This is a genomic window from Jeotgalicoccus halotolerans (assembly GCF_003387165.1).
GTDB lineage: Bacteria > Bacillota > Bacilli > Staphylococcales > Salinicoccaceae > Jeotgalicoccus > Jeotgalicoccus halotolerans.
In genome coordinates this window covers 1-223,876 of the sequence record NZ_QUMW01000011.1, presented here as the reverse complement: position 1 = coordinate 223,876, position 223,876 = coordinate 1, and the positions used below count along the sequence as shown (strand labels likewise).

Here is a 223,876-nt window from a genome sequence, read left to right as displayed (position 1 = left end):
GTGAAATAAGAAAAGGGCAACGATATAAAGATAAAGTTCATTAATAATTGAAAAGATGTGTAAATTTAGAGTGTTTTCCGAATGAGTAGAATGTTGCGTAGGCATGAAAGCCTCTCATGACTATGCAACGGTTGATACGTATATATGAGACTGTGTCACGCCTACGCATCATGAAATACGTATACATGAGCCCATGTCACGCCTACGCAACGTGAGATACGTATACATGAGCCCATGTCACGCCTATGCAACGGTTGATACGTATACATGAGACTGTGTCACGTCTATGCATCGATTATGTCCATATAATTGTGTGAAAAAAGAGAGTCAGTATCTGATCCTATAGTACAATATTGTTACCAGACAAATTGAAAAGGGAGAATCAGATAATGACTCAACTAAATATTAACTTAAATATGGACGATTTAACCGCCCAGATTAAAGATTGTAACCTCGATGCCTTAACGAAAGGCAAACATCACTACTTATTCCTAATGGCTTTATTGTACTGTAAAAATCTTTACACAAGATTGTGGACTTGGCTCCGAGAGAGGAGAGGTGTTTGCTCCGCAATGAGCGACAATCATTGCGGAGTATATAATAATCTTCCTGACTATACTGCATTTTATTAACTTTCTATAAAAATCTATTGACATTTTCATGTAAAATCCATATAATATATATTAGTTTGATTCTGCTTCAGGAGAATTAGCTCAGCTGGGAGAGCATCTGCCTTACAAGCAGAGGGTCGGCGGTTCGAACCCGTCATTCTCCACCATTCAAAACTTAATTTTATATTTATTACATGCGGAAGTAGTTCAGTGATAGAACATCACCTTGCCAAGGTGGGGGTCGCGGGTTTGAATCCCGTCTTCCGCTCCATTTTTTTGTTTATACATAAGGGCCTATAGCTCAGTTGGTTAGAGCGCACGCCTGATAAGCGTGAGGTCGGTGGTTCGAGTCCACCTAGGCCCACTTACAATAGATAATCACTTTCGGCTATAGCAGCCGAAAGTGATTTTTTGTTTTATCCGTAAATTCTCCACAAAAAAGCTGCACCAGGTTTAACTTGTGCAGCTAAGGGCAATTCTATTTTATATGTCCTTTTTCTATAAGAGCTTTACGGATTTCAAGCATTGCAGTATATGTTGCAAGCATATGAATTTGTGTTGTCGGTGCATTTTCAATTGACTTAATTACACTCTCAAGGCTGCCTGCCGCATCGATATTTTCTCTTTCGAAGCCAGCTGTAACAAGACGGTCAGTCATTGCATCAACTGCGATACCTCCGGTAATAATCTTCTCGATATCGAGATCGGCCAGTGATTCAAAGTTTGTATCTTCAAGCCATTTCAGATCGACGCCGTCCGCAGGACGGTTGTTAAGCAGGGCGACAAGCGTAAACGGCTCTTTTTCAAGTTTAACAAGATTCAGCACCTGATTGAGTCCGACAGGGTTTTTCACGACGTTAAGGATAATCTTTTTATCATAGGCGATAATGACTTCCTGACGGCCAAAAACGCGCTCGTTCGTCAGAAATGCATCTTTAATATCCGGCGGTGATACATCGAAGAATCTGCCGGCGCTGTATGCAGCGAGAGCATTGTAAATATTGTAGATTCCTGCATTGTGCAGCGTGTATGTATCATTATCCAGCTGGAATGTTGAATGTGTAACATTCAATTCCTGTACACTTGTGACTTTGTAGTCGAGTTCAGGACGTTTGAAACCGCATGACGGGCAGTAGTAGTCACCGAGGTTGGCATACGTGTAATGATGGTACTCTAAAGTGTGGCTGCATTTCGGACATTGCGCATCTTCTTTAGTTTTATCACCTGATTCGATATCTGTGTCAAATCCGAAGAACTTCTGCGCATTAGGCAGGGTCTGCGAGTTGAACAGAGGCAGATCACCGTTAGCAATAATAGCTGCTTCAGGGACTTCGCGGGCTGCATCGGCCAGCAAATCATATATTTTCTCTGTAGTTCCGTAACGATCAAGCTGATCGCTGAAGATATTAGTATGTACAAATAATTTAGGCTGTAATTCTGAAACGACATTTTTTAAAGATCCTTCGTCGACTTCGAGAACGGCAATTGCACCTTTTGTAGAACGGGGCGCATTCAGAAAAGCGCCGACAATGCCCTGCTTCATATTGGAACCTGTACGGTTGGTAATTACGTTCTTGTATTTTTTAGACAGCACATTTGTCGTCAGAGTTGTCGTCAAAGTTTTGCCATTTGTTCCTGTAATCACGATAACATCGTAATTTTTTGCGAGGTTGCGAAGCAGGTTTTTATCGATGGAAAGAGCGATTTTACCGGGGAGACTGCTGCCTCCGTTTGTAAACTTTGTCAGTAAATAACGAGTAATTTTACCTGCGTTCTTAGCTATAGTGGACTTGAGTGACATTCATATACGCTCCTTTAACTTTAGACTTCGGGTATCAATTATAACATTCCGTATTATTAGGTACTATAATTTTTTGAAAAGGGTTATAATAAACAATATTAATCACTGAGGAGAGTAAACATGTTAGATTTATTTATGAGTCTGGAAGCATGGCAGCAGGCGTTAATCGCCACGTTATTTACGTGGAGCATGACGGGCCTCGGTGCAGCAATTGTATTCCTGACAAAAGGTGTAAGTGAAAACTTTCTAAATATAACCCTAGGTTTTGCCGGCGGTATTATGATAGCGGCGAGCTTCTGGTCGCTTCTCGCTCCTGCCATTGAAGCGAGCGCCGATAATCCGTTAGGCGAGTGGTTCCCAGCCTTAGTAGGCGTCCTCGGCGGTGCTTTGTTTATATACTTATTCGATAAATTGATCCCTCATCGTCACCGCGGTGATGACATGGCGGAAGGACTGCCCTATAAAGCTTCGAGACGCAGTACGCTGCTTATTACTTCGCTCACACTGCATAACATCCCGGAAGGGCTGTCTATCGGTATCTTATTCGGTGCAGCAGGTTTAAGCGACGATCCGGTTATGGTGCTGAGTGCACTGACATTGGCAATCGGTATCGGACTGCAGAATATCCCGGAAGGAACTGCGGTGTCCATGCCACTTAGAGGAGACGGAGCAAGCAGGAGACGTGCGTTTTTCTGGGGCTGGATGTCTGCGATCGTCGAACCGATGGCTGCACTGGCTGGTGTACTTTTAATCGGGTTCATGGAGCCTGTACTGCCTTATGCACTTGCTGCAGGTGCCGGAGCGATGATATTTGTCGTCGTCGAAGAAGTTATCCCGAGTACGCAGAAAAATGGTCATTCCGATGTGGCGGTATTTGCCTTTATGATCGGTTTTGTGATTATGATGGTGCTGGATGTGGCTTTAGGGTAGAAAAAAACTCCGGAGGATTTGTCCTCCGGAGTTTTTGCGTCTGCAATTTAGAATTTAGTAGAAGAATCCGATGATTACTGCACTTAACAGTGATACCAGCGTTGCACCGTATACTAATTTAAGACCGAATTTCGCTACTTTGTCCCCGCTTTCGTTGTGAAGACCTTTAACAGACCCTGCAATAATACCGATACTTCCGAAGTTGGCAAATGAAATCAAGAAGACTGAGAGCATTGCCTGTGTTTTCTGAGATAAGGTATCTGCAAATGTGCCAAACTCAAGAATTGCTACAAACTCATTAGTAATAAGTTTTGTCGCCATTAATGAACCAGCAGTTTGAGCTTCATTCCAAGGGATACCGATCAGGAAGGCAATCGGCATGAAGATATAGCCGAGAATGTCCTGGAATGATAAGTTAGAACCCGGAATCAGCAGGAACAGATTGTTTAACAGACCAATCAATGCGATAAATCCAATAAGCATTGCGCCTACAACCAGTACGATTTTACCGCCGTCGATGATGTAATCTCCAAGAACCTGGAAGAAAGACTTACCTTTCTCAGGGTTTGTAGAGATTTCAATGTCGCCGTCAATAATTTCCTCATCGTAAGGGTTGATAACATGAACGATAATGTATACACCGAACAGATTAAGAACGATTGCGATAATTACAAACTGCGGATCAAGCATTGTAAAGAATGCGCCAACGATTGACAGTGAGATTGAACTCATTGCCTGTGCCGACAGTGTATACAGACGCTGTGTCGTCATTTTAGGCAGCTGGTTTTTAAGAGAAACAAAAACTTCCGACTGCCCAAGCATCATAGATGCTGCCCCGTTGTATGACTCTATGTAAGGCATACCTGTAATTTTTGTAAGCAGGAACCCGATACCTTTAATGATGAACGGCAAAATTCTCGTGAATGATAAAATACCGATAATGGCGGAAATGAAGATGATAGGCACTAAAACGTTAAATAAGAATACATTTACCGCTTCGCCCTCGCTGTTGGTCATTAAATCTCCAAAAACAAATAATCCGCCTTCTCTTGCGAATGCGAGTAAATGATCAAACGCATTGGCGAGCCACAGAATAATTGTCTGTCCCCATTTAGTGCTCAGGAATAAAAATGCAGCAAGCAGTTGCAACACAAGCAATACTAAAATGTTTTTCCAGTGCTTAAACGCAAGTTTACGGTTGCTACTTGCAATCCAGGCCAGGAAGATGACGAATAATATACCGACTATTCCCATTACAATACTCATAATAAGCCTCCAAAAAAATAATGTATGAAATTTTCTCTATGTATATGTTTCCATTTAATTATAAAGTAAATGTTACAAATACGCGATACTGAATCATTATAATGCAAACGTTTACAGAAATAAAGGATATATTGAGAGAAATAAACAAAAATATACAAGTTTTTGAGAAATGCTAACAAGGGCTGTTTTTTTAAAAAAATAAACAAGAGATTTGCCAAAAAAACACATAGCCTGTATACTTTAGTCAAAGTTGGTCAGAAGGAGTGATGAAATGCGTAACATGTCGGATATCATTGAGCAGTATTTAAAAGATATGATTGAACAGTCTGGCAATGAAGCCGTTGAGATTAAACGCGCGCACATCGCTGAAAAATTTGATTGTGTACCCTCGCAATTAAATTATGTCATAAAAACCCGTTTTACAAACGAACACGGATATGTAGTGGAAAGTAAACGCGGCGGGGGCGGCTACATAAGAATCACCAAGGTGGAGACGCATTCTGAAACTGAGTACCTTGCACATCTTCAGAATTTAATCGGGGAAAACATTTCTCAGTTAAATGCAGAACATCTGGTTCAGTCTATGTATGAAAACGAAGTGATTACTTACAGAGAAGCGCAAATTATAGATGCAGTAATGAAACGCGAAATTTTATCGCTTGAGCTGCCTTACAGAGATATTTTAAGAGCAAAAATTTTACGCCGTATAATTACAGCTATACTCTATGCTAAGGAGTGATGATATGAAATGTGAAATATGCAACGAGCGTGAAGCGGCAATTCATATTTCGAAAGGTTCGGGGCTCACTCACCAGGAGCAGTATTTGTGTGAACAATGCGCCAATCAATCGATGGATATAAATTACAACCAGACGGATAATCCGTTTGATATTCAAACGCTGTTAAAAATGCTTGCTGGTAATTCAAAGCGTAATCAGACAGAAACAGAAGAGCATGCCTGTCCGACCTGCGGTGCGACGCTGCAAAGTATTGTGAAGAACGGTTTATTCGGATGCAGCCACTGCTACGAATATTTCGAACGCTATGTGCCGGAAATCGTTACACGTGTACAGCTCAACCAGCAGCGTCATATCGGAAAAATACCGTCGCAGGCGCACGATACTTTAAAGTTGAAACGCGATATCGAAACGCTTGAAAGAACACTGCAGGAAAAAGTGAAAACACAGGCTTTTGAAGAAGCAGCGGTCATCCGCGATCAGATACAGGAACTGAAGGATGGTGGGGCGCATGAATAGACATACAAGTACGTGGATTCGTGAAGCGGTAAATACAGAAATAGAAATGTCATCCAGAATCCGTCTCGCCCGCAATATTAAAGGCGTACCGTTCACCCATGTGCTGGAAGATGATGAAGATCTCGAAGCGCTCGGAGGACTGGTGGCAAAAATGCTGCCCGGTTACAGCCTGACCTCTCTCGGCGGTTTGTCTGTGCAAGACAGAGCGCTGCTTGTTGAAAAACATTTAATCAGTCCCAATTTTGCGAAGCGCGGTACGCGTGTATTTATTAACGGTGATGAAGATATTTCGATTATGCTCGGCGAGGAAGATCATATCCGCATACAGGCGCTTGGTACAAATATTACTCTCGAGGCGCTTTATGATAAAGCGGGAGCAGTTGATGATACATTGGAAGAAAAGATAGAATATGCATTTGATGAGCAGTACGGTTATTTAACAGCGTGTCCGACCAATATCGGGACCGGCATGAGAGCGTCTGTTATGCTGCATCTGCCGGCGCTCGCGGCGACGAACAAAATTCAGCGTTTCCATAACAACCTGACACGTTTCGGATTTACCCTGCGTGGTATATACGGGGAAGGCTCAGAACCGCTGGGTTCTGTTTACCAGCTTTCCAATCAGGTAACGCTCGGATTCGAAGAAAGAGTCATTATTAATAATTTGAGTGAGCTGAAGAATCGTTTAATTGAAGAAGAACGTATGGCAAGACAGCATTTAATGACGCTTGATACACTGGATGCAGTTAACCGTTCACTCGGCATTCTGCAGCATGCTTACAAGCTGTCTTTAAAAGAAGCGGCGATGCATTTAAGCAATGTGAAACTCGGTCTTGATCTATCGTATATTGAACTTGAAAATTTTAATTTTCAAGAATGGTTTCAGCTTATACAGCCGGCCTTTGTGAAAGAACGTGTAAATACAGAAGAATACGATTCACCTGGTATTGCCGCGGAAAGTGCGCGGGCAGCCTTAATGCGTGAATTACTAGGAGGGAAATAAACATGCTGTTTGGTAAATTAACAGAGCGTGCCCAGAAAGTACTGGCGTATGCACAGGAAGAAGCAATCACCTTAAAAAATTCTAATATCGGTACGGAGCATCTGCTGCTCGGCCTGGTCAAAGAACGGGAAGGCATCGCAGCGAAAGTTCTTGCCTCATTTAATATTGATGAACAGCGGGTTAATGAAGAAGTTCATAATTTGATTAATACGGGGACAGAAAAAACGTCTTCGATTCACTATACGCCGCGTGCTAAAAAGGTTATCGAACTGTCGATGGATGAAGCGCGCAAACTGCATCATAATTTTGTCGGTACAGAACATCTACTGCTCGGTTTAATTCGTGAAAGCGAGGGTGTTGCAGCACGCGTACTGGCAAATCTGGATTTAAACATTACAAAAGCGCGGGCAGCTGTTATTAAAATGCTCGGGAATCCCGAATCATTCCAGTCGCACAGCAGCGTCGAAAAAGATACGAACACGCCGACGCTCGATTCGCTGGCACGCGATTTAACGCAGATTGCGAGAGAAGAGCGTCTCGATCCGGTTATTGGCCGTTCGGATGAAATTACGCGTGTAGTGGAAATACTGAGCCGCAGAACGAAAAACAACCCGGTCTTAATCGGTGAGCCCGGCGTAGGTAAAACTGCGATTGCAGAAGGACTGGCTCAGGCTATTATCAACAATGAAACTCCTGAGAACTTAAAAGGCAAACGCGTTATGTCCCTTGATATGGGCACCGTTGTTGCGGGAACTAAATACCGCGGTGAATTTGAAGAACGTATGAAAAAAGTAATGGATGAAATTCATAAAGCGGGTAACGTCGTGCTCTTTATTGATGAGCTGCACACACTGATCGGCGCCGGCGGTGCAGAAGGTGCGATTGACGCATCAAACATTCTGAAACCAGCACTGGCTCGCGGTGAACTGCAGTGTATCGGTGCGACAACTCTAGATGAATTCCGCAAGCACATTGAAAAAGATGCAGCGCTCGAACGCCGTTTCCAGCCTGTAATGGTTGATGAACCGAATGCTGACGATGCAGTGCTTATTCTGAAAGGATTGCGCGACCGGTATGAAGCGCACCACCGTCTGACAATTACAGACGAAGCGCTTGAAGCAGCAGTGCGTATGAGTGACCGTTACATTCAGGACCGCTTCCTGCCGGACAAAGCCATCGACTTAATCGATGAAGCTTCATCCAAAGTCAGATTAAGAAGCTATGCGGCGCCGCCTGACTTAAAGGATCTCGAAACAGAGCTTGAAACTGTGAAAAAAGAAAAAGATGCGGCAGTGCAGAGCCAGGAATTTGAAGCGGCGGCGAATTACCGCGATCAGCAGACGAAGATCGAACGCCAGGTGAAAGAGTGTGAAGAAAACTGGAAAAAAGAGCAGGGTGACTTGTCACAGTCGGTAACACCGGCGGATATTGAACTTGTCGTTGCAGGTATTACAGGTATTCCGCTTGCTAAAATTGCAGAAGATGAATCGGACAAACTGTTAAATCTTGAATCGATTTTACACGAGCGTGTTATCGGTCAGAACGATGCAGTCACATCTATTTCAAAAGCAGTCAGACGGGCACGGGCAGGACTTAAAAATCCTAAACGTCCAATCGGCAGTTTTATCTTCCTCGGACCGACAGGTGTCGGGAAGACCGAACTTGCCAGAGCGCTCAGCGAAACGATGTTCGGCGAGGAAGATGCAATGATCCGGGTAGACATGAGTGAGTATATGGAGAAACACTCGGTATCACGGCTCGTCGGCTCACCTCCGGGTTATGTCGGCTATGATGACGGCGGCCAGCTGACAGAGAAAGTGAGAAGAAAACCGTACTCCCTTGTGCTGTTTGACGAGATAGAAAAAGCGCATCCTGATGTTTTCAATATGCTGCTTCAGGTGCTGGACGACGGCCGTCTGACAGACTCCAACGGCCGGACAGTCGACTTCCGCAACACGATTATCGTAATGACATCAAACGTAGGTGCACGTGAACTTCAGGATCAAAGATTCGTCGGTTTCGGCGGGTCTGCTGCAGAGAGTTATGAAAATGTACGCAGCACAATGATGAAAGAGCTTAAAAATACTTTCAGACCTGAATTTATTAACCGGGTGGACGATATTATCGTGTTCCATAAGCTGGAGAAAGAACATCTTAAAGAAATTGTCAGTCTGATGATTAACCAGCTGCGCGAACGTCTGTCCGAACAGAATATTCACATTGAAGTGACAGAAAAAGCGACTGAGCGCATCGCGGAAGAAGGCTACGATCCGGAATACGGGGCGCGCCCGCTTGCGAGAAGTATTCAGAAGAATATTGAGGATACACTCAGTGAATCGCTGCTTAGCGGTGAAAGCTTTGAAAATAAACTGGTTACGGTAGATTATAAAAATGATGAATTTACCGTAGAGACTAAAGACAGAACGTCTGCCGCAGTCGAACAATCATAAAAGAAACCCCAATCGCTCAAGAAATTGAGGATTGGGGTTTTACTTACATAAATTAAGAATGAAAAACTTCTTCTGCGAGATTGATCGCGTTGAACAGCGCACTCGCCTTGTTGACGGTTTCCTGGAATTCGCCTTCCGGAGTGGAATCGGCAACAACGCCCGCGCCAGCTTGGACGCTGACAGTATGGTTTTCTAAAATCATTGTCCGTATCGTAATACATGAATCCATATTGCCATCGAAACCGTAGTACAGAATGCATCCGCCGTACAACCCCCGGTTGTCGGGTTCGAGTTCGCGGATAATTTCCATGGCGCGTGTTTTCGGCGCGCCGGTCAGCGTGCCCGCCGGAAATGAATTGAAGAAAGCTTCAATCGGTGAGACGTTATCTCGGAGGGTTCCATTGACAACACTGATAATATGCATCACTTCTGAGAAGCGGCCGATTGTCATATAGCGGCTGACTTCAACGCTGTCCTTCACTGACACTTTACGAAACTCATCCAAAGCTAATTCGACGAGCATTTTATGTTCGGCAATTTCTTTTTCATCAGAGAGCAGTTCCTGTGCGATTGCTTCGTCCTCCTGCGGCGTCGCACCGCGTCTTCTCGTGCCGGCAATCGGATGAATTTCAAGTATATTGTCTTTAACCTGCAGCTGGCGTTCGGGAGAACTGCCAATCAACTCTGCATTAGAGAAGTTTAAATAAAACATATAAGGTGACGGATTGACGTTTCTTAAAATCCGGTACAGCTGAAATCCCGAACACTGCGTGACTGTATCAAAGCGCTGGGAAAGTACGGCCTGATCTATTTCACCGCGGTGGATGTAATTTTTTATCACATCGACATCGTGTTTGAAATCAGCTTCCTGGTAATTGCTTGTAAAAGTCAGCTGCGGATTTTCTGCCTGTCTTCTTGAGAGCATTAAATCCTCAAGCTGAATATTATTTTGCAGTTGTTTTTTTAGTGAATGGATACGTGTTTTCAAAGTGTTATAAGTATCCTTAATACTTTCAAAGCGTTCGGGATTTTCAAATGAAATGATTGAAGTCTGCTGTTTGCGGTGATCGTAGGCAATCAGCGTCCGTGTGAAAACGAATTGATAATTACCTTGACTGCTGCTGTTGCGCGGCTCGATGCCGGCGAGATCCTGCACTGCCTCGTAATTGATGTAGCCGACAGCCCCGCCTTTAAAAGGAAGGTCAATACTGTCAGTATATGCATCGACATAATTTCCAGCATAATCAAGCGCTTCCTGCAAAGTGGTGAAGGTAAACGTTTTATCTGTGTCGAGATCGGTCATAAGAAAACCGTTCTCCGCTTCACTTATATCGATAAAAGGATCCAGGCCGATAAATGAATAATTCGACCATTCTGATGCAGGGTCCTGACTTTCTAAAATATACAGCGCGTCGTCTTTTAAGGCATTGAACATATGAATCGGTGTCAGTACATCGGTGTAAAAACTTTCAATCAGCGGCAAAGTCTTGTATGACCCGGCGCTTTTGGAAAAATCATTAAATGACTGCATAGAATCTCCTTTTCTTTTTAAGAATATGAACATATTTTAAAGAAGTTGAAAGTGTTTTGCAACTGTACTGATGGAATAGTCTGAAAATATTTTGTGAAGGAACGAACAATACTCTGTAATATCATTATTCTTACAGGCTTCTGCCTTTAAATAAGCTGAAATAAATAATACAATAGTAATACGTAAATATAATTGGGGGAGAATATACACGAATGGCAAAAGCGAAAGTATCATTTGAATGTATGGCCTGCGGCTATGAGACGCCGAAGTGGATGGGGAAATGCCCGAACTGCGGAGCATGGAACCAGCTCGAAGAAAAAATAGTGCATAAAGAATCTGCGCCGGGGCGCGGCACGCTGGGGAAGACGCCCTCTGAAGACCGTTCCCGCGCGACTAAATTAACAACCATAAAAAAACAGGACACACCGCGGACGACAACGCGTTCCGGAGAGTTCGACCGGGTGCTCGGCGGCGGTATCGTAAATGGCTCCCTCATTTTAATCGGCGGTGACCCCGGGATTGGGAAATCGACAATTTTACTGCAGACGGCATTGATTTTAGCTGAGAATCATAATGTGCTTTATGTTTCCGGAGAGGAATCACTTGAACAGATTAAAATGCGGGCAGACCGTATTACAGCATCATCGTCGGATCTGACCGTTTTTTGTGAAACGAACTTATTATATATTCATGAAGAAATTAAACGTTTAAAACCCGACTTTCTTATTATTGACTCAATCCAGACAGTATTCCATCCCGATGTAACCAGCGCGCCGGGCAGTGTTGCTCAGGTAAGGGAAAGCACGCAGTCGATTATGAATATTGCAAAAGGCAATAATATTGCGACTTTTATTGTCGGACACGTGACGAAAGACGGCCAGATTGCGGGGCCGAGATTGCTTGAACACATGGTAGATACTGTTCTTTATTTCGAAGGAGATCAGCACCACACATACCGTATATTGCGCGCTGTTAAAAACCGTTTCGGTTCGACGAACGAAATGGGTATATTCGAGATGAAAGCAAAAGGTCTGGAAGAAGTGCTGAACCCGTCGGAAATCTTTCTGGAAGAACGTTCCAAAAATGCTCCGGGGTCGGCCATCGTCGCGACGATGGAAGGAACACGGGCCATGCTTGTTGAAGTCCAGTCTCTGGTCACACCGACGCATTTCCATAATCCGAGGCGCATGGCAACCGGAGTGGATACAAACCGGCTGTCGCTCTTAATGGCAGTGCTTGAAAAATCGGAAGGGCTGCTGATGCAGCAGCATGACGCTTATATTAAAGTAGCGGGCGGAGTGAAACTCGATGAACCCGCAGTTGATTTAAGCATCATTATCAGTATTGCATCGAGCTTTCAGAATATAGCGGTGCGCGGGGACGACTGTTTCATCGGGGAAGTAGGATTAACTGGCGAAATAAGACGGGTTACCAAGATAGAACAGCGCCTGCAGGAAGCAGCCAAGCTCGGCTTCAAACGCGCGATTGTACCCGCATCTAATTTAAGCGGGGTGAATGTGCCCGAGGGGATTGAAGCAATCGGAGTTAAAACATTAAAACAGGCAATTAAACATGCACAGTACAAAGATTAAAAAGGAGGGATAATATGCTCAAATACTTGCTGTATGTTGTTTATATACTGATCGGCATTTCTTTAGGTGTATGGCTGTTTCCGGAACTGCAAATGCTCCTGCCGTTCGAAATGCCGAGGATATTTAATAACATACTGGTCAGCGGCACACTCGGTGTTCTGTTATTTTTCTTATTATTCGGATGGACGCTGTCGCACGCACAAAATTTTTTGAAGAAAAGTGAAGGCTACCTGCTTTCAAGAAGTCTGGTCGAAATCGTTTTTGCCACTCTTGGAATGATGCTCGGACTTGTCATTGCTGTCTTAATATCTCTTTTAATCAATACATTGGACATTCCATTAATAGGTGAAATCGTACCGATTATTTTTGCGGTAGTACTTGGATATTTAGGATTTATGATCGGGCTCCGCAAATTCAGCGAAGTGCTGGACTTCTTTCCGAAGTCTTCGGGCAAGTCAAAAGCTGAAGGCAGTCATCCAGCGCTGAAGAAGTTTATCGATACGAGTGTCATTATAGATGGCCGGATTATCGATGTTGTGGAAACAGGTTTCCTGGAAGGTGAAATTATCATCCCGCAATTTGTGCTGGATGAGCTGCAGCTGATTGCGGACGCTACAGATCCTGTTAAGCGGGAAAAAGGCCGGCGGGGACTGGATATGCTTAATGCCCTGCAGGAGAAGAGCCGTAATGTCCGCATTGAACCGGTGTCTTACGACAAACTCGATGTGGATCAGCAGCTGATCGAGATTGCGAAAAAAGAAAAAGGCGCAATTTTAACGACGGATTACAACTTAAATAAAATATGCCAGCTGCACGACATACCTGTCCTTAATGTTAATGAATTGAGCAGCGCAATCAAAACTGTCGTTGTGCAGGGTGATGTTTTCGAACTGTTTGTATCGAAAACCGGAAAAGAAGAAAATCAGGGTGTCGGATATCTTGAAGACGGTACGATGGTCGTTGTGGAACATGGGGAGAATTTAATTAATCAAATGGTATCCGTCATCGTGACGAGTGTGCTGCAGACGAATTCGGGACGAATCGTTTTTGCGAAACTGGAGAAGAATAAATGAAATATACAGTAATTATACCGGCCGCGGGCCTCGGGACCCGTATGGGCCTCGGATTTAATAAAGTACTGCTTGAAATTAACGGAGAGCCGGTAATTAAACATACGGTCAGACATTTTGAAGAAGACCCGGACTGTGAGGCGATTCACCTGGCAGTAAGAATAGAAGAAACTGCTGTTATGAAGGAATTGTTCTCTGACTCTGATAAAGTGTCAGGTATTCACGCGGGCGGGGCGGAGCGGCAGGACAGCATATACAATGCACTGGTCAATGTACGGGGTGCAGATTACATCTTCGTACACGACGGGGCGAGGCCGTTTCTGACGAATGATGTGCTTTCAAGGCTGAAAAGAAAAGTCAAAGAGACCGGAGCGGCTATCTGCGGTGTGAAAACAAAAGACACGCTGAAACGTGTGGTTGATGGTAAAGTCAAAGAAACGCTCAGGCGGGATGAAGTGATTGCCGTACATACTCCGCAAGCATTTGACTGCAGTCTTCTAAAACAGGCGTATGAGCATGCGAGACAGAATAAGCTTGAAGTGACAGATGACTCGATGATGGTGGAAGCGCTGGGTAAAGAAGTCTATTTAGTCGAATCGACTTATGATAATATTAAAATAACGACAAGCGAAGATTTGCAGCTTGCGCATATGATTCTTAAAGGAAAGTAGTGAGATGATGAGGATCGGTCACGGTTATGATGTGCATGCATTTGATGCATCCCGTCCGCTGATTTTAGGCGGCATGGAAATCCCCCATGATTTTGGTTTAAAAGGGCACTCTGATGCGGATGTGCTGCTGCATACGATTACAGATTCAATACTGGGTGCACTTGCTCTTGGCGATATCGGGAAATTTTTCCCGGACACAGATGAAAAGTTTAAAAATGCAGATTCTGGTGTCCTGCTCGGTGAAGTGGTTGCCATGATGTACGAAAAGGGTTATGAAATCGGCAATATCGATGCTGTGGTTATTGCTGAGAGGCCGAAATTAAGAGGATATATTGATGATATACGCGGAAATGTGGCTGCACTTTTGAAGACGGATATATCAAATGTTAATATTAAAGCGACAACATCGGAAAAATTAGGATTTACAGGCAGAGAAGAAGGCATCGCAAGTGAGGCGGTAGTCTTACTTAACAAACAGGAGGCAAAATAATGAGTAAAGTAAGAGTGAGATATGCACCGAGTCCGACTGGATTCCTGCACATAGGAAATGCGCGCGCAGCATTATTTAATTATTTATTCGCACGTCATCACGGAGGAGACTTTGTTATCCGTATAGAAGATACTGACAAATCAAGACACGTGGCCGAAGGTGAAGACTCTCAGCTTAACTACTTGAAGTGGCTCGGTATTGAATGGGATGAAAGTGTGGATGTCGGCGGAGACTACGGTCCTTACCGCCAGTCGGAGCGCGGAGATATTTACGCGCCGTACATTCAGCAGTTGCTGGATAATAACCTTGCCTACCGCTGCTACATGACTTCAGAAGAACTGGAAGCTGAAAGAGAAGAACAGCTGAAAAACGGCCAGACACCAATGTACGGCGGTAAACATGCGAACTTAACTAAAGAACAGGAAGAGCAGTTCAAAGCTGAAGGCAGGGAACCTGCGATACGTATCCGCGTGCCAAAAGACAAAACTTATACGTTTAAGGATATGGTTAAAGGTGATGTATCTTTTGACTCGAACGGTTTCGGCGACTGGGTAATCGTTAAAAAAGACGGAGTGCCGACTTACAACTTTGCAGTTGTTATCGATGATCACGAAATGGAAATCACCCACGTGCTCCGCGGAGACGATCATATTTCAAACACGCCGAAACAAATGATGGTTTACGAACTGCTCGATCTGCCGCTGCCGGAATTCGGCCACACAGCTTTAATTGTTAATGCGGAGAAGAAAAAACTGTCAAAACGCGATGCTTCAATTATTCAGTTTATCGAACAGTACGAAGAATTAGGCTATCTGCCGGATGCAATGTTTAACTTTATTGCGCTCCTCGGCTGGTCGCCTGAAGGTGAAGAGGAAATCTTTACGAAAGAAGAACTGATTGAAAACTTCGATGAAAACAGACTGTCGAAAGCATCTGCATTTTTCGATAATCAGAAATTAATGTGGATTAACAACCAGTATATGAAACAGAAAAACTCTGAAGAAATTTTTGAAATGGCGCTGCCGTTTCTGAAAGAAGCGGACAGAGTATCAGAAAATCCAGACGAAGCGGAACTCGACTGGGCGCGCAAGCTCGTTCAGCTGTATCAGCCGCAGATGAGTTACGCTGCGGAAATTATAAAACTGTCGGAACAATTCTTTAAAGATCATGTGGAATTTGATGAAGAAGCACAGGAAGTACTTGACCAGGAACATATTCCTGAACTCATGACGGCGCTCCACAAACATTTCACAGAACTTCAAGACTTTTCACCTGAAGGAATTAAAGCTGAAATCAAGGCTGTCCAAAAAGAGACAGGCATTAAAGGCAAGAAATTATTTATGCCGATCCGCGTGGCAGTAACAGGTGAAACAAAAGGACCAGAATTGCCGGATTCGATTTCATTAATCGGCAAAGAAGCAGTGCTCGAGCGCATTCAGCGTTTAATCTAAGCCGGACTGTTGAAATAACATCCGGTGTGCCGTATGATATAGGTGTTAAAAGTTAAGTATGCAAACCGCTGGACACAAAGAGATTATCCGTCTGCTGAAAAGGATAACAAAGCATTTTGCAGAATTGCGCTTTTAATATTGCACGAATTGTATATTAAAAGTGACAAAGCAGAGTGGAACCGTGCGTAAGCGCCTCTGTCCGATTACCGGGCAGAGGCGTATTTTTATGATTTTAGGAGGACGAAGATGTTTCAGAGAGTGAAAGAAGATTTGGACATGGTACTGGCACTCGACCCGGCAGCGAAAAACCGTTTAGAAGTGTTTTTTACATATGCGGGTATTCACGCGGTATGGGCGCATCTGATTGCGCACTGGTTTTATAAAAAGAATTTTAAAGTAATGGCACGTGTGATTTCGCAGCTGAGCCGTTTTGTGACGGGCGCAGAAATCCATCCGGGCGCAAACATCGGCAGACGGCTGTTTATCGACCATGGTATGGGTGTAGTCATCGGCGAGACATGCAATATCGGCAATGATGTAACGATTTACCAGGGGGTAACACTTGGCGGAACGGGTAAAGAAGATCATAAGCGCCACCCGGATATCGACGATAATGTCCTGATTGCAGCAGGCGCGAAAGTGCTCGGGAATATCCGCGTCGGAGAATCATCGAACGTTGGAGCGAACTCTGTAGTTTTAAAAAATGTGCCGCCCCACTCGACAGTTGTCGGCATCCCCGGTCATATTGTAAAGCAACACGGACAGCGTGTCAGAAAACATAATAATTTTGACCATCGGGATTTACCGGATCCGTTGTTTGAGAAACTGCTGGAACTTGAAAAAGAAATTAATAACTTCAGAAGAGAAGTTGGAAATGAGGTAAAAGATGGTTCGCATATATAATACAATTACAAGAAGGAAAGAAGATTTTAAGCCGCTTGAAGAAGGCAAAGTGAGCATGTATGTCTGCGGTCCCACCGTATATAACTATATTCATATTGGCAATGCGCGTCCTGCGATTGCTTTTGATACAGTGCGCCGCTATTTGGAATATAAAGGATACGAAGTAAAATACGTATCAAACTTTACAGATGTAGACGATAAACTGATTAAAGCTTCGAAAGAACTGGGAGAAACTGTGCCGGAAATTGCCGAGCGCTTTATCGAAGCGTTCTTTGAAGATACGGGCGCGCTCAATGTGAAGAAAGCAGATGCGCACCCGAGGGTAATGGACCATATGCCGGATATAGTTGAATTTATTAAAGTGCTGATTGATAAAGGTCATGCTTATGAATCGGCAGGAGATGTGTATTTTAAGACACGTTCATTTGACGGTTACGGCAAACTGTCCCAGCAGTCAGTGGATGATTTGAAGGTAGGTGCGCGCATCGATGCCGGAGAGAAGAAACAGGACCCTCTGGATTTCGCTTTATGGAAAGAGGCGAAGGATGGAGAAATCAACTGGGAATCTCCGTGGGGGAACGGGCGTCCGGGCTGGCATATCGAGTGCAGCGTAATGGCGCGTGAGCATCTCGGCGACACAATCGACATTCACGCGGGCGGACAGGATTTAACCTTCCCGCATCATGAAAATGAAATTGCCCAGAGTGAGTGCATGACGGACGAAACATTCGCGAACTACTGGATGCACAACGGCTATATTAATATCGATAATACAAAAATGTCGAAATCACTCGGTAATTTTATATTGGTGCACGATATTATTAAAGAAATCGAGCCGAACGTTCTCCGCTACTTTATGATCAGCGTTCACTACCGGAATCCGATTAATTATAACCGCGAGCTTGTGGATGCAGCGCGCAACAGTCTGATGCGCATCCAGGACAGCTATCATCAGGCAGCTGAACGTGCGGAGAAAGCAGTCGGTACGGAAGCTGATAAGAAAGTGCTCCTTGCAATCGATGATAACCTTAAGCAGTTTGAAGCGTTTATGGATGATGATTTCAATACGGCGAATGCTATTTCGGCCTGGCACGAACTGACGGGCGAACTGAACAAATATCTGCGCCAGCCGTCGACATCAAAAGAAGTGCTTCGGAAATTTATGAAGGTGTTCGAAACATATTCTGAAATTCTCGGTGTAAGTCTCGACAGAAAAGAACTGCTTTTGGACGAAGAAATTGAAACACTGATTGAAGAGCGGGAAGCAGCCCGGAAAAACAAAGATTTTGCACGGGCAGATGAAATCCGCGACAGTTTAAAAGCTGAAGGCATAGTTTTAGAAGACACGAAAGACGGCGTGAGGTTTAAGCGTGGATAATTTTAAGATGGACGCAGTGCCGTCGCTGTCGCTCGCATTTTTAGGAGATGCAGTTTATGCCGTGCATATCCGCGAGCATTTAATAAGAAACAAACCTTATTTAAAACCCGATGCCCTGCACCGGGAAGCGAATAAGCTTGTCAGTGCGCGTGCGCAGGCAGAGGCACTGCACTTTTTGAGACGGACGGGAGTTCTGAGTGAAGAAGAATGGGATATTGCCAGAAAAGCACGCAATAAATCGAGTGCGACACGGGCGAAAAACGCTTCGATTAAAGAATACCGGAACGCTTCAGGGCTGGAAGCACTGATTGGCCATCTCGCACTGGCGGAGAATGAACAGCGGATTACAGAGCTGATGGCTCATATTATTAAAAACGGGAGTGAAGGACAATGAGCAGTTCGGTTATAGCAGGACGTCATGCAGTGAAAGAGCTGCTGCGTTCGGACAGCGATATCAATAAGATTTATATGCAAGATACTGTAAACAAAAGCCAGCTGAAAGAAATTCTGGACCTGGCGAAAGAAAAGCGTGTCGTCGTCTCGGCGGTGCCGAAAAATAAAATAGACGGACTGACGGACGAACGGCACCAGGGTATCGTTGCACTCGTCAGTGCCCATGAGTATATGCCGCTTGAAGAACTGCTGGAAAAAATTGAAGGTAAAAATGCTAATATTATTATTCTTGATGGTCTGGAAGATCCTCATAACCTTGGTTCAATTTTAAGGACTTGCGATGCAGCAGGTTTTGATGGGGTCATTATTCCGAAACGCCGTTCGGTGCAGCTGACGGATACAGTAGCGAAAACATCGACCGGGGCAATAGAGTATGTGCCGGTTGTCAGGGTGACGAACATCAACCAGACAATCGATAAGCTGAAGGAAAACAACTTCTGGGTCATCGGCAGCGACGGCACCGGGCAGCTTGATTACCGCGAGATGAATGCGAAGACCGGCAGCAATGCGCTCGTAGTCGGTAGCGAAGGTGAAGGCATTAGTAAAAAAACTTTGGAAAAATGCGATTTCACAGTTAAGATACCGATGGCCGGAGAAATTACGAGCCTGAATGCTTCGGTTTCTGCGGCCTTGCTGATGTACGAAGTTTACCGTCAGCAGAATCCGCCAGGACGTGATTAATCATGCGCAAAAAACGGCGTCTGCTGGTGGTTGACGGCTATAATTTAATTGGTGCGAACTCCGAGTTATTTGCAGAATCTAAAATTTCTCTCCAGCTGGCAAGAGAAGAAGTATTGAAAGCGCTGAGCGAGTATCAAGCGCTTCAGAATTATGAAATTATCTGTGTTTTTGATGCTTATGAAGTGAAAAATCAGGAAGCGGTTATCGATTACTACGGTATCACAGTGATTTATACGAAAGAGAAGGAAACGGCGGATGAATATATAGAGCGTTTTGTGTACGATAACTATCACCCCCACCTCTGCGATATCAGTGTTGTAACGAGTGATCTGACAGAACAGAATGCTATTTTTGCCTATGGCGCTTACCGGATTTCTTCCAGAGAGATGTGGATGAACCTGGCGGAAGCCGGTAAAAATATCAGTTCCCATATCGAGACAATAAATGAAAAACTGCCGAGAACAAAACTTGATATCAGCGACGAAGTGCTTGCGAAAATGGAAAAACTGCGCCGCGGAGAGAATTGACGGCTTGAAGGTCCGCCCGGAACCTCATATATTAGAAGTAATATAAAAGGAGGCGGGCGGATGTATTTCATAAAGTCATTGTATATTTTTATTAAAGAAGAGCAGCCGGCTGTTTACGGCGGAGATAAATTATTAGATGCTTATGCACTGCAGGTAAAAGCTGGCGAATTCCACTTTTTTGATAACATCGACCATCATCTCCGTCCGGTAATCAGACGGATGACTTTCAAGTACGATATGAATGAACACGACCGGGAAGATTTAATTCAGGAAATGGTGTTCAGCGCACTGATTTTATGTTTGAAATACGACTTTGCAAAAGGACATTACAAGCATTATGTTCTCCGCTCTATCAGGCTGAAGATGTACGATTATATTCACCGGCTCAAGGTCTGGCATCAGGTTGAACTCAATCCTGACGAAATTCTGCTGCTGGAACATCAGCACGCTCTGCCGCATATCATGCTGAAAGAAACTCAGGCAGAGTATGCGGGGGCAGCTGGCAATTTATCGAATTATGAGAAGCGGACTTTGAAATTATTTCTCGACGGCTGCACAATAGAAGATATCGCAGATATATTTAACAAGGAACCGGAGTCTGTCATCAATACGTTTTACAGGATTAAAATCAAATTCAACTCAGTTGAAGATTTACACACTGTTGTTGACAATGACGCCCTGAACCGATATAGTATATTAGAATTGAAATGAGGATTTTAAGATGAAAATTGCTCTTATATGCAGCAGCTGCGGCTCGCGGAACTATTCACTGAACAAGCCGGTTCACAACGAAAGACTCGTCATGAAAAAACACTGTCCAAAATGCAATAAGCATACAACGCATAAAAGTTCTATATAATTCAGGGGGAACGGTTGATGAATAATAATAAAAACTTCTTCCAAAATGTTGTTAGCGAGATGAAGAAAGTCAGCTGGCCGACAGGGCAGGAAGTAGTCCGTTATACAACGACAGTAGTAGTTACTGTAGTATTTTTTCTGGCATTTTTCTACGTGCTGGATATCGGCATCACAGCACTAATTGATCTTATGTAATTTTAAAGGAGCGGTAAAATGTCTCTAGACAAGCATTGGTATGCAGTACATACCTATTCAGGCTATGAAAACAAAGTAAAGGCAAACCTAGAGGCGCGCCTTGAATCGATGAATATGCAGGATTTAATTTTCCGCGTAGTCATCCCTGAAGAAGAGGAAACAACGATTAAAGACGGGAAAAAGAAAACGGCAATGAAAAAAACATTTCCGGGCTATGTACTCGTCGAACTGGTTATGACAGATGAATCTTGGTACGTTGTCCGCAATACGCCGGGTGTTACCGGATTTGTCGGCTCGCAGGGTGCGGGCAGCAAACCGAATCCTCTCTTGCCGGATGAAGTTAAATTTATCCTGCGTCAGATGGGAATGTCGGAAAAAATTGTTGATGTTGAAGTCGCTGTCGGCGAAGCAATCAATATTATCGCGGGTCCATTTAACAATCAGAGCGGCGTAATCGAATCGATTGATGAGGAGCGTTACAAGCTTACCGTCCTCGTTGAAATGTTTGGACGCGAAACGCCTGTTGAAGTTGAATTCGATCAAATCGAGAAACTTTAAATTTTTAATTGAAATATGTAACTAATATATGCTATACTTTCATGGTCGCAAATTTGCGGCCATCTTTATTTATGTATACAGATGAAGAGTGGGAGGATGAAATCTAAACATCCTGTGACCACATCACGATTATGAGGAGGTGCAACATCGTGGCTAAAAAAGTTATTAATGTTGTGAAATTGCAAATTCCTGCAGGTAAGGCGAACCCGGCACCACCGGTAGGTCCGGCCCTAGGTCAGGCAGGCGTAAACATCATGGGATTCTGTAAAGAATTCAACGCGCGTACACAAGAGCAGGCAGGTCTTATTATTCCTGTTGAGATCTCAGTATTTGAAGATCGCTCATTCACATTTATTACAAAAACTCCACCGGCAGCTGTTCTTCTTAAGAAAGCGGCTAACACTGAGAAGGGTTCTGGCGAACCTAACAAAAACAAGGTGGCAACTGTTACAGCGGATCAGGTTCGTGAGATCGCTGAAACGAAAATGGAAGACTTAAACGCAGCATCAGTAGACGCAGCGGTTAAAATGGTTGAAGGTACAGCTCGAAGCATGGGCTTCACTGTCGAAAAATAAATTAAGTATTAATACGGTCGTGGGAGGATTAACCCCGCTATAACCACAAGGAGGAATAGATATGGCTAAGAGAGGTAAAAAGTATCAAGCTGCTCTAGAGAAGTTTGATCAAAACTCTGTCTTTTCAATTGAAGAAGCAATTAAACTTGCTAAAGAAACGCATGTTGCCAACTTTGACGCTTCAGTTGAAGTAGCATTCCGTCTAGGTATTGATACGCGTAAAAATGATCAGCAGATCCGTGGTGCACTAGTGCTGCCGCACGGTACTGGTAAGTCACAGCGTGTATTAGTATTTGCTAAAGGCGATAAAGCTAAAGAAGCAGAAGCAGCTGGCGCAGATTACGTTGGCGAAGCAGAATTGGCACAGAAAATTAATGGTGGATGGTTCGATTTCGATGTTATCGTTGCAACGCCGGACATGATGGGTGAAGTTGGTAAACTGGGCCGCGTACTTGGGCCTAAAGGGCTAATGCCGAACCCTAAAACTGGTACGGTAACTATGGACGTAACGAAGGCGGTTCAAGAAATCAAAGCTGGTAAAGTTGAATACCGCGCTGAAAAAGCAGGTATTGTACACGTTGGGATCGGTAAAGTTTCATTTAGCGAAGAACAGCTGGTAGAAAACTTTAAAGCGATTCACGATGCACTGGAAAAAGCTAAACCGTCATCATCTAAAGGTGTTTACTTCAAATCAGTTACAGTATCAAGCACGATGGGCCCTGGAATTACAGTTGACCCAAGTGTAGTAAGAACTGTCTAAAATAATCATTGACAAGTGTAGATATATCAGTTATATTTACACTTGTAAATTTAAAAAAATTACCTAAGACAGCAGGAGCTGAACATAACAGCTTAATAACTATCCTGCCGAGGCAAATAAAAATGACTTGAATGATATTCATATAAATTCAAGCACTTTTTGCCGCCGGTAAAAGGTGCTTTTTTATTTGCACCAGAAAAAATAATGGAGGTGTAACTACATGTCAAACGTGATTGAACAAAAACAACAGCACGTTGAAGTGATTTCAGAACAGCTGAAAAACTCTGTATCTACTGTATTAGTAGACTACCGCGGTCTAACAGTATCTGAAGTAACTGAACTGCGTAAGCAATTGCGCGATGCTGGGATTGAATTCAAAGTTTACAAAAACACGATGGTTCGCCGTGCTGCGGACTCTGTCGGCTTATCTGAGCTGAACGAATTCTTAGTAGGCCCGAGTGCAATCGCATTTTCTAACGAAGATGTTATCGCGCCAGCTAAAATCATCCACGAATTTGCTAAAAAACACGAAGCTTTAGAAATTAAAGCAGGTATCATCGAAGGTAGTTTCGTACCGGCTGAAGATGTTAAATCAATTGCATCTCTGCCATCAAGAGAAGGATTGCTTTCTATGCTGTTATCAGTATTACAAGCGCCAGTACGCAACTTCGCATATGCAGTTAAAGCTATCGGTGAAGAGAAAGAACAGGAAAACGGCGAAGCTTAATAACGGGCACGCTGAAAACAATTATAAAATGGAGGAATATTATTATGGCTAACAATGAACAAATCATTGAAAGTATTAAAGAAATGTCAGTTTTAGAATTAAACGACTTAGTAAAAGCAATTGAAGAAGAATTCGGCGTAACAGCTGCTGCTCCTGTAGCTGCTGCAGGTGGCGGAGAAGCTGCTGCTGCTGAAGAACAAACTGAATTTGATGTAGAACTTACAGATGCAGGTTCTTCTAAGATTAAAGTAATCAAAGTAGTTCGCGAAGCTACTGGTCTTGGTCTTAAAGATGCTAAAGAGTTAGTTGACGGCGCTCCTAAAGTCATCAAAGAAGGTCTTTCTAAAGAAGACGCTGAAGCTCTTAAAGCTCAACTTGAAGAAGTTGGCGCTGGCGTAGAAGTTAAGTAAGCTATATAAATTTTGACAGAAAAAGTTCCCGTAAACATAAGTTTATCGGGGACTTTTTTAGTTACTTTCAGCAACTGGGGGAGATTGTATGTCTCACTATTACACTACGGATGACACGCCGCACGAATTCAGCGAAATAAAATTCAGTTTCAACAATCATGTCTACCGCTTTAAAACAGACCGCGGTGTATTTTCTAAAAATCAGATTGATTATGGTACTGAAGTGCTGATTAAAACTGTATTTTCGGATTTTGAAGGCGGCGGTAAGTTTATTGACATGGGCGCAGGCTACGGACCGATCGGTACGGTGCTCGGCAAAGAACTTGGACTGAAACCGGTAATGGTAGAAGTTAATGAGGATGCAATACAATTATCTATTGAAAACACCCGCCGGGAAAAGGTGGATGCCAAGATTCTAAACCGGAGCAGTTATGACGTTTCAGATTTAAATGCATTTCTGTACGTTACGAATCCGCCATTTAGAGCAGGCAAGGATACGGTACTCGAAATTCTGGATGACGGTTATCGGCGCCTGGAAGAAAAAGGCTGCTTTTATATGGTTGTACAGAAAAAGCAGGGCATGGCTTCTTATAAAAAGTATTTAAAATCTCTGTTTGGAAATGTTGAAATTGCAGCAAAAGATAAAGGTTATTACATCTTAAAAAGCACTAAATAAAAAGAAATTATATATTTGACTTGACAAATTGTATATGTTATTCTTATAGAATGTTAAATTAATATCAATAAGTATGTACTTTTCTGTGCAGCTGTTGAATGGAACATTTTGTATAAGTGTCCAGTTTAATAGGAAATGGGGTTGAATACGATTCCGTTTTCTTTTTGTCTTTTGAACTGTTCGGCTCTTAAATGTCCATTATAGTTTACGCAAATATTATTAGGGGTGAATCTGTCGATGAGTCAATTGATTCAGTATGGAAGACATGCACAACGTAGAAGTTATGCGCGTATCGAAGAGAAGTTAGAATTACCTAACTTAATTGAGATTCAGACGAAATCGTACGAGTGGTTTTTAGAAACCGGTCTAATCGAAATGTTTAAAGATATTTCTCCGGTAGAAGATTTTACTGGGAATATGTCTTTGGAATTTGTAGATTATAAACTCGGCGAACCGAAGTATAACGAGGAAGAAGCGAAAGATCACGATTCTACTTACTCAGCACCGCTGAGAGTGAAAGTTCGCTTAGTCATCAAAGAAACCGGCGAAGTTAAAGAGCAGGATGTATTTATGGGAGATTTCCCATTGATGACGGATACAGGGACTTTTATTATTAATGGTGCCGAGCGTGTAATCGTTTCGCAATTAGTAAGAAGTCCGTCTGTATATTTCTCTGAGAAGTTCGACAAAAATGGTAAATTGAACTTCGGAGCAACAGTCATCCCTAACCGTGGCGCATGGTTGGAATATGAAATCGACGCAAAAGATGTCGTATATGTAAGAATTGACCGCACGCGCAAATTGCCGATTACGGTATTATTACGTGCGTTAGGTTTTGCAACTGACGAAGAAATCATCAATCTTCTCGGCGATAACGAATACCTTCGCAATACACTCGAGAAAGATGCGACAGAAACAGTCGACCAGGCCCTGTTAGAAATCTATGAAAGATTGCGTCCAGGCGAACCGCCAACAGTAGAAAACGCACGTAATTTATTATATTCGAGATTCTTTGATCCGAAACGTTACGACCTTGCAAATGTCGGACGTTATAAGATGAATAAAAAACTTCATCTGCAAAACCGTCTCTTCAACCAAGTGCTTACAGAACCGGTTGTCGACTCAGAGACAGGTGAAATTATTGCTGAAGCAGGCTCGACTATCGATCGCCGTACACTGGACTCGATTATGGAGCAGCTTGAAACAACTGCAAACCTGAAAACTTATCACCTTGAACAAGGTCTCTTAGACGAGCCTGTTGAAATTCAATCGGTGAAAGTCAAATCACGCAACAATGAAGAGCATTCAACGACAGTAATCGGCAACGCCTTCCCTGATGTGGAAGTTAAATCAATCACGCCTTCAGATATTATTTCTTCAATGAGTTATTTCTTTAATTTATTGGAAGGTGTCGGATTCACAGATGATATTGACCATCTCGGTAACCGTCGTCTGCGTTCAGTCGGTGAACTGCTGCAAAACCAATTCCGTATCGGTGTTTCCCGTATGGAACGTGTTGTACGTGAAAGAATGTCTATTCAAGATACTGAAACGGTAACGCCTCAGCAGCTGATTAACATTCGTCCTGTAATTGCATCTATTAAAGAGTTCTTCGGAAGCTCGCAGTTATCACAATTTATGGACCAGACAAACCCGCTTGCAGAACTGACGCACAAACGCCGTCTGTCTGCCTTAGGACCCGGCGGTCTGACTCGTGAACGCGCCGGCATGGAAGTGCGTGACGTTCACTACTCTCACTACGGACGTATGTGTCCGATTGAAACTCCGGAGGGGCCGAACATCGGTCTAATTAACACGCTGTCAAGTTATGCACGTGTTAATGATTTCGGATTTATCGAAACACCGTACAGAAGAGTTGATCCTGAAACGAATAAAGTAACGAATAAAATCGATTACTTAACAGCTGATGAAGAAGACAGCTATGTCGTTGCGCAGGCGAATGCTGTTCTCGATGAAGACGGCTCATTCCTCGATGAGGAAGTTATCTGCCGTTTCCGCGGAAACAACACGCAGATGCAGCGGGATCGTATGGACTACATGGACGTATCGCCTAAGCAGGTAGTATCTGCTGCGACTGCTTGTATTCCATTCCTTGAGAATGATGACTCTAACCGTGCACTTATGGGTGCGAACATGCAGCGTCAGGCAGTTCCATTATTAAATCCTGAATCGCCGTTTATCGGTACAGGTATGGAACACGTGTCTGCCCGCGACTCAGGTGCTGCTGTAGTTTCACGCTACAGAGGGCGCGTTGAACATGTTGAAGCAAAAGAAATTCACGTCCGCCGTATCGAAGATAAGAACGGTAAAGAAGTAGAAACAGAAAAAGATATTTACAGAATGTCTAAATTCGTGCGTTCAAACGCAGGAACATGCTATAACCAGAAGCCGATTATTACTGAAGGTGACATCGTTGAAAAAGGTGAAATACTTGCCGATGGACCTTCCATGGACAACGGTGAAATGGCTCTTGGACGCAACCTTGTTGTCGGCTTTATGACATGGGATGGTTATAACTATGAGGATGCTGTAATTATGAGTGAGCGTCTTGTGAAACAGGATGTATACACTTCAATTCACATTGAAGAATACGAATCTGAATCAAGAGACACAAAACTCGGACCTGAAGAAATTACACGCGACATTCCAAACGTTTCGGACAGCGCGCTTAAAAAACTGGACGATCGCGGAATTGTGCACATCGGTGCTGAAGTTATGGACGGTGATATTCTCGTCGGTAAAGTAACGCCTAAAGGTGTGACTGAATTAACTGCAGAAGAACGTTTACTGCATGCAATCTTCGGTGAAAAAGCGCGTGAAGTCAGAGATACTTCGCTGCGTGTGCCTCACGGTGCAGGCGGAATCGTGCTTGATGTTAAAGTCTTCAACCGTGAAGACGGCGACGAATTATCACCTGGTGTGAACCAGCTCGTTCGTGTTTATATCGTTCAGAAGAGAAAAATTTCTGAAGGAGATAAAATGTGCGGACGTCACGGTAACAAAGGTGTTATTTCGAAAATTTTACCTGAAGAAGATATGCCTTATCTGCCTGACGGCACGCCAATTGATATCATGCTTAACCCGCTCGGTGTTCCATCCCGTATGAACATTGGTCAGGTTCTTGAACTGCACCTCGGTATGGCGGCGCGTGCAATGGGCTTAAGAATGGCATCTCCGGTATTTGACGGAGCGAACGAAGATGATGTATGGACTACGATGGAAGAAGCGGGACTTGCACGCGACGGTAAGACGGTACTTTACGACGGACGCACAGGCGAACCGTTTGAAAACCGTATTTCTGTTGGTGTGATGTACATGCTTAAACTTGCGCACATGGTTGACGATAAACTGCATGCAAGAAGTACCGGACCTTACTCATTAGTAACGCAGCAGCCACTGGGCGGTAAAGCGCAGTTCGGCGGACAGCGTTTCGGTGAGATGGAAGTTTGGGCGCTTGAAGCATACGGTGCCGCATACACATTACAGGAAATTCTGACAGTTAAATCGGATGATACAGTCGGACGTGTGAAAACATATGAAGCAATTGTAAAGGGTGAAAACCTGCCGAAACCGGGCGTTCCGGAATCATTCAGAGTATTGATGAAAGAACTTCAGAGTCTGGGTCTCGATGTAAGTATCATGGATGAAAACGACGAAGAAATTGAATTGCGCGATACAGAAGATGACGAGATGGAAAGCCAACCGACTCAATCGGACAAGGTAACTGCTTCAGCTGAAAATGAAAATGTTACTGAGTAATGTGCTGAGCTTCGAGAAAACTTTAGGGAGGAAAGCTCATTGATAGATGTTAATAGATTTAAATATATGAAAATTGGTTTAGCGTCACCGGAAAAGATTCGTTCATGGTCTTTCGGTGAAGTGAAGAAACCGGAAACGATTAACTACAGAACATTAAAACCGGAACGCGATGGTTTATTCTGTGAGAAGATTTTCGGACCGACTAAAGACTGGGAATGCAGCTGCGGTAAGTACAAACGTGTCAGATATAAAGGGATGGTTTGTGACCGCTGCGGAGTCGAAGTTACACGTGCTAAAGTAAGACGTGAAAGAATGGGGCACATCGAGCTTGCAGCTCCTGTAACTCACATCTGGTACTTTAAAGGAATTCCGTCACGCATGGGTCTCCTTTTAGATATGTCACCCCGCTCGCTTGAAGAAATTATCTATTTCGCATCTTACGCTGTAATTAAGCCGGGACCTACGGGTCTCGAGCCTAAGCAGCTCTTAAGCGAACGTGAATACCGCGAGTATTACGATAAATTCGGCAATACATTTACAGCGAAAATGGGTGCTGAAGCGATTAAAGAATTACTTCAGCAGGTGGACTTAAACGCGGAACTTGAAATGCTCAGAAAAGAGCTTGAAACAGCAACAGGACAGCGTCTGACAAGAGCGATCAAACGTCTTGAAGTCGTTGAAGCTTTCCGTCATTCAGGCAATGATCCGTCATGGATGATTCTTGATGTGCTGCCGATTATTCCTCCGGAAATTCGTCCGATGGTACAGCTGGACGGCGGGCGTTTTGCTACGAGTGATATGAACGACCTTTACCGTCGCGTAATTAACCGTAACAACCGTCTGAAACGCCTCCTTGATTTAGGAGCACCGGGAATTATCGTCCAGAATGAGAAACGCATGCTGCAGGAAGCTGTAGATGCGCTTATCGATAATGGCCGCCGCGGCCGTCCTGTTACAGGACCGGGTAACCGCCCGCTTAAGTCACTGTCTCATATGCTTAAAGGTAAACAGGGACGTTTCCGTCAGAACCTTCTTGGTAAACGTGTTGACTATTCAGGACGTTCGGTAATCGTTGTCGGACCGGGTCTGAAAATGTATCAGTGCGGACTGCCGAAAGAAATGGCGCTCGAACTGTTCAAGCCTTTCGTGATGAAAGAACTTGTAGCACGTGACTTGGCGACAAACATCAAGAATGCCAAAGGCAAGATTGAGCGCATGGAAAATGAAGTGTGGGATGTTTTGGAAGATGTTATTTCCGAGCACCCGGTACTGCTGAACCGTGCACCGACACTTCACCGTCTCGGTATTCAGGCTTTCGAAGCTAAATTAGTGGAAGGCCGCGCTATCCGTCTTCACCCGTTAGTTACAACAGCATACAATGCTGACTTTGACGGTGACCAGATGGCAGTGCACGTTCCATTATCGAAAGAAGCACAAGCTGAAGCACGCATGCTGATGCTCGCTGCTCAAAATATCCTTAACCCCAAAGACGGCAAGCCGGTAGTTACACCGTCCCAGGATATGGTTCTTGGTAACTACTACTTGACGCTTGAACGTGAAAACATGAAAAATGAAGGGCATATCTTCAAGAGTATCGATGAAGTTGTGATGGCTTACCAGAACGGTTACACATCACTTCATACGCGTATCGGCCTTCATACACAAACCTTATCTGAGGAAAAAGTTTCTGCGGAGAACAAAGGTAAACTATTAATGACGACTGTCGGTAAAGTAATCTTCAATCAGATTATGCCGCCTTCATTCCCGTATATTAACGAACCGACACGCGAAAACTTAGAACGCAAAACACCAAACAAATACTTCATTGACGCTAAAGATTTAGGCGAAGAAGGTTTAGTTGAAAAAATTCAGGAAATGCCGCTTGTCGATCCATTTGACAAGAAATATCTTGGACAGGTTATTGCGGAAGTCTTCAACAAGTTCCACATTACAGAAACATCTGTCATGCTGGATCTGATGAAAGACCTCGGATTCAAATACTCCGCTAAAGCTGGTATTACTGTAGGGGTAGCAGATATCGTTGTACTTCCTGAGAAACAGGTCATCATCGACGATACTGAAGAAAAAGTTGAGAAAGTTCAGAAGCAGTTCTCCCGCGGTTTAATTACTGAAGAAGAACGTTATAATGCTGTTATTGAACTTTGGACAAAAGCTAAAGATGTTATCCAGGATAAACTGATGGCATCATTACACCGCCTGAACCCGATCTTCATGATGAGTGACTCAGGTGCCCGCGGTAACGCATCAAACTTTACACAACTTGCCGGTATGCGCGGACTGATGGCGAACCCGTCAGGTGAAATCATCGAGCTTCCAATCAAATCAAGTTTCCGTGAGGGACTGACAGTACTCGAGTACTTTATCTCGACTCACGGTGCGCGTAAAGGTCTTGCCGATACAGCACTGAAAACTGCTGACTCGGGTTACCTGACACGCCGCCTGGTTGATGTTGCGCAGGATGTTATCGTACGCGAAGAAGATTGCGGTACTGATAAAGGACTGAGTGTTTCTGCATTGACAGAAGGATCAGAACTTATCGAGCCGCTTATCGACCGTCTGGAAGGCCGTTATGTAAAAGAAACTGTAAGACATCCGGAAACTGACGAGGTCATTCTCGGCAGCAATGAGTTAATCACTCCGGATATCGCTAAAGAGATCGTGAACAGCGGCATTGAAGAAGTATATATCCGTTCAGCATTTACATGTAATACACGTCATGGTGTATGCGAACGCTGCTATGGTAAAAACCTTGCGACTGGTGAAAAAGTTGAGGTCGGCGAAGCAGTTGGTACAATTGCCGCTCAATCAATTGGTGAGCCGGGTACACAGCTTACAATGCGTACGTTCCACACAGGCGGGGTAGCAGGTAGCGATATTACACAAGGTTTACCGCGTATTCAGGAACTATTCGAAGCGCGTAACCCGAAAGGGCAGGCACAGATTTCAGAAATACACGGTACAGTAACGGATATTGAAGTTGTTAAGGACCGTCAGCAGGAAGTTAAGGTTAAAGGTGAGCATGAAACCCGCACTTACATGGTGCCAGGGGCAGCACGCCTGCTGGTTGAAGTCGGCGATAAAGTCGGTCCTGGTGAAGTGTTAAATGAAGGTTCAATCGAACCTAAACAGCTGCTTCAGGTAGCCGGTTTAAATACGACACAGGAATATCTGCTTAAAGAAGTACAGAAAGTATACCGCATGCAAGGGGTAGAAATTGGTGATAAGCACGTTGAAGTTATGGTTCGTCAAATGCTGCGAAAAGTGCGCATTATCGATGCCGGAGACACTTCGTTATTACCAGGTGCTTTAGTCGAAATTCATACGTTTACGGACGCCAATAAAGAGATCTTCAAACAGAGAAAACGTCCTGCAACGGCAAAACCGGTACTGCTCGGTATTACGAAAGCTTCACTTGAAACTGAAAGTTTCCTTTCAGCAGCAAGCTTCCAGGAAACAACACGTGTCCTGACAGATGCAGCGATTAAAGGGAAACGCGATGATCTTCTCGGCCTTAAAGAGAACGTTATTATCGGTAAACTGATTCCTGCAGGTACAGGAATGGCAAAGTATAAAGATGTAGAGATAGATGTAGCTGAAAAAGCAGTATCGGAAGAAGAAGTTGTTCTTTTAGAAGATTAACTTTTTCGGAAGGTACTAAAATAAGAGGGAAGCACATGCATTGAAGGGTCAACTGCATGTGCGGTAGCCGCTCCGTAACAGGAGCGGCTTTTTATAAAAATGAAACTGCCCGCGAAAGAAAAAACTTCAGCAAAAATGCCCGGTTTATTGTAGCTATAGAAGGAGATTTGTGTTAATCTGTTTATGTCTTAGCGATATGTTTTTTATATCGGGAAAGCTTGACACTGAAGCTGCCGCAGTGGTATTATAGTTAAGGTTACTTTGTGAGGGGACTTTGTGCCCAGTCATAAAGGAGACAAAGTGTATTTTGTGTAAGATTTACATCTTACAGATTTTTTATACCCTGAAAATGAACCACCTGGATGTGTGGATTAAGAAAACGAGAGGAGGACATTCGATTATGCCAACTATTAATCAGTTGATCAGAAAGTCACGCAGCACTAAATCACAAAAATCTGCATCGCCTGCATTGAACAGAGGGTTTAACAGTCTTAAGAAACGCGTTACTACTGACGCTGCGCCACAAAAACGCGGTGTTTGTACACGTGTAGGTACTATGACTCCTAAAAAACCAAACTCTGCTTTACGTAAATATGCACGTGTCAGATTATCAAATAATATTGAAGTGAACGCGTATATCCCTGGTATCGGTCACAACCTGCAAGAACACAGTGTTGTACTTATCCGCGGAGGACGTGTTAAAGACTTACCGGGGGTACGTTACCACGTAGTTCGCGGTGCTCTTGATACTTCAGGTGTTGAAGGTCGCAGACAAAGCCGTTCACATTACGGTGCTAAAAAACCTAAAGGCGACAAGTAATATTCAGTCACTTTAGATGCGTAAGCAAATTAAAAAAATGATAAAATAAAAAATGGAAGGAGGATAATTATGCCACGTAAAGGTCCAGTACCAAAAAGAGATGTATTACCGGATCCGATTCACAACTCTAAGCTTGTGACTAAACTCATCAACAAAATGATGATTGACGGTAAACGAGGAACTTCGCAAAAAATTCTTTATAACGCATTTGATCTAGTACAAGAACGTTCTGGTAAAGATGCTATGGAGGTTTTTGACGAAGCGATTGAAAACATTATGCCACTTCTTGAGGTTAAAGCACGCCGTGTTGGTGGGTCAAACTACCAAGTGCCGGTTGAAGTTCGTCCAGAACGCCGTACTACTCTAAGCTTACGTTGGCTTGTGAACTACGCACGTCTGCGTGGGGAAAAGACAATGGAAGAAAGATTAGCTAACGAAATTCTTGATGCTGCTAACAACACAGGTGGAGCAGTTAAGAAACGCGAAGAAAGTCATAAAATGGCTGAAGCTAACAGAGCATTTGCACACTACCGCTGGTAGGAAGCACTGCCTTTTAGTATTTAAATCTAATCCATTCCTGGAAGGAGCAAAGAATACTCATGGCAAGACCATTTACTCTAGAAAGAACGCGTAATATCGGTATCATGGCACACATCGATGCAGGTAAAACTACGACGACTGAACGTATTCTTTATTACACAGGGCGTATCCACAAACTAGGTGAAACACACGAAGGTGCTTCACAGATGGACTGGATGGAGCAGGAGCAGGAACGTGGAATCACGATCACATCTGCTGCGACAACAGCTGAGTGGGATAACCACCGTGTAAACATTATCGATACACCTGGACACGTAGACTTCACTGTTGAAGTTGAACGTTCATTACGTGTACTCGACAGTGCGGTTACAGTACTTGATGCACAATCAGGTGTTGAGCCACAAACTGAAACAGTATGGCGTCAGGCGACAACATACGGCGTTCCAAGACTTGTATTCGTAAACAAAATGGACAAAGTCGGTGCAGACTTCCAGTATTCAGTAGGCACTATCAGAGACCGATTACAGGCGAATACACACCCGATCCAAATTCCGATTGGTGCTGAAGATAATTTCACAGGAATCATTGATCTTGTAGAAATGAAAGCATACAGCTACGGTAACGACCTGGGAACTGATATTAACGAAATTGAAATCCCTGCAGATTACGCTGACGAAGCAGCAGAAGCAAGAGAAGCTCTTATCGAAGGTTTAGCCGACGTCAATGAAGACGTTATGGAAAAATACCTCGGCGGAGAAGAACTTTCTGTGGAAGAACTTAAAGCAGCAATTCGCAAAGCGACTTGTGATGTTGAATTCTACCCTGCACTTTGCGGTACTGCATTCAAAAATAAAGGTGTTCAATTACTGCTTGACGCGGTAGTAGACTATCTTCCATCTCCATTAGATGTTAAACCGATTGTCGGTCATAAAGCTGATAATGAAGAAGAAGAGTATATTGCAAAACCGGATGATTCTGAGCCGTTTGCAGCATTGGCATTTAAAGTAATGACAGATCCATTCGTTGGTAAGCTTACTTTCTTCCGCGTGTACTCAGGTACACTTGATGCTGGCTCTTACGTACAGAATACTACTAAAGGCAAACGTGAACGTGTCGGCCGTATCTTACAGATGCACGCTAACTCACGTGAAGAAATCTCGACTGTTTATTCAGGAGATATCGCTGCTGCAGTAGGTCTAAAAGACACTGGTACTGGTGATACTCTTACACAGGAAAAACTTAACATAATCCTTGAATCTATGGAATTCCCTGAACCGGTTATTCACTTATCGGTTGAGCCGAAGTCTAAGAGTGACCAGGATAAGTTAACGACTGCACTTGTTAAATTGCAGGAAGAAGACCCGACGTTCACAGCCCGTACTGATAAAGAAACCGGACAGGTTATTATCGGCGGTATGGGTGAGCTTCACCTGGACGTACTTGTTGACCGCATGAAACGTGAATTCAAAGTTGAATGTAACGTTGGTGCGCCAATGGTATCTTACCGTGAAACATTTACTGCACCTGCTAAGGTACAAGGTAAATTCGCCCGCCAATCTGGTGGTCGCGGTCAGTTCGGTGACGTTCACATTGAATTTACTCCAAACGAGCAAGGCGGCGGTTTCGAGTTCGAAAACGCGATTGTCGGAGGGGTAGTTCCACGTGAATATATTCCATCTGTAGAAGCTGGACTTAAAGATTCTATGGAAAACGGTGTAATTGCCGGATATCCTTTAGTTGACGTTAAGGCTAAACTTTACGATGGTTCATACCACGATGTCGATTCATCTGAAATGGCATTTAAAGTCGCTGCATCACTGGCACTGAGAGAAGCTGCGAAAGTATGTAAACCAGTTCTTTTAGAGCCGATGATGAAAGTTGAAATCGTTATGCCTGAAGAATATTTAGGTGATATCATGGGTGACGTTACAAGCCGTCGCGGACGTGTAGAAGGTATGAATGCCCGCGGTAACGCTCAAGTCGTTAACGCATTCGTTCCACTTTCTGAAATGTTCGGATACGCAACATCACTGCGTTCTAACACGCAGGGTCGCGGTACTTACTCAATGGTATTCGACCACTATGAAGAGGTTCCTAAATCAGTATCTGAAGAAATCATCAAGAAAAATACAGGTTCTTAATTCATATACTTGATTTTTTAGAATAAATGCTTTATAAGTGTTGTAAGAAAGACTTCGAGACGGGTTTACCCCGTTCTCGGGTTTTATATAAAAAATAATGTTCTATATAAGGAGAGGTATTTTACAATGGCTAAAGAAAAATTTGACCGTTCGAAAACGCATGCCAACATTGGTACTATTGGTCACGTTGACCACGGTAAAACAACTTTAACAGCTGCTATTGCGACTGTATTATCTAAACACGGTGGCGGAGAAGCACAAAGCTACGACATGGTAGACAACGCACCTGAAGAAAAAGAGCGTGGTATTACAATTAACACGTCTCACATCGAGTACGAAACTGAAAAACGCCACTATGCACACGTTGACTGCCCGGGACACGCTGACTATGTTAAAAACATGATCACTGGTGCTGCACAAATGGACGGCGGTATCTTAGTAGTATCTGCTGCTGACGGCCCAATGCCACAAACTCGTGAGCACATCCTGCTTTCACGTAACGTAGGTGTACCTGCACTTGTTGTATTCTTAAACAAAGTTGACATGGTAGACGACGAAGAATTACTTGAATTAGTTGAAATGGAAGTTCGTGAATTACTTTCTGAATATGACTTCCCTGGCGACGACGTTCCAGTAATCGCTGGTTCAGCTCTTAAAGCTCTTGAAGGCGACGAAGAGTACGAACAAAAAATTCTTGACCTTATGAACGCTGTTGATGAGTACATTCCAACTCCGGAACGCGACTCTGACAAGCCATTCATGATGCCTGTTGAGGACGTATTCTCAATCACTGGCCGTGGTACTGTTGCTACAGGACGTGTTGAGCGTGGACAAGTTAAAGTCGGCGAAGAAATCGAAATCATCGGTATCACTGAGTCTAAGAAAACAACTGTTACAGGTGTAGAAATGTTCCGTAAGCTTCTTGACTACGCTGAAGCTGGTGACAACATCGGTGCTCTTTTACGTGGTGTTGCACGTGAAGACATCCAGCGTGGACAGGTTTTAGCTGCTCCAGGATCAATCACACCACACACAAACTTCAAAGCTGAAGTTTATGTTCTTTCAAAAGATGAAGGTGGACGTCACACTCCTTTCTTCACTAACTACCGCCCGCAGTTCTACTTCCGTACAACTGACGTAACTGGCGTATGTAACTTACCAGAAGGAACTGAAATGGTTATGCCTGGTGACAACGTTGAAATGACAGTAGAACTTATTTCACCAATCGCTATTGAAGACGGTACTCGTTTCTCAATCCGCGAAGGTGGACGTACTGTAGGATCAGGCGTTGTAACTGAAATCCAAAAATAATAATTTTTGAATTGTTATAACTGTAAATAAAAGGAGCTGAGATTTTATATCTCAGCTCCTTTTTTGTGCCTATTTAAATGTTATTTTATCTTTTATCAAAGTTCAGTACTGCTTTCAGCAGTGTTTCAACCCCTGTTTTCATTCCTTCTTCATCAATGTCGAACATAGGATTGTGATGAGGGATATCGGCTTTTTTCTCGCTGTTTCTGACACCGGTGTAGAAATAACAACCGGGTTTTTCCTGGATGAAGTAGGAGAAGTCTTCTCCGCCCATTGCAGGCCCCACTTCTTCAACCCCTGAAACGAACGCTGCATCTTCCCTGACATTACCTGTAACGTAGTCTAAGAGAGCATGATCGTTTTTCATCGACGGATAGCCGTACATAATTTCGAGATCGGCATTAACATTAAAACTTGTACTGATGCCGAGGCAGATCTGTTCCAGTCGTTTAGCTACTGTTTGTCTTACGTCCTCAGTGTAAGTTCTGAAGGTTCCTTTAATTTCTGCCTTGCCGGGAATAACATTGAACACTGAGCCGGCATTATATGCGCCGATTGTCACAACTGCCGAGTCAAGAGGGCTTACAGAACGTGATACAATCGTCTGTATTTGCTGAATCATCGATGCCGAGGCAACAATTGGATCATGAGTCACCTGAGGTGTCGCACCGTGTCCGCCGAGGCCGTTAACGGTAATTTTAAACGAGTCCGCATTCGCGTACATCGTATCGTAGTTATATTTAATAGTACCGACAGGAAATTTAGTAGAAACGTGAGTACCGAATACATAATCGACATCGTCGAGCGCACCATCTTCAATCATAGCCTTGGCTCCGCCCGGCAGCAGCTCTTCGGCATGCTGATGTAAAAATACGACGTTGACCGGCAGCTTATCTTTATGTTCTGACAAAATTTTAGCCATCGTAATCAGCATAGCTGTATGTGCATCGTGTCCGCATGCGTGCATCACGCCCGGAACTGTAGATTTATACGGCACGTCTTTTTCATCGTTTATCGGCAGCGCATCAAAGTCTGCACGCAGTGCGACCGTTTCAAACTCATCATTTACCTGAAGCCTTGCAACGATCCCGTTTCCTCCGACATCCTGTCTGATATCGAGGCCGAGACCCTTTATTTGATCGTAAATCCATTTTTTCGTATTCATTTCCTGAAAAGAGATTTCAGGATGCTGATGCATATATCTGCGAAGATCCACCATCGAATCATAGCGGTCGTTGATTAGTTGTTTTATATCCATTATCGTGACTCCTTTTCTAAATATGTAAATACAGATTCAAGCATGATGCTTACCGCATTGACCATTCCTTTTTCATCGATATCAAAATGAGCATGGTGATGAGGGAAATCTGCTTTAAAGCTTGAGTTTTTAACGCCGGTATAGAAGAATGTTCCCGGAACGCGCTGCAGATAATAAGAGAAATCTTCGCCGCCGAGATCCGGTTCAAGTCTGATTGTTTCGTTGACAGTGGAAATTTTGTCCGCACTTTCTACTACGATATCTGTCATTCTGTCATCATTGACTACAGGCGGATAGCCCTTCATATAGTCGAGATCGAATGATACACCAGTCGTTCTGACCAGACCTTCAAGCGTCCTGTTGAGCTCTTTAATCATAGTTTCCTGCATGTCGTGATTGAACGAGCGGATGGTTCCGCCGATAGTTACTTCATCCGGAATGACGTTATGCTGATTGCCGGCCTTAAACATCGTAATCGACAAAACGACGGAGTCCATGGCATTTGTGCGTCTTGTTACAGCATATTGAAGCTGATTGCAGAGCGCAATGCCGGCTGCGACCGGATCAATTGTATCGTGCGGACGCGAAGCATGGCCGCCGCGTCCTTTTAAAGTGATGGTAAAGTCATCGGGGATGCCGGTCGCAGTGCCGTATTTATAGCCGATTTTTCCAACATCCAGCGATGTAGTCACGTGCTGGCCGAAGATGGCATCGACGCCGTCGAGGCAGCCGTCTGCAATCATTTGAATGGCTCCGCCGGGATCTACTTCTTCGGCGTGCTGATGAATGAACACGATATTGCCTTTCAATGTATCTTTCATGCTGCTCAGAATTTTAGCTGCGGTAAGAACAATCGCCGTATGAGCATCGTGTCCGCATGCGTGCATCACGCCCGGAACTGTAGATTTATACGGTGTGTCTTTTAAGTCCTGAATCGGCAGTGCATCGAAATCCGCTCTTAATGCGACGGTCGGAAGCGATTCATCCACAATCAGTCTGCCGACCACGCCGCGCCCGCCGACACCTTCACGGACATCGATGGAGAGACTGCGCAGATAATCTGCGATATAGGCAGGTGTATGAACTTCTTTAAACGACAACTCCGGATACATATGCAGATGCCTGCGCAGCTGGACCATCCCGTTGTAATTCTCTTCGACTGCAGATTCAATTGATTTTACGTCCATTTAATCACCGATTCTTTTTCTAAAATTTTCATGAACATCATCAATGCTGTTTCCATTGCATCTTCGTCGATATCAAACATATCTGTATGGTGGGCAGGCGTTGTTTTCTTTTCTTCATTGCCGGTACCTGTGTAGAAGAAAGCACCTGGCTTATTTAAAATATAATAAGAGAAATCTTCACCGATCATTAAAGGGTCGGCCTCTTTGTAAGGAAGCCCAAGCTCTTTCGCCGCATCGGCAATAAGCTGAGCTTCTTCTTCATGATTAATTACAGCAGGGTAGCCAAATTTATATTCCATATCTGCAGAAGCGCCTCGTTTTTTAGTTGTATATTCCACTTCCTGTTTGAAAATTTCATAAATTTTTTCTTTAACTTCCTGTTTAAACGTACGGACAGTACCCGTAATTCTGACAGTATCAGGAATGACATTAAACGCATCTCCGCCGCGCACGCTGCCTACAGTAACGACTGCATTCTCAATCGGCGAAATCTGGCGCGCTACAGCGGTCTGTAAATTGGTAATCAGTTCTGCGGCGACGACAATCGGATCAACCGTCAGGTCCGGATATGCAGCATGCCCGCCGGAACCCTGGAGTGTTATGTAGAAACCGTCGGGGCTCGCTATCATTGCGCCTGGTTTCGTCTGCACTTCATGTGTCGCGAACTGGCTCCAATAATGCTGGCCGTAGACTTTATCGACACCGGCGAGCGCATCGTCATCGACCATTGCTCTGGCGCCTCCCGGCTGTTCTTCCTCGCCGTACTGGAAGATAAAAGATACAGTGCCGCTTAAATTGTCTTTATTAGCCACTACAGCGTCCACAAGGCCTAAAAGGGTACTCGTATGCCCGTCGTGTCCGCAGGCGTGCATAGCCCCTGGATTTTGCGATTTATAAGGTACATCTTTCTGGTCTTCAATCGGAAGTGCATCAAAGTCAGCACGGACGGCAATATGCGGACTGCCCGAGCCAATCGAGGCAACGATACCGGCACCTTCGTTTTCATCGTTTTTCCCGACATTTTCCCGAATGTTTAATTCAGGATGCTGTTTAAGTTTACCTAGAATAAACTGGTAGGTTTCTTTTTCTTTAAATGATACTTCCGGGTGCATATGCATGTGGCGTCTCGCCGTGACCATCCCGGGAAGTTTTGATGATGCGATATCTCTAATACTCATGATTGAACCTCCATAACTATTTTCTATTCATATTATCAGAGCGGACCTGAGTTTAAAATATATAAAGCTTAAAAGTTAGAAAATTACAACAATATAAACAATTTGATATCATTCAAAGAAAGCGCTTAGATATGCTAAAATGTTAAGTAAGGAGGGGACGTATATGTCACAAAAATTAGAACAGTATTTACAAACAAATCTTGAGTATTTAAAGGACAACGGTCTGTACAATGAGATAGATGTAGTAGAAGGTGCAAACGGACCTGAAATTACGGTAGCAGGCAAAAGCCTGATTAACTTATCGTCTAACAACTATTTAGGTCTTGCAACGGACGAAAAATTAAAAAAATCAGCGATAGAAGCAATTAAATCACACGGTGTAGGCGCAGGAGCGGTACGTACGATTAACGGTACGCTGGATCTTCATGTGGAACTGGAAAATACCCTTGCAGAATTCAAAGGGACTGAAGCAGCAGTTGCTTTCCAGTCGGGATTCAACTGTAATATGGCGGCAATACAGGCAGTAATGAATAAAGAAGATGCGATTTTATCGGATGAATTAAACCATGCATCTATTATTGACGGCTGCCGTTTATCCAAAGCTAAAATTATCCGTGTCAATCACTCGGATATGGACGACCTGCGCGCCAAAGCAAAAGAAGCGGTGGAATCAGGTCTTTATAAAAAAGTAATGTATATTACCGACGGTGTCTTCTCAATGGACGGAGATGTGGCGAAGCTTCCTGAAATTGTGGAAATCGCAAAAGAATTCGATTTAATCACATATGTCGACGACGCGCACGGTTCAGGCGTTATGGGCAAAGGTGCCGGTACGGTTAAACATTTCGGTCTGGAAAAAGAAATCGATCTTCAGATGGGTACTTTATCGAAAGCTATCGGGGTGGTCGGCGGCTACGTGGCAGGCTCTCAGGACCTGATCGATTACCTGAAAGTTGCGGCGCGCCCGTTCTTATTCTCGACATCGTTAACACCAGGAGATACGAAAGCAATTACTGAAGCGGTTAAAACTTTAATGGCTTCAACTGAGCTGCACGATAAATTATGGGAAAACGGCGACTATCTGAAAGCCGGCCTGAAAGATTTAGGCTTTGAAATCGGCAACTCGGAAACACCGATTACACCTTGTATTATCGGTGACGAGAAGAAGGCTCAGCAATTCTCCAAGCGTTTGAAAGAAGAAGGTGTCTATGCAAAATCAATCGTCTTCCCGACAGTGCCGAAAGGTACGGGACGTGTCAGAAACATGCCGACAGCAGCACACACGAAAGAAATGCTCGACCAGGCGCTTGAAATATACGCGAAAGTCGGCCGGGAAATGGGAATTATTAACTAAAATATAAATTTTTCGATAAGGGGAAACAATCATGGAACGAATTATAGTTACAGGGGCGCTCGGACAGATTGGTACAGAGTTAACCGTTAAATTAAGAGAGATTTACGGTGAGGATAATGTTCTGCCGACAGATATTAAAGAACCTGTGGATTCACCGCTCGAAGGCAAAGCTTTCGAAATTCTGGATGTCACAGACCGCGAAGCGATGGAACGTACTGTCAAAGAATTTAAAGCAGATACGATTATGCACCTTGCTGCGCTTTTGAGTGCAACGTGTGAAAAGGATCCGATGATCGCATGGAATATTAATATGGGCGGTCTGGTTAATGCACTGGAAACAGCCCGCACACTTAATCTGCAGTTCTTTACACCGAGCTCAATCGGCGCTTTCGGCCCGACGACGCCAAAAAAAGATACGCCGCAGACAACAATTCAGCGTCCGACTACGATGTACGGGGTGAACAAAGTAACCGGCGAATTGCTGTGTGATTATTACTTCGATAAGTTCGGCGTGGATACGCGCGGCGTGCGTTTCCCGGGACTGATTTCGCACGTGAGAGAGCCGGGCGGGGGTACGACAGACTATGCTGTGGAAATTTATTTTGAAGCGGTGAAAAACGGTAAATACACATCATTTATCGGTAAAGATACTTTTATGGATATGATGTATATGGACGATGCGATTCAGGCCATTATTGACCTGATGGAAGCGGACAGCAGCAAACTGGAAAACCGCAATGCCTTTAACGTAACGAGTATGAGCCTCGAACCGGAAATGGTGGCGGCATCAATCCGCCGTCATTATCCTGATTTTGAACTCAGCTATGATGTTGATCCTGTCAGACAGGGCATCGCAGAAAGCTGGCCGGATAACCTTGATGCATCTGAAGCGAAGCGCCAATGGGGTTTCAAGACATCTTTTGATTTAGATAAAATGACTGATACAATGATAGAAGCGATACAGGAGAAGAACCCGGCGGGAATTTAGAAAATGTCCCGTCCGGTTCGTGGAGGGTGACGAATGGACCGTATCATTTTATACGATAAGGATGGGACACTGTTAAATTTTCATAAACTGTGGACACCGTATGCAAAAAAATGCATAGACGAGTTTGCAAAAGATTTTAATGCACATGATATAAAGTCGGAAGTTGCCGAGGAACTGGGATACATTGATGAGGAAATTAAAGCAAACTCGACGATTGCCTCAGGTACCGGCAGCGATATTCACAAAGTCTTTGAATCATTCAGACAGGGCGGCGGAGAATGGGCGAAATCTTTTTATGAATCCAATCTTCAGATGCTCGCTGATGATATGGTGCTGATCGACGGTGTTGAAACAGTGCTGGAACACGGTTTAAACAACGGTTATAAAAATGTAATCGTGACGAGTGACAGCAGGGACTCGACGCTTAGATTTATCGAGAAATTCGAGCTGCAGCCGTATATATTTGATGTGATTTGCGGCGATGATAACGATTATCACAAACCGCAATTCGGTTTTATTAAAGACTTTATTGATAAACACCAATATGCAATTGAAGATCTTGTGATGGTGGGGGATAACGCTGCAGATACAATGCTCGGCTACGATGAAGGCTTATACACCATCGGCGTGCTGAGCGGCACCGGCCAGCTTGAGCACCTGACTGGAGCGGACAAGATAGTCGACAGTATTATGGATCTCTACGATGCAGACGGGAAGTTCATTCTCGATGCATGAAGTATTTATGAAGGCTGCGATTGAAGAAGCAAATAAAGCAGAAGCTCTAGGAGAAGTGCCTATTGGCGCGGTTATCGTCAAAAACGGTGAAATAATCAGCCGGGCACATAACCTGCGCGAAACTACCCAGAATCCCGTAACTCACGCAGAACTGCTCGCGATTCAGGCAGCATCTGAAGCCGTCGGCTCATTCAGACTGGAAGACTGCACACTATATGTTACGCTGGAACCATGTGTGATGTGCTCCGGCGCGATAATAATGTCGCGGGTGCCTCTCGTAGTTTACGGCGCGCCGGATCCGAAAGGCGGCACCGTCGACAGTCTGATGAACCTGCTGGACGAACCGCGGTTTAACCATCGTGCAGATGTGGTGAGCGGTGTGCTGCAGGAAGACTGCAGTGAGATGCTGAAGACATTTTTTAGAAATTTACGCAGGAGTAAGAAGAACTCCCTTTGAGACCGCTGTCTGCGGACTCGGGGAGTTTTTTGTTTGTCAGCTTCGGCGAGCTTCAAGCAATCATTTCCTCGCCATAATAAAAGACCGAAACTCAAAGGTTCCGGTCTCACAATCAAACTATTTTTGATATTTTAATCGGCTGAATGCGTCGTGCTGGTGGATGCTTTCTTCATTGCGGCATTCAAGTTCGAAGCCCTTCACCCAGTCCAGCTCGACTAAGTCATAGGCCACCAGACGGATTAAATCTTCGACGAAGCGCGGATTTTCATAAGCGCGTTCTGTGACCATTTTCTCGTCTGTACGTTTTAAAATCGGATAGAGCTGGCTCGATGCGTTAATTTCAAGAATTTCATATAAATCTTCTTTATAAGTCGCTGGGAGCTCGGCGCTGTCATCGATATCGATGAGGACCTTAACATTACCGCGCTGGTTATGTGCACTGTATTCGCTGATTTCTTTCGAACATGGGCACAGTGTAGTCACCTGGGCTGTCATGCCGAATTGCTTGCGCGTAAATGATTCTCCGTCGAATGCTGCAGAATACACAACATCCGCGTTTGCTACCGCATTTAAGCCTGTACCCGGTGCAGGCTTGTTAAAGAACCATTTACCGTCGACAGTCAGTTCTGCTGAATTCTGTTTCATGCGGTCGCGCAATTTCGACAGGAGTTCTTTAATTGTGTCAAAATCGAGCGGCACACCGTTGCTGTTGACAGTTTCCAGAGATTCGATTAAACGGCTCATATTGATGCCTTTTTCATCTTTTTCAAGACTGGTTGCCAGCTCAAAGTTGCCGACTGACTGGAAATCACCGATGACTACAGGGTAAGATAAATTATTAATGCCGACAGAATCGACTTCAAAAAGGAAGTCTTTACGTGAGTTTTGTAAATCTGCCATATCTTCTTTAACTTTTGGTTTAGTGCCTTCAACAGGGTCAACTGAACCAAAATATTTAAAACGACCTTCTCTCGTCGTCAAGTCAAATTCTTCCATTTATAATGCTCCTTAATCAATTTCGTAACTGTAAAAGTTCTCGTACCTCATCCATCGTTCTCTGGCATCCTCGCCCTGCTGGGTATCTGCAGCAAGATCTTCGAGCAGCTTGCCTGTTTGCGAACGATGAGCGGCCATAACATCCAGTTTCCGTTCTGTATAGCCGGCAATATCAATAACGATATCCGGTTCGCCGAGATCATCGAAAGTCCGGTTATCAAAGGCAACAAGCTGGAGCGCCGGACGTTTATCCAAAGAGATGTCCGTCAGTGCTTCTATTACAGCATCTGCAGTAGCCTCATGATCCGGATGGACTGAATAGCCTGGATAAAATGTAATAATACGCGTCGGTGCGAGCTCGGCAATTAAATCGGTAATGACACCTTTAAGTTTACCATGCTCTTCGAACTCGAGAGTTTTGTCTCTGAATCCAAGCAGGCGGAGATCATCAACACCCATAATACGTGCTGATTCCTCAACTTCGGCCTTACGGATAGAATGCAGCGATTCGCGTGTTGCAAACGGCGGGTAGCCGAGGTTCCGTCCCATATCACCGAACGTCAGGCAGGCGTATGTGACAGGGACTCCCGCTTCTCTGTATTTCATTATTGTTCCGCTGACACCGAATGCTTCATCATCGGGATGCGGGAAAACAACAAGTACGTGATTTTCCTGTGAAAAATCCATGTGATTTCCTCCTACTTAAAGAATGGTTTCGTTGAAATTTCAAGCGCTGAAGCGAGTTTGCCTTCGGCGTTAAAGCCGTGCATGATAAACTCCCCGTTCTCGCCCTCGATATAATGCGTTAATCCGAGAACGTAAACCCAGCCGCCGTTAGCAAGTTTTAGCCCGACACGGTGCTCTTTTGAGCGGTTGCCGCCGCGGATAGTTGCCTGAATGAATTCGACCTGAATATTGCGCAGGAAGGTTCCCGCATTAAAGATATTATCATCCAGGTGACTTGCGTACATGCCGCTTGTTATTTCAACATGTAAGTAGACCGGTGTATTTTCATATCCTGCTAAGATTTTCTGGACATCCTGTTTTAATATTTTCTTCATTTCCATGAATAGAAAACTCCTATAATTATAATATCAGCTATCATATTAAAAGAGATAGCAAGCTATCTCTTTCTTAGTTCAATACTTTATTTGTAACTTCGATCTTTTCTACTGAATTGTAGGCGCCATGTCTGACAACACCGACATGCTCATTCATCTGCCAGCCGTTTTTGATTGCGCTGGTGACGAAAGCTTTAGCAAGCTGCACTGCTTCTAGCGGCTCTTTACCATTCGCAAGATTAGCTGCGATGGATGCTGCAAATGTGCATCCCGCGCCGTGGTTAAAGGCAGTATCGAATTTTTTTGATTCGAGCAGGTGAAGTTCTGTGCCATCGTAAAAGACGTCGATTGCCGAATCACCCTCGATGCCCGTGCCGCCTTTAACGACAACATAATTCGCACCTTTAGCATGAATTGCTTTAGCAGCTTCTTTGATTTCATCAAGTGTGCGCGGAGTTTTAACACCCGCGAGGTGTCCCGCTTCAACCAGGTTCGGTGTGACGACTGTTGCATTAGGAATCAGGTTTTCAATCATTGATTCCACAAGGCCGGGGTTCAGGACTTCATCGTCGCCTTTACAAACCATAACAGGGTCGACAACAAAATGTTTGGCATTTGAATTTAAAAAAGCTTCCTTCGAAAGTTCTACAACTTCTTCTGAAGGCAGCATCCCTGTTTTAATTACATCGGGATTTAAAGAAAGTGCTGTTTCGAGCTGATTTTTAACATCTTCTATTGGTATTGGGCTCACGCGGTGAGACCAGGTTGATGGTTCCATTGAAACTACAGTGGTTAAAACACTGAAGCCGTATGTTTCATGCTCCTGAAAAGCTTTTAAATCTGCTGCGATTCCAGCGCCGCCGCTGACGTCTGTCCCGGCTATTGTTAACGTTTTTGCAAGTGTCATTTTATTTCCCCCTAATTGTACTGATAGATATTGTCATTTTACTATAATTAGCGGTGTAATTCTAGAGCATTGCTTACAACGATGATATAATAAAGTTTTAGTATGGAGGTGCGTTAAAAATGGCAGATTTAAGCTGGGAAGAAATTTTTCGCAGCATTACGAATAATCACGATTTCACAACGATGAGACAGACATTAAATGAACGCTACAGAAAGGGCGAAGTTTATCCGCCGGAAGAACAGGTGTACACCGCCTTTGAACTAACACCATTTAAAAGTATTAAAGTTGTAATTTTGGGACAGGATCCATATCACGGGAAAGGCCAGTCGCACGGTCTTGCATTTTCAGTGAACGAAGGCGTTAAAATTCCGCCTTCACTCAGAAATATATATAAGGAGCTCGAGAGCGACCTCGGTATCGTCAGGACAACAGGTAATTTATCGGACTGGGCCGAAGAAGGCGTCCTCTTGTTAAACACTGTGCTGACAGTAGATGCGGGAGATGCAAACTCTCACCGCGGACTCGGCTGGGAACAGTTCACGGACGATATTATCCGCACGATCTCAGAAGAGCTTGAGCATGTGGTTTTTATACTCTGGGGAAAACCGGCGCAGAAAAAAGTTAAGTTAATCGACACTGATAAACACAAAATAATTACTTCAGTTCATCCAAGCCCGCTCTCTGCATTCAGAGGCTTCTTCGGTTCAAAACCGTTCAGCCAGACAAATGCTTACCTCGAATCTGCCGGCCGCGGACCGATTGACTGGAGTGAAAAGAATGAATAAGCAGATTGCAGCAGAATTAAAAAGAGAATTAGAGTTTATAGAAGCGGGTATCGAGGTATCCAAGCATGCCTACGCCATGCAGAAGCTGCTTGGGCTGCTGGCTGATTCAGATGATAAACAGCCAGATCCAAAGCCGAAATTAGAAGATAATATGACAATCCGCCGCACCCCTGTTGCCAAACGGGCGGCGGACGAGGATGATGATGGTAACGGCAGAGATATTTTTGATTTTTAATGGGAATCATTTCCTCTAATGATAATCTTCAGCTTGATTCTTTACACCAGTCCGCTGTATCTTATATTTATTAAAAACAGAGAGTAAAACGGGAGGTCCATTCACTACATGAAATTATTTGTTATCTTAGGCGCCGTTAACGCATTTATCGCGGTAGCCTGCGGCGCTTTCGGCGCGCATGCGCTGGAAGGGAAATTAAGCGAGCATTATTTAACTATATGGGAAACCGCAGTGAAATATCAGTTCTACCATGCACTTGGGTTAATCGCTATCGGAATTTTAATCCAGGTGACAGGCGCGCAGTTCCTAACCGCAGCCGGATGGTTTATGACGGCGGGGATTGTGTTCTTTACAGGGTCACTGATGGTGCTCGCATTCACAGGTATCTCAGTGCTGGGTGCAGTGACGCCAATAGGAGGCGTTATGTTCCTCATCAGCTGGGCACTCGTAATTATTGGAATCGCAAAATTATAATACCGCTTGGAGAGCCGGACGAATTTGTCCGGCTCTTTATTTTGAAAATTTTAAAGAAAAATGTTTACAAATCACATCAACAGTATATAGTTATATACACATATATATAACCGTGTAACTTAAAAATCCGGTGGAAGGGAGGCTGCGGTGTGTCGAACCTGCTGAATGAGAAGAAACCGATTTATGAGCAAATCAGGGACTGGCTGGCCGATCAGATTATTGACGAAACACTTGTTGAACACGACAAAGTGCCGTCGACAAATGAAATTGTCACGTATTTTAAAGTGAATCATATAACTGTATCAAAAGGTGTAACAGAACTTGTGGAAGAAGGCGTATTATACAAAAAAAGAGGCGTAGGAATGTTTGTCTCAGAAGGTGCACGCGGCAAACTGCTGGAAAAGAGAAGAGAAGGATTTGTAGAAGAATATTTAAAACCGATGCTTGAAGAAGCGGGGAAACTGGATCTAAGCAAAAGCGATATACAAAAAATGATCGATATGAACAGGAGTGAAAAATAATGACCTTAAAAATAGAGGGCGTAGATTTAGATATTAAAAAAGATACTATTCTGACCAACATTAATTTTGAACTCGCACCCGGGAAAATATACGGCCTGCTCGGGCGGAATGGTGCAGGGAAGACGACCCTGCTGTCGCTGATTGCATCGTACAGAAAAGTGACTGCGGGCAGTATTACGCTGGGTGGAAAAAAAGTGTACGAGCAGGACGAAGTGATGCAGCACATCAATTTCCTGTATAACCCGAAAGATACTTCGACAGAAAACGATAAGGTGACGGAATATATTGAATCCGGCTCTATTTTCCGCGATGATTTCGACAAAGAATATGCCTATAGGCTGCTTGAAAAATTCGATATTGATACAGAAAAAGCATACAGCGCCTTATCGCAGGGACAGCAGGCCGCAGTGACAGCAACGCTTGGTCTGGCATCATTATCTAAAGTAACAATTTTTGATGAGGTCACCAACGGTATGGACGCACCGACCCGGGAATTGTTTTACAGCGAAGTGCTTGAAGCAAAAGGAAGCGGGGAACGAATTATTATTCTTTCAACGCACATTATTTCAGAAATGGAGCACTTATTCGATGAAATTATTATGATGCATGAAGGACAGATTATGCTGCAGGAGCCGACATATGAACTCCTTGAGAAAGGATACACTGTTGCAGGCAAAGCGGAAAGAGTCAGAGCGTTTACCAAAAACAAGCATGTAATCAACGTGAAGTTTTTGGGGGCACTGCAGATTGATACGGTGCTGGGTAAAGTAACGCCTGAAGAGATGGAAATCGCAGAGGATGACCATCTGGATATATCGCCATTGAAACTGCAGGAGATGTTTATCAGCCTGACAGATAAAAAGAAAGAGGAGGCGTGATACTATGACTGCTAAATTAAAAGAAACGACGAAAATTTTCACGAGCATTTTTCCGGTATGGTCGCTCTGGTATATCGGTGTTCTGCTGATTATCTATATTATCTCGCATATCTTTTCGAGTGAGGGAATGTCAGCATTTTTCGGTTTCGGCATGACAGCTAACCGCACCTATCTGTTCGTCCTGGCAATTATATCAGTGCTGATGTTTATGGAATGGGCGGTAAACATGGGAATATCGAGAAAAACTTTTTATAAGTCGATGATGATTACGGGATTGGTCACCGCAGTATTTATAACGACGGTTGTCGGAATTGTCTCATTCGGACTGTCATTTACACCTTTCGCCGGTGATTATCTGTTCGCGGAAAATATTGAGCATTTAACAGACTTTGAACATGTGATATTCCACTTCTTAAGCGGACTCTTATTCTGGGCTGCGGGTGTTCTGATTGCAGCTGCGTTTTACAGAGGATTCTGGCCGGGCATGCTCTCTGTTCTAGCCGGAATTGCGGCCATTATGCTGCTGATTTTCAATGAAGATTTGCTGAACTATTTCGGAACAATCGGCAATATGGCCGTGTACCTTGGCTTCGTAATACTGCTCGTGCTGACTGCTCTCTACAGCTGGCTGGCCTACAGAGTCGTTAAAAATATACCGGTAAAATTCGGCTGATAAAAAGCTGCTGCTTCCATATTACACGTTTCAAGGCTAGTATAGGCTGCTCTTTTAATTGTGAACACGCTTGTTTTAATACCTTCCGGCGATTTCGGCTGGCTGACGAAAATAGGCGAGAAAGCATTATATGTATATCTGCTGCACGGTTTTATCATTCAGCCGTTCAGGGAGTTTGATATTCTCTGGTATAACCACTGGTATGAGACTTTCTGGTTCGTGCTGCTGTCGGCTTTAATCGTTATACTGCTGTCGAGCAGACCGGTGGTGGCATTAACACGACCGCTGGTCGAATTGAAGTGGAAGGAATAAGTTTTAAAAGACGCAGAAATTCCGGTGGAATTCTGTGTCTTTTGTTATTTCATGTATGATAATTTTAATAGCGGGTAATATATAATTATAAGCAATTTTACATAATTAAATAACGGTAATGGGGGATTAACATGATTATAAATGTTAAGGAACTGCTGCCATTTCTAATTCCGTTAATGATACTCCAGCTGCTTTTAATGATTTCTGCCTTAACAATGATTATTCAGCAGCGGCGTTTTAAATATTTAAACAGAGCGGCCTGGATAATTATTGTCATTGTTTTTAATATTGTCGGCCCGGTCCTGTATTTTGTGATGGAACGTAAATAAATATAAAAATGAGGAAGCAGAAATCCATGCAGGTTCTGCTTTTTTTTTATTAAATATGAGTCAACCTCTGGTTGATTTAAACGTTAATAGTGGATACATAAGTAATACATAAAATGTAAAGACAACTATACAATAGAAACAGGGTGATGAAGATGAATAAATTAAATATAAGCGAAAATATTTTGCTGCATAGAAAAAGAATTGCCTATACTCAGCAGAACTTAGCTGATTTTTTAAACATTTCCAAGTCAGCTGTATCCAAATGGGAAAGAGGAAACGCACTGCCTGAAGTAAATTATCTGGGAGAGCTTGCGGTGCTGTTCGATATCTCAATTGATGAGCTGGTCGATTTCTCTCCGCAGTTAACAAAACAGCAGATCAGAATGATTTACACAGATTTGTCAAGAAGATTCAGTGCAGAAAATTACGATGATGTTTTAAATGAAGTTAAAAACTATGCCAAACGTTATTACAGCTGTTATCCATTTTTAACGTCATTGACCGGTTTGCTGGTTAACCATGTAAATCTCACTCAGGATAAAGAAGAAACTATCGCGTATATCAGGATACTGATAGAACGGGTTTTATCGAAGTCAGATTCACTGCATTTGAAAGAGCAGATGGTATTTTTTAAAGCATTATTATTGATTAAAGAAAACAATCATCAGGAAGTAATCGGATTGCTGAAAGAATCGACATTACCGAAGCTGCCGGTGAGAACAGTGCTGGCACAATCTTATTTAATGAATGGTGAAATGGCTAAGGCAAAAGCAGCAATTCAAATTGAAGTTTACGAGAGCTTGATTTTTATGATGGGTGACTTAACCATGCTGATGTATTTTGACATGCACGATGACATCGAATCACTAATCGGAAAAGGAACGGCAATTGACCACGCCTTTGATTTAAAGGAACTTCACCCGAACACAGCTTTGAATTTTTATCTTACAGCGGCGATGAAAACAACGGATAATAAAGAAAAAAGCTTGTTGTATTTAAAAGAGTTTTTAACCAGTGTGAAGAATCTGTCTGAAGATTATTATCTGCACGGTGATGAGTTCTTTTCGGAAATTGATGACTGGATAGAAGATTTTGAATTAGGCAAAGAAGTTCCGGTAAATAAAACGACAGCGAAAGAACAGCTTATCGCTGCTGTAGAACACAATGAAGTATTTAAAGGCTTTAAAGATGACATCGTATTTAAAAATATACTGCATAGTTTGAAGTTGTACCTGGAGGAGGATTGACATGAACACAGATATAACTGAACTGCTGCCTTTTCTCATACCGTTAATACTGCTTCAGGCTGTATTGATGATTACAGCATTGGTGATGATTATCAGGCAAAGAGAATTTAAATATTTAAATAAACCGTTCTGGATACTAATTGCAGTATTTTTGAACCTGCTCGGTCCGGTTTTATATTTTGTACTGGAGCGTCGATAATATGAATATATTGAAGATTGACAAGCTGAGTAAATCGTTTAACGGAAAAACAGTCATCGATAATTTGAATTTAACTGTTAAAGAACATACGATATACGGATTTATCGGAAACAACGGTACAGGTAAAACGACGACGATGAAGATGATACTGGGTCTTTTGAAACCTGACTCCGGTGAGATTGAAGTGTGCGGGAAGAAAGTAACGTTTGGCAGAACAGATACTAATGACTATATCGGTTATTTACCAGATGTACCTGAATTTTACGGTTATATGAAAGCAGAAGAGTACTTAAATTTGTGTGCGGAAATAACAAATATAAGTAAGAAGGAACGCAAGCCGAGAATCAGAGAACTGCTTGAACTGGTAGGTCTGAGTCAAGTATCTTCTAAAATTAAAACGTACTCGCGGGGAATGAAACAGCGCCTCGGCATTGCTCAGGCGCTGATAAATAAGCCGAGATTATTGATTTGTGATGAACCGACGAGTGCCTTAGATCCAAAAGGACGGATTGAAATACTTAATATTTTAAAACGAATTACTGCAGAAACGACGGTTATATTTTCGACGCATATCTTATCCGATGTGGAGAGAATATGCGATACGGCAGGTATTCTTTATAAAGGCAGTGTTGTGGAAGAAATTAATCTGCATGAAAGTCTTGGCGATAAAGGAATTACACTGGAGATTTCACTAGAAGAATTTGAGCTGCTGAAGGATGAGATGGAATTTACTTATCTTGGAGAGTCCACCTACCGGGCGGAAAACCAGGCACTTCAAAAGGTATATAAAGTACTGCAGCATAAAGGGATTTACCCTGAGCGTATAGCGAGAGAGAAGAAGTCGCTGGAAGATGTATATATGGAGGTGACGTCATGAATCAGCTTTCCGCCCTTTTTAAAAAGGAAATTATGGAATCTGTAAGGAACTTCAAGCTGTTTGTGCTTCTGACAGTATTTATCATTATCGGAATCATCAGCCCACTGACGGCGCTCTTAATGCCAGACATCATGGAACTGGTCATGGAAGACGCAAGGATTTCGTTTGAACCTCCTCCAGTGGCAGCACTGGATGCATATACACAGTTTTTCGGCAATATGAATCAGCTCGGACTGCCGATTTTGGTCATTATTACGGGCAGTATACTGACGAATGAATTCTCGAGAAATACCCTCGTGAACCTTTTAACAAAAGGATTGAGGCGGCATAATGTAATGCTCGTGAAATTTTCATATACAGTCCTGATGTGGACAGCTGCTTACGCGGCCGGTGCTGTCACAGCATATCTGTATACAATATATTACTGGGATGATGAGCTTGAAAACATACTGGTAGCCTTCAGTTTAACATGGGTATACGGTATATTTCTAATCAGTATCATTATGCTCTCTTCAGCGATATTCAGAACGAGTTTTCTTGGAGTATTATTCACAGTGCTCTCCGTAGTTATACTTATGATTATTACGAGTATTTATCCGCCCGCGGCGGAATATCTGCCTCAATATTTAATCACTTCCAATGCGGGATTGCTGACAGGAGAAATGATAGTGAGCGATGTGCTGCCGGCACTGTTAATTACTGCAGCTGTTTCAATACTCATGTTCCTGCTGTCGACAGCGGTATTTAATAAAGCGGAAATTTAAAAAAGCTTCTCCTTTTGGAGATGCTTTTTTTATAGTTCTTCCTCTTCAATTTCTTTTCTGAGCTTGGACACTTCCAGGCGCGTCATTGGAGCGAGATGCCCGTGAATATAAGTTTCGTAAGGCACTTTGTCGACGGTTTTAATGTAAGAGTAAAATTTGTCCGCATCATATCCGCCGTCCAGTTTGTAAAAATCGCCCGTGTCGGCATCGCCGGCGAAGAGCACTTTATCTTCCGGAATAAAGACGATTGCACCGTCATCGGAATGCGGGTTAGTGACCGGTGTCACTTCGACTGTGACCCTGCCTAAATTCAGCGTTAAATCGCCGCTGAATTCAATGTCCGCTGTCACGACTTTAATGTCATTAACATTATCGTATTCGATTTGCATATGGGTATCGCAGAATTCACATTCTTCACCGGTTTCCAGACGTTTTGCCATGGCTTTCGGCGCCCACTCCCATTCAGTGATTGTGTTCAGGATTTCGTTAGTTTTGATATGAGTCATTGTCGTGCCGGGAAAAGCGTGCATTCCGAAAGTATGATCCCAGTGCCAGTGGGTAATCAGAGCAATTTTCGGTGCGGGCAGACCCGCTTCTTCAATGGCCACAAGCATCGCCGTGAGATGTGCTTCTGAATTGCCCGCATCGACGAGTACGCTGTATTTTTCGCCGTGTATGTAGCCGAGATTCGGACGGTCTCGGTGACTGTCGAACGGCAGAATATAAACGTTTGGTGATATTTGAGTGAGCATATTTATCTTCCTTTATACAGACATACAGAAAACCACTTAACATAAGTTAGGTGGTTTTTATCTTGTCTTATTTTCTTCTCTTCCCTTTTGAAGAAGATTTGTCATCTTTGTTAAGAAACTTCTGTACAACTTTATTTATAATAATTGGTGCGATAAAAATTGCCGCACGTTTAAATAAACGTCCCATAAGTTTACCTCCTAAATGATAGATACTTGTATATAACCATTATCTCATATCGTAAAACTAATCAGTTAGAAAAACGTATTGGACGCGGTTTATTGTGTGAAAACAGCTGTTTGAAAAAAACTTCCAAAAGTAAGGAGCTTTGAGTGATTTTGCTCCCAGTTTTACAAAAATCGTATTTACATGAACGAAAAAAAGTGAAAACGCCATTTTCCCCTATATATAGGGTAGGGGGACTTTTATTTTATAAAGGAGGAAATGGAATGTTTTTAAATAATCGTAAAGCACCAAAGGAACTTTTGTATTGGAAGGCGCTGGATTTAAGGAGTAATTTATCGGCAGATGAAATGTACATTTTGAGAACGCTTCAAAAAGGCTACGAAGGTGAATGTCTATACGATAAGATATTCGATGAAATTGGACATGAGAATATTTTTATTTTACGGGATATTTATCTGTCTGCGGGAAAAGCTGCTGCACAGTATGACAGTATTATTATTTCCGGGAATCGTGTGGTGGTGAACGAGGTTAAAAATATTTCGGGTGATTACCGGTTTGAGAATAATAACTGGTATAAAAATGGACGCGAACTCTCTGACAATGCGTTTGCCCAATTGAGCAGAGCGAAGGGAAGGCTGAAGAAGCTGAGAAATGAGTGCCGTTTAAATTTTGAAGTGGAAGGGAATCTAATATTTCCTAATGACGATTTCAGGCTCGCAACCGAAAATCAGTATGTCTTGAAGAAGACGGTTTTGCGCAATTATATGAGAAAATACTTCAGACAGTTTAAAGACGAAAGACTGAGTGCTAATGCGATGAACATCGCTGAAATCATTCAGGAAAATGCCGTAGAAAATCCATATTTTAATGAATCGGCAGATATCTTTCAAATACGCCGGGGATTGTATTGCGGACAGTGTAAAACATTTGATTTGTATAAAGGGAGATTTCAAATGAGCTGTAATCGCTGCAGCTCTGTCGAGAGTAACGAAACTCACTTGCTGAGAGCAATGGGAGATTTCGAGATTTTGTTTAGCGGAGTGCCGATGACAAGATCGGCTTTGTTGTACTTTATTGATTTTCAGATCAGCAGGACAGCTGTTTATAAGGTTTTGAAAAAACATTGCGACATTACAGGTCAGGGGAGAAATACTGCATATAAATTAAAGTATGCGGAGGTTGCTGAAGTAATCGCCAAAATTAGAGAAACACAACGGTACAAAGACAGGATTACTCAAATTTAAACAACAATGACATAAAACTTAGCTCTGTTTTGCAGCAGCTGTTTGTTTTACGGTCACATGAGCCGAATTCATCGGGCCGCAGATATTTTTACGGTCACATGAGCCGGCTTCATCGGCTCGCAGATATTTTTACGGTCACATGAGCCGGCTTCATCGGCCTGCAGATATTTTTACGGTCACATGAGCCGGCTTCATACGACCGCAAATCCCAAAACACCGCATACCCGCTGCCAAACAACTAAATAACCAAACTACCAAAAAAACGGCCCCGTCACCGGGAGCCGCTTCAAAATAATATAATTTATCCGAAATAGTCAGCAACTGCGTCGTTCGGAATGTGTCCGCCAACGTAGAAGTCGCCGAAGACGCCGTAGCGCGCGCTTGTTTCATCGAATCTCATTTCGTAGATAATCTTTTTGAATTCGAGCATATCATCTGATAAGAGTGTTACTGCCCATTCGTATTTATCGAGACCTTGTGAACCTGTGATGTACTGCTTGATTTTGCCTGCGTATTTGCGGCCAATCATGCCGTGGTCGCGCATCAGCTGTTTGCGTTCTTCAATCGGCAGCATGTACCAGTTGTCTTCAAGGTCGCGCTTTTTATCCATTGGATAGAAACAGATGTATTTAGATTTTTCCAGTGAAGGGTATAATCTCTGCTGAATGTGCGGGATTTCCATCATTTCCTCAGGTGTCTTATTACCGCCGAGGTAGCTGCTCATTTCAATAATAGATACGTATGAGTAGGTTGGAATTAAGTAGTCCGCAACTCTGAGTTTATTAATTTCAAGTTCAAGCTTGATCAGCTCGTCCGCAGTCGGGCGCAGCAGCCAGAATATAATATCTGCCTTATGACCCATGATGTTGTAAAATGCATAGTCACCTTCGTGTTTTTCATGCACTTCTTCCTGTCTGTTTAAAAATGCCTGAAGTTCTTCTGTCAGCGCATTTCTTTCTTCTTTGTCCAGTACGCGCAAACCTGCCCAGTCCACGCTGTAAAGCAGGTGTAAGCTGTACCAGCCATCTATAGTACTTACCGGTTCACTCATCTTACTCTCTCCTTAATTAAGTCATTACTTCTATTCTAGACCAATGGAAAACGTTTTAACAAGAGATTCTGTTTAAAAGATGTGACAAAACACGTATAATATATTTAAAGTAAAGTAGCCAAGGAGGATATAATGAGTAAATTCATTACGGATCTTAAAAATAACTTAAATGGTGAAAATATCAAAATTGTATTTCCGGAAGGAACAGATAAAAGAATTCTGACTGCTGCAGCAGAGCATTTAAAAAACAGCTACGTGCATCCGATTGTTATCGGGAATGCCGATGAAATTAAGAAAATTGCGGACGAAGAAAATCTTAATATAGAAGGAATGGAAATATTAAATCCGAAAACATCGGATTTAAGCGATAAACTCGCAGAAGAGTTTTCTGAAGTCAGACAGGGCAAGGTAACGCTTGAACAGGCTGAAGATATTATTGAAAATGTAAACTATTTCGGAACCATGCTGGTACATACGGGCTATGCCGACGGTCTTGTGTCAGGAGCGATGCATTCGACACCGGACACGGTGCGGCCGGCGCTGCAGATTATTAAAACAAAAGAAGGCGTATCGAAAACGAGCGGTATTTTCTTTATGCGCCGCGGCGATGAACTGTATGTGATGGGAGATTGTGCGATCAATCCGACCCTGACTGCCGAAGAGCTTGCGGAAGTCGCAGTTGAAACGGCAAAAACGACGATGAGTTTCGGGATTACACCGCGCGTTGCGCTCTTAAGCTTTTCTTCAAAAGGATCTGCGAAAACAGAAGAAGCGGAAAAAGTTCGTCTCGCGACTGAATACGCACAAGATAAACTTCCGGATACACTGATTGACGGCGAGCTGCAGTTTGACGCAGCTTTTGTTCCGAGTGTGGCAGAGAAAAAATCTCCGAAGTCACCGCTTGAAGGAAAAGCGAATGTATTTATCTTCCCGTCGCTAGAAGCAGGTAATATCGGCTATAAAATTGCTCAGCGTTTAGGCGGTTTTGAAGCTTACGGACCGATTCTGCAAGGTTTGAATAAACCGGTTAACGACCTGTCGCGCGGTACGACGACTGAAGAAGTATACAATCTGGCTTTATTTACAGCAACACAGGTAATGGCGAATCGTCATGACAGCTGAATTGTTTAACAGGACGGTGGAAGTCATCGGCAGGCTGCGGACCCGGCATCCGTTTGAATCATTTGCTTTTGATGACTTTCTGCAACATCAGATCAGTGAAGACAATGTGCCTAAAATACGCTTTTGGGTACATTCGCCTTATATCATATTAGGCCTGCAGGATGCGAGGCTGCCGAAACTGCCGTACGGCCTGAATTATATCTCTGATGCGGGTTTCGACTATATCGTGCGCAACAGCGGCGGTTTAGGTGTCGTTCTCGATGAGGGCATATTGAATATCTCTTTGGTGTTGCCGAAAGCAGATTTTCCATACATAGAAAAAGGCTATGATATAATGACAGAGCTGGTAACAAAAATGTTTCCGGAAGGAAAGATTGAAGCGTACGAAATTTCCGCAAGTTACTGTCCCGGTTCTTATGATTTAAGCATCGGCGGCAAAAAGTTTGCAGGGATTTCACAGCGCCGCATCAAAGACGGTGTCGCAGTGCAGATATACTTATGTGTTACAGGCAGCGGCTCGGAACGGGCCTTAATGATGAAAGAATTTTACCGCCATGCGCATGCAGTTGACAGCACGAAGTTTATATATCCGGTTATTAATCCGGATCATATGGCTTCTTTAAATGAACTGCTGAATGCCGATTTTTCAATTGAAGAAGTTGAAAAACGGGCGTTGAATGCGCTCCGTGACTCAGGGGCCGTCTTGAAGGATTATCCGGTGCTGAATGAGGAGCAGAATGCACTGTACGAACGATTCATAGGAAACATGAAAGAGCGTAATAAAAAATATGTAACTTTTGACTGACCAGTATATTTTTAATACTGGTTTTTTAATTTTTATGAAAGAAGGAATAACATGTCGACAAGTTCTTATGCGCCTAAAATATGGACGAAAGAATTTACAGCAATTTTTGCCTTCCATTTTATTTTAATGGGTGCAATGTATTCAACTCTGGTCACAGTCGGAAACTATGCGATTCAAAAATACGATGTCAATCCGAGTATCGCGGGCTTTGCAGCCAGTATTTTTATCGTCGGTGTACTGGCGGGCCGCGGAGTTACAGGTTATCAGATTAATCATCTCGGGGCTCGTAAAATTATGCTCGGGGGAACAGTACTTTACTTTTTAACTTATATTTTATACTTCTTTGACTTCGGTTTAACATTTTTAATCGTGACACGGCTGTTAAACGGTATCGCAACAGGGATGATCAGTACAGCGCTGAATACGCTGGCAACGATATCCGTGCCTGAAGAACGCCGAGGTGAAGGAATCAGTTATTTCAGTTTAAGCATGGTGGTTGCGAGTGCGGCGGGTCCATTTATGGCGTTTCTGCTGCTCGAGCAGATTTCATTTGACACGATGTTAATTTATGTCGGTATTTTAATGCTGCTTGTCGTGCTGATGATTCCGCTGATTAAAATAAATAACGTCACAAAAGAAACGGCGGTCAAGCCTGAAAAATTTGTGCTGATAGAAAAAAATTCCCTCCGGATGCTGATGCCGGTTTTCTTAATGGGGCTGGCGTATTCAAGTGTGCTGTCATTTTTGAACACTTACGCTATTGAAATCGATGTAGTTGCCGCAGCAAGCTTCTTCTTTATCGTCTATGCGGCGGCAGTGCTGTTGACGCGGCCGTTTACAGGACGCATCATCGACCAGAAAGGGCCAAACGTTGTTATTTACCCGACGTTTATCCTGATGGCAATCGGATTCTTCCTGCTCGGGAGCACTTCAGCGGGAACTGTCGTTTTAATTGCCGGCTTTATTATCGGGCTCGGTTTCGGGAATTTTCAGTCGGCTGCGCAAATTATTTGTGTTAACGTGGCGCCGAAGGAGAATGTCGGTCTGGCAACATCGACTTTCTTTATTATTCTGGAAATCGGGCTCGGTTTCGGCCCGGTGTTTTTAGGGCTGATCGTGCCATTTGTCGGCTACAGCGGCATGTACCTGTGGCTGATTGTGCCGATTGTTTTAGCAGGTATTTTTTATATGCTGATGGTTGGCAAACGCGGGGCACAATCAAATACTGAAAGTTAAACGAAACGGTCGGCTTCCCCGCCCGTTTATGATATTATTGGGGTGTTAAGGGAGGCGTAAAAGCGTGACGATGAGTGACTACAGCAGGAAACAATTACAGGAAGAAAAAGTCTTTAAAGATCCGGTTCACCGGTATGTTCATGTCCGCGATCAGGTCATCTGGGACCTGGTGAAAACGAAAGAGTTTCAGCGACTCCGCAGAATAAAGCAGCTCGGAACTTTATATCTGGCATTTCACAGCGCGGAACATTCGCGATTTAATCACTCGCTCGGCGTGTATGAAATTGTCAGGCGGATGATTGAGAATTTTGAAGAATATCCCGAATGGGACTCAAACGACCGGCTTTTAGCTTTGTCTGCAGCTTTGCTGCACGATCTTGGTCACGGACCGTTTTCCCATACCTTTGAAGATATATTTCATACGGATCATGAAGAATATACGAAGAAAATTATCTTGGAAGATACTGAAGTCAACGAAGTATTATCGAGAGTGTCTCTTGAGTTTCCGCGCGAAGTTGCGGAAGTTATTAACAAAACGCATCCGAATAAACTTGTCATCAGTATGATTTCAAGTCAGATCGATGCGGACCGTATGGATTATCTGCAGCGGGATTCTTTTTATACCGGAGTCAGCTACGGCAACTTCGATATGGAACGCATATTGCGTGTGATGCGGCCGTCGAAAGATGAAGTGCTGATTAAAGAAAGCGGCATGCACGCGGTGGAAGATTATTTAATGAGCCGCTATCAGATGTACTGGCAGGTTTACTTCCACCCTGTATCGCGGGGCGGAGAAGTGATGCTGAATCTTGTCATGCAGAGAGCAAAGGCATTGTATAAATCGGGCTATAATTTTAAACAGCAGCCGACGTACTTCATTCCTTTTTTCAACGAGGACGTCACAGTGCACGATTATCTGAGACTCGATGAAATGGTCGTGAATTTTTATCTGCAGGAATGGGTACGTGAAGAGGATGAGATACTGAGCGACCTTGCCGGACGGTTTGTGAACAGAGACCTGTTTAAATATTTACCGTTTGACGGTTCTATTATTACAATTACAGAACTTAATGAACTGTACAAAAAAGCAGGCATAGATCCGGATTATTATGTCTTCAGCGACAGTTATTCCGATCTACCTTACGATTACGACAGACCCGGGCAGAATAGAAACAGAAGACCGATTCACCTGCAGCGACCGAACGGTGAAATTAGAGAAATCAGTTCGCAGTCGGCAATTATTAATTCTATTACAGGTATCCACCGTCTCGGTTCAAGATTATATTATCCGAAGGAAAAGATCTTAGCGATTAAAGACTTAAAAGTTAAAGCAGAAATTATAAATTTACTGAATGAGCTCGATTAGGAGGTATAAATTTGGCTGAAGAACAACCGAAAAAGAAGCCGGGTTTCCAGTTTAATATTATTAAAAATGACCCGCTTGACGGCCATAGAGGACAGAACTTCGGGGCGATCAGCCTCGAGAATATTGCGCCTGTCTATATTAATATTGAAACGCAGGAAGCAGTGCTTGATATCGGAGGGCTGCACGGCAAAGCAGAAGTCGAAAAACGTGTGAAATGGATTAAAGATAAGGAAGAAGCGGAAGGCCCTGATGCGAAAGAATATTTTCTCGTCTGGATAGCTGTGGAACGTGCGGAGGCAGGCCCGGTTTATAACGGAGCGGGCGCATGCTACTTAATGGTCAACAAAGAGAAGCGCCGCGGTTACAAAATGATGCACGAACACGTGAACAGCCTTGACGATGCAATGAAAGGCCGCATCAAGCTTGATATTCTCGATGATAAATCAAAAGAAACACTGAAACAGTTTCTGATGGAACACAACAAAGAAATGTGGAATATTTCACAAGATATGCAGGAAGCACTCAATAATTAGCACTATAAAAAGGCTATTGTTAAAATGAATTTTAAATATAATATTTTAGGAGGATTTAAACATGACAAAATTTGTATTCCAATCTCCGGGCCGTTACGTACAGGGTGCAGGTATGATTAGTGAACTAGGTAAAGAAACTGCAAAAATAGGTAATAATGCCCTGCTAATCGCTGATAAAGTAGTATGGGATATTACCAGCAAATCAGTAGAAGAAAGTTTTCAAGGTGTAGATATTAAATATAATCATCTTCAGTTTTCAGGGGAAGCGTCAGGTAATGAAATCGGACGACTGGCTGATGAAGGTAAAAAATTCGAAAGTAATGTCGTCATTGGCCTCGGCGGGGGTAAAACGCTCGACACAGCTAAAGCTGTTGCGGATGCATTGGGAGCACCTGTGGTGATTGTTCCAACAACAGCATCGACAGACGCACCAACGAGTGCATTGTCCGTAATATATTCAGATGACGGCGTCTTTGAAGGTTATAAATTTTACGATAAAAACCCGAATCTCGTTTTAGTAGACAGTGCAGTTGTTATCGGTGCACCGCCGAAATTCTTTGCTTCCGGTATCGCTGATGCAATGGCTACACTTGTTGAAGCAAGTGCCACAGTCAGACGCAACGGCAACACAATGGCCGGAGGCAAACCGACGCTCGCATCACAAGCGATTGCAGAAAAAGCGGAAGAAACATTGTTCATGTATGGTATAGAAGCATATGAAGCGGCTAAAGACGGCCTTGTCACACCTGCCGTAGAATATGTTATAGAGGCGAATACATTGCTTTCAGGTTTAGGTTTCGAGAATGGGGGACTGGCAGGTGCGCATGCGATTCATAACGGCTTCACAGCCTTGAAGGGCGACATTCACAATCTGACCCACGGTGAAAAAGTTGCTTATGGTACGCTTGTGCAACTCGTACTGGAAGGCCGTCCGGGTAATGAAATTGCCGAATATGTGGATTTCTACGAAGCATTGGAAATGCCGACCAAATTAGAAGCTATGCATTTGGCTGATGTATCGTTTGAAGATTTAGTCAAAGTCGGCGAACTTGCCACTCAGGAAGGTGAAACCCTGGAGAACTTAAATCCGGAAATTACACCTGAACAAGTCGCACGTGCAATTTTAGCAGTGGATAAATATAATTAAGACGATGAGAATATGTCTTTTTTGTGTCTTTTAGATTAGACATTGCACATTAGGTCATCTATGGATAAAATAAAGAGTAGTTATAGACATATAACTAGGACATAAAGGCGGGGCAGTTGCCCTGCCTTTTTTATTTTTCTTAAGACCAATCAGGTGCCTGTTATGATATAATTTACGATACTGAAGGTGATAGAAAATGACCGAAAATATAACGCATGACTGCAATTTAACCCAGCTGGTATTCATGCACGGAGAAGAAACTAAATACGAACAGAAACTCAAGGTCACAGAAATTAAAAAAGGGGATACTTATCTGCGCTACACAGAAGCGCTCGATGAGCATGAACTGAAAGTGACAGTGAGACTGGGAGATAATTTCGTTAAGCTCCAGCGGCGGGGTCTGATCAATATGAACTTTTATTTCGAAGAAGGTGTGAAGACGGATACGTTTTATGACTCTCCGGCAGGCAGGCATCATTTTGAAATAGTGACACATGAACTTAAAACCGGCGACGGAACACTGACGGTCAAATATGATTTATTTGAAAGCGGCGTATTGCTCGGCAAATATAAATACACGTTGGAAAGGATTTAATTATGAACTTAAAACAGCAGTTAAAAGAAGCGATTGAAGCCGCGATTAAAAAAGCGGAATTAGTAGATGAAGTTCCTGAAATCAAAGTTGAAGTTCCAAAAGATAAGAAAAACGGGGACTTTTCAACGAATGCAGCGATGATGCTGACAAAGCTTGCGCGTAAAAATCCGCGCGACATCGCAGAAGCGATTATTGAAAACATCGACAAGGAAGCGGCAAGCATTAAAGAAGTCAGCATCGCAGGACCGGGTTTTATCAACTTTAAAATGGAGACAGCGGAGCTTGCGAATGTTATTTACACTGTCTTAGATAAGAAAGAAAATTACGGCCGCACAGAGCGTGAAACAGCTGAAAAGGTTTTGATTGAGTTCGTGAGTGCGAACCCGACTGGGGATCTGCATATCGGACATGCGAGAAACGCATCGGTCGGCGCAACGCTTTCGAATATTATGGACTTTGCGGGTTATGATGTAACGCGTGAATACTATATTAACGATGCCGGAAACCAGATTAACAACCTGGCGAAATCGATCGAAGCGCGTTATTTTGAAGCGCTCGGCGAGGGGCTGAATATGCCTGAAGACGGCTATAACGGTAAAGATATAAAAGTCATCGGTGAAAAACTGGCGTCTGAGCATCCTGAATATAAAAATCTTGAAGAAGCGGAGAGGATTTCTAAATTCCGGGACCTTGGTGTCGAATATGAAATGCGCAAATTGAAAGCGGATCTTGAAGAGTTCCGCATCAAATTTGACAGCTGGTTCAGTGAAACATCGCTTTACGAAAGCGGCGAAATCGATGAAGCGATGGCGAAGATGAAAGACAACGGCTATGTTTTCGAAGCGGATGATGCAACATGGCTGCGTACGACAGACTTTAAAGACGATAAAGACCGGGTACTTGTAAAAAGCGACGGCACTCTGACTTACTTAATGCCGGACATCGCATATCACTATGACAAAGTTGAGCGGGGCTATGACAAACTGATTAACTTATTCGGTGCAGACCACCACGGTTACATCAACCGTCTGAAAGCTTCATTAGGTGCGCTCGGAGAGAATCCTGACAAGCTGGAAATTCAGATTATGCAGCTTGTCCGTTTAATCGAAAACGGTGAAGAAGTGAAGATGAGCAAGCGTACAGGTAAAGCAGTCACACTGCGTGACCTGATTGATATGATTGGTGTAGACGCAGCACGTTACTTTATGATTATGCGTTCAACGGACACTCACTTCGATTTTGACTTAGATCTTGCCCGCAGTGAATCAAGCGATAACCCTGTGTATTACGCTCAGTATGCCCATGCGAGAATCTGCAGTATTTTACGCCAGGCGAAAGAGCAGGGCTTTGAAATCGACATGGAAAATCCGGTTGATATTATTGAGCAGGAGCAGGCGCTTGAGCTGTTGAAAAAAGTACTGGAATTCCCGAATATCGTGAAAGGGGCGGCAGAATCACGTGCAACCCAGCGTATTCCGAACTACATTCACGATCTCGCTGCAAGCTTCCACAAATTCTATAATGCAGAAAAAGTACTCGGTGAGAATGCCGATAAAACACGTGCTTATATATTGATGATTGAAGCTGTACGCCAGACACTGGAAAACGCACTCGGTCTGATTGATGTATCAGCACCTGAAAAAATGTAAAATTAATAAGCTGAAGCCTGAACTGTAAAGTTCAGGTTTTTTGTTTAGACATTGACTCTGTATAAGAGCAGAGAACTTTAATATAATGAAGGTAATGAACCACGATGATATCCAAATGACGGAAAGGGGAAACATCCATGAAAAAACTCTGCATACTGCTGACCTCGATATTTTTACTCACTGCCTGCGGCAATGAAAACGGCGAACAAGTTCAAATGCCGGACGGTGAAGAAATGCGCATCATCTCACTGATGCCGAGCAATACTGAAATTGTCGCCGAACTTGGGGAAAAGGACAGTCTTGTCGCTATTACAACAGTCGACGATTATCCTGAAGACCTCGGCGAAAACCTGACGCGTCTCGATACTTTCGCACTCGATGAAGAAGCGATGACGGCGCTCAACCCTACACATATTATTTCACATGCCTCAGGTCATGACGCAAATGCGGATATGATTACAAGAGCGGCAGAAAGTACCGGCGCAGAGGTCCTCGTTGTTGATGATGCACAGGGAATTGATGAGATTTACGGCACCATTACCGATATTGGAAGCTTTATCGAGAGAGAAGAAACGGCAAAAGAATTAAATGCATCACTGCAGCAGGAGGTTGAAGAAATTCACAATCAATACAGCGGGGAAAAAGCGGAGGATAAAGTGCTGATTCTGATTTCTACGGCGCCGGATATATATACTGCAGGAGAAGATACTTTTATCGATGATTTTCTGGACACATTAAATATTGATAATGCTTTCGAAGATGTGACGGGCTATCCTGCGGTAACATCGGAAGATGTGATAGCCCGCGAACCGGAAATTGTACTTTCAACACTCGGTATCAGCAACGAAGAACTTACCCATGCGCTTGATGAGATTTCGGGTCTGGAGGGCGCAGCAATAACTGAAAAAGAAAACCAGTGTACACCGGATCCGAATCTGATTTCGCGTCCGGGACCGAGATTTACTGAAGGACTGACTGCGATCGCAGAGTGCGTGTATGAATAAAACCAACTGTATTCTCGTATTTCTGCTGATTATCAGCGTGGTGCTGAGCATATTTACCGGTTCGGTAAATATCGGGGATATAAACAATATGCAGGCCTTCACTATCATGCTTGATGTACGGCTGCCGAGAGCGCTGATGGCGGTATTAACAGGAGCGGCGCTCGCGATGAGCGGCGCTGTTTTCCAGATTATTTTAAAAAATCCCATGGCGGACAGCTTCACCCTGGGTATGGCAAACGGTGCGGTGCTCGGCGCGGCGGTTACTGTAGTTACAGTGATCCCCGCAGCTTTTGCGCCGGTTTTAAGTATCGTACTCGGTCTTGTCAGTCTGCTCGCTGTTCTGTTGATTGCGCGGAAGCTTGATTTAACTTACAGGCCGGAAACGCTGATTATTACCGGTATTCTGCTCGGCGCTTTATTATCAGGTGTGCTGTATATTATTATTCTGATATTTCCGGAAGATACTGCGAATATTGCCCGCTACATGTTCGGCTCGCTCGGCGGAGCGGACTTCAGCCGGGTGTCAGTGCTGCTGATACTGACCTCGGCGGCATTCATTATTCTGGAACGCTGCGGCCGGGTACTCGATCTGCTTAAACTTGGCGATATAAGAGCGCATGCGCTCGGTGTCAATGTCAGTGTAATACGGCCGGCACTGCTGATTACAGCATCTGTGCCACCGCTTGTTGCCATCAGCTACACCGGCATTATTGCACTTGTCGGCATTATCATTCCGCAGATTATTTTATATGTTAAACCGATGGCTTTCCGGCCGCTCTTGAAACGGTCGGTTTTAATTGGAGGACTGTATATTCTCATCATCGATACGCTCGGCCGGACGCTCATTGCGCCGCTGCAGATTCCGACAGGAGTCATGGTCATGCTGTCGGCCGTCCCGCTGTTTATGTTTCTTCTTTATAAACGTATTCTTGTCAACGCACGTTAACAGGATGATGATTAAATATTCTGACATAATATTGCGGAATAATTAGTAAACCCGCGTTAAAGAATGTTATATTTATAAAAAAGGGGAGATTAGATGAATAAAGTTTCAATAGAAGATATTTTCAAAATTAAATCGGTTTCATCGCCGAAAGCTGTTCCACATACCGGCAAAGTCACTTACCTTGTGACAAAGACAGATGAAGAAAAGGATACTTACTATTCCTATCTTCATAATTTTGACGGCAGGGGTAATATCCAGCTTACATATAAGGATGAGACGGTAACAAATGTCGCTCATTCACATGATGGAACGATGACATTATTTACAGCACCGGATGACGATAAAAAATCACAGGTTTTTATACTGAGACACGCTGGCGGTGAACGCGAGCAGCTGACGCACGAAGATGATGGGGTATTCGGCGCTCAATTCTCGCACGACGGAAATTCGGTGTTTTATCACGTTTCAAGTGAGAAGAATTCTGAAGACAAAAAAGATGAAGATGACAAAGACGATAAAGATAAAAAGCCCGAAGCGATAGTAATTAACCGCATGAAATATAAAAGCGACGGCGGCCCGGGACCGTACGGCGTACTAACAGAAAAATATACTGCGGTAAAATCAATCGGTATTCAATCCGGCGAGACTGAGACTGTGCTTTCCGGTGACGAAAACTTTACGCTGTACGATGTGTTTGAAGGCGGTTTTATCTATGCGACAGATAAGAGCGAAAATCCGGATTTTAATTTCGCACAAAAGCTGTATCTGCATATTGACGGAGAAGATAAATTAATTCGTGATGATGCAGGATTTATGAAAGCGGAAATTTCCGGAGACCAAAAACATATTTTAATGACGCTCATGACGCGCAAGTTTAAAAATGCAACGCATCCGCATATCGAGGTTTATGATATAGAAACGGAAGAGAGCATCGATGTCACTACGAAACTGGATAAGCCGGTCGGCGGGCTGGTGGTACAGGATACTCAGCAGAATGCCGAAGGCAATACAGCAGAATGGATCTCAAATAATGAATATGTATTTCTCGTTTCAGAATTCGGCAGTGTCAACTTATATAAAGGTGATGTGGAAGGAAATATCCGTCCGCTGCTCCGCGGCGAGCACAATATTTTCGGTATGGATGCGGACAGTGAAGCGGCTTACTTAACGATTTCGACTCACGTCTCACCGAGCGAACTGTATAAGTTTGATTTTAAAACTGAAGAATTATCACAACTGACAGAAATTAATTATGATTACGTAACAGATACAGAACTTGTTAAACCGGAACCGGTTGAGTTTTCAAGTTTTGATGAGACAGCCGTGCACGGCTGGTTTATGAAACCCGCTGGATACGAGGCAGGTAAAAACTATCCGATGGTAACAAATATTCACGGCGGTCCGCATGCGCTGTATGCAAATACGTATTTCCATGAAATGCAGCTGCTCGCGGCAAAAGGATATGCAGTATTATTCATTAATCCGAGAGGCTCTCACAGCTACTCCCAGGAGTTTGTTGATGCTGTCCGCGGCGACTACGGCAACGGTGATTACAAAGATATTATGAGTGCTGTCGATTACATTACGGATAAGTATGACTGGATTGATAAAGATAATCTTGGTGTGACCGGCGGCTCCTACGGCGGTTTCATGACGAACTGGATTGTCGGACAGACGAACCGCTTTAAAGCTGCGGTTACACAGCGCTCAATCAGCAACTGGATCAGTTTTAGAGGAGTTTCCGATATCGGTTATTACTTTACGGAATGGCAGATCTTAGCGGGACTCGATAATCTCGACAAACTGTGGCATCATTCGCCGCTGAAATATGCGAAGAATGTCGAAACACCGTTATTGATTCTGCACGGCGAACAAGATATCCGCTGTCCGATTGAACAGGCGGAGCAGCTCTTTATCGAGCTGAAATCTCATGAGAAGGAAACAGAATTTGTCCGCTTCCCGGAATCTTCCCATGAACTGTCGCGTTCAGGAAAACCAAGCTTGAAAATGCAGCGGCTGGCGCACATCGTGCGCTGGTTTGATCAGTATTTAACTCAAAATTAATGGGAGGAAGATATGTATGACAAGTAAAATCGAAGCGCTCGCAGAAAGTGTTAAAGCAGATTACTCTCTTATTTCCGATCCGGTAAATATTTTTTATTTTACAGGGGTACACTTAAACCCGCATGAAAGACTGCTGCTGCTCGTCGTCGATAATAAGACGCTCGAAACAGCGATGGTTTTCCCGGCGCTCGACGGAGAAACTGTCAGAGCCAATACAAAATTGACAACCTATCTGCCGCACGACGATAAGGATGACGCTTTTCAGTATGTGTTTGATACAATTGACGAAAACAGGACAATTGCGGTTGAAGGAGAACATTTAATTTATTCGAGATATTTGCGGCTGATTGAAAAATATGCGCCGGAGAATATTTCAACACTCGATAATGAAGTGAACTATCTCCGCGGCAAAAAGAATAAACACGATAAAGCGGAAATTCAGCGCGCGGTCGAGATGACAGAGAGAGCGCTGGAAGATTTAAAAACGATTACTGTCGAAGGTAAAACCGAAATGGAAATTTCGGACTTTCTTGTTAAGCAGTTTAAATCGTACGGTGCAGCCGGTCCGAGTTTTGGTCCGAGCGTGCTTGCCGGTAAAAAATCCGCCATGCCGCACGGTGAAACGGGAACAGGTGTTATCAAGCGCGGAGACTTTCTTTTGATTGATTTCGGTGTAGTTTCCGATACAGGCTATGTGTCAGATATGACGCGTACGTTTATTGTCGGAGAGGCAACCGCGGAACAGGAAAAGATTTATAAAACTGTACTGAGATCAAATCTCGAGGGTATTAAAGCATCACAAAAAGGCACGGTGATGGGAGATATCGACCGTACATCGCGCGCTGTAATTGAAGAAGCGGGATACGGTGAATATTTCATGCACCGTATCGGCCACGGACTCGGACTCGATGTGCATGAAGCGCCGTCAGTGCACGGAGGCAACACGGACAAGCTTGAAGCGGGCCATGTGATTACGATCGAACCGGGTATCTATATACCTGACATCGGCGGCGTGCGTATCGAAGATATGCTGTATATTGACGAAGATACAACGTATAATTTTAATAGTTTTCCAAAAGATTTTGAATCGATGATTATTAAATAATTAATTTAGGAGCTGCAGCAGAAATGACAAGCAAAACAAGAATTGAAGCAGATTTTCTTGGAGAAAAAGAAATTGATGATAAGGCATACTACGGGGTGCAGAGTCTGCGCGCTTTAGAAAATTTCCCGATCACGGGTTACCGTTTAAATACTGATCTAATCCGCGCCCTGGCAATGGTTAAGAAAGCTGCGGCGCTTGGAAATTTCGCGAATGGTGTGCTGGAAGAAGATAAAAAGAATGCGATTGTGCAGGCGAGTGAAGAAATCATTGCAGGCCAGTGGCACGACGACTTTATCGTCGATCCGATTCAGGGCGGGGCAGGAACTTCGACGAATATGAACGCGAACGAAGTGATTGCCAACCGCGCTCTTGAAATTATGGGACGCGAAAAAGGCGACTATGACTTTATCAGCCCGAACAACCATGTGAACATGTCCCAGTCTACAAATGATGCCTTCCCGACTTCCCTGCATGTGGGTCTCTTAATTCATGCAGAATCACTGCTTAAGACGATGAATACAATGCGTCAGGCATTTGAAGCAAAAGCTGTTGAATTTGACCACGTTATTAAAATGGGACGCACGCACCTGCAGGATGCCGTGCCGATTCGTCTTGGCCAGGAATTCAGCGCCTATGCGAAGGTTTTGTCGAGAGACATTCGCCGTGTGTCGAACTCGCTTGAAAATCTCTATGAAATAAATATTGGTGCAACCGCGGTAGGAACAGGCTTAAACGCGGACCAGAAATACATCGATACAGTAGTTGAAGAGCTGAGCAAAATTTCAGGATATAAGCTGAGATCTGCTGAAAATCTGGTAGATGGAACGCAGAATACTGATACATATACGGAAATTTCTTCAGCATTGAAAATTTGTATGATTAACATGTCGAAAATCGCAAACGACTTCCGTATGATGGCATCAGGACCGAAAGCGGGCTTATATGAAATTAACCTGCCTGCGCGCCAGCCGGGCTCATCAATCATGCCGGGCAAAGTCAACCCGGTTATGGCTGAAGTGGTAAACCAGATTGCCTTCCAGGTTATAGGCAATGACAATACAATCAGTCTGGCGTCAGAAGCCGGACAATTCGAACTGAATGTAATGGAGCCGGTGCTTGCATTTAACCTGATTCAGTCAATCGACATTATGAACAACGGTTTCAAAGTCTTCACTGAAAGATGTATCGCGGGCATTACTGCGAACGAAGAACAAATGAAATCGTATGTTGAGAACAGCATTGGTGTGATTACAGCTCTTGTACCGCACATCGGCTACAAGAAAGCATCAGCAATTGCAGTAGAAGCTATTCAGACAGGTGCTCCGGTCCGCCAGCTGTGCTCTAAGCATGAAGTTCTTACAGAAGAACAGCTTGATCACGTGCTGAACGCATTTGAAATGACGAATATCGGCGTATCGAAACTGCCGAAATAAGTTAAGACTATTTAGCCAGATAAAAATCTCCCATGTTTTCCCGGGGCATTCCTGAAGCCTGCAGTCTTCAGCAGATGCTTTTCCCCGAGAAGTCAAGGGAGATTTTAATTTTAATTATTCTTCTAAAAAGAGGTAGTGTTCACCGAGGCCAAAGTTTTTATAAACATTCGTCAGTTGACTTGTCTCGTCAGCTTCATTTAATTCACCATCAGATACTGTTCCGCTGTACGAAAAATATTCATCATCACTTTCTTCAAATTCAGTAAAATCAATTGTCATCGAAGCATCACCATCTTCGACAGTAATTGATAAATTACTTTCTTCTAAAGAATACTCCCCTGGATATGTAGTGCCGTTAAATGTTAATGTGATATCGCCTGCTGATTCAAAGTCGAGTACCGGTGTATTAGGTGTAAATTTAACTTCCTTATTCTCAGCATCTTCCTCAGAAACAGTCGGATTAGGTAAAGTAAGTCCCAGAGTTTTACCATCGAGTTCAGACTCTTCACCGCCGCATCCCGCCACTGCCAAAAGAACAACACTTAATATTGTCAGTAAAATTTTGTTCATAAATGCATCCCCTTAAATTTGTTATTAATAGAAATATACCATTAATTGTAATCGCTTACATATATGATTATTGAAATGCGTGGAATTTTTGCGCTCATATATATGTAAACTGAAATTCGTCTGCTTGAAGATGACTCATGTATATGTAAATAGCGATACGTGGTCATGAACGATAGTCATGCCTCTGATTCGGGCAAATCGTATATATGAGACTCCGTCATGACTATGTATAAAGTAATGGGTATACATGAGATTGGTTATATGAACTTTCCTCCGGCTGGAAATGTGTCTTCAATCCAACGGACTTCCCACACTGGGACGAATACCTATTTTCAACCCAACAAACACTCAACAGCAGAGAAAATTGAGACGGATTTTAAAAGTACAGCAGCTAATCAGCCAATAAGCATCACGGGATGCATTTACTCCCGGTTTACGTGTAAAATAGAAGTAATGATTATAATGAAGAGGGCAGGGAGGCAGACACCATGGATATACAGACTTTTTATCAAACGTATTTAAGTGAAAATGAGCTTGTACGGGCAAGTTTGTTCAACTCGGGTAATTTTGCGACGAATGATGCACTGATAAAATATAAGGTGGATGAATTGGAGTCACAGTCCGCTTTGCATGAAATGTTCGAGCATCTGTCGATGGCGGAAGCGAAGCTTTTGAGACGTTTATCGACTGAGACTGCATTTGATAATGTGCACAGGGTGTCGTATCTCCCCGGAAAGTATCCGACACTGATCGACTATCAGTATATTTTGGAGGATAACGGTACAGAAGGGGTTATTCATGCGGAAGTGGTCAATGTGCTGAACAGCGCACTGCAGGAAACCGGTATATTTCCCTATACGCCGATGTCGATTCCTGACAGCGAAACGATTGGGCCGCAGGATGTATCAAGACTGGATAAAATATATAACGGGCCGATTTACTGGCTGTATAATAATTTGACATTTAAAGACCTCCGCAATGTGATGTCAAAACTGAACATCAAATCAATCGGACAATATAAAGATGATTATTTGAATGAAGTCATTGCGCATCTCACGGCGCCGGAATATCTGCCGGTCGTTCTGAACCATCTCGATGAAGTAGCTTATGCTCAAATTAGAGATAACATTAAAAAAGATTACTCGGTCTATGAAAATCATCCGCGATGGCAAACTGCACTGGAAACCGGTCTGCTTGTTAAAGTGCATCAGGATTATCTCGTTATGCACCGGGATGTGCTTCGCGCGCTTAAAAAAGTGGATTTCAGCAAAATTGGAAAAGAAGTGCAGGCGGAGACGCCCGAAAATTACAATGCTTATCACATTACATGTACGATTAACGGCTGTGAAGAAATTTTCCGGACGATTGCTATTCCAACACGCCTGAATTTCCTTGAGCTTGAAATTATTATTTGCGAAGCATTCGGCTGGAATAATATCGGCAGCGGCCAGTTCATAACAGATAAAAATCTAATCGCTTATGATGAAGCGGGTGCACACAAAAATGCTCTGATGACGGATGTATATTTAATTAATGAATATATTCAGTACCTGTATGATTCTGAGGATGATTACGTCGTGGACATTATACTCGATACCGTGACGAATATAACGAAGCCGATTCCGGAAGTTGTGAGCTACGGGGGAGCAGTGCCAATTGAAAATATCGGCGGTGTTACTAAACTTATCGAAACTTTAAACATTCTAGAAGATAAAAACCATCCGGACTACGTAAATGTCTACGCCCATGCACGCCGGAAGAACTACCGGGAACGCTATCCCGTCAGTGCGGTGAACAAGAAACTCGCGCGGCTGTTCAACAGAGGCAATCCAATTATTTAAGGAGGATAACGATGGATTTACAAACCTTCTACAAAACTTATTTAACGTATTTACATCTGGATAAAGTAGGTGAATCCTTATCCCGGCTCGAAAAACTGATAGAAGAAAAAATAGAGGAAGCAAGTTCAGATGACTATTTGACGCTTCTCGGCGACAGTTTGAGAATGGAAGAAATTGAATTGATTAAGCGATATTCAAATGCACTGACCGGCGATAATATTATTACCATGCCGTTCAATCCGGATGAGAATCCGTTTTTAATTTATAATCACCATCTGCTTTATATCGGTGACGGTATGGCGGTTATGCATGAGGAAGTAATCGACGGTATTTTAAGAAACTTCGGTTCGGTCATTCATCTGGCGCCGCTGCCTGACGGCATCAGTGTATCAAACGTAACTTTAAATAACGCGGAATATACGACGACCGTCAATCTGCTGGATTATCCGATTATTGAGTTTTACGAACTGCTCTTAACTGAAGATCATATGAATCTGGTTGCAGAAAATCTGGATCTCGATTTGGAAGAGTACAGCACGCGGGCCCAGATTATTAATGCGATATCGAAGCGGCTCGTGCACAAATCTTACATTAAAGAAAAACTTAAGATGTTTGAAGACGAAGAACTCGCACGTTTTAAAGATAAAATTCGTCGGGGTGAAGTTTTATTTACAGAAGAAGAGGGCAACTGGGATACTTTCCTTGCTACGGGAATTATCATGCCTTATCTGCCCCAGGCAGCGATTCTGCCGCTTGTATTATTTCATTTCTTCAGAGAAGAAATTTTTAATTAATTCTAAATAGGAGCCGGTAAAGACCGCATTAAGACAATCGGGGGTCAGGCCGGTACGATTGATCCGATTATTATGGCGACAGATATGGTGAAAAAATTCGGGACCATCCAACTGACAGGCATATACGGTACGCCAGCAACAGGATATCCAATCCATAAAATTTTTACACGCAACTTAACAGTCAAAGCTGGCCAGGCACCGGTCATTCACTATATGCCGGAACTGTACAATATGGTGGAACAGGGCAAAGTCGATCCGACGGATATTATTACGCATAACGTGCCTTTAAAACAGGCGGAAAAAATGTACAAGATGTTTAACGACTGTGCAGACGGCTGTATTAAAGTAGTGATGAAACCGTAAATTTGAGCTCGCGGCGGCACGGAAAGTATGATTGTGTGCCACCGTGCTTCTTTAAATTCAAAAAATGCTGAGTCCATTATGGATTCAGCATTTTTCTTATTCATTCTCAAGTTTTTTAATATATTCATCCAGCTTCTTCTTATCTTCTCCGGAGATTTTCGGAAACCGGGGGTTGATATCTTCCAGTGTATGAATCATCGCTTCTGTTATAATCCTGCGCGTATGCCATTCGTCATCTGCCGGAAGAATATACCACGGGCTGTGTTCTGTAGAAGTATTGTTCAGCATATCTTCAAAAACTTCCTGATATTCTTCCCATTTTTCGCGGTCATCGATATCCGAAAATGAAAACTCCCACTGCTTATCCGGGTTTTTCATCCGCTTTAAAAAGCGTTCTTTCTGCTCGTCTTTCGACATATTAAAGAAAAATTTGACGACTGAAAATCCATTTTCAGATAAATACTGCTCGTAATTATTAATCTGGCGGTAGCGTCTCTGAATCTCGGTATCGTCATCATCTTCCAATAAATCATGAATGCGGGTAGCAATCACATCTTCGTAGTGGGACCGGTTTAAAATCGCAATTTGCCCGCGTTCTGGCTCACCGTCGTGAAGCCTCCACAAGTAATCATGCTTCTGCTCGGTTTCACTCGGCTTGCCATAGGTCGTCACCTTCAGTCCCTGGGCGTTTAAATTTGAAAAAATATAGGAAATTGCTTCATCTTTCCCCGCGGCATCAATCGCCTGAAGGACAACCATAATACCATTTTTTTCTTCGGCATGCAGTTTCAGGTGAAGTTCTTTCAGTTTCTCCACCAGCGGAGGAATAATATTTTGTTCTATATAATCATTCTCTTCCTTTTTTCCTTTAGAACATTGATGATCTTTTAATTTTATATTGGCATTGTGGTGTACTTTATAATCGGATAAATTCATCGGTCACACTCCTCTTTTAGTGTATGACCTGATATACCCGTTTAAAATCGGGGGAAACATGTTTACTCAGTCAAAGAGCCTGGTTCTCTGTCCTGGCAGAGTGGATACTCAGTCAAAGAACCCAGTTCATCACCGTCACCTAATTCAATTCCGCAGCCGTTTTCCGTGATGACTTATTAAGCCCGCCATAATCAGCAGCCAGACAAGAACTGCAGCAAAAATAGTCACATGCGGAATAACCATTAAAAATTGGAGTTCCAATGCCATCGACAAATTCGTCGTGCCGACTGTATACATCGCAATCGGGAACGCCATGCCCCACAATTCAGGAGTATAGGACAGGGGATAGCGGTTTACAATATGACGCCATACACCAAGTATAATTAACAGAGGAATCCACCATGTACCAAGTGCCCAAAAGAACAGTGTAAATCCTTTAATGAAGATTTCCAGTTCCGGAACGATGCCTGAACCATTAAGAATAAGAACAGAACCTGCGAGTGTCGTAATCGCAAGCGCGCCCATACTGATCCAGTAGGGCGGGGTTAACGACATTACTTCGATTTTTAAAAACATCAGGCGGTAAAAAATAAATGCGATGATATTTAAATATAAAGCACAGCCTAAAAGAAAGAGGCATAACGAGATAAAAATCATCACTTCAGCGAAATCAGTACTATTTGCCACCAGGGTGCCAAGCACGGCGAGTGACTGTGTAGATACGACTACAAGCAGCCAGCCGCCGTTTACCGATTCATCAATCAGCGGTTTTACTCTTTTAATAATGATTAAAGTGAAAAATGTATACATCAATATTATCCAGATTATAAAAGCCGCCAGCCAGAATATAAAACCTGTCTCAGTCATATTTTTAATAATGACGAATTGGCTGCCGAGTACGCCTGAAGCAGCGATTAAAGCGAAAAATCCCGGCCCTTTACCGTTATCATTTAGATCTTTCATAAAATCACCGGTATTAAATAGTAATCTTAAACCGTTCAATACGAGCAGCAGCACGAATATAAAAACATTAAAATACATAAGCAGTTCTGCTGCGAATAAAATATCCAAATACCATAAGGATAATGATAAAGCGCCGGTCGCCATTACCATTGCAAAATAGCCGGGGTATAAATGGCGGGACTGGCGCTGTAAAAATTCAATCATGTTTTTCACGCTTTCTTCATAGTAAATAAATTCAATTTCAACGGAATTATTCTTCGGTTTTCCCAAGCTGCCGCTCGCGGGTTTCCTGGATCAGCCACGGGCTGTCTTTTTCCGCTTCCAGCCGCCTGTTATCTTCTTTAATCCGATCAAGGACAGTTTTCATCTCTTCATTTTCCAGCAGATAATTTTCCTGTTTCAGCCGCTGGAGTTCAATTTCTTTATCGATATGTTTTAATTTAAGTTTTTCCATATCTTTACGATGCTTAAAGTAATTATTAATTACTCCGGCAGAAATACCGGCGAGTATAATAATGAGCAGCCACATAGTTTTTCCTCCTAAAGGAAATTATTTGTTATTGGTTATATGTTTGTAATGAATAAACGTTTTCTCTTAGTTTAAATTATACATCATCTTTTGCAGGAGATACATGACGGAATAAACGGGAAGAGAGGCTGATGTTTTTTCCATCTCTTAAAACAAAAAAACAGGCAAATCCTCTCGGATTCACCTGTCCTATTATAGATTTATTAAGCAAACATCTTCATAACGCCGCCTGCCACTGCTAAATCAAAGTAGCCTGCGCCGACGCATTTATAAATCGTGATGTCTGTATCGTTTTGGCGCAAATAGCCCTGGTCGTATATTTCAGCAAGTGTACCTTTAATATCATCCCAGCTGATTATTCCGGCTTCCACCGCGTCAATCAGTTCTCCGGCTTCGTCTTTTACACCGTCCATGTCATCGACATAAATATGATCGGCACGTTTAATAGCGGTGCGGTCCATTTCTCTCATTTCATGTGTGAATGACCCAACACCGTTAACGTGAGTGCCTTCTTTCAAAAGTTCACCATTATACACCGGAGCCTTGCTCTGCGTGGCACAGTTGATAATATCGCTCTGTTCAACGAGCGCATCCACGTCTGTCATCACTTCGATATCCGCCCAGATACCGAATGTTTCGAGCCGTACTTTAAACTGCTCCGCTTTTTCCGGTGTACGGTTATAGAGATAAATTCTCTGGATGTCACGGACTTCCACAACACCTAAAACTTGTTCGAAGGCCATATTGCCCGTGCCGATTACACCGAGCGTTTTCGCATCTTCACGTGCCAGTTTATCAGTGGCGATGGCTGTCATCGCGCCAGTGCGGAGTCTCGTTAAATACGATGCGTCCATCGTCGCCTTGTGGGCGCCGTCTGTCAGGTCTGTTACTAAAATATTTCCCTGCGTCGTCGGCAGGTTTTTATTGTTCGGAAAAATAGACACTGTTTTAATTATCGATACCTGCTGGGTTAAGCTGATGCACGGCATGTACAGCATCGAGCTGTCTTCTCCTGCAGGCAGTACGGTACGAATGGATTCCACAATGTTGTCTTCGTTATAATCTTTTAAAATCGCGTTGACGTCTTTGATTGCATGGCTGATTTTATATTTTTCTTCTATTTCTTTGTCTGTCAATGTAATCAATGTATTCACTCCATCTATTATTCGGCGTTCATTAATTTTTCTTCGCTGATTAATCTATCCTCTTTATCCTGCGCTGTTTCTCCCTGCAGTGCAAATACCGCAATCAGTGAAACGGCGGCTGTCATAATAATGTACAGCGATACCGGTATGCTTGAGCCGTCAAACTGATTCATCAGGAACTCCGCAATCAGCGGCGCAGATCCTCCGGCCACTGCGGCACCGATCTGATAACCGAGGGTTACACCAGTATAACGTACTTCTTTGCTGAATGATTCGGAGAACATTGTACCGAGAATCGCTGTAATCGGCGGCCAGATTACAACCAGTCCGATAAAGGTCGCTAAAATAACGAGCATCGGTTCATGTGTATTGACGATAAAAAAGTATGGAAATGCGTAAATCAGCATCGCCGCCGCACCGATCAGGAACATTTTTCTCCGGCCGACTCTGTCAGACAGACTGCCCATTACGGGAATCATGATCGTTGTGAGCACGGATACCGCCATAATCGACAGCATCATAAACTCAAAGGATACATCGAGACTTGCGACCCCGTAACCGACAATAAAGGTTGTGAAGATATAAAATGGCCCGGTCTCAACAAATTTCGCTCCGGTCGTAATCAGTACTTCTTTCGGATGTTTCTTAAAGATTTCAATGATAGGCAGCCTTCTGACTTCATTTTTCTCTGCGGCTTCTTTCTGCATGGCCACAAAGGCCGGTGTTTCGTCGAGCCCTTTACGGATTAGCAGTCCGACAATAACGAGCAGCAGACTGAAGATAAATGGAATCCGCCATCCCCAGGCGAGGAACATTTCTTCAGGCATTGCCCAGGTCAGTAAAAAGAAAAAACCGTAAGCAAGCACAAGGCCGATAGGAATTCCCATCTGCGGGAAACTGCCGAACAGCCCGCGCTGGTTTTTCGGCGCATATTCTGTGGCGAGCAGAAGGGCGCCGCCCCATTCTCCGCCGATGCCGAGGCCCTGAATCAATCTGAGCAGGAGTAAAAGAATCGGTGCGGCAACACCGATTTGAGCATATGTAGGCAGTAAACCGATGCCCGCTGTAGCGAGTCCCATCAGGCTGAGTGTAATAATTAATGTTTTCTTCCGTCCGACTCTGTCACCGATATGTGCAAAGATGACTCCCCCTAAAGGACGGATAAAGAATGATAAAGCAAGCCCGAAGTAGGCGAGTATGGTCGACAGAAATTCATCGTCGGTCACAAAGAACTGCGTATTAAAGATGATGCTTGCAACCGCCGCGTACAGGAAAAAGTCGAACCATTCGATTGATGAACCAATTAAACTTGCTGATAATACTTTTCTTCTTAATTTTTTATCCATTGTAAACCTCCCCTTTGTATGGATATAGATTAGCACATATACAACTCCCTGCCTATAAAAATTATAATATTCAGGTATTAATAAAAATTGAATCTGATTATCTCAGTATCAAGTTGATTTTTAATACGGAATGACGTAAGCTGTATAAGTAAACAAATTACGATTCCGTAGCTCAGCGGGAGAGCGCTTCGTTGACATCGAAGAGGTCGGTGGTTCGATCCCACTCGGAATCATTAGTTAAAAACTGCCTGATGAATTTTCATCAGGCAGTTTTTATTTTGTAAAAATGATATGCTTAGAAAAAATGGTATTTGCAAGTAAAAAATGAGTGCGTAAAGGTCGTGGTGGGGAATGACTGAAATTATTGCTTCGCTGAGAGAAGCGGAGAAAAAATTTTTCTTTAAGCAGGTGCTGACTGATATTAATTTAACTGTAAACAGGGGAGAAATAGTCGGACTGATCGGGCCGGAGGAGTCTGGAAAGACAACATGTCTCCGCTGCCTGATCGGCATGGAAGATTTAACCGGCGGAGAAGCGCATGTTTTAAATAAAAAAATGCCGAAGCTGAGTGTGCTGAACAGAATCGGCTATATGAGCCAGGAAACAGCACTGTACGAAACGCTGACAGCTTATGAGAATATGGTATTTTTCGGCAAACTTAAAAACTTAAAAGGACGGAACTTAAAAGATGAGATAGATAAAAAACTCAGGCTGGTGGAATTGCAGGATGCGGGGCATAAAGCAGTGTCAAAGTTTTCAAACAGCATGAAGCGGAGACTGTCTCTGGCGATTACACTGCTCGGAGAACCGCCGTTTATCGTGCTGGATGAGCCGACGGCCGGTATTGATCCGAAGTCAAGAATATGGGTATGGAATCAGCTGAGAACATTTGCGGATGCGGGTACAGGAATTATTGTAGCGACTCAGATGATGAGTGAAGCGGAGCAGTGTGACACTGCAGCGCTGCTTATGGACGGTAAGATATTCGCACAGGGCAAACCAAAAAAACTGATGGATGAGTTTAATGCCTCTACAATCGAAGAAGTATTCATCAATAAGGAGGCGGTTATATGAATGGTATCAAAGCGATCATCGAAAGATTATACAAAAGCATGCTGAAAAATGTAAAAATACCGGTTCTGATGATACTCGTGCCGCTTGCTGTGCTGACATTGATGTATCTGGTTTTCGATGTGAATAATAACACAAGTATACGGCTAGGTGTGCCGGATACAACGAATACCACCTTTATTGAAGGAATGCCGGATAATGTGGAGGTCATCACATATGAACTGGCGCCGGTGCTGGAAACTCTCCTTGATGCGGACGATCTGGATGCATTTGTCACTATAGCTGATAAGTCCTTGAATATAACTTATAAAAATGAAGACCCGTCAAAAACGCCCGCTGTGCAGCGGGCAGTGGAAAAAGGGGTTCAGGCGATAGAAAATGAAAGGCTGGAAAGAGTAATTTCAGCCCTGCCGGAAGAAGCTGTGCTGTCGGAAATGGAGATTGAAACATCTTATTTGTACGGGCATTCAGAGAGCACGTTTTTTGAAAAAATGTTTCCAATTCTGACGGGGCTGCTGATATTTTTCTTTGCATTGTTATTTACATCGATTATGCTGTTCCGGGAACGGACAGCGGGAACTGCAGAACGGATACTGTCGACATCAGTCAGGCGCAGCGGAATTATTCTGGGATACTTAACCGGCTTCGGTCTGTTTATGACACTGCAGACTGCAATCATCGTACTGTATTCAATCTATCTGCTGGATATGAATGTTACAGGCAGCCTGGCCTTTGTTTTTGTTATTAATATATTGCTGGCATTGAGTGCAGCGGCTGCAGGTATATTTGTTTCGATGCTGGCGAATACCGAGTTTCAGCTGATGATAATTATTCTGCTGATAACTGTGCCGCAGATATTTTTATCGGGTTTGATTCCTTTCGTTCATATAGGAGACTGGTTTAACGGCATCGGCTACGGATTTCCATTAAGATATGCGGGAGAAGCACTGACTGAAGTAATAATCAAAGGGAACGGCTGGCCGTATATATGGAATGAACTGCTGGCCCTGATGCTGTTCATCACCGGCTTTACTGTACTGGCGATTTTAAAAATGAAGAAATACCGGAGAACTTAGACTTTCCACACTATGCTGTGTGTAAAGATATCGATAAGGCAGCAGACTTGTGGACGAGTAAATGAAAATTAACTGTAAGTGAAGCGGTGGAATAGGGGATGGGATGATGGTTGAATTTGTAAAAATCAATGAAGATAACTACGAAACGGTGCTGAGACTGAAAGTGACAGACGAGCAGAACGAAGGCAAGTTTATCGCGCCAAATGTGAGATCGATTGCGGACGCATATCTGTACAGGGAAGCGGGAGACGTGTTCCCGTATGCGGTGCAGGATGGGGATAAGGTAGTTGGATTTATACTTCTGGATGAAGACGAGGAAGAAAAAGAATTAATGATTTGGCGGATGATGGTGGATAAGGACTATCAGGGCCAAGGATACGGCAGAGCGATTGTGGAGAAAGTGATGGAGATGTTTGAAAGTGATGACAGGTTTGATGTTCTCATTGCAGATTATGTGAAAGGCAATGATGTGATGGGAAAACTGCTCAGGTCATTGGGGTTTGAAGAGCAGGAGTTTGATGAAGAGAATAATGAGCATGTGATGAAGTTTGGAAAGACGGATGCTGAATAGTGTCTGTTTTTTAGTTTTTTCCTATATAAATTTTAGTACAATATTCAAAATTTTAATGAAGGTTAATAATAAAATAGGGGGGATTTTATGACAAAAGAAGAGGCATTGGTTGAGTTGTATGGACTACTGGTCATAAAGGGTTAAGCCGGATTGTAAAACATATTACAATTATCGAAGTACCCGAAGTTGCTAAGTGGCTAAAAGGTAATGAATTATTGCTGACAACCTTATATAGTGTCAGGAATGATGAGGAAGGTAAATTCAACTTAAATTTAGCCTTAGAAATTTTAAAAATGAAAAATTTTAATGAATACAATGATTAAGTATATGAGGAGAGAAAATTAGTGATAAGGACAATTTTCTCTCCTTTATTTTATATAAATTAATAGTAAAATATTCAGAAGATTAATGTAACATAATAAGTATATCTGTAGTACTCTATGAAATAATAAATATAAGGGCTTACATAATTAGTGTTAAGGGGGAAAAACATTGAATCATATAAAAATGTTTTGTGTAATTTTTGCAGGAACTGTTTTTTTATCAGCCTGCGGTGGGAAGGCAGAAAATAATAATGAACAGGAAGTTACTATAACTTTCAGCCACAATCAATCAGTAGCAAGTACCGAACACTTAGGCGCCGAAAAGTTCAAGGAAGTAATTGAAGAAAAATCAGAAGGCAAAGTAAAAGTAGATCTATACCCCTCATCACAGCTTGGAGCACTGAGGGAACAGGTAGAATCTGCACAAATTGGTGAAATTGATATTACAATGCAGCCGGCAGCAGTCATTACACCATTTGAAGAAGATGTAAAAATCATTGATTTACCATACCTCTGGCCGACTGAAGCAGAAAAAATGTATCAGGTACTAGATAGTGAAGCGGGACAAGAAATATTAAATTCAGTAGAAGATGCAGGACTGAAAGGTCTAGGTTTTTGGCCCGGAGGATATAAAATAATGACTACCAGCAATACTTTGATTAAAAATCCTGAAGACATTGAAGGTTTAACGATGAGAATTATGGAATCGCCGGTGCTCGTCGATCAGTTTAAACACTGGGGAGGAAATGCTATTCCAGTGGCGTATTCAGAAGTATATAATGCGCTGCAGTTAGGAATTGTAGATGGTCAGGAAAACCCTATTCAAACAGTATATATGAATAAGTATTACGAAGTTCAAAACAATATTATAGAAAGTTATCACGGTTCAATGACATATATGCTGATTGCAAATCAGGAGTGGTATGAAGCACTTAACCCTGAAACTCAAGAAATGATAAAACATGCCGAACAAGAGGCGAGAAAAGCTTCACGGGATGCATTGGCTGAAGTAGAAGATGACTATAGGCAGGAAATCAAAAACTCGGCAGAAAATTATTATCAGTTCACTGATGAAGACATAGCGGAATTTAGAAGTGTTACTGAGCCTTTATGGGAAGAAGTTTACAATACACCGAAACAACAGAAAATATTAAACAATGTAAGAGCTGAAATTGAAAAAATAGAAAATTAATTTACCAGAATAGGAGGGTGAAGTCATTTGAAAACATTAGTTAAAGCAGAAAATTATTTTGTTGGAATAATGATTATTTTAGCGACATTATTACTGTTTGCAAATATTATACTGAGATACTTTTTTAATGCCAATACGACATGGGCGGAGGAGTTTGTCAGATACTCGATGATTTGGATCACATTTATCGGAATGGCGATTTGTTTTAAGAAAGGAATTCATTTCAGTGTAGATATCTTAATAAAAAGTCTGCCTGATAAAGGTAGTCGATTACTGCAAATAATAATCAACATCATATCCATTATTTTTATGCTGCTGCTGATATATTACGGAATGGAGATTACAATATTTAATTTTCACAGCGGTCAAATCACACCTTCACTTGAAATAGGCATATTTTGGGTGTATTTAGCAATACCAGTAGGCGCTGCACTGTCTTTACTGCACTTAATTCTTAACACAATAGAAATAACTAAACACGGACATAATGAATAACTAAGTAAAAGGGGACTGGCTATGATAACACTGTTGATTATATTGCTATTAGTTTTTCTCATCATAAGTGTGCCAATTTATTTATCGATAGGTTTGGCATCCTTTATATCGGTTTTAGTATTCAGTGATATTATACCGATGGTATTAATTCAAAGAATGTTTTCGGGACTGGATGCGTTCTCTTTAATGGCTTTGCCATTTTTTGTATTGGCAGCCAATGTCATGGATGGCGGAGGCTTATCGAGGAGGATTTTAGATTTTTCAAGAGCACTGGTAGGACATTTAGCGGGTGGTATAGCGCTGACAACACAAGTTGCAAGTATGTTCTTCGGAGCTTTATCAGGATCCAGTCCTGCTACAGTGATTGCGATAGGTAAAATTATGTATCCGGAACTTATAAAGGGTGGATATAATAAATCATTTTCCGGTGGGCTGCTAGCTTCATCGGGAGCAGTTTCACTTGTGATTCCGCCCAGTATAACGTTAATTATATTTGCTGCTGTTACCGGAGTGTCAGTGAGCAGCTTATTCATAGCAGGAATTACTGCCGGGATTGTTCTGGGTATTTCCTCCATAGTTTATATATACATCTATGCGAAAAAGCATAGCATTCCAAAAAATAAAAGAGCGTCTGGCAAAGAACTGACAAGCAGTTTTGGTAAAGCATTTTGGTCACTTCTAGTACCTGTAATAATTCTTGGCGGTATATACACAGGAATATTCAGCCCGACAGAAGCAGCTGTAGTTTCAGCAGTGTACGCCTTTATTATCGGATTTTTTGTTTATAAAGAATTGAGTTTGAAGAATACATTTAAAATTGCTGTTGATTCTGCGATTACTTCAGCACAGATTTTAGTACTGGTAGCTTCAGCTAAGCTATTCGGCTGGGTATTAACCAGAGAACAAATTCCACAGCAAGTATCGAGTTTTATGATTGAGAATGTCACCTCGGTTATACTCTTCCTGCTGATTTTAAATATCATACTATTAATTATGGGAATGTTTATGGAAGGAATTGCAGCAATTACAGTTACGGCGCCATTAATTTTTCCGGCAGCGACAGCGATGGGCATCGATCCGGTTCATCTGGGAATCATAATGGTGACGAATCTTGCAATAGGTATGTACACGCCGCCATTTGGTATGAACATATTCATTGCACAGACTATTACTAAGTTGGAGATGAAGGAGATGCTGCCTGGGATATCGAAGTTCTTAGTATTTAATATAGCGGGTCTCTTATTAATTACGTACATTCCTGAGATTTCTTTATTCTTACTCAGGTTCATGTAACGTCTGGTGTGGGGGAAGCATTGAGGATCAGAAGTCGAAGGGATACAAGGGGATTGTATATCAATAAAAAAGTGTGGCAATCAGTAATCGCTTCCTGGGAGTTTAGGGATAATCAATTGTCTAACCTTAAGCTGCATCGGATTAGTTTGCAGGGAAATAAGAAAAGCTATAACAGAGGCTGGCCTGTGAAGACTGAAAATGGACTAGGTAAGATTGAGTTAAATTAAATATATGAAATTTGAAAATTTTAACGGATGAACCGGGAATGCATATTATTTCTCAGGTTCATTTTTATTTATTCTTCTTAGATAAAGATACGATTTATCTTATTTTATTTATCTAATTATATCCTGGGACACCGTCTCAACGGGGGCTGAATGAACATTCCAATGGATTGCTCAGGAGAGATGGACTGCCCAAAAACATGGATTTCAACACGGTCGACCAAACTTTTATCTCATCTGTTGCCGCAAGAAGAAACCACATACCGAGAAAATCATTGAACTATCGTACGCCGTTGGAAGTCTTTTTGAGTTACATGGGTGATAAGCAACTGTCTAGCTTATTTTGACAAACGAAATATAGAAATAACTAGGTTTATCCTATCTACCTCTTAGTCTTTCTTTCTCTGTTTACCTTCCATATAATAAAAGTAATATCTACAGATCAAGAGGGATGTTATGGAGTCAAGAAAAGCAAACTTATTAAACGCTTATGAACGTGGTTTTATTGACCGCTTTACAACGAAAACTTCTCATTATCCACCAGAATTAATTATAAATTCTAAGAAAGAGAATGTATTGTCACCTATGCTCGATGCATTGGAGTCTTGTGAGTCCTTCGTGATATCAGTGGCTTTCATTACTGAAGGTGGAATCGCATCTCTTAAAACGGTGTTATATGAGCTTAACAAACGTGGTATACGTGGAAAGATTATCACATCTACATATTTAAATTTTAATAAACCAAAAGTTTTCAAAGAGCTACTGAAGATACCAAATTTAGATGTACATATTACTGATCAATCAGGCTTCCATGCCAAAGGTTACGTATTCGATAAAAAAGATTATTCTATTATGTTCATTGGTAGTTCTAATTTGACTGATGCCGCGTTAAAGAAGAACTATGAATATAATTTAAAATTGACTTCGCTAGATAATGGTGAGGTTATTCAGTATTTTAAATCACAGTTTGATGATTTATGGAATAATTCAACATTATTAACACAACAATGGATTAGAAAATATGATGAAATATATGCAGATACTAAACATGATGATAAGGTACTACAGCTAATAGAAACTAAAAAACCTTATCGTTATGACAACATTGATCCAAAAGAAATCACCCCGAATTTAATGCAAGAGGAAGCATTAGATTCTTTGAAAAACCTACGTTTAACTGGAGAGAGAAAAGGATTAGTTGTTTCAGCGACTGGTACTGGTAAGACTTATTTATCTGCATTTGATGTAAAGAATGTAAATCCAGAACGCGTGCTGTTTATAGCACATAGAGAGCAAATTTTATTGAAATCATTGAACGATTATAGAGATTTGCTTGGAGGAGATCCAAATGATTACGGCATTTATAGCGGCTCTAAAAAAGATATTAATGCTAAGTATATGTTTGCAACGGTTCAAACATTTTCAAAAGAAAGTCATTTAGAACAATTTCCTAAAGATGCTTTTGATTATATTGTAATAGATGAAGCCCACCGAAGCAGTGCTAGTTCATATACTAAAATTATTAATTATTTTGAACCTGAGTTTTTATTAGGGATGACAGCGACTCCTGAACGTACAGATAATAATGAAATCTTTGGTTTATTTGATTTCAATATTGCTTATGAGATACGACTACAAAAAGCATTAGAAGCAGAAATATTATCACCATTTCATTATTTTGGTGTGACGGATTATGTTGTAAATGGGGAAACTATTAACGACACAAGTTCTTTGAGCGATTTACTAGATCAAGATAGAATTCAACATATTATCGATAAATTATATTATTACTCTCACGCAGGCGAAAAAGTACGTGGTTTAATGTTTGTTTCTAATAGAGAGGAAGCACATAGACTCTCCGAATTACTGAATCAAAGAAATTATAAAACAAAAGCACTGACAGGGATGAATTCTCAAGAAGAACGTCAGGAAGCGGTTAAATTACTCGAAAGTAATAAGTTAGACTATCTAATTACTGTAGATATTTTTAATGAAGGTGTTGATATACCTTCAATAAACCAAGTTGTAATGTTAAGACAAACAGAATCAAGTATTATTTTTGTCCAACAATTAGGTCGGGGTCTAAGGAAGCATGAGGATAAAGAATTTCTTACAGTGATTGATTTTATCGGTAACTATAAAAATAACTATTTAATTCCTGTGGCTTTAACTGGAGATAAATCTTTTAATAAAGATAAATTACGAAAAGATGTAGTTGATAGAAGTTTAATTACTGGTGAATCGACGATTAACTTTGAGAGAATTGCACAGGATAGAATTTTTAAATCTATTTCAAAAGCTACTTTGGATTCAATGGCGAACTTAAAACGGATGTATCACTATACAAAAAATAAGCTAGGGCATATTCCGACTTTAGTTGACCTGCAAATAGATCAAGACTCAATGAATCCAATGCTAGTTTTAAATAAGTTTGATCACTATATTGAATTTTTATCTAAGATAAAAGAAGAAACAGAGCCGTTAACGAATGGGCAAGATCGTATCCTAACTTTCCTATCTAAGGAAATAGTTGATGGGAAGCGTGTGACCGAAGTGTTGTTACTTCAGCAACTTTTCAAAGGACCTGTAAATAAAGCAAAATTCCAGTGGGATATGAATGAGAAAAAATATTATATGTCTGATGAAACGATGAAATCAATCATAAGAATGTTTACCTTAGAATTTTATACAATGCAGAAAACTGAGAAATATAAATATCCTCTTATAGAAATTAGAGGTGAAAATATTTATCTGACGAAAGAGTTTAGGACTTCACTGAAAGATGAATATTTTAAAAAACAGGTAGAAGATTTAATTGACCTAGCTTTATTAAACGCTAAAGAATATGATCAATCTACTCAATTAACAATTAATGAGAAGTATAGTAGGGCAGATGTATGTAGACTGTTGAATTGGGAGAAGGATGAGACTAGCACGATATATGGTTATAAAAATAAACATAATACAACGCCAATATTTGTGAATTATAATAAAAGTGATGATATTGATGAATCAGTCCGTTATGATGATAGATTTTTAGATTCACATATATTTCAATGGTATACGAGAAAAGGAACGGATTTAAACTCGAAGATTAATAGAGAAATTATTGAAGACTACAAAAACGAGGACACGGCTATACATCTGTTTATAAAGCGAGATGATGACGAAGGTGTCTATCATTATTATATGGGCGAAGTAGATATCGATTTAAAATCGGCAGAGAATGCCTCGATTGGATTAACGGATGATCAACATAAAGTGGCTAAGATGAATTTTATAATGAAACATCCGGTGGATTATAATATGTATCGATTTATAGATGGAGAGAAATAAAGAAATATAGTTATGATTGATAATGAACAAAATAAAATGGAAAAAATATAAGAGAGATTATACATAGTTATTCAAAAGGCTACTAAATTAGTAGTCTTTTTTACAATGCTATTGACACAATTATCAGATAATGATTTAATACTATTTGTAAGCGTTTTACATAAATTTACGAGGTGGGACATGGTTTCTTCAAAAGACGTTGCGAAAAAGGCAGGGGTTTCCCAGTCGACTGTTTCAAGAGTTATCAATAATCCTGAGTCTGTTTCTAAAGTGAAAAGAGACAAGGTCGAAAGGGTTATGAAAGATCTGAATTATATTCCGAATTCTGTTGCTAGATCGTTAATCAGTAATAAAACAAATCAAATTTCTTTAATTTCCGGAACTTTAAATAATCCGTTTTTTGTAGAGGCTACAAGAACGATAGTGAATGCAGCATATAAAAAAGGGTTTACTGTGAATGTGTTTTTCGAAGAGGATGTCAGCAGAGAAAACTTATACAAAACGGTATTCAGCCAGAAATCAGAGGGAATTATTTTATCGTCAATGTATTATGAGAGTCAGTATTTTGATGAGCTGCTGAAACTGGGTATTCCTTATATAATGTTCAACAGAAAACACAAAAATGGCGGGAATTTTGTAGAAATTGATAACTATCAGGCTGGCTATCTTGGAGCTCAGTATCTAGCTTCGAAGGGCCATACAAATATTCATTTCTTCTCAGGTGAACTTGAAAAATCTACTTTTTTAAACAGGTATAAAGGTTTCTGTGAAGCACTGGATGAATTAAATATTAAATACAGTGATTCAAATATATCTATTACAAAACAGAAACCGAAGCTGATTGAGCAGGAGCTCAACAAAGTTCTGTCATTCAAGAATAAACCGACTGCTTTATTCGCAGCGACGGATATGATTGCTTTAACATTAATCGATTGCCTGCAAAAAATGGATTACAGAATACCTGAAGATATAGCAATTATAGGAATTGATAATACGGAAACATTGAGGCATAGTTCTTTAAATCTTACATCTATAGGTCCGGTGGAAGGTGAACACTTAAGCTCAATAGCTGTAGAACAATTATTCAAAATGATTGAAGAAGGAGAACAGAACGAGTTTCAAAGAACGATACCTTGTAAGTTATATGAACGCGGCACTGTTTAACTTCATTTTTGAATACGTATTCAAAAATGAAGTGCTAAATAAAGGGGTGGGAAAATGGAAATTACAAAGGTTATAGAAAATGAGATTAAGAAAGCTTCAAAATATAATTTGAATACGTACCCATATAAATATATTGGTTCTCTGGAAAATTTAACTATTTATGATTTTGATGAGCCGGCTCTAGCTGATGTAGTTAAAACAGCACAGGAAAAATATTTAGAGTATAGAAAAACAACGCTCTACCAAAGAACAGAAATTCTTTTAAATACAACAAAATTGATGGAAGAACATAAAGAAACAATCGCTGAAATTATCAGTTATGAAGCCAAAAAGCCGGTAAAGTTTGCTATGCAGGAAGTTGAAAGATCGATTCAGACATTAAAGCTTTCCGGCATTGAAGCATCAAAATTAGAAGGGGAATATATTAATTTAGATGTAGCAGCAAATGGCGGGGGAAGAAATGCTTTTACAAAGTATGAATCACTTGGTGTGGTATATGCAATGACTCCGTTTAATTTTCCATTAAATCTCGTCATTCATAAAGTAGGACCAGCATTAGCTGTTGGTAATTCAGTTATAGTAAAACCTTCAGAGAAAACACCTTTTTCTACTTATTTTTTAAAGTATTTACTTGAGCAGTCAGGTCTGCCGGAAGGGGTAATGCAGGTTGTTACCGGTGATGGTGAAAAAGTCTCGGATGCTTTACTTTCACATGATGAAATCAAAAAACTATCGTTTACAGGCAGTGTCAGAGTAGGTGAAATTCTTAAAAACAAAATAGGCCTGAGAAAACTAACGTTGGAACTTGGCAGCACTTCACCACTATATATTTCAAAAAATGTGAAAAAGGAAAATATCAAAGACATTGCAGAGCAAGTAGTTAACGGTGCTTTTGCATATAACGGACAAGCCTGTATAAGCACGCAGAAGGTGTTCATTGACGATGAAGTTTTTGAAAGCGTTATCGAGGAAATCGTGAAGAAAACAAAACAGCTTCAATACGGACCTTTGAACGATCACACAACAGATTACTCAGATTTGATAGATAGTCAGTCCCAGCAAAGAATAATTGAGTGGATTAAAGAAGCAGAACAAGGCGGTGCAGAAATACTGACTGGCGGAGAGATATATAAAGGTTCAGTAAAACCAACAGTTATTACAGGGACAACTGAAGACATGAAAATATGCAGGCAGGAAATCTTTGGACCGGTTGTGGTCATTGAGAACTTAAAAGGAAGAAATATTACAGAGATATTAAATGACAGTTCTTTTGGACTGAATGCAGGTGTCTTCACTTCAGACTTCGAAGAAGCATTGCAGCTTTCGAATGACCTTGATTACGGGCAGGTACTGATTAATGACGTCCCGACAGTGCGCTTCGATCACATGCCTTATAACGGCAGACGTCATTCAGGTTATGGAACAGAAGGGATAAAATATGCCATTAAAGAAATGTCACAGCTGAAGATGGTGAGTTTGAAATATGTCTAATGCACAATTTAACTTGCCGGTACTGATTTCTGAGTGGCAGGTAAAATATAAACCTCTGCCTCTGATGAGAAAAAAAGGACTAACGCACTTTTTAGCAACAAATCTTATTGAAACATCGACTTCATTCAGCGATGAGAGTTTAAAAGACTTCAAAACTGAAAAGTATGACATTACTCTTCCGGTCAGCCTGGATTATGATGTTGATCAATACGGAGAGAAGATGCTGAAGAACTATTATATACATCAAAAGAAGAGTTGGAGCTTTCCGGAGATAAAGAAAATTACAGAATATACTGTTTACCTGCCATATGCGATTGAAGAAGTGGGGAATAAAATATTTTTAGTTGAAGAATCGACAGGAATGAAGAAAAAGATATCCAAAAAGAACAAAATATATGGACTTTTACAAAGGGGATAAATGCATATGACTTTTCTATATATAATTTTGGCAGTTAACGCTGCAACTTGGCTCATTATGTATTTCTTAATATTTAGAACACCGTTACTGGACGTCGATGAGGGGGATAAATAATGGGAAGCGTAGTATTTTGGTCATGGATTTTACTTATCGCATTCGTTGTTATGATGATGACTTTTGGGTTTATGGGGATGAAGAAGACACATAATAATGATGACTTCGCTACAGCACGATCAAGTTATGGACCAATCACAATTGCCCTCGTGATAGCGGCTGGTATTTCAAGTGGTTCGACATTTATGGGGATGCCGGGTCTGGCATTTGATCTTGGTGCGCCGTCACTGTGGTATCCATTACTCTATCCTGTAGCGACAGTGTTCGGGATGCTATTCTTTGCAAAAGCAATTAAAGAATATGGTGATACTTTAGGTACAAGAACAATACCTGAATTTATCGGAAATCGGTACGACAGTAACTTTCTTAGAGTAGTACTTGCGATTATCTCAGCACTTCTGATTTTCTATGTCATTTCACAGCTTGTTGCAGCAGCAACGATGTTTCAGATTATGATGGGTGTGGACTATAAAATCGGTATCCTGATTACCATTGTAGTTATTGGTGTATATGTGTTCATGGGCGGTTCTCATTCAGATATTATGACTGATGCTGTACAGGGTATGCTGATGGTACTGATTGCTATAGTTGTCGTTATTTGTTTTGTGTTTGCTGTCGGAGCTGATGGAGGTTTCAGCGGTATGATTCAAACAATCCAGGAAAGACGTCCGGAAGGACATTTCGGCAAACTGTTTATACCAGGAAATGAAACATACGGTTCTCTATGGCTGGTACTCCTGCTGTTTGTTGCTCACTTGCCATTCGCAATTCAGCCGCATCTCGGGAACAAATTCATGGCAGTGAAATCCGATCGTGATCTTAAAAAATTATTAATGTGGACGACAGTATTTGCAACAATTCTGCCTTTGATGGGTCTTGGAGGAATGCTGGCAATCGCAGTACTTCCTGGAGATATTGATATTCGGCCGGATGCAGTTATTCCGACCTTATTCACAGAATTATTCCCACCATTTATAGCAGCATTTTTAGCAATTGCCGTATTGTCTGCAGTAATGTCGACTTCAGATGGTCTGGTCGTATCATTGACGCAATTATTGGCAAACGATTTATTCCGACTTTCAATTGTGCCGAAGTTAAATATTTCTACAGAAAAAGCAGATCGCATTGAATTAAATATCAGTCGTATTGCAACGCCTATCGTATTAATTATTGCAGCAATTGTTGCGCTGAATCCGCCGCAGTACTTATCAATATTTATGTGGATTGGAATTGGAGGGATTGTATCTTCGACAGCCGGGCCTCTGGTTATCGGATCGCTGTGGAAACGTGCAAATAAAACTTCAGCAATAATTTCATTATTAGTCGGTACAGCAGCCTATTGGATAATTTATCTGCCATTTGGATTTGATGTATCCAATCCATTTGCAGCAGCAGGTCTTGGTGTAATTATTTCTATGGCTACTATGGTTATTGCAGTACTTCTTACTACTAAGAAAAATGAAGATAATTTAACAGAAGTTACAGAGAAATAAGAGGAGATGTTTTAATGAAATTGATTTCACCGAAATTTATATATCATGGAATGGAATCGACGCAGGAAATAGAAAATATACTAGATGATTTAGGAGCTGAAAAAGTTTATCTTCTATGCGATCCGATTTTAGAAGAAATCAATGCAATTGATAAAGTGACTGCTATTCTTGATTCGAAAAGAATCGAATATGTCACTTCCACAAATGTAATGGCAGAGCCGTCAGTCGAAAAGGGAAATGAAATTGTATCAGAAGTGAGAGAAGCCGGTCCTGATGTAATTATTGGACTCGGCGGCGGCAGCACAATTGACCTTGCAAAAGCTGCTTCGTTAGTAGCACCTCAGGAGGGCGGGATTGCAGACTACCTGAATCTGACTGGCGGTATGAAACTTGAGAACAAAAAGATACCTAATATACTCATGCCTTCGACTTCAGGAACAGGCGCTGAGGTTACTGATATCGCAGTATTTTCAACAGGAGACAGCAAGGATGCAATCACGGATCCTCTGATGATTGCAGACTACGCAATCGCAGATCCATTCTACACATATTCATTGCCATCTAAAGTGGCCGCAGCTAGCGGTGTAGATGCTTTAACACATGCAATTGAATCATTTACTTCAGTAGAGGCAACACCTTTGACAGATACGCTTGCTGCAGGGGCTATTGAAAAAATTTACCGTAATATCAGAGAAGCAGTGTGGGATAAAACAAACTACGCGGCTAAGGACGAACTTTCTCTTGGAAGTTTAATGGCGGGATTAAGTTTTTATAATGCAGGCTGTGCTGGGGTCCATGCACTGGCTTATCCTTTGGGAGGGAACTTTAAAATACCCCATGGTGAATCAAATGCAGTTCTGCTCCCGTATGTATATGACGAAATCATTAAAGCATGCAGCAATAAATTATCAAAACTGGCCCCAATTTTTGAAATAGATACGCAGGGTAAAAATAATATGGAAATCTCAAGAGATATAACAGATAAATTATTCGACTTAGTCAAAGAAGTAGGACTGCCGGAGAGTCTGCAGCATTATAATATTAAAGAAAAGGATATAAAGCTGCTGACAGAAAACGCATTAAAACAAACACGTCTTCTGGCACGAAGTCCACTTGAATTAAGAGAAACAGAAATAGAAAAAATATATAAAAATGCTCTTGAGGGAAGAGAGAAATAGAACATAGAGGTGTAATTATGGAAATATTGAAACAGGGTAAATCAGTTGATGACATTAAATCTGCAGACGAAAAAGTATCTGGAATAGTGAGAAATACTCTTAAGAAAATTGAAAATGAAGGAGATAAAGCTGTAAGAGAACTTTCTGAGCAGTTTGATAAATGGTCTCCGGAAGCATTTAGATTATCTGACGACCAGATTCAGGATATCGTTAATCAGATACCGGAACAGACTAAAACGGACATTGCCTTTGCTCAAGGCAACATTAGAAAATTTGCTGAAGCTCAAAAAAATTCAATGAAAGACATCGAAATTGAAATGGAACCCGGCATTATTCTTGGACACAAAAATATACCGGTAAACAGTGTCGGCTGTTATGTTCCAGGCGGCAGGTACCCAATGGTAGCAAGCGCACATATGAGCGTCCTTACTGCAAAAGTTGCAGGAGTCAGCCGTGTGATTGCATGTACTCCTCCTATCAATGGTGAAATACCTAAAGAAACTGTATATGCGATGCATAAAGCCGGTGCAGACGAAATATATATTCTCGGAGGCATACAGGCGATGGGAGCAATGGCAATAGGTACCGATTCAATAAATAGTGTAGACATGATCGTAGGACCGGGTAATGCTTTTGTTGCTGAAGCAAAAAGACAGTTATTTGGGAAAGTAGGTATTGATCTGCTTGCAGGCCCGACCGAAGTCATGATTATTGCTGATGAAAAAAGTGATCCTGAAATGATTGCGACAGACCTTCTTGGACAGCTGGAACATGGTCCGACATCACCGGGCGTACTGATTACAACTTCCAAAGATGTTGCAGATAAAACTGTTGAAGAACTTGAACGGCAGCTTAAGGTGTTGTCTACTGGGGAAGTTGCACGTCAATCATGGGAAGAATACGGTCAGATTATATTAGTTAAAAACAATGAAGAAGCATTAAAAGTTGCAGATGATCTTGCATATGAACATGTTGAAATACTTACGGAAGATGAAGACTACTTCCTTGATAACATGACAAACTACGGCGCGTTATTTATCGGTCCGAGAACGAATGTTGCGTTTGGTGACAAAGTAATCGGAACAAATCATACGTTGCCGACAAAAGAAGCAGCTAAGTATACCGGCGGGTTATGGGTAGGCAAGTTTATAAAAAATGTGACTTATCAGCGTATAACTTCCGATGAGAAAAGTGCTAAAATCGGAGAATATGCTGCAAGATTGTGCCAGCTTGAGAATTTCGCAGGTCATGCGGAGCAAGGATTGCTGCGTGTTAGGAAATACGGTAACAAATAAAGGACTAAAGGAGACTGCTGAAGTATTTATTTCAGCAGTCTTATTTGAATTACAGAAATTGAGGTGCGGAAATGGAAAAGGTATCAGTAATCGGCAGCGGCACGATGGGGCATTCCATTGTTATCTCGCTGACATGGCATCATCACCCTGTAAAAGTATATTGCATAGATGAAGAAGCGGTTAGAAACGCAAAAGAGAATATAAAAGCCAAACTGGAAGTAATGGTGGATAATAAAGTAATTAATGATGACCAGGCAAAAAGTATAGAAAGTATGATAGAACTTAAAACAAGTTTTAAAGAGACAATCTCAGAAGCAACTTTTATTATTGAGGCAATTACTGAAAATCTTGAAATAAAAAAAGAGATGTATAATAAATTAAGCAAATTTATGAGTAGAAAAGCTGTACTGGCGAGCAATACATCAGGATTTCTCCCTTCTGAATTGTCGGCAGAATTTAAATATCCCGAACAGTTTATCGTCACTCATTTTTGGAATCCTGCACATTTAATTCCTCTGGTTGAGATAGTTCCTTCTGGAGAAACCAGTGAAGAAACAATTAAAAGAGCAGAGGAACTTTTGAAAAAGATTAATAAAAAACCGATTGTCATGAAAAAAGAAATAATAGGATTTATCGGCAACAGATTGCAATATGCGATGCTGCGTGAAGCTCAATATCTGCTGGATAACGGCTATGCGGATAAAGAAGATATAGATGCATCAGTCACTCACAGTATTGGCAGAAGATATCCTGTAACCGGTCCTCTAATGACAGCAGATCTCGGGGGATTAGATGTATTCTCAGCGATATCTAATTACTTATTTAAAGAGCTGAGCAAGGCAGATTACTCTGGTGAAACGATTATGAATTTAGTAGAACAGGGACAGTATGGAACTAAGAATGGCCAAGGATTTTATAAATGGGGAGAAGAGGCTTCCAGAGAAATAAATAACAGGAGAGAAAAAGTGCTGATTGAAATTCTTAAAACCGATGAAACTGAGGGGTGATGAGATAATGAAGTATTTTACAGAACTTAAAGATAAAGTTGTGATTATAACCGGAGGAAGCAAGGGCATAGGTAAAGAAATTGCTCTTGAATTTTCAAAGCTCGGGGCGAAAGTAGTCATTATTGGTAGAAATGCTGAAGATCTCGAGAGTACTAAAAAAGAATTAGACTGTTACAGTCAAGAGAATATGGCAATTAAGCTGGATATTAACGACGTTTCAGCTCTGAATATAAAAATTGACAAAATTTATGAAGAATATGGTCAGATTGATGTACTGGTGAATAATGCCGGTATTAATATTGCTAAAGATGCGTTTGATATTACAGAAAAAGACTGGGACAAAGTGCTTGATACAAATTTAAAAGCATCGTTTTTTATGTGTCAGGCTGCAGCTAAGAAAATGAAAGAAAATGGAGGCGGCCGAATAATTAATATGGCATCGCAGATGTCTTTTATAGGATATGTAAAAAGAGCGGCATACGGTTCAAGCAAAGGAGGAGTGCTGCAGCTGACAAAAGCATTGGCAGTTGAATGGGCCAAGTATAAGATTAATGTGAATGCAGTGGCTCCAACGTTTGTTGAAACGAATTTAACATCAAAAATGTTTGAGGATGAAGAATTTAAAAAAGATGTTCACAGCAGAATTTTGTTTGATGAACTGCCAAAACCAGCTGATGTTGTTGGCGGGGTACTGTATCTAGCCTCTAACTTATCAAATTATGTAACAGGAGAGACTATTAAGATAGATGCAGGATGGACAGCGATATAAAAATTACTATAAGTTATTAAGGAGCTGATTTCAGCATGTCGATCAACATAAACCGTATTAAAGAAAATCTTGAATACGTTGGCAATACATTCAACAGCGGTTCAGAGGGTTATAACCGTCTGGCATTTTCAAAAGAAGAGAAAGATGCGATTAACTGGCTGGAAGAGGAACTGAGGAATAACGGTATCAGCGTCAGACGGGATTCGATCGGCAACTTATTTGCGCGTATCGGTCCTGAAGATAAACCGGTATATGCTTTTGGTTCGCATCTTGATACTGTTAAGAACGGCGGGCTCTATGACGGTGCCTTAGGTGTAATGGCCGCGCTTGAATGCCTGCTTCAGCTTAAAGAACAAAATTCTCAACACACAGCTTATGAACTCGTCTGTCTTGTCGGCGAGGAAGGTAATCCTTTAGGCGGCACTTTCGGCAGCCGTGTCATTACGGGGCAGGTAAATAGTGATGATCTCGACGATGATATTTTAAAAGCTGCAGCTCTGACTAAAGAACAGATTAAAGATGCTTCTAATACAATTCAGAATTATGCGGGTTTTATCGAACTGCATATTGAACAGGGTACAGTGCTTGAGAATAATGGCAACAAGACTGGTATTGTGACAAATATTGCGGGTATTGTCAGAAATCATATTACTGTACTTGGTGAAGCGGGTCATTCCGGGACCATGCCGATGGAATACCGGAAAGATGCGCTGGTGATGGCGAGTGAGATTGTGCAGTACATTAACAGTGAGGTACGAAAACTGGACGACGGCACTGTCGCGACGGTCGGACAGCTCGAAGTCAGACCCAACGCTGCAACAATTATTCCCGGTGAGGTTGAAATGACATTTGAAGTACGTTCAGGGAACAAGGACAGACTGGAATCATTTCCGGAAGAAGTTCTGAGCTGGATTAAAGAAAATTATGACGTGAAAATTAAACCGGGAGTAACGAAACCGACTAATTCTATGTCTGATAAAATTATTGAAACAATCGAGCAGGCGGCTGCAAAACTGGATTTGCCGACAATGCGAATGATGAGCGGAGCCAATCACGATACGAATACACTGGCGCCTTTCATGGATACCGGCATGATTTTTGTGCCGAGTATCGACGGTATCAGTCATAATCCTGCCGAAAAATCAGATTGGAAAGACATAGAAAATGCTGTGAATATCATGCTGGAAACACTGCAATCATTAGAGAAGTAAACTAATCCCTGAAGTATTTAAACGACTTCAGGGGTTAATTTGTTTGAAACACTTATATTTATATATTAATAAGTCGTGGTATCATTAGAGTAGACATATTTAAGCTAACGGAGACAGTCATATGAATAAAGTATATAACAGAGGTTTTATAAACGATTTAAATACACAGAATATATCCGCCGGTATTATAACGGGTACCCTCGGTATTGTCGGTGCCCCAATTATCGTCATTGAAGCGGCAGCTGCGGGCGGATTTACTCATATCGAGACTATCTCATGGTTTTACGCCGTACAGTTTTTCGGTGCCTTATTCGGTTTAATTATGGCATTTTATTACCGGATGCCGATTGTCGGCGCCCATTCTATTACAGGGGCCGCATTTTTAGTCACAGTCACTCCGCATTTTACATATTCAGAACTGGTCGGCGGTTTTATCATCACCGGGATTATTATTATGCTGTTTGGTATTTCCGGCATATTTAAAAAAGTGATGAGCTGGATTCCAAGGGAGATTATTTCCGCCATGCTCGCAGGTATTATAACGAGCTACGTTGTCGGATTAATTCCAGCGGCCGAGGAGCTGCCCATCGTTGGAATCAGTGCCATCACCGTCTTTTTTATTTTAACGAAATGGAATTTAAGAATCCCGCCGATGCTCGGCTCCGTGCTGACAAGCGTCATCGTCTTCTTTTTGGTTTATGACTTTGATATGTCTGCACTTGGGACAGAAATAGTCCTGCCTATTGTGCATGCGCCGGACTTTTCACTTGCAGGTGCAATCTCGATTTCAATTCCGCTTGCGCTGATGATTTTAAGCAACGATGCGACACCGGCTGTCGGGGCGCTTGAACGGGGCGGTTACAAAGTGCCGACGAATAATATCTTAACTGTGAGCGGTATTTTATCGATATTTACCAGTTTCTTCGGCGGCCAGTCCGCAAACGTTGCGGGAATGATGACGACGATTGCTTCGGATGAGGAATCAGGCGACACAGATAAACGTTACGTCGCTTCTGTGATTTCGAGTATTATTATGCTGATCTTCGGACTGTTCGCGTGGGCGCTTGTGCCGCTGATGTTTGAACTGCCTGAAGCGCTGATGGCCATGCTCGCAGGTTTTGTTTTAATCGGTGTATTTGCTTCAACGATGAGAACAAGCTTTGGAAATTCCAAATACCAAATGGCAGTTATTTTCACCTATATTATTTCTGTATCGGGAATTTCAATATTTTATGTCAGTGCACCGGTATGGGCACTGTTAATCGGGACGATACTGGCGAAAGTCGTAAGAAAATAAAAAGCTGCCGGAACTGTGTGAACGGTTCCGGTATATTTATTATGATTGAACTTTTAATCTGTACCAGGAAGCATAAGAACCTCTTTAATAAGAAGATGCCGAAAAGACTGGAATTTTTTTATGAATTATACTATAGTAAAATATATTGGAAACACATGCCGACATAGTTTAATGGCAGAACACAGCCATGGTAAGGCTGCAATGCGAGTTCGATTCTCGCTGTCGGCTTATTTTAAAGGAGAATGCTCAACATGATTGTAATCAGTGCAGTGCTCCTGATCGTTTTAATTTATGCGATTGTGAATGCAGTCCAGTTTTTTAAAAGTACTGATCTCAGTAAAGCAGTCAGAGATAAGATGCTGGCGAGAGCTTTTAAAGGTGCTTTTATTACAGTCACAGGCGGCTGGTTTTTCTTTGAATTATTCATGATTATGAGAATAGAACCTTCATTTGAAGTCTATCGCATAGTAATGTTAATCATTGTAATTATCTCACTTATCATATTCGGACTGAATTTAAAAGTTCAGAATCAGCGTCCTGAGTAAGCAATCTTTTATGTTAATGTATAATCGTGATAAGGTTAAAAATTTAAATGAAAGATTGAAGGTCAATATATGAAGAATTTAATTATTAGAGTAATTAAGGATACGATGAAAGATCCTGTTAAAAGAGAAAAAGTATTAAATTATGTTAAACCGATTATTTCAAACTATACAAACAAGAATAATAAAAAGAAATAGTATGCAGAAAAGCCAGTCCAAATCCGGACTGGCTTTTCTTATTTATCAATATCTATATTCTTTACTTCTCTGACATCAGCATCTTCATTTTTAACTTCACTCACCCTGATATCATCATGTTTCACTGTACCCGACACATGTTCCATTTTCTCAACGACTTCTTTTGTAATTACAATTTCTTCAGTAACAACGTGTTCTTTAATCACCCTGAGCCGTTCTTTTGTCACCGGAATTCTGATGATGCCAAGATCGTCATCGCCGTCTTCTGTATTATTATAGGTCTCAAACAGCGGTTCGCCTTCGACTGGACGGCGTTCTACAGTGACATTATCCATATTCACCGGCACATCAAATTCTTCAACCTTCGAATCCGTATATTTTTCAACGACAACTTCTCCTGTTTGAACTTTTTCTTTACTTACAGCAAGCCTTTCTTCGCGAAGCTCCATCGTTTCTTCATTTTGCGGTGTTTCAAAACCGGATTCATCAATATATAAAAGAAGTTCTCCATTATTCAGAGCGTTCGTGTAGTTGTCGCGGTCTGCATTCGTCATGGTCAGACGCTGGCTGCCGTCGAGCTGTGCGAGCAGTTCTTCGATACTTTCGGCGCCGGTCATCCGTTCGTTTACATCCGGATAATCCGTCAGAAAATCTCCATAGCCTCGGGTCGATACGACTGTCAGTTTATGTTCAGGTGTTCCCGTCCTTGTATAATGCTCCAGTCTTTCATGTAAATGTTCTTTATTCGCAATCAGTTCAATTTGCCCCATAATGCCAGACCTCCATCGTTATAAGTAATTATTCCTTTATTCCCCGTATAGACTAAGTGCAAACCGTCAGCATGTTATGATATTCTTTATTTAAACACAGGCAAAGGGGATGACCAGATGTTTAAAGATGAAATCCAGACGCTGATTGAACGTCAGCCGACAAAAGATATTTCTTATAAGATTGAATTTGATAATCAGATATATGTACATAGGGAACATGCAGTGTATCCTTCAGCCAGCACGATAAAAGTGCCGATCGCGCTGATTAATCTGCAGCAGCATTTTCATAATTACGAAGACATTTCGCTTACAGTGGGTAAGAAAGTCGGAGGCTGCGGCGTGCTTCATACGCTTGAGAGCGTTAAGCGCCTAACTTTATGGGATACGATTGTGCTTGCGATTATTATTTCTGATAATACCGCATCAAACATGCTCATCGATAATATCGGCATCGACCGGATTAACGAAGGGTTTACGGCACTCGGTCTCCACGACACGACGCTCGCGCGCAATTACTACGATACGAGGGGTATTAATGAAGGAAAGCGCAATGCAACGTCAGCCGCTGATATGTTTACGTCCATGCAGTACGTAATTCAGGAAAACGATGTGCTCCCGGAAGACATCAGACAGAACTTCTTTAATGTCATGAAAAAACAGCAGATTAATGACAGAACCGGCGGTTTTTTTAATATCGATGAAGACCATGAGGCGGAGTTTATCGCCTCGAAAACAGGGTCTGTGACAGCGCTCGAGCATGAATTCGGCATGATTCAGCTGAACGGTAAACAGCTGGTATTCTCTATTTTCTCAGACAACTGGCCGACGAATCAGGAAGGCAAATATTTCCTGAATGAAATGGGTAAAATATTTAAGAAGTATATGAGTTAAATTTTAGAAACCATGGAGGCACTTATGACAGAACTCACTTTGCAGGAAGCAATTTTTACAGTCAGCACTCTCCGTAATCAGCTTAATAAGGAATATGCGAAATTTGATACTGAATACCGCGTGCCGGTCGCCGTGAATAACGAAAGTATCGTAAATGACGGCAAGGTGGCGGATGTAATAGATTCTCTTAAAAAGATTGAACAGCTGAAACACGATATTATTACGCTGAAAGCTGCTGTTCATCATAAGAATACAACAGGGAAGCTTACGGTTGATGATGCTGAATATACCGCATCCGAAGTGCTGGAATCACTGAAACTGGAACGGGATATCGTCAATAATCTCCAGAATAATACGGCTTTCGGCTACCATCGTGAACGTATTAAAACTGTCGCCGGTGTCGGTATTGTTGAAGAAGGTATCATTAATGAAAAAAAAGTACTCGAATATATTGAGGCGCTTGAAGTGAAGGTAAACCGTAAATCCATGCTGATTGATAAGTTCAATAGTACGGAAATAATTGAAGTAAAACTCAAAACGATATAAAAATTTTCGGCAGAAATCAGGTTCCTTTCTTATATGATAATTTGATGGATTACAATTTACAGTTTATTTATCTGATTACGTTTTAAGAATCGGGATGCTGGACACGAAACACAATTGTGCTGATGACCTGATTTCGACGGGGATTTCCCAAAAACTTCCGGACGTAAAGTTTTGCCTTTAGGACCGTCCGTACATAAAAAAAGACATGCAGAAATTTCTGCATGTCTTTTTCTTTCTTTTACGCTGCTGCCCTGCATGCTTCCGCACATTCAAAGCAGGCTTTAGCGCATTCCTGGCAGTGATCGTGGTCATGCTTTTGGCATTCCTTGCCGCACGCTTCGCAGATCGTGGCACAAACGCCAGCAAGTTCTTTAACGAAAGGCGAATCTCTTGTGACGGCCTGTTCTAAAAATGCGCACATATCTGCACATTCACGGTCTGTTCTGATACAGTCCGCCATCATTTTTACATCATCTTCTTTTAAGCAAGCGTCGAAACAATGATTGCACGCTTCCATACATTCGTGCAGAGTCTTAAGCAGCTGTTGATTCTGTTCGTGAGTCATATATAATTCCTCCTTAAAAGATTCATACAATTTATTAATTCCCGGAGCAATATTTTTTAAACTGTAGTACAGTGGAATTGTAAAGCAAATATAAACGGCTGGGGGCGCACTGATGTGCTGAGAGATAATTTCGACCCTTTGAACCTGTAGGTTAGGACCTGCGCAGGGAAGTCTGTGTCGATATATACGCGGAAGACTGTATATTTTTTGACCCGGGCCTCTCATAAGGTTCGGGTTTTTATCGTCTTTGGCCGAAATACAAAGGAGATAAAGAAATGAAGTTTACAGACAGATTATGGGACAGCGTGGAGAGTATTTGGAACGGGTATCTTGAACATCCGTTTGTGACCGGTTTAGGGGACGGAACGCTCGATCAGGGGAAATTTCAGCACTGGCTGAAACAGGATTATGTATATCTTGTTGAATATTCACGGCTGATGGCGATCGGGGCGGAGAAATCGCCGGACCTAAAAACGATGAGTATGTTTTCTGAAATGCTGCATGGCACGCTCTTCGGAGAAATGGAGCTGCACAGAGGTTATGCTGCGGAGTTTGGTATTTTAGAAGAGGAACTTCTTCTGACCGAAGCATCTGCAGTGAACACTGCTTACACGAGCTACATGCTGAACCACGCGCAGCGGGGAGATGCGGCGGCTGTTGCTGCATGTCTTCTCGCCTGCGCCTGGAGCTACAATTACATCGGCAGGTCTCTGTCGGATAAATATCCGGAGCAGGAAAACAATCCGTACAAGCAGTGGGTAGAAACATATTCCGGTGAAGATTTCACCAGTTTAAACGGTACGGCAATGACCCTCTTGAATAAGCTCGCTGAAGGAAAACCTGAACGTGAACTGGCTCTGCTTGAAGAGATCGTCGTGAAAACCAGTCTCTATGAGTATATGTTTTGGGATATGTGTGAAAACCAAGAAGAATGGCCGATTAAAGTGGGTTTATAAACGATTATAATTATTAATAAGTTTTCAAAATTGTTAAAGGTCGGTAAATAATGTATAAGTCAGTTTTTCTTTGAGGTAATGTAGATTTAACACCAGGAATCAGTCTGAATACTATCTTACTTTTAAGGAGCTGGAAATCATAATGAAGAAACTTTTAACAATCGGATCTTTAGTCGGAGTATTAGCATTGGCAGCGTGCGGCGGAGACACTGAAGAAGGAACAGAGACAGAAGAAACCGGCACTGAAGGAACAGAAACAGAAAGTACAGAGACTGAAACAGATACAGAAGATACCGAATCAGAAGACGATGGAGCTTAAAAATCATTTAGAATGCTGCCGGTTAAATTCGGCGGCATTTTTTATTCTATGCGGTGTTAAATTATCAAATCAGGGGTATATAAATATTAATCTGACTTAAGGAGAGTGACTGGCTACATGAAGAAATTGACAGTGGTGACAACGCTGATCGGTGTGCTTGCACTCGCGGCGTGCAGCGACACGGGTGTCGATGAAACAGAGGTAGATGAGAACGAAGTCGAAGAAGACGCACTTGATGATTCGGATGATGACGAAGAAGAAAATGAAATTGAAGATGCTGGAACTGAAGAAGACGACTAGGGAATGAAGAAGTGCTGCCGTTTCAGGCGGCACTTTTTATGATTTAGTGTATTTATCAAAAAATTATAAATACTGCCTTTATAGAGAAGCGGCAGGCGGTATTTTTTATACAGGATAAAAGTTGTGGTAGCATTGAATCAATAAACTGATGCGGGAGCGAAAAAGTAATGAAAATTGGTGTTATTTCAGATTTGCACATCGACCGTTATAATAGTGAAACGCTGAAACAGAAAGATTTTTCTCTTACGCTTGCCAACGAAGTGTCGAGAGAGGCGCTCGATATTCTGCTGATTGCCGGTGACATTTCAAACGATCATGTCCGCTCTTACCGCTTTATGCAGGAGCTCGAACAGATGACCGGTGTGACGATTTATTTCGTGCCGGGTAATCACGATTTCTGGAACTTCAGCGGGGATGCGAAAAGCACCCGGGAAATATATAAATTTTTTAAAGAGACGAAATACTTTAAAGAAGGTTCTCCGATTGATCTTGGCAACGGCTGGGCACTCGTGATGAACCCGGCCTGGTATGATTATACGTATGCAAGCGACCGGTTTTCCCTGGAGCGGTTAAGCGAGCGGGAATACTACGGCGGCACGTGGCAGGATAAAGTGAAAATTAACTGGGGAATGACTGATCCGGAAGTGTCCAGAGAGATGGCGGAGCACGCCGGGGCTGACCTTGAAGCGGTCCGTGATAAAAAAATTATCCTGATGACGCATGTCGCAACTCACAAAGCATTCAGGGTGCCGATGCCGAATCGCCTGTTCGATTATTATAACGCCTTCATCGGCACATCGGACTTTGACCGCTTTTATGAAGAATATGATATCCGCTACAGCATTATGGGACACATTCATTTCAGGCATCAGATTGAAGAAAATGGTACGGATTACATCTGTGCCTGTCTCGGTTATAAACGTGAATGGCGGACAAAAGATATTGTGCACGAGATGCGGGACGCTTTGCAGGTTATAGAAATTTGATAAGAGAACCATCAACCACCTTTTCCGGTGGTTTTTGTATTTTTCTGGGAATTCTTTGTATCTATCCAGGAAATTAAAATAACTTGTACGAAATAAAAATAAATCGCTGATTTTCCCTATATATAGTATGAGAGGACTTTTAAGGAGGAAATCAATGATTATATCAGAACGGCAAATCAGTAAAGAACTGGCATTTTACAAAGCACTCAGTTCCCGCTTTTATCTGGAAGAAAAAGATGCGAAAAAATTGTTGGTGCTGGAGCGCGGTTATAAGGGAGAACGTATTTATGACGAAGTGTTTGATGAAGAGGGCCACAGTTCGGTATTTGTCTTCCGCGATATTTATTTGAGAATCGGGGACAGTATAGTGCAGTACGACGCTCCGATTGTGAGCGATGCGGGAATAACAGTGAATGAGATAAAAAACTACTCGGGTTTTTATCGTGTGGAGAGAGGAAAATGGTATGCTGGAAACTTTGAGGTGCCGGATGATCCCCTGGCGCAGCTGAAACACGCTATGAATAAGCCGCTCAAACTGCAGTATATTCACCGGTTAAATTTCGATATAGAGGGGAAGGTTGTTTTTCCGCATATAGATTTCCGGCTGAATTTTGATAATCAGGATGTGCGTGAGAGATTGGTGATGAGATCTGAGCTGCGTGATTATTTAAAGAGATTTTCGAACGAGTACGCCGGCCGGTACGCGGAACCAATTGCGGAAGCGGTGTCTTCACACATTATTGATAATCCATTTTTTGATAAGAGCGCGAATTTTGATTCAGTGCGTAAAGGATTGTACTGCGGGAATTGCGGGGGTTTTGAGATGATAGATAACCACTTTTATATGAGATGTCTTGATTGCGGGAGTCGGGAAAAGAAAGAAACACATCTACTTAGAGCAATTAGCGACTTTAGAGCCCTGTTTTTGGATGAGAGAATGACTAAGAAAAAGTTTTTGATATTTATTAATTATGCTGTAAGTCACCGAACTGCCCAGCGGATGCTGAATAAATATTGTGAGTGTGTGGTAAATGGTGCTCGTACTTATTATTTGTTTAAACATGAAAGTTTTGAAGAAGTCTATGCTAAATATGAGTCGTCATATCGATATAAGGATAGGAAAGCGGACATCTTTTGAGCTATTCATAAAGGAATTTTGGTTCATTGACTGAGTAAAGAAGGTAGTTAGACAATGAGCATTGCTCTTTGGCCGGATAAAGTTGTTAGTCAGCCAAAGAGTCTAGTTCTTTGACCAGGCAGCTCGCACCCCAACCAATCATTAGCAAAAAAAACGCGCCGGACCGGCGCGTTTTACAAAAAGTATTATTTTTTCACTTTGATTTCTTCGTATTTCGCATGCCATTCGGGGAAAACGCGTTTAAACATAACAGGATGGAATTCGCCGTCGACTTTTTTAACGACAATCAGGGTGGTCGTGCCGTGCGTGCAGACTTCACCGTCACCGTTTACGATTTCGAACCCGTAAATTGTACGGACACCGGTGTTTTCTTCGACCCAGGTGCGAACGAATGCGCGGTCACCGTATTTTAATGATTTCGCATAAGTGATGTTCACGTTATGAACGGGGGCGAGGTATCCTTCCCGTTCCATTTTTAAATAATCATAGCCGATATCTTCAATCAGCTGCATGCGTCCGAGTTCCAGCCATTTAATATAGCTGCCGTGATAAATAACACCCATCATGTCAGTATCTGCATATAATATCTGGATTTCTTTTTCTGCTACATAAACGCTCATGAAATTCCTCCTAAAAATAACTTAAAGATATTATATCATTCTCTATCTGCAATTTTTCAAAGGAGTTTATCGTTTTTAGTTAAAGGGGTATGATAAAGGAAGAAGGCAATTAGAAATGGGGCAAAATGAACATGAAATTACTGACTTTTGTAGATGAAACAACCGGGAAATATAAGCTTGGTGTACTGACTGAGAAGGGTGTGCTGGATATTTCCGGAGATTTTGAAACGCTGCAGGAGGTCATGGCGAACAAAGACAAGGCAGAGGCGCTAATTGAATTCTATCTGGAAGCGGATTATATTGAACTGAAGAGTGTCGATGAACTGATACTCGGTCCGGTTGTGCCAAATCCTGAGAAAATTATTTGTGTCGGTGTAAACTATAAAAGGCACGCCGAAGAAATGAAATTAGATATACCGGAGATGCCGGTGATTTTTTCGAAGTTTAATAACACACTGACCGCCCACAACAGTACGGTTACAATACCGAAAGACACATATATGATTGACTACGAAGGCGAACTCGCGATAATTATCGGCAGAGAGGGCCGCAATATTCCGCGTGAAGACGCGATGGATTATGTGTTCGGCTATACTAATGCGAACGATGTTTCGGAAAGAAGCTCGCAGTTTGCGACGAGCCAGTGGCTGGCGGGAAAAACTTATGACGGTTTCTGCCCGGTGGGCCCTTACATTGCAACGCTCGGTGAAATCGGTGAACCGCATAAGCTGCGTATAAAGACATATGTCAACGGCGAGCTGCGCCAGGACTCAAACACGAATGATATGGTATTTAAGAGCAGAGGACTCGTCAGTCACATTTCAAAATATATGACGTTGAAACCTGGAGATATTATTCTGACGGGAACACCGGAAGGTGTCGCTTCAGGTTATAAAACAGCGGACAAACCGTGGATTAAAGACGGCGATACAGTGACAGTGGAAATAGAAACGCTCGGTCGTCTGACAAATCATTTTAAAAAGGAATGATGTTTAATGTCGATATATGGAAAAATTCATACTCTTTATACTGGAGGAGTAAAAACTGTCGGAAATCCTGATGCAGACAATAAGATGAATCAGCAGTGGAAAACAGGTGCGTTTAAAGAAAAAACGGACAAGCCGGTCTTTTTATCTAAAGAAGGTCTCGCCGGCGATGAATGTGCAGATAAGAAAAATCACGGCGGGCCGGAAAAAGCACTGTTTGCGTACAGTCTCGCACATTACGATAACTGGCAGCGTGAACTCGGAAATTCCGGCATTACGGCCGGCGGGAACGGAGAAAATATTTCCGTAATGCATATGGATGAAACAACCGTACATATCGCGGATATATATGAACTCGGCGGCACGATGATTCAGGTATCTCAGCCGCGGCGCCCGTGCTGGAAACCGGCGCGGCGTCACGGCGATATTGATCTCGCGAAAAAAATTGAGGATACGGGACGCACCGGCTGGTATTTCCGTGTGCTTGAAGAGGGGAGTATCCAGGCGGGAGATACATTTAAACTGCTTGAACGCCCATGCCCGGACTGGACGATTGGTCGCATGAACGAAGTTCTGTACCATAATCGTGACAATATCGGTTTGCTTGAAAACCTGCGGGATTCTAAATTTACGCCGCCAAGCTGGAAATCAGCACTCGATAAACTGCTTGCGGGTGAGCGGATCGATGACTCGAAACGACTCTACGGACCGAACATATAAATGAAAATGAGCACGGCTGAATTCAGCCGTGCTCATTTTTCACTTCCCTGTCATCCACTGTATTGCTTTCAGGATCCCCAGATCCCAATACGCATAATCGTGTTCTCCGGGACCTTCTTCATATTTAAATGAAACATCTTTAGATTCAAGAAATACTTTGAATTCCACGTTATCATCATATATAAAATCTTCAGTGCCGCACATCATATACAGCTCCGGCAGACCCTCAATTCCAACTTTATTAATGCTGTCATCCACAATACGTTTAATATCAAGTGACGTTCCGGCAGTTGTTGTCACATCACCGATAATGCCGCGCATTTTAAAGTCCGGCCAGTCGTAATTTAACAGACGTTCGATATCGGTCGCGCTCGACATAAAGCAAGCTTTGCCAAACAGCGCCGGATTCTCGAATGCTGTTTTAAGCACCCCGAACCCGCCCATGGAATGGCCAGCAAGGAAATTATCTCCGCGTGCTTTAGACAGCGGAAATACCTGATGGGCGTAGCGCCACACTTCAAGTATATGATCGGCATAACTGTGACCGTACAGCATATTCGCATAAAAACTGTGATCTCCGTCTGGTAAGATCACTGCGGTATTATGTTCATTGGCGTAGCGTTCAACACTCGTAAAACGCAAATATGAACTGTTGTCGCTCGATAAACCGTGGAGTATCATTACTGACGGTAAAAGAGCTGGCACCTCATTCATATCATAATGTTCTTTTTGTTCCGGCAGTATTAAATTAAAGTGATGATGTTTTCCGAGTGCTTCTGAGAAAAAATTAATCCGCATTAAAGCCATATAATAATCTCCTTTTATAAATTAATCATTAAAAAACAGCCCTGCCAAAACGGCAGGACTGTCTAAAATTAATCGTTAACCGTTTGAGCTTTCGGTGTTTTATCGTCGGGGTTATAAGTCGGATCGAGCCTGCGTTCCAGAAAACGGAGCGCAAAGTCGATAACAATCGCAATCAGTGCAATTGGAATCGCACCGGCTAAAATATACACAGTGCCGTCTGTAGCGTTCGTTCCGCGGATAATTAAATCCGACAAGGTCGGCGCGCCGATGAAGGAACCGATTGCAACGATACCAATCGCGACAACGAGTGCAATGCGGAGTCCGCCGATAATAACCGACAGGGCAAGCGGCAGTTCAATCATGCGCAATACCTGATTGCGTGTCATGCCCATACTTTTCCCGGCATCAGTAATATTTTTATCGACACCTGTAATGCCTGCGTACGTATTTTTAATAATCGGCAGGAGCGCGTACAGGAATACCGTCAGAATCACTGTATTTGTGCCAAGACCCATAACGAGCATTAAAATCGACAGCATGGCAAGAGCGGGAATCGTCTGGATAATATTCGCGATGGTAATAATAACACCTGACAATTTCGAATAGCGTGCGATAAAAATCCCAATCGGAATACCGACGATTGCTGCAAACAGCACGCCGTAAATACTCATCAGCAGATGATCTGTAAACAGGCTCAGCAGGTAGGCGAAGTTGTTGACGAAATAATTATATAAATCGGTTAATAAATTACCAGTCACATTATTCACCTTCCTCTTCAAAGTAGTTGTGTTCTTCTAAAAATTCTTCTGCAACAAGCGCAGGTTCAATACCTTCTTCATCTGAACGGTAGTTTAAGTTCTGCATTGTTTCAGTTGAAACTGTGCCGACCAGACGAGATAAAGCATCGTCAATTTCCGGATATTCTGCAATAATTTCATGTGTTGCAAACGGAGATGCATCATACGGCGGGAAGAACTGCAGATCGTCTTCCAGTACGACTAAGTCATATGCCGGAATTCGGCCGTCAGTCGTGTAGCCGAGCGCGAGGTCCAGGCTGCCTGTCCTGAGAGCTTCATAGACCAGGCTGATCTGCATAGCGCGGATGTTGCCGAACTCAAAACCGTAAGCTTCCTGGAAGGCAGGATAGCCGTCTCCGGGACGGTTGAACCAGGAAGTGTCGACACCGACTGCGAATTCATCTGTATATTCCGCGAGATCCGATGTTGTTTCGAGATTATATTCTTCTGCCGTTTCACGGGTTACCATAAAGGCATACGTGTTATCGAAGCCGTAAGAATCGTAAAATTTCATATCGAATTCTTGATCAAATATTTCCTGTGTCTGCTCCATAGCAGTAACCGGATCGCTCTCCGGTTCTTGATTTAATACACCTGTCAAGTCAGTCCCGGTATAGCGGACACCGGATATCTGGGCATCTCCCGAGAGCATGGCATTATGCTGAATTGTCGATGAACCGAGGTTGTTAATCATTACCGGTTCGATTTCTCCATCGCTGTAATGTTCAATCATCAAGCGTGACATATGAGAAACAATCTGAGATTCTGTTGTCGTCATTGATGTGATTGCAATACCATCGCTGGAACTGCTGCTGAGGCCGGGCAGGCTGCACCCGGATAAGACAGTCAGAGATACCAGTAAGGCTAGTAATTTTTTCATGTGTCTCATGATACTCCTCCTATCGGGATACTTTTAAACCTTTTGGCGTCGCCCATTTTTCTGTCAGCGATAAAATAAAATCTGCAATCAGCGCGAGCAGGGTTACCATAATCGCCGCACTGATAATCAGTTCGGGCTGGTACGAGTTCAGTCCGTTAAAAACAAAGTCTCCGAGACCGCCGGCGCCGATGTAGCTCGCAAGTGTTGCCCACGAAATGACATAGACCGACGATAATCTGATACCGCTTAAAATAAGCGGTACGGCGATGGGCAATTCTACATGCCAAATCAGCTGCATGCGGGTCATGCCCATGCTTTTTGCCGCTTCTTTTACGTCGGGATCAATATTTTTAACGCCGATAATCGTATTATTTAAAATAGGCAGCAGAATATACGCGCTGAGTGCAATAATTGCAGGTATGCGTCCGACTCCGAACAGCGGAATCATCAGTGCAAGCACCGCAAGTGTCGGCACTGTCTGCAGAACGCCGGCGGTTGTCAGGACGTAACTGCTGAGCTTTTTAGTGTTGGCGATAGCCATACCGAGCGGCACGGCAATCAGAATACCGATAAATAATGAAATTATGGACAGGTAAAAGTGTTCCCATGTTTTAATGAAAAGTTCCGCGCCATTCGCATTTAAAAATTCCATCATGCTTCATCAGCTCCTGACAAAAGCTCCCGGGAAGGCTCCTCGCCCCAGATTGTATCGTACACGATATCCACCAGATTTGAGCGTGTAATTAATCCGATTAATGTATTATTGTCATCGACTACAGGAATGTTTCTGACATTCCGTTTTAAAATGGTTCTGACTGAATCCTGAAGTTTTGAATCGATGCCGATTTTGTATATATCCCGGCCCATTAAATCAACAATATCCATGCCTTTGCGGTAACCTTCATTAATATCTTCTATATCTATAAAGCCGAGCAGTTTTTTATGGCTGTCGGTAACGAGAATTGTATCAATACGTTTTTCGCGCATTAAAGCGATGCATTCGTTAATCGATTTGTCGACCGTAATACTGACCGGAGTAATCATTGCATCAGCAACGGTGCGCATATTCGGCCTGTCCTGAATCAGGCGTCCTTCGCCGATAAAGTCGCGGACGAAGTCGTTTGCCGGATTGCGGAGAATTTCATCGGGCGAATCGAACTGGACGATTTCTCCGTGGCTCATAATACAAATTCTGTCCGCGAGTTTTATCGCTTCATCCATATCGTGGGTAACGAAAATAAAAGTTTTGCCGAGTTTCTGCTGGAGTTCTTTGACCAGGTCCTGTAATGTATCGCGCGTAATTGGGTCGAGCGCTCCGAAAGGTTCGTCCATAAGTATAATATCCTGTTCAGCTGCGAGTGCTCTGACAACACCGATACGCTGCTGCTGTCCGCCTGAAAGCTCGGATGGATAGCGGTCTAAAAACTCCTCCGGCAGGTCGACGAGCTTAATTAGTTCCCGCGCCTTCTTATCTTTGTCTTCTTCAGACCATTTTAAAAGTTTTGGAACCAGAGTAATATTTTCTTTAATCGTCATGTGGGGAAGCAGACCAATCTGCTGGATTACATAACCGATGCTGCGGCGGAGTTCCACCGGATTTTTCTTAGTGATGTCTTCACCGTTTATCGTAATCGTGCCGGAAGTCGGTTCAATCATCCGGTTAATCATCCTGAGTGCAGTCGTTTTTCCGCTGCCGCTTGTACCGATAAATGCGATAAATTCACCTTCCTCGATATCGAGGGAAATGTCGTTGACAGCTTTTTTACTGCCGCCGTAAATCTTAGTAAGGTTTTTAATACTTAGCATAGTTGTCTCCTTTACTTTATAAAGTTGAGCAAATTTATACTATATAACTATATCATAGTAGGAGGAGTATTTCAGATGGCTGTAATTTTTCACATATAGGAAATGTTCATATGTGCGTATTCTATAAAACATTGTGAAATAATCAACTGAAATTTAAATATAAAAGTTAAATGTAAATATAAAATTTAAATTTCATTACGTTTTGACAGGGATGATAGAATAAAATAATCATATTATATAAAAGGGGAATGCCAATGCTGTCATTATTAATGATTGTAGTGCCTGTATTCCTGGTTTTTGCAGTCGGATTTACCGCGCAGAAACTTTTGAAAATGGACATTAAATCAGTTTCGTCTGTCTCGCTTTACATATTGTTTCCCTGTTTAGCTTTTACGACCTTTTACACCAGTCCGCTGGACGGAGAATTTTTATATGCCCTGTTTTATTCACTGTTATTAATGCTGGTTTTAACAGTAATCACTATTATAATCGCTCGTTTATTGAAGTACGGCAGAGCGGAAATCGGCGCCATGCTGCTCGGCGTGCTTTTCCCAAACAGCGGCAACTACGGAGCACCGGTGGTACTGTTTGCGATTAATGCCGCAGCTTTTGACTATGCCATTATGCTTACCGTCATTCACACATTCATTATCAGCACCGTTGGAATTTTTATTGCGTCTTACGGCAGCGGCGCGGCTATTACTGTGCGGGAAGCTGTCCAGAGCGTCATGCGCGTGCCGGTGATATATGCGGTCTTAACCGCGATTATCTTTCAGCTGATAAACTTTGAAATCCCGGCAGCTTTTATGGAAATTATAGAAATGATCGGTGCGGCATCCATTCCAATCGTTATGCTGATTTTAGGCATGCAGCTTGCCGAAATGAAACTCGGCCACAGCGGAATGACAGAAGTTACGGGTCTGGTTGTTATGCGCATGGCAATATCACCTTTAATTGCGATGGGACTGACGCTTTTCATGCCGGTTGATGATACGTTTAAACTTGTATTTATTATCCTGAATGCGATGCCGGTCGCTGCGAATGCTACGATGATTGCTGCGGCATACAATACGAAGCCTGACACCGTCTCCCTGGGAGCTTTTATCACCACGCTGTTAAGCCTGATAGCTCTGCCGGTCTGGCTCTTCGTTCTCGGAATTGGAGTGCAGCCGTAAAATCTTATCAACCTTTTAAAAAGATTATTCAGACTATTGTTTGACATGATTATTTGTCTAAGGTAGGTTTAAGTCAAATTAATATTAAAGGGGATGCAGTATTTGAGTAATCACACTAGTTTATCTCAGGCAGAAGAGTTAAAAGATAAAATTATCGAATGGCGCAGACATTTGCATAAGCACCCGGAATTATCATTTGAAGAATACAAAACAGCGGAATTTGTAAAAGAAAAATTGGAGAAGCTTGATTTTGAAATTGAGTACCCGGTAGCGAAAACAGGATTGGTTGCGACGTTAAAAGGAAAAACGGAAGGGCCGACGGTGGCTCTGCGTGCCGATATGGATGCTCTGCCGATTCAGGAAGAAGGCGAGACGGAATATAAATCAACCGTGGACGGTGTCGGTCATCTCTGCGGTCATGATGCTCACACAGCGATACTGCTCGGAGCTGCTCATATCATCAGTGAAAATCCGCCGGAACGGGGCAACATCAAGCTCTTGTTTCAGCCGGCGGAAGAAGGATACGGCGGAGCTGATGTGATGGTGCAGGAAGGCGCTTTGAAAAATCCCGATGTGGATGCTGTAGCGGGACTGCATGTCCATCCGACGATTAAAACCGGGGAAACTTCAATTACAGAAGGATTTGCGACAGCATGTACAGATTCTTTCGATATTAAAATTATCGGTAAAGGCGGGCACGCGGCGCACCCTCATTTATCAATTGATCCGATAGCGATATCCTCAACAGTCATTGCGTCTCTGCAGCAGATTGTCAGCAGAAATATTGATCCGCTTGAAAATATTGTGCTCACGATAGGAAAAATTGAAGGGGGCTTTGCAAGAAACGTCATTGCGCCTGAAGTTACACTGGAAGGCACAGTCCGCTTGTTAAATCCTGAACTCCGTCCGAAGGTGAAAGAAACGATGCACGAATACTTAAACGGTATCACGAGCGGGATGGGCGCGTCATATGAACTGGAATACACATACGGCTATCCGTCAGTATTTAATGATCCGGCCTTAATTCCGACACTCAGAACAACAGTTGATAAAATACTCGGAGAAGGACAGCTGCTCGATGTTAATGCGAGCATGGGCGGTGAAGATTTCTCTTACTTTGCACGTGAAGTCCCCGGCGTATTCTTCAGACTGGGGACAAATGGCGGTGAAGATACCGCGTATCCGAACCATCACCCGAAATTCAATGTAGATGAAGATGCGCTGCATTACGGGGCGGCGATACTCAGCCAGTTTGCTTTTGATTATTTAGATATAAATTAAAGGAACTGAATTTTCAGAAATCATATTGACGTTATTAATGAAGTAATGGTATTTTAGAAAATAATTAAATTTGCTTAGCTGTTTTAAAATATATAACCCCTTAACAGGCACTTTCCACCCGGGAAGGTGCCTGTTCTCTTTTTATTAATGAGATTGCGCACTAGGAAAATTGGGTATGTTTAGTACTAAGCGAAATAAAAATTGGGGGAGTTTTTGTGAAAAACAGATACAGTGCGGATATTGAATACTTAACAGTCGGTCTTGAGCACGCATCAATTGAAGTGGAAGCATTTGTGAACCTCGGCTGTCCATACAGTGCCAGGTTTTTTGAAATTGCCTCTGAAGTGATTAAACCTTATACAGACAGCGGACATGTGAAGTTTGTTATTAAACATGTTGACCGGACGAAGGACCGGCTGCTCCGCGGAACAGTTGCTAATAATTACGTCGATCACGATGACCCGATAGAAGGGTTTGAGGTGCTGAAAAAGTTATTTCAAACACAGGAGTCCTGGGTGAAGAGCTTCAGGAAAACACTTGAAATGTGTGAAGACACGCTCGGACTGCCTGAAAAAATGGCGGCCTATGAACGCGGTGAAGCAGTGCTGGAAGATTTTAATAAACGCGGGCTGAAAATTGTGCCGACAGTATTTATTAATGGCGAACATCTCACGGAATATAAGCCTGCAGACCAGAACAAAGAAGACATCAGCAGAATATTAACTGAAAGAATAGAGTCATTGAAATAGGCTGGAGTTTCCAGTCTGTTTTCATTTAGTGTATATTACTGTTAAGGAGATGAAGCAATGAAGTATTTCGCAGTGTTTTTATCGATGAAAGATGAAGAATTATCACGCGTACATAGACCGGAGCATCTGGAATTTTTAGCGCGGCAAAGAGAAGCGGGCAGCGTGCTGATGAACGGACGGTTCGCCGACGGTGCCGGCGGTCTTATAATTTATCGTACAGAAGACACAGAGTCAGCGGTCGCACTCGTAAAGCAGGATCCCTACATTTCGCTTGGGGCGAGAGATTATGAAATTCATGAATGGGATATGGAGACAAATTACGAGTTTTAAAAGTTCGGAGTGATAAGGATGAATGCAGCAAAGAGAATTACATTATTAATAGCGGGAATATTATTGTTATGGGCGCCGGGGGTTCACGCCGAAGAAGCAATCAATCCGTATTTGCAGAATATGGTCGATGTACGGGCATCATCTGATGAAAGCTGGCAGGAAGCACAGAGAATGATCAGCCGTATGAATCATGTTGAAAACAGTATCTTATATCAGACGAGCAATAACGGTGCAGTGTTTATTTTGGCGGATACACCGATTACAGAACAGCCGGAATTCGCACACTTAAAAGGCGTTGTGCCGAGAGGCCATACAAGCTCCTGGGATGAAATTCCGGGAGCCGGCGGCCACGTTTCGATGGCGCGTATCGGCTACAGTGAATACGGCAAAGGACATTCGACAATTAACTTGGAGCTCCATGAATACGGTCATGTTGTCGATTCATTTACAGTAGGGGTCCAGGTCAGCGAGACTGAAGAATTCAGAGCCATACATGCAGAAGAGGTAGATCAGCTGTTCGGCGGCAGTTCGCAGCGTGAATACTACAATATGGCCGAGGAGTATTTCGGTGAAGCATTTGCGATGTACTATTATACTGATGATTCACGTTCTGAATTAGCCGAGAAAGCACCGAAAACCTATGCTTTCTTTGAAGATTTTGCCCACCGGATTTTATCAGCAGGGGAAGTCACAGGCAATACCGCAACGATGTACTGGGATGCTCATGAAGATGCGGCTGAGTATGAAATGTTCCGAAATGGAGAATCCGTTGGAACGACGACAAGCAGCAGCTTTAGAATTGAAGGTTTAAATACAGACACTACTTATGACTTTCACGTTGTCGCCAAAGATGGAAATGGTCAGGAATTGTATACTTCATATACGCGCTCAGCGCTGACAGGCAGTGTTGAGGATACTGATACGTCAGAACTGGAAGCGACGATTTCGGAAGTTGAAGAAGCGTATCAGGACCGTAATATGGGAGAATCATTGACCCGTGCCCTGGCTAATTCGAAAAGTTATATTTCTGATGTTTACAATTTGAAACAGGATGAAATTGATAATCTAAACAGCAATCTGGAAGAAGCATGGGAAGCTGATGAAACAGCGCAGCGCGAAGCGGAAGAGCAGCGGGAACGAGAAGAACAGGAAGCCCGTGAAGAAGCAGAGCAGAAGGCCGAAGCAGAAAGACTTGAAAAAGAGAAACAGGAGCAGCTTGAAGCGGAAGAACGTGAAAAAGCTGCTGAAGAAGCGAGGAAACAGGAATTGCAGGACACGATTATTAAGATAGCAATTGGAGCAGGGATTATCCTTGCTGCGATTATTGGGATAATCGTTTATAGGAAGAGAAAACATTAAGATATATGTAAGTTCTCAGGAGATTATCCTGAGAACTTTTTTATTTTTGGAAATTTAAATAATTATCAGATAAATGTTGTAATATATCCATCTTTATTGTAAGGTTATCATATTGTATTACAAGTGAAAGCGTATTCAAAAAGGGAGGGATTATGTGGAGTTTGAAATCATACCAGTATTTCATGGCTTTCCTGCCAAGTCGTCTAGAGGATTTTTGGGTTGGAGCAGCGTATATCTAATCAAGGTCGAAGAGCAAAATCAAGAAAAATTTATGCTGTTCGATACAGGAGGTTATAACGAAAGATTTGAATTAATAAGACGATTGAAGGAGTTAAATTTAAATCTCAAAGATATAAACTCTGTATTTATAAGTCATTTACATTTTGATCATGCCGTCAATTGGACATTATTCCCAAATGCAAATATTTATATTAGTTCGGGGGAGCTGGTTACTCAAGAAACAGCTGAAGATCTTATGGTTCCTGATTTTCATTGTGAAAAATTAAAAAATCATATAAATACAAAAACAATAGAAGAAGGGGATATAATTCATGGTTTTGAAGTTGTCAGCTTACCAGGACATACTTTGAACTTAATGGGTTTAAAAAGAGATGATACTTACTTAGTGAGTGATGCTATCAAAAATCGAAAAGAAATTCTAAAAAGTCAATTAACTAATACAATTAATAAAGAATTAGCAATGAGTACAATAGATTTTTTATTAAACAATGCAAATATAATTTATCCAGGACACGATATTCCATTAATAAAAAAGTCCGGGAATTGGGAACCAGTAATAAATAATAAAATGTCAATATTATATCCAGATCATTTAATAGATTTTAATGGAAAACCAAAAATAGAATTAAATATTAAAGATTAACTAATTAGAGGGGTATGTAAATGAAAAAGTTTTTCAGTATGTTTAAAGAGATTGGACCAGGAATGTTGGTTGCTGGAGCATTCGTTGGAACGGGAACAATTACCACAAGTATCGTTGCAGGAACAGAGCATGGTTATACGTTATTATGGGCATCTGTTACGGCAGCAGTAATCATTACAATAATTCTGCAGGAAATGACAGCGCGTTTAGCTATGACTACTGGAGAACCTTTGGCTAAAACGGTACGTGATAAATTAGGGTTATGGGCAAGTATTATTGTAATCACAGCAATTGTTGGTGGAAACGCCGTATATTCAGTCGGTAACTTGTCCGGTGTTAATATAGCTATGGGTGGATTAATAGAAGGTATTCCAGCGAGTTTCTGGATAATACTAGTTACACTAATATATTGGACTTTATTGATGATTGGTAAATATAACGTTTTGGAAAAAACTGTTACAATACTTGTTATTTTAATGGGATTAGTATTTTTAATAAATATGATTTATGTAAAACCAGATTACACAAATATAATTACAGGTTTGGTAGTTCCTACATTTGAATTAAATCATATAACTTTAATAATTGCTTTAATAGGAACTACTGTCGTTCCTTATAACTTTTACCTACATTCTACAGCTGTATTAGAACGAGGATGGCATAAAAATGCTAGAGCTAATGTGACACTTATGCGCTTTGATACTATAATTCCAATTTTTATTGGAGGATTGGTAACTATGGCTATTGGTGTAGTAGCAGCAACAGTTTTACATCCTTTACATTTATCAACTGGACTAGAGATTCAAGGAGCCAGTGAAATGGCGATGACCCTAGAACCCATCCTTGGCAATATAGCATATTTTTTATTTAGTATAGGACTCTTTGCAGCAGCAGTATCTTCAATGCCTATGGCTGCGCTTTCTGCAGCATATGTTTTTACACAAAGTTTGGGACTATCTACAGATTTAAAAAGTACTCCATTTAGACTCGTATTTAGCTTTGTATCATGGGTTCCGGTATTTTTTGCTGTTGGTGTAACAAATCCAGTTTGGACGATTGTGTTAGCACAATCAATTAATGGAATGCTCCTACCAATCACTGCCATATTAGTGATTTATTTAATCAATAGAAAAGATATTAGCGGAACATTAAGAAATAATAAAGCTCTTAATATTATAGGTGGTTGTGCTGTATTATTTACGATAATACTCGGTTTTTTAAATATAGTTCAGACTTTTAGTTCATAATTATAATGAGGAAGTGGAATCAACGTGAAAAAGTGGAATTCATTACTAACTGATGCTATAGAAATGCATGCTCATTCTTCGCCAAGTATTTTTGAAAGAAGACAAAATGATTGGGAGTTATTAGAAGATGTCAATGCAGCAGGAATGAATGGGATTGTTTTGAAATCTCATGAGAGTACAACTTTTGATAGAGCAGAATTACTTCAAATTAAATATCCTGAATTAAACATATTCGGAGGAATAGTCTGTAATTTGTTTACTGGCGGTTTAAGTAAAAACTCAGTCAATATGGCATTGGAAATGGGTGCTAAGATAGTATGGATGCCAACTTTATCAGCCTTACAACATAAAAAATATTTTTCTCAGAATATTAAAAGAAGTATATTTAAAACTAGTAAGACAGTTGATGACTTTTCAGAGGGTTTAACAGTAATCAATACTCAAAATGAAGTGAAAGATAACGTGAAGGAAATACTAACATTAATTGCTGAGTATGATGCAGTGCTAGCTACTGGCCATTTAAATCATTCGGAGGTACTTCTACTTGTGGAAGAAGCTAAGAGAATAGGTGTAGAAAAAATCCTGATTCAACATGCAGATCTTGGTATAGCAGCTATACCTTTAGAAGAGCAAGTCCATTTGGCTCAAAATGGATGTTATATAGAGAAATGTTATCTAGCATGTGGTCAAGATTTCAATAACTTATCCATTAGAGATTTAGCTGATTCAATTTTAGAAATTGGTGATAATCACTGTGTATTGGTAACTGATTATGGGCAAGCTCACAATATACCTGTTATTAATGCTTTAGAACAATTCATTGAAAAGCTAGTAGAAGAAGGTATTCCTGAGAGCAGTATTAACAAAATGGTTAGTGAAAACCCTAAATTTTTGCTAAATATCTAGTATATATTTAATGGAGGAAGTATGGAGCCTATTAAAAAAGAGAAATTATCTGATTTGATATTCGGCAACCTTGTCGAACAAATAAAAAGCGGGGATTATAAGATTGGCGATAAGCTCCCTTCCGAAAATGAACTGGCTAATTTTTATAAGGTCAGCCGGGTACCAATCAGGGAAGCATTAAGTAAATTAATTTCCATTGGCTATGTAGAATCAAGCCAAGGGAAAGGAACGTATGTGAAAAATACATCTGTTACGGAACAGGTCAAAAAATTTACTTATGGAACTTTCAATAAAAAAGAGCTCTTTGATTTACTCGAAATGAGAACGGTAATAGAAGTCCGCTCAGCATATTTCGCAGCAGAACGCAGAACTGAAGATGATCTTTTAAAAATTGAAGAAGCCTTAAATCATTTTAGGAAAATCACTACTAATCAGCAGATTATAGGTATGGAAGCTGACTATGATTTTCATAAAGCTGTGGTTATTTCGACTCAGAATGATTACCTGATTCAGACATTTAAGAATCTGCAGTCAGTACACCGTGATGCACTTGAGTTTTCTCTTAAATTAAATGTCGGAAAACCAAGAAAAAGAGAACAGGTTTATGATGAGCATGCAATTATTTATGATGCTATTAAAAAACAGAATCCGGAACTTTCATCCAATTTAATGAAAGAACATTTATTTAATATGAGAAGAAAACTCGGTGACGATAGAATTTAGGTGGTTTATATGGAAAAGATAATAATAGATAAATTAAATAAGATTTTTAAAGAAAGATTGCTAAAGGCGGTAGACGAAAGAGTGTCATACAGTTATGACGCTTCTTTTGGCCAGCATATACCGGATTTAGTGGTTCAGGTATTAAGTGCTGAAGAAGTACAAAAAACTGTTGAAATTGCTGATGAATTTGCAATTCCAATTTATCCAAGGGGAGCGAGTACCAGTTTATCCGGCGGGCCTCTGCCAGTTCACGGCGGTATCGTGATGGATTTCTCACAATGGACCCAAAAATTGGAGATTTACCCGGAAGACCTGATAATCAAGGTGAGTCCAGGTGTAAAGACCGGAGATATTCATAAGCTGGCCGAGCAATATAATTTAATGTATGCTCCGGATCCGTCATCATCTTCAATTTGTACTATCGGTGGAAATTTGGCTGAAAACGCCGGAGGGCCGAGAGGCGTGAAGTATGGTGTGACTAAAGACTATGTTATTGGTCTTGAAGTCGTTACTGCTGCAGGAAAACTGATTAGAACAGGCGGCTGCACTGTAAAGAATGTAACAGGATATGACTTAACGAAACTTCTTATTGGTTCTGAAGGCACACTTGGAATTATTACTGAAGCGACATTAAGATTGATTCCTAAACCACTGGATACCATGACGGCTATGATTATATTTGATGATTTATATACCGCAGGTAAATCAATTTCTAAAATACTGACTGCAGGTGTAAGACCTTCTAAAATGGAAATTTTAGATCAAAATTCAATAAATAAAGTAGAAGATTATGCAGAGTTGAATCTTCCAAGAGATGCAGCAGCAATTATCCTTGTTGAAGTGGATGGCGATCCTGAAGTTCTGCCGAAAGAACTTTCAGTGATCAAAAAAGCGTTAGAAGAAATTGGAGTTTCTAATGTTCAGGTTGCAGAAAATAAAGACCAGGAACAAAAGCTGTGGCAGGTGCGCAAACTGGTTTCTCCTGCGATTGTGACAAGCGGATATACTAAGATTTCTGAAGACGCAACAGTACCGCTGAGTAAAATACCGGATATGTTTAAGAAAATTGATGAAATAAAGAACAAGTACAATCTTAATATTGTTGTTTTCGGACATGCGGGAGATGGTAATTTACATCCTACAATCAACACAAATATGAGAGATGAAGAAGAAGTGAAAAGAGTTGAGTTTGCAGTTGAAGAAATATTCAACTATGCGATTGAGCTTGGCGGTACGCTATCGGGGGAACATGGTATAGGAACGATGAAGAAAGCATTTATGCTAAATGAAGTCGGCGAGGATGGTCTCGATTTTCAAAAAGCGATTAAAAAAGCCCTGGACCCTAAAAACATTTTAAATCCAGGCAAAATATTTCCTGAAGAAGGAGAAAAAAGGTTAGTGTTGCGAAATGGCTAATGCATTATTGAATAAACTGGATATTGAAGCTACCTATGACTGTGTGCAATGTGGTTACTGTCTTCCAGTCTGTCCGACATATATAGCATTCAAAAAAGAGAAACACTCACCTAGAGGAAGAATTAATCTTGTTCAAATGGCTGCGAAAGGTAAAATAACCATTGAAGATATGCAGGAAGGGATTGATCTGTGCTTAGGCTGCAGAGCCTGTGAAACAGTCTGTCCGACTAATGTCAGATATGGAGACATACTGATGTCTGCTGTAGAAGTATTAAAAGAGAATAAAGACATGGGTGTCATAGAGAAGGTTAATCGAACAGCAGCTTTTAAGTTTGCTTTGAAAAACAAAAATGTATTAAGGATTATCAATAAAGGACTGTACGCTTATCAGATATCGGGTATGCAGAAAGTCGTTAAAAATTACAATCTGCTCAAGCCGGTCAAAAAATTTAATCAAATGAATAAAGCGATGCCGGATGTCATTTTGAGTAAAAGAATTACAAGAAATATTAATCCTTTCAGACGTAATGATTTATCGATTGGCTTTTTCCAGGGATGTATCATGGACTCATTCTTTGCAAACATTAATGAACTTGCTATTAAGATTATGAAGAAACACTATGTACAGGTAACGAATATACCGAAACAGGGATGCTGCGGTGCACTTCAGCATCATGCAGGAGAGACGGCACAGACAGTCGAACTTGCCATGAAGAATATCGCGGCATACGAAAAATATGACTTTGACTATATTGTTAATACTATCGGCGGGTGCGGAGCAACTTTAAAAGAGTACGATAAGCTTTTTGAGCCGGGAACTGATTGGCATAAACGTGCCGTGGAATTCACGAATAAAGTTAGAGACATCTCGCAGATTATGGCATTAATCGATTTGGATTTAGTCCATGGTATCGATAAAAATGCAGTGTATCAGCCGTCATGTCATCTTGAGAATGTCCAGAAAGTATTCAACGATCCTTTAAAACTGATCAACAAAATTCCGCAGCTTAATTATATAGAAATGCCTCAAAAATCTTTATGCTGCGGTTCTGCAGGAATATATAATATTTTGCATTTTGATGAATCCATGAAGATTTTGGATATGAAAATGCATAATGTAAAGATAGCAAAACCAAATTTAATAATCACGTCTAACCCGGGCTGTCATATTCAGATGCAACTGGGCGTAGAACGTGAGGGATTGAGTAACGAAATCGCAGTGAAACACATAGTGGAAGTCATTGCAGAAGCTTGCGGGGTGGAATAAATGAAAGCAGATATTTTAATTGTAGGTGCGGGAATAATCGGTTTGAGCACGGCTTATCAACTGTCTGAAATAAATCCTTCTAAAAAAATTGTTGTGCTGGATAAAGAAGCGAGAGCTGCTGAACATCAGACAGGGCATAACAGCGGAGTAATACACTCTGGGATTTATTACCGGCCGGGGTCTTACAAAGCAGAATTCGCCAAAAATGGTTCCGCATCAATGATAGAGTTTTGCAAGAAACACAACATTGAATATAACCAATGTGGAAAAGTAATCGTTGCGACTGAGGAAGAAGAACTAGAACGTATGCGTAATTTATACGAACGGGGGTTGATGAACAAACTGGACGTTACACTGCTGGATGGAGAAGCGGTACGTAAAATTGAACCATACGTTAATACAGTCGGCGGTATTCATGTGAAAAATACTGGTATCATTAATTTCCGTGAAGTCACTGAGAAATTTGGTGAACTATTTATAAACAACGGGGGAGAAATTCATTACAATAATAAAGTTGAAGCGGTAAAAAATAACGCAGATACGATTGAAGTGACGACGAACAAAACCGTTTATGAAGCAGATTACCTTGTTAACTGTGCTGGCCTGTACAGTGACAAACTAGCTAAGTTGAGCGGAATTGATACTGACGTTAAGATAATCCCGTTCAGAGGAGAGTACTTTAAACTGAATGAAGATGCGGAGAAATACGTTAAAACATTAATCTATCCGGTACCAAACCCTGAGCTGCCATTCCTTGGAGTGCATTTTACAAATATGGTTGGCGGGGGTGTGGATGTAGGTCCGAACGCTGTGCTTGGATTTAAAAAAGAAGCCTACAAGAAAATTGGTTTTGATAAATCTGAGACATTAGAGATTTTAACATTCCCGGGACTTTATCGAATGGGATTAAAGAACGTTAAAGAAGCAATTGGAGAATACTATAGATCATTTAATAAAAAAGCATTTGTTAAAGCAGCGCAGAAATTAATTCCTCTTATTAAAGCGAGTGAGATAACACCTATGGAAGCAGGGGTCAGAGCCCAGGCAATGAAACCGGACGGCACACTGCTGGATGATTTTTACTTTGAAGAAAATGACCGCAGTATTCATGTGCTGAATGCACCATCACCTGCGGCCACATGCTCAATTGAAATAGGTAAAGAAATTGCCCAGCGTTTTAATACCAAATTTAGTTAAAAAAGATTATTAAACTAAATGCTCGTGCCTCCGTGAGAAATACAAACGAATTTAACCCAAAAAAGGTTCGCCGGAAATCTTCCGGTGAACCTTTTTTTACTAACTCAAGCTTTTCACAAATGCTTCCAGTCTGTTCATAGCTTCTTCAAGCGTTTCAATTGAACTCGCAAACGAGATGCGGATGTGGCCGGCACCGTGTTCAGAGAAGGCGGAACCCGGAACGACTGCCATATGTTTCTCTTTCAGCAATGCTGCCGCGAAGTCCCAGTCGTCCATTCCCGTAAATGAGATGTCGGGGAATATGTAAAAAGCACCGCCCGGTTTTTCTACTGTACAGCCCATTTTTACGAGTCTGTCGTAAACATAGTCACGGCGTTTAAAATATGCTTCATTCATCACTTTCGGATAATCTTTTGCATTTGTCAGCGCCTCAAGCGCCGCATACTGGCTCGGCACCGCTGCACAGATTGAGTTGTTTAAATGCACTTTTAATATTTCATCGCTTAAATGTCTAGGTGATAATGTATAGCCGACTCTCCAGCCGGTCATCGAATGAGATTTTGATACGCCGTGAATCAGTATTGTTTTATTGTATATATTATCCATGCTGCCAAACGAAATATGTTTGTTTTCATAAACATTTTCGCTGTATATTTCATCGCTGATAAGGAATAAGTCCTTGCTGCTGATAAAATCTGCAATATTTTTTACATCTTTTTCTGATAAAGACGCGCCTGTCGGATTAGATGGATAGTTTAAGAGCACAGCTTTAGTGTTATTAGTAACTAAAGCCTCCAGCTTTTTAATATCCGGGACGAATTGTGTGTTGCTGACATCGAGATATTTTACGGTGCCGCCATTCAATTTAATCAGCGATTCGTAGGCTGGGTATGCAGGTGCGGTAATAATGACTTCGTCGCCTTCAGTTAAGATCGTGCGGAGGACTGAGTCAAGTGCTTCACTCGCTCCATTTGTTATCACAACCTCATCAGCAGTGTAATAAGCGTTATATTTATCTGCAAAAAAGTCCGCAGCGGCCTGGCGCAGTTCAACGATGCCTGCGTTTAGAGAATAGCCGGTTTTATTATTGCTGATCGCTGTGATAGCCGCTTCTTTTACGCTGTCGGGTGTAGGGAAATCAGGCTGTCCGATAGTTAAATTGACACCGTCAGGAAAAAGCTGAACCTGATTTGAAAATACTCTGATTCCCGGGATGGATAAAGCTGTCGCACGCGGATTTAAATCTGGCATGTGTTTCACTCCTATAATGAACTATTCTATCCATTATAGAATTTTCAGTTAATAAAAAGCAAATTGGATTGTCGTTTGTATAACATTGCATTTTAATTTATAATTATTAGAAAATGATAAGGGGGAGCTGACAGGATTATGAGAAAATATACGTTACTGGCAGGTGTTTTATCATTTTTACTGCTCCTTGCGGCATGCAGTAAAGACGATGAAAGTGTCACGCTGCAGTTTGGACACGCCCTGCCGCCGGATACGAATCAGGCAATAGAGATTAATAAAATGGCTGAAGCGGTGGAAGAAGAAACGGAAGGCAGAGTAAAATTTGAAATTTACCCGAACTCACAGCTCGGCAGCGAAACTGAAATGCTGCAGCAGGTCGATGTGGGAGCGATGAACGGCCTTGCTGTAATGGTTGGTTCTATGCAGACCATGGATATGCGGCTTGCGATTGAAGATCTTCCGTACATGTGGCCGAGTGAACAGGAGGCACGTGAAGCTTATGACGGTGAGTTTGGAGAGTACATAGCAGATATTGTTGAAGAATACGGTATGCATACAGCGGGATATCTGGAGTGGGGTTTCCGCCACGTAACAAATAATGAGGGGCCGGTCGTAAAACCGGAGGATTTAAAGGGAATGAATATCCGCGTGGCGGAAACAGCGCTCCGCGTCGATACGTTTGAACAGGCGGGTGCCCTGCCGACAGTTATGGCTTTCAGTGAAGTATACGGGGCACTGCAGCAGGGCGCGCTTGATGCGCAGGAAAATCCGCTCGCGAATATCGTTGCACCGCGTTTCAATGAAGTGCAGGATTACTTATCGCTGACCGGCCATTTTTATAACACGGTCATGGTTGTAATCGACGGGGAAACTTGGGAGGAAATTAGTATCGAAGATCAGAAAATCCTCACAGCTGAAATCGATAAAATTTCGAAAGAAATTCAAGCAGCAAACGACGAAACAGAGTCTGAGCATATAAAATTTCTCGCTGAAAATGGTATGGAAGTTAACGATAACGTGGATAAGGAAGCCTTCAGAGAAGCGATGATGCCTGTATATGACAAATGGGAAGACACAGTGTTCGGCAAAGAAATGATGGATATGTACCGCAGGAATTCCGGATGGGAGGATGATGAGTAATATGACGAAAGCATTAGTGAAATTTTTATATATTGCGTGCGCTGTTGTTATTGCTCTGCTCACATTGATTGTTCTGACACAGGTCATAACGAGATTTTTTGATTATTCAATGCCGGGGACTGAGGAATTGTCCCGTCTTTTGGTTGTCTGGATGACGTTTCTCGGAATGAGCGTTGCTGTCTATGAGCGGGGGCACCTTGCAGTTAACTTTTTTGTTAAACGTGCGGGTGATAAGCTGCGCCCTTATTTATATTTAACGGTGAATATACTGCTCGGGCTGTTTTTCTTAGTTCTGACAGTATACGGATTTATATTTTCGTACCAGTCACTTGATTTTACATCATCGACACTGCAGCTGCCGATGACGGTGTTTTATCTCTCAATACCCGTCAGCAGCCTGCTGTCGCTATACTTTTTAATTATAAATGCCGAAAAACCGCAGCATGAAAGCGAGGCGGTTTAATGCTCGCAATTAGTATGCTTATACTATTCTTTCTGCTGCTGTTTCTTGGAATGCCGATTGCTTTTGTTATCGGCATAGTCAGTCTCGTCATGCTGCTCATCGGCGGAGTGCCGCTAGAGATTATTATTCAGCGCGGTTTTGCCGGTGTGAACAACTTTTCTTATCTGGCAATTCCGTTGTTTATTCTGGCGGGAAATATTATGGGGAAAGGCGGACTCACGAAGCGCCTGATGGCATTAGCCAATGCTTTTGCCGGTAAATTATCAGGAGGCACGGCCATTACAACGGTTATAACGTCGGCCTTGTTCGGCGCAGTCTCAGGATCTACAGTGGCGACTACTTATGCTGTAGGTTCTGTGCTTGTTCCAAGGCTTAAAGAAGAGGAGTACTCGAAATCATTTATAGCGAGCATTATCGGACCGGCCGGTGTGCTCGGGCTGATTATACCGCCGAGTATCACAATGGTTATCCTCGGAATTACCGCAAATATTTCCATCGGCGACCTGTTCTTTGCAGGAATTATACCTGGTGTGCTGCTGGCGCTCGCCTTATGTATTTACGTCTGGTTTATGAGCAGGAAAAAAGGATTCGGCGATATCCGAACAGAAAAGATATCGTGGCAGGAATTCTGGAAAGTGACTAAAGAAGCATTTTTTCCTCTTCTGACACCAATCTTTATACTCGGCAGTATCTTTTCAGGTTATGCTACAGCGACAGAAGCAGCAGTTATCGCGGTCGTTTACGGATTTATTTTATCGCTGTTTTACAAAGAACTGAACTGGTCTAAAGTTAAAGAAATTATGGCGGGTTCCGCAATAACATCAGCGACCATTTTAATTATCATATCTATGGCGAATGTCTTTACATATGTACTGACTGTCAATCATATTCCGGATGCAGTATCAGGGTTCTTCCTGAACTTCGCGGATTCGCCGATGGTCTTTCTGATTCTCGTGTCACTGATTTTATTAATATTAGGCATGCTCACAGAAGTCACATCGCTGATTGTACTCTTAACGCCGATTTTCATGCCGATAGCAATGGAATTTGGTATCGATCCGGTCCATTTCGGCATGGTGATGATTATGAACTTTGCACTCGCGAATATTACACCTCCGGTCGGGCTGTCGCTCATCGCGGGAGCCTCTGTGACGGATAAAAAAATGGGGATAGAAGAAACACTGCCTTATATTCTGCATATATTATTCATCGTAGCAATCATGGTCGTACTGATTATATTCGTACCTTCAATATCAACATTTTTACCAAATTTACTTAAATAAGGAGCAGAATAAATGATTATTAAACCGGAAGATACTATAGAATTAAAAAACAGATTTGGCGGCAGAGGCAGCATTTTTTCGACATCTTATATTAAAGAAGGGAACCTTGAAGGTATTCGCAAAGTGCTGGAAATCGAACTGGAAGCTTTCGCATCAATCGGTTATCACCAGCATACTGATGACAGCGAAATTTACCATATAATAGAAGGAAAAGGTGAATTTCAGGATTCAGATGGTGAATTTAAGACGGTTGAAAAAGGGGACTGCTGTGTAATTACGAAAGGCCAGTCGCACGGTCTGGTTAACACTGAAGATATACCGCTTAAAATAGTCGCAATTATATTTTAGAATTACCTGAATATTATGATATATTTATTATATTGCAATATTCAGGAGGGGTAGCATGACAGATGCAGAAAAATTATACGAAGCAAGGCTGAAGGGAAAGAGTTTAAAGCCGGGGAAGGATATTAAAACCGATACTGTTGAAGCCGCTTATAATATTCAGACTGAAATTTTAAGTATGCAGAATGCATCTGCAAAGGGTTATAAAATCAGCATGACAAGCGAAGAGACACAGGCACTGTTTGACAGCAGTGAGCCGGTTTACGGTCCTTTTACTGCAAGCCAGGTGATTACTGAAATGAGTTTAGCGGATTATAATATTCCGCTTGCTGAGCTGGAACTGGTTTTCTACGTAAATGAAAAATTGAGTGTCACGGACGATGAGGAAAGTATTTTATCGAAATGTGCTGTGGCGCCGGCGCTTGAACTTCCTGACGGCAGATATAATAACTGGTTCCCGAATATATCGAAATATGAAGTGGTTGCTGACTGTGCGGTGGCTGGAGCGGTGGTGATCGGTGAATCGAAATCTGCCGATTACGAGGATCTCGATAATATCACGGGCAGGCTTTTGTTTAACGGCGAAGAAATTAAACGGGGACAATCATCAGAAGTAATGGGACATCCGGTTAAGGCTGTAAAATGGCTGATAAAAAAACTCAGCAGTCAGGGAAAAGGGCTTGAAGCGGGACAATTTGTTTCGTCAGGTACTTTTATTCTGCCGGTCAAGCTGGAAGCTGGAAAATATGAAGGAGTATTTGAAGGATTTGGCAAGGTTGAAATAGAAGTTAAAAAATAAGCCTCTCAAAATGACGTGCTACCCAAAAGTTGAACTTTTGGATTTAGGCTGATTTCAAGGTATGTTTCCTGAATTGTCCAGGAGACATGCCTTTTAATTTTGTCTTGATTCTATATTTATTATAATAATTAATGTACTCATGAATGCTCTCTTCCAATGATGTATAAGATTCAAATGATACACCATAAAACATTTCTTGCTTCAAGATGCCAAAGAAATTTTCCATAGCGGCATTATCCAAGCAGTTTCCTTTCCTAGACATGCTCATTGTGGCACCAAAAGATTCAAGCAGATGAACCCAACTTCTATGTTGATAGTGATAGCCTTGATCAGAGTGAACGACCAATTGATTCAATTGAGATTGATGTGTATTTAAAGCACGATGCAACGGATCAGTTGCGATGTCTAAAGTTGGTGAATGACTCATTTTATAAGCAATAATTTCAGAATTGTAACAATCCATGATTGTGGACAGATAGAGCTTCTGTCCTTTGATGGGCAACGCAAACTCTGTCACATCTGTCACCCATAGTTGATTGAATTGATCAGATTGAAAGTGACGATTCACATGATTCGGTGCGACTTTTCCAATATTACCTTTGTATGAACGATATTTCTGTCTAGATTTATTTCTGAACTTCTGGCATAAAAGATTGTGTAATCTCATAATACGCAGTAAACGTTTATGATTCACACGTATCCCTTCTGACTGTTCGAGCTCTACTTGAATTCTTCTGTAGCCATATCGCCCTTTATGCTTTGATACGATTGACTTCACTTTGTCTACCAGCCATTGATTTTTACGCGTCTGATCGTCCATATGCTTCACCCAGTAGTAGTATACAGACTTCGGTAGCTGCATCACTGCTAAAATGTCTTTTAGAGTATACTCTGTCTCTTGCCTTACTTCGATGGCTACCTTTACTTGTTGTCTGTTGGATTTTTCGGTAAGGCGTTCAACTTTTTTAAAATAATGTTTTCTAGTTTTGACATTCGTAACTGTTCTCTTAGGCGTTCAAGTTCCTCTCGTTCTGTCTCATTTAGTGGCTCGTCCCGATTTGTTGTCTTATTATTGCTTTGATCCTCTTTAACCATATGTTTTCTCGATCTCCCTAAGTGACTGTCTAGAGCAGCCGGACCACATTCAAGTAGTTTACGCTGCCAATTTGCGATCATTGAACTATTCTTGAGTCCAAAATGAATCGCTGTTTCTCTATAAGACAGTTGATTTTCTTGTCTGTATTGTAAAACAGCACGCTTAAATTCACCAGAGTAGTGTGTATGTGTCATAGATTTAGCTAAGCCCTCATCACCAAATTGATTATATTGAGTGACCCATATTTTAATCAATGAATCTTGAATACTATATTTTTTACCTAGATATTGAAATCCACCTTCGCCATTTAAATAATCTGTTACGACTGTTAACTTAAATTCAAAACTATGTTTATTATTTTTCATACAAAAACTCCCCTTAAGTTGAATAGTAAGTACAACTTAAGGGGAGCACGTCAAAACGAGAGGCTTATTTTTCTGAGCTGATGCTGATTACCAGCCGCGTTCCGCCATGCGTTCTTCCAGTGACATACTGTGGACGTCGAGTCCTGTCATTGCACTTCCGAGTTCTTTCGACAGTTCTCCGATTAATTTATAATCAGTGTAGTTCTCGGTCGCTTTGACGATTGCTTTTGCGAATTTTTCCGGGTTCTCCGACTTGAAAATACCTGAGCCGACGAAGACGCCGTCTGCACCGAGTTCCATCATTAATGCTGCATCCTGAGGTGTTGCAACGCCGCCTGCTGCGAAATTCGTTACAGGCAGTTTACCTTCAGCTTTAATCTGTTTAAGAACATCGTAAGGTGCGCCTAAGTCTTTCGCCGCAGTCATTAATTCATCATCACTCATTACAGAAATCTGTTTGACCTGCTGATTGACTAAACGGATATGACGAACTGCTTCAACAATGTTTCCCGTTCCAGGCTCGCCTTTTGTCCGCAGCATTGATGCGCCTTCACCGATACGTCTCGCTGCTTCTCCGAGATCCTTGCAGCCGCAGACAAAGGGTGCTTTATAATCATCTTTTTTCAGATGGTATTCCTCATCTGCAGGTGTGAGTACTTCCGACTCATCTATGTAATCGATCCCCATCGATTCAAGCACGCGAGCTTCTACAATATGTCCAATACGGCATTTAGCCATGACCGGTATTGATACTGCCTTAATTACCTCTTCGATAATTGTCGGATCGCATGCGCGTGCGACTCCCCCTTCTGCACGAATATCCGAAGGTACACGCTCCAATGCCATAACTGCAACCGCACCTGCTGCTTCTGCGATTTTCGCCTGCTCAGCGTTAACAACATCCATTATAACGCCGCCTTTTAACTCTTCTGCCAATCCCATATTTATCCCTCTTTCTTCTTAATTTAATATAAGTTTAGAATACAATGTGATATTCTATAAGTGTCAGAATACATAAAAAGTTAGGGGTCAGTTTATGTTTATTAATCTCGATAAAGAAAATACTGTACCGCTATATGAACAGCTGTATCAGGATATTAAGAAGAAAATTTTAAACGAACATCTTGCAGGTGATGTGAAATTGCCGAGTAAACGCCAGCTGAGTGAAGATTTATCAGTGAGTATGACTACGGTTGAACGTGCCTATAATCTGCTGGTTGATGAGAATATGATTTATACAAAGAAAAAGAGCGGTCACTATGTGATGCCGACAGAAACTCTTCAAACGCAGGATAAAATACTGTCCGCTATTAAAATGCCGGAAAAATCGGAATCTGTCCTGCCTTTAGGAGAAGTGGATACGTCCATCGTACAGAATGATGTGATTAAACAGCTGAGTGCAGCTGTGTTTGCAGATATATCATTGTTGAACAGCGGGAGTAAAAGCGGTGAAGCAGCTTTAAAAGAAGCTGTACGTGAGTATTTGTATGTAAATCGCGGTGTGCAGTGCAGAACGGAACAGATTTTTATCGGTCCTTCGACAGAACATCTGCTGGAGCAGGTACTTTATCTTTTGGGTTACCCGAAAATCACGCTGGAAGATCCCGGATACCCGACGGTAAAGAATGTACTCGAAAGGCTGAACATACCTTACGACACAGCACCGGTGGAACGGGACGGGATTAATGTTGAGAAGGTTAAAGAGCTGAATAACAAGCTGACGCATATTACTCCGTCACACCAGTTTCCAAGCGGCGCGGTGATGTCTTTAAATAAGCGGATTAAACTGCTGAATGCAGTAAGTGAACGGGACAGTTATTTAATAGAAGATGATTATGACAGTGAATTCCGTTATACGGGACGCCCGCTGTCTTCACTGCAGGGGCTGGATCAAAATGACCGGACGATATATATGAATACATTTTCGAAATCAATATACCCCTCTTTAAGAATAGCAGTGATGATACTGCCGCCGGAACTGGCGGAAAAATATTATAAGAGCGGATTGTCATGCAATGTGTCGAGGCAGATGCAGCATATTGTCGCGCGCTTTATCAGCGGAGGATATCTAGTCAGGCACATAAACCGGATCCGTAAATTCTATGGGGAAAAAATGAGGAGGATCGTTTTAGAACTGAAAAAACATCATCCCGAAGTTGAAGTCAGCGGAGAACACACCGGCATGCACTTTGTTCTCAGGCTGCCTGGTGCAGACCTTCGAAATGAGGCAGAAAAACATAAAATTACCTGCATGTCTGCCTATTCATCAGCTGAAAACTTTAACGACAGGGTGCTGGTGGGAATAGGCGGGAAAAGCGCAGAGGAGATTGTTGAGATTCTGGGTGAATTTCTGGGAGAAGTTTAAAAGGAGTCTGGGATAGACATGAAACTCTGTCATACCAATCCCAACTCCTGAAACTCTAGCTTTTTTTAATAAAAGATAAAAACCCCCGGTGCTCTGCCAGGGGTCTGTTCAAAAATATTATTTCACCGTCGATGTTACCTGATGCACCCAGCCGTACTTGTCTTCAAGTTCACATGTCTGGATACCCGTCAGGTTGTCGTACAGTTTCTGTGTCACTTCGCCGATTTCATTGCCGTTAATTCTGTAGTCTGTACCATGGATATTCATAATGCCGACAGGAGCGATTACAGCTGCCGTACCTGCACCGAATACTTCAGTGACAGAGCCATCTTTAATCCCTTCTTCAATATCTTTAATATGAATGCGTTCTTCATTTACTGTATAGCCCATACCGCTTGCGAGTTCAATCAGTGATTTTCTAGTAATACCCGGTAAAATTGAACCATTCAATTCAGGGGTAACCAGTTCGCCGTTTCTGACAAAGAATATATTCATGCTGCCGACTTCTTCGACGTATTCCTGATGTACACCGTCGAGCCATAATACCTGTTCGTAGCCAAGATCAGCAGCTTTTTGCTGAGCGTGAAGGCTCGCAGCGTAGTTACCGCCGAATTTTACTTCACCCACACCGCCGCGTACTGCACGTACATAGCTGTCTTCAACGAAAATACTCGTCGGGTTCAGCTGGGCACCGTAATAGCCTGCTACAGGGGACAGCACAATAAGCATCTTATAATTTTTAGCCGGACGCACACCGAGATAAGGTTCATTGGCGAATACAAACGGGCGGACATATAATGCCTGGCCTTCACCGTCCGGCACCCAGTCGTGTTCCAGTTTCAGAAGCTCGGTTAAGGCAAGAAGTGCAAATTCTTCATCGATTTTCGGCATCGACAGACGTTCAAGCGAACGGTTTAGCCTTTTAAAGTTTTCATCGGGTCTGAATAAAGTTACATCACCATCTACATTATATGCTTTCAGTCCCTCAAATACGGTTTGTCCGTAATGAAGTGCCTGTGCGCTTGGTGATACTTCGATAGGTGCGTACGGAATAATAGACGCATCATGCCAGCCGAGTTCGGCTGAATAGTCCATTGAAAACATATGGTCTGTAAAGTAACTGCCGAAAGGAATACCCGCCACTTCAGGTTTTTCTTTTAAGGTACGTGCTTTAGTTATTTGAAGTTGCTGTGTCATATATTGGGTCCCCCTATATTATCTCTATGGAATTTGAAAATTGTTATCATTGTATCAGCTGGAGATGTAAAAGGCAATATATTATCAGATAATTTAGAATTAATTTTATATTTATAATTCATACTAAAGTAATATGTAATTTTGGGCAGAGAAGATGTAGAATGAATGTATACATGGAAAAATTAATTTATCATCAGTGGATAGGAGAATTTATTATGGCTAAAAATATATTTGATAAAGTTCAATTATCATCCGGACAAACATTTGAAAATCGCCTGGTTATGGCGCCGATGACGACTCAATGTTCTTTTCATGACGGTTCGGTTACCGATGAATTGATTCAATATTACTCCCGCCGTGCCGGTGGACCGGCAGCAGTAATCGTGGAAAGCACTTTTATCGATAATTACGGGCGTGCGTTCGAAGGGGCACTCGGCGCTGATTCAGACGATAAAATCCCCGGCTTGAAGAAACTCGCAGAAGGCATTAAAAGCAAAGGATCGAAAGCGATTATTCAGCTTTATCATGCAGGACGCATGGGCACACCGGAATTAAACATGGGACGCCAGCCGATTTCAGCGAGCAGTATCGCAGCGCTCAGAGATAATGCTGTAGAACCGAGAACACTTGAAATTGAAGAAATCGAAGAGGTTATTCAGCTGTTTGCAGATGCTGCACGCCGTGCAATTGAAGCGGGGTTCGACGGTGTTGAACTGCACGGGGCAAATACATACCTGCTGCAGCAATTCTACTCGCCGCATTCAAACAGACGCGAGGATGATTGGGGCGGCACGAGGGAAAACAGACTTCGTTTCCCGAGACGTGTCGTAGAGAAAGTACGTGCTGCAGCGGATGAACTGAATAAACCGGACTTTATTATCGGCTACCGCTTTTCTCCTGAAGAACTGGAAGAACCGGGCATTAACTTTGAAGATACGATGTATCTTTTGAATCATCTGGCAGATTATTCGATTGATTACTTCCACTTCAGTATTAATAACTGGCAGCGGACATCGATTATCGATACGGAAGATGAACAGCTGCTTTTAAAAAAATATCTGGATAAGGCGGGCGACAAACTTAGAGAAATTCCGATAATGGGGGCCGGGGGTATAAAATCTGCTGAAGATGCAGAAGAAGCAATCGGCAGCGGTTTTGATTTAATGAGCGTCGGCAAAGCGCATTTAATCAATCCTGATTTTGTTAATCAGTTAAAAAATAATGAATTGCCGAATACATTTTTAATTGACGGCGATGATGAAAAACTAACAATTCCTGCGCCTCTGTGGAATATACTCGGTTTTTTAAAAGAGAATAAAAAATAACATTAAAGAGTAATGTTATCTGTTTATTTGCAAACCTTTGTATGGAATTTACAAAGGTTTGTTTTTATTTCACTCCGAGTGTAGTAAACTCTTTTTATAAGCCGGAGTGAAAAGGCTTACTTATTAAAAAGGGGTGTCAGCTTTTGGAAAATGAAAGAAAGAAAAAAGGAAGAGGCCAGTCCTTTTTGGATACTATTGAGAAGCTGGGTAATAAACTGCCGGATCCTATAGTGCTTTTCATGATGATTGCCGGTTTAATACTGGTCGCTTCATGGATTGCCGGGATGCTTGGTGTATCGGTGGAAAATCCGGCTGACGGAGAAACCATTGAAGCTGTAAACTTATTATCCGGAGAAGGCCTGGTGATGATACTTACTGAAGCGATAAGTAATTTCGGCGCGTTCCCGCCGCTTGCGATGGTGCTTGTCGTTATGATCGGTATCGGTATCGCTGAGAAAACAGGATACTTTGAAGCACTGATGAAACGTTCATTAGAAATCACACCGACGTTTTTAATTATTCCGATGGTGGTTTTTGTCGGGATTATCAGTAACGTTGCAGGCGACGCGGGACCGGTAATTCTTCCGCCGATTGCGGCGATGATCTTTATCCGTCTCGGATTAAATCCAATCGGCGGTATATTTATGGCGTATGCAGCGACAAACGGTGCATTTGCTGCAAACTTCATACTCGGTATGACAGATGCGCTGGCAGTGGCATTCACTGAACCTGCTGCTCAGCTCGTCAATCCGGATTATACAGGAAACATAGCAATGAACTACTATTTCATTGCGGTATCAGCAATATTCCTTATGGCAATCATTTACTTTGTTGCGAAGAAAATTTCGATTCCGCGTTTAGGCAAGTATGACGGCCCTTCTGTGGATGAGGAGCCTCTGTCAAAAAAAGAGAAAACATCCTTAATGTGGGCGAATATATCTGCCCTTGTTGTTCTTGTTGTTATTGCAGTTGCCACACTGCTGCCTGACGGCATTTTAAGAAATGCCGAAACAGGTTCAATACTTCAGGAATCACCGCTGATGGATTCAGCAGTATTTCTGATTACGATCTTATTCTTTGTGCCGGGTCTCGTATTCGGGATGCTTATGAAAAATATTGACGGAACCAAAGGTTTTGCCAAAATGCTCGGAGATTCTATGGGAACAATGGGACAGTACATAGTACTCGTGTTCTTTGCAGCACAGATGCTCGCTTACTTCGACTGGAGCAATCTCGGGCCGATTCTCGCTGTAGGCGGTTCAGACCTGCTCGAGACGATTAATCTGACAGGTATTCCGCTGTTTATCGGTTTTATTCTTGTCGTAGCCCTAATAAACCTGCTGATTGGTTCAGCGAGTGCCAAATGGGCGATCCTTGCACCGGTTTTCATTCCGATGTTTATGTTCCTGGGATATGATCCGGCATTTACGCAGATGCTTTACAGAATTGGTGACTCGGTAACGAATCCGATTGCACCGATGATGCCGTTCCTGCCGCTGATTATTATGTATGCGCAGCGTTACCAGAAAGATATTAAACTCGGTACTGTAATCGCGAACCTGCTGCCGTATTCAATTGCGCTTTTGATTGCCTGGTCAATCTTCATTATTATCTGGTTCCTAATCGGTCTGCCTGTCGGTCCGAACGGTCCAATCTATTTACCGGAATAAATTAATGATATACTATATTTAAATTGTTTGAAGACTTCGACAACTGAAGAAGGCTTCTGATTATAAAACAGGGAGATGAAAAGTTTTATGCTAGATGATGCAATTAAACAAGTTGAACCGAAAGTGATTGAGTGGCGCCGGGCTATGCATCAGCATCCGGAACTCTCATTTGAGGAGTACTGGACGAGCGATTATATCGAAAAAGCTCTACAGGAAATGAATGGTATTGAAATCAGCCGTCCGACTGAAACGAGTGTGCTCGGGATTATTAAAGGAGACCATCCGGGACGTAAGGTTGGACTCAGAGGAGATATCGACGCACTGCCGATACAGGAAGATCGTGACGATCTGGATTTCGTATCTGAAATAGACGGCAAGATGCATGCGTGCGGACACGATTCTCATGCGGCCATGCTGCTCGGTGCTGCAAAAGTGCTCTCGGACAACAAGGATAAAATTCACGGGGAAATTTATCTTATATTCCAGCATGCAGAAGAACTGCCGCCGGGCGGTGCGCGCGAAATGGTGGCGACAGGTCTTTTTGATGATCTGGATGTCGTCTTTGCGCAGCATATTATGACGTCTAAACCGCTCGGTGAAATTCATATTAAATCTGGTGCTGTAACAGCGAACTCGGATCAGTTTGAACTGACAATCAACGGCCAGGGCGGTCATGCTTCCCAGCCGGAAAGTTCAGTTGACCCGCTTCTTCTCGGTTCGCGTATCGTGACACAGGTACAGGACATTGTATCCCGCATCGCCGGACCGCTTGATAACTTAGTAATATCTGTTACAAACTTTAATGCGGGAACGGGCGCTAAAAACGTTATTCCGCACACTGCTGAAATCAGCGGCAGTGTCCGTTCAGCAAGTGCTGAAATCAGAGAACTTGCACGTGAAAAAATTGAAGCGGTTGTGAAAGCAAATTGTGACATTTACGGTGCGACCTACGATTTAAATTATGAATACGGATACAGTGCCGTAATGAACGATGAAGCTGAAACAGCACGTGTCAGAACGACATTGAATGAAGTATTTGGTAAAGACAGAGTAATCGAACAGGAAATGATGATGGGCGGGGAAGATTTCGGTGCCTTTACCGAGAACCTGCCGGGGGTATATATTCTGCTCGGTACTTATAATGAAGCGAAAGATTATGTTTATCCGCATCACCATCCTAAATTTGCAATTGATGAAGATGCATTTATCGACGGTGTCCGCGCGCATGTCAACGTTGCGCTCGGTCTCGGACAGTAAAAATATAAAAATTGCCGGTCATCGCGCCGGCAATTTTTACATTTGACACATACCCCCTAAGGGTATATTATAAAGATAATGAAATATTGAAAAGAGAGAGGAGCAAATGATGGAAGAAGTTAAACATATGTCACGCCCTCGGCCGGATGATGAGAAACAGAAAATATTAAACCGGCTGAAGCGTGTTGAAGGACAGGTCCGGGGTATTCAGACAATGGTGGAAGAAGACCGTTACTGTGTCGATATTCTTGTGCAGATCAGCGCCATCCAGAGCGCTTTAAAAAATACAGGTCTTACAATAACAGAACGTCATATGAAACATTGTGTCACCGACGCGATAAATTCGGGTGACGGCGATGATTCAATCGAAGAGTTAATGGCTGTGCTGAAACAATTTTCAAAATAAGAGAAAGGAGGAAGTGTTATGGCAGAAAAAGAACATATTAATTTAAATATCAGCGGCATGACATGTGCCGCCTGTTCAAACAGAATCGAAAAAGTATTGAATAAAATGGACGGCGTCGATGCAAATGTAAATCTGACAACTGAAAAGGCAAGTGTCGATTACAGCAAGGACAAAACGTCGGTTGAAGATATCACTAAACGCATTGAAGACATCGGCTACGGCGTATTGTATGAAAAAAGCGAGCTGGATATTACAGGCATGACGTGTGCTGCATGTTCGAGCAGAATCGAAAAAGTGCTGAATAAAACAGACGGTGTAAAAGCGGCAACGGTTAATCTGACAACTGAAAATGCGACGGTTGAATATAATCCGGGTGTTACTGATGAACGCGCAATTATCGATCGTATCGGCAAGCTCGGCTACAGTGCGGAACCGAAAAAATCAGCAGAAGATAAAATATCACATAAGGATTCAGAACTTAAAAAGATGAAATGGAAAGTGATTATTGCTGCGATTTTATCATTGCCGTTATTAGTTACCATGCTCGATCACCTGTTGGGTATAAGCCTGCCGGCGATATTCATGAACCCCTGGTTCCAGCTGGCTTTTGCCACTCCCGTCCAGTTTATACTGGGCTGGCAGTTCTATGTCGGCGCTTATAAAAATTTAAAGAATTTTACGGCGAATATGGACGTACTCGTCGTTATGGGGACAACTGCCGCCTTCGGTTTCAGTTTATACCAGACATATTTATGGATGACAGGTGCAGTCGAACATCCGCACCTGTACTTTGAAGCCAGCGCCATTATAATTACGCTGATTTTATTCGGTAAGTATTTGGAAACGAGAGCGAAATCCCAGACGACCGGCGCGATTTCAAAACTGCTCGACATGCAGGCGAAAGAAGCGCGTGTTGTACGTGATGGAAAAGAATTTATGATTCCGGTGGAAGATGTAAAAGTCGATGAAGTACTCGTCGTTAAACCCGGTGAAAAGTTCCCGCTTGACGGTGAACTTATCCGCGGGCGTACATCAGTCGACGAATCGATGCTGACCGGCGAATCTATTCCGGTGGAAAAAGAAACCGGCGATTCGGTTATCGGAGCAACGATGAATCAGAACGGTACAGTGAATATAAAAGTAACGAAAACAGGAAAAGATACAGCTCTTGCGGGTATTATTAAAGTTGTTGAAGAGGCGCAGGGAAATAAGGCGCCGATTCAGCGGATGGCGGATATTATTTCAGGCTATTTCGTGCCGATAGTCATTGTCATTGCTATTGTGACATTTATCGTGTGGTATTTCTTGGCTTCACCGGGCAATGTCGAACCTGCGCTCGTAGCGGCAATATCCGTGCTGGTGATTGCTTGTCCGTGTGCGCTTGGGCTTGCAACACCGACATCAATTATGGTCGGTACAGGTAAAGGTGCCGAAAACGGTATTCTGTACAAAGGCGGCGAACATCTGGAAAAAACCCATAAAGTTGATGTAGTTGTACTCGATAAGACTGGTACAATTACGAATGGTACACCTGAAGTGACCGATTTTTCAGGTGATAATGATACACTGCACCTTCTTGCGAGCGCAGAAAGAGGGTCGGAACACCCTCTGGCATCGGCAATTACCGCTTATGCAGCTGAGAAAAATATCGGACTGTCAGAAGCTGAAGAATTTTCTGCTATACCCGGTCACGGTATTGAAGCAGTTATTGAAGGCAGAAAAGTTCTTGTCGGTACCCGTAAATTGATGAACGGGGAAAATATTGATATTTCTGCGGCGGAAGAAGAGATGCAGCAGTTTGAATACGAAGGCAAGACAGCAATGATGGTTGCTGTCGACGGCAAACTTGCCGGAACTGTTGCAGTGCTCGATATGGTTAAGGAAACAGCGAAACAAGCAGTCAGTGAACTTCACAATCAGGGCCTTGAAGTCATTATGCTTACCGGAGACAATATCAGAACCGCAGAAGCAATTGCACGTGAAGTGAACATCGATCAGGTTATCGCAGAAGTCCTGCCGGAAGAGAAGGCTGATAAAATCCGGGCAATTCAAGAGTCGGGTAAAATTACCGCCATGGTCGGCGACGGTGTAAATGATGCGCCGGCCCTCGCCCTTGCAGATATCGGCATCGCCATGGGTACGGGAACAGAAGTAGCAATTGAAGCGGCAGACCTGACAATTTTAGGTGAAGACCTGACGCTGATTCCAAGAGCTATTAATTTAAGCCGCGAAACAATTAAAAATATTAAACAGAACTTATTCTGGGCATTTGCCTACAATACGCTCGGCATACCGATTGCAGCACTCGGATTTTTAGCACCCTGGGTTGCAGGTGCTGCAATGGCATTCAGTTCTGTCAGTGTGGTAGCCAACGCTTTACGTTTAAAACGTGTTAAAATATAGGTATATAATAATATAAATGAAATTATAAACGGAGGATGAATATTATGGCTAAAACAGTAATTGAAGTGGAAGGCATGACTTGCGGCCACTGCAAATCATCAGTAGAAGGCGCACTGCACAATCTGGAAGGTATCTCGACGGCGGAAGTCAGCCTGGAAGATAATAACGTCACTGTGGAATACAATGATACTGTTATCGACCGCGGAAAAATGACAGAAGCGATTGAAAATCAGGGGTACGATGTAAAATAATTTTCAGGAAGGGGAACCGGCCGAATGTGAATCGGCCGGTTCTTTGTTTGTGTAAATTTAAATAAGATAATGATAGAATAGCTTATAAGATTATTAAGCAAAAGGGGGACATCGCACTTGATATTTGTGATTATATTTTTACTGTTTATGTCGCTGTTCTTCTCTGGCAGCGAAACTGCATTGACTGCAGTGAATAAAATAAAATTACAGTCGAAAGCAGCCGGCGGCGATCAGAAAGCTCAAAAGCTGTATGACCTGGTAAACAAACCGAGTCAGTTTATAACAACCATATTGATTGGGAATAACATCGCCAATCTAATCGCACCGGTGCTGGTAACAGCCATGGCAATTGACTACGGGTGGAGCGTTACAATTGCTTCAGTTGTGCTGACAGTGTCAATTATTATTTTTGCAGAGGTCATTCCAAAATCGATTGCTGCGGCATTTCCTGAACGTGTCTCATATCTCGTCAGACCGGTTATTGCCTTTTTAAATATTATCTTTTACCCGTTAACATATATTTTAAATAAGATGACAGATATTATTACCAGGTTTTTATCTAAAGGTTCAAAGCATTCATGGACAGTTTCCCGTGAAGAAATTGTTAATCTTGTACGTATTGCTGATACGGAAGGTGCTATCCAAGGTGTAGAATCGCAGCGGCTTAAAGGGATTTTGGATTTCAGGGAGCTGAATGTCAAAGATGTTATGACAACACCGCGTACGGAAATGGTTGCCGTGCATATCAGCGACAGCTATGAATCGGTGAGGGACAGAATTATCGATGAGATGCATACAAGATATCCGGTGTACGATGAAGATCTCGATAACATTGTCGGCGTTTTCCACTCGAAATACCTGCTGCAGTGGTCACTTAGTCCGGAACAGCCGCTGATGAATTTTTGCGACAGCGATCCGCTGACGGTAAGAGAGTTCCAAAAAGTTGAGGATGTGCTGCGCCGGATGAGCAAGCAGCGCCGTCATTTAGCTATCGTACTCGATGAGTACGGCGGTACGGAAGGTATACTGACACACGAAGATATAATTGAAACGATGCTTGGTTTTGAAATTGAAGACGAAACTGATCTTAAAAACGATTCAGTTGTCCGTGCTTTTAGTGATAATAAGATTCTTTGCGACGGGAAAATTACACTTCACCGTCTGAATCAGCTTTTTGATACGGATATTCCCGAAGAAGAAGATACTTTATCCGGCTTTCTGCTGTCGGTCTTCGAAGAAGTACCGGCGGTTAATGACGTTACGCGTCTCGGCAACCTTGAATTTAAAATAATAGAGATGGAAGAGCGTATGATCCGTCTCGTAAAAATTACAAAATTAAATGCCGGGATGAAGCGGGGAGAATGAGACGTGAAAAATGAAAATGTTAAATAAAATAAAACTGAGCCAGCTAATTCTTGGTTTTATCATTGCCTCGATCCGGTTTTTGTGGACTGAAGATAAACATATTGTGACTACACATTACAAATATACATCAAAAAAAGTTCCAAAAGAATTCGACGGTTATAAAATCGTGCAGGTATCCGACTATCATAATGCTTATTTTGGGCGGCGTTCGAAACATCTGCTTAAAGCTGTTAAAGAGGCTAATCCCGATATAATCGTTATTACGGGTGATGTTGTAGACCGCCGGACTCCGTACTTAAAACGCGCAGCGGTTTTAATCGAAGAAATTACTCAAATACAAAAGACATTTTATGTAACAGGGAATCATGAAGCCCACTACAGACATTTTAATAAGCTGTATGATGTAATCGGCAAATCCCGGGTTCATAATATTACGAAGCGCAGCGCAGAACTTGAACGGGATGGTGAGAAAATTAATATTGCCGGCATTAATGATGTCTGGTTTTTTGGGGACGAGGCAAATCCAAAAACGTACCGGGATTTTAAAAACGAACTTGCAGCTAAAGCTCGGGAGCTGCCTCACGATTTTACAATACTGCTTGCGCACCGGCCGGAACTGCTGCCGGTGTACAGTGCAAATGATGTTGACCTTGTGTTTTGCGGTCATGCGCACGGCGGTCAGATCCGCCTGCCTGTAGTTAAAGGGCTGTATGCACCGCATCAGGGTGTGAATCCGAAATATACAGAGGGCATGCACGAGCAAAACGGTACAACGATGGTGGTGAGCCGAGGGCTCGGCAACAGCCGTTTCCCATTCAGAGTATTTAACCATCCGGAGGTTGTCGCAGTTGAATTGAGGTCTGAAGCATGAATGAATTAATATCATATATTTTAGTCGTAACAGTGCTGACGGTAATGCCGGGCGCAGATTCAATGATTGTAATGAAAAACACACTGGTATATCAAAAATCGGCAGGGCGTATGACGGTGTTTGGAATATTGGCGGGACACTTTTTGTGGATTGTAGTATCGATTCTCGGGCTTGCCGTTATTATTACGAATTCCCCGCTCTTGTTTAATATTGTTAAGTATATGGGAGCCGCGTATTTAATTTACATCGGTGTGAAAAGCTTTATGGCGAAAACACTTGTTTCAGCATCATACCTGGATAATGCTGGAGATGAAGAAACAAAATCGAACGGTCTCCGTTCATCTTATATGAACGGTTTTATAAGCAATATACTGAATCCTAAAGTACTCATATTTTATATTACAATTCTGCCCCAATTCGTTGTGCAGAATTCAGAAGTAACCGAAGTTTTTCAATTAATAATTTTAGCAGGTATTATGCTGGTTATTTCGATGAGCTGGTTTCTGCTCGTCGTTGAAACTGTCAATTATATGAAGCGCTGGCTGCACAAACCGGGCTTCCAGAGTATGCTCGGCAAAGGTGCGGGAATCATCATTATTTTATTTGGAATCCGGACAGCCTTGTCCTAGAGAAACTCGTCCATATCAAAAAAGCACTGCCGTCTGAATTCAGGAGGCAGTGCTTTTTGCATATTAATTTAAGAGTTACAGTCGTTTAAATACCGGGTCAGCAGCTGGCTGTATAAATCGATGAAGGTAAGATAAGCATCCTTTTTATTTATTAAAGATAAGTACTTAGTTATGCATAATCATATCGAGTGTATCGTCTTCTGTAATTGTTTCTGTTTTAACTAAATACTGTTCCATTTTGCCGAAATCAACTTCCGCTCCGATGCCGGGCTGCTCGCTGACTTTAACAACACCATTCTCTGCGACAACTTCCGGTGTAATGATATCTTCAAACCAGTATCTTGAAGAAGAGGCTGTATCGCCCGGCAGAGTGAAATTGCTTAACGTTGTAATTGCCACGTTGTGCAGACGACCCACACCGGCTTCCAGCATGCCGCCGCACCATAATGGAATGTTATGCTTTTCTGCAAGGTCATGAATTTTTATCGACTGGGTAATACCTCCGACACGGCCGACCTTAACATTGATGATTTCACAGCTGCCGAGCTCAATTGCTGCAGCAGCAGATTCATATGAATCGATACTTTCATCGAGACAGACAGGTGTTTTAATTTGTTTTTGAAGTTTCGCGTGATCGATTATATCACCTGCCATTAAAGGCTGTTCAATCATCATCAGATTAAACTCATCCAGAGCTTTCAGAATATCGATATCATCCAGCGTATACGCCGAGTTTGCATCGACCATCAGTGGAATATCCGGATAAACCTCGCGGATTTTGCGGACCATTTCAACATCTCGTCCGGGTTTGATTTTAACTTTAATGCGTTTATATCCTTCTTCGACTTTTTCGCCGATACGCTCAAGCAGCAGATCGTCAGTATCTTCGAGACCAAGTGATACACCGACATCTACTTCTTTTTTAGTCCCGCCCATAGCTTCGGCTAAAGTGATGCCTTTCTTCTTAGCGTATAAATCCCAGACGGCACCTTCAATTGAAGCTTTTGCCATATTGTTGCGTTTGAACGGTTTATAAATTTCCCATACTTCGTCAGGATGTGAAATCTCTTTATTGATAACGAGCGGACCGAAATACTTTTTCAAAGCGATAAGTGTCGCGTCCATGAACTCTTCAGAATAAAGTGGATCCTCACCGGAAACACATTCTCCAAAGCCGCTCAGGCCGTCTTCATCAATTGCCTCCACAATAGTGACAAAGCGCTTCTGCTGTGTACCAAATGATGTTGTGAACGGGTTTTTCATAGTCATTAAGAGCTGATGCAGTTTAATTTCTTTTATCTTCATTTTATAGCCTCCGTAAATTTTATACCGCCCCCCAGTTGATTGCCACGAGGACGATTAAATATATTATACCTAAAACATACCATATACCAACAAGCGGAAGCGCAAATTTCAGCCACTTTGTAAAAGGAATACCTGCGATTGCCAGATTGGCCATAAGAACTCCGGAAAGCGGTGTAATGATATTAGTGAAACCATCACCCATGGAGTAGGCCTGGACGGCTATTTGTCTCGGGAATTCCATCAGGTCAGCGATTGGTCCCATAATCGGCATAACAATTGCTGCCTGGCCACTGCCGGACGACACCAGAATGTTAAATAATCCGTTGCCTATAAACATGAGGACAGCACCTGTCGTACTCGAAAACGGATCGATTAAAGAAGCCATCCCGTTCACGACAGTATCCAAAATCATGCCATCCTCGAGGACAACTACTATGGAGCGCGCCATACCGATAATCAAAGCACCGTATAATACTGAATTAGCACCTTTTATAAATTCCTGAATAGACTGATTGACGCCGATTCGTGCAATAATCGTCGTCACAACCATAATAATTATAAAGACAGCGGCCATCTCAGTTAAGCTCCATGCTTCACCAAATGCACCAAACACACCTGCAACATATACAGTTATACCGAGTAATAGAGTGAGAAGAACCAGAATATGTGTCGTTGTCATTTCAGTTTTCCCTAGTTCTGTATCTCCGCTGTCCTTTGGAAATGGCTGGCTGCCGAGAATGCCTGCGTGCTGGTCTCTTTTTATCCGTTTGGAATACCAGATAACGTAAATCATAGTGACAATCAGTGTAATGATAAACATTAGAGTACGTTCAGGTGCGCCGGAAAACAGCGGGACGCCTGCAATCTGCTGAGCAAAACCTACTGTCAGAGGATCGAGAATCGACATGGCGAATCCGGTATATGCACCCAGATAAATAATCGAAACACCAATAATGGCATCCATTTTCATTGATTTGGCAAGTATAATACCTAAAGGTATAAACGCGATGACAGCATTAACGACTATGCCGAGTGTGCCGAAAATAGAAAAAATCAGCATAATCAGAACGATAAGCAGCCATTCTTTATTTTTAGTTATGCTGATAACTTTGGACATCATCGCATCCATGGCCCCGGTCTTCTCAATTACACCAAAGACCCCGCCTATAATTAAAACGAGAAATATTAAATCCGATGTACTCGTTAAACCTGTAACTATAGAAGAGAAGATATCCATAATACCCGCCGGATTTGAGTCGATAGTTTCATAAGTGCCCGGAACGATTGTATCGGGCCCGCTTTCCGAAGGTTCAGTTTCAAATTGACCCGCGGGAATAAGGTATGTAGCAATTGCCGCGATAATTAAAAAGATAAACATTATCCCGTAAGCGTCCGGAAATTGAAATTTCCTTTTCTTTTTCGGTTTATTTTTTTCGTTAGTCATCTAATCCTCCTACGATTTCAAATATTCATACAATTCAAAGTATGATATATTAAACAGTATAATAAAACCAAAAGTTTTGAAAGAGGGATTTCATGATCGGTACAAAAATATCTGAAATATTCAATCACGTGCATACAAATGCGGAACTGAGCAATGAAGAGTATAAAACGACGGATTACATATATGAATTTTTAAAAACTGAAGGCTTTGAGCCGGTTAAATTTAAAAACATCACAGGTCTGTACTGTGATGTCGGAAACTGGAGCGGGGATTACCCGCTGATAGGTATCCGTGCGGATATCGATGCATTGTATCAGGAAGTAAACGGCAAGCTTCAGGCGAATCATTCGTGCGGCCACGATTCGCATATTGCCATGGTTATCGGTGCAATGCTTAGAATAAAAGATCACGAAGCTTTAAAAACACGCGGTGTCCGTTTTGTCTTCCAGCCTGCTGAAGAAGTGGGGACGGGTGCACTTGATGTATTAAAAGAGGGTGTCATTGAACCTCTTGATTATATGTTCGGCATTCATCTGCGTCCGATTGAAGAAGCAGCGGACGGGTATTTATCGCCGAGTATAGAACATGGTTCTGCAGGCTCATTTGAGTTTAAAATTGTCGGTAACGATGCCCATGGTGCCCGCCCGCATTTAAACGACAATGCGATTGAAGTCGGTGCGGATATCGTCAATATGCTGTCAAAAATTCATATTAATCCGATGGTGCCTTCGAGCGCGAAAATGACGAAATTCATGGCGGGGTCGAAATCGCTGAATATTATTCCGGGTTCTGCGGAGTGCGGCATTGATGTCCGGGCACAGACAAACGAAGCGATGAAGGAACTGAAAGCCGGTGTGCGTAATATTTTAAGCAGCATCGAAGAACTCTACGATGTGAAAATCGAAGATCTTGAAGAGTCGAGCATCGTTGCAAGTGAAAGTAATGAAGATGCGATTGCAGTATTCCGCTCGGCGATTATCGATACAGCGGGTGAAGAAAAGCTGCTGGAACCGATTGTTACGAGCGGCGGGGATGATTTCCATAATTACACGGTCCAGTATCCAGAACTGAAAGGTGCTATGCTCGGGCTAGGCTGTGATTTGACTCCGGGACTGCATCATCCGTATATGACCTTCAACCGTGACCGGATGGAAACGGGAGCAGATGTTCTCTTTCAGACAATTTTAAATGTGCCTGCTGAATAAAAATAGGTTTAAACTCTTGAGCTAAGTGGAATAATACTGGTGTAAACAATATCGAAATTCTTGAAGGAGGATTTTATATATGTCAGCACCAAAAGATCCGAGAAATGAATTTTACACAGGCAATTATGATAAACAAAAACAGCCGTATCCCGGCGTTCAAAAAGAAATGGAACAAATTCCCGATTGCGGGGAAGAAACCTATAAAGGCACCGGACGTTTATCCGGCAGAAAAGCACTCGTAACAGGCGGCGATTCAGGTATCGGCCGCGGCGTAGCAATTGCGTTCGCCAAAGAAGGCGCGGATGTTGCAATTAACTATATGGAAGACGAACAGGCGGATGCCGAAGAAGTTAAAAAAGTCATCGAGGATGCGGGGCAGAAAGCTTATTTATTCCCGGGTGATTTACGTGATGAAAAATTTGCAAGACAGCTGATTCACGATGCAGCTGAATCGCTCGGCGGTCTGGATGCGCTTGTACTGAATGCATCTATGCAGCAGGCAGTGGAAAAATTTGCAGATTATACAGCAGAACACCTTGAAACGACTTATAAAATTAATGTGGTCGCACCTGTACTGCAGATGCAGGAAGCGGAAAAAGTAATGCCTGAAGGTTCAAGCATTATTATTACGACTTCAGTTCAGTCATTCTCGCCGTCAGCTCATATTGCTGATTATGCAATGACTAAAGCGGCACAGACGAACTTAATTAAATCACAGGCCCAGCACTTTATGGAAAAAGGCATCCGTTTAAACGGTGTTGCACCAGGTCCAATCTGGACACCGATTCAAATCTCAGGTGGTCAGCTCCAAGAAGCACTGCCTGAATTCGGACAGGATTCTTACCTTGGACGTGCCGGCCAGCCGGTGGAACTCGCAGCCACTTACGTACACCTTGCAAGTTCGGAATCAAGCTATACGACAGGACAGGTATACGGTGTAACAGGCGGACAGCCGATTAACTAATATAAGAAAAAAACCAAAACCTAGATTAAGGTTTTGGTTTTTTTGTGCTGTACATATTTTGTGATGTGAGAGCGGGGCTCGTTGGCTGAGTAAACAGTTTAGCCGGTCAAAGAAAAGAGCGCACGAATGCAGTAAGCATACTCTCTTTAAACAGCAGAACCCCGACCTTATGAAAAGTCCGGGGTTCTATTATTTAAATATCCCTGTTTAAATTCGGGTCGTTTGGATGCGAAGGGCGCGAGTGGTCATTATAATTATGTCCGGTACTTCCTGTTAAATCGTCTTCTTCATAAAAGCCGGTGCCGTCAAATTCATCTTTTAATTTTCGGCTGTAGAGGAAGAGAATAACAATGGCAGCAATCCCTGCAGTTACAACGTTCAAGAGCGCCAGCAGCACGCCGATGACCGGCTGCTTTACATATGCTGTAAAGATTCCGATGAATGCAATGGATTCCATCAGTAAGTACGTAATAACGAGGTCGCCGATTGAGAGCCCCATCATATACAGTACAAGTCCGGTAATCGCAAATGCGAGACCGATATGTTTCGGATCAAATGACCCTTTCTTTAAAATATTGCCGTCATAGCCTTGCCCGCCGATATAAAATGTTCCGAACGGGATGAAGGCGAGCCATGGCAGGTGATATGATTTAATTTCCGCCACTCTGAATAGGAAGTAACCCTGCAGCAGCCATTTCAGCAAGCCGATTATAAATATTACAAACAGTAAAAAAATCCCAAGCGCAGCTGCTCCGAAAAACAGTGCAATAAATTCCCAGCCCATATTCTCACATCCCTTTGTAAGTTATTTTCAGTATACCATTATCTCATCACAGACAAAATAAATAGGGACTGGAAGACCAGCCCCTGTATTCATTTACCTGTGTGAATTGTATATTCTCCGATTCATCCGTTCCGCGTGACGGTAGGCATTAATAACACCGTACAGCCATACAATAGGAAAGGTAATGAATCCGATTAAAAGATACATAAGCAGACCGTTGATTGCCTGTATGATAATGAGCAGTATACCTTTAAATATCTGTCCGTTATATATCTGTCCGAGACCAGTAATGAAAAAGCTGAGAACAGCAGCTATTCCGGAATTTTTAATTCCTGGCATATGGTCAGCCTCTCTTTCTGTTTAATTTCGTATAAAACTTATACCCGTTTTTTCAAGTTTTGAAACGTATTATCTGTCATCAAGACGGTCTTCGCGGGCCTTGCCGCCCGGCATTCTGAGCGGCCACCAGTTGCCGCGTTTCAATGTGACTATCATCGCGGGCACTAAGAGCGGCAGCACAACAAATGCATAGAACAGAAGCGCAAAAATAATAACGCTCGTTACCTGTACTAGTATCGCGATACCTGACGGATACAAGGCTGCGAATGTGCCAGTTAAAATAATTACCGCTGTAATAACGACAGTACCCATGCGGCGGATTGATGTTTCAATCGCATCGCGGATAGTACGGTATTTCACTTCTTCTCTGAAGCGGTCGATAATGAAAATAGAATAATCAATACCGAGAGCGACAAAAATAATTAAACTGAAGAACGGTACGGCCCAATTTAACTGATCAATACCGAACATTGACAGAATCCACTGGGATATCGCCATCGATGCAAAGTAAGTAATGAAAATCGAACCGATCATCATTACAGGCAGCACGAGTGATCTGAACAATACAGTCAGAATAATGAACAGTGTCACGATAAACAGAATGACAACATTTGTATAATCATCGCTCGTTACTGTATCGAGGTCCCTGTTCATGCTTGTCACACCAGAGAAATAAGCTTCTGTATCCGGACGGTCGAGGCGTGACAGCTCGCCGTGCACTGTTTCTTCAATATCATCCAGCACACCGATTGCTTCGTTGCTGTATGGATCCACTGCAAGAACGACGTTCATTTTAACAGCTTCGCCGTCAGCAAATGAGTATTGGTCGATGGCAGCTTCAAAATCGCTGTTTTCAAGCATTTCAGAAGGTATATTGATACCTGTCGTATCTACTGCATCGTTATTTTCAAAAGAAGTCATTAAATCACTGATATCTGTTAAGCCTTCATTGATTTCTTCAATACCCGATGACATTTCACCAAGACCCGCTGCGAGTTCTTCCATCTGTGCAGCAGCTTCTGCAGTCATCGTTTCCATTTGAGAATTTGCCTCTGAAACCCCTGCGGAAAGCTGATTCGCTCCCTGTGATAATTGCTGCAGCTGTTCAGCTGCTCCGTCTGTGTCTCCTGTTGCAGTTAGATACTGGCTGACACCGTCAATACCGTCGGAAATCTGATTAACGCCTGTTTCCAGTTCTGATAAATCGCCTCCGGCTGTCTCAGACCCTGCAAGCTGTTCATTAATATCTGACAAGGAAGCTGACATTTCAGTCAGTCCATCCTGAATTTCAGCGAGTCCTGAATTTGCTTCGCCAAGCTGATATGACACAGTCAGCTCGTCCATCTTATCGCCGACTGGTCTCGTCAGTGTCTGTACTTCAGTCACACCGTCGAGGTGGGATACAGCTTCAGCCACTGATTCCAGACGGGATAAACCATCTTCTGTGACCAGGTCTTCACCGCTTGTGAACAGAACCTCCACCGGGAATGTTGAACCTGCATCAAAACTATCGCTGATTACATTAACTGCATGAACGGCAGAGTAGGAATCGTCAAGTTCGGATAATGAATCGTATTGAACATTATCATCGTAGAAATAAATTAAGGCAATAAGTACCGCAACGACTGAAAAAATAACGCGTGTAGGATACTTAAGTGACAGCATGCCAAGCGGCGTCCAGATTTTACTTTCACCTGAATCCGACGTCTGTTTGCTCGGCCAGAAAATATATTTACCAAGCAGGGCCATCAGTGTCGGCAATACTGTAAATAGTGAGAGCAGCAGGGCGAGAATACCAATAGCTACGCCGACTGCCGAACGGTAAATTTCGAAGTTTGCAAAATAAAGAACTCCAAACAGGATTGCTCCTGAAATCCCGCTGATAAATACTGTCTTACCGGCTGTTCTGAAAGTATTGATGACAGCTTCATGCTTATCGTGGTGCTCAAGTTCTTCTTTAAATCTGTTTAACAGAAGAATGACGTAATCCGTCCCGATACCGAATAATATTACGATAAGGAAACTCTGTGTTTGCGGGGACACCGGGAAATCAAACCACTGCACGAACCAGCCGACAAACGACTGACCGAGCAGATAGGCAATGCCCACTGCAATAAGCGGAACAAATGGCGTAACGACTGAACGGAACATTACAAGCAGTACGATAATGATAATTGCTACTGTAAATATTTCCGTCGTCCGGACACCTTCCATAGCATCTTCTTCAAGCGTGCGCTGAATCATCTCATTGGATGTTATTGAAATATCAGCGTCCGTGTTATTCAGACTTTCTATTTCATCGGCATTATTCAGAATCTCAGGTGCTTCACCTGTATATTCCAGCGGAATCATTATAACGCCCGAATCTTCATTGATGAAGTTCTCCTGCATGTCCTCATTAAAAGTAAAAGGATTGATAACGTTATCCGTATAATCCAGACCTTCGAGTTCTTCTATATATGTTTCTATTTCTTCCTGATGTTCTGACGGCGCACTATCAAATTCAAGTACAGCCGACATCATTTCAATATCCTGATTGTGTTCCTCCAGGAACTGGCGGGCCTGTTCATTGGGCATATTATCAGGCAGCTGAACATCACCTTTCTCAGCAGCAAGCTGCGTTAAATTCGGTGAAATAATAAATGATACGACAGCAGCAATAATCATCAGCGCTGTAATCGGCCATTTAAATTTAAGCACGTGTTTCATCGTATAATCCTCCATCTATATTCATAATATTAACTATTGTGCGCGTTGCTTCCAGCAGCTTTTGTTTGTCTTTCTGGGGTATATCCTCCAGATGATCACCGATAACATGCCGAATATGGCCGATGACTTCACTGAGCAGATTTTTTGCTTTTGGCGTGAGTGAAACCAGTTTCGAACGGTTATCGTTTGTCAGCTGATTTTTTTTCATATTGATTAGTTTTTTCGTGCTGAGTTTTCTGAGCGCGTGTGCAATGGAACTTTTATGTACGTTCAGCGCTGTGGAAAGTTCGGTGGGTGTGGCTTCATTATGAAGATAAAGATATTCAATGATGGCCATCTGTTCTTTCGATATATGCATTTTTCTGACCGATTCGGTTACTTCTGAAAATATATGAGCATAACCATAGCCGAAAATGACAGTCAGATTGTCGATTGTCTGGTCTTCTGCCGTCATTAAGAATGCCAGTCCTTTCTTTAATCTTATTTAACAAGCAGAAATAGTTTAGCATGTACAACTAATTTCTGCAAAAGATAAAGTGTATTTTTTTATAATAAATGTATGTGTATAATCGAAGATGGGTATAAGTTTAAAAAAGGAGTGAAGTAAAGATATGTTTCAGTATGTTTCCTCATACAGAAGAAATGCCTCCGGCAATCATGGGAAAGTTATAGGTTTTACAATTTTACAGTCATTATTGTGTGTTGTGCTGCCATCGATTCTTATCTTCGGTGCCATGCTGCTGCCGCTGTTGCTGACGATGACAGATGTTAGCGGAGAAGCGGTCGGAGTTGCTGCAGGACTGTGGATTCTCGTCATGTTCCTCGTGTATATTCTCGTCATGATTTTCGTGATCTATCCTATTTTTGTAGGGATATTAAGATACTTTGCGAGTGCCTACAAAGGAAAAGAATTCTCTTTTGGCGAAGCCTACAAAGTTTTTAAAAAAGGGAATTATTCCAAACTGATTAAAATTGCCCTGCTCGTCTTTGTTTTATATTTTGTATTATCATTAATCATTGGTCTGATTGTTAATATTCTGATGACGGTTGTACTTATTCCGCTGATGCCGCTCGGCATGATGATGGAAGATCCAAATGCGGCGATGACCGGTGCATCAGTTGCCCTGATTATTACAGCGGTTGTACTGATGTTTATCGTTACGATTATTGCGTACATTCCGTATATCATTCTGTACATTTACTTTGCGACAGTATTCATGGTATATATTGACGAACCTCATATTCCAACCGTGGATAAACTGAAAGTCGCCTGGGATATTGTCTTCCGTTCAGAAGCCAGCATGATTAAATTATTCTTCAGCAACCTGCTGCTGTACATTCTGGTGTTTGCAGTAATGTTTATCATTATGATCGGACTCGGCTTAATCTCAGCATTTGTGACTAATTCTCCGGCAGTAATTTTAACGCTGTTTATCATCAGCGGTCTGCTGGCATTAATCTTTACCGTATGGATTTCATATCTGATTGTCGGTTCAATTGTGGCTTATTATTTTGCGGGCCGTGAATCTCTTGACCGTATGAAAGACATAAGAGCACAGGAATCTGCACCAGCTTATCAGCATGAAAATACAGATTTTGAGTAAGAATTTAAAGTTAAACCGCCGGATTTAAAAATCCGGCGGTTTTTATAATGGTTTAAATATTTGCATAATTCAATTTCGGAGTTAAGATATAATTTATACATAATAGAATTGTGGGTGAGTGAATGTCAGGGAAACAAAAAGGCATACTGTTTGTATCAGGTGCTTACATAATCTGGGGATTGCTCCCTGTTTACTGGCGTCAGATTGAGACGGTATCTCCTTATGAAATTATCGCACACCGTATATTCTGGTCTTTTATCTTTATGGTGCTGTACATACTTTTTACAGGCAGATGGCAATATTTAAAAACGAATTTAACGTTCATATTCAGCGACCGAAAAAAAGCTCTCAGTTTAGTTGCGGCGTCGATTATTATTTCTATCAACTGGCTGACGTATATCCTCGCTGTTAACCAGGGGCATATACTGGAAGCGGGACTCGGTTATTATATCAATCCGTTTGTCAGCATACTGCTCGCATTTTTTATTCTCAAGGAGCGGTTTTCAAAAGGCGAGTGGCTGGCGATTTTTATCGTGTCGCTCGGTGTTATTTATATGTCCCTTGGTGTGGGGCATATTCCATGGCTTGCTCTGACGCTGGCGGTAACTTTTGGAGTATACGGGCTGATCAAGAAAACAATTAATATCGACGCAACATATGCGCTGGCTGTGGAAACTGCAGTACTGGCTCCAATCGCGCTCCTGTATATACTGTATTTAAATGCTTCAGGGGTGAACACACTTGATTTAGGGCTTAACAGAGATACGATGTTTACGATGGGAACGGGTGTCGTCACAGCAATACCTCTCCTCTTATTCGCTCTCGGTGCTGTTAAGATCCCATTATCACTTACCGGGCTGCTCCAGTATATCGGTCCGACACTCATGCTCTTTATCGGCATCTTCCTCTACGGGGAATCGTTTACAGCTACACATCAAATTGCCTATGGATTTATCTGGGCAGGGCTGATTCTTTACACGCTGCTGCGCTTTAAAGCATCGCGTCCGCGCGGTCCAAAGGGGAAAGTCAAGCTGACTGATGATTAGCTTATCGTTAGATATAAAGATTACTCCATGTTACTATTTAGAAAGATTTTAGTGTGAGGGGAATGAGTCATGCGATATTTAAAGAACTTTGGCTTATTGTTGGCAGTAACAGGTATTTTGGCAGCATGTCAGAATGCTGTTCCCGGAGGCGGCAGTGAAATTATCACTGAAGAAAATGCCGTATCATCCGAAGAAGAAACCGCAGCTGAAATAGAAAATATAGATGAGCAGGAAATTGACGATCAGCAGTTAGCAGAAATTGTCGATAAAGCAAAAAAAATAAAGAGCTATAAAGCGGAATTGAATATGTCTGCGGCACTCGATGGTATGGAACCGCGCGAACTGAATGCGGAAATGCTGTTTATAAACAGTGAACCCCCGCAGCTTCTGCTCCGTTCTTACGGCGAAGACCGGACTATTTCAAAAAATGGAAAAACTTACTTTAACAACGATACAGAATGGGTCGATGTCAGCGATTCGGTCGATGTGAATTTACTCTACAGTGTGACGTATGATAATGCCGTGGCATCTTTTGCAGAAATAGCGTCTCATATGAAAACCGAGAAGCATGATGATAAGATTAATTACATTTATCATGGCAGTAACGAAGAAATATATGAAACAATTGAGTCATTAGTGCAGGTTAATTTTGGAGAAATGCATGTCGAGAACGTAAATTCAACAGTGGAAGTCACTGTTGATGAAGAAAGTAAGCGGATCGAAGAAATAAACTTTGAATCAGACGGCACAGATACGCATGGTACATTTGAGCTCGAGGGTGCAGCAACATTCGATGAATTTAATGAAGTGGACGAAATAGAAATTCCGGTAACGGAATAACTGTATATAAGAAGCGCGGCTGTCTCTTTCGAGAGACGGGCGCTTTTCTATTTGGAGGAAGATTCCGGGGTTTTCATAATCTGGTTTCATGCATATCCGCGGACTCTCAAAGTTCGCAGGAAAGAGCTTTTAATAACAAAAAATGCAGCCCTGAACAAGGCTGCAAAGTTTATAAAATTAATTCAGCGGATGAAGCCGCATTTCAATAAAGTCGCGATTTTCTTCAAGGAAAGGCGGTAATGATAAGTGCTCTCCTAAAGTTTCAAGCGGTTCATCAATAGTGAAGCCGGGTGAATCCGTTGAAATTTCAACTGTGATATTGCCGACGGCACTAATGTACAATGCTTTAAAGTAGTGACGGTCTACAATGCCGGAATTTCGCCATTTTTCTGCCGTGGCCTGCTCCAGAATTTCTGTCAGAGCGGTCTCATCTTTAACGCGAAGCGAAAAGTGGTGAACACTGCCGTAGCCTTGTTTTTCAACATTTGTTGTACGCGATTCAACTACAAAAACAGAGTCCTGACCGAAACGTACGCGGGCCTGTTCGGCATCATCAATATCCCCGTCATATTCACCGCCGAGCATTTGTAAAAACTGAACCATCGGTTTTAAATACTGGACGGTCAGTTCGACACCAAATATGCCGGTAATTGCATATTCTTCGGGAATATTTCCGCCTCCGGCGTATGGCTCAGAGTCGTGGTAGCCGGGATCGGCGAGAAGCGCAAAACGCTGACCTTCTTCGTCTGAGAACTTCATCATCGTTTCTCCGAAGTAATCGGTGATACCTTCGTGATAAACACCTTGTTCTTCCATGCGCTCTCTGAAATACTCAATAGCTTCGACTGATGGTACTCTTAAAATTGTACGGGAGATGGAGTTTGTTCCCGGTGTGTATTTTGGCGCCAGGCCGATTTCAAAAAATGTAACGTCTGTTCCAGGTGTCCCTTTGTAGTCGCTGTAAAATAAATGATACATATCAGGACTGTCCTGATTGACGGTTTTTTTAACCAGTCTGTGACCGAGAAACTGTGTAAAGAAATCGTGATTTTCAATAATATCTTTCGTAATTGCCGATACGTGATGAATGCCGTATGCGCTCACAATGCATCCTCCTTTAATCTCTTTGATGTTATTATATAATACAAGTATACGTATCTCTATTAGGAGGACTTGGCATGAAACATTTGTATATTAAATCGAGAAAAGAAAAGGCGAAAGAAACACTCATATTATTTCACGGCACCGGCGGCCGGGAGACTGATCTCTTGGAAGTCGCGACAACTGTAAACAGTGAAGCGAATATTTTAAGTTTCAGAGGAGATGTTGACGAGAACGGGCAGACACGTTTCTTTAAACGTTTATCTCTAAAACAGTACGACGAACAGAGTTTAAAAGAAGAAGGGGATAAAATTTACGGGGAATTAAAAAAACTGAGCGGCGATTACAATTTCGATCTTGGAAAAGCTGTTATCATCGGCTATTCCAACGGTGCGAACATCGCGGCTTATCTGATGCTGAATTACGATCTCGGTGTCAGGGGCGCAATGCTGATGCACAGCGCGTACCGCAGTGAAACAACCGGGAAAGATATGCTGTTTGATACAGATGTGCTGCTGACAGCCGGAGCGCAGGATATGGTCGCTACAGCCGGCGAATCTTACACACTGAAAAGAAAACTCGAAAACAAAGGAGCAAACGTCACGGTTAAATTAACGGACGGAGCCCATGAAATATCCCCTATGGAATTAATGGAAGGGCACGTCTGGTACATGCCGATTAAAAAATCCATAAGGGATGAAGATAAATTATTATAGATAGTTTTTTCTAAGATAGTGCTCGAGGCCGTCTTCATCACAGCTGAATTCGGTAACATCATCCGCAATTGCCTTGACATCTACTTTGGCATTTTGCATCGCAGTCGATTTTCCGGCAGCTTTAAACATTGGGATGTCATTCATGGAATCGCCGAACGCGTGAACGTCATCGATAGAAATATTCATCGTATCGACGAGGGTCATAAGGCCGGTGCCTTTATCAGTGCCGTAAACCATAATTTCAGAGTTGTGGTTTGATGTACGGTATATCTGATAGCCTGCATCAGATGTGAATTTTTCATTCAGCAGTGTAAACCAGCGTTCCAGCTTTTCCTTATCATTGCTGAAAAAATAAAACTTTATAATATCGGTCCGGTCGATTCCATCTTCGTCAATCCACTGTTCTGTACTGTTCAGCGTGCGCGCAGTACCGATATTTTCATATTCAAGCACAGTGGCGTCAGGTGTTTGTGTAAGGTCATCGACAGAATAATCGCGGTCTTCTTTAAATGTATACGGGCCGCCGTGTCTGCCGGTTGTCATTTCGTAGTAGATTTTGTGCTCGCGTACCTGCGATAATACGAATTCCACCTGGTCTTTTGAAAAAGCGGTATGTGAAAGCAGCGTATCGCCGTGGTGAACCGTCATGCCGCTTGCGGCGACATAGCCGTCAACGGGCACCCTGTGCGGCACTTTTTCATGGATCATCTGCAGTGAACGTCCGGTCGCGATAATAATTTTAATACCTTTATCGTGAACTTCCTGTAAAGTATCCGCAAGAGAATCTGGGAATTCACCTGAATTATTTAAAACCGTACCATCCAAATCGAGAGCAATTGCCTTCATATTTTGTAAAAGCTCCTATCTTCAGTTTATATTTTAAGATGCTGATGCTGTTTAAATTTTAGCATATTTCGGCATATATGATAAAATTGCCTTACCAACAGTTCAGTAAAGGAGTCGCTATATATGACAAACACTGCAGCTTATTTGAAAAAGTATGACTTGGAAGATCTGCACCAGCTTGCGGTCAATACCGGAGTAACAAATGAAGAAGCACTGGACAAGGAAGGCTTGATAACAGAGATATCGAAAAACCTGCTGAATGCGGATGTGCTGGAATATGCATATCTTTACAGTGACGAACCTGCACTTACGAGCTGGCAGCAGGGGTCAAAAAACATAGAGAACGGCAGAAATCTCAGTCTGGCGGATGTCTACGGCTTATATATAATGGGTTTTGCCTACGAGCTGCTGAATGAAGAAGATAACTTTTTTATTATCGATGAAGTACTGGAAAAATTTGAGACCGTCGATACTGAAAAAAACCGCGAAAAACGGACAGCGATACAGCGGCAGCTGAATTTAATACGCTCCGCCCTGCATTTATACGGTGTGGTTGAATTTAAACAGATTGTTCATTTGTTTAAAAAATATTACGGCATGGATATCACGATTGATGAAGTGGTGGATCTGGTCAACCGTTCGCCTTACGTCATTACTGTAAATAATAAAAACCAGGAATTTATTATTGATGATATGACTGATAAGCAGTATGAAATTATCCGGAATGCCCAGCAGAAATATAAGTATTATGAGCCGGAATTCGGGAAATTTATCAAATTCAGCAACCCGGGCTATATTGATGAATCAGCAGCGCACGAAGATTTAAAAAAATGGGCCTCAGAACATCTGAATACGAGTGTTGCATCGGATTATGAATTGTATCTGCATGTGCTCCGCATGGTTATCAGCGGACAAAAACGCGAAGAAATTTCCGGGGAAATAAAAAATCTTGGTTATCAATTTAAATCGAAAGCGGAAGAAGATAAATTCTTTGAGCTGATTCGGGATGTTGTAAGACATACGCGGCACTTCCAGTACCGCGGGAAAAGCGAAGCGGATATCGGACAGAAAACAATCGTTAAGGAAGTGAAGGTCGGACGTAACGATCCATGCCCTTGCGGCAGCGGCAAAAAGTATAAAAAGTGCTGCGGCAAAGCAGTATAGCGATTAAGTGGCTGGTAACTACCATCCACTTTTTACATAGCGGAAGGTGAGCGTCATGCATTTTAAAATATTTATGGTGTTTTTCAGAGTGGGAATCCTCGGTTTCGGCGGCGGACCGTCATCCATTCCACTCGTAAAAATAGAAGTCGTCGACAAATACGGCTGGATGACTAATGAAGACTTCCAGGATACACTGGCGATTGCGAACGTCCTCCCCGGTCCGATTATTACGAAGCTCGCGGGACATATCGGCTACCAGCTGAAAGGCTGGCCCGGCATTATTAATGCACTTATTGCAATCATCCTGCCGACAGCAGTCTTAATGACAGTATTATTGACGCTGTTTTCCGAATTTAAGGACTTGGCCTGGGTTCAGGGCATGAGCGCCGGTGTAGTGCCCGTCGTCCTCGTTATGCTTGCGGTGCTCACCGCAGAATTTATGAAAACGGCAAAAACATCTTCAACATGGAAATTTTTAATTCCGTTTACGCTCGGCATGCTGATTGTGCTGGAAGTGCTGAATATTCACCCGGCACTCGTCATCGGTATTATTATAGTATTCAGCCTGCTTCAAAAAAGCGGCGGACAAGCAGGTGACTCATGATTTATCTGGAAATATTTTTAGCGTTTTTAATTCCCGGCATACTCGGATACGGTGGCGGGCCGTCTTCAATACCGCTCGTTGAGCGTGAAGTTGTCGGTACATATGAATGGATGACCACAGCGGAATTTGCGGAAGTACTCGCGCTCGGCAATGCGCTGCCGGGGCCAATATTGACGAAAATGGGCGCTTATATCGGCTATGAAGCAGGCGGTGTGTTTGGCAGTATCGTTGCGATATCTGCAAGTGTGCTGCCCTCGCTTCTTTTAATGATTTTCCTTGCTGCAGTGCTGTATAAACTGAAAGGAACGAATAAGTTTTCGATGCTGACGCTTTTAATCCGGCCGGTCATTGCGATTCTGCTCGGTGTCATTGTTTTTGATTTCCTGTTCAGTTCCCTGGAGGTATCGGGAACTTTCCATACTTTCTTTTTAATCGGACTCTCGTTTGTGCTGCTGCAGATTGTGAAAATTCATCCGGCACTCGTCATCGTTATCGGTTTATTATACGGTGCGGTATTTATCCGGTAAGAGGCACATAATTTAAAACAGCTTACTGAATGTACTATACTTGATGCAGTAAACAGTCAATCCAGAAAGGAAGTTAGCATATATGGCATATAATATTCGCAAAATGGAAGTGAAAGATGCTGCAAGTATTATTGAGCATAAGAAACAGGTGACAGCAGAAAATCCAGATACGCTGGCAACAGCAATTGAAAACAGGACAATTACAATTGAAGAGGAAGAAGCGACGATAAAATCTCTTGGACCGAATGATCTCGGTATCGTAGCAGTCGACGGCGAGAAAGTTATCGGTATGCTGAATCTCCGTCAGGATCACCGCAAAAAATTCGAGCATATCGGCCAGTTCGGCATCAGTCTGCAGGCTGCCTATACAGGTTCCGGAACCGGCACTGCAATGGTCAAAGAGGCAGTGGAGTTTGCACGGAATAATGATAAGCTTGAAAAACTGATATTAACAGTCTTTGCTAACAATCCGGGTGCGATTAAATTATATAAAAGACTCGGTTTTGAAGAAGAAGCAACTTTAAAAAAACAGGTGAAATTAGCTGGCGGTTATACAGATTTAGTCTATATGGCGAACTTTTTAAAATAATGAACAACCGGCCTGCCTAAAGTGATATTATAGTGTTAAGAATGAATATACTTTAAAAACAGGTGATTAATTGAAAATTGTGCATGTATTATTGTACGCGCTGCTCTTAACGTTATTCACAGCAGGAATTATCTTCTCAACGATGGCATCTTATACTGAAACTTCACCGTTGCCCTACACGGTAATCGGTGCATTTATGGCTGTTCTATTTGCCCTGTATACAGCTGTCTTAATTAAATACCGCGGGAGAAGAATTCAAAATGACAAAGAGAATCGCGTTTGAGCGGTTCTTTTTGCTTTTTTAAAGAAAAAAATGGGGATGGTGTAATTAAATGAAAAATTTTGAAAACATTAATAAAAGAGCTCAAAAAAATACAGGACGTATCCAGGAATCTCAGCCAGATTTTATGAGAGCATTTAAGAAACTTCAGCAGGAAGGTTACAAAGCGAATGCGCTCGATGAAAAAACAAAAGAATTTATCGCTTTAACTTATGCAGTTGCAGATAAATGCGAAGGCTGTATCGGCAACCACATTAACAAATTGTTTAAACTTGGTGCAACAAGAGAAGAAATCAGTGATATCGTCGCGGTATGCATTGTAATGGGCGGTGGACCGGCAAGTGTATACGGCGGCTATGCACTGGAAGCATACGATGAAGCAGCAGGAGAAAATTAGCAAAGGAATGAAATCGAATGTTGCGGGAAAAATACAGAAAGCATAACGTATTACTATTAAAATACGATATTAAAGAACAGACAAATTAGAAAGTAGGCGGCAGAAATGAAAGTAAATTTAAACTGGCAGGGAAAATTGAAATTTGAATCCACAGGATTAACTACAGGACATACGGTAACGATGGATGCGAACGAAGCTGCAGGCGGAGATGCTTCTGCACCGTCACCGATGGAAATGGTGCTTCATGGTGCTGCGGGCTGCATGGCTATCGATATTGGTGTTATTTTAAGACATCGAATGGATAAAGTGACGAAACTTGCAATCGAAGCCGATGGAGAACGGGCTGACACGGAACCGAAATACTATAAGCAAATTAAAATGAATATTATTATCGACGGTGATATACCGGCGAAACAGGCACAGCGTGCAGCTGATCTGTCGAAAGACAAATACTGCTCCGCTGTTCACTCACTCGTTGCCAATGTCGATGTTCAGGTCATCTTGAACGGCGAAGCATTGTAATATGCTGTCTGTGGATAAACTCAGTATCGAATACGGGCAGTTCAGTATTCATGCCGATAATCTTACATTTGAAAACGGGCTTCACGTGCTGATTGGTGAAAACGGCAGCGGAAAGAGTTCCCTGCTCACGGGAATCATCGGGTATAACACTAAGGATATCAAGGCGCGGAAATTAGCATTTAATCATAATTCCATCGACAGAACCGCAGATTATATCAGTTATCTGCCTCAGCAAAATATACCCTTTCAAATCACGGTGGAAGATTTTATTAAAATGACAGCCCGAAGACGGCCATCGCAAAATGAGACAGATAAAGTTCTTCAGGACTTTAAGCTTGAAGGGCTGAGGCATGCATCAGCAGACAGTTTAAGCGGGGGTGAATTCAAACGTGCTTTATGTGCACAGATTCACTTTGAGGACAAACCCGTGCTGTTGTTTGATGAAATAGAACAGGGCTTAGATATCAATTATCAGCATCTGGTGATGACATGGCTGAAAAAGCTGAGCAGCAGCAGGGGAATTATTATGGCGATGCATGATTTGAATCTCGCACTAAATTATGCTGATACAGTCACATGCATGAAAAGAGGCACTTTAACAGAAGTTAAAGTGCCTGCAGCAGAAGTGACTGAAAAAATGTTGTCCGACACTTTTTCACGTGAAATGAAGATTATTCATTACGAAGGAAATATCATTGCTCTCAGCTGATTGCACCGAGTGCACCGCTGTATTCGCCGTTTGGAACGACGAAGGCGCGTGCATTTTTTAATTCGCTGTATCTGTATATAATATCGGTCATCACTTCATTATTGAGTAAAGTAGAGCCGATGAAAACCATATTTTTCGTGTCGAAAGCATCGGCTAAATTAATAGCCATTGCAGTGACGGTTTCTGCCACGAGTCCGATAACAGCAATCAGCTGATCTTCGGCCGAGGCAGTTTTTTGTGCATTGAGAATATTACCGAAATTGCTGGCAGTTAAATCGCCGGGTATCGGTGACGGCCTGCCATTGTAAATATGGTGAACCTTTAAATCAACATTATCGCGCAGGCCGTCTTTTGCGCGTTCAATTATTTTATCGAAATCGCCGATGCCTGTAAGCAGATAACTGAGACCGGTCATCGTCCCGCCTCCGACGCCGGAACCGCCGACGCGCTTTTGCGAATTACGTGTCGCCTGGTGAAAACTGGTCCCTGTACCAACGTTCAGATAAACATAACGGTCGAGATCCATATCTGCCTCTTTTAAAAGCTGTGTCAGCCCCCGGAAGGTTGCGTCAAATTCTATGGAAGAAGTCACGTCAAAATTTAATTTTTCAGCAATATATTCTGCTTTGCCGCCTGTTAAATAAATTTCATCTCTGGCATAATCCTTATTCAGCATACTGATAACCCCGTCGATTTCTGACGAGGGGTATTTTTTAAAAGTTCTGCCGTCCTTATCCAAAATCGCCACTTTAATTAAAGTGCCGCCGGCATCGATACCTATTTTCATATCTTTACTCCTCATAATTGCGAAATGAAGCAGCGCTCAAAAATTTTGAGCGCTGCTTTTTATTAATCTTTAATGCTTCTTAATATTTTTTGCGACGCTGTCTGCGTTTCATTGCTTCGTTCGGTTCCCGCCGGAGTCCTTTCGACACTGAAGCGATCATCATAATGAGTATGAGAGCAAAAGGCAGACCGGCAAGCAGAGATGCTGCCTGCAGACTCGTCAGACCGCCTGCCAGAATTAAGGCAATGGTAAGTAAACCGAGCAGGAGACCCCATAATACCTTCAATCCGGTCGGCGGATTGTCCGTATTTCCAATACTCATTCCAGCAACGATAAATGTCGCAGAGTCAGCTGAGGTGACCAGGAATGTAAAGATCAGAATAATTGCGATAGCTGAAGTCAGCCATGATATAGGGAGTGTATCAAACAGTGCAAACAGCGCCTGTGTCTGATCGTTTAATACAATTTCCCCGATATTTGTGTTATTAAAGAGATCCGAATAAATCGCAGTGCCTCCGAGTGCGCCGACCCACAGGAAAGACAGCATCGGCGGTACGATTAAAATACCCATGACATATTCACGAATACTTCGACCTCGTGATACGCGTGCGACGAATGAACCGATAAACGGACTCCAGGCAATTACCCATGCCCAGTAGAAGACTGTCCAGTCCTGAACCCATGATTCGCCTGAATATGGCTGCATACGAAGCGAGTAGCCGACGAAGTTTGTCAGGTAGTCGCCGAGACCGACAATAATGGTTTCCATAATAAATGTGAAGGGCCCGACAGCCATAATGAATATTGTCAGTATCAGTGCAAGTATCATATTCAGACTGCTGAGGAACTTCATGCCCCGCTTAAGTCCGGTTATTGTAGAAACGATAAACAGACCTGTCATTAAGGCAGTCAGTATGATTTGTGTCATTGGACCTGACGGAATACCGAATGCAATATCGAGACCGCCATCCATCTGCATAATACCTAAACCGACAGATGTCGACATACCTGTAATCGTTGCAATAATTGCCAGAATATCAATTGCTTTTCTGGCATTCTGATTGTAATCGAGCCCAAACAGCGGTTCCAGAGCTGTTGAAACTAAGCCATTCCGGTTTTTACGGAATTGGAAATAGCCGATTGCAAGTCCTGCAACACCGAAGATTGACCACTGTGAAATACCCCAGTGGAAATAAGTATAACCCATAGCGAGTCTTGCGGCTTCCGCATCTTCGACAGGTCCGCCGAGGAATGGAGATGTCATAAAGTGTTCCATAGGTTCGGCAACTCCGAAGAATACCAGTCCGACTCCTAAACCGCTTGAAAATAACATTCCGATCCAGGACCAGAACGAGAACTCAGGTTTTGAATTATCGCCGCCGAGCTTAACACGGCCGTATGGTGATAGTGCAAGGAATAATAGAAATACTCCAAAGCCAAAGACAACCAGTAAGAAAAACCAGCTGAAGTTTTGAGATATTACAGCGTAAACATTTTCAGATGCAACTTGGAACTGATTTGGGATAATCATTGCAATTGCAGATACAACAAGAATTATTGCGGTTGCCACCCAGAAAACAGTGCCGAGCTGCTTCACATTAAACTTATCCGGCAAATCCGGATTTGTACTTTTCTTTGACGTAGTATTGTCGTCATTCGTCAAGTGATTTCCTCCTAGAAATGATTCATATTTATCTTACTTGTTACCCTTCAAATACCAACAAATAACGCTGAAATAATGAAAGTTGTAATGTAATGTCTAAATTGTCACTATAGGGGTATGGCATTTATAATAGCAAACTATATCAATATGTCAAAAAGGGGTAAAACATGGATATTTCTATTAGAGAATTTACAGAGGCGGACAGGAAACATCTGGAGAATTACATACTAAGTGAAAGGCAGCGTGCTTATTCCAGCATGCCGCTTGAAGTGCTTGATGATGCGCTGAACGATATTAACCGCACTGCAAATGTTGTCGTTACGAGTGACGGGAAGACTGTAGGTTTTTTTGTACTGCACAAACACTATCAGCACGAAGGTTACAGCACACCTCATGAAGTAGTCTACGTGCGTTCTCTTTCAATTAATGAAAAGTATCAGGGGAATGGTTACGGGACGGCAGTTGCCCAAAATCTGCCGGTATATGTGCAGGAAAACTTTTCGTCGTTTGACCATTTATTCTTAGTTGTAGATGGTGAGAATGCCGGCGCATGGAATTTGTATGAACGTGCAGGGTTTTTGCACCTTGCGACAAAAGAGGAGGGACCGATCGGTAAAGAGCGCCTGTACTATCTCGATTTGAACCGGAGCTATGTACCGAATTTAAAACTGGAATTTGATGAAGACACAACTATCCCAAAGGTGAAAATTTTACTTAAGCAAGGCGACGGTGAAGTGGGGTATATCGATGCGGAACAAAACGGAAGCACACTTGAAATTAAACATATTTTTGTGGATGAAGAGCACCGGTCAGAGGGAGTTGCAGAAAGTGCGATGCGCCAGTTTGCAACAGCTGTCAGAAAGAGACTCGGCACGGTGGATACGGCGTCGGTAACCGTCTCTGAACCTGCCTTTGAAAAGCTGTTTATGAACGCGGGGTTCGCACCGGGAGACGATGGGGGAAACATGAACCGTTACGTGAAATTGATAAGATATTAATATAAAGCTTGAAACATAGTACAAATATTTGTATTATATCCTAAGGTATTTACATCTTGAAAGGATGACGTAAATGAGACTGGACAGCTATACAAAAGAAATGATGGACGAGCATTCGTTTATAGATATGTCGCACATATATTTAGAAGATAAAGGCAAAGAAACGAATCTTTATGAAATGATTGATAAATTTAAAGAAGTCGGTAGTTACACTGAAGGTGAAATTGAAAACCGTATTCTGCAGTTTTATACTGATTTAAACACAGACGGACGTTTCCTGAGTACGGATGATGGCGTATGGGGGCTTCGCGAATGGTATGCAGTAGATGACATCAGCGATAAAATCGCGCCGACTATTCACAAAATTGAAATCGCAGCCGAAGATGAGTATGTCGAAGAAGAAGCCGACGCAGACTACCCCGGAGCGAAAGAATTAGGTGAAGAACAGGAAGAAATCGATGATAAGCTTCACGGCGATGATGAAGATGACATTGACAATGAAGAAGTTGATGATGCTATTGAATTTGATGAAAAAGAAAAACTCGAAGATGATTATGACGATGAAGCAGATGCGTACTAATTTTTATTGACTTTTTCTTTTAAAGTGATATTATTTTATTTGGGCTCCCTTAAACAGGGACTAGTAAACGGCTCCTTTTCACATTGGTGAAAGGGAGCTATTTTTTATTTTAATACAGGAGGATACTTACATGACAAAATATATCTTTGTAACTGGTGGCGTAGTGTCATCATTAGGAAAAGGAATTACAGCTGCATCTCTCGGACGGTTATTGAAAGACAGAGGGTTTAATATTACAATTCAGAAGTTTGATCCGTATTTAAACGTTGACCCGGGTACGATGAGCCCTTATCAGCACGGAGAAGTATTTGTTACTGAAGATGGCGCGGAAACGGACTTGGACTTAGGACACTACGAGCGTTTTATAGATATTAATGTAAGTAAATACTCAAACGTTACTGCGGGCAAAGTATACTCCGAAGTTATCAGAAAAGAACGCCGCGGAGATTACCTCGGCGGTACTGTGCAGGTTATTCCGCACATCACCAATGAAATCAAAACGCGTATTAAAAAAGCCGGCGAATCTTCAAAAGCAGATATCGTAATTACTGAAATCGGCGGTACAGCAGGAGACATTGAATCACTGCCGTTTATCGAGTCTATCCGCCAGTTAAGAAGCGATCTCGGTAAAGATAATGTAATGTTCATTCACTGTACACTGCTGCCGTATATTAAAGCTGCCGGCGAAATGAAAACCAAACCGACTCAGCACAGTGTAAAAGAGCTGAGAGGCCTCGGAATTCAGCCGGACATGATTGTCGTGCGCTCTGAATACCCGATGACAGAAGATCTGCGCGATAAAATTGCACTGTTCTGTGATATTGATGAGAAAAGTGTCATTAACGCAAAAGATGAGGAAACAATTTACGAACTTGTGATGTCGCTTCAGGCGCAGGATATGGATGATTTAGTGCTTGAAAACCTGAACCTTGAATCATCAGGCGAAGCACAGCTTGAAGATTGGAAACACCTGCTCGACAATTTAAGCAAAATTGACAAAACAATTAAAATCGGTCTGGTCGGCAAATATGTCGAACTGCAGGATGCATACTTGTCAGTCGCTGAATCACTGCGTCATGCAGGTTATGAAGTACATGCGGATATCGATATTCACTGGATTAATTCCCAGGATGTTACACCGCAGAATTATAAGGAAATTTTAAGCGAAGTTGATGGTATCGTTGTACCCGGAGGATTTGGGGACCGAGGAATCGAAGGTAAAATTTTAACGCTGAACTACGCGCGTGAAAACAAGGTGCCTGTCCTCGGGATTTGTCTCGGCATGCAGCTTGCAACAGTCGAATTCGCACGCAATGTTGCTGGTTTAACAGGCGCTAACTCATCTGAGCTTGATGAGCATACACCGCATGCAATTATCGACCTGATGCCTGATCAGAAAGATGTTGTAGACCTCGGCGGCACGCTGCGTCTCGGGAGTTTCCCTTGTGTGATTAAAGAAGGCACAAAAGCGCGTGAACTGTACCAGGTGAGTGAAGTGGATGAACGCCACCGTCATCGTTTTGAGTTTAATAATGCATACAAGGAGCAGCTCGAAGAAGCGGGGATGATATTCAGCGGAACGTCACCTGACGGCCGCCTTGTGGAAATGGTTGAACTTAAAGATCATCCTTATTACGTGGGTGTACAGTTCCATCCTGAATTCCAATCCCGTCCGACACGTCCGCATCCGTTATTCAGCGGCTTGATTAAAGCTAGCCTGAATATGGATTTACAGGAAGAAGAATAAGCAGTTTTGAAATAGAAAAGCACCAAAAATCAGCCGGCTTTGTTCCGGCTGATTTTTTCGTCGGAATTCTGCAGTTTATTTTTTCTCCAGCCGGTCTAAAAGAGGTCAACGGCAGCGGCTGCAGCGATTATTAAAGAATTACGGGAAAATTTAAAGCAACTGTTAATGGTAAAGCATTGTCAGTTTGAGAAGCTTTAATTTATAATGATGTTAATATCACATTACTGGAGGACGAAAAACAATATGAAATACTTTATAGATACAGCTAATATGGATGAAATTAAAGAAATACACGAGTGGGGCGTACTGAGCGGTGTGACAACAAACCCTTCTTTAGTAGCAAAAGAAAAAGATATCTCTTTCCACGACAGACTCGTTGAAATCTGCGAGCTGGTAGGCGGGCCGGTCAGCGGTGAAGTTATTGCGCTTGATGCAAAAGGCATGATTGAAGAAGGGCGTGAACTCGCTAAACTTCACGAGCACATTATCGTTAAAATCCCGATGACAGAAGACGGCATGAAGGCAGTTAAAGTGCTTTCTGACGAAGGAATTAAAACGAATGTTACGTTAGTCTTCAACACGGTGCAGGCACTGACTGCAGCGCGTGCAGGCGCAACTTATGTATCGCCTTTTATCGGACGTCTTGATGATATAGGACTTGATGGTCTTCAGTTAATTGAAGATATCGCAGCTATCTTTGCGATTCACGATATCGATACTGAAATTATTGCGGCCTCAATCCGCAATGCAGGACATATGCACGGGGCGGCAGTACGTGGTGCGGATATCGCGACAATCCCTTATAAAGTAATTAAAACATTAACGAAGCATCCTTTAACTGATAAAGGAATCGAACAATTCTTAAACGACTGGAACAATAAATAGTCTCCACCCAATTAAATGACAAGGAGCTTTCTATATGGCTGAAGATGTAATTAAAGTCCGCGGCGGCAGTCAGCTGACCGGACAGGTTGACATCAGCGGGGCTAAAAACAGTGCGGTTGCTCTGATTCCGGCTTCGCTTATGGCCTCCTCTGGCAAAGTAACACTGGAAGGGCTGCCTGAAATCAGCGATGTTAAAACGCTGATGAGTCTCTTAAACGATTTGAATATTAAGACGGAATTATCAGGCACAACTCTTGAAGTCAACGCTGAAGAAGCGATAAATATGCCGCTGCCAAACAATAAAGTACAATCTTTGCGTGCATCGTATTATATGATGGGCGCAATGCTCTCGCGTTTTAAAAAATGTGTTATCGGACTGCCGGGCGGATGTCCGCTCGGACCGAGACCAATCGATCAGCACATCAAAGGATTTGAAGCGCTGGGTGCCAAAGTAACGAATGAACACGGGGCGATGTACCTGACGGCGGAAAAACTGACAGGCGCTAAAATATTCTTTGATGTTGTCTCAGTCGGTGCAACGATTAATATGATGCTTGCAGCAAGCTGTGCCGAAGGGCGAACGACTTTGGAAAACGTAGCGAAAGAACCGGAAATCGTCGATGTAGCAACGCTGCTTAACAACATGGGCGCGAACATCAAAGGTGCGGGCACGGATACGATTCGTATCGAAGGTGTGGAATCACTGCACGGTACGACCCATAATATTATTCCCGACCGGATTGAAGCCGGCACTTATATGATTGTCGGTGCTGTGTCCGGAAAGAATTACAAAGTGAATAATATTATTCCGACGCATATGGAATCACTGTCGGCAAAACTGGAAGAAATGGGTGTTAAACTCGATATTGGTGACGACTATGTCGTAATTAATAAACCGGAAAAATATAATGCAGTATCATTAAAAACACAGGTCTATCCCGGCTTTGCAACAGATTTGCAGCAGCCGATTACACCGCTTTTGTTTTTAGCGGACGGAGTCAGCAAGATTACAGAAACTATTTATCCTGCGAGATTCAGACATGTGGATGAACTGTCGCGCATGAATGCTCATATTGAGAAAAAGAGCGGCAGTGCACTGATTTATCCTTCACAGCTGAAAGGTGCAGAAGTATATGCAAGTGATCTTCGTGCCGGTGCATGTCTTTTAATTTCAGGTCTTATTGCAGAAGGCGTAACGACAATTCATAATGTAAATCATATCGACAGAGGTTACGCCGATATAGTTAAAAAACTGTCGGCACTCGGTGCTGATATTTGGCGGGATACTCTGGAAGATTGAGCATTCAAAGACCGGTATTCTTACGAATACCGGTCTTTTCTGTGTTATAATAGTCAAGGAAAAAAGTGCGGATATATAGGGGGAGACAGTTTTGGAAAGAGGATTATCGATGGAACTCGTAAGAGTGACAGAAGCGGCTGCGCTTTCGAGTGCAGCCTGGACAGGCAAAGGCTTAAAAAATGAGGCGGATGATGCGGCAACAGAGGCGATGCGCAAGCTGTTTGATACGATTCCTATGACAGGCAAGGTAGTTATCGGCGAAGGCGAAATTGATGAAGCGCCGATGCTGTATATAGGGGAAAAACTCGGTACCGGTTCTGGTCCCGAACTTGATATAGCAGTGGATCCGCTCGAAGGCACAACGACTGTTGCAGAGGGCACTATGGGTGCTATGACTGTTCTGGCAGCAGCCGATAAAGGTAATCTTCTTCATGCACCGGATATGTATATGCAAAAAATTGCTGCAGGTCCTGATTGCCTGGGTGTAATCGATATTGACAAATCTGTTGAAGAGAACATCCGTGCGGTTGCAAAAGCGAAAAATAAAAATATATCAGATATTACAGTGACGATTATTAAGCGTGAGCGGAGTGCAGAAATTATTAATCAGGTCCGTACACTAGGCGCACGTATTATAATGTTTGATAACGGTGATGTCGGCGCAGCAATCAATACTTGCTTTGAATGGACAGGTATCGATGTTTTAATGGGTGTCGGCGGGGCGCCGGAAGGTGTTATTGCGGCTGCCGGAATCAAAGCGCTGGACGGAGACTTCCAGGGCCGTCTCTTACCGAGAAATGACGAAGAACGTAACCGCTGCATCGAGATGGGTGTTAATCCTGATAAAAAACTCGAACTTAACGATTTAGTCAGCGGCGATGATGCCATTTTTGCAGCAACTGCAGTAACTGACGGTGAATTGATGAAAGGTGTCCAGTTCAAAAGCGGTTTTGCCGAGACATCTTCAGTAGTTATGCGCGCAAAATCAGGAACGGTAAGATTTATTAACAGCCGTCACAGTTTAAAGAAAAAACCGAATATGGTTATGGATAAATAAGAAAAGAGTATCAGCTTTCATCGGACTGCAAAACAAAACTTCAGTCCGATAAAACCTTATTTATCTTCAGCTTTTCTTTGACACAGGACCTCCGGCAGATGTAATATATGTATGCCTTTTAAAAACTTCAGATTCGCAATTACTCCATGGAGAAGAATCCCGCAGCTCCAGTGCAATCTCTAAAATTATTCCAGAAAAACATATAAATGAGTAAAAAATAATAAAATCAGTATTGGGAAGTGGAAATATTGTCTGATAAGCCAAAGACACAGGATATGAAATATGAAACATTCGATGCTTTATATAAAAATAATACGACTAAAGCGTTAACTGAACGTGCGAAAAACTTACGTCTTTCGAATTACAGCAAACTGAATAAAAAAGAACTGGTTCTTGCAATACTGGAAGCAGAAATGGAAAAAGACGGAAACTATTATATGGAAGGTATTCTCGATGATATCCAGCAGGATGGCTACGGCTTTCTGCGTACAGTTAATTTTTCCAAAGGTGAAAAAGATATTTATATATCCGCATCGCAGATTCGCCGTTTCGAATTGAAAAAGGGCGACAAGGTGACCGGTAAAGTCCGTAAACCTAAAGAAAATGAAAAATATTATGGTCTGCTGCAGGTCGATTTTATTAATGACCATAATGCTGAAGAAGTTAAAAAGCGTCCGCATTTCCAAGCTTTAACACCTTTGTATCCGGATGAACGTATCCGTCTTGAAAATGAACCGTCTGATATGTCGACGCGTATTATGGATCTGGTCACCCCGATAGGTTTTGGCCAGCGCGGAATGATTGTTGCACCGCCTAAAGCCGGGAAAACATCACTCTTAAAAGAAATCGCACAGGCAATTACGACGAATCATCCCAACGTGAAGCTCTTTATCCTGCTGATTGGGGAACGTCCCGAAGAGGTTACAGATCTAGAGCGTTCGGTTGAGCAGGCTGACGTTGTGCATTCGACGTTTGATGAGCCGCCGCAGCACCATGTTAAAGTGGCAGAGCTGCTTTTGGAACGTGCGAAACGACTCGTTGAGATGGGCGAAGATGTAATTATTTTAATGGACTCAATTACGCGTCTGGCTCGTGCTTACAATCTGGTAATTCCTGCTTCCGGACGTACTTTGTCAGGCGGTCTGGATCCTGCCAGCCTGCACCGTCCGAAGCATTTCTTCGGTGCAGCGCGCAATATTGAAGCGGGCGGCAGCCTGACGATTCTGTCCACTGCCTTAGTGGATACAGGCAGTCGTATGGATGATGTAATTTACGAAGAGTTTAAAGGAACAGGAAACATGGAACTGCATCTTGATCGTCATTTAAGCGAGCGCCGTATTTACCCGGCAATCGATATCAGACGCTCAAGCACACGTAAGGAAGAACTGCTGCTTGATAAAAAAGAACTGGAAATCTTATGGCAGCTGAGAAACCTGTTTACAGATTCATCTGATTTTACAGAACGTTTCTTAAGAATTTTAAAAACAACGAAAACGAACGAAGAGTTCTTCGATGTGCTGAGAGACCGTATGATCAGTTCTCAGAAAACCGGAAAACCGGTTATATAAATTTCTTCGCAGATATTGCTTTTTACACCGCGAGAATGTATAATGGCAAAGTAATGCGTGGTGATAGCCACAAATAACTCTGTTCCAGATGGTCCAGGGCAAAGGAGATGACAATTATGAAACAAGGAATTCATCCTGAATACAAAAAAGTAATCTTTTTAGATTCAACTACAGATTTTAAATTCTTAAGTGGATCTACACGTACTTCTTCTGAAACTATGGAGTGGGAAGACGGCAACGAATACCCGGTTATTCGTTTAGATATTTCTTCTGATTCACACCCGTTCTACACAGGACGTCAGAAGTTCGCATCAGCAGACGGCCGTGTTGAGAAATTCAACAAAAAATTCGGTCTTAAATCAAGCAACGAACAATAACGAAACTTCAACTGCACTGAGTATTTCAGTGCAGTTTTTTTGTCTTAAAAATATGCTATAATAAAATAACTAAACGAACCAGGAAAAGGACGAATTCTTATGTTTGATCAACTCGAAATAATAGAAAATCGGTATGAACAGCTGACTGAGCTGCTCAGCGATCCTGATGTAGTCAGCGATCCTGAAAAACTCCGCACGTATTCCAAAGAACAAAGCGACATTCACGATACTGTTGAAGTGTTCCGGGTTTACAAAGGACATCTGGAAACTATTGAAGAATCGAAAGAAATGCTGAAAGAAACAGACGACCAGGAAATGATTGACATGCTGAAAGAAGAAATTGCAGAAGCTGAAAGCATGCTGCCGAAACTGGAGGATGACTTAAAAATCCTTATCATTCCGAAAGATCCTAATGACGAGAAAAACGTTATTATGGAAATTCGCGGTGCTGCCGGCGGGGACGAAGCGCAGATTTTCGCAGGAGACCTCTTCAGAATGTATTCGAGATATGCCGAGGATCAGGGCTGGCGTACGGAAATCGTTGAGTCACAAAGCAGTGAACAGGGCGGATTTAAAGAAATCAGCTTTTTAATCCAGGGTAAAGGCGCCTTCTCGAAACTGAAGTTTGAGAATGGAGCACACCGTGTTCAGCGCGTGCCTGAAACTGAATCGGGCGGACGTATTCATACATCTACAGCAACTGTTGCTGTCCTGCCGGAAGTGGAAGATGTGGAAGTGAATATACGCAACGAAGATATTAAAATTGATACGTACCGTTCAAGCGGCGCCGGCGGGCAGCACGTCAACACGACTGATTCCGCAGTTCGTATTACCCACCTGCCAAGCGGCACGGTCGTTACATCACAGGACGAAAAATCTCAGATTAAAAACAGAGAGCGCGCCATGAAAGTGCTTAAAGCGCGCGTTTACGATATGATGCAGCAAGAAGCGCATGCTGAATATGCTGAAAAGAGAAAGTCGGCAGTCGGAACAGGAGACCGTTCTGAACGGATTCGCACTTATAACTATCCGCAAAACCGTGTGACGGATCACCGCATCGGTTTAACAATTCAAAAACTTGATCAGATTATTGACGGCAGTCTGGATGAGCTTATCGAGGCGCTGGCTATTGAAGAACAGACTTCAAAACTGGAAGAACTGAACAATGAAACGATATAAAGCAGTACTTAAAGAGGCGGAAGCCTCTTTAAGTGTATCTGGACAGGAAACCCGGGTCGCAGCGATTGTAATGGAAGAACTTTTCGGTTTGAATTTTGCCGGGCTTATGGTGCACGGGGATGAACTGATGCCAAAAGAGGATTACAAAAAATTTTCTTCCGTTATCGAACGTGTCTGTCTGAATGAACCCTACCAGTACGTGCTTGGAGAAGCGTATTTTTACGAATCTTATTTTAAAGTTACTCCGGACACGCTGATCCCAAGAAATGAAACGGAAGAGCTCGTGGATTTCGTGCTGAATAACGAACCAGACACAGGTTTAACAGTGGTCGATATCGGTACCGGTACAGGCGCAATCGGTTTAACTTTAGCTAAACACTGGACTTCAAATAAGGTAATAGTGACCGATATTTCACCGGGCGCGCTCAGCACAGCGCGTGAAAACGGCAGACGCCTCGGGGTGAGTGCGGAATATTTAGAAGGCAGTTTATTTGAACCATTGGTGGATAAAGAAATTAAAGCTGATATAATCATTTCTAATCCTCCGTATATCAGCGAGGATGAGAAACACCTTATGACGTCCTCAGTGCTGGAATATGAACCCGCGGCCGCCTTGTTTGCAGACGACGGAGGGCTCGCTCTATACAAAGAGATGATTCGCACCCTTCCCGAGGTGCTGAAGCCCGGCGGGCGGGTATACTTCGAAATTGGTTTTAAGCAGGCAGATGCATTGAAATCTTATATTGAAACAGCCTGGCCTGGAACTATAGCGCACGTTATTAAAGACATCAATCAGCAGGACAGAATATTATATTTTACGCGGGGTGAAAAGAGTGACTAAAATTTGGAAAATTACCGAAGCAGACTTAACAGATGACAGTAAAAAAACAGAAATCGATGAACAGCTGGAAGAAATAAAAATTGCTTTTACATACGGTGAAATTATCGGCATACCGACAGAAACGGTATACGGACTTGCAGCAGATGCACGGAATGCTGAAGCGATCAGTAAGATTTTTTCTGCCAAGGGACGCCCGGGAGACAACCCTTTAATTATACATATCCACAATATTAAGCAGCTGGAAGACTTTACGGCTGTGCTTGATAAACGCGTCATTAAATTAATGGAAGCATTCTGGCCGGGGCCGATTTCTTTTATCCTTCCGCTAAAAGGAGATTATCTATCGTCAAATGCAGTTGCGGAGCTTGATTCTGTAGCAGTGCGGATGCCGAGCCATCCGGTAGGGCGCAGAATTCTGCAGTATGCTGATATGCCGCTTGCGGCACCGAGCGCAAATATCAGCGGTAAACCGTCCCCGACAAATGCAAGACATGTTATTGACGACCTAGAGAACAAATTATATGGTGTTGTCGACAGTGAATCAGCAATTTACGGCATCGAAAGCACAGTACTTGACTGCACGCAGTACCCGTACAGAATAGCCCGTCCGGGAGCGGTAACGAAAGAAGAGCTGGAAGAAGTGCTGGAAGCAGATATTGATACAGTGAGCGGAGAGACTGACAAACCGATTTCACCCGGTATGAAATATAAGCATTACGCCCCCGGTCAGCCTTTGATTGTAATCGAAGGCGGTATTAACAATAATACTAAGCTGCCAGTGGAGCGCCATCAGAAAGTCGGGATTATTGCACCTGAAACAAGCAGGGAATTCATCGGTGAAGATATACAGTTCATCAGTCTGTGCAGGGATCGTGACAGTTACAAAGAAGCAGCGCGTAATCTGTATTCTGCTCTCCGTATAATGGATGCTTCGGATGTCGATATTATTTTTATTCACGGTTTTGATAAGGTGCCGGAGTCAGCAGGGCTGATGAACCGCATATATAAAGCGACCGGGAATGAAGTGATTCAGGGTGAATAAAATGATTTTTGTATGTACAGGCAACACCTGCCGCAGTCCGCTGGCGGAAAGTTATGCGCGTCTAAAATATCCGCATATGGATATTGCCTCGCGCGGACTTTATGTTACGGAAGGCAGCACGAACAGACGGTCACTTTCCATAATTGAAGAAAAAGGTCTGCCTCTGCCGGCGAAACCGGCACAGCTCACAGCGGAAGATATTGAAAACAGCACGCTGCTCGTGATGAGCGGAAGACATAAAAAGACGATCCTCGCACAATGGCCAAAAGCGGATGTTTATCTTCTGTCTGAGTATGCAGAAGCCGGCGCGGCAGATATTCCCGATCCGTACGGCGGAACAAAAGACGAGTATGAAGAAGTATTTATAAGTCTAAAAGAATACATCGATAAATTTAAGTGGTAAAACCGGTAATCTTTTGAAACTCTTTATACCGATGGTTATAATATATTCTAAGGAGATGAGTGTATGAAAGTTGTGATTGCATCCGACCACGGCGGAGTTAATTTAAAACGGACCGTGACGGAATACTTAACTGATAAAAAGATTGATTTTACGGATCTCGGGCCGGACAGCATGGATTCTGTCGATTATCCGGATTACGCGAAACCGGTTGCTGAGAAAGTAGCCGCAGGAGAATATGATAAGGGTATTCTAATCTGCGGTACGGGTATCGGTATGAATATTACTGCAAATAAAACTAAAGGCATTCGCTGTGCTTTGGTACACGATACATTTTCAGCAAAAGCAACACGTGCACATAATGATTCCAATGTACTCGCGATGGGTGAAAGAGTTATCGGCCCGGGCCTTGCGCTTGAAGTGGTTGACACATGGCTGAACACTGTATTTGAGGGTGGTAGACATGAAAGACGCGTTTGTAAAATTGAAGAATGATTTGCAGGCATTGACTGACGATTTATATAAAGCTGATTTTTTCACGCCGGAAAAAGTGCTCGTTATTGGATGTTCAACATCGGAAACAATAGGAGAACACATCGGTAAAAGCAGTTCAGATGAAGCGGCAGACTTAATCTTTAAACATTTTTTTGAAATCGCAAACAAAGAAAATATGCACCTATTATTTCAGGGATGCGAACATATCAACCGCTCTCTGACAACGTCGAGACACACTATGGAAGCATTAAAGCTGGAAGAGGTTACAGTAGTGCCGCACAAAGAAGCGGGCGGAAGCTTAAGTGAACTTGCTTATAAGGAGCTGTCTGACGCCGTTGTTGTTGAATCGGTTACGGCTGATCGCGGCATCGATATTGGCCAGACATTGATTGGTATGCATTTAAAACATGTTGCAATTCCCGTAAGAACGTCTGTAAAAAAAGTTGGAGAAGCAGTTGTGACGATAGCAACAACCCGTCCGAAACTTGTCGGCGGACCAAGAGCACATTATAAATAAAGGGGAGAATATAAGTGTCAAATATTCAATCACAGGATCCACAGATACAGGAAGTTATTGATAAAGAGCTGGAAAGACAAAATAACAATATCGAACTTATTGCAAGCGAAAACTTTGTTTCTCCTGCAGTTCTGGAAGCGCAGGGTTCAATCTTAACGAATAAATACGCGGAAGGATATCCGGGTAAACGTTACTACGGCGGATGTGAGCATGTGGATGTTGTTGAAAACCTGGCACGCGACCGCGCTAAAGAAATATTCGGAGCAGAGCATGCCAACGTGCAGCCTCATTCAGGTTCTCAGGCAAATATGGCTGTTTACTTCTCAGTACTTGAACCGGGAGACAAAGTGCTCGGTATGGATTTATCTCACGGAGGACATTTAACACATGGCTCCCCTGTTAACTTCAGTGGAAAACTGTTTAACTTCCTGTCTTACGGTGTTGAAAAAGATACTGAGACAATCGACTACGATAAGGTAATGGAAATCGCCAAAAAAGAGCAGCCGAAAATGATAGTTGCTGGCGGCAGCGCGTATGTTAAAATACTGGACTTTAAAAAATTCAGAGAAATTGCTGATGCTATAGGTGCATACCTGCTGGTTGATATGGCGCATATCGCAGGACTTGTTGCAGCAGGCCTGCATCCGAATCCGGTGCCGTATGCAGACTTTGTCACATCGACAACTCACAAAACGTTACGCGGCCCGCGCGGAGGCTTAATTTTAACGACAGCGGAGCATGCCAAAGCTGTCGATAAAAATATTTTTCCGGGGATTCAGGGCGGCCCGCTGATGCATGTTATCGGAGCAAAAGCAGTTGCATTCGGCGAAGCACTGCAGCCGGAATTTAAAGATTATCAGCAGCGTGTTTTAGACAATGCAAGGGCCTTGGCCGAGTCGCTGTCAAAAGGCGGTCTCCGCATCGTTTCGGGCACCACGGATAATCACCTTGTACTCGTCGATGTTAAATCATTCGGCCTGACAGGGAAAGCGGCTGAAGAAGCGCTTGATGAAGTCGGTATTACAGTAAATAAAAACACGATTCCATTCGATGAGGCGTCGCCTTTTGTGACAAGCGGCATCCGTCTCGGCACGCCTGCGATGACAACGCGCGGATTTACAGCGGATGACATGACAGAAGTCGGTCATATTATCGTTGAAACACTGACGCGAGTTAAAAATGAAGAGAGTCTGGATGGAATTTCAGAGAAAGTGACTAAATTGACAGGAAAGTATCCACTATATAAATAAACTGCGTTATAATATATACCGGATGAGATCATCCGGTTAATTTGTGGAGTGGAGGAAGATATATGTCGAAAGTACAAGTAATGGATCATCCGTTAATTCAGCATAAAATGAGTTATATCCGTGATGAAAAAACATCGACAAAAGAGTTCAGAGAACTGGTCGATGAAGTGGGTATGCTTATGGCTTATGAGGTAACGAGAGATCTTACACTCGAAGATGTGTCAGTACAGACACCTGTTCAGGAAACTACAGCTAAACGCCTGAGCGGAAAAAAACTGGGTATCGTCCCTATTTTACGTGCGGGGCTTGGTATGCAGGACGGTATTTTAAAACTTATACCATCAGCGCGTGTCGGACACATCGGTTTATACCGGGATCCTGAAACGCTTGAAGCCGTTGAATATTATGCAAAGTTTCCGGGAGATATTGAAGAACGGGATATATTTGTTATCGACCCGATGCTTGCAACCGGTGCATCAGCCGTGGAAGCAATTACAGCAGTTAAAAAACACGGGGCAACAAAAATTCGTTTTATCTGTCTGATTGCAGCGCCGGAAGGTGTGGACGTATTAAAAGAAGCACATCCGGATGTAGACATTTATATTGCGGCACTTGATGAGAAACTGAATGAGAAAAGTTATATTGTTCCAGGTTTAGGAGATGCCGGCGACAGATTATTCGGTACACGATAAAAAATCATAGGAGATTGTTATGAAAAAAATTATGACGATTTTCGGTACGAGACCCGAGGCAATTAAAATGGCGCCTCTCGTGCTCGAAATGAAAAAAGATGAAGATATTGACCCGGTTGTAGTAGTTACTGCACAGCACAGAGAGATGCTCGATCAGGTGCTGACAACTTTCAATATTACACCGGATTACGACTTGAATATTATGAAAGCGGGCCAGACACTGTCAGAAGTTACCGGACGTGTAATCAACGGTCTCGAATCAGTAATTAAAGAAGTTAAACCGGATATGATTTTAGTCCATGGTGATACAACAACTACTTTCGCAGGCTCGCTTGCTGCATTTTATAATGAAGTGGATATTGGTCATGTTGAAGCGGGTCTCCGCACACACAATAAATATTCACCTTTCCCCGAAGAAGCTAATCGTCAGATGACAGGTGTTTTGGCAGACCTTCATTTTTCACCGACTGAAGACGCGCGTCAGAATTTACTGGATGAAGCTAAAAATCCTGAAACGATTTCAGTTACAGGAAACACAGCTATTGATGCTCTGAAAACTACTGTTGATGAAAACTACCACAGTGATATCATTGAAAAACATAAAGATAATAAAGTTGTGCTGCTGACAGCACACCGCCGTGAAAATATCGGTCAGCCGATGCATAACATATTTGGGGCTGTACGTCAGCTTGTCGATGAGTTTGAAGATGTGACAGTTGTTTATCCGATGCATAAAAACCCTAAAGTTCGTGAAATCGCGGAGCAGTATTTAGGCAATCATGATCGTGTAGAGCTTATCGAGCCTCTTGATGTGCTGGATTTCCATAACTTTGCTGCAAGAAGTCATTTGATTTTGACTGATTCCGGCGGCGTGCAGGAAGAAGCGCCGTCACTCGGTAAACCTGTACTCGTGCTGCGCGATACGACAGAACGTCCGGAAGGTGTTAAAGCAGGAACACTTAAACTTGCGGGCATTGAGCAAGAGAAAATTTACAACATGACTAAAGAACTGCTTACGGATGAAGAGCTTTACAATGAGATGTCTCAGACTCAAAATCCATACGGCGATGGTCAGGCATCACGCAGAATTTGTGATAACATAAAATATTATTATGAACTCATTAAAGAAAAACCTATCAGTTTTTCCGTAAATGATTAGAAATTGTGAACATGTTGTTAAAGTTTTCATATTTTGTTGACACAAAAATTGCGTTCCTATAAAATCATTAGAGTATGTAATTGTTTTCACAACGTGTTACATTACCTGGGAGTCGTCAAAGACAGTGAAAATTTTTAAAGGATATTTTAAAAACTTTATGAAATATTTAATAATACTTTTAATACTGAGTATTATTGCTTATATATTTACTTCTTTGCCGTTCTTTGCAGGGTTGTGCCTCGGCATCACCGGTTCTATGCTGTTATCTTATAATTGGTACTGGAATTTAAGAAATGCACAGCTCGGCGATGGCGGGAAAGTTAAGACGGGAACGCTGACGAGAATGCTTATCGTCACAGCGGCCTGTTTAATATGGGTGAGGTTTCCGGAAACTTTTAATATCATCGGTATTTTAATCGGGCTCCTCCTCACTTATGCGCTGATATTCTGGCGCGCAGCATCGGAACTTTTTAAACGAAAGAGGTGAAGAAATGGAACACGGAATTCCAACGTGGTCGTTTGATTTGTTCGGAATACCAATAGTATTCGAACTTGCAACTTCAATGATGATTATCATTACATGCCTGCTTATCTTTTTTACGCTGTTTTTCATGACGAGGAAGCTCGCGGTGCGTCCGACCGGCAAAGGTCAGGTGCTCGTTGAATCTTTAATGAACTTCGTTAAAGGAATAATCAAGAGCAACATGGCATGGAAAGAAGGCGCACAGTTCCACTTTTTAGCGCTGACATTGTTCTTATTCATTTTAATCGGTAACTTGGTCGGTATACCGCTGTCGTTTGTCGCACCGGATGCGGATCATACACTGTGGGTGAAATCACCGACAGCGGACCCCGTCGTAACGCTGACACTGGCAGGGCTGATGATTGTATTGACACACTACTACGGCGTGAAAATGCAGGGGATGCGCGGTTATCTGAAACAATATGTTACGCCGATGTGGTGGCTTGCACCGATTAAATTCATCGAAGAATTTACATATAACCTGACGCTTGGTTTACGTCTGTACGGTAACGTTTATGCGGGAGAGATACTGCTTCTCTTGCTTCTGGGATTAGTAACCGGGGGAACGGTGCTCGGAGCATTAGGATTTATTCCTTTAATGGTATGGCAAGGATTTAAAGTATTTATAGGTGCGATTCAGGCATTTATATTCGTAATGTTATCAATGGTTTATCTGTCACATAAAGTGAGCGATGATCATTAATATAATAAAAAAATAATAATATACAATTTTCTAGGAGGAAATATTTTATGAATTTACTAGCAGCTGGTATTGCAGCAGGATTAGCGGCACTTGGCGCATCTTTTGGTATTGGTATGGTTGTTTCTAAAACAGTTGAAGGTGTTGCTCGTCAGCCTGAATCACGCGGTCCGTTACAAACGATTATGTTCATCGGTATTGGTGTAGTTGAGGCCGTTCCAATTATGGCCATCGTTATCGCGTTCCTGCTTATGTTCACGTTCTAAGAGTCGTTATATAAGGCGAAGTCTTATTTAAAGATTTCGCCATCTTATTATGTAAATAACTACGAGAGTTAGAGACTTTTTTGAAAGGAGTGTACATAGGTGGAACTATTAATTTTAGGTGCTGCTGGTGAAACAATGGGTACGGCTGTTGGGACTTCGCTCGTTCTTCTTGCGAGTTTTCTGACACTGCTTGCAGTATTGTCATACTATGTGTGGAAACCAGTTAAGAAAGTTATGGATGACCGTGAACAACTAATCCATGATGATATCGATTTTGCTGAAAACAGAAAATTAGAAGCTGAACGCTTAAAAGAAGAGAACGAAGCACTGCTGAAATCAACGCAGGCTGAAATCTCTGAACTTATGGAAAACGCTAAAAATCAGGCGAAGAAAGAACAAGAGTCTATTATCGATGATGCACAGGCGCGTTCTTCTCAAATGATTCATGAAGCACAGGCGGATATTGAAAGAGAAAAAGAAAAAGCAATCCGTGATATTAATGATCAGGTAGCTGAACTTTCAGTACTGATTGCAGAGAAAATGATACAAAAAGAAATTAACTCTGATGATCAGAAAAACCTTGTAGCGAACTACTTACAGGAAGCAGGCGATAAATAATGGCTAATCTCAGTCAAAAATACGCCCAGGCTTTGTTCGACGTCGCAGAACAGCACGGCAGTCTTGAAGGTGTTAAAGCTGATTTCTATGAAGTGACTGAAGCAGCGGCTTCAGTCGGGAACTTTATTGAATTCATGGACAATCCGAAGATTACACGTGAGAAAAGAACTGCAGCGGTGGAAGCAGCTTTCGGTCAAAGCGACAGACTGCTCTTGAACCTGCTGCGCATCTTGTCGGATAAAAAACATATGTCATTGCTCGAAGAAATATACGGCGAATTCTTATCATTATATGATGAGGTTCACAATCAGGCACGTGTAACAGTGGAGTCGGTGTATAAATTATCTGCAGAAGAGCTGGATCAGCTTGGTCAGGTATTTATCGACAAAACAGGTTATGAAAAGTTACTTATTACCAATGAAATAAATGAAGAACTTATCGGCGGCGTACGCGTGCTTATAGGTTCAAAAGTTTACGACGGTTCTTTACGGAACCAGCTGGACAATCTCAGAAATAATTTTAAAGAACATACGAATAGCTAAAGGAGTGACATTTTCATGGCAATCAAAGCTGACGAAATAAGTACTCTCTTAAGAAGCCAGATCGAAAATTATGATAAGGATATGCAGGTTACCGATGTCGGTACTGTTATCCAGGTAGGTGACGGAATTGCACTTGCTCATGGTTTAAACGATGCGATGGCAGGAGAGTTAATTGAGTTCCCGAGTGGTGTACTCGGTCTTGCTCAAAACCTTGAAGAAAATAATGTTGGTATCGTAATACTTGGTCCAAGTGACGATATTAAAGAAGGCGACGAAGTTAAACGTACCGGCCGTATTATGGAAGTTCCCGTTGGTGAAGAACTTATCGGCCGTGTAGTGAACCCGCTCGGTCAGCCGATTGACGGCAAAGGCCCTATAAACACAACTAAAACACGTCCTATCGAAAGTCCTGCGACCGGCGTTATGGATCGTAAAAGTGTTGATGAGCCGCTGCAGACAGGGATTAAAGCGATTGACGCCTTAGTTCCAATCGGCCGCGGACAGCGTGAGCTAATTATCGGTGACCGCCAGACAGGTAAAACGACACTGGCAATCGATACTATTTTAAATCAGAAAGATCAGGACATGATTTGTGTCTACGTAGCGATTGGTCAAAAAGAATCAACGGTACGCCAGACAGTGGAAACGCTTCGTAAAAACGGTGCGCTGGATTACACAATCATCGTTACTGCGGGTGCAGCTGATCCTGCTCCATTATTATACATTTCACCATACGCTGGTGTATCTATGGCCGAAGAATTTATGTTTGACGGCAAACACGTTCTAATCGTCTACGATGATTTAACGAAACAGGCAGCTGCCTACCGTGAGCTGTCATTACTGCTGCGCCGTCCGCCGGGCCGTGAAGCATTCCCGGGTGACGTATTCTACCTTCACAGCCGTCTTCTTGAACGTGCTGCGAAATTAAACGATGATCTTGGAGGCGGCTCAATTACCGCACTGCCATTTATCGAAACACAGGCAGGGGACATCAGTGCCTTCGTTCCGACGAACGTTATCTCGATTACTGACGGTCAGATCTTCCTGCAGTCGGACTTGTTCCACTCAGGTGTGCGTCCAGCAATTAACGCAGGACTTTCAGTATCTCGTGTCGGTGGTTCAGCACAGATCAAAGCGATGAAAAAAGTAGCGGGTACGCTGCGTTTAGATCTTGCTGCCTACCGTGAGCTCGAAGCTTTCGCCCAGTTCGGATCAGATCTGGACGAAGCGACTAAAGCTAAATTAGACCGCGGTGCCCGTACAGTAGAAGTGCTTAAGCAGCCTGAAAATGCACCGCTTAAAGTAGAAAAACAAGTTGTTATTCTGTTCGCACTTGTTAACGGCTATCTGGATGATGTTCCAGTTGAAGATGTTACGCGCTTCGAAGCAGAATTCCTGAACTGGCTGGAAGCAAACGACGCTGACTTATTAAATGAGATCCGTCAGACTAAGCAGCTTCCTGACAGCGATGCATATGATAAAGCAATTACGAGTTTCAAAAAGCTTTTCAACCCTTCTAACTAAGAAGTAAGTAATTACTAAGGTGGTGAATTCATGGTTTCACTCAGAGAAATTAAAGGCCGTATTGGCTCTACGAAGAAAATGAGTCAATTAACAAGCGCAATGCACATGGTTGCCAACTCTAAACTGTCCAGAGCTGAACAGAATTCAAAAAAATTCCAGCCGTACATGGATAAAATCCAGGAAACAGTGAGAGCAATTGCAGCCGGTGATACCGAAAGCTCACACCCTATGTTAGAAGAGAGACCAATTAAGAGAACGGGTTATATCATAATTTCAAGTGATACAGGTAAAGCTGGTCCTTACAATAACAATGTCGTTAAAGCTATCACTGAAGAAGTTGAAAAAAGGCATGATAACAATCCCGATTCATATGATTTATTCGTCCTCGGAAAAATTGGCTATGAAACTTTAACAGGGCGTGGCTTCCATGTTACAAATCATCGTCTTGGATTACCCGACCAGCCGGACTTTGCCAGCGTAAAAGAAATCGCTGTTCAGTCGGTTAACGGATTCATAAATGAAGATATCGATGAGCTTTACATTATTTATAACAAGTTTGTAAATATTTTAGAGCAGCAGGTAACAGTTCGTAAAGTATTACCGCTGACAGAAACTGATATACAGACAGATCATTCTGAATCAGCACTCTCAAGTTACGAATTTGAACCGGATAAAGAAACAATTCTTGAAACAATTTTACCTCAGTATGCCGAGAGTTTAATTTACGGCGCACTGCTCGATGCGAAAGCAAGTGAGCATGCAGCACGTATGACAGCTATGAAGGCAGCAACTGATAATGCGACAGAGCTTGTTGGCGATCTTCAGCTGCAGTATAACCGCTTAAGACAAGCAGCGATTACGCAGGAAATTACAGAAATCGTCGGCGGCGCATCTGCACTAGAATAATTGGGATTAGGAGGAAATTAAATGGCTTTAGGTCAAGTAGTCCAAGTAATGGGACCTGTAGTTGACGTGCGTTTTAACGAAGGTGAATTACCTGAAATTAATAACGCGCTGGTAGTTAAAATTGACAATGCTGATTCAGAGCCGATCTCTCTGACGCTGGAAGCTGCGTTACATCGCGGCGATAATGTAGTCAGAACGATTGCGATGAGTTCTACTGACGGCTTGCGCCGCGGTGCTGAAGTAGAGAACACAGGTTCTCCGATTACAGTGCCTGTAGGAGAAGTGACGCTTGGTCGTGTATTCAACGTCTTAGGTGAACACATCGACTTAGATGGACCGATTTCAGCTTCTGAACGCCGTGATCCAATTCACCGTTTAGCTCCGAAGTTTGATGAACTGTCAACTTCAACTGAAATTCTTGAAACTGGTATTAAAGTAGTAGACCTTCTTGCACCTTATACTAAAGGTGGTAAGGTCGGTCTCTTCGGCGGTGCCGGCGTAGGTAAAACAGTTCTTATCCAGGAACTTATCAACAACGTTGCACAGGAGCACGGCGGTATTTCGGTATTCGCGGGTGTTGGTGAACGTACACGTGAAGGTAATGACCTTTATTATGAAATGAAAGACTCAGGCGTTATCGCGAAAACTGCAATGGTTTTCGGCCAGATGAACGAACCGCCTGGTGCACGTATGCGTGTAGCACTTTCAGGCTTAACAATGGCAGAATACTTCCGTGACGAACAGGGTCAGGACGTACTTCTGTTTATCGATAATATTTTCCGTTTCACTCAAGCGGGATCTGAAGTATCAGCGCTCTTAGGACGCATGCCTTCAGCGGTAGGTTACCAGCCTACACTTGCAACTGAAATGGGTCAGCTGCAGGAAAGAATCACGTCAACCAACGTTGGTTCAGTAACTTCAATTCAGGCGGTCTTCGTGCCTGCCGATGACTATACTGACCCGGCTCCGGCTCAGACGTTCGCTCACTTAGATGCAACGACTAACCTGGAGCGTAAACTTTCAGAGATGGGTATTTACCCGGCGGTGGACCCGTTAGCATCTACTTCACGTGCGCTTTCTCCGGCAATCGTCGGCGAAGAACACTATAAAGTAGCGAGAGATGTTCAGTCTACACTTCAAAAATACCGCGAGCTGCAGGATATCATTGCTATTCTCGGTATGGATGAGCTTTCTGAAGAAGATAAAAGTACTGTATCACGCGCACGCCGCATACAGTTCTTCTTAAGTCAGAACTTCCACGTGGCAGAACAGTTTACGGGCCAGAAAGGTTCTTACGTACCTGTTAAACAAACAGTTCAGGACTTTAAAGCTATCTTGGAAGGCAAGTATGATCATGTACCTGAAGATGCTTTCCGTCTTGTTGGCGGCATTGAGGATGTACTTGAAAAAGCGCGTCAGCAAGGTGTAGAAGTCTAAAACGGGAGGGTAAAACATGGCAACAATTGCACTTGATGTAGTTACTCCTAACGGTTCTGTTTTCCACGAAGAAGACGCGGAAATCGTTATTCTTCAAACTAAACAGGGTGAGCTTGGTGTAATGGCCGGTCATATTCCGACTGTAACACCGCTTAAAGTAGGTGTCCTTCGCGTTAAAATAAACGGTAAATTTGAATATCTGGCTGTAACGGAAGGGTTTGCAGAAATCAGACCTGAACAAATCACAGTACTGGTACAAGCGGGCGAGTTTTCAAAAGATATCGATTCGGAACGTGCCGAGGCTGCGAAAGAAAGAGCGGAAAATCTGCTCCGTCAGACTCAGGATGAGCGTGTCGACAGATATCGTGCAGAGCTTGCTTTACAGCGCGCGGTTAACCGTTTAGAAGTATCTAAATATTAATTCCAAAAAGACTGGATCTTCCAGTCTTTTTTTTATCGGAAGGAGGAATTATCTTGGGTTTCTCACAGTTTGCATTAATGCATATTCTGCTGCATCTTTTGTGTATTTCACTGGCATTCTGGGTATTAAAAGGAGTAAGTATTGAAAGTTTATTCAACAAAGGAGAAACCGGCAGAATCAGGCTGGTAATTATTCTGCTCAGTATCCTTTTAGGCACAGCGCTCAGCAACTTTATTATGGACATCTTCAGATATACACAGGAAGCATCGCTCCTGTTCAGCTAAATACTTTACAAGTGATGCTGAAACACCGTATTATTATAATGAATGGCATAGAGAAATATGGAGTGAGAAGATGGATAGAATTATTGTTAAAGGCGGCCGAAAGCTGTCGGGTTCTGTTGAAATTGAAGGAGCCAAAAATGCAGTATTGCCGATTCTGGCAGCTTCGCTCTTAGCTGGCGAAGGACGTTCAATAATTAAAAATGTACCCGAATTATCAGATGTAAATACATTAACAAAATTAATTACGAGAGTCGGTGCAAAAGCATCAGCTGAAAAAAATAGTGTTGTTATCGATGCGAGCGGTGAATTAAACTGTGTCGCACCTTATGAATTAGTAAGTAAAATGCGTGCAAGCATGCTTGTTATGGGACCGTTATTAAGCCGTTACGGCTACTGCAATATTGCTATGCCCGGCGGCTGTGCAATCGGTTCGCGTCCGATCGAGCAGCACATTAAAGGTCTTGAAAAAATGGGAGTCTCTTTCGAACAGACTGCAGGTTATATAGAAGGTAAAATTGAAGGACGCCTTCAGGGGACTAAAATCCATATGGATTTCCCAAGTGTCGGCGCCACTCAAAACCTGATGATGGCAGCTAGTCTTGCTGAAGGTACTACTCACATTGAAAATGCTGCGATGGAACCTGAAATTGTCGATCTTGCGAATTATATTAATTCAATGGGCGGCCGGGTCATCGGTGCAGGTACCGGACATGTTAAAATTATAGGTGTTGAGAAACTGCACGGCGCAGAACATACCGTCATTCCGGATCGTATTGAGGCAGGTACATTTATGATTGCCGGTGCGATTACCCGCAGTGAAATTCTTTTAAAAAATGTTGTTATCGAGCATTTATCTGCAGTAGTGGCGAAACTTGAAGAAATCGGCATACGGTTTGTCGAGGAAGGCAATGATGTGAGAGTTATTCCGCTGGAAAATTATAAACCAACGGATTTAAAAACTATGCCTCATCCCGGTTTCCCGACAGATATGCAGAGCCAGATGATGGCGCTCTTAACGACAATTGACGGGACGAGTATCGTTACGGAAACAATATTTGAAAACCGTTTTATGCATGTGAGGGAATTTGCAGCAATGAACGCAAATATTTCTCTTGAAGATAATCATGCGGTTATCCGAGGCGGCAGTCAGCTGTACGGTGCGACAGTCCGTGCCTCAGATTTAAGAGCAGGAGCGGCTCTCGTACTTGCGGGTCTCGCAGCTGACGGTTACACTACTGTAACTGAACTTCAGCATCTGGACCGCGGTTACGTGCGTTTCCATGAAAAATTGAAAGCACTTGGTGCAGATATTGAACGCGTGAACGACAGTGCGTCTGATAAGCATTTGGTGACTTCAGAGTAAAGGGGTAATACTATGGCAGAACAACAGCAGAAAATAGTTCACCGTAGGTTCCCATTGTTGGTTAGAATTCTATTGTTTCTCTACGTTGCAATCGTTCTCGTCTTTTTAGGACTGATGATTGGCTTCGGCATACTGGATAATCCGTTCGGGGTGTTCCGTATTGAAACGTGGGAACATATCATTAACTTAACTAGGGGTTGACGACAGACATGCTGACATATGATCAGATTAAAGCAATAATTCCGCACCGTCCGCCGTTTTTGCTGGTTGACAGAATTATAGAAACAGAACCGGGCAAAAGCTGTAAAGGTATAAAACAGGTATCCGGGAACGAACCGTTTTTTGAAGGTCATTTTCCGGATTATGCTGTGATGCCGGGAGTATTGATAGTAGAATCACTTGCACAGGTAGGTGCTGTAGCACTTCTGCAGCAGGAAGAATTTAAAGGAAAGCTCGCATTTTTTGCAGGCATTGATAAATGCCGTTTCAAAAAACAGGTAACACCGGGCGATACTTTGGAACTGTCAGTAGAGATTACTAAACTCCGCGGACCGATTGGTAAAGGCTCTGCAGTTGCAACTGTCGATGGACAGGTTGCATGCCAGTGCGAAATAACATTTGCAATTTCAGATAATGAAACAGACACAAAATAAAAAGAACAGCTGCACATCATGTTAATTTGATGAACAGCTGTTCTTTTTATTTATCTTCTTTTCTAAAGTTCTCTTTTGACTCCATACGGGAATTGAATTCATTAATCAGCGCTTTTCCTTCGTAACCTTCTTCAACCAGAAATTCCAGCAGATTTTCTGCATAATTAGGCCCCTGATCAATAATAGAACCTTTAAAAATTACAGATATTTTATCATCCATCTGATTGATATCCATCAGTCTGCCTGAAAATTTAGCCGGAGCATTTGAAGGGCGTGTAATAGTAACCATCATTTCCAGTAACTGGTTTTTTAATTTTTCTAAAATCGAAGACAAATCCCCATCGGTTACGATTTCAATAATCCACGGTGCGTCACCATATTCCATATTAATAATTACGCCGTCTTTTACTTCCGGAACGATAAAGTTCTGTTCCTGAATAATCTTCATATCTATTAATTTAAACGATTTCATATTTGCTGTCCCCTTTTAACAAAGTACAAAATTAATTTATTTGCAGCAAAAAATCCCCGGTAATTAAAAAACTGATTTATTTTGCTTATGTATTCATTATTATTGTATTATATATCGCACTGAAATGAAATTATTGTCTTTTGCAGAAAATTACCGCAAGTATTACATTGTAATCAGAAAGGGGGTGATAGTGAATGATGAATAAAGTATTGCTTGTCGGCGAACTTATCAGCAATAATGTTATTGCAAAAAATGCGCAGGGGAGTGTAAATGCATTTATCATTGCAACAGTCCGCGTACCAAAAGATACCCGGAGAGATAAAGAAGTACATTTCTTATACTGCAAGGCGTTCGGTAAAAGTATCCCGGATGTGCTTGACGAAGCGAAGACCGGCGACATATTATGTGTCAGCGGCCAGCTAGCGACCACATCTTTTACGAAAAAAGACGGTTCCAGGGAATACCGCATGGAAATATGGGCAGAGAGCATAAAACATGTGCCGGATAAAATCCGGGAACGCACTGATATATCAAATCCATCCCGCTTGATTGAACAGGCAGTACATCATTACAATATTAGTGAATCGCTTGGCGAAAAGTATGTACATACACTCAGCCAGGAAAAAACAGAACAGAAAACTGAAAAAGAAAAGCATATTGAAATAATTTCTAATATTGTAGATGAAAAAGAAAATGATAAAGATAAGACAGCACCTGATGATACTAAGAAAAAAATATTAGCCTGACAGACAGCCCCGCCCTTTTGAACTGTGTTCTACACCCATTCATTCTCACACACATGCATACTGATGACCTGCTGCGGTTAATCAGTATGTTTTTTTTATAAAGAAAAAGAATCTTTACGTTCTTGGCATTTATGTTACAAATAACAGATTAGTCTGTTTACTTTAGCGTTTAGGTTGTTTTTACATAAACTTTACAAAAGGCGGTGCAATAACATTTTCCCGGCAGTTTTTAAATAAGCTGAAGACGCGCGGGAAATGAAAAAGAAGGAGTGTAATAAAGCGGCCGAAAGAGAAATGAGATTGTAACAAGATTGTAAAGTAAGGACAGTCTTTTTATATTGCTGTAACCTATGAAACATAATTATCCTCTATAATGTGAAACAGTGATAAAAACGTTAACGGTGCAAGCAGCCGTAAAATATAATAACAAATTTTTTTTGGAGGATTATACAATTATGAAGAAAGTTTTAGCTTTAGGTGCAGCAGTCGCTGTATCAACAACGATTGCCTACAGTGCAGAAGCAGCATCTCATACAGTAGAATCAGGAGACTCTCTTTGGGCTCTTGCTGAAGAAAATAACGTGACGGTAGAATCAATTAAAAAAGAAAACAAATTAACTTCTGATGTAATCGTACCGGGTCAGATTATTGAAATCGACGGTGAAAAAGAAGATAAAGAAGAAGTTAAAAAAGATAAAGAAGACAAAAAAGAAGAAGTTTACATAATCAAAGCAGGCGATACATTATTTGAAATCGCAGTGGAATTCGATGTAACAGTTGCAGAATTAAAAGAATGGAATAACTTATCATCAGACATTATCTTTGAAGGCAAAGAATTAATTGTTTCAGGTGATGCAGCTAAAGCAGCTGCACCAGTTGAAGAAGCACCTGCTGCAGCAGAAACTGAAGCCACTCCAGCTCAGGAAGAAACATATGAAGAGCCTGCCGAAACAGAAGAGAATAACTACAGCTACCAGTCTGAAGAAGAGACTTATGAAGAGCCTGTACAGGAGCAGCCTGCACCAACACCGGCTCCAAAGACTCAAAATGTCAGCACAAGCGCTAACACTAACAGCGGTTTAAACTGGGGTGCTTTAGCAGCATGTGAATCAGGCGGTAATGCGAGCGTAGTAAGTTCAAACGGTCTATACCACGGTCTTTACCAGTTTGACGCTCAAACTTGGCAGTCAGTGGGCGGATCTGGTGTAGCTTCGGATGCATCAGCAGCTGAACAGACAGAAAGAGCACAAGCTTTATATAACTCAAGAGGTTCATCACCATGGCCTGTATGCGGTGCAAGACTGTAACAACAATATAATTTTTAAAGACCGGGACAATTGTTCCGGTCTTTTTCATTCTTAAAAACACTGTCCGATTGCGGATATGGTAAAATTAACAGAAAAAAAGGGGGCTTGCTGATGCTGGAATTGAAAAGTGTATCCAAACATTTTGGGAAAGTGCGTGCTGCGGAAAATCTTTCTTTCAACTTGAAAAAAGGAGAGGTTTTTGGTTTTATCGGACCAAACGGTGCCGGGAAATCGACGACGATACGGATGATTATCGGCGCCTTGAAACCGACTCACGGAGAAATCCTCTATGCAGGAAAAAATATAAAGAAAAATAAAAAGTATATTGAAAATATCGCTTACGTTCCCGGAGATGTAAACCTTTGGGGAAACCTGACCGGAGAAGAAGTAATCAACTTTATGATGAAGACACGCGGTTATGAGAACAATGAAGAAAAGCGTCGGCTCATCGACAAATTTAAATTGGACGGCAGTAAAAAATCGAAGACTTATTCAAAGGGGAACCGGCAAAAAGTTGCATTGATCAGTGCTTTTTTAAGCGATGCGGAACTTTTAGTCTTTGATGAACCGACGACGGGGCTCGATCCGCTGATGGAACGTGTTTTCCACGAGGAAGTAATACAGGCGAAAAATGCGGGGAAAACAATTCTTTTATCGAGCCATATATTATCGGAAGTGGAGAAGCTGGCTGACCGCATCGCCATTATCAGAAATGGTAAGATTATAGAATCCGGCAGTATGGCTGAACTGCGTCATATCACACGGATGGAATATATAATTGATACCGATGATGATATTACAGCCTTAAAACACCGTAGTTTTGTTCATGAATTTTCAGAATCACCCGATGGTTATCATTTATTTATCGACAATGAAAAAATCCCGGAATTTCTGAAATATTTAAAATTATATAACTTGAAAAGTCTAACCACAGCACCGCCGCGGCTGGAAGACATTTTTATGCGCTATTATGAGGATAGCCAATGACTTATTTCAATATGCTGATGAAGAATCTGAGAGTGAAATCAGCGCTTTGGATAATTGCACTGTGCGGTTTATCACTCGCTGTACCGCCGGTGTTCGAAGGGCTGTACAGTACGTCAGCAGAACGGGAAGGTATGAAAGTGACAGTGGACAATCCGGCGATGATTGCGCTGATTGGTCCGGTGCCTGGCGGCGAATATACAACAGCTGTGATGTTCGGTCATCAGATGCTGATGTTCATGGCATTGTTTCACGGTCTTTTCAATCTTATAATCGCAAATGGTCTGGCCCAAAAAGCTGAGGACGCGGGATTAACCGAATATATCCTGAGCGCAGGTGTCGGAAGAAAAACTATAGTTACAGCCCAGCTGATGAACGGTGCGGTTATTAATTTGCTAGTCTTTGTTATATTAGCGGGCGGTTTAAGTTTATATAATATTGATAGTCTGTCCTTATACGGAAACTTTTATTATGCACTCGGTCTTGCTTTATTCGGTTTTTTATTTTTCGTTATAACACTGGTATTCGGAAACTTATTCGACAGCGGCGACCTGACCTTCGGCATGTCCCTTGCGCTGCTCCTCGGGTTCTACTTATACCGTGCAGTAACAGACGCTTTAGATACAACTTACTCGGTAATATCACCATATCACTGGCTGTCGCGCATTGAAGTATACGGGAGTAACTCGGGAATATGGCTGCTGCCGTTTGCTGTGATTTTAATCCTGATTGTCCTGAGTTGGGTATTATTTTTAAAGCGTGACATCGGGGACAGTTATATAAAAATAAATAAAGAAAAGAACATAAGAAAAATATCCAGCTATCCTAAACTTGCTTTTCTAAATATGCGGGTAATGATTTTCAGCTGGCTTGCTGGTCTGTTTGCCGCCGGCTTATCTTACGGCTCCATATTCGGAGATTTGGAGAGTCTGATCGGAGATAATGATATGCTCAGGGAGGCACTCGGCGACAATAATCCGGCAGTCTTCTTTATCGGCATGCTGATGGTGATATCGGCGCTGATATCGGCTGTGCCCGCCATGATGATTAACGGACGTATTCTCACCGAGGAGAAAAAGGGACGCCTGGAAGTGATGAATGCCGGTACGCTGAACCGGAAAGTATCGCGCGGTACTATTTTTACAACACATTATCTGTACGGTGTCGGGACAGGAGTGTTATCTTTTCTCTTGACGATAGCCGGCATGTACCTTGCCAGTATAAATGTCGCGGATTTGAGTGTTTCTCTTAAAGACTTCGGTCTTGCGGCAGTAAATTACTGTGCGGGTATTATATTTATAGCAGGGATATCCGCATTATTTGCGGGAATCTCCAGAAAGCTGCATACTGCAGCATGGATATATATTGCCTATATCTTTTTTGCAAACTACTTTGGTGTGCTGATAAATATCGATGAAGTGTATTTAATGCTCAGCCCGTTTTACTATTTAAGTAATATCCCTTACGAAAGCGTGAATATCAGTGCTGTTTTAATTATAGCGGGCCTCGGAATTCTTTTTGCCGCAATCGGAACGGCGGTGTTCAGACGCCGCAATCTGCTTTGACGGCTAAAAGAAATATGGTACGCTTATGTCAATAAAAAGAATAGAACCCGCTGGGGGCGCCAGTACGGCTGAGATAGCGAATGCTTGTCCCTTTTCACCTGATCCAGGTTATGCTGGCGTAGGGAAGTGCAGATGATTACAGACGAAATCTCTTAATCGATCTAACCCGCTTCCCTGGAAGCGGGTTTTTTATTACAGGAGGATATATTTAATGACTTTACCTATTGGTTTAACTGTTGCAGGAACTGATCCGACAGGCGGAGCGGGAATATTTGCGGATCTTAAAGCAATGCACTCGCGGGGTGTTTACGGTATGGCTGCGGTGACTTCACTGACTGCGCAGAATACACTCGGTGTCCAGGACGTTTACAATGTACCGGCGGATTTTATAGACAAAGAACTGAACAGCATATTTTCGGACGAAGTGCCCCATGCAATGAAGACTGGAATGGTGGCAGAGGCGGATATGATGACTGTGATTGCCGAATATATCCGGAAGTATAATATTCCGTACGTCATGGATCCGGTAATGATAGCAACGAGCGGAGACCGTCTGATCACGGACACATCGATAGCGACACTGATTGATACGCTGCTCCCGCTGTCACATATAGTAACACCGAATCTTCATGAAGCAGAAGCAATTGCGAATATGACTCTCCAGACAGAAGAAGACATTCACCGGGCTCTGAAAATATTTGTTGATGAAATGGGCGCAGCCAGCGTGATTATTAAGGGCGGCCACCTGTCGGGTGATGCAACTGATTATTTATATGACGGGAAAAATATTTCAACCTTAACAAGAGCGCGTATTGATACGGATCAGACGCACGGTACGGGCTGCACTTTCTCGGCAGTTTTAACAGCCGAGCTTGCAAAAGGCCGTACGGTCGAAGAAGCGTTTAGAACAGGTAAAGCATATATTACCAGTGCAATACAAAATTCTCCCGGTATCGGTAAAGGCAGCGGACCGGTGAATCATTTCATCTATAAAGGAGACTGATTCAGATGATAGAAGAGTTAAGAAAGAACACACCGCTTGTAGTATGTATTACGAACGACGTCGTGAAGCCTTTTACTGCGAACAGTCTCTTGGCACTCGGAGCATCTCCGATTATGAGCGGTGAAAAAAGCGAAGCACCGGATATTTTAAAACATGCGGGAGCACTGCTTTTAAATATTGGCACGTGCACGGAAGAAAAAGTGCCGCTGTATGAAGAAATGGCACGCTGTGCTAACGTGTATAATATTCCAATCGTGCTGGATCCGGTCGGTTACGGCGCATCAGCGTTTCGCAGAAATCTGACAGATAAACTGCTCAGTGAATACAACATTGCACTTGTGAAAGGGAATGCCGGGGAAATACATGCTCTAAGCGGTAAAGAAGCGGTGTCTAAAGGCGTTGACTCAATCATAGAAGGAAATACACTGGATATCGCAAAAGCGGCCCACAGCATGTTAAACGCCCCTGTGCTCGTTACCGGTGAAATAGATGCGTATGTAAACGAAAAACAGACAGTCATAATGCACAACGGGCATAAGTATCAGGAAGTGATTACAGGATCAGGCTGTGTGCTCGGCGCGATAACAGCAGCGTTTTTAGCGGTGGAAGAAAGTACGGAAAGTATCGTTGCTTCCGTCAGCCTGTATAACATAGCAGCTGAAAAAGCGGCAGGAGCTGCCGGCGGCCCGGGAACTTTTGCCGCTCTCCTGATCGATGAAATTTATAACTTTAAAACAGCAGATTTCAGTGTGAAAAGAGTGGATTATTATGAATAAAGACATATTGAGACTGTATCTGATTGCCTCTTCATCCAGTTTTAAAAATCCGCTGAAGGATCTGGAAACTGCTTTTAAAGCAGGTGTAACATGTTTTCAGCTCCGGGAAAAAGGGGCGGATATTAAGACGGGCCAAGAACTTTTAGACTTTGCTCTGGACGTGAAGGCGCTGTGCAGCCGCTATAATACAGCGTTCATTATTAATGATGATGTGCTCTTAGCAGAAGCAGCTGATGCAGACGGTATTCATATCGGTCAGGATGATATGAATCCGGATATGCTGCCGGAGTACTTTAACAATAAAATTATCGGTCTGTCGGTCGGCAATTTAACAGAACTTAAATCAAGCAGCCTGTCCCGGGTAGCGTATCTCGGTATCGGTCCGGTGTTCAGCACTTTATCGAAAGAAGATGCGGGTGAAGCAATCGGCACAGAAGGGTTACGGAAGTTAGTAAACCATACGAAATTACCGACGGCAGCAATAGGCGGGATCACTGAAGAAAACTATAAAAGGTGCCTCGACAGCGGGGCAGACGGAATCTGTGTCATTTCAGCAATAACAGGAGCGGATAATATTGAACAAACCGTGACAGCTTTGTTGCAGTAACTTTGTGAAATATTGACCGTATTCTACGAAATTGGTTTTTATACACCTTTATTTATGGTACAATCTTTTTTATGTGAGATATTACTTAGAGGTGAAGAAATGATTAAAAAGTGGCTATTACCAGCGTCTATGGTACTGGTACTATTCCTTGCCGGGTGTGACTATTCACAGCCTGAGAATAGAGACGGCTTCTTCTATAACACTCTCGTCCAGCCGATGGATACATTACTGCACTGGCTTGGAGATAATCTGGACAATAACTACGGTCTGGCTATTATCGTCATTACGCTGATTGTGAGACTGGCAATTTTCCCATTCATGATGCGTACATATAAGAATCAGATGATGATGAGAGAAAAAATGAAGATTGTCAAACCAGAAATGGAAGCAATTCAGCAGCGCGTTAAAGTTGCGACTACACAAGAAGAAAAAATGGCGGCTCAGCAGGAAATGATGGGGCTTTACAAAAAGCACGATATCAATCCGCTGAATATGGGCTGTCTGCCGATATTTATTCAAATGCCGGTTGTCATGGCTTTATACTTTGCATTAAAATTCCCTTCAGAAGGCGGACTCAATGCTCATCCGGATTTCCTGTGGCTTGACTTAACACAGACAGATTACTTCATGGTCGCAATTGCAGGTATTGTATACGCAATTCAAGCCTGGGTGTCAACGCGCTATGTAGCAGAAGAACAGCGTAAACAAATGCAGCTGTTTATGTACATCTCGCCAATAATGATTATCTGGATTTCAGCAATTTCACCATCAGCTCTCCCATTATACTGGGCAGTCGGCGGTATCTTCCTGATTTTCCAAACTTGGGCAGGTAACACATTCTATCGCAAAAAAGTCAATGAAGAAATGGCTCCAATTATTGCTGCGCATGAACGCGAACAGGCTGAAAAAGAAGCTCGCGTTAAAAACGCTAAGGTTAAACCTAAGAAGAAACGTAAAAAATAAAACAGCATTGAGTTTTTGAGAGCGGGAACCCGATAAAGGTTCCGCTCTTTTTTTTGCTTTGAGAGGGAAGCATGATGAATAATTTATCAAAAAAACGTAAAAATATTCCCCAGGGGCCGATATCAGCTTCCGGGGAATCATACAAGTATTACAAAATCGGCGATATTAAGTTTGCCAGGCCTTCTTTCATCTTAATCCACAGGCCGCGTTTCTCATACTTTTCAGCAGTGAGTATCTCACAATGTCTAATATCTTCTTCAAATATCTTCCGGTGTTTTACCGCTTCTTCATCATCGTACATAAACGCGTTAACTTCAAAGTTTAATATAAAGCTGCGGTTATCAACGTTGGTCGTTCCAACAGAGACCACTTCGTCATCGATAATAAATACCTTCTGATGCAGAAAGCCCGGCTGGTACATATAAACTTCTGCCCCCATTTTCATGAGGGATGCAACATTTGAATATGTAGCCCAGTAAACAAAGGGGTGGTCCGGGAAGCTTGGAATCATTATCCTGACTTTAATACCTGATAAGATTGCAATACGTATCGCTTCCATTATTGACTGGTCGGGAATGAAGTAAGGTGACTGAATGTGAATCGTATGCTGTGCTCTGTAAATCATCGTCAGGTATCCGTACTTTATCTGCTGGTAATCTTCATCCGGACCGCTTGAAGTAATCTGCATTGTTGTCTCGCCAACAGAATCAATTTCAGGAAAGTAATGATCTTCATGTTTCATATTATTGCGTGTATCGTGCGAGTTCCAGTCAAGCATAAAGCGGAGCTGCAGAGATTTCACCGCATTTCCTTCAATGCGGAGGTGGGTATCCCGCCATGCTCCCATTTTCGGGTCGCGTCCGAGGTATTCGTCACCGACGTTGGAACCGCCGATATATCCGATTTTACCGTCAATCACAACAATTTTCCGGTGATTGCGGTTATTGATGCGGGGATTGATCAGCGGCAATTTGCTCGGGAAAAATGCCTCGACTAAACCGCCGGCATCCCGTATATCGCTGAAGTTTCTAAGCGATAAAGACCGAGAGCCGATGTCATCGTATAAAATCCGGACAGAAACGCCTTCTTTTTGCTTCTTTAAGAGCGCTCTGTAAAGTTCTTTGCCGATAATGTCCAGCTTAAAAATATAATACTGGAAATGAATATGGTCTTCCGCGTTCTCTATATCTTTCAGCATCTGAGCAAATTTGTTATTCATATCGGTAAAAGTAGTGACATCGTTATTGCTCGTCACAAATGACTGATTGTTGTAAAGGAGCATATGAATCTGCTTTTTATGTTTTTCTGCAACAGCATTCGAAAAGGTTAAACGGTTATGTTTAATTTCTTCGAGCTGCTCACTGACGAGATGTTCGAGCCCCACTTTATCATCTTCGTCCAATTTGAAAAGATTTTGCCGATAAATGGTACGGCCAAAGAGCATGTAAAGTATGAAACCAACAATCGGAAGAAAGAATAGTACTAAAATCCATGCCCAGACGCTTTGGGCGCTGCGGCGTTCGAGAAAAACAAGACCGCCGGCTAAAAGGAAGTTGATTATAAACAGGATGACAGTAACAATTGTAATTACTGTCGCATCTGTGATGTAAATATCCAAAAACGGTATCTGCACGAATGTCCACCTTCTTTAGAAAAAAGTTAATAAGTCTGTAATAATTAATATCTGAAAAGTATAGATAATTATAGCATAAACAAGTACAATTAAGTCAGCTATAAAAAGGGAGTGTCAATATGCGCAAAAACGACAAAAACAAAGTCAAAGAAGTCGTCCAGCTGCTGCATGAACTCGGTGTTAAAGTGACGGTTTCCAAGTCAAGATTTGAAATTATGAATCGCATAGCAAATAAAGATCAGCTCAGACTGAAAGAAAATAATATTTAAAATAAAAACTGCTGAGGAGGGATTTTACCTTCAGCAGTTTTTATTTGTTTTTAGCGCCTTTACTGAGGTGGTGGAAATACATACTGAGCATAATGCCGACAGCGAGCATATTTGACCACAGACCGCTCCCGCCGTAACTGATAAAGGGAAGCGGCAGGCCGGTAATCGGCAGCAGCTGAATCGTCATGCCTATATTCTGAATAATATGGAAGACGAGCAGTGCGAGATAGCCAATAATAAAGTAGGATGCAAAGCTGTCAGATGCCATGAAAGCCATGCGGATTAAATGCATCACCAGCATAAACAGAACAATGATGACAATAGTCGAGCCGATAAAACCGAACTCTTCCCCGATGATAGTAAAGATAAAATCGGTGTGGTTTTCAGGAATGTAAATAATACCATCGGCATAACCTTTGCCTGTAATCCCGCCTGAACCGATCGCGATAAGCGAGTTCGTCAGCTGAAATCCGCTGTCGGACTGGAACGCTTCCGGCGAGAGCCAGGAATAGATACGTTCAAACTGATATGGATGTATGCCCAAATAGCGTTCCAGCAAATCCGGCCGGTACAGGATACCGAGTATAAGCGCCAGACCGGTTGCCCCGGACACAGAAAGTGTCGGGATAATCAGCCACCAGCTGATGCCTGAGACTACTACAAGTCCGAGGAAGATGGCAATCATTACGAGTACCGTACCAAGGTCGTTCTGCAGCAGGATAAAGAGCATCGGCAGAATGGAAATTAAAATCAGCTTGAGAAGCAGCCTCAAATCCATGGATAAGGTATCCGTTAACTTATACTTGTTATGCTGGCTGATTACATAAGCCATTGTTAAGATATATATGATTTTTACGAACTCCGACGGCTGGATACTGAAAAAGCCGAATTGATACCAGCTTTTAGCGCCGTTAATAATCGGAGTTACTGATGACACCGGTGCAATATACAAAATGACCAGACTTAAAACGCCGAGGATATATAAAATCCATGTATAGCTTTTTATGAGTTTAAATGGTACCAGCATCAAGATAAAGGAAAGCAGGAAACCCAAACCGTAAAATGAAATCTGCCGTTTACTGAAATCAGTGGTATACTGGCCGCTGGTCATCGCTGAGCTGATTGAGATAACACTGATAGAAGCAAGCAGCAGAATTAGTATAACCAGAATCCAGTCGATGCGTGCAAGAAAGTTTGAATTTTGTCGTGTATATTTATTATTACTCAAGAAAGTCACCTAATTCATATAGAAATCATGACATTTAGTATACAACTATTTTATAATTATAAACAGTAAATACCAAAAAATAGGATGAAAAACTATGATAGAAGCTACGATAGAACAAATAGCAATATTTTGCGGGGGAGTTATGAACGACCGCGCAGAAGCAGTGAAAAACACCATGATTAAAGGTGTGTCAATTGATACAAGAACTCTGGAAAGAGGCAACGTCTTCGTGCCGTTTAAAGGAGAATATGCCGACGGGCACAAGTTTATTGAGACAGCATTTTCAAAAGGTGCAGGTGTCACGCTCAGCGAACATGATGCTGACAATATGGATTATCCGGCTATTCATGTGACTGACGGCCTTAGTGCCTTGCAGAATCTTGCACAGGAATACTTGAAGACAGTAAAGCCGGCAGTTATCGCAGTAACAGGCTCGAATGGCAAGACGACGACGAAAGATATGCTCGAATGTGTTCTCAGCGCAAAATACAAGGTGCAGAAAACGCCGGGCAACTTCAATAATGAAATCGGCATGCCCCTGACTATTTTACAATTGGATAAAGATACCGAAATATCTATTCTCGAAATGGGTATGGATAAAGTAGGGGATATAAATTTTCTAAGCAGAATGGCAGAGCCGGATATTGCTGTAATTACAAGCGTTGGAGAATCTCATATCGAAATGCTGGGGTCAAGAGAAAATATCGCCAAAGCAAAATACGAAATTGTTGATTATTTAAAAGATAACGGAACATTTATTTATTCAAGAGATTATCCGCTTCTCGATGAAATTGTTAAGAAAGACACGGCATATGATATTCAGACTGCGGGACTTCTTGAGGCGAATCAGTACACGATTGGCAGTGTGACAGAAAATGAACAAGGCACGCATTTTACTTTTAAAGATGTGCAGTTTGATATTCCTCAGCTCGGTATTCACAACGCCTTGAATGCATCCCTTGCTGTACTTGCTGGAGAAAAACTTGGAGTATCATTGAAAGAATCTCAGGAAAATCTTTCCGGACTTAAAGTAACAAGCATGAGAATGGAGCGCATCATGCACGAGAACGGCACCTTAATAGTCAACGATGCTTACAATGCTTCAAAAGCGAGTATGATCAGCGCTGTAGATACGGTCGGCCGTATGGCTCATAAGACAAAAATTCTTGTCCTGGCCGATATTCTGGAACTTGGGGATTACAAACAGGAGCTGCATGAAGATGTTGCCTACTTTATTAATGAAGGAAAGTATCAGTTTACGAAAATTTACACGTTCGGTGATGGTGCCGCATATATCCATGACGCCTTAACATCGGAAGATAAAGAACATATCTCATCGATTGATGAACTGCGTGACAAAGTGCAGGCGCATTTTAATGAAGATACAGTGATTTTGTTGAAAGGATCACGCGGTATGGCAGTGGAAAGGGTGATTGACGATATCTAAAATCGGAGTACTGTTTTTGCACGGCTATACAGGCGGACGCTTCGAGCTCGAGCCCACCTTTCGGTATTTAAAAAAACGCTACGACTTTGAATATGAATTTCCCCAGTATCCCGGTCATGGAACCACGCTGAATTTATCTTCCGTAACGGGGGATGACTGGTACCGGGAAGCGGAGGAAGCATATTTAAACTTAGCTGCCCGTGCCGATAAAATATTCGTCATCGGATTTTCAATGGGCGGGGTGTTTGCGAGTTTTATTGCACAGAAGTACCAGGTCGACAAGCTGGTGCTGATTGCTCCGGCCTTCGACCACACTAAGCTGAGCCGGCTGAACAGACTTAAGCTGTCTCCTGTAGAAGTAAGGGACCATATTGAACTGAATCTGGCAGCAAAGGTCAGACCCAGACTGAAAAATATTCCCCTCAGGGCAATGCAGGAATTTATTAAAATTGTCGAGGCGAAAATCGGCGATTTAAAAAACATCCGGTGTGAAACATTGCTTATTCACGGAAAAATTGATTTGCTGGTGCCGTATCAGACGAGCATTGAAGCTAAAGAAAAAATCCCGCATTCAAAACTTGTACTTATGGAACACACACCCCATTTGATTATGTATACAGAAGATAAGCTGCTGAAGCTGAATATACTGACTGAGAGATTTTTATTTCTTGACGTCCAGTTAAAACATCTTGTGGATTAGAGTGTTAAGTGTTACTATAGAGAAGTTGTACATGCGAGAAATGAAATAGTCAAAGGAGACTAAAGTTTGAAGATTTTTAAAGAATTAGGTATTAGTGACGATACAATTCAGTCGCTAACTGATATGGGGTTCACAGAACCTACCCCAATCCAAGTGGAAAGTATTCCCTTAGCATTAGAGAGAAAAGATATCATTGGTCAGGCTCAGACTGGTACTGGTAAAACTGGTGCATTTGGTATCCCTATTATAGAAAATACAACTAAAGGTGCAGGAACCCAAGTTGTTATATTAACGCCGACAAGAGAATTAGCAGTTCAGGTCAGCGAACAAATTAAAGCATTTTCTAAGAGAAAGAAATTAGCTACTGCAGTTATTTTCGGCGGCATGAGCATAGACCGTCAGATTAAAGACCTTAAAAGACAACCCGAAATCATTGTGGGTACACCAGGCCGTATGATCGACCACATCAACCGCCGCACACTTAAATTGCAAGATGTTCACACACTTGTATTAGACGAAGCGGACGAAATGATGAACATGGGCTTCATCGATGACGTTAAGTTCATCATGAGCAAAGTGCCTGAAGACAACCGCCACACACTTCTATTTTCAGCTACAATGCCTCGGGCAATCCAGGATTTAGTAACGCGTTTCATGGACAAACCTCACATCGTTAAAACGATGAACCAAAACAATTCCGATCCGCTAATCGATGAATTCTATACAATTGTAAAAGAGCTGGAAAAACTTTCTGTTTTCACATCATTCCTTGATGTTCACCAGCCTGAACTTGCAATCGTATTCGGCCGTACAAAACGCCGTGTAGACGAATTGACAAGTGCATTGATTGCAAAAGGTTACCGTGCGGAAGGTTTACATGGAGATATTACTCAATCTAAACGTCTTGAAGTACTGAAGAAATTCAAGAACAATTCATTAGATATATTAGTAGCTACCGACGTAGCTGCAAGGGGCTTAGATATTTCGGGTGTATCACATGTGTACAACTTCGATATTCCGCAGGATACTGAGTCGTATACACACCGTATTGGACGTACCGGCCGTGCCGGTAAAGAAGGAATGGCGTTAACATTCGTCAATCCTGTAGAGATGGACTTCCTGCGTCAGATAGAAAAAGACAAGAAGAAACCAATTCACACACTTCGTCCACCAAGTAAAAAAGAAGTAGAAAAAGCTCGTGAAAACGAAGTCTTTGAAAAAATCGGTGCATGGTTAGCTGATAACAAAAATCAGCATACTTTCGAAGTAGCTGATGGGTTAATGAAAACTCATGAGCCGCGCGAAGTCATTGCAGCGTTAGTAAACGAACTTCTGTACGCCAAAGAAGATGACAACATTCAACTGTCATTTGAAAAACCACTTTCTCGCAAGGGTCACGGCGGACGCAGAGGTAAACCGAACTATAATAAAGGCGGCCAGAGAAGCGGCGGCAATAGACGCGGACGCGACAACGGCAGACCGGGAAGAAACAGCGGCGGCAGACGCCAGGGCGGAAAACCGTCATCAGGCGGGCGCACAAGCAAACAAGGCCGTGTATTTAAAGATCATCAGAAATAATAATGATTCTTACAAAGCATTCACTTTTCAGTGAATGCTTTTTTATGTTTTCCGAGTGTTGTATTATAGAGATAAACTAACAGTTGGAAGTGTTGCTTATGATAGAGTTAAACGCGCGTGTCAGACCGTACATGACGGTCAAAGCATTATTAATATGGGTAACCAGTATACTTATATTTACTATAGCCGGCATCGCAGTATATTTTTTTTCCTGGCCGGTATGGCTGTATTATATTTTTATCGGTCTGCTCCTAATAGAGCTGGCGGGATTTGTTATCTTACGGCCCTGGATATACACGAAAGTGACATCTTACGAGCTTTTCGAAGACAGAATTGTTGTAAGACAGGGCTTCTTTACAGTAAAAACTCAGATGATTCCGATTAAAAGAGCGCAGGGTGTCGAGTTTAAAACAGGTCCTTTATCGAGAAAATATGATTTAGCTGCGGTCCGTATTAAAACTGCAGGTATCGGAATCGATATGCCGCCGCTTCAAATTGATGAAGCACGCGGTCTGAAATCGGATATTATTGACATCGTAAAGGAGGAAAGTACAGATGTATAGTCCTCAGAAACTTCATCCTGTTGCATATGCAGGAAGTGTCGTTAAAGGAATTAAGACGATGTTTTTCCCGGCAATTATAATTTTCTTTAATATGAGGGAAGAACTGTTTTCGGGCTCGGTTACTCCGTGGATGCTGTTCAGCGGTATTGGAATACTCTTCCTGGTTTTTGCAGTATTCACCGGTTTCGATATGATTAATATTTACAGAACGAGATTCTGGCTTGAAAATAATAAGTTTGTTTTTAAAAACGGGATATTTACACGAAATGAAAAAGAATTGGATATTAAACGCATCCAGTCCATCGATTTTAATGAACCATTTTTCCATCGTATTTTCGGCGCGGTTCAGCTCGATATTTTAACGCCCGGAGACGGTATTAAAATCGATACGATTAAAAAATCGCAAGGTAAAGATATTCAGAAAGTGATTTACGAAACACAGGAAGATATTGAAAGTGAAGAAATTGCAGTAAATCCGGGAGATTCAAGTCCATGGCCGAGAGCAGCTGCTCTTGAATCCGGGACAAAAGCAGCAGGACGTGAATTCGTTACACTGAAGAAAATGAATTTCAAAGAACTTATTCTAATGGCGATGACGAGCGGGGGGCTCGGAGTTTTTGCCGCGATATTTTTCGGTGTTCTGAATGTAGTCGGTGGCGAAATTTTGATTGAAAATTATTTTGAGTACTTCAGCGGACTCGTCAGAAGTCTCGTGTTCGGCATCGTTGTCGCCTCTTTGATCTTTGTAATTATCGGCTACGTTATCGGTACTGTAATAATTATGATGCGTAATTACGATTATACATTAAAGCAGAGCGGGGATGATTTGACAGTCGAATACGGTTTGTTCTCTAAAAAGAATAAGAGTGTCAATATAAACAGAGTGCAGAACGTCATTATTTCCGACAGTATTCTTCGGCGCTTAATCGGCTATTATGCGCTGTCGGTATCGATTACGAGCGACTCTCTTGAATCCGACCAGATCGACGGGAAAGTTCAGCTGCTGCCGTTTATTAAGAAGAAAGAACTGTACAGCATTATCAGAGACATTTTTCCGAATTATCACATGGAACTTCCAAAGCGTATTGTGCCGTTTCGTGCAATACGCCGTTATTTCCAGATTACACTGCTGATTTTCATTATCGGCACCGGAATACTCGCTTATTTCTTCCGCGGTGAAACATTTATGACATACGTATATATCGGAGTCGCGGTGATTCTGCTGCTTCTGATTGCAAGCGGTATATACAGCGCGAGGAATGTCGGCTATGCCATTTATAAAGACGAGATTAATATGATGACGGCTTCCTTCTTTACGCGTCGCCACTATGCAATTAAGCGGGATAAAATTATCGACACGACTTACCGCCGCAATCCATTTTTACACCGCGCGGATTTAGGACATATCGAGGTATCAACCCCCGGCGGCATTGCGAGCTCGTCGGCAGAAATTAAATTTATTGAAAAACGCGATATAGAAACTATTTGGAATTTTATAGAGAGGGGGCATGACGATGAAACGAATATCGCCGAAAGCGATCAAACTGTGGAGGATAAGAGAATATATTAATGCAGGCGTCTGGCTGATCATCGCAGCTGCAATCGGCATCGCCCAAATATTCTTTGATTGGCTTCCATCGTGGTTGTTTTTAATCCCTGCTGCCGCAGCGATTTATATAGTCATCGTTCATGCATGGATTATTCCAAAACTCCGCTATAAGTATTTCAGGTATAAAGTGCTTGAGGATGAAATACGGATTCACAGCGGTATCTGGTTTAAGTCTGAAAAAGCGGTGCCGCTGTACAGGGTTCAGAATATAGATACGACCGTCGGACCGATTATGAAGCGGATGAACTTAAAAGGCATCTCGCTGCAGACTTCGGCTGAGAAATTATATATACCTGAATTGGAAACAGATAAGGCGGACCGGCTGCGTCATGATATCCGGAATCTGATTAATAAAAACATGAGCAAACAGCAGAATGAGGGAATGTTATGATTACAGGGCTCGGGACGGATATTATAGAAATTTCACGTATTAATAAAGTAAACAAAGATGACCGTCTGGCAAAGCGGATTCTGACAGCGGATGAACTTCATCATTATAGAAATATGGCCAGTGAAGCTCGTAAAAACACTTATCTGGCAGGGCGTTTTGCAGTTAAAGAAGCATACAGCAAAGCGCTCGGCACGGGCATCGGCGGAGCAGTGAGCTTTACTGATATTAACTGCGTGAACGACAAGAACGGCAAACCGTCGCTTACTAATGCTCCAAATGCCCATGTTTCGATATCTCATTCAAGAGATTACGCTGTTGCAACGGTTATTATTGAGGAGGCTTAAGTAATGAGCGATAAATATTACAGGAATACAGTACTCGATGTAAATCTTGCTGCCGTAGAAAAAAACTACAGAGCAATTCAAGGGATTAATCCTGAGAAGACACTCATCGCGGTTGTTAAGGCGAATGCATACGGCCTCGGCGCAAAAGAAATCAGTGAACATCTTGCCAAGGCGGGAGTTTCATTTTTTGCAGTCGCAACATTGGACGAAGCAATCGATCTCCGTATGCACGGCATTAAACAGAAAATATTAGTACTCGGCACAATCAGCCCCGAACATATTAATAAAGCGGTTCAGCACCGCATCGCCGTTACGGCTCCGAATCTTCAGTGGGTGCAAAAAGCGAAGGATGAAGTCAGTGATAAGTACGACAAAGCAGTCTGGATTCATATTAAAGTAAATACGGGAATGAATCGCTACGGCACATCAGACGTTTCTGAAATTATGGAAATGATTACTGAGATAAATTCATTTGACCGTTTTATTTATGAAGGAATTTTCAGCCATTTTACTTCGAGCGATGAAGATAATGACATCACCTCAGTTGAATTTAATCTGTTTAAAGAGATCGTCAGTCAAGTGGAACGTCCGGAAAATGTTCACATCTCAAACTCCGGCGGTGCCCTGACTTTAAAAGAAGAGTTTACAACTGCAGTCCGGACGGGCATTGCGCTCTACGGCTATTACCCAAGCAGATACACGGCCTCAGCGACTCCGGTTATGCTCACTCCATCGGTTAAATTATCAACTGAAATTGCAGCTGTTCATCACTTGGAACCTGAAGAAAGTGTCAGCTACGGCCGAAAATATACAGCTGAAACAAGTGAAACTGTTGCGACTTTGCCGATTGGCTACGCAGATGGGTTATTAAGGCGGCATAGTGGGTATAATGTAAAATTAGAAGATGGTACTGAATGTGAAATCATAGGGACCATCTGCATGGATGCACTGATGATCAGAGTTCCGGAGCATACCGATGCCGGACAAAATGTTATTATAATCGAGGATTCTGCGAGGTCTGAGCAGTCTATGGAAAGTTACAGTGATTACACGGGAACTATTTCATATGAATCGCTCTGTGCTTTCGGGCGCCGTATTCCCCGCCGTTATGCAGGTAAAGATATTGAGTTAATCTATAACGAAGTAATTAATTAATGGACAGCCCGACAGCCGATTTATAGCAACGGGCTGTCTCAAATGTTATGATTAAATTAATAACTGATTTTTATGGGGTTGACTGTTTTGTCTAATTCATCTGCAAATAGCGAGTTCGAAAAAGCATTGGTAAATGGCTACATTGAAATGGCGGAGATTAATTTATTAATCGCACGGGAAAGCTTTTATGCTGAAAGTGAAGCTTACCGTATCGGCATTACTGTCACGGAACGGGAATGTGCTGCATGTAACGATAGTAAAGATGGTGAATAGATGAAAAGAGGAGAAGTTTATCTGGCCGATCTTTCACCTGTGCAGGGTTCAGAACAAGGGGGGAAACGCCCTGTTGTTATTATCCAAAATAATGTAGGTAACCGTCACAGTCCGACTGTGATAGTTGCAGCCATTACTGGGAAAATAAATAAAGCGAAGATACCTACACATGTTGAAATATCAAAAGAAGCTTACAAACTGGATATGGACTCGGTAATACTGCTTGAGCAAATTCGAACGGTCGATAAGACCAGATTACAGGAAAAACTTACATATCTGGATGAGGACAAAATGCGCGAAGTTAATGACGCACTGAAAGTCAGTCTGGAATTAGAACCGAAAAAGAAAAGAAAAAAGAATAAGGCCAACAGAAAATAGACTTTTGTGTACAAAGGTCTATTTTAAAGATGGGGGTGTGTTTAATATGACATATATTGATGATTTGGTAGAAGAATACAAAGGCATAATTAATGATTATATAAAATCTGGAAACGAAGATCAGCTTGCGGCGAAAGCTCATGATTTCAGTGAAAAAGCAATCGACTTGGATATTTCACCCGATGAGATGGTTGCTCTTCATATTGAACTGATCAGTGCAATCCCGCTGACGAGTTATGAAGACATAAAAGCTTCCCTTAACGTGCTGCAGGAAATAATGATCCGCTTTGGTTTTACATATAAGGATTACAAAGCAATGCTCAATAAGATGGAGCGTCACGATCAGGAAATGGATGTCGCTTCGAGTCTTCAGGAAACCATGTTAAAAACTGAGATTCCGGCTATTGAAAACGTTGAGATTGGCGCAATCAGCGTGCCTGCCCGCAAAGTGAGCGGTGACTATTTTAACATTATCGAACACAGTGACGGCAAATTGACTTTCGCGGTTGCTGATGTTATCGGCAAAGGTATCCCTGCTGCTATAGCCATGTCGATGCTGAAGTTCGGGATGGACTTGACGTCGGCATCCAATCCGCCGTCAAAATCTTTAAAACGGTTAAATGAACTCGTGGAAAAAAACGTCAACAAAAATATGTTTGTAACGATGTTTTACGGCTTGTACGATTTTAAAGATCAGTCTTTATGCTTCTCAAGCGCAGGGCACGAACCTGTTTATCTTTACCACTATGAAGATGACGAATTTGAGGAACTGGATGGCAAAGGACTTGTACTCGGGGTTATGAAAGATACTGAATATGAAGAAGTATCTTCCAGACTTGAAGACAATGACATGCTGTTCATCTATACCGATGGAGTATCCGAACTTAGAAAACACGACGGTACATTTATTAATATGGATGACATTAAAGAGATGATCAGGGAAGCGCGCGACCAGCACCCTCAGGATATTGTTCAATATATATACGAGGCGCTGACACGCATGCGCAACCAGAATTACAAAGATGACTTAACAATGTTTATAATAAAAAATAAATGTTCCGGCTAAAAAGTTTTAAAGTGAAGAATAAAGGGTAGACAAACTGAGGTATAAAATATAGGGATAACGTGATTGGAGTGCATACATAATTATGAATATAAAAATAGACGCTACGGAAAACGGCGGGGAATATTTAGTCAGTGTGAGCGGTGAACTTGATGTTTATACTGCACCCGAATTAAAACAGGTTTTCGAGCCTGTGGCTGCGGCAGGGGAACATGACTTAATTGTTGATTTAAGCGAACTTGATTACATGGATTCCACAGGACTCGGTATTTTTGTCGGCACGCTTAAAGATCTTAATAAGCATGATAAGGAACTCCATGTACTTGGAGTAAACGATAGAATCTTAAAACTTTTTGAAATTACAGGATTACGCGATTTAATGTATGTTAATAAGAAGTCGGAGGTCGACTGAAGAATGATGCCACAATATGATTTTATAGAAATGAAGTTTCCGTCAAGTGCAGAATATGTAGGTCTTATCCGTTTAACACTTTCAGGTGTTTTATCGAGAGCGGGAGCGACATATGATGATATAGAGGATTCTAAAATTGCAGTATCGGAAGCTGTAACAAATGCAGTTAAACATGCTTATAAAGATAATGAACAGGGTGAAATTTCTGTAGGTTTCGCAATATACAGTGATAAAGTCGAGATTATTGTAGCGGATAACGGACAAAGCTTTAATTATGAAAAAATTAAAGAAGAGCTCGGACCGTACAATGAAGATGACAATATTGATTATCTCAGAGAAGGAGGGCTTGGCCTCTTCCTTATTGAAACATTGATGGACAAAGTTTCCTTCAGAAAAGAACCTGGTGTGACGATAAGTATGACGAAGTATATTAACGAAAGTCAGGTGCACCCGAATGGAGAAACAATCTCGCAATAAGAATTACGGACTGCCGCCTGAAGAAGTGAACGAGCTGATTAAGAGATATCAGGAAAGTGAAGATGATATAGCACAAAGCGAGCTAGTAGAAAATTATACAAAGCTTGTGGAATCACTCGCTTACCGTTACTCCCGCGGCCAGTCGCATCACGAAGATTTGGTCCAGGTTGGAATGCTTGGTCTTTTAGGGGCTATCAGACGCTTTGATACATCTTTTGAGCGCAGGTTTGAAGTTTTTTTAGTGCCGACAGTAGTCGGAGAGATTAAACGCTATCTGCGTGATAAAACGTGGAGTGTTCACGTGCCGAGACGCATTAAGGAACTCGGTCCGAGAATAAAAAATACGACAGATGCTCTGACGAATGAACTCGAAAGATCACCGACAATTCAAGAACTCGCAATGAAGCTTGAAGTGACGGAAGAAGAAGTACTGGAAGCTATGGAAATGGGACAGAGTTATAATGCGCTCAGCGTGGATCATTCAATCGAAGCAGATAAAGATGGTTCGACAGTAACCTTACTCGATGTTATGGGACAGCAGGATGATAATTATGATCTGGCTGAAAAGCGTATGATTTTAGAAAAAGTACTGCCTATCTTAAGTGACAGAGAACAGGAAATCATAAAATCAACATTTATCGAAGGTCTCAGTCAAAAAGAAACCGGTGAAAAAATCGGTTTAAGCCAGATGCATGTGTCCAGACTGCAGCGTTCTGCGATTAAGAAACTGAGAGAAGCAGTGAAGGAAGCTGAATAAATTTATAAATGAGCCCGGTCTATTATAGATTGGGTTCTTATTATTAGGAGAGTACATAGTTATGACACATGAATTAGTAAAAGAAATATCGAATGAAATGAAAATCAATAAAGATTATGTCAAAAAAGTACTGAAGCTGCTCGGAGAGAAAAATACTGTACCGTTTATTGCGCGCTATCGTAAAGAACAGACGGGCGGGCTTGATGAAGTTGCAATTAAAGAAATTGAAACTAAATACCTGTACCTTGAAAATCTGAATAAACGTAAAGAGGAAGTTATTCGCCTGATTGATGAGCAGGGCATGCTGACAGATGAATTGCAGAGCGAAATTTTAAAGCAGACGAAACAGAGCCGGGTCGAGGATTTATACCGTCCGTTTAAGCAGAAAAAGAAAACCCGGGCGACTGAAGCAAAACGTCTCGGACTTGAACCGCTGGCGAATCTTATTTTAGCAGGTAAACATCGTGATATAGAAAGTGCGGCCGGAGAGTTTTTAACTGACGAAGTGACTTCTGTGGAAATGGCAGTAAAAGGCGCGAAAGATATTATCGCTGAGATTATATCGGATAATCCGCAATACCGTCTGTACATATTGAAAATTATTAAAGATACATCGGAAATCGTTTCCTCTGTTAAAAAGAATGCTGAGGATGAGCAGGGTATTTTTGAAATGTATTATGATTATGCTGAAAGAGTTAAAAATATTGTTCCTCACAGAGTGCTTGCTTTAAACCGCGGCGAGGCATTAAAAGTTTTATCAGTTAAATTAATGCATGATACCGAAAGAATAACGAATTATTTAAAGAAACAGGTTATAGAAGAACATGCCAAAACAAAAGAGCTGCTGGCAGAAGCTGTTGAAGATAGTCTAAAACGTTTGATTTTACCTTCGCTTGAAAGGGAAGTGCGTGCTGATTTAACAGAAAACAGTGAAAAGCATGCTGTTCTTGTTTTTGAAGAAAACTTAAAGAGACTGCTGCTGCAGCCGCCATTAAAAGGCAGAGTTATTCTCGGGCTGGATCCTGCATACCGTACAGGATGCAAACTTGCTGTAATAAACGACACGGGATCGTATCTTGCGAAAGATGTTATCTATCCTCATAAGCCGGTGAATAAAAAGGAAGCCGCTAAAACAGTTATCTTAAAATTAATAAAGAAATACGGTGTATCATTAATTGCGATAGGCAACGGCACTGCATCAAGAGAATCTGAAGAGTTTATCGGTGCGCTGATTAAAGAAGAAAATCTGGATATTCCTTATATTATCGTCAATGAAGCGGGCGCGAGTGTTTACTCGGCCTCTGAGATCGCGCGAGAAGAGTTTCCGGATTTTAATGTTGAGGAAAGAAGTGCCGTATCTATCGCGCGGCGTGTACATGATCCGCTCAGTGAATTGGTTAAAATCGATCCGAAATCCATAGGGGTCGGGCAGTATCAGCACGATATCAATCAGAAGTTTTTAACTGAGTCATTAAATTTCGTCGTAGAAACTGCAGTAAACCAGGTTGGCGTTAACTTAAATACAGCATCGCCGACACTGCTGCAGCATGTAGCAGGATTGTCTCCGGTTATCAGTAAAAACATCGTGGCGTTCAGAGAAGAAAATGACGGTTTCAAAAAGAGAAGCGAACTGAAGAAAGTTGCACGTTTAGGCGATAAAACATATGAGCAGTGTGTCGGGTTCTTAAGAATATTTAATGGAAAAGAACCGCTAGATATGACACCGATCCACCCAGAGCAGTATAAAAATACGTATAAGCTTATTGAAACAATCGGTTTAACTATAGATAATCTCGGAGAAAACAGCATGAGAGAAAAACTCGATGCATTAAATATTAAAGAGACTGCTGAAATGCTGAATATTGGTGTGCCTACCTTGGAAGATATTATTTCGAGTTTGAAAGCGCCGATGAGAGATATTCGGGATAAATACGATACACCATTATTGAAATCTGATGTACTCAGCATCGAAGATTTAAAAGCAGGTATGACACTGTCAGGAACCGTCAGAAATGTCACGGATTTTGGTGCTTTTGTGGATGTCGGAGTGAAGCAGGACGGACTGGTTCATGTGTCGCAAATTTCAACCCGGTTTGTAAAGCATCCGCTTGAAGTGGTCAATACCGGAGACATTGTAGAAGTTAAAGTGATGGATGTTGATGTACAGAAGAATAGAATATCGCTGACTATGAAAAATGTATAAAAGAAAAACGGAAACGACTCAGTCGTTTCCGTTTTTTTGATGAAGCGTATGATTACATGTTGTGGAAGTAGTCTGGAGTTTCTAAATCAACGTCGTTGATGTCGATTCCAAGAGCTGCTGCAACACCTTTACCGTAATCTGGATCTGCCTGATAGCAGTTATAGATATGACGATGTTTAGTGCGTGTAGTTGTACCTGTCATTTCATTTGCCGTATTGTAGAATAGACGCTGTTTGTCTTCATCAGACTGCAATCTGAATAATTTACCCGGCTGCTCGAAATAATTATCGTCATCTTCGCGGAAGTTGTGTTCGTAAATTGAACTGTACTCAAGGTCAAGTGCAGGCTGCTTAGCTTCCGGCTGTGAATTGTGAGCCCCGTAGCTGTTCGGATAATAATTGAGAGATGATCCTTCATTACCATCAACTCTCATTGCGCCGTCGCGGCTGAATGGACATACATTTTCAGCACCTTTAGGAGAGTTAACCGGAATCTGGTGGTGGTTAACACCCAAGCGGTATCTTTGAGTATCTCCGTATGAGAATAAACGGCCCTGAAGCATTTTATCTGGTGAGAATCCAATACCCGGAACAATGTTAGTCGGAGCAAATGCTGCCTGTTCAACTTCTGCAAAGTAGTTTTCAGGGTTTTTGTTCAGTTCGAATTCACCAACCGGGATTAAAGGATAGTCACCTTTGTACCATACTTTAGTTAAGTCGAATGGGTTATCAGGGTGGTTTTTCGCCTGTTCTTCAGTCATTACCTGAATATATACTTTCCATTTAGGGAATTCGCCATCTTCGATTGAGTTGAATAAATCTCTTTGTGAAGATTCGCGGTCAACACCAACCAGTTCAGCAGCTTCTTCAGCTGTATAGTTTTCAATGCCCTGCTGAGTGCGGAAGTGGAATTTAACCCAGACACGCTCATCGTTTTCATTGATCATGCTGTATGTGTGTGAGCCGAAACCGTGCATATTTCTGAACCCTTTAGGAATTCCGCGTTCAGTCATAATAATTGTTACCTGGTGAAGTGCCTCAGGCAAGTTAGTCCAGAAGTCCCAGTTGCTTTCTGCGTTATGCATGTTAGTTTTAGGGTCGCGTTTTACAACGTGGTTTAAACTTGGGAATAGTTTAGGGTCCCGGAAGAAGAAAACAGGCGTGTTATTACCAACTAAGTCCCAGTTACCTTCTTCTGTATAGAATTTTAAAGCAAATCCGCGAATATCGCGTTCAGCATCAGCTGCACCGCGTTCGCCAGCTACAGTTGAGAAACGTGCGAACATTTCAGTCTGTTTACCTACTTCGCTGAAGATTTTAGCTTTTGTATATTGAGTAATATCATGTGTTACTGTAAATGTACCGAAAGCACCTGAACCTTTAGCGTGCATGCGGCGTTCAGGAATAACTTCGCGGTCGAAATGAGCCATCATGTCGAGGAAGTAAGGGTCTTGCATAACAAGCGGACCACGGGGGCCAGCTGTCATTGTGTTTTCACGATCGCCAACAGGGTTGCCGAAAAGGGTCGTAAGTCTGTTGTCTTTGTTAGTCATCAATAACTGCCTCCATTAATTAGAATGATTATAAATAAACTATAACAAGCCGAAAGCACAAAAGCAAGTTTCGAAACCGTAATAAGATAATTTATTTAGCGAATTCAAATGAACTGTATAAATCAAATTTTTAGACGCTAAGTGAACAGGGGAGGGCTTTAAATGAGAAATCGAAAAAATACAGGAACAGCTGTTCACGATTCGCCATTATATAGTAGGTTCTAGAAAATTGATAAAAAGTAAAATTAAATTCGATGAAAGTGTTGACTTTGAAATCATTACTCTGTATATTAATAAACGTTGTATAAAACAGATGGCCCGTTGGTCAAGCGGTTAAGACACCGCCCTTTCACGGCGGTAACACGGGTTCGAGTCCCGTACGGGTCACCATCATTTTTTGAAAACAAACTATTGACTTCCTGCTTTCACTGAAGTATAATAGAGAATCTAACCGGTTGATCTTTCAATTAACAGGTTAAAAAATAAATAAACTTTGCAGTTGACAACAACTTGCTAATGAGATATACTAGTTCTTGTCGCTAAAAAGACAGTAATAAAAGATTGATACATATAATAAGATTTGCGGTTGTGGCGGAATCGGCAGACGCGCTAGGTTGAGGGCCTAGTGGGAGTTAAATCCCGTGGAGGTTCAAGTCCTCTCAGCCGCACCATTGAAAACTTATTATAACATATACCATGCGGGTATAGTTAAATGGTATAACCTCAGCCTTCCAAGCTGATGTTGTCGGTTCGATCCCGTCTACCCGCTCCATTTTAAATAAATTAAAGAACATTGAAAACTGAATGACAATATGTCAACGTTTAATTCCGAATAAAGAAGTCTTCTATTAATTAGGAGCAGACATTGAGGCGACCAATT

General features: G+C 42.2%; 230 protein-coding genes, 8 tRNA genes, 3 pseudogenes, 1 riboswitch and 1 other annotated feature. Of the genes and pseudogenes, 196 read left to right on the top strand and 45 right to left on the bottom strand.

Annotated elements, in window-relative coordinates:
• Positions 1-702 precede the first annotated feature (702 nt).
• The 3 genes from DFR63_RS07325 (at position 703) to DFR63_RS07315 (ending at position 975) form a co-directional block, all read left to right on the top strand.
• Positions 703-778 (top strand) — tRNA-Val (locus DFR63_RS07325).
• A gap of 29 nt (positions 779-807) precedes the next feature.
• Positions 808-882 (top strand) — tRNA-Gly (locus DFR63_RS07320).
• 19 nt (positions 883-901) lie between these two features.
• Positions 902-975 (top strand) — tRNA-Ile (locus DFR63_RS07315).
• A 114-nt stretch (positions 976-1,089) separates the two neighbouring features.
• On the opposite strand, the gene DFR63_RS07310 is transcribed toward DFR63_RS07315, so the two are convergent.
• Entirely contained in the window at positions 1,090-2,412 is a 1,323-nt protein-coding gene (locus tag DFR63_RS07310) for a MurT ligase domain-containing protein (RefSeq protein ID WP_115885282.1), read from the bottom strand.
• 120 nt (positions 2,413-2,532) lie between these two features.
• Here DFR63_RS07310 and DFR63_RS07305 point away from each other — a divergent pair, with 120 nt between their 5' ends.
• Positions 2,533-3,342 carry a ZIP family metal transporter gene (locus DFR63_RS07305; RefSeq protein WP_115885281.1) on the top strand — a complete coding sequence of 270 codons (810 nt, stop codon included), beginning with the start codon at positions 2,533-2,535 and terminating at the stop codon, positions 3,340-3,342.
• A gap of 54 nt (positions 3,343-3,396) precedes the next feature.
• Here DFR63_RS07305 and DFR63_RS07300 read toward each other — a convergent pair whose 3' ends face one another.
• Positions 3,397-4,608 carry a NupC/NupG family nucleoside CNT transporter gene (locus DFR63_RS07300; RefSeq protein WP_115885280.1) on the bottom strand — a complete coding sequence of 404 codons (1,212 nt, stop codon included), beginning with the start codon at positions 4,606-4,608 and terminating at the stop codon, positions 3,397-3,399.
• Positions 4,609-4,879: 271 nt separating this feature from the next.
• On the opposite strand from DFR63_RS07300, the gene DFR63_RS07295 reads away from it, so the two are divergent.
• From DFR63_RS07295 to DFR63_RS07280, 4 genes are read left to right on the top strand one after another with little or no spacing between them, the layout of a single operon-like run.
• Positions 4,880-5,347 carry a CtsR family transcriptional regulator gene (locus tag DFR63_RS07295; protein WP_115885279.1) on the top strand — a complete coding sequence of 156 codons (468 nt, stop codon included), beginning with the start codon at positions 4,880-4,882 and terminating at the stop codon, positions 5,345-5,347.
• Between the two features lie 4 nt (positions 5,348-5,351).
• Positions 5,352-5,864, top strand: a complete 513-nt coding sequence (locus DFR63_RS07290) for a UvrB/UvrC motif-containing protein (protein ID WP_115885278.1) — start codon at positions 5,352-5,354, stop codon at positions 5,862-5,864.
• Positions 5,857-6,867 (top strand): protein arginine kinase, encoded by a 1,011-nt coding sequence (locus DFR63_RS07285; protein ID WP_115885277.1) that lies wholly within the window; start codon positions 5,857-5,859, stop codon positions 6,865-6,867. Before DFR63_RS07290 ends, DFR63_RS07285 begins: the two co-directional genes overlap by 8 nt.
• A 2-nt stretch (positions 6,868-6,869) precedes the next feature.
• Positions 6,870-9,317: an ATP-dependent Clp protease ATP-binding subunit gene (locus tag DFR63_RS07280; RefSeq protein ID WP_115885276.1), complete on the top strand. Its 2,448-nt coding sequence runs from the start codon at positions 6,870-6,872 to the stop codon at positions 9,315-9,317.
• Positions 9,318-9,369: 52 nt separating this feature from the next.
• On the opposite strand, the gene DFR63_RS07275 is transcribed toward DFR63_RS07280, so the two are convergent.
• Positions 9,370-10,848 (bottom strand): anthranilate synthase component I family protein, encoded by a 1,479-nt coding sequence (locus DFR63_RS07275; protein ID WP_115885275.1) that lies wholly within the window; start codon positions 10,846-10,848, stop codon positions 9,370-9,372.
• A 212-nt stretch (positions 10,849-11,060) separates the two neighbouring features.
• On the opposite strand from DFR63_RS07275, the gene radA reads away from it, so the two are divergent.
• From radA to tuf, 25 genes are all read left to right on the top strand, one after another.
• The gene (radA, locus tag DFR63_RS07270) at positions 11,061-12,440 is read left to right on the top strand and encodes a DNA repair protein RadA (protein WP_115885274.1); all 1,380 of its coding nucleotides are present in this window, start codon (positions 11,061-11,063) and stop codon (positions 12,438-12,440) included.
• 14 nt (positions 12,441-12,454) lie between these two features.
• Entirely contained in the window at positions 12,455-13,513 is a 1,059-nt protein-coding gene (locus DFR63_RS07265) for a PIN/TRAM domain-containing protein (protein ID WP_115885273.1), read from the top strand.
• Complete coding sequence (gene ispD, locus DFR63_RS07260) at positions 13,510-14,181, top strand: 2-C-methyl-D-erythritol 4-phosphate cytidylyltransferase (RefSeq protein WP_115885272.1); 672 nt, start codon at positions 13,510-13,512, stop codon at positions 14,179-14,181. Before DFR63_RS07265 ends, ispD begins: the two co-directional genes overlap by 4 nt.
• 4 nt (positions 14,182-14,185) lie before the next feature.
• Positions 14,186-14,671, top strand: coding sequence for a 2-C-methyl-D-erythritol 2,4-cyclodiphosphate synthase (ispF, locus tag DFR63_RS07255; protein WP_211313786.1), 486 nt, complete (start codon positions 14,186-14,188; stop codon positions 14,669-14,671).
• On the top strand, positions 14,668-16,122 hold the full coding sequence (gene gltX, locus DFR63_RS07250) for a glutamate--tRNA ligase (RefSeq protein ID WP_162842306.1): 1,455 nt from the start codon (positions 14,668-14,670) through the stop codon (positions 16,120-16,122). The genes ispF and gltX overlap by 4 nt, the downstream gene beginning before the upstream one ends.
• 246 nt (positions 16,123-16,368) lie before the next feature.
• Positions 16,369-17,025 (top strand): serine O-acetyltransferase, encoded by a 657-nt coding sequence (gene cysE / locus DFR63_RS07245; RefSeq protein ID WP_115885270.1) that lies wholly within the window; start codon positions 16,369-16,371, stop codon positions 17,023-17,025.
• On the top strand, positions 17,009-18,403 hold the full coding sequence (gene cysS / locus DFR63_RS07240; protein WP_115885269.1) for a cysteine--tRNA ligase: 1,395 nt from the start codon (positions 17,009-17,011) through the stop codon (positions 18,401-18,403). Before cysE ends, cysS begins: the two co-directional genes overlap by 17 nt.
• Positions 18,396-18,797 (top strand): Mini-ribonuclease 3, encoded by a 402-nt coding sequence (locus DFR63_RS07235; protein WP_245954159.1) that lies wholly within the window; start codon positions 18,396-18,398, stop codon positions 18,795-18,797. The genes cysS and DFR63_RS07235 overlap by 8 nt, the downstream gene beginning before the upstream one ends.
• A complete protein-coding gene (gene rlmB, locus DFR63_RS07230) occupies positions 18,794-19,537 on the top strand; it encodes a 23S rRNA (guanosine(2251)-2'-O)-methyltransferase RlmB (protein ID WP_115885268.1) in 744 nt (247 codons plus the stop codon). The genes DFR63_RS07235 and rlmB overlap by 4 nt, the downstream gene beginning before the upstream one ends.
• Positions 19,538-19,539: 2 nt before the next feature.
• Positions 19,540-20,064 carry an NYN domain-containing protein gene (locus DFR63_RS07225; RefSeq protein ID WP_115885267.1) on the top strand — a complete coding sequence of 175 codons (525 nt, stop codon included), beginning with the start codon at positions 19,540-19,542 and terminating at the stop codon, positions 20,062-20,064.
• A 60-nt stretch (positions 20,065-20,124) separates the two neighbouring features.
• Positions 20,125-20,775, top strand: a complete 651-nt coding sequence (locus DFR63_RS07220) for a sigma-70 family RNA polymerase sigma factor (RefSeq protein ID WP_115885266.1) — start codon at positions 20,125-20,127, stop codon at positions 20,773-20,775.
• Positions 20,776-20,785: 10 nt separating this feature from the next.
• A complete protein-coding gene (rpmG, locus tag DFR63_RS07215) occupies positions 20,786-20,923 on the top strand; it encodes a 50S ribosomal protein L33 (protein ID WP_115885265.1) in 138 nt (45 codons plus the stop codon).
• Between the two features lie 17 nt (positions 20,924-20,940).
• The gene (gene secE / locus DFR63_RS07210; RefSeq protein ID WP_115885264.1) at positions 20,941-21,117 is read left to right on the top strand and encodes a preprotein translocase subunit SecE; all 177 of its coding nucleotides are present in this window, start codon (positions 20,941-20,943) and stop codon (positions 21,115-21,117) included.
• Between the two features lie 18 nt (positions 21,118-21,135).
• Complete coding sequence (gene nusG, locus DFR63_RS07205; RefSeq protein WP_115885263.1) at positions 21,136-21,675, top strand: transcription termination/antitermination protein NusG; 540 nt, start codon at positions 21,136-21,138, stop codon at positions 21,673-21,675.
• Between the two features lie 149 nt (positions 21,676-21,824).
• Complete coding sequence (gene rplK, locus DFR63_RS07200; protein WP_115885262.1) at positions 21,825-22,250, top strand: 50S ribosomal protein L11; 426 nt, start codon at positions 21,825-21,827, stop codon at positions 22,248-22,250.
• Positions 22,251-22,311: 61 nt separating this feature from the next.
• On the top strand, positions 22,312-23,010 hold the full coding sequence (rplA, locus tag DFR63_RS07195) for a 50S ribosomal protein L1 (RefSeq protein WP_115885261.1): 699 nt from the start codon (positions 22,312-22,314) through the stop codon (positions 23,008-23,010).
• A 44-nt stretch (positions 23,011-23,054) separates the two neighbouring features.
• Positions 23,055-23,204 (top strand) — a sequence feature (ribosomal protein L10 leader region).
• Positions 23,205-23,230: 26 nt separating this feature from the next.
• Positions 23,231-23,737 carry a 50S ribosomal protein L10 gene (rplJ, locus tag DFR63_RS07190; RefSeq protein ID WP_115885260.1) on the top strand — a complete coding sequence of 169 codons (507 nt, stop codon included), beginning with the start codon at positions 23,231-23,233 and terminating at the stop codon, positions 23,735-23,737.
• A 44-nt stretch (positions 23,738-23,781) separates the two neighbouring features.
• A complete protein-coding gene (gene rplL, locus DFR63_RS07185) occupies positions 23,782-24,147 on the top strand; it encodes a 50S ribosomal protein L7/L12 (protein ID WP_115885259.1) in 366 nt (121 codons plus the stop codon).
• 88 nt (positions 24,148-24,235) lie between these two features.
• Entirely contained in the window at positions 24,236-24,823 is a 588-nt protein-coding gene (locus DFR63_RS07180; protein WP_115885258.1) for a class I SAM-dependent methyltransferase, read from the top strand.
• 237 nt (positions 24,824-25,060) lie between these two features.
• Complete coding sequence (gene rpoB / locus DFR63_RS07175; protein ID WP_115885257.1) at positions 25,061-28,603, top strand: DNA-directed RNA polymerase subunit beta; 3,543 nt, start codon at positions 25,061-25,063, stop codon at positions 28,601-28,603.
• Between the two features lie 39 nt (positions 28,604-28,642).
• On the top strand, positions 28,643-32,263 hold the full coding sequence (gene rpoC / locus DFR63_RS07170; RefSeq protein WP_115885256.1) for a DNA-directed RNA polymerase subunit beta': 3,621 nt from the start codon (positions 28,643-28,645) through the stop codon (positions 32,261-32,263).
• Positions 32,264-32,663: 400 nt separating this feature from the next.
• Positions 32,664-33,083 carry a 30S ribosomal protein S12 gene (rpsL, locus tag DFR63_RS07165; RefSeq protein WP_115885255.1) on the top strand — a complete coding sequence of 140 codons (420 nt, stop codon included), beginning with the start codon at positions 32,664-32,666 and terminating at the stop codon, positions 33,081-33,083.
• Between the two features lie 69 nt (positions 33,084-33,152).
• Positions 33,153-33,623 carry a 30S ribosomal protein S7 gene (gene rpsG, locus DFR63_RS07160; protein WP_026860143.1) on the top strand — a complete coding sequence of 157 codons (471 nt, stop codon included), beginning with the start codon at positions 33,153-33,155 and terminating at the stop codon, positions 33,621-33,623.
• Between the two features lie 59 nt (positions 33,624-33,682).
• Complete coding sequence (gene fusA, locus DFR63_RS07155) at positions 33,683-35,764, top strand: elongation factor G (protein ID WP_115885254.1); 2,082 nt, start codon at positions 33,683-33,685, stop codon at positions 35,762-35,764.
• A gap of 126 nt (positions 35,765-35,890) precedes the next feature.
• Positions 35,891-37,075 carry an elongation factor Tu gene (gene tuf, locus DFR63_RS07150; RefSeq protein WP_115885253.1) on the top strand — a complete coding sequence of 395 codons (1,185 nt, stop codon included), beginning with the start codon at positions 35,891-35,893 and terminating at the stop codon, positions 37,073-37,075.
• 85 nt (positions 37,076-37,160) lie between these two features.
• Here the strand turns inward: tuf and DFR63_RS07145 are convergent, their stop codons facing one another.
• The 3 genes from DFR63_RS07145 to DFR63_RS07135 are packed head-to-tail and all read right to left on the bottom strand — an operon-like array spanning position 37,161 to position 40,698.
• Entirely contained in the window at positions 37,161-38,333 is a 1,173-nt protein-coding gene (locus tag DFR63_RS07145) for a M20 metallopeptidase family protein (RefSeq protein ID WP_115885252.1), read from the bottom strand.
• Complete coding sequence (locus DFR63_RS07140; protein ID WP_115885251.1) at positions 38,333-39,520, bottom strand: amidohydrolase; 1,188 nt, start codon at positions 39,518-39,520, stop codon at positions 38,333-38,335. Before DFR63_RS07140 ends, DFR63_RS07145 begins: the two co-directional genes overlap by 1 nt.
• Entirely contained in the window at positions 39,511-40,698 is a 1,188-nt protein-coding gene (locus DFR63_RS07135; protein ID WP_115885250.1) for a M20 metallopeptidase family protein, read from the bottom strand. Before DFR63_RS07135 ends, DFR63_RS07140 begins: the two co-directional genes overlap by 10 nt.
• A gap of 163 nt (positions 40,699-40,861) precedes the next feature.
• On the opposite strand from DFR63_RS07135, the gene DFR63_RS07130 reads away from it, so the two are divergent.
• The 4 genes from DFR63_RS07130 to tadA are packed head-to-tail and all read left to right on the top strand — an operon-like array spanning position 40,862 to position 44,232.
• Positions 40,862-42,052: a glycine C-acetyltransferase gene (locus DFR63_RS07130; protein ID WP_115885249.1), complete on the top strand. Its 1,191-nt coding sequence runs from the start codon at positions 40,862-40,864 to the stop codon at positions 42,050-42,052.
• Between the two features lie 31 nt (positions 42,053-42,083).
• A complete protein-coding gene (locus DFR63_RS07125; protein WP_115885248.1) occupies positions 42,084-43,040 on the top strand; it encodes an NAD-dependent epimerase/dehydratase family protein in 957 nt (318 codons plus the stop codon).
• 33 nt (positions 43,041-43,073) lie between these two features.
• A complete protein-coding gene (locus tag DFR63_RS07120) occupies positions 43,074-43,775 on the top strand; it encodes an HAD family hydrolase (protein WP_115885247.1) in 702 nt (233 codons plus the stop codon).
• The gene (tadA, locus tag DFR63_RS07115; RefSeq protein WP_115885246.1) at positions 43,768-44,232 is read left to right on the top strand and encodes a tRNA adenosine(34) deaminase TadA; all 465 of its coding nucleotides are present in this window, start codon (positions 43,768-43,770) and stop codon (positions 44,230-44,232) included. The genes DFR63_RS07120 and tadA overlap by 8 nt, the downstream gene beginning before the upstream one ends.
• A gap of 117 nt (positions 44,233-44,349) precedes the next feature.
• Here tadA and folE2 read toward each other — a convergent pair whose 3' ends face one another.
• The 4 genes from folE2 to thiD (DFR63_RS07095) form a co-directional block, all read right to left on the bottom strand.
• Positions 44,350-45,228, bottom strand: a complete 879-nt coding sequence (gene folE2 / locus DFR63_RS07110) for a GTP cyclohydrolase FolE2 (protein WP_115885245.1) — start codon at positions 45,226-45,228, stop codon at positions 44,350-44,352.
• 12 nt (positions 45,229-45,240) lie between these two features.
• The gene (gene bshB2, locus DFR63_RS07105) at positions 45,241-45,915 is read right to left on the bottom strand and encodes a bacillithiol biosynthesis deacetylase BshB2 (protein ID WP_115885244.1); all 675 of its coding nucleotides are present in this window, start codon (positions 45,913-45,915) and stop codon (positions 45,241-45,243) included.
• An 11-nt stretch (positions 45,916-45,926) separates the two neighbouring features.
• Entirely contained in the window at positions 45,927-46,289 is a 363-nt protein-coding gene (locus DFR63_RS07100; RefSeq protein WP_115885295.1) for a DUF1806 family protein, read from the bottom strand.
• A 73-nt stretch (positions 46,290-46,362) separates the two neighbouring features.
• The gene (gene thiD, locus DFR63_RS07095) at positions 46,363-47,196 is read right to left on the bottom strand and encodes a bifunctional hydroxymethylpyrimidine kinase/phosphomethylpyrimidine kinase (RefSeq protein WP_115885243.1); all 834 of its coding nucleotides are present in this window, start codon (positions 47,194-47,196) and stop codon (positions 46,363-46,365) included.
• 119 nt (positions 47,197-47,315) lie between these two features.
• Here thiD (DFR63_RS07095) and DFR63_RS07090 point away from each other — a divergent pair, with 119 nt between their 5' ends.
• The 12 genes from DFR63_RS07090 to DFR63_RS07035 all read left to right on the top strand — a co-directional run bounded on the left by DFR63_RS07090 (position 47,316) and on the right by DFR63_RS07035 (position 54,490).
• A complete protein-coding gene (locus tag DFR63_RS07090) occupies positions 47,316-47,981 on the top strand; it encodes a uracil-DNA glycosylase (RefSeq protein ID WP_115885242.1) in 666 nt (221 codons plus the stop codon).
• Positions 47,974-48,216, top strand: coding sequence for a hypothetical protein (locus tag DFR63_RS07085; protein WP_115885241.1), 243 nt, complete (start codon positions 47,974-47,976; stop codon positions 48,214-48,216). Before DFR63_RS07090 ends, DFR63_RS07085 begins: the two co-directional genes overlap by 8 nt.
• 108 nt (positions 48,217-48,324) lie before the next feature.
• Entirely contained in the window at positions 48,325-48,690 is a 366-nt protein-coding gene (locus DFR63_RS07080) for a DUF423 domain-containing protein (RefSeq protein WP_115885240.1), read from the top strand.
• 149 nt (positions 48,691-48,839) lie between these two features.
• Positions 48,840-49,211: a GntR family transcriptional regulator gene (locus DFR63_RS07075; RefSeq protein ID WP_115885239.1), complete on the top strand. Its 372-nt coding sequence runs from the start codon at positions 48,840-48,842 to the stop codon at positions 49,209-49,211.
• Entirely contained in the window at positions 49,211-50,089 is an 879-nt protein-coding gene (locus DFR63_RS07070) for an ATP-binding cassette domain-containing protein (RefSeq protein WP_115885238.1), read from the top strand. Before DFR63_RS07075 ends, DFR63_RS07070 begins: the two co-directional genes overlap by 1 nt.
• A 4-nt stretch (positions 50,090-50,093) precedes the next feature.
• Positions 50,094-50,762 carry a hypothetical protein gene (locus DFR63_RS07065; RefSeq protein WP_115885237.1) on the top strand — a complete coding sequence of 223 codons (669 nt, stop codon included), beginning with the start codon at positions 50,094-50,096 and terminating at the stop codon, positions 50,760-50,762.
• Between the two features lie 60 nt (positions 50,763-50,822).
• A complete protein-coding gene (locus tag DFR63_RS07060; RefSeq protein WP_115885236.1) occupies positions 50,823-51,074 on the top strand; it encodes a hypothetical protein in 252 nt (83 codons plus the stop codon).
• 131 nt (positions 51,075-51,205) lie between these two features.
• Positions 51,206-51,403 carry a PLDc N-terminal domain-containing protein gene (locus DFR63_RS07055; protein WP_115885235.1) on the top strand — a complete coding sequence of 66 codons (198 nt, stop codon included), beginning with the start codon at positions 51,206-51,208 and terminating at the stop codon, positions 51,401-51,403.
• Between the two features lie 152 nt (positions 51,404-51,555).
• A complete protein-coding gene (locus DFR63_RS07050; RefSeq protein ID WP_162842304.1) occupies positions 51,556-52,650 on the top strand; it encodes a helix-turn-helix domain-containing protein in 1,095 nt (364 codons plus the stop codon).
• Between the two features lies 1 nt (position 52,651).
• Positions 52,652-52,849 carry a PLDc N-terminal domain-containing protein gene (locus tag DFR63_RS07045; RefSeq protein ID WP_115885233.1) on the top strand — a complete coding sequence of 66 codons (198 nt, stop codon included), beginning with the start codon at positions 52,652-52,654 and terminating at the stop codon, positions 52,847-52,849.
• A gap of 1 nt (position 52,850) precedes the next feature.
• Positions 52,851-53,726, top strand: a complete 876-nt coding sequence (locus tag DFR63_RS07040) for an ABC transporter ATP-binding protein (RefSeq protein ID WP_115885232.1) — start codon at positions 52,851-52,853, stop codon at positions 53,724-53,726.
• Entirely contained in the window at positions 53,723-54,490 is a 768-nt protein-coding gene (locus tag DFR63_RS07035) for an ABC transporter permease subunit (RefSeq protein WP_115885231.1), read from the top strand. The genes DFR63_RS07040 and DFR63_RS07035 overlap by 4 nt, the downstream gene beginning before the upstream one ends.
• 29 nt (positions 54,491-54,519) lie before the next feature.
• Here the strand turns inward: DFR63_RS07035 and DFR63_RS07030 are convergent, their stop codons facing one another.
• The gene (locus DFR63_RS07030) at positions 54,520-55,242 is read right to left on the bottom strand and encodes an MBL fold metallo-hydrolase (RefSeq protein WP_115885230.1); all 723 of its coding nucleotides are present in this window, start codon (positions 55,240-55,242) and stop codon (positions 54,520-54,522) included.
• A gap of 330 nt (positions 55,243-55,572) precedes the next feature.
• On the opposite strand from DFR63_RS07030, the gene DFR63_RS07025 reads away from it, so the two are divergent.
• The gene (locus DFR63_RS07025) at positions 55,573-56,670 is read left to right on the top strand and encodes a nuclease-related domain-containing protein (RefSeq protein WP_147302204.1); all 1,098 of its coding nucleotides are present in this window, start codon (positions 55,573-55,575) and stop codon (positions 56,668-56,670) included.
• Positions 56,671-56,971: 301 nt separating this feature from the next.
• On the opposite strand, the gene hemQ is transcribed toward DFR63_RS07025, so the two are convergent.
• Positions 56,972-57,721: a hydrogen peroxide-dependent heme synthase gene (hemQ, locus tag DFR63_RS07020; protein ID WP_115885228.1), complete on the bottom strand. Its 750-nt coding sequence runs from the start codon at positions 57,719-57,721 to the stop codon at positions 56,972-56,974.
• 132 nt (positions 57,722-57,853) lie between these two features.
• Between hemQ and pta the strand changes: the two genes are divergently transcribed.
• From pta to aspA, 13 genes are all read left to right on the top strand, one after another.
• A complete protein-coding gene (gene pta / locus DFR63_RS07015; protein ID WP_115885227.1) occupies positions 57,854-58,843 on the top strand; it encodes a phosphate acetyltransferase in 990 nt (329 codons plus the stop codon).
• Positions 58,833-59,648, top strand: a complete 816-nt coding sequence (locus DFR63_RS07010; protein WP_115885226.1) for a lipoate--protein ligase family protein — start codon at positions 58,833-58,835, stop codon at positions 59,646-59,648. Before pta ends, DFR63_RS07010 begins: the two co-directional genes overlap by 11 nt.
• A 51-nt stretch (positions 59,649-59,699) precedes the next feature.
• Complete coding sequence (locus tag DFR63_RS07005) at positions 59,700-60,884, top strand: MFS transporter (RefSeq protein WP_115885225.1); 1,185 nt, start codon at positions 59,700-59,702, stop codon at positions 60,882-60,884.
• A 70-nt stretch (positions 60,885-60,954) separates the two neighbouring features.
• Positions 60,955-62,250 carry an HD domain-containing protein gene (locus DFR63_RS07000; RefSeq protein WP_415708181.1) on the top strand — a complete coding sequence of 432 codons (1,296 nt, stop codon included), beginning with the start codon at positions 60,955-60,957 and terminating at the stop codon, positions 62,248-62,250.
• 11 nt (positions 62,251-62,261) lie between these two features.
• On the top strand, positions 62,262-62,783 hold the full coding sequence (locus tag DFR63_RS06995; RefSeq protein WP_115885223.1) for a YwhD family protein: 522 nt from the start codon (positions 62,262-62,264) through the stop codon (positions 62,781-62,783).
• Between the two features lie 61 nt (positions 62,784-62,844).
• Positions 62,845-63,930 carry a glycerol dehydrogenase gene (locus DFR63_RS06990; RefSeq protein WP_115885222.1) on the top strand — a complete coding sequence of 362 codons (1,086 nt, stop codon included), beginning with the start codon at positions 62,845-62,847 and terminating at the stop codon, positions 63,928-63,930.
• Between the two features lie 196 nt (positions 63,931-64,126).
• Complete coding sequence (locus DFR63_RS06985; protein WP_115885221.1) at positions 64,127-64,525, top strand: YwiB family protein; 399 nt, start codon at positions 64,127-64,129, stop codon at positions 64,523-64,525.
• 2 nt (positions 64,526-64,527) lie between these two features.
• Entirely contained in the window at positions 64,528-66,174 is a 1,647-nt protein-coding gene (argS, locus tag DFR63_RS06980) for an arginine--tRNA ligase (protein ID WP_115885220.1), read from the top strand.
• Between the two features lie 137 nt (positions 66,175-66,311).
• Positions 66,312-67,178, top strand: a complete 867-nt coding sequence (locus tag DFR63_RS06975; protein WP_115885219.1) for a helical backbone metal receptor — start codon at positions 66,312-66,314, stop codon at positions 67,176-67,178.
• A complete protein-coding gene (locus DFR63_RS06970; RefSeq protein ID WP_115885218.1) occupies positions 67,171-68,124 on the top strand; it encodes a FecCD family ABC transporter permease in 954 nt (317 codons plus the stop codon). The genes DFR63_RS06975 and DFR63_RS06970 overlap by 8 nt, the downstream gene beginning before the upstream one ends.
• A gap of 93 nt (positions 68,125-68,217) precedes the next feature.
• Entirely contained in the window at positions 68,218-70,188 is a 1,971-nt protein-coding gene (locus tag DFR63_RS06965) for a S9 family peptidase (RefSeq protein WP_115885217.1), read from the top strand.
• Positions 70,189-70,204: 16 nt separating this feature from the next.
• Positions 70,205-71,293: an aminopeptidase P family protein gene (locus DFR63_RS06960; RefSeq protein ID WP_115885216.1), complete on the top strand. Its 1,089-nt coding sequence runs from the start codon at positions 70,205-70,207 to the stop codon at positions 71,291-71,293.
• A 23-nt stretch (positions 71,294-71,316) separates the two neighbouring features.
• Positions 71,317-72,726: an aspartate ammonia-lyase gene (gene aspA / locus DFR63_RS06955; RefSeq protein WP_115885215.1), complete on the top strand. Its 1,410-nt coding sequence runs from the start codon at positions 71,317-71,319 to the stop codon at positions 72,724-72,726.
• Between the two features lie 114 nt (positions 72,727-72,840).
• Here the strand turns inward: aspA and DFR63_RS06950 are convergent, their stop codons facing one another.
• Positions 72,841-73,296: a hypothetical protein gene (locus DFR63_RS06950; protein ID WP_115885214.1), complete on the bottom strand. Its 456-nt coding sequence runs from the start codon at positions 73,294-73,296 to the stop codon at positions 72,841-72,843.
• A 488-nt stretch (positions 73,297-73,784) separates the two neighbouring features.
• On the opposite strand from DFR63_RS06950, the gene DFR63_RS06940 reads away from it, so the two are divergent.
• The 3 genes from DFR63_RS06940 (at position 73,785) to DFR63_RS06930 (ending at position 76,294) form a co-directional block, all read left to right on the top strand.
• A complete protein-coding gene (locus DFR63_RS06940) occupies positions 73,785-75,137 on the top strand; it encodes an IS1096 element passenger TnpR family protein (protein WP_115885212.1) in 1,353 nt (450 codons plus the stop codon).
• An 11-nt stretch (positions 75,138-75,148) separates the two neighbouring features.
• On the top strand, positions 75,149-75,931 hold the full coding sequence (locus DFR63_RS06935) for a hypothetical protein (protein WP_115885211.1): 783 nt from the start codon (positions 75,149-75,151) through the stop codon (positions 75,929-75,931).
• Positions 75,932-76,003: 72 nt separating this feature from the next.
• Complete coding sequence (locus DFR63_RS06930) at positions 76,004-76,294, top strand: MDR/zinc-dependent alcohol dehydrogenase-like family protein (RefSeq protein ID WP_115885210.1); 291 nt, start codon at positions 76,004-76,006, stop codon at positions 76,292-76,294.
• Between the two features lie 96 nt (positions 76,295-76,390).
• On the opposite strand, the gene DFR63_RS06925 is transcribed toward DFR63_RS06930, so the two are convergent.
• The 5 genes from DFR63_RS06925 to DFR63_RS06905 form a co-directional block, all read right to left on the bottom strand.
• Positions 76,391-77,230 carry a PPK2 family polyphosphate kinase gene (locus tag DFR63_RS06925; RefSeq protein ID WP_115885209.1) on the bottom strand — a complete coding sequence of 280 codons (840 nt, stop codon included), beginning with the start codon at positions 77,228-77,230 and terminating at the stop codon, positions 76,391-76,393.
• A gap of 144 nt (positions 77,231-77,374) precedes the next feature.
• Positions 77,375-78,463, bottom strand: a complete 1,089-nt coding sequence (locus DFR63_RS06920) for a tellurite resistance/C4-dicarboxylate transporter family protein (RefSeq protein WP_245954158.1) — start codon at positions 78,461-78,463, stop codon at positions 77,375-77,377.
• Positions 78,444-78,722 carry a hypothetical protein gene (locus DFR63_RS06915; protein WP_115885208.1) on the bottom strand — a complete coding sequence of 93 codons (279 nt, stop codon included), beginning with the start codon at positions 78,720-78,722 and terminating at the stop codon, positions 78,444-78,446. The genes DFR63_RS06920 and DFR63_RS06915 overlap by 20 nt, the downstream gene beginning before the upstream one ends.
• A 203-nt stretch (positions 78,723-78,925) precedes the next feature.
• On the bottom strand, positions 78,926-79,867 hold the full coding sequence (locus tag DFR63_RS06910) for an ornithine cyclodeaminase family protein (protein WP_115885207.1): 942 nt from the start codon (positions 79,865-79,867) through the stop codon (positions 78,926-78,928).
• 17 nt (positions 79,868-79,884) lie between these two features.
• Positions 79,885-81,213, bottom strand: coding sequence for an MFS transporter (locus DFR63_RS06905; RefSeq protein ID WP_115885206.1), 1,329 nt, complete (start codon positions 81,211-81,213; stop codon positions 79,885-79,887).
• 161 nt (positions 81,214-81,374) lie between these two features.
• Here DFR63_RS06905 and DFR63_RS06900 point away from each other — a divergent pair.
• From DFR63_RS06900 to DFR63_RS12000, 23 genes and pseudogenes are all read left to right on the top strand, one after another.
• A tRNA-Val gene (locus DFR63_RS06900) sits at positions 81,375-81,446 on the top strand.
• Positions 81,447-81,564: 118 nt separating this feature from the next.
• The gene (locus DFR63_RS06895; protein ID WP_115885205.1) at positions 81,565-82,287 is read left to right on the top strand and encodes an ABC transporter ATP-binding protein; all 723 of its coding nucleotides are present in this window, start codon (positions 81,565-81,567) and stop codon (positions 82,285-82,287) included.
• Entirely contained in the window at positions 82,284-83,360 is a 1,077-nt protein-coding gene (locus DFR63_RS06890) for an ABC transporter permease (RefSeq protein WP_115885204.1), read from the top strand. The genes DFR63_RS06895 and DFR63_RS06890 overlap by 4 nt, the downstream gene beginning before the upstream one ends.
• Positions 83,361-83,466: 106 nt before the next feature.
• On the top strand, positions 83,467-83,931 hold the full coding sequence (locus DFR63_RS06885; protein ID WP_162842303.1) for a GNAT family N-acetyltransferase: 465 nt from the start codon (positions 83,467-83,469) through the stop codon (positions 83,929-83,931).
• A 137-nt stretch (positions 83,932-84,068) separates the two neighbouring features.
• Positions 84,069-84,254 (top strand): annotated as a pseudogene (locus DFR63_RS12075) (PucR family transcriptional regulator ligand-binding domain-containing protein); the annotation flags it as partial.
• Positions 84,255-84,423: 169 nt separating this feature from the next.
• Positions 84,424-85,446 carry a TRAP transporter substrate-binding protein gene (locus DFR63_RS06875; RefSeq protein WP_245954157.1) on the top strand — a complete coding sequence of 341 codons (1,023 nt, stop codon included), beginning with the start codon at positions 84,424-84,426 and terminating at the stop codon, positions 85,444-85,446.
• A 27-nt stretch (positions 85,447-85,473) separates the two neighbouring features.
• Complete coding sequence (locus DFR63_RS06870) at positions 85,474-85,941, top strand: TRAP transporter small permease (RefSeq protein WP_245954156.1); 468 nt, start codon at positions 85,474-85,476, stop codon at positions 85,939-85,941.
• A 21-nt stretch (positions 85,942-85,962) separates the two neighbouring features.
• Complete coding sequence (locus DFR63_RS06865; RefSeq protein ID WP_115885201.1) at positions 85,963-87,234, top strand: TRAP transporter large permease; 1,272 nt, start codon at positions 85,963-85,965, stop codon at positions 87,232-87,234.
• 349 nt (positions 87,235-87,583) lie between these two features.
• Positions 87,584-87,805 (top strand): annotated as a pseudogene (locus DFR63_RS06855) (transposase); the annotation flags it as partial.
• 109 nt (positions 87,806-87,914) lie between these two features.
• Complete coding sequence (locus tag DFR63_RS06850) at positions 87,915-90,794, top strand: DEAD/DEAH box helicase (protein ID WP_115885199.1); 2,880 nt, start codon at positions 87,915-87,917, stop codon at positions 90,792-90,794.
• Between the two features lie 180 nt (positions 90,795-90,974).
• Complete coding sequence (locus tag DFR63_RS06845) at positions 90,975-91,958, top strand: LacI family DNA-binding transcriptional regulator (protein ID WP_162842302.1); 984 nt, start codon at positions 90,975-90,977, stop codon at positions 91,956-91,958.
• A 54-nt stretch (positions 91,959-92,012) separates the two neighbouring features.
• On the top strand, positions 92,013-93,449 hold the full coding sequence (locus DFR63_RS06840) for an aldehyde dehydrogenase family protein (protein WP_115885197.1): 1,437 nt from the start codon (positions 92,013-92,015) through the stop codon (positions 93,447-93,449).
• The gene (locus DFR63_RS06835; RefSeq protein WP_115885196.1) at positions 93,442-93,867 is read left to right on the top strand and encodes a hypothetical protein; all 426 of its coding nucleotides are present in this window, start codon (positions 93,442-93,444) and stop codon (positions 93,865-93,867) included. Before DFR63_RS06840 ends, DFR63_RS06835 begins: the two co-directional genes overlap by 8 nt.
• Positions 93,868-93,980: 113 nt before the next feature.
• Complete coding sequence (locus tag DFR63_RS06830; RefSeq protein WP_115885195.1) at positions 93,981-95,474, top strand: sodium:solute symporter family protein; 1,494 nt, start codon at positions 93,981-93,983, stop codon at positions 95,472-95,474.
• Positions 95,475-95,488: 14 nt separating this feature from the next.
• Positions 95,489-96,652, top strand: a complete 1,164-nt coding sequence (locus tag DFR63_RS06825; RefSeq protein WP_115885194.1) for an iron-containing alcohol dehydrogenase — start codon at positions 95,489-95,491, stop codon at positions 96,650-96,652.
• A 14-nt stretch (positions 96,653-96,666) separates the two neighbouring features.
• Positions 96,667-97,947 (top strand): histidinol dehydrogenase, encoded by a 1,281-nt coding sequence (gene hisD, locus DFR63_RS06820; RefSeq protein ID WP_115885193.1) that lies wholly within the window; start codon positions 96,667-96,669, stop codon positions 97,945-97,947.
• 71 nt (positions 97,948-98,018) lie between these two features.
• A complete protein-coding gene (locus DFR63_RS06815; RefSeq protein WP_115885192.1) occupies positions 98,019-98,954 on the top strand; it encodes a 3-hydroxyacyl-CoA dehydrogenase family protein in 936 nt (311 codons plus the stop codon).
• Positions 98,955-98,961: 7 nt separating this feature from the next.
• On the top strand, positions 98,962-99,723 hold the full coding sequence (locus DFR63_RS06810) for an SDR family NAD(P)-dependent oxidoreductase (RefSeq protein WP_115885191.1): 762 nt from the start codon (positions 98,962-98,964) through the stop codon (positions 99,721-99,723).
• Between the two features lie 35 nt (positions 99,724-99,758).
• Entirely contained in the window at positions 99,759-100,934 is a 1,176-nt protein-coding gene (locus tag DFR63_RS06805) for a Zn-dependent hydrolase (protein WP_115885190.1), read from the top strand.
• Positions 100,935-101,055: 121 nt separating this feature from the next.
• Positions 101,056-102,231, top strand: a complete 1,176-nt coding sequence (locus tag DFR63_RS06800; protein ID WP_115885189.1) for a benzoate/H(+) symporter BenE family transporter — start codon at positions 101,056-101,058, stop codon at positions 102,229-102,231.
• A 157-nt stretch (positions 102,232-102,388) separates the two neighbouring features.
• Positions 102,389-102,459, top strand: a tRNA-Thr gene (locus DFR63_RS06795).
• 23 nt (positions 102,460-102,482) lie between these two features.
• Positions 102,483-102,776 carry a hypothetical protein gene (locus DFR63_RS06790; RefSeq protein ID WP_115885188.1) on the top strand — a complete coding sequence of 98 codons (294 nt, stop codon included), beginning with the start codon at positions 102,483-102,485 and terminating at the stop codon, positions 102,774-102,776.
• Positions 102,777-102,845: 69 nt separating this feature from the next.
• Entirely contained in the window at positions 102,846-102,971 is a 126-nt protein-coding gene (locus DFR63_RS12000) for a hypothetical protein (protein WP_281271285.1), read from the top strand.
• A 38-nt stretch (positions 102,972-103,009) separates the two neighbouring features.
• On the opposite strand, the gene DFR63_RS06785 is transcribed toward DFR63_RS12000, so the two are convergent.
• Complete coding sequence (locus DFR63_RS06785) at positions 103,010-103,741, bottom strand: YsnF/AvaK domain-containing protein (protein WP_115885187.1); 732 nt, start codon at positions 103,739-103,741, stop codon at positions 103,010-103,012.
• 117 nt (positions 103,742-103,858) lie between these two features.
• On the opposite strand from DFR63_RS06785, the gene DFR63_RS06780 reads away from it, so the two are divergent.
• A complete protein-coding gene (locus tag DFR63_RS06780; protein ID WP_115885186.1) occupies positions 103,859-104,632 on the top strand; it encodes a serine hydrolase in 774 nt (257 codons plus the stop codon).
• A gap of 24 nt (positions 104,633-104,656) precedes the next feature.
• Positions 104,657-105,178 (top strand): hypothetical protein, encoded by a 522-nt coding sequence (locus DFR63_RS06775; protein ID WP_115885185.1) that lies wholly within the window; start codon positions 104,657-104,659, stop codon positions 105,176-105,178.
• A gap of 238 nt (positions 105,179-105,416) precedes the next feature.
• Here DFR63_RS06775 and DFR63_RS06770 read toward each other — a convergent pair whose 3' ends face one another.
• Positions 105,417-105,743, bottom strand: a complete 327-nt coding sequence (locus tag DFR63_RS06770; RefSeq protein ID WP_115885184.1) for a four-helix bundle copper-binding protein — start codon at positions 105,741-105,743, stop codon at positions 105,417-105,419.
• 275 nt (positions 105,744-106,018) lie between these two features.
• On the opposite strand from DFR63_RS06770, the gene tenA reads away from it, so the two are divergent.
• From tenA to DFR63_RS06750, 5 genes are all read left to right on the top strand, one after another.
• Complete coding sequence (gene tenA, locus DFR63_RS06765) at positions 106,019-106,699, top strand: thiaminase II (RefSeq protein ID WP_115885183.1); 681 nt, start codon at positions 106,019-106,021, stop codon at positions 106,697-106,699.
• Between the two features lie 142 nt (positions 106,700-106,841).
• Positions 106,842-107,018 (top strand): hypothetical protein, encoded by a 177-nt coding sequence (locus DFR63_RS11775; RefSeq protein ID WP_162842301.1) that lies wholly within the window; start codon positions 106,842-106,844, stop codon positions 107,016-107,018.
• A 117-nt stretch (positions 107,019-107,135) separates the two neighbouring features.
• Positions 107,136-107,318, top strand: coding sequence for a hypothetical protein (locus DFR63_RS06760; RefSeq protein WP_115885182.1), 183 nt, complete (start codon positions 107,136-107,138; stop codon positions 107,316-107,318).
• Positions 107,319-107,485: 167 nt separating this feature from the next.
• Positions 107,486-108,304 (top strand): metallophosphoesterase, encoded by an 819-nt coding sequence (locus DFR63_RS06755; protein ID WP_115885181.1) that lies wholly within the window; start codon positions 107,486-107,488, stop codon positions 108,302-108,304.
• Between the two features lie 154 nt (positions 108,305-108,458).
• Positions 108,459-109,442 (top strand): nuclease-related domain-containing protein, encoded by a 984-nt coding sequence (locus DFR63_RS06750; protein WP_162842300.1) that lies wholly within the window; start codon positions 108,459-108,461, stop codon positions 109,440-109,442.
• 185 nt (positions 109,443-109,627) lie between these two features.
• On the opposite strand, the gene DFR63_RS06745 is transcribed toward DFR63_RS06750, so the two are convergent.
• Positions 109,628-110,062, bottom strand: coding sequence for an acyl-CoA thioesterase (locus tag DFR63_RS06745; protein ID WP_115885179.1), 435 nt, complete (start codon positions 110,060-110,062; stop codon positions 109,628-109,630).
• A gap of 131 nt (positions 110,063-110,193) precedes the next feature.
• Here DFR63_RS06745 and DFR63_RS06740 point away from each other — a divergent pair, with 131 nt between their 5' ends.
• Positions 110,194-111,051, top strand: coding sequence for a fumarylacetoacetate hydrolase family protein (locus tag DFR63_RS06740; RefSeq protein ID WP_115885178.1), 858 nt, complete (start codon positions 110,194-110,196; stop codon positions 111,049-111,051).
• A gap of 6 nt (positions 111,052-111,057) precedes the next feature.
• The gene (locus DFR63_RS06735) at positions 111,058-111,768 is read left to right on the top strand and encodes an MOSC domain-containing protein (protein ID WP_115885177.1); all 711 of its coding nucleotides are present in this window, start codon (positions 111,058-111,060) and stop codon (positions 111,766-111,768) included.
• Positions 111,769-111,807: 39 nt separating this feature from the next.
• On the opposite strand, the gene DFR63_RS06730 is transcribed toward DFR63_RS06735, so the two are convergent.
• From DFR63_RS06730 to DFR63_RS06710, 5 genes are all read right to left on the bottom strand, one after another.
• Positions 111,808-112,575 (bottom strand): alpha/beta hydrolase, encoded by a 768-nt coding sequence (locus DFR63_RS06730; protein WP_115885176.1) that lies wholly within the window; start codon positions 112,573-112,575, stop codon positions 111,808-111,810.
• 68 nt (positions 112,576-112,643) lie between these two features.
• Complete coding sequence (locus DFR63_RS06725; RefSeq protein WP_115885291.1) at positions 112,644-113,333, bottom strand: ABC transporter permease; 690 nt, start codon at positions 113,331-113,333, stop codon at positions 112,644-112,646.
• Position 113,334: 1 nt separating this feature from the next.
• Positions 113,335-114,261: an osmoprotectant ABC transporter substrate-binding protein gene (locus DFR63_RS06720; RefSeq protein WP_115885175.1), complete on the bottom strand. Its 927-nt coding sequence runs from the start codon at positions 114,259-114,261 to the stop codon at positions 113,335-113,337.
• Between the two features lie 10 nt (positions 114,262-114,271).
• Entirely contained in the window at positions 114,272-114,907 is a 636-nt protein-coding gene (locus tag DFR63_RS06715; RefSeq protein ID WP_115885174.1) for an ABC transporter permease, read from the bottom strand.
• Positions 114,904-116,058 carry a betaine/proline/choline family ABC transporter ATP-binding protein gene (locus DFR63_RS06710; RefSeq protein WP_115885173.1) on the bottom strand — a complete coding sequence of 385 codons (1,155 nt, stop codon included), beginning with the start codon at positions 116,056-116,058 and terminating at the stop codon, positions 114,904-114,906. The genes DFR63_RS06715 and DFR63_RS06710 overlap by 4 nt, the downstream gene beginning before the upstream one ends.
• Before the next feature lie 254 nt (positions 116,059-116,312).
• On the opposite strand from DFR63_RS06710, the gene DFR63_RS06705 reads away from it, so the two are divergent.
• The 12 genes from DFR63_RS06705 to lhgO all read left to right on the top strand — a co-directional run bounded on the left by DFR63_RS06705 (position 116,313) and on the right by lhgO (position 128,591).
• On the top strand, positions 116,313-117,233 hold the full coding sequence (locus DFR63_RS06705; RefSeq protein WP_245954155.1) for an AEC family transporter: 921 nt from the start codon (positions 116,313-116,315) through the stop codon (positions 117,231-117,233).
• 102 nt (positions 117,234-117,335) lie between these two features.
• A complete protein-coding gene (locus DFR63_RS06700; RefSeq protein ID WP_245954154.1) occupies positions 117,336-118,514 on the top strand; it encodes a M20 metallopeptidase family protein in 1,179 nt (392 codons plus the stop codon).
• Between the two features lie 215 nt (positions 118,515-118,729).
• Complete coding sequence (locus DFR63_RS06695; protein ID WP_162842299.1) at positions 118,730-119,263, top strand: thioredoxin domain-containing protein; 534 nt, start codon at positions 118,730-118,732, stop codon at positions 119,261-119,263.
• Positions 119,264-119,320: 57 nt separating this feature from the next.
• Positions 119,321-119,593 carry a YciI family protein gene (locus tag DFR63_RS06690; protein ID WP_115885170.1) on the top strand — a complete coding sequence of 91 codons (273 nt, stop codon included), beginning with the start codon at positions 119,321-119,323 and terminating at the stop codon, positions 119,591-119,593.
• A gap of 18 nt (positions 119,594-119,611) precedes the next feature.
• Entirely contained in the window at positions 119,612-120,952 is a 1,341-nt protein-coding gene (locus DFR63_RS06685) for an anthrax toxin lethal factor-related metalloendopeptidase (protein WP_115885169.1), read from the top strand.
• Positions 120,953-121,106: 154 nt separating this feature from the next.
• Positions 121,107-121,835: an MBL fold metallo-hydrolase gene (locus DFR63_RS06680; RefSeq protein ID WP_162842298.1), complete on the top strand. Its 729-nt coding sequence runs from the start codon at positions 121,107-121,109 to the stop codon at positions 121,833-121,835.
• Positions 121,836-121,855: 20 nt separating this feature from the next.
• Positions 121,856-123,082, top strand: coding sequence for an Nramp family divalent metal transporter (locus DFR63_RS06675; protein WP_115885167.1), 1,227 nt, complete (start codon positions 121,856-121,858; stop codon positions 123,080-123,082).
• A gap of 24 nt (positions 123,083-123,106) precedes the next feature.
• A complete protein-coding gene (locus DFR63_RS06670; protein ID WP_245954153.1) occupies positions 123,107-123,988 on the top strand; it encodes a DUF6282 family protein in 882 nt (293 codons plus the stop codon).
• A gap of 21 nt (positions 123,989-124,009) precedes the next feature.
• Positions 124,010-124,711 carry a FadR/GntR family transcriptional regulator gene (locus tag DFR63_RS06665; RefSeq protein ID WP_115885166.1) on the top strand — a complete coding sequence of 234 codons (702 nt, stop codon included), beginning with the start codon at positions 124,010-124,012 and terminating at the stop codon, positions 124,709-124,711.
• A 9-nt stretch (positions 124,712-124,720) separates the two neighbouring features.
• Positions 124,721-126,127: an FAD-binding oxidoreductase gene (locus DFR63_RS06660; RefSeq protein WP_115885165.1), complete on the top strand. Its 1,407-nt coding sequence runs from the start codon at positions 124,721-124,723 to the stop codon at positions 126,125-126,127.
• Positions 126,120-127,394, top strand: a complete 1,275-nt coding sequence (locus tag DFR63_RS06655) for a (Fe-S)-binding protein (RefSeq protein ID WP_115885164.1) — start codon at positions 126,120-126,122, stop codon at positions 127,392-127,394. The genes DFR63_RS06660 and DFR63_RS06655 overlap by 8 nt, the downstream gene beginning before the upstream one ends.
• Positions 127,395-128,591, top strand: a complete 1,197-nt coding sequence (gene lhgO / locus DFR63_RS06650; RefSeq protein ID WP_115885163.1) for an L-2-hydroxyglutarate oxidase — start codon at positions 127,395-127,397, stop codon at positions 128,589-128,591. It abuts the gene before it with no gap.
• 99 nt (positions 128,592-128,690) lie between these two features.
• Here the strand turns inward: lhgO and DFR63_RS06645 are convergent, their stop codons facing one another.
• The gene (locus tag DFR63_RS06645) at positions 128,691-129,842 is read right to left on the bottom strand and encodes an aminotransferase class I/II-fold pyridoxal phosphate-dependent enzyme (RefSeq protein WP_115885162.1); all 1,152 of its coding nucleotides are present in this window, start codon (positions 129,840-129,842) and stop codon (positions 128,691-128,693) included.
• A gap of 138 nt (positions 129,843-129,980) precedes the next feature.
• Between DFR63_RS06645 and DFR63_RS06640 the strand changes: the two genes are divergently transcribed.
• Genes DFR63_RS06640 through DFR63_RS06620 form a run of 5 tightly spaced genes read left to right on the top strand, consistent with a single transcriptional unit; the run spans position 129,981 to position 133,872 of the window.
• Positions 129,981-130,982 carry a DctP family TRAP transporter solute-binding subunit gene (locus tag DFR63_RS06640; RefSeq protein WP_115885161.1) on the top strand — a complete coding sequence of 334 codons (1,002 nt, stop codon included), beginning with the start codon at positions 129,981-129,983 and terminating at the stop codon, positions 130,980-130,982.
• Position 130,983: 1 nt separating this feature from the next.
• A complete protein-coding gene (locus DFR63_RS06635; protein WP_115885288.1) occupies positions 130,984-131,445 on the top strand; it encodes a TRAP transporter small permease in 462 nt (153 codons plus the stop codon).
• Positions 131,445-132,728, top strand: a complete 1,284-nt coding sequence (locus DFR63_RS06630; RefSeq protein WP_115885160.1) for a TRAP transporter large permease — start codon at positions 131,445-131,447, stop codon at positions 132,726-132,728. Before DFR63_RS06635 ends, DFR63_RS06630 begins: the two co-directional genes overlap by 1 nt.
• Before the next feature lie 12 nt (positions 132,729-132,740).
• Complete coding sequence (locus DFR63_RS06625) at positions 132,741-133,076, top strand: cupin domain-containing protein (protein ID WP_115885159.1); 336 nt, start codon at positions 132,741-132,743, stop codon at positions 133,074-133,076.
• A 55-nt stretch (positions 133,077-133,131) separates the two neighbouring features.
• On the top strand, positions 133,132-133,872 hold the full coding sequence (locus DFR63_RS06620) for a 2-keto-4-pentenoate hydratase (RefSeq protein WP_115885158.1): 741 nt from the start codon (positions 133,132-133,134) through the stop codon (positions 133,870-133,872).
• 43 nt (positions 133,873-133,915) lie between these two features.
• On the opposite strand, the pseudogene DFR63_RS06615 reads toward DFR63_RS06620, so the two are convergent.
• The 3 genes and pseudogenes from DFR63_RS06615 to pdxS all read right to left on the bottom strand — a co-directional run.
• Positions 133,916-134,821 (bottom strand): annotated as a pseudogene (locus DFR63_RS06615) (IS3 family transposase); the annotation flags it as partial.
• Positions 134,794-135,162 carry a helix-turn-helix domain-containing protein gene (locus DFR63_RS06610; protein ID WP_245954160.1) on the bottom strand — a complete coding sequence of 123 codons (369 nt, stop codon included), beginning with the start codon at positions 135,160-135,162 and terminating at the stop codon, positions 134,794-134,796. The gene DFR63_RS06610 and the pseudogene DFR63_RS06615, both read right to left, overlap by 28 nt.
• Positions 135,163-135,420: 258 nt before the next feature.
• Positions 135,421-136,275 carry a pyridoxal 5'-phosphate synthase lyase subunit PdxS gene (gene pdxS, locus DFR63_RS06605; protein WP_115885155.1) on the bottom strand — a complete coding sequence of 285 codons (855 nt, stop codon included), beginning with the start codon at positions 136,273-136,275 and terminating at the stop codon, positions 135,421-135,423.
• A gap of 94 nt (positions 136,276-136,369) precedes the next feature.
• Here pdxS and pdxR point away from each other — a divergent pair, with 94 nt between their 5' ends.
• Positions 136,370-137,698: a MocR-like pyridoxine biosynthesis transcription factor PdxR gene (pdxR, locus tag DFR63_RS06600; protein ID WP_115885154.1), complete on the top strand. Its 1,329-nt coding sequence runs from the start codon at positions 136,370-136,372 to the stop codon at positions 137,696-137,698.
• Between the two features lie 117 nt (positions 137,699-137,815).
• Here the strand turns inward: pdxR and DFR63_RS06595 are convergent, their stop codons facing one another.
• The gene (locus DFR63_RS06595) at positions 137,816-138,895 is read right to left on the bottom strand and encodes a branched-chain amino acid aminotransferase (protein WP_115885153.1); all 1,080 of its coding nucleotides are present in this window, start codon (positions 138,893-138,895) and stop codon (positions 137,816-137,818) included.
• 215 nt (positions 138,896-139,110) lie between these two features.
• Here DFR63_RS06595 and DFR63_RS06590 point away from each other — a divergent pair, with 215 nt between their 5' ends.
• The 9 genes from DFR63_RS06590 to DFR63_RS06550 all read left to right on the top strand — a co-directional run bounded on the left by DFR63_RS06590 (position 139,111) and on the right by DFR63_RS06550 (position 149,072).
• Positions 139,111-140,220: an NADH-dependent flavin oxidoreductase gene (locus DFR63_RS06590; RefSeq protein WP_162842297.1), complete on the top strand. Its 1,110-nt coding sequence runs from the start codon at positions 139,111-139,113 to the stop codon at positions 140,218-140,220.
• A gap of 143 nt (positions 140,221-140,363) precedes the next feature.
• A complete protein-coding gene (locus DFR63_RS06585; protein WP_115885151.1) occupies positions 140,364-141,890 on the top strand; it encodes an AbgT family transporter in 1,527 nt (508 codons plus the stop codon).
• A gap of 87 nt (positions 141,891-141,977) precedes the next feature.
• Positions 141,978-143,147, top strand: a complete 1,170-nt coding sequence (locus DFR63_RS06580; RefSeq protein ID WP_115885150.1) for a M20 metallopeptidase family protein — start codon at positions 141,978-141,980, stop codon at positions 143,145-143,147.
• Between the two features lie 109 nt (positions 143,148-143,256).
• Positions 143,257-143,553 (top strand): metal-sensing transcriptional repressor, encoded by a 297-nt coding sequence (locus DFR63_RS06575; RefSeq protein WP_115885149.1) that lies wholly within the window; start codon positions 143,257-143,259, stop codon positions 143,551-143,553.
• Positions 143,554-143,571: 18 nt separating this feature from the next.
• On the top strand, positions 143,572-145,956 hold the full coding sequence (locus DFR63_RS06570; protein ID WP_115885148.1) for a heavy metal translocating P-type ATPase: 2,385 nt from the start codon (positions 143,572-143,574) through the stop codon (positions 145,954-145,956).
• Between the two features lie 44 nt (positions 145,957-146,000).
• Positions 146,001-146,207, top strand: coding sequence for a copper chaperone CopZ (copZ, locus tag DFR63_RS06565; protein ID WP_115885147.1), 207 nt, complete (start codon positions 146,001-146,003; stop codon positions 146,205-146,207).
• A gap of 126 nt (positions 146,208-146,333) precedes the next feature.
• Positions 146,334-147,572: a hemolysin family protein gene (locus DFR63_RS06560; RefSeq protein ID WP_342767905.1), complete on the top strand. Its 1,239-nt coding sequence runs from the start codon at positions 146,334-146,336 to the stop codon at positions 147,570-147,572.
• A gap of 10 nt (positions 147,573-147,582) precedes the next feature.
• Complete coding sequence (locus DFR63_RS06555) at positions 147,583-148,443, top strand: metallophosphoesterase (RefSeq protein WP_245954152.1); 861 nt, start codon at positions 147,583-147,585, stop codon at positions 148,441-148,443.
• On the top strand, positions 148,440-149,072 hold the full coding sequence (locus tag DFR63_RS06550; protein ID WP_115885145.1) for a LysE family translocator: 633 nt from the start codon (positions 148,440-148,442) through the stop codon (positions 149,070-149,072). The genes DFR63_RS06555 and DFR63_RS06550 overlap by 4 nt, the downstream gene beginning before the upstream one ends.
• A gap of 165 nt (positions 149,073-149,237) precedes the next feature.
• Here DFR63_RS06550 and menC read toward each other — a convergent pair whose 3' ends face one another.
• Positions 149,238-150,377: an o-succinylbenzoate synthase gene (gene menC / locus DFR63_RS06545; RefSeq protein ID WP_115885144.1), complete on the bottom strand. Its 1,140-nt coding sequence runs from the start codon at positions 150,375-150,377 to the stop codon at positions 149,238-149,240.
• 19 nt (positions 150,378-150,396) lie between these two features.
• Positions 150,397-151,821 (bottom strand): YfcC family protein, encoded by a 1,425-nt coding sequence (locus tag DFR63_RS06540; protein ID WP_115885143.1) that lies wholly within the window; start codon positions 151,819-151,821, stop codon positions 150,397-150,399.
• 92 nt (positions 151,822-151,913) lie between these two features.
• Between DFR63_RS06540 and DFR63_RS06535 the strand changes: the two genes are divergently transcribed.
• Entirely contained in the window at positions 151,914-153,026 is a 1,113-nt protein-coding gene (locus tag DFR63_RS06535; protein WP_115885142.1) for an amidohydrolase, read from the top strand.
• A 79-nt stretch (positions 153,027-153,105) separates the two neighbouring features.
• Positions 153,106-153,990 (top strand): SDR family oxidoreductase, encoded by an 885-nt coding sequence (locus DFR63_RS06530; protein WP_115885141.1) that lies wholly within the window; start codon positions 153,106-153,108, stop codon positions 153,988-153,990.
• Positions 153,991-154,183: 193 nt separating this feature from the next.
• Here DFR63_RS06530 and DFR63_RS06525 read toward each other — a convergent pair whose 3' ends face one another.
• The 4 genes from DFR63_RS06525 to DFR63_RS06510 form a co-directional block, all read right to left on the bottom strand.
• A complete protein-coding gene (locus DFR63_RS06525; RefSeq protein WP_211313785.1) occupies positions 154,184-154,774 on the bottom strand; it encodes a hypothetical protein in 591 nt (196 codons plus the stop codon).
• Between the two features lie 93 nt (positions 154,775-154,867).
• A complete protein-coding gene (locus tag DFR63_RS06520) occupies positions 154,868-155,113 on the bottom strand; it encodes a hypothetical protein (protein ID WP_115885140.1) in 246 nt (81 codons plus the stop codon).
• Between the two features lie 69 nt (positions 155,114-155,182).
• Complete coding sequence (locus tag DFR63_RS06515; protein WP_115885139.1) at positions 155,183-157,822, bottom strand: MMPL family transporter; 2,640 nt, start codon at positions 157,820-157,822, stop codon at positions 155,183-155,185.
• Complete coding sequence (locus DFR63_RS06510) at positions 157,806-158,276, bottom strand: MarR family winged helix-turn-helix transcriptional regulator (protein WP_115885138.1); 471 nt, start codon at positions 158,274-158,276, stop codon at positions 157,806-157,808. Before DFR63_RS06510 ends, DFR63_RS06515 begins: the two co-directional genes overlap by 17 nt.
• Before the next feature lie 157 nt (positions 158,277-158,433).
• On the opposite strand from DFR63_RS06510, the gene DFR63_RS06505 reads away from it, so the two are divergent.
• From DFR63_RS06505 to DFR63_RS06495, 3 genes are all read left to right on the top strand, one after another.
• Positions 158,434-159,426, top strand: coding sequence for a hypothetical protein (locus DFR63_RS06505; protein ID WP_115885137.1), 993 nt, complete (start codon positions 158,434-158,436; stop codon positions 159,424-159,426).
• Between the two features lie 122 nt (positions 159,427-159,548).
• Positions 159,549-160,472, top strand: a complete 924-nt coding sequence (gene rarD, locus DFR63_RS06500) for an EamA family transporter RarD (RefSeq protein WP_115885136.1) — start codon at positions 159,549-159,551, stop codon at positions 160,470-160,472.
• A 69-nt stretch (positions 160,473-160,541) separates the two neighbouring features.
• Positions 160,542-161,312 (top strand): hypothetical protein, encoded by a 771-nt coding sequence (locus DFR63_RS06495; RefSeq protein WP_115885135.1) that lies wholly within the window; start codon positions 160,542-160,544, stop codon positions 161,310-161,312.
• A 177-nt stretch (positions 161,313-161,489) separates the two neighbouring features.
• Here DFR63_RS06495 and DFR63_RS06490 read toward each other — a convergent pair whose 3' ends face one another.
• Positions 161,490-162,416 (bottom strand): VOC family protein, encoded by a 927-nt coding sequence (locus DFR63_RS06490; RefSeq protein WP_115885134.1) that lies wholly within the window; start codon positions 162,414-162,416, stop codon positions 161,490-161,492.
• A gap of 74 nt (positions 162,417-162,490) precedes the next feature.
• On the opposite strand from DFR63_RS06490, the gene DFR63_RS06485 reads away from it, so the two are divergent.
• Positions 162,491-163,129, top strand: a complete 639-nt coding sequence (locus tag DFR63_RS06485) for an alpha/beta hydrolase (protein ID WP_115885133.1) — start codon at positions 162,491-162,493, stop codon at positions 163,127-163,129.
• Here the strand turns inward: DFR63_RS06485 and DFR63_RS06480 are convergent.
• Entirely contained in the window at positions 163,124-163,975 is an 852-nt protein-coding gene (locus tag DFR63_RS06480; RefSeq protein ID WP_115885132.1) for a Cof-type HAD-IIB family hydrolase, read from the bottom strand. The two genes, DFR63_RS06485 and DFR63_RS06480, sit on opposite strands and share 6 nt — an antisense overlap.
• 123 nt (positions 163,976-164,098) lie before the next feature.
• On the opposite strand from DFR63_RS06480, the gene DFR63_RS11995 reads away from it, so the two are divergent.
• From DFR63_RS11995 to DFR63_RS06440, 8 genes are all read left to right on the top strand, one after another.
• A complete protein-coding gene (locus DFR63_RS11995; RefSeq protein ID WP_281271284.1) occupies positions 164,099-165,139 on the top strand; it encodes an SEC-C metal-binding domain-containing protein in 1,041 nt (346 codons plus the stop codon).
• 55 nt (positions 165,140-165,194) lie between these two features.
• Complete coding sequence (locus tag DFR63_RS06470; RefSeq protein ID WP_115885131.1) at positions 165,195-165,743, top strand: chromate transporter; 549 nt, start codon at positions 165,195-165,197, stop codon at positions 165,741-165,743.
• Entirely contained in the window at positions 165,740-166,270 is a 531-nt protein-coding gene (locus DFR63_RS06465; RefSeq protein WP_115885130.1) for a chromate transporter, read from the top strand. The genes DFR63_RS06470 and DFR63_RS06465 overlap by 4 nt, the downstream gene beginning before the upstream one ends.
• An 82-nt stretch (positions 166,271-166,352) precedes the next feature.
• Complete coding sequence (locus DFR63_RS06460) at positions 166,353-166,859, top strand: GNAT family N-acetyltransferase (RefSeq protein WP_115885129.1); 507 nt, start codon at positions 166,353-166,355, stop codon at positions 166,857-166,859.
• 70 nt (positions 166,860-166,929) lie between these two features.
• Positions 166,930-167,142 carry a hypothetical protein gene (locus tag DFR63_RS06455; protein ID WP_115885128.1) on the top strand — a complete coding sequence of 71 codons (213 nt, stop codon included), beginning with the start codon at positions 166,930-166,932 and terminating at the stop codon, positions 167,140-167,142.
• A 49-nt stretch (positions 167,143-167,191) separates the two neighbouring features.
• Complete coding sequence (locus DFR63_RS06450; RefSeq protein ID WP_115885127.1) at positions 167,192-167,536, top strand: carboxymuconolactone decarboxylase family protein; 345 nt, start codon at positions 167,192-167,194, stop codon at positions 167,534-167,536.
• A gap of 105 nt (positions 167,537-167,641) precedes the next feature.
• Positions 167,642-168,058 (top strand): OsmC family protein, encoded by a 417-nt coding sequence (locus tag DFR63_RS06445; RefSeq protein WP_115885126.1) that lies wholly within the window; start codon positions 167,642-167,644, stop codon positions 168,056-168,058.
• Position 168,059: 1 nt separating this feature from the next.
• Positions 168,060-168,767 (top strand): ABC transporter ATP-binding protein, encoded by a 708-nt coding sequence (locus DFR63_RS06440; protein WP_115885125.1) that lies wholly within the window; start codon positions 168,060-168,062, stop codon positions 168,765-168,767.
• Here the strand turns inward: DFR63_RS06440 and coaW are convergent.
• Together coaW and DFR63_RS06430 are read right to left on the bottom strand one after the other, a co-directional pair.
• Positions 168,760-169,554 (bottom strand): type II pantothenate kinase, encoded by a 795-nt coding sequence (gene coaW, locus DFR63_RS06435; protein ID WP_115885124.1) that lies wholly within the window; start codon positions 169,552-169,554, stop codon positions 168,760-168,762. The two genes, DFR63_RS06440 and coaW, sit on opposite strands and share 8 nt — an antisense overlap.
• A 79-nt stretch (positions 169,555-169,633) precedes the next feature.
• Positions 169,634-171,217 (bottom strand): BCCT family transporter, encoded by a 1,584-nt coding sequence (locus DFR63_RS06430; protein WP_115885123.1) that lies wholly within the window; start codon positions 171,215-171,217, stop codon positions 169,634-169,636.
• Positions 171,218-171,384: 167 nt separating this feature from the next.
• On the opposite strand from DFR63_RS06430, the gene DFR63_RS06425 reads away from it, so the two are divergent.
• From DFR63_RS06425 to fabZ, 30 genes are all read left to right on the top strand, one after another.
• Positions 171,385-172,215: a GNAT family N-acetyltransferase gene (locus DFR63_RS06425; RefSeq protein WP_115885122.1), complete on the top strand. Its 831-nt coding sequence runs from the start codon at positions 171,385-171,387 to the stop codon at positions 172,213-172,215.
• A gap of 73 nt (positions 172,216-172,288) precedes the next feature.
• On the top strand, positions 172,289-172,795 hold the full coding sequence (gene rpoE, locus DFR63_RS06420) for a DNA-directed RNA polymerase subunit delta (protein ID WP_115885121.1): 507 nt from the start codon (positions 172,289-172,291) through the stop codon (positions 172,793-172,795).
• Positions 172,796-172,925: 130 nt separating this feature from the next.
• The gene (locus tag DFR63_RS06415; RefSeq protein ID WP_115885120.1) at positions 172,926-174,542 is read left to right on the top strand and encodes a CTP synthase; all 1,617 of its coding nucleotides are present in this window, start codon (positions 172,926-172,928) and stop codon (positions 174,540-174,542) included.
• A gap of 243 nt (positions 174,543-174,785) precedes the next feature.
• The gene (fsa, locus tag DFR63_RS06410; RefSeq protein WP_115885119.1) at positions 174,786-175,427 is read left to right on the top strand and encodes a fructose-6-phosphate aldolase; all 642 of its coding nucleotides are present in this window, start codon (positions 174,786-174,788) and stop codon (positions 175,425-175,427) included.
• A gap of 34 nt (positions 175,428-175,461) precedes the next feature.
• Positions 175,462-176,727, top strand: a complete 1,266-nt coding sequence (locus DFR63_RS06405) for a UDP-N-acetylglucosamine 1-carboxyvinyltransferase (RefSeq protein ID WP_115885118.1) — start codon at positions 175,462-175,464, stop codon at positions 176,725-176,727.
• A gap of 91 nt (positions 176,728-176,818) precedes the next feature.
• Positions 176,819-177,784 carry a class II fructose-bisphosphatase gene (gene glpX / locus DFR63_RS06400; protein ID WP_115885117.1) on the top strand — a complete coding sequence of 322 codons (966 nt, stop codon included), beginning with the start codon at positions 176,819-176,821 and terminating at the stop codon, positions 177,782-177,784.
• Positions 177,785-178,059: 275 nt separating this feature from the next.
• Positions 178,060-179,352, top strand: coding sequence for a transcription termination factor Rho (gene rho / locus DFR63_RS06395; RefSeq protein WP_369891484.1), 1,293 nt, complete (start codon positions 178,060-178,062; stop codon positions 179,350-179,352).
• A gap of 116 nt (positions 179,353-179,468) precedes the next feature.
• Entirely contained in the window at positions 179,469-179,729 is a 261-nt protein-coding gene (locus DFR63_RS06390; RefSeq protein WP_035810842.1) for a type B 50S ribosomal protein L31, read from the top strand.
• A 99-nt stretch (positions 179,730-179,828) separates the two neighbouring features.
• Positions 179,829-180,908, top strand: coding sequence for a peptide chain release factor 1 (gene prfA / locus DFR63_RS06385; protein WP_115885115.1), 1,080 nt, complete (start codon positions 179,829-179,831; stop codon positions 180,906-180,908).
• Positions 180,895-181,749 carry a peptide chain release factor N(5)-glutamine methyltransferase gene (prmC, locus tag DFR63_RS06380; RefSeq protein ID WP_115885114.1) on the top strand — a complete coding sequence of 285 codons (855 nt, stop codon included), beginning with the start codon at positions 180,895-180,897 and terminating at the stop codon, positions 181,747-181,749. Before prfA ends, prmC begins: the two co-directional genes overlap by 14 nt.
• Positions 181,742-182,791, top strand: coding sequence for an L-threonylcarbamoyladenylate synthase (locus tag DFR63_RS06375; RefSeq protein WP_245954151.1), 1,050 nt, complete (start codon positions 181,742-181,744; stop codon positions 182,789-182,791). The genes prmC and DFR63_RS06375 overlap by 8 nt, the downstream gene beginning before the upstream one ends.
• Before the next feature lies 1 nt (position 182,792).
• Positions 182,793-183,194: an arsenate reductase/protein-tyrosine-phosphatase family protein gene (locus DFR63_RS06370; protein WP_115885113.1), complete on the top strand. Its 402-nt coding sequence runs from the start codon at positions 182,793-182,795 to the stop codon at positions 183,192-183,194.
• A 63-nt stretch (positions 183,195-183,257) separates the two neighbouring features.
• Positions 183,258-183,686 (top strand): ribose 5-phosphate isomerase B, encoded by a 429-nt coding sequence (gene rpiB, locus DFR63_RS06365; RefSeq protein WP_115885112.1) that lies wholly within the window; start codon positions 183,258-183,260, stop codon positions 183,684-183,686.
• Complete coding sequence (locus DFR63_RS06360; RefSeq protein ID WP_115885111.1) at positions 183,655-184,203, top strand: TIGR01440 family protein; 549 nt, start codon at positions 183,655-183,657, stop codon at positions 184,201-184,203. Before rpiB ends, DFR63_RS06360 begins: the two co-directional genes overlap by 32 nt.
• 14 nt (positions 184,204-184,217) lie before the next feature.
• On the top strand, positions 184,218-185,453 hold the full coding sequence (locus DFR63_RS06355) for a serine hydroxymethyltransferase (protein ID WP_115885110.1): 1,236 nt from the start codon (positions 184,218-184,220) through the stop codon (positions 185,451-185,453).
• A 62-nt stretch (positions 185,454-185,515) separates the two neighbouring features.
• Entirely contained in the window at positions 185,516-186,145 is a 630-nt protein-coding gene (gene upp, locus DFR63_RS06350) for a uracil phosphoribosyltransferase (RefSeq protein WP_115885109.1), read from the top strand.
• A gap of 19 nt (positions 186,146-186,164) precedes the next feature.
• Entirely contained in the window at positions 186,165-187,304 is a 1,140-nt protein-coding gene (gene wecB / locus DFR63_RS06345) for a non-hydrolyzing UDP-N-acetylglucosamine 2-epimerase (protein ID WP_115885108.1), read from the top strand.
• A 124-nt stretch (positions 187,305-187,428) separates the two neighbouring features.
• Positions 187,429-187,791, top strand: a complete 363-nt coding sequence (locus DFR63_RS06340) for an ATP synthase subunit I (RefSeq protein ID WP_115885107.1) — start codon at positions 187,429-187,431, stop codon at positions 187,789-187,791.
• Between the two features lie 4 nt (positions 187,792-187,795).
• Positions 187,796-188,530 carry a F0F1 ATP synthase subunit A gene (atpB, locus tag DFR63_RS06335; RefSeq protein ID WP_115885106.1) on the top strand — a complete coding sequence of 245 codons (735 nt, stop codon included), beginning with the start codon at positions 187,796-187,798 and terminating at the stop codon, positions 188,528-188,530.
• 47 nt (positions 188,531-188,577) lie between these two features.
• Positions 188,578-188,793 carry a F0F1 ATP synthase subunit C gene (atpE, locus tag DFR63_RS06330; protein ID WP_026859255.1) on the top strand — a complete coding sequence of 72 codons (216 nt, stop codon included), beginning with the start codon at positions 188,578-188,580 and terminating at the stop codon, positions 188,791-188,793.
• Between the two features lie 99 nt (positions 188,794-188,892).
• Positions 188,893-189,411 (top strand): F0F1 ATP synthase subunit B, encoded by a 519-nt coding sequence (locus tag DFR63_RS06325; RefSeq protein ID WP_115885105.1) that lies wholly within the window; start codon positions 188,893-188,895, stop codon positions 189,409-189,411.
• Positions 189,411-189,953, top strand: coding sequence for a F0F1 ATP synthase subunit delta (locus tag DFR63_RS06320; protein WP_115885104.1), 543 nt, complete (start codon positions 189,411-189,413; stop codon positions 189,951-189,953). Before DFR63_RS06325 ends, DFR63_RS06320 begins: the two co-directional genes overlap by 1 nt.
• Positions 189,954-189,968: 15 nt before the next feature.
• On the top strand, positions 189,969-191,477 hold the full coding sequence (gene atpA, locus DFR63_RS06315; RefSeq protein WP_115885103.1) for a F0F1 ATP synthase subunit alpha: 1,509 nt from the start codon (positions 189,969-189,971) through the stop codon (positions 191,475-191,477).
• Between the two features lie 30 nt (positions 191,478-191,507).
• The gene (gene atpG, locus DFR63_RS06310) at positions 191,508-192,383 is read left to right on the top strand and encodes an ATP synthase F1 subunit gamma (protein ID WP_115885102.1); all 876 of its coding nucleotides are present in this window, start codon (positions 191,508-191,510) and stop codon (positions 192,381-192,383) included.
• A 21-nt stretch (positions 192,384-192,404) separates the two neighbouring features.
• Positions 192,405-193,820 carry a F0F1 ATP synthase subunit beta gene (gene atpD, locus DFR63_RS06305; protein WP_115885101.1) on the top strand — a complete coding sequence of 472 codons (1,416 nt, stop codon included), beginning with the start codon at positions 192,405-192,407 and terminating at the stop codon, positions 193,818-193,820.
• Positions 193,821-193,836: 16 nt separating this feature from the next.
• The gene (locus tag DFR63_RS06300; protein WP_115885100.1) at positions 193,837-194,241 is read left to right on the top strand and encodes a F0F1 ATP synthase subunit epsilon; all 405 of its coding nucleotides are present in this window, start codon (positions 193,837-193,839) and stop codon (positions 194,239-194,241) included.
• A gap of 53 nt (positions 194,242-194,294) precedes the next feature.
• Entirely contained in the window at positions 194,295-194,525 is a 231-nt protein-coding gene (locus DFR63_RS06295) for a DUF1146 family protein (protein ID WP_115885099.1), read from the top strand.
• A 70-nt stretch (positions 194,526-194,595) separates the two neighbouring features.
• Entirely contained in the window at positions 194,596-195,888 is a 1,293-nt protein-coding gene (gene murA, locus DFR63_RS06290) for a UDP-N-acetylglucosamine 1-carboxyvinyltransferase (RefSeq protein ID WP_115885098.1), read from the top strand.
• Between the two features lie 57 nt (positions 195,889-195,945).
• Positions 195,946-196,089 (top strand): DNA-directed RNA polymerase subunit beta, encoded by a 144-nt coding sequence (locus DFR63_RS06285; RefSeq protein WP_245954150.1) that lies wholly within the window; start codon positions 195,946-195,948, stop codon positions 196,087-196,089.
• A gap of 8 nt (positions 196,090-196,097) precedes the next feature.
• Positions 196,098-196,541, top strand: coding sequence for a 3-hydroxyacyl-ACP dehydratase FabZ (gene fabZ / locus DFR63_RS06280; protein WP_115885096.1), 444 nt, complete (start codon positions 196,098-196,100; stop codon positions 196,539-196,541).
• 46 nt (positions 196,542-196,587) lie between these two features.
• On the opposite strand, the gene DFR63_RS06275 is transcribed toward fabZ, so the two are convergent.
• Positions 196,588-197,013, bottom strand: coding sequence for a YwpF family protein (locus tag DFR63_RS06275; RefSeq protein WP_115885095.1), 426 nt, complete (start codon positions 197,011-197,013; stop codon positions 196,588-196,590).
• A gap of 194 nt (positions 197,014-197,207) precedes the next feature.
• Between DFR63_RS06275 and DFR63_RS06270 the strand changes: the two genes are divergently transcribed.
• From DFR63_RS06270 to yidC, 8 genes are all read left to right on the top strand, one after another.
• On the top strand, positions 197,208-197,759 hold the full coding sequence (locus tag DFR63_RS06270) for a single-stranded DNA-binding protein (protein ID WP_115885094.1): 552 nt from the start codon (positions 197,208-197,210) through the stop codon (positions 197,757-197,759).
• A 455-nt stretch (positions 197,760-198,214) separates the two neighbouring features.
• The gene (locus DFR63_RS11990) at positions 198,215-199,066 is read left to right on the top strand and encodes a transglycosylase family protein (RefSeq protein WP_115885093.1); all 852 of its coding nucleotides are present in this window, start codon (positions 198,215-198,217) and stop codon (positions 199,064-199,066) included.
• A 111-nt stretch (positions 199,067-199,177) separates the two neighbouring features.
• Complete coding sequence (locus tag DFR63_RS06260) at positions 199,178-200,053, top strand: ABC transporter ATP-binding protein (protein WP_342767904.1); 876 nt, start codon at positions 199,178-199,180, stop codon at positions 200,051-200,053.
• Entirely contained in the window at positions 200,050-201,615 is a 1,566-nt protein-coding gene (locus DFR63_RS06255) for an ABC transporter permease (protein ID WP_115885091.1), read from the top strand. The genes DFR63_RS06260 and DFR63_RS06255 overlap by 4 nt, the downstream gene beginning before the upstream one ends.
• Before the next feature lie 42 nt (positions 201,616-201,657).
• A riboswitch (TPP riboswitch) is annotated at positions 201,658-201,757 on the top strand.
• Positions 201,758-201,826: 69 nt separating this feature from the next.
• The gene (gene thiD / locus DFR63_RS06250; protein WP_115885090.1) at positions 201,827-202,618 is read left to right on the top strand and encodes a bifunctional hydroxymethylpyrimidine kinase/phosphomethylpyrimidine kinase; all 792 of its coding nucleotides are present in this window, start codon (positions 201,827-201,829) and stop codon (positions 202,616-202,618) included.
• Positions 202,619-202,623: 5 nt separating this feature from the next.
• Positions 202,624-203,394, top strand: coding sequence for a hydroxyethylthiazole kinase (thiM, locus tag DFR63_RS06245; protein ID WP_245954149.1), 771 nt, complete (start codon positions 202,624-202,626; stop codon positions 203,392-203,394).
• A complete protein-coding gene (gene thiE, locus DFR63_RS06240; RefSeq protein WP_115885088.1) occupies positions 203,387-204,001 on the top strand; it encodes a thiamine phosphate synthase in 615 nt (204 codons plus the stop codon). The genes thiM and thiE overlap by 8 nt, the downstream gene beginning before the upstream one ends.
• 99 nt (positions 204,002-204,100) lie before the next feature.
• A complete protein-coding gene (gene yidC, locus DFR63_RS06235) occupies positions 204,101-204,964 on the top strand; it encodes a membrane protein insertase YidC (protein ID WP_115885087.1) in 864 nt (287 codons plus the stop codon).
• 148 nt (positions 204,965-205,112) lie between these two features.
• Here yidC and cls read toward each other — a convergent pair whose 3' ends face one another.
• Positions 205,113-206,597 (bottom strand): cardiolipin synthase, encoded by a 1,485-nt coding sequence (gene cls / locus DFR63_RS06230; RefSeq protein ID WP_115885086.1) that lies wholly within the window; start codon positions 206,595-206,597, stop codon positions 205,113-205,115.
• A 119-nt stretch (positions 206,598-206,716) separates the two neighbouring features.
• Here cls and DFR63_RS11770 point away from each other — a divergent pair, with 119 nt between their 5' ends.
• Complete coding sequence (locus tag DFR63_RS11770; protein WP_162842296.1) at positions 206,717-206,866, top strand: Lmo0850 family protein; 150 nt, start codon at positions 206,717-206,719, stop codon at positions 206,864-206,866.
• A gap of 40 nt (positions 206,867-206,906) precedes the next feature.
• Here the strand turns inward: DFR63_RS11770 and DFR63_RS06225 are convergent, their stop codons facing one another.
• Positions 206,907-208,094 carry an FtsW/RodA/SpoVE family cell cycle protein gene (locus DFR63_RS06225; protein ID WP_115885085.1) on the bottom strand — a complete coding sequence of 396 codons (1,188 nt, stop codon included), beginning with the start codon at positions 208,092-208,094 and terminating at the stop codon, positions 206,907-206,909.
• A gap of 94 nt (positions 208,095-208,188) precedes the next feature.
• Between DFR63_RS06225 and DFR63_RS06220 the strand changes: the two genes are divergently transcribed.
• From DFR63_RS06220 to DFR63_RS06150, 15 genes are all read left to right on the top strand, one after another.
• On the top strand, positions 208,189-209,541 hold the full coding sequence (locus DFR63_RS06220) for a UDP-N-acetylmuramoyl-tripeptide--D-alanyl-D-alanine ligase (protein WP_115885084.1): 1,353 nt from the start codon (positions 208,189-208,191) through the stop codon (positions 209,539-209,541).
• A complete protein-coding gene (locus DFR63_RS06215; RefSeq protein ID WP_245954148.1) occupies positions 209,528-210,241 on the top strand; it encodes an alpha/beta hydrolase in 714 nt (237 codons plus the stop codon). The genes DFR63_RS06220 and DFR63_RS06215 overlap by 14 nt, the downstream gene beginning before the upstream one ends.
• Before the next feature lie 66 nt (positions 210,242-210,307).
• The gene (locus tag DFR63_RS06210) at positions 210,308-211,819 is read left to right on the top strand and encodes a DEAD/DEAH box helicase (protein WP_115885082.1); all 1,512 of its coding nucleotides are present in this window, start codon (positions 210,308-210,310) and stop codon (positions 211,817-211,819) included.
• A gap of 98 nt (positions 211,820-211,917) precedes the next feature.
• Entirely contained in the window at positions 211,918-212,382 is a 465-nt protein-coding gene (locus DFR63_RS06205) for a PH domain-containing protein (protein ID WP_115885081.1), read from the top strand.
• Positions 212,375-213,952, top strand: coding sequence for a PH domain-containing protein (locus tag DFR63_RS06200; RefSeq protein WP_115885080.1), 1,578 nt, complete (start codon positions 212,375-212,377; stop codon positions 213,950-213,952). The genes DFR63_RS06205 and DFR63_RS06200 overlap by 8 nt, the downstream gene beginning before the upstream one ends.
• Complete coding sequence (locus tag DFR63_RS06195; protein WP_115885079.1) at positions 213,897-214,382, top strand: PH domain-containing protein; 486 nt, start codon at positions 213,897-213,899, stop codon at positions 214,380-214,382. Before DFR63_RS06200 ends, DFR63_RS06195 begins: the two co-directional genes overlap by 56 nt.
• Positions 214,379-214,726: a holo-ACP synthase gene (gene acpS / locus DFR63_RS06190; RefSeq protein ID WP_115885078.1), complete on the top strand. Its 348-nt coding sequence runs from the start codon at positions 214,379-214,381 to the stop codon at positions 214,724-214,726. The genes DFR63_RS06195 and acpS overlap by 4 nt, the downstream gene beginning before the upstream one ends.
• 3 nt (positions 214,727-214,729) lie before the next feature.
• Entirely contained in the window at positions 214,730-215,881 is a 1,152-nt protein-coding gene (gene alr / locus DFR63_RS06185; protein ID WP_115885077.1) for an alanine racemase, read from the top strand.
• 87 nt (positions 215,882-215,968) lie between these two features.
• Positions 215,969-216,154: a hypothetical protein gene (locus tag DFR63_RS06180; protein ID WP_115885076.1), complete on the top strand. Its 186-nt coding sequence runs from the start codon at positions 215,969-215,971 to the stop codon at positions 216,152-216,154.
• Entirely contained in the window at positions 216,155-216,532 is a 378-nt protein-coding gene (locus tag DFR63_RS06175) for a type II toxin-antitoxin system PemK/MazF family toxin (RefSeq protein ID WP_115885075.1), read from the top strand.
• A gap of 46 nt (positions 216,533-216,578) precedes the next feature.
• A complete protein-coding gene (locus DFR63_RS06170) occupies positions 216,579-217,598 on the top strand; it encodes a SpoIIE family protein phosphatase (protein WP_115885074.1) in 1,020 nt (339 codons plus the stop codon).
• Positions 217,599-217,680: 82 nt separating this feature from the next.
• Positions 217,681-218,007, top strand: a complete 327-nt coding sequence (locus tag DFR63_RS06165; protein ID WP_115885073.1) for an STAS domain-containing protein — start codon at positions 217,681-217,683, stop codon at positions 218,005-218,007.
• 3 nt (positions 218,008-218,010) lie between these two features.
• Positions 218,011-218,484 (top strand): anti-sigma B factor RsbW, encoded by a 474-nt coding sequence (gene rsbW / locus DFR63_RS06160; RefSeq protein WP_147302201.1) that lies wholly within the window; start codon positions 218,011-218,013, stop codon positions 218,482-218,484.
• The gene (sigB, locus tag DFR63_RS06155) at positions 218,462-219,241 is read left to right on the top strand and encodes an RNA polymerase sigma factor SigB (protein WP_115885072.1); all 780 of its coding nucleotides are present in this window, start codon (positions 218,462-218,464) and stop codon (positions 219,239-219,241) included. Before rsbW ends, sigB begins: the two co-directional genes overlap by 23 nt.
• A 61-nt stretch (positions 219,242-219,302) precedes the next feature.
• Positions 219,303-221,444 carry a Tex family protein gene (locus tag DFR63_RS06150; protein WP_115885071.1) on the top strand — a complete coding sequence of 714 codons (2,142 nt, stop codon included), beginning with the start codon at positions 219,303-219,305 and terminating at the stop codon, positions 221,442-221,444.
• 52 nt (positions 221,445-221,496) lie between these two features.
• Here DFR63_RS06150 and DFR63_RS06145 read toward each other — a convergent pair whose 3' ends face one another.
• The gene (locus DFR63_RS06145) at positions 221,497-222,996 is read right to left on the bottom strand and encodes a catalase (RefSeq protein ID WP_115885070.1); all 1,500 of its coding nucleotides are present in this window, start codon (positions 222,994-222,996) and stop codon (positions 221,497-221,499) included.
• Between the two features lie 315 nt (positions 222,997-223,311).
• Here DFR63_RS06145 and DFR63_RS06140 point away from each other — a divergent pair.
• From DFR63_RS06140 to DFR63_RS06130, 3 genes are all read left to right on the top strand, one after another.
• Positions 223,312-223,386 (top strand) — tRNA-Glu (locus DFR63_RS06140).
• 192 nt (positions 223,387-223,578) lie between these two features.
• Positions 223,579-223,667 (top strand) — tRNA-Leu (locus DFR63_RS06135).
• A 27-nt stretch (positions 223,668-223,694) separates the two neighbouring features.
• Positions 223,695-223,768: transfer RNA gene (locus DFR63_RS06130), tRNA-Gly, on the top strand.
• Positions 223,769-223,876: the final 108 nt, after the last annotated feature.

What these genes read in the sequence shown, in the direction of transcription:
- DFR63_RS07310 (WP_115885282.1), bottom strand. Translation starts at nt 2,412, where the DNA reads ATGTCACTCAAGTCCACTATAGCTAAGAACGCAGGTAAAATTACTCGT.
- DFR63_RS07305 (WP_115885281.1), top strand. Translation starts at nt 2,533, where the DNA reads ATGTTAGATTTATTTATGAGTCTGGAAGCATGGCAGCAGGCGTTAATC.
- DFR63_RS07300 (WP_115885280.1), bottom strand. Translation starts at nt 4,608, where the DNA reads ATGAGTATTGTAATGGGAATAGTCGGTATATTATTCGTCATCTTCCTG.
- DFR63_RS07295 (WP_115885279.1), top strand. Translation starts at nt 4,880, where the DNA reads ATGCGTAACATGTCGGATATCATTGAGCAGTATTTAAAAGATATGATT.
- DFR63_RS07290 (WP_115885278.1), top strand. Translation starts at nt 5,352, where the DNA reads ATGAAATGTGAAATATGCAACGAGCGTGAAGCGGCAATTCATATTTCG.
- DFR63_RS07285 (WP_115885277.1), top strand. Translation starts at nt 5,857, where the DNA reads ATGAATAGACATACAAGTACGTGGATTCGTGAAGCGGTAAATACAGAA.
- DFR63_RS07280 (WP_115885276.1), top strand. Translation starts at nt 6,870, where the DNA reads ATGCTGTTTGGTAAATTAACAGAGCGTGCCCAGAAAGTACTGGCGTAT.
- DFR63_RS07275 (WP_115885275.1), bottom strand. Translation starts at nt 10,848, where the DNA reads ATGCAGTCATTTAATGATTTTTCCAAAAGCGCCGGGTCATACAAGACT.
- radA (WP_115885274.1), top strand. Translation starts at nt 11,061, where the DNA reads ATGGCAAAAGCGAAAGTATCATTTGAATGTATGGCCTGCGGCTATGAG.
- DFR63_RS07265 (WP_115885273.1), top strand. Translation starts at nt 12,455, where the DNA reads ATGCTCAAATACTTGCTGTATGTTGTTTATATACTGATCGGCATTTCT.
- ispD (WP_115885272.1), top strand. Translation starts at nt 13,510, where the DNA reads ATGAAATATACAGTAATTATACCGGCCGCGGGCCTCGGGACCCGTATG.
- ispF (WP_211313786.1), top strand. Translation starts at nt 14,186, where the DNA reads ATGATGAGGATCGGTCACGGTTATGATGTGCATGCATTTGATGCATCC.
- cysE (WP_115885270.1), top strand. Translation starts at nt 16,369, where the DNA reads ATGTTTCAGAGAGTGAAAGAAGATTTGGACATGGTACTGGCACTCGAC.
- cysS (WP_115885269.1), top strand. Translation starts at nt 17,009, where the DNA reads ATGGTTCGCATATATAATACAATTACAAGAAGGAAAGAAGATTTTAAG.
- rlmB (WP_115885268.1), top strand. Translation starts at nt 18,794, where the DNA reads ATGAGCAGTTCGGTTATAGCAGGACGTCATGCAGTGAAAGAGCTGCTG.
- DFR63_RS07225 (WP_115885267.1), top strand. Translation starts at nt 19,540, where the DNA reads ATGCGCAAAAAACGGCGTCTGCTGGTGGTTGACGGCTATAATTTAATT.
- DFR63_RS07220 (WP_115885266.1), top strand. Translation starts at nt 20,125, where the DNA reads ATGTATTTCATAAAGTCATTGTATATTTTTATTAAAGAAGAGCAGCCG.
- rpmG (WP_115885265.1), top strand. Translation starts at nt 20,786, where the DNA reads ATGAAAATTGCTCTTATATGCAGCAGCTGCGGCTCGCGGAACTATTCA.
- secE (WP_115885264.1), top strand. Translation starts at nt 20,941, where the DNA reads ATGAATAATAATAAAAACTTCTTCCAAAATGTTGTTAGCGAGATGAAG.
- nusG (WP_115885263.1), top strand. Translation starts at nt 21,136, where the DNA reads ATGTCTCTAGACAAGCATTGGTATGCAGTACATACCTATTCAGGCTAT.
- rplA (WP_115885261.1), top strand. Translation starts at nt 22,312, where the DNA reads ATGGCTAAGAGAGGTAAAAAGTATCAAGCTGCTCTAGAGAAGTTTGAT.
- rplJ (WP_115885260.1), top strand. Translation starts at nt 23,231, where the DNA reads ATGTCAAACGTGATTGAACAAAAACAACAGCACGTTGAAGTGATTTCA.
- rplL (WP_115885259.1), top strand. Translation starts at nt 23,782, where the DNA reads ATGGCTAACAATGAACAAATCATTGAAAGTATTAAAGAAATGTCAGTT.
- DFR63_RS07180 (WP_115885258.1), top strand. Translation starts at nt 24,236, where the DNA reads ATGTCTCACTATTACACTACGGATGACACGCCGCACGAATTCAGCGAA.
- rpoB (WP_115885257.1), top strand. Translation starts at nt 25,061, where the DNA reads ATGAGTCAATTGATTCAGTATGGAAGACATGCACAACGTAGAAGTTAT.
- rpsL (WP_115885255.1), top strand. Translation starts at nt 32,664, where the DNA reads ATGCCAACTATTAATCAGTTGATCAGAAAGTCACGCAGCACTAAATCA.
- rpsG (WP_026860143.1), top strand. Translation starts at nt 33,153, where the DNA reads ATGCCACGTAAAGGTCCAGTACCAAAAAGAGATGTATTACCGGATCCG.
- fusA (WP_115885254.1), top strand. Translation starts at nt 33,683, where the DNA reads ATGGCAAGACCATTTACTCTAGAAAGAACGCGTAATATCGGTATCATG.
- tuf (WP_115885253.1), top strand. Translation starts at nt 35,891, where the DNA reads ATGGCTAAAGAAAAATTTGACCGTTCGAAAACGCATGCCAACATTGGT.
- DFR63_RS07145 (WP_115885252.1), bottom strand. Translation starts at nt 38,333, where the DNA reads ATGGATATAAAACAACTAATCAACGACCGCTATGATTCGATGGTGGAT.
- DFR63_RS07140 (WP_115885251.1), bottom strand. Translation starts at nt 39,520, where the DNA reads ATGGACGTAAAATCAATTGAATCTGCAGTCGAAGAGAATTACAACGGG.
- DFR63_RS07135 (WP_115885250.1), bottom strand. Translation starts at nt 40,698, where the DNA reads ATGAGTATTAGAGATATCGCATCATCAAAACTTCCCGGGATGGTCACG.
- DFR63_RS07130 (WP_115885249.1), top strand. Translation starts at nt 40,862, where the DNA reads ATGTCACAAAAATTAGAACAGTATTTACAAACAAATCTTGAGTATTTA.
- DFR63_RS07125 (WP_115885248.1), top strand. Translation starts at nt 42,084, where the DNA reads ATGGAACGAATTATAGTTACAGGGGCGCTCGGACAGATTGGTACAGAG.
- DFR63_RS07120 (WP_115885247.1), top strand. Translation starts at nt 43,074, where the DNA reads ATGGACCGTATCATTTTATACGATAAGGATGGGACACTGTTAAATTTT.
- tadA (WP_115885246.1), top strand. Translation starts at nt 43,768, where the DNA reads ATGCATGAAGTATTTATGAAGGCTGCGATTGAAGAAGCAAATAAAGCA.
- folE2 (WP_115885245.1), bottom strand. Translation starts at nt 45,228, where the DNA reads ATGGAAGAATTTGACTTGACGACGAGAGAAGGTCGTTTTAAATATTTT.
- bshB2 (WP_115885244.1), bottom strand. Translation starts at nt 45,915, where the DNA reads ATGGATTTTTCACAGGAAAATCACGTACTTGTTGTTTTCCCGCATCCC.
- DFR63_RS07100 (WP_115885295.1), bottom strand. Translation starts at nt 46,289, where the DNA reads ATGAAGAAAATATTAAAACAGGATGTCCAGAAAATCTTAGCAGGATAT.
- thiD (WP_115885243.1), bottom strand. Translation starts at nt 47,196, where the DNA reads ATGACACTTGCAAAAACGTTAACAATAGCCGGGACAGACGTCAGCGGC.
- DFR63_RS07090 (WP_115885242.1), top strand. Translation starts at nt 47,316, where the DNA reads ATGGCAGATTTAAGCTGGGAAGAAATTTTTCGCAGCATTACGAATAAT.
- DFR63_RS07085 (WP_115885241.1), top strand. Translation starts at nt 47,974, where the DNA reads ATGAATAAGCAGATTGCAGCAGAATTAAAAAGAGAATTAGAGTTTATA.
- DFR63_RS07080 (WP_115885240.1), top strand. Translation starts at nt 48,325, where the DNA reads ATGAAATTATTTGTTATCTTAGGCGCCGTTAACGCATTTATCGCGGTA.
- DFR63_RS07070 (WP_115885238.1), top strand. Translation starts at nt 49,211, where the DNA reads ATGACCTTAAAAATAGAGGGCGTAGATTTAGATATTAAAAAAGATACT.
- DFR63_RS07065 (WP_115885237.1), top strand. Translation starts at nt 50,094, where the DNA reads ATGACTGCTAAATTAAAAGAAACGACGAAAATTTTCACGAGCATTTTT.
- DFR63_RS07055 (WP_115885235.1), top strand. Translation starts at nt 51,206, where the DNA reads ATGATTATAAATGTTAAGGAACTGCTGCCATTTCTAATTCCGTTAATG.
- DFR63_RS07050 (WP_162842304.1), top strand. Translation starts at nt 51,556, where the DNA reads ATGAATAAATTAAATATAAGCGAAAATATTTTGCTGCATAGAAAAAGA.
- DFR63_RS07045 (WP_115885233.1), top strand. Translation starts at nt 52,652, where the DNA reads ATGAACACAGATATAACTGAACTGCTGCCTTTTCTCATACCGTTAATA.
- DFR63_RS07040 (WP_115885232.1), top strand. Translation starts at nt 52,851, where the DNA reads ATGAATATATTGAAGATTGACAAGCTGAGTAAATCGTTTAACGGAAAA.
- DFR63_RS07035 (WP_115885231.1), top strand. Translation starts at nt 53,723, where the DNA reads ATGAATCAGCTTTCCGCCCTTTTTAAAAAGGAAATTATGGAATCTGTA.
- DFR63_RS07030 (WP_115885230.1), bottom strand. Translation starts at nt 55,242, where the DNA reads ATGCTCACTCAAATATCACCAAACGTTTATATTCTGCCGTTCGACAGT.
- hemQ (WP_115885228.1), bottom strand. Translation starts at nt 57,721, where the DNA reads ATGAGTGAACCGGTAAGTACTATAGATGGCTGGTACAGCTTACACCTG.
- pta (WP_115885227.1), top strand. Translation starts at nt 57,854, where the DNA reads ATGAGTAAATTCATTACGGATCTTAAAAATAACTTAAATGGTGAAAAT.
- DFR63_RS07010 (WP_115885226.1), top strand. Translation starts at nt 58,833, where the DNA reads ATGACAGCTGAATTGTTTAACAGGACGGTGGAAGTCATCGGCAGGCTG.
- DFR63_RS07005 (WP_115885225.1), top strand. Translation starts at nt 59,700, where the DNA reads ATGTCGACAAGTTCTTATGCGCCTAAAATATGGACGAAAGAATTTACA.
- DFR63_RS07000 (WP_415708181.1), top strand. Translation starts at nt 60,955, where the DNA reads ATGAGTGACTACAGCAGGAAACAATTACAGGAAGAAAAAGTCTTTAAA.
- DFR63_RS06990 (WP_115885222.1), top strand. Translation starts at nt 62,845, where the DNA reads ATGACAAAATTTGTATTCCAATCTCCGGGCCGTTACGTACAGGGTGCA.
- DFR63_RS06985 (WP_115885221.1), top strand. Translation starts at nt 64,127, where the DNA reads ATGACCGAAAATATAACGCATGACTGCAATTTAACCCAGCTGGTATTC.
- argS (WP_115885220.1), top strand. Translation starts at nt 64,528, where the DNA reads ATGAACTTAAAACAGCAGTTAAAAGAAGCGATTGAAGCCGCGATTAAA.
- DFR63_RS06975 (WP_115885219.1), top strand. Translation starts at nt 66,312, where the DNA reads ATGAAAAAACTCTGCATACTGCTGACCTCGATATTTTTACTCACTGCC.
- DFR63_RS06970 (WP_115885218.1), top strand. Translation starts at nt 67,171, where the DNA reads ATGAATAAAACCAACTGTATTCTCGTATTTCTGCTGATTATCAGCGTG.
- DFR63_RS06965 (WP_115885217.1), top strand. Translation starts at nt 68,218, where the DNA reads ATGAATAAAGTTTCAATAGAAGATATTTTCAAAATTAAATCGGTTTCA.
- DFR63_RS06960 (WP_115885216.1), top strand. Translation starts at nt 70,205, where the DNA reads ATGACAAGTAAAATCGAAGCGCTCGCAGAAAGTGTTAAAGCAGATTAC.
- aspA (WP_115885215.1), top strand. Translation starts at nt 71,317, where the DNA reads ATGACAAGCAAAACAAGAATTGAAGCAGATTTTCTTGGAGAAAAAGAA.
- DFR63_RS06950 (WP_115885214.1), bottom strand. Translation starts at nt 73,296, where the DNA reads ATGAACAAAATTTTACTGACAATATTAAGTGTTGTTCTTTTGGCAGTG.
- DFR63_RS06940 (WP_115885212.1), top strand. Translation starts at nt 73,785, where the DNA reads ATGGATATACAGACTTTTTATCAAACGTATTTAAGTGAAAATGAGCTT.
- DFR63_RS06935 (WP_115885211.1), top strand. Translation starts at nt 75,149, where the DNA reads ATGGATTTACAAACCTTCTACAAAACTTATTTAACGTATTTACATCTG.
- DFR63_RS06930 (WP_115885210.1), top strand. Translation starts at nt 76,004, where the DNA reads ATGGCGACAGATATGGTGAAAAAATTCGGGACCATCCAACTGACAGGC.
- DFR63_RS06925 (WP_115885209.1), bottom strand. Translation starts at nt 77,230, where the DNA reads ATGAATTTATCCGATTATAAAGTACACCACAATGCCAATATAAAATTA.
- DFR63_RS06915 (WP_115885208.1), bottom strand. Translation starts at nt 78,722, where the DNA reads ATGTGGCTGCTCATTATTATACTCGCCGGTATTTCTGCCGGAGTAATT.
- DFR63_RS06905 (WP_115885206.1), bottom strand. Translation starts at nt 81,213, where the DNA reads ATGGATAAAAAATTAAGAAGAAAAGTATTATCAGCAAGTTTAATTGGT.
- DFR63_RS06895 (WP_115885205.1), top strand. Translation starts at nt 81,565, where the DNA reads ATGACTGAAATTATTGCTTCGCTGAGAGAAGCGGAGAAAAAATTTTTC.
- DFR63_RS06890 (WP_115885204.1), top strand. Translation starts at nt 82,284, where the DNA reads ATGAATGGTATCAAAGCGATCATCGAAAGATTATACAAAAGCATGCTG.
- DFR63_RS06885 (WP_162842303.1), top strand. Translation starts at nt 83,467, where the DNA reads ATGGTTGAATTTGTAAAAATCAATGAAGATAACTACGAAACGGTGCTG.
- DFR63_RS06865 (WP_115885201.1), top strand. Translation starts at nt 85,963, where the DNA reads ATGATAACACTGTTGATTATATTGCTATTAGTTTTTCTCATCATAAGT.
- DFR63_RS06850 (WP_115885199.1), top strand. Translation starts at nt 87,915, where the DNA reads ATGGAGTCAAGAAAAGCAAACTTATTAAACGCTTATGAACGTGGTTTT.
- DFR63_RS06845 (WP_162842302.1), top strand. Translation starts at nt 90,975, where the DNA reads ATGGTTTCTTCAAAAGACGTTGCGAAAAAGGCAGGGGTTTCCCAGTCG.
- DFR63_RS06840 (WP_115885197.1), top strand. Translation starts at nt 92,013, where the DNA reads ATGGAAATTACAAAGGTTATAGAAAATGAGATTAAGAAAGCTTCAAAA.
- DFR63_RS06835 (WP_115885196.1), top strand. Translation starts at nt 93,442, where the DNA reads ATGTCTAATGCACAATTTAACTTGCCGGTACTGATTTCTGAGTGGCAG.
- DFR63_RS06830 (WP_115885195.1), top strand. Translation starts at nt 93,981, where the DNA reads ATGGGAAGCGTAGTATTTTGGTCATGGATTTTACTTATCGCATTCGTT.
- DFR63_RS06825 (WP_115885194.1), top strand. Translation starts at nt 95,489, where the DNA reads ATGAAATTGATTTCACCGAAATTTATATATCATGGAATGGAATCGACG.
- DFR63_RS06815 (WP_115885192.1), top strand. Translation starts at nt 98,019, where the DNA reads ATGGAAAAGGTATCAGTAATCGGCAGCGGCACGATGGGGCATTCCATT.
- DFR63_RS06810 (WP_115885191.1), top strand. Translation starts at nt 98,962, where the DNA reads ATGAAGTATTTTACAGAACTTAAAGATAAAGTTGTGATTATAACCGGA.
- DFR63_RS06805 (WP_115885190.1), top strand. Translation starts at nt 99,759, where the DNA reads ATGTCGATCAACATAAACCGTATTAAAGAAAATCTTGAATACGTTGGC.
- DFR63_RS06800 (WP_115885189.1), top strand. Translation starts at nt 101,056, where the DNA reads ATGAATAAAGTATATAACAGAGGTTTTATAAACGATTTAAATACACAG.
- DFR63_RS06790 (WP_115885188.1), top strand. Translation starts at nt 102,483, where the DNA reads ATGATTGTAATCAGTGCAGTGCTCCTGATCGTTTTAATTTATGCGATT.
- DFR63_RS12000 (WP_281271285.1), top strand. Translation starts at nt 102,846, where the DNA reads ATGAAGAATTTAATTATTAGAGTAATTAAGGATACGATGAAAGATCCT.
- DFR63_RS06785 (WP_115885187.1), bottom strand. Translation starts at nt 103,741, where the DNA reads ATGGGGCAAATTGAACTGATTGCGAATAAAGAACATTTACATGAAAGA.
- DFR63_RS06780 (WP_115885186.1), top strand. Translation starts at nt 103,859, where the DNA reads ATGTTTAAAGATGAAATCCAGACGCTGATTGAACGTCAGCCGACAAAA.
- DFR63_RS06775 (WP_115885185.1), top strand. Translation starts at nt 104,657, where the DNA reads ATGACAGAACTCACTTTGCAGGAAGCAATTTTTACAGTCAGCACTCTC.
- DFR63_RS06770 (WP_115885184.1), bottom strand. Translation starts at nt 105,743, where the DNA reads ATGACTCACGAACAGAATCAACAGCTGCTTAAGACTCTGCACGAATGT.
- tenA (WP_115885183.1), top strand. Translation starts at nt 106,019, where the DNA reads ATGAAGTTTACAGACAGATTATGGGACAGCGTGGAGAGTATTTGGAAC.
- DFR63_RS11775 (WP_162842301.1), top strand. Translation starts at nt 106,842, where the DNA reads ATGAAGAAACTTTTAACAATCGGATCTTTAGTCGGAGTATTAGCATTG.
- DFR63_RS06760 (WP_115885182.1), top strand. Translation starts at nt 107,136, where the DNA reads ATGAAGAAATTGACAGTGGTGACAACGCTGATCGGTGTGCTTGCACTC.
- DFR63_RS06755 (WP_115885181.1), top strand. Translation starts at nt 107,486, where the DNA reads ATGAAAATTGGTGTTATTTCAGATTTGCACATCGACCGTTATAATAGT.
- DFR63_RS06750 (WP_162842300.1), top strand. Translation starts at nt 108,459, where the DNA reads ATGATTATATCAGAACGGCAAATCAGTAAAGAACTGGCATTTTACAAA.
- DFR63_RS06745 (WP_115885179.1), bottom strand. Translation starts at nt 110,062, where the DNA reads ATGAGCGTTTATGTAGCAGAAAAAGAAATCCAGATATTATATGCAGAT.
- DFR63_RS06740 (WP_115885178.1), top strand. Translation starts at nt 110,194, where the DNA reads ATGAAATTACTGACTTTTGTAGATGAAACAACCGGGAAATATAAGCTT.
- DFR63_RS06735 (WP_115885177.1), top strand. Translation starts at nt 111,058, where the DNA reads ATGTCGATATATGGAAAAATTCATACTCTTTATACTGGAGGAGTAAAA.
- DFR63_RS06730 (WP_115885176.1), bottom strand. Translation starts at nt 112,575, where the DNA reads ATGGCTTTAATGCGGATTAATTTTTTCTCAGAAGCACTCGGAAAACAT.
- DFR63_RS06720 (WP_115885175.1), bottom strand. Translation starts at nt 114,261, where the DNA reads ATGAGACACATGAAAAAATTACTAGCCTTACTGGTATCTCTGACTGTC.
- DFR63_RS06715 (WP_115885174.1), bottom strand. Translation starts at nt 114,907, where the DNA reads ATGATGGAATTTTTAAATGCGAATGGCGCGGAACTTTTCATTAAAACA.
- DFR63_RS06710 (WP_115885173.1), bottom strand. Translation starts at nt 116,058, where the DNA reads ATGCTAAGTATTAAAAACCTTACTAAGATTTACGGCGGCAGTAAAAAA.
- DFR63_RS06705 (WP_245954155.1), top strand. Translation starts at nt 116,313, where the DNA reads ATGCTGTCATTATTAATGATTGTAGTGCCTGTATTCCTGGTTTTTGCA.
- DFR63_RS06690 (WP_115885170.1), top strand. Translation starts at nt 119,321, where the DNA reads ATGAAGTATTTCGCAGTGTTTTTATCGATGAAAGATGAAGAATTATCA.
- DFR63_RS06685 (WP_115885169.1), top strand. Translation starts at nt 119,612, where the DNA reads ATGAATGCAGCAAAGAGAATTACATTATTAATAGCGGGAATATTATTG.
- DFR63_RS06675 (WP_115885167.1), top strand. Translation starts at nt 121,856, where the DNA reads ATGAAAAAGTTTTTCAGTATGTTTAAAGAGATTGGACCAGGAATGTTG.
- DFR63_RS06665 (WP_115885166.1), top strand. Translation starts at nt 124,010, where the DNA reads ATGGAGCCTATTAAAAAAGAGAAATTATCTGATTTGATATTCGGCAAC.
- DFR63_RS06660 (WP_115885165.1), top strand. Translation starts at nt 124,721, where the DNA reads ATGGAAAAGATAATAATAGATAAATTAAATAAGATTTTTAAAGAAAGA.
- DFR63_RS06655 (WP_115885164.1), top strand. Translation starts at nt 126,120, where the DNA reads ATGGCTAATGCATTATTGAATAAACTGGATATTGAAGCTACCTATGAC.
- lhgO (WP_115885163.1), top strand. Translation starts at nt 127,395, where the DNA reads ATGAAAGCAGATATTTTAATTGTAGGTGCGGGAATAATCGGTTTGAGC.
- DFR63_RS06645 (WP_115885162.1), bottom strand. Translation starts at nt 129,842, where the DNA reads ATGCCAGATTTAAATCCGCGTGCGACAGCTTTATCCATCCCGGGAATC.
- DFR63_RS06640 (WP_115885161.1), top strand. Translation starts at nt 129,981, where the DNA reads ATGAGAAAATATACGTTACTGGCAGGTGTTTTATCATTTTTACTGCTC.
- DFR63_RS06635 (WP_115885288.1), top strand. Translation starts at nt 130,984, where the DNA reads ATGACGAAAGCATTAGTGAAATTTTTATATATTGCGTGCGCTGTTGTT.
- DFR63_RS06630 (WP_115885160.1), top strand. Translation starts at nt 131,445, where the DNA reads ATGCTCGCAATTAGTATGCTTATACTATTCTTTCTGCTGCTGTTTCTT.
- DFR63_RS06625 (WP_115885159.1), top strand. Translation starts at nt 132,741, where the DNA reads ATGATTATTAAACCGGAAGATACTATAGAATTAAAAAACAGATTTGGC.
- DFR63_RS06620 (WP_115885158.1), top strand. Translation starts at nt 133,132, where the DNA reads ATGACAGATGCAGAAAAATTATACGAAGCAAGGCTGAAGGGAAAGAGT.
- DFR63_RS06610 (WP_245954160.1), bottom strand. Translation starts at nt 135,162, where the DNA reads ATGACACATACACACTACTCTGGTGAATTTAAGCGTGCTGTTTTACAA.
- pdxS (WP_115885155.1), bottom strand. Translation starts at nt 136,275, where the DNA reads ATGGGATTGGCAGAAGAGTTAAAAGGCGGCGTTATAATGGATGTTGTT.
- pdxR (WP_115885154.1), top strand. Translation starts at nt 136,370, where the DNA reads ATGTTTATTAATCTCGATAAAGAAAATACTGTACCGCTATATGAACAG.
- DFR63_RS06595 (WP_115885153.1), bottom strand. Translation starts at nt 138,895, where the DNA reads ATGACACAGCAACTTCAAATAACTAAAGCACGTACCTTAAAAGAAAAA.
- DFR63_RS06590 (WP_162842297.1), top strand. Translation starts at nt 139,111, where the DNA reads ATGGCTAAAAATATATTTGATAAAGTTCAATTATCATCCGGACAAACA.
- DFR63_RS06580 (WP_115885150.1), top strand. Translation starts at nt 141,978, where the DNA reads ATGCTAGATGATGCAATTAAACAAGTTGAACCGAAAGTGATTGAGTGG.
- DFR63_RS06575 (WP_115885149.1), top strand. Translation starts at nt 143,257, where the DNA reads ATGGAAGAAGTTAAACATATGTCACGCCCTCGGCCGGATGATGAGAAA.
- DFR63_RS06570 (WP_115885148.1), top strand. Translation starts at nt 143,572, where the DNA reads ATGGCAGAAAAAGAACATATTAATTTAAATATCAGCGGCATGACATGT.
- copZ (WP_115885147.1), top strand. Translation starts at nt 146,001, where the DNA reads ATGGCTAAAACAGTAATTGAAGTGGAAGGCATGACTTGCGGCCACTGC.
- DFR63_RS06555 (WP_245954152.1), top strand. Translation starts at nt 147,583, where the DNA reads ATGAAAATGTTAAATAAAATAAAACTGAGCCAGCTAATTCTTGGTTTT.
- DFR63_RS06550 (WP_115885145.1), top strand. Translation starts at nt 148,440, where the DNA reads ATGAATGAATTAATATCATATATTTTAGTCGTAACAGTGCTGACGGTA.
- menC (WP_115885144.1), bottom strand. Translation starts at nt 150,377, where the DNA reads ATGAAGATAAAAGAAATTAAACTGCATCAGCTCTTAATGACTATGAAA.
- DFR63_RS06540 (WP_115885143.1), bottom strand. Translation starts at nt 151,821, where the DNA reads ATGACTAACGAAAAAAATAAACCGAAAAAGAAAAGGAAATTTCAATTT.
- DFR63_RS06535 (WP_115885142.1), top strand. Translation starts at nt 151,914, where the DNA reads ATGATCGGTACAAAAATATCTGAAATATTCAATCACGTGCATACAAAT.
- DFR63_RS06530 (WP_115885141.1), top strand. Translation starts at nt 153,106, where the DNA reads ATGTCAGCACCAAAAGATCCGAGAAATGAATTTTACACAGGCAATTAT.
- DFR63_RS06525 (WP_211313785.1), bottom strand. Translation starts at nt 154,774, where the DNA reads ATGGGCTGGGAATTTATTGCACTGTTTTTCGGAGCAGCTGCGCTTGGG.
- DFR63_RS06520 (WP_115885140.1), bottom strand. Translation starts at nt 155,113, where the DNA reads ATGCCAGGAATTAAAAATTCCGGAATAGCTGCTGTTCTCAGCTTTTTC.
- DFR63_RS06515 (WP_115885139.1), bottom strand. Translation starts at nt 157,822, where the DNA reads ATGAAACACGTGCTTAAATTTAAATGGCCGATTACAGCGCTGATGATT.
- DFR63_RS06510 (WP_115885138.1), bottom strand. Translation starts at nt 158,276, where the DNA reads ATGACGGCAGAAGACCAGACAATCGACAATCTGACTGTCATTTTCGGC.
- DFR63_RS06505 (WP_115885137.1), top strand. Translation starts at nt 158,434, where the DNA reads ATGTTTCAGTATGTTTCCTCATACAGAAGAAATGCCTCCGGCAATCAT.
- rarD (WP_115885136.1), top strand. Translation starts at nt 159,549, where the DNA reads ATGTCAGGGAAACAAAAAGGCATACTGTTTGTATCAGGTGCTTACATA.
- DFR63_RS06495 (WP_115885135.1), top strand. Translation starts at nt 160,542, where the DNA reads ATGCGATATTTAAAGAACTTTGGCTTATTGTTGGCAGTAACAGGTATT.
- DFR63_RS06485 (WP_115885133.1), top strand. Translation starts at nt 162,491, where the DNA reads ATGAAACATTTGTATATTAAATCGAGAAAAGAAAAGGCGAAAGAAACA.
- DFR63_RS06480 (WP_115885132.1), bottom strand. Translation starts at nt 163,975, where the DNA reads ATGAAGGCAATTGCTCTCGATTTGGATGGTACGGTTTTAAATAATTCA.
- DFR63_RS11995 (WP_281271284.1), top strand. Translation starts at nt 164,099, where the DNA reads ATGACAAACACTGCAGCTTATTTGAAAAAGTATGACTTGGAAGATCTG.
- DFR63_RS06470 (WP_115885131.1), top strand. Translation starts at nt 165,195, where the DNA reads ATGCATTTTAAAATATTTATGGTGTTTTTCAGAGTGGGAATCCTCGGT.
- DFR63_RS06465 (WP_115885130.1), top strand. Translation starts at nt 165,740, where the DNA reads ATGATTTATCTGGAAATATTTTTAGCGTTTTTAATTCCCGGCATACTC.
- DFR63_RS06460 (WP_115885129.1), top strand. Translation starts at nt 166,353, where the DNA reads ATGGCATATAATATTCGCAAAATGGAAGTGAAAGATGCTGCAAGTATT.
- DFR63_RS06450 (WP_115885127.1), top strand. Translation starts at nt 167,192, where the DNA reads ATGAAAAATTTTGAAAACATTAATAAAAGAGCTCAAAAAAATACAGGA.
- DFR63_RS06445 (WP_115885126.1), top strand. Translation starts at nt 167,642, where the DNA reads ATGAAAGTAAATTTAAACTGGCAGGGAAAATTGAAATTTGAATCCACA.
- DFR63_RS06440 (WP_115885125.1), top strand. Translation starts at nt 168,060, where the DNA reads ATGCTGTCTGTGGATAAACTCAGTATCGAATACGGGCAGTTCAGTATT.
- coaW (WP_115885124.1), bottom strand. Translation starts at nt 169,554, where the DNA reads ATGAAAATAGGTATCGATGCCGGCGGCACTTTAATTAAAGTGGCGATT.
- DFR63_RS06425 (WP_115885122.1), top strand. Translation starts at nt 171,385, where the DNA reads ATGGATATTTCTATTAGAGAATTTACAGAGGCGGACAGGAAACATCTG.
- rpoE (WP_115885121.1), top strand. Translation starts at nt 172,289, where the DNA reads ATGAGACTGGACAGCTATACAAAAGAAATGATGGACGAGCATTCGTTT.
- DFR63_RS06415 (WP_115885120.1), top strand. Translation starts at nt 172,926, where the DNA reads ATGACAAAATATATCTTTGTAACTGGTGGCGTAGTGTCATCATTAGGA.
- fsa (WP_115885119.1), top strand. Translation starts at nt 174,786, where the DNA reads ATGAAATACTTTATAGATACAGCTAATATGGATGAAATTAAAGAAATA.
- DFR63_RS06405 (WP_115885118.1), top strand. Translation starts at nt 175,462, where the DNA reads ATGGCTGAAGATGTAATTAAAGTCCGCGGCGGCAGTCAGCTGACCGGA.
- rho (WP_369891484.1), top strand. Translation starts at nt 178,060, where the DNA reads ATGAAATATGAAACATTCGATGCTTTATATAAAAATAATACGACTAAA.
- DFR63_RS06390 (WP_035810842.1), top strand. Translation starts at nt 179,469, where the DNA reads ATGAAACAAGGAATTCATCCTGAATACAAAAAAGTAATCTTTTTAGAT.
- prfA (WP_115885115.1), top strand. Translation starts at nt 179,829, where the DNA reads ATGTTTGATCAACTCGAAATAATAGAAAATCGGTATGAACAGCTGACT.
- prmC (WP_115885114.1), top strand. Translation starts at nt 180,895, where the DNA reads ATGAAACGATATAAAGCAGTACTTAAAGAGGCGGAAGCCTCTTTAAGT.
- DFR63_RS06370 (WP_115885113.1), top strand. Translation starts at nt 182,793, where the DNA reads ATGATTTTTGTATGTACAGGCAACACCTGCCGCAGTCCGCTGGCGGAA.
- rpiB (WP_115885112.1), top strand. Translation starts at nt 183,258, where the DNA reads ATGAAAGTTGTGATTGCATCCGACCACGGCGGAGTTAATTTAAAACGG.
- DFR63_RS06360 (WP_115885111.1), top strand. Translation starts at nt 183,655, where the DNA reads ATGAAAGACGCGTTTGTAAAATTGAAGAATGATTTGCAGGCATTGACT.
- upp (WP_115885109.1), top strand. Translation starts at nt 185,516, where the DNA reads ATGTCGAAAGTACAAGTAATGGATCATCCGTTAATTCAGCATAAAATG.
- wecB (WP_115885108.1), top strand. Translation starts at nt 186,165, where the DNA reads ATGAAAAAAATTATGACGATTTTCGGTACGAGACCCGAGGCAATTAAA.
- atpB (WP_115885106.1), top strand. Translation starts at nt 187,796, where the DNA reads ATGGAACACGGAATTCCAACGTGGTCGTTTGATTTGTTCGGAATACCA.
- atpE (WP_026859255.1), top strand. Translation starts at nt 188,578, where the DNA reads ATGAATTTACTAGCAGCTGGTATTGCAGCAGGATTAGCGGCACTTGGC.
- DFR63_RS06320 (WP_115885104.1), top strand. Translation starts at nt 189,411, where the DNA reads ATGGCTAATCTCAGTCAAAAATACGCCCAGGCTTTGTTCGACGTCGCA.
- atpA (WP_115885103.1), top strand. Translation starts at nt 189,969, where the DNA reads ATGGCAATCAAAGCTGACGAAATAAGTACTCTCTTAAGAAGCCAGATC.
- atpG (WP_115885102.1), top strand. Translation starts at nt 191,508, where the DNA reads ATGGTTTCACTCAGAGAAATTAAAGGCCGTATTGGCTCTACGAAGAAA.
- atpD (WP_115885101.1), top strand. Translation starts at nt 192,405, where the DNA reads ATGGCTTTAGGTCAAGTAGTCCAAGTAATGGGACCTGTAGTTGACGTG.
- DFR63_RS06300 (WP_115885100.1), top strand. Translation starts at nt 193,837, where the DNA reads ATGGCAACAATTGCACTTGATGTAGTTACTCCTAACGGTTCTGTTTTC.
- murA (WP_115885098.1), top strand. Translation starts at nt 194,596, where the DNA reads ATGGATAGAATTATTGTTAAAGGCGGCCGAAAGCTGTCGGGTTCTGTT.
- fabZ (WP_115885096.1), top strand. Translation starts at nt 196,098, where the DNA reads ATGCTGACATATGATCAGATTAAAGCAATAATTCCGCACCGTCCGCCG.
- DFR63_RS06275 (WP_115885095.1), bottom strand. Translation starts at nt 197,013, where the DNA reads ATGAAATCGTTTAAATTAATAGATATGAAGATTATTCAGGAACAGAAC.
- DFR63_RS06270 (WP_115885094.1), top strand. Translation starts at nt 197,208, where the DNA reads ATGATGAATAAAGTATTGCTTGTCGGCGAACTTATCAGCAATAATGTT.
- DFR63_RS11990 (WP_115885093.1), top strand. Translation starts at nt 198,215, where the DNA reads ATGAAGAAAGTTTTAGCTTTAGGTGCAGCAGTCGCTGTATCAACAACG.
- DFR63_RS06260 (WP_342767904.1), top strand. Translation starts at nt 199,178, where the DNA reads ATGCTGGAATTGAAAAGTGTATCCAAACATTTTGGGAAAGTGCGTGCT.
- DFR63_RS06255 (WP_115885091.1), top strand. Translation starts at nt 200,050, where the DNA reads ATGACTTATTTCAATATGCTGATGAAGAATCTGAGAGTGAAATCAGCG.
- thiD (WP_115885090.1), top strand. Translation starts at nt 201,827, where the DNA reads ATGACTTTACCTATTGGTTTAACTGTTGCAGGAACTGATCCGACAGGC.
- thiM (WP_245954149.1), top strand. Translation starts at nt 202,624, where the DNA reads ATGATAGAAGAGTTAAGAAAGAACACACCGCTTGTAGTATGTATTACG.
- thiE (WP_115885088.1), top strand. Translation starts at nt 203,387, where the DNA reads ATGAATAAAGACATATTGAGACTGTATCTGATTGCCTCTTCATCCAGT.
- yidC (WP_115885087.1), top strand. Translation starts at nt 204,101, where the DNA reads ATGATTAAAAAGTGGCTATTACCAGCGTCTATGGTACTGGTACTATTC.
- DFR63_RS11770 (WP_162842296.1), top strand. Translation starts at nt 206,717, where the DNA reads ATGCGCAAAAACGACAAAAACAAAGTCAAAGAAGTCGTCCAGCTGCTG.
- DFR63_RS06220 (WP_115885084.1), top strand. Translation starts at nt 208,189, where the DNA reads ATGATAGAAGCTACGATAGAACAAATAGCAATATTTTGCGGGGGAGTT.
- DFR63_RS06205 (WP_115885081.1), top strand. Translation starts at nt 211,918, where the DNA reads ATGATAGAGTTAAACGCGCGTGTCAGACCGTACATGACGGTCAAAGCA.
- DFR63_RS06200 (WP_115885080.1), top strand. Translation starts at nt 212,375, where the DNA reads ATGTATAGTCCTCAGAAACTTCATCCTGTTGCATATGCAGGAAGTGTC.
- DFR63_RS06195 (WP_115885079.1), top strand. Translation starts at nt 213,897, where the DNA reads ATGAAACGAATATCGCCGAAAGCGATCAAACTGTGGAGGATAAGAGAA.
- acpS (WP_115885078.1), top strand. Translation starts at nt 214,379, where the DNA reads ATGATTACAGGGCTCGGGACGGATATTATAGAAATTTCACGTATTAAT.
- alr (WP_115885077.1), top strand. Translation starts at nt 214,730, where the DNA reads ATGAGCGATAAATATTACAGGAATACAGTACTCGATGTAAATCTTGCT.
- DFR63_RS06175 (WP_115885075.1), top strand. Translation starts at nt 216,155, where the DNA reads ATGAAAAGAGGAGAAGTTTATCTGGCCGATCTTTCACCTGTGCAGGGT.
- DFR63_RS06170 (WP_115885074.1), top strand. Translation starts at nt 216,579, where the DNA reads ATGACATATATTGATGATTTGGTAGAAGAATACAAAGGCATAATTAAT.
- DFR63_RS06165 (WP_115885073.1), top strand. Translation starts at nt 217,681, where the DNA reads ATGAATATAAAAATAGACGCTACGGAAAACGGCGGGGAATATTTAGTC.
- rsbW (WP_147302201.1), top strand. Translation starts at nt 218,011, where the DNA reads ATGATGCCACAATATGATTTTATAGAAATGAAGTTTCCGTCAAGTGCA.
- sigB (WP_115885072.1), top strand. Translation starts at nt 218,462, where the DNA reads ATGGAGAAACAATCTCGCAATAAGAATTACGGACTGCCGCCTGAAGAA.
- DFR63_RS06150 (WP_115885071.1), top strand. Translation starts at nt 219,303, where the DNA reads ATGACACATGAATTAGTAAAAGAAATATCGAATGAAATGAAAATCAAT.
- DFR63_RS06145 (WP_115885070.1), bottom strand. Translation starts at nt 222,996, where the DNA reads ATGACTAACAAAGACAACAGACTTACGACCCTTTTCGGCAACCCTGTT.